206 protein-coding genes, 5 pseudogenes and 1 riboswitch (2 of these 212 only partly in view) are annotated in these 222,224 nt (G+C 72.8%); of the genes and pseudogenes, 101 read left to right on the forward strand and 110 right to left on the reverse strand.

Translation table 11 applies throughout. The annotated features are described in order from the left end of the window. Window positions 1-265: the beginning of an LVIVD repeat-containing protein gene (locus ACH4MY_RS18505; protein WP_398004240.1), read on the reverse strand. It extends 1,271 nt beyond the left edge of the window; 265 of the gene's 1,536 nt are visible here — the first part of the coding sequence; its start codon is at window positions 263-265; the stop codon falls past the left edge of the window. A 179-nt stretch (window positions 266-444) separates the two neighbouring features. Here ACH4MY_RS18505 and ACH4MY_RS18510 point away from each other — a divergent pair, with 179 nt between their 5' ends. Beyond that, on the forward strand, window positions 445-1,092 hold the full coding sequence (locus ACH4MY_RS18510; protein ID WP_398004632.1) for a DUF305 domain-containing protein: 648 nt from the start codon (window positions 445-447) through the stop codon (window positions 1,090-1,092). A 59-nt stretch (window positions 1,093-1,151) separates the two neighbouring features. Here ACH4MY_RS18510 and ACH4MY_RS18515 read toward each other — a convergent pair whose 3' ends face one another. Then, entirely contained in the window at window positions 1,152-1,529 is a 378-nt protein-coding gene (locus tag ACH4MY_RS18515) for an ArsR/SmtB family transcription factor (protein ID WP_398004242.1), read from the reverse strand. A 124-nt stretch (window positions 1,530-1,653) separates the two neighbouring features. Here ACH4MY_RS18515 and ACH4MY_RS18520 point away from each other — a divergent pair, with 124 nt between their 5' ends. Together ACH4MY_RS18520 and ACH4MY_RS18525 are read left to right on the forward strand one after the other, a co-directional pair. Continuing rightward, window positions 1,654-2,739 (forward strand): NADH:flavin oxidoreductase/NADH oxidase, encoded by a 1,086-nt coding sequence (locus tag ACH4MY_RS18520; protein ID WP_398004244.1) that lies wholly within the window; start codon window positions 1,654-1,656, stop codon window positions 2,737-2,739. 222 nt (window positions 2,740-2,961) lie between these two features. After that, window positions 2,962-4,044, forward strand: coding sequence for a WD40/YVTN/BNR-like repeat-containing protein (locus ACH4MY_RS18525; protein ID WP_398004246.1), 1,083 nt, complete (start codon window positions 2,962-2,964; stop codon window positions 4,042-4,044). Window positions 4,045-4,123: 79 nt separating this feature from the next. On the opposite strand, the gene ACH4MY_RS18530 is transcribed toward ACH4MY_RS18525, so the two are convergent. Beyond that, the gene (locus tag ACH4MY_RS18530) at window positions 4,124-4,801 is read right to left on the reverse strand and encodes a uracil-DNA glycosylase (RefSeq protein ID WP_398004248.1); all 678 of its coding nucleotides are present in this window, start codon (window positions 4,799-4,801) and stop codon (window positions 4,124-4,126) included. 111 nt (window positions 4,802-4,912) lie between these two features. On the opposite strand from ACH4MY_RS18530, the gene ACH4MY_RS18535 reads away from it, so the two are divergent. Both ACH4MY_RS18535 and ACH4MY_RS18540 read left to right on the forward strand, forming a co-directional pair. Beyond that, a complete protein-coding gene (locus tag ACH4MY_RS18535) occupies window positions 4,913-5,971 on the forward strand; it encodes an N-acetylglucosamine kinase (protein ID WP_398004250.1) in 1,059 nt (352 codons plus the stop codon). Between the two features lie 102 nt (window positions 5,972-6,073). Then, complete coding sequence (locus tag ACH4MY_RS18540) at window positions 6,074-6,997, forward strand: sirohydrochlorin chelatase (protein ID WP_398004252.1); 924 nt, start codon at window positions 6,074-6,076, stop codon at window positions 6,995-6,997. A 168-nt stretch (window positions 6,998-7,165) separates the two neighbouring features. On the opposite strand, the gene ACH4MY_RS18545 is transcribed toward ACH4MY_RS18540, so the two are convergent. Next, a complete protein-coding gene (locus tag ACH4MY_RS18545; protein ID WP_398004254.1) occupies window positions 7,166-8,239 on the reverse strand; it encodes a lactonase family protein in 1,074 nt (357 codons plus the stop codon). A gap of 196 nt (window positions 8,240-8,435) precedes the next feature. After that, window positions 8,436-9,938, reverse strand: a complete 1,503-nt coding sequence (locus tag ACH4MY_RS18550; RefSeq protein WP_398004634.1) for an FUSC family protein — start codon at window positions 9,936-9,938, stop codon at window positions 8,436-8,438. 437 nt (window positions 9,939-10,375) lie between these two features. Here ACH4MY_RS18550 and ACH4MY_RS18555 point away from each other — a divergent pair, with 437 nt between their 5' ends. From ACH4MY_RS18555 to ACH4MY_RS18570, 4 genes are all read left to right on the forward strand, one after another. Beyond that, window positions 10,376-11,200 carry a YhjD/YihY/BrkB family envelope integrity protein gene (locus ACH4MY_RS18555; protein WP_398004256.1) on the forward strand — a complete coding sequence of 275 codons (825 nt, stop codon included), beginning with the start codon at window positions 10,376-10,378 and terminating at the stop codon, window positions 11,198-11,200. Window positions 11,201-11,351: 151 nt separating this feature from the next. Beyond that, window positions 11,352-11,720 (forward strand): PRC-barrel domain containing protein, encoded by a 369-nt coding sequence (locus tag ACH4MY_RS18560; RefSeq protein WP_398004258.1) that lies wholly within the window; start codon window positions 11,352-11,354, stop codon window positions 11,718-11,720. 98 nt (window positions 11,721-11,818) lie between these two features. Continuing rightward, entirely contained in the window at window positions 11,819-12,073 is a 255-nt protein-coding gene (locus ACH4MY_RS18565) for a DUF6332 family protein (protein WP_398004260.1), read from the forward strand. Window positions 12,074-12,208: 135 nt separating this feature from the next. Beyond that, on the forward strand, window positions 12,209-12,724 hold the full coding sequence (locus ACH4MY_RS18570) for a putative immunity protein (RefSeq protein WP_398004262.1): 516 nt from the start codon (window positions 12,209-12,211) through the stop codon (window positions 12,722-12,724). Between the two features lie 87 nt (window positions 12,725-12,811). On the opposite strand, the gene ACH4MY_RS18575 is transcribed toward ACH4MY_RS18570, so the two are convergent. Next, on the reverse strand, window positions 12,812-13,762 hold the full coding sequence (locus ACH4MY_RS18575; RefSeq protein ID WP_398004264.1) for a hypothetical protein: 951 nt from the start codon (window positions 13,760-13,762) through the stop codon (window positions 12,812-12,814). 196 nt (window positions 13,763-13,958) lie between these two features. Between ACH4MY_RS18575 and ACH4MY_RS18580 the strand changes: the two genes are divergently transcribed. Together ACH4MY_RS18580 and ACH4MY_RS18585 are read left to right on the forward strand one after the other, a co-directional pair. Beyond that, window positions 13,959-14,438, forward strand: a complete 480-nt coding sequence (locus ACH4MY_RS18580; RefSeq protein ID WP_398004266.1) for an Lrp/AsnC family transcriptional regulator — start codon at window positions 13,959-13,961, stop codon at window positions 14,436-14,438. 123 nt (window positions 14,439-14,561) lie between these two features. Continuing rightward, window positions 14,562-14,957 carry a molybdopterin-binding protein gene (locus tag ACH4MY_RS18585; protein ID WP_398004268.1) on the forward strand — a complete coding sequence of 132 codons (396 nt, stop codon included), beginning with the start codon at window positions 14,562-14,564 and terminating at the stop codon, window positions 14,955-14,957. 79 nt (window positions 14,958-15,036) lie between these two features. On the opposite strand, the gene ACH4MY_RS18590 is transcribed toward ACH4MY_RS18585, so the two are convergent. Further along, window positions 15,037-17,100, reverse strand: a complete 2,064-nt coding sequence (locus ACH4MY_RS18590; protein ID WP_398004270.1) for a SpoIIE family protein phosphatase — start codon at window positions 17,098-17,100, stop codon at window positions 15,037-15,039. 573 nt (window positions 17,101-17,673) lie between these two features. Here ACH4MY_RS18590 and ACH4MY_RS18595 point away from each other — a divergent pair. Both ACH4MY_RS18595 and ACH4MY_RS18600 read left to right on the forward strand, forming a co-directional pair. Further along, entirely contained in the window at window positions 17,674-19,554 is a 1,881-nt protein-coding gene (locus tag ACH4MY_RS18595; protein WP_398004272.1) for a hypothetical protein, read from the forward strand. Continuing rightward, the gene (locus ACH4MY_RS18600) at window positions 19,551-21,380 is read left to right on the forward strand and encodes a protein kinase (protein ID WP_398004274.1); all 1,830 of its coding nucleotides are present in this window, start codon (window positions 19,551-19,553) and stop codon (window positions 21,378-21,380) included. The genes ACH4MY_RS18595 and ACH4MY_RS18600 overlap by 4 nt, the downstream gene beginning before the upstream one ends. Here the strand turns inward: ACH4MY_RS18600 and ACH4MY_RS18605 are convergent. After that, a complete protein-coding gene (locus ACH4MY_RS18605) occupies window positions 21,362-24,784 on the reverse strand; it encodes an AAA family ATPase (protein ID WP_398004276.1) in 3,423 nt (1,140 codons plus the stop codon). The genes ACH4MY_RS18600 and ACH4MY_RS18605 overlap by 19 nt on opposite strands. A 252-nt stretch (window positions 24,785-25,036) precedes the next feature. Continuing rightward, window positions 25,037-26,287: a Tm-1-like ATP-binding domain-containing protein gene (locus ACH4MY_RS18610; RefSeq protein ID WP_398004278.1), complete on the reverse strand. Its 1,251-nt coding sequence runs from the start codon at window positions 26,285-26,287 to the stop codon at window positions 25,037-25,039. A 407-nt stretch (window positions 26,288-26,694) separates the two neighbouring features. Between ACH4MY_RS18610 and ACH4MY_RS18615 the strand changes: the two genes are divergently transcribed. Both ACH4MY_RS18615 and ACH4MY_RS18620 read left to right on the forward strand, forming a co-directional pair. Further along, the gene (locus tag ACH4MY_RS18615) at window positions 26,695-27,231 is read left to right on the forward strand and encodes a TerD family protein (RefSeq protein WP_398004279.1); all 537 of its coding nucleotides are present in this window, start codon (window positions 26,695-26,697) and stop codon (window positions 27,229-27,231) included. 252 nt (window positions 27,232-27,483) lie between these two features. Then, window positions 27,484-28,176: a hypothetical protein gene (locus ACH4MY_RS18620; RefSeq protein WP_398004281.1), complete on the forward strand. Its 693-nt coding sequence runs from the start codon at window positions 27,484-27,486 to the stop codon at window positions 28,174-28,176. A gap of 66 nt (window positions 28,177-28,242) precedes the next feature. Here the strand turns inward: ACH4MY_RS18620 and ACH4MY_RS18625 are convergent, their stop codons facing one another. After that, a complete protein-coding gene (locus ACH4MY_RS18625) occupies window positions 28,243-28,728 on the reverse strand; it encodes a DUF2000 family protein (protein ID WP_398004283.1) in 486 nt (161 codons plus the stop codon). Between ACH4MY_RS18625 and ACH4MY_RS18630 the strand changes: the two genes are divergently transcribed. Next, on the forward strand, window positions 28,727-29,632 hold the full coding sequence (locus ACH4MY_RS18630; RefSeq protein ID WP_398004285.1) for an AraC family transcriptional regulator: 906 nt from the start codon (window positions 28,727-28,729) through the stop codon (window positions 29,630-29,632). The two genes, ACH4MY_RS18625 and ACH4MY_RS18630, sit on opposite strands and share 2 nt — an antisense overlap. Window positions 29,633-29,762: 130 nt before the next feature. Continuing rightward, window positions 29,763-30,293, forward strand: a complete 531-nt coding sequence (locus ACH4MY_RS18635; RefSeq protein WP_398004287.1) for a carboxymuconolactone decarboxylase family protein — start codon at window positions 29,763-29,765, stop codon at window positions 30,291-30,293. Between the two features lie 77 nt (window positions 30,294-30,370). Here ACH4MY_RS18635 and ACH4MY_RS18640 read toward each other — a convergent pair whose 3' ends face one another. The 3 genes and pseudogenes from ACH4MY_RS18640 to ACH4MY_RS18650 form a co-directional block, all read right to left on the reverse strand. Further along, window positions 30,371-30,727: an ArsR/SmtB family transcription factor gene (locus tag ACH4MY_RS18640; RefSeq protein ID WP_398004289.1), complete on the reverse strand. Its 357-nt coding sequence runs from the start codon at window positions 30,725-30,727 to the stop codon at window positions 30,371-30,373. A 290-nt stretch (window positions 30,728-31,017) separates the two neighbouring features. Beyond that, on the reverse strand, window positions 31,018-31,404 hold the full coding sequence (locus ACH4MY_RS18645; RefSeq protein WP_398004291.1) for an anti-sigma factor antagonist: 387 nt from the start codon (window positions 31,402-31,404) through the stop codon (window positions 31,018-31,020). A 235-nt stretch (window positions 31,405-31,639) separates the two neighbouring features. Then, window positions 31,640-31,771, reverse strand: a pseudogene (locus ACH4MY_RS18650) (transcriptional regulator); the annotation flags it as partial. 315 nt (window positions 31,772-32,086) lie between these two features. Here ACH4MY_RS18650 and ACH4MY_RS18655 point away from each other — a divergent pair. Both ACH4MY_RS18655 and ACH4MY_RS18660 read left to right on the forward strand, forming a co-directional pair. Continuing rightward, window positions 32,087-32,788: pseudogene (locus tag ACH4MY_RS18655) on the forward strand (NADPH-dependent F420 reductase); the annotation flags it as partial. Between the two features lie 94 nt (window positions 32,789-32,882). Continuing rightward, on the forward strand, window positions 32,883-33,479 hold the full coding sequence (locus ACH4MY_RS18660) for a TetR/AcrR family transcriptional regulator (protein WP_398004293.1): 597 nt from the start codon (window positions 32,883-32,885) through the stop codon (window positions 33,477-33,479). Window positions 33,480-33,512: 33 nt separating this feature from the next. Here ACH4MY_RS18660 and ACH4MY_RS18665 read toward each other — a convergent pair whose 3' ends face one another. The 7 genes from ACH4MY_RS18665 to ACH4MY_RS18695 all read right to left on the reverse strand — a co-directional run bounded on the left by ACH4MY_RS18665 (window position 33,513) and on the right by ACH4MY_RS18695 (window position 41,497). After that, window positions 33,513-34,151 (reverse strand): isochorismatase family protein, encoded by a 639-nt coding sequence (locus ACH4MY_RS18665; RefSeq protein WP_398004295.1) that lies wholly within the window; start codon window positions 34,149-34,151, stop codon window positions 33,513-33,515. A gap of 146 nt (window positions 34,152-34,297) precedes the next feature. Then, on the reverse strand, window positions 34,298-35,044 hold the full coding sequence (locus ACH4MY_RS18670; protein ID WP_398004297.1) for a class I SAM-dependent methyltransferase: 747 nt from the start codon (window positions 35,042-35,044) through the stop codon (window positions 34,298-34,300). A gap of 92 nt (window positions 35,045-35,136) precedes the next feature. After that, window positions 35,137-36,408: a hypothetical protein gene (locus ACH4MY_RS18675; protein WP_398004299.1), complete on the reverse strand. Its 1,272-nt coding sequence runs from the start codon at window positions 36,406-36,408 to the stop codon at window positions 35,137-35,139. Continuing rightward, entirely contained in the window at window positions 36,405-37,604 is a 1,200-nt protein-coding gene (locus ACH4MY_RS18680; RefSeq protein ID WP_398004301.1) for a DUF2306 domain-containing protein, read from the reverse strand. Before ACH4MY_RS18680 ends, ACH4MY_RS18675 begins: the two co-directional genes overlap by 4 nt. A 144-nt stretch (window positions 37,605-37,748) precedes the next feature. Next, window positions 37,749-38,264, reverse strand: a complete 516-nt coding sequence (locus ACH4MY_RS18685) for a helix-turn-helix transcriptional regulator (RefSeq protein ID WP_398004303.1) — start codon at window positions 38,262-38,264, stop codon at window positions 37,749-37,751. Window positions 38,265-38,381: 117 nt separating this feature from the next. Beyond that, window positions 38,382-40,805, reverse strand: coding sequence for an ABC transporter permease (locus tag ACH4MY_RS18690; protein WP_398004305.1), 2,424 nt, complete (start codon window positions 40,803-40,805; stop codon window positions 38,382-38,384). Then, window positions 40,802-41,497, reverse strand: a complete 696-nt coding sequence (locus ACH4MY_RS18695; protein WP_398004309.1) for an ABC transporter ATP-binding protein — start codon at window positions 41,495-41,497, stop codon at window positions 40,802-40,804. The genes ACH4MY_RS18690 and ACH4MY_RS18695 overlap by 4 nt, the downstream gene beginning before the upstream one ends. Before the next feature lie 324 nt (window positions 41,498-41,821). Here ACH4MY_RS18695 and ACH4MY_RS18700 point away from each other — a divergent pair, with 324 nt between their 5' ends. Continuing rightward, window positions 41,822-43,189 (forward strand): sensor histidine kinase, encoded by a 1,368-nt coding sequence (locus tag ACH4MY_RS18700; RefSeq protein WP_398004311.1) that lies wholly within the window; start codon window positions 41,822-41,824, stop codon window positions 43,187-43,189. A gap of 59 nt (window positions 43,190-43,248) precedes the next feature. Then, on the forward strand, window positions 43,249-43,986 hold the full coding sequence (locus ACH4MY_RS18705; RefSeq protein ID WP_398004636.1) for a response regulator: 738 nt from the start codon (window positions 43,249-43,251) through the stop codon (window positions 43,984-43,986). Here the strand turns inward: ACH4MY_RS18705 and ACH4MY_RS18710 are convergent. The 5 genes from ACH4MY_RS18710 to ACH4MY_RS18730 form a co-directional block, all read right to left on the reverse strand. Next, entirely contained in the window at window positions 43,926-44,384 is a 459-nt protein-coding gene (locus ACH4MY_RS18710) for an STAS domain-containing protein (protein ID WP_398004313.1), read from the reverse strand. The two genes, ACH4MY_RS18705 and ACH4MY_RS18710, sit on opposite strands and share 61 nt — an antisense overlap. Before the next feature lie 178 nt (window positions 44,385-44,562). Further along, window positions 44,563-45,705, reverse strand: a complete 1,143-nt coding sequence (locus ACH4MY_RS18715; RefSeq protein ID WP_398004315.1) for an FAD-binding oxidoreductase — start codon at window positions 45,703-45,705, stop codon at window positions 44,563-44,565. Window positions 45,706-45,723: 18 nt separating this feature from the next. Further along, window positions 45,724-47,214, reverse strand: a complete 1,491-nt coding sequence (locus tag ACH4MY_RS18720; protein ID WP_398004317.1) for a phytoene desaturase family protein — start codon at window positions 47,212-47,214, stop codon at window positions 45,724-45,726. Then, entirely contained in the window at window positions 47,211-47,639 is a 429-nt protein-coding gene (locus ACH4MY_RS18725; RefSeq protein ID WP_398004319.1) for a nuclear transport factor 2 family protein, read from the reverse strand. Before ACH4MY_RS18725 ends, ACH4MY_RS18720 begins: the two co-directional genes overlap by 4 nt. Before the next feature lie 161 nt (window positions 47,640-47,800). Beyond that, a complete protein-coding gene (locus tag ACH4MY_RS18730; RefSeq protein WP_398004321.1) occupies window positions 47,801-49,213 on the reverse strand; it encodes an aminopeptidase P family protein in 1,413 nt (470 codons plus the stop codon). Between the two features lie 192 nt (window positions 49,214-49,405). Between ACH4MY_RS18730 and ACH4MY_RS18735 the strand changes: the two genes are divergently transcribed. Then, the gene (locus ACH4MY_RS18735; RefSeq protein ID WP_398004323.1) at window positions 49,406-50,389 is read left to right on the forward strand and encodes a LuxR family transcriptional regulator; all 984 of its coding nucleotides are present in this window, start codon (window positions 49,406-49,408) and stop codon (window positions 50,387-50,389) included. Here ACH4MY_RS18735 and ACH4MY_RS18740 read toward each other — a convergent pair. From ACH4MY_RS18740 to ACH4MY_RS18760, 5 genes are all read right to left on the reverse strand, one after another. Further along, on the reverse strand, window positions 50,337-52,439 hold the full coding sequence (locus ACH4MY_RS18740; RefSeq protein ID WP_398004325.1) for a prolyl oligopeptidase family protein: 2,103 nt from the start codon (window positions 52,437-52,439) through the stop codon (window positions 50,337-50,339). The two genes, ACH4MY_RS18735 and ACH4MY_RS18740, sit on opposite strands and share 53 nt — an antisense overlap. 4 nt (window positions 52,440-52,443) lie before the next feature. Further along, window positions 52,444-52,992: an FABP family protein gene (locus ACH4MY_RS18745; RefSeq protein ID WP_398004327.1), complete on the reverse strand. Its 549-nt coding sequence runs from the start codon at window positions 52,990-52,992 to the stop codon at window positions 52,444-52,446. Between the two features lie 81 nt (window positions 52,993-53,073). Beyond that, entirely contained in the window at window positions 53,074-55,140 is a 2,067-nt protein-coding gene (locus ACH4MY_RS18750) for an iron ABC transporter permease (RefSeq protein ID WP_398004329.1), read from the reverse strand. 4 nt (window positions 55,141-55,144) lie between these two features. Beyond that, window positions 55,145-56,122 carry an iron-siderophore ABC transporter substrate-binding protein gene (locus tag ACH4MY_RS18755; RefSeq protein ID WP_398004331.1) on the reverse strand — a complete coding sequence of 326 codons (978 nt, stop codon included), beginning with the start codon at window positions 56,120-56,122 and terminating at the stop codon, window positions 55,145-55,147. Then, window positions 56,119-56,979 (reverse strand): ABC transporter ATP-binding protein, encoded by an 861-nt coding sequence (locus ACH4MY_RS18760; protein ID WP_398004333.1) that lies wholly within the window; start codon window positions 56,977-56,979, stop codon window positions 56,119-56,121. The genes ACH4MY_RS18755 and ACH4MY_RS18760 overlap by 4 nt, the downstream gene beginning before the upstream one ends. 184 nt (window positions 56,980-57,163) lie before the next feature. Between ACH4MY_RS18760 and ACH4MY_RS18765 the strand changes: the two genes are divergently transcribed. The 5 genes from ACH4MY_RS18765 (at window position 57,164) to ACH4MY_RS18785 (ending at window position 60,878) form a co-directional block, all read left to right on the forward strand. Further along, the gene (locus ACH4MY_RS18765) at window positions 57,164-57,247 is read left to right on the forward strand and encodes a putative leader peptide (RefSeq protein WP_356842044.1); all 84 of its coding nucleotides are present in this window, start codon (window positions 57,164-57,166) and stop codon (window positions 57,245-57,247) included. 282 nt (window positions 57,248-57,529) lie between these two features. After that, a complete protein-coding gene (locus ACH4MY_RS18770) occupies window positions 57,530-58,261 on the forward strand; it encodes an ABC transporter ATP-binding protein (protein WP_398004335.1) in 732 nt (243 codons plus the stop codon). A 3-nt stretch (window positions 58,262-58,264) separates the two neighbouring features. Beyond that, complete coding sequence (locus tag ACH4MY_RS18775; RefSeq protein ID WP_398004337.1) at window positions 58,265-58,396, forward strand: hypothetical protein; 132 nt, start codon at window positions 58,265-58,267, stop codon at window positions 58,394-58,396. Beyond that, window positions 58,393-59,604 (forward strand): LLM class flavin-dependent oxidoreductase, encoded by a 1,212-nt coding sequence (locus ACH4MY_RS18780; protein WP_398004339.1) that lies wholly within the window; start codon window positions 58,393-58,395, stop codon window positions 59,602-59,604. The genes ACH4MY_RS18775 and ACH4MY_RS18780 overlap by 4 nt, the downstream gene beginning before the upstream one ends. Before the next feature lie 203 nt (window positions 59,605-59,807). After that, window positions 59,808-60,878 carry an NAD(P)-binding domain-containing protein gene (locus tag ACH4MY_RS18785; protein WP_398004638.1) on the forward strand — a complete coding sequence of 357 codons (1,071 nt, stop codon included), beginning with the start codon at window positions 59,808-59,810 and terminating at the stop codon, window positions 60,876-60,878. Between the two features lie 62 nt (window positions 60,879-60,940). Here ACH4MY_RS18785 and mltG read toward each other — a convergent pair whose 3' ends face one another. Next, window positions 60,941-61,843: an endolytic transglycosylase MltG gene (mltG, locus tag ACH4MY_RS18790; protein ID WP_398004341.1), complete on the reverse strand. Its 903-nt coding sequence runs from the start codon at window positions 61,841-61,843 to the stop codon at window positions 60,941-60,943. 306 nt (window positions 61,844-62,149) lie between these two features. Next, window positions 62,150-64,018 carry an ABC transporter ATP-binding protein gene (locus ACH4MY_RS18795; protein WP_398004640.1) on the reverse strand — a complete coding sequence of 623 codons (1,869 nt, stop codon included), beginning with the start codon at window positions 64,016-64,018 and terminating at the stop codon, window positions 62,150-62,152. Between the two features lie 90 nt (window positions 64,019-64,108). Here ACH4MY_RS18795 and ACH4MY_RS18800 point away from each other — a divergent pair, with 90 nt between their 5' ends. The 3 genes from ACH4MY_RS18800 to ACH4MY_RS18810 all read left to right on the forward strand — a co-directional run bounded on the left by ACH4MY_RS18800 (window position 64,109) and on the right by ACH4MY_RS18810 (window position 69,218). Continuing rightward, window positions 64,109-64,588 carry a MarR family winged helix-turn-helix transcriptional regulator gene (locus tag ACH4MY_RS18800; RefSeq protein ID WP_398004343.1) on the forward strand — a complete coding sequence of 160 codons (480 nt, stop codon included), beginning with the start codon at window positions 64,109-64,111 and terminating at the stop codon, window positions 64,586-64,588. 39 nt (window positions 64,589-64,627) lie between these two features. Beyond that, window positions 64,628-67,552, forward strand: coding sequence for an FAD-binding and (Fe-S)-binding domain-containing protein (locus ACH4MY_RS18805; RefSeq protein ID WP_398004345.1), 2,925 nt, complete (start codon window positions 64,628-64,630; stop codon window positions 67,550-67,552). 241 nt (window positions 67,553-67,793) lie between these two features. Then, window positions 67,794-69,218: a Gfo/Idh/MocA family protein gene (locus tag ACH4MY_RS18810; protein ID WP_398004347.1), complete on the forward strand. Its 1,425-nt coding sequence runs from the start codon at window positions 67,794-67,796 to the stop codon at window positions 69,216-69,218. 71 nt (window positions 69,219-69,289) lie between these two features. Here ACH4MY_RS18810 and ACH4MY_RS18815 read toward each other — a convergent pair whose 3' ends face one another. Next, window positions 69,290-70,906 (reverse strand): peptide-N4-asparagine amidase, encoded by a 1,617-nt coding sequence (locus ACH4MY_RS18815; protein WP_398004349.1) that lies wholly within the window; start codon window positions 70,904-70,906, stop codon window positions 69,290-69,292. Window positions 70,907-71,099: 193 nt separating this feature from the next. On the opposite strand from ACH4MY_RS18815, the gene ACH4MY_RS18820 reads away from it, so the two are divergent. Both ACH4MY_RS18820 and ACH4MY_RS18825 read left to right on the forward strand, forming a co-directional pair. Then, window positions 71,100-72,905 (forward strand): ABC transporter transmembrane domain-containing protein, encoded by a 1,806-nt coding sequence (locus tag ACH4MY_RS18820; RefSeq protein WP_398004350.1) that lies wholly within the window; start codon window positions 71,100-71,102, stop codon window positions 72,903-72,905. Further along, window positions 72,902-74,683: an ABC transporter ATP-binding protein gene (locus ACH4MY_RS18825; RefSeq protein WP_398004352.1), complete on the forward strand. Its 1,782-nt coding sequence runs from the start codon at window positions 72,902-72,904 to the stop codon at window positions 74,681-74,683. Before ACH4MY_RS18820 ends, ACH4MY_RS18825 begins: the two co-directional genes overlap by 4 nt. 71 nt (window positions 74,684-74,754) lie before the next feature. Here ACH4MY_RS18825 and ACH4MY_RS18830 read toward each other — a convergent pair whose 3' ends face one another. Beyond that, window positions 74,755-75,462 (reverse strand): NAD(P)-dependent oxidoreductase, encoded by a 708-nt coding sequence (locus ACH4MY_RS18830; RefSeq protein WP_398004354.1) that lies wholly within the window; start codon window positions 75,460-75,462, stop codon window positions 74,755-74,757. Window positions 75,463-75,585: 123 nt separating this feature from the next. Here ACH4MY_RS18830 and ACH4MY_RS18835 point away from each other — a divergent pair, with 123 nt between their 5' ends. After that, window positions 75,586-76,329 (forward strand): TetR/AcrR family transcriptional regulator, encoded by a 744-nt coding sequence (locus tag ACH4MY_RS18835; protein WP_398004356.1) that lies wholly within the window; start codon window positions 75,586-75,588, stop codon window positions 76,327-76,329. A gap of 37 nt (window positions 76,330-76,366) precedes the next feature. Here ACH4MY_RS18835 and ACH4MY_RS18840 read toward each other — a convergent pair whose 3' ends face one another. Next, window positions 76,367-77,158, reverse strand: a complete 792-nt coding sequence (locus tag ACH4MY_RS18840; RefSeq protein ID WP_398004358.1) for a metal-dependent hydrolase — start codon at window positions 77,156-77,158, stop codon at window positions 76,367-76,369. A gap of 86 nt (window positions 77,159-77,244) precedes the next feature. Between ACH4MY_RS18840 and ACH4MY_RS18845 the strand changes: the two genes are divergently transcribed. Both ACH4MY_RS18845 and ACH4MY_RS18850 read left to right on the forward strand, forming a co-directional pair. After that, on the forward strand, window positions 77,245-79,803 hold the full coding sequence (locus ACH4MY_RS18845; RefSeq protein WP_398004360.1) for a DEAD/DEAH box helicase: 2,559 nt from the start codon (window positions 77,245-77,247) through the stop codon (window positions 79,801-79,803). Between the two features lie 13 nt (window positions 79,804-79,816). After that, a complete protein-coding gene (locus ACH4MY_RS18850) occupies window positions 79,817-80,683 on the forward strand; it encodes an acyl-CoA thioesterase (protein ID WP_398004362.1) in 867 nt (288 codons plus the stop codon). 19 nt (window positions 80,684-80,702) lie between these two features. Here the strand turns inward: ACH4MY_RS18850 and ACH4MY_RS18855 are convergent, their stop codons facing one another. Together ACH4MY_RS18855 and ACH4MY_RS18860 are read right to left on the reverse strand one after the other, a co-directional pair. Then, window positions 80,703-81,773, reverse strand: a complete 1,071-nt coding sequence (locus ACH4MY_RS18855) for an RNA ligase (ATP) (RefSeq protein WP_398004364.1) — start codon at window positions 81,771-81,773, stop codon at window positions 80,703-80,705. A gap of 116 nt (window positions 81,774-81,889) precedes the next feature. Further along, window positions 81,890-82,114 (reverse strand): DUF6011 domain-containing protein, encoded by a 225-nt coding sequence (locus tag ACH4MY_RS18860; RefSeq protein WP_398004366.1) that lies wholly within the window; start codon window positions 82,112-82,114, stop codon window positions 81,890-81,892. 36 nt (window positions 82,115-82,150) lie between these two features. On the opposite strand from ACH4MY_RS18860, the gene ACH4MY_RS18865 reads away from it, so the two are divergent. Both ACH4MY_RS18865 and ACH4MY_RS18870 read left to right on the forward strand, forming a co-directional pair. Then, window positions 82,151-82,633 (forward strand): glutathione peroxidase, encoded by a 483-nt coding sequence (locus tag ACH4MY_RS18865; RefSeq protein WP_398004368.1) that lies wholly within the window; start codon window positions 82,151-82,153, stop codon window positions 82,631-82,633. 16 nt (window positions 82,634-82,649) lie between these two features. Next, the gene (locus ACH4MY_RS18870) at window positions 82,650-83,462 is read left to right on the forward strand and encodes a putative protein N(5)-glutamine methyltransferase (RefSeq protein ID WP_398004642.1); all 813 of its coding nucleotides are present in this window, start codon (window positions 82,650-82,652) and stop codon (window positions 83,460-83,462) included. Window positions 83,463-83,559: 97 nt separating this feature from the next. Here ACH4MY_RS18870 and ACH4MY_RS18875 read toward each other — a convergent pair whose 3' ends face one another. After that, window positions 83,560-84,933: a cytochrome P450 gene (locus ACH4MY_RS18875; RefSeq protein WP_398004370.1), complete on the reverse strand. Its 1,374-nt coding sequence runs from the start codon at window positions 84,931-84,933 to the stop codon at window positions 83,560-83,562. A 143-nt stretch (window positions 84,934-85,076) separates the two neighbouring features. Here ACH4MY_RS18875 and ACH4MY_RS18880 point away from each other — a divergent pair, with 143 nt between their 5' ends. Then, complete coding sequence (locus tag ACH4MY_RS18880) at window positions 85,077-85,544, forward strand: VOC family protein (RefSeq protein WP_398004372.1); 468 nt, start codon at window positions 85,077-85,079, stop codon at window positions 85,542-85,544. A gap of 48 nt (window positions 85,545-85,592) precedes the next feature. Here ACH4MY_RS18880 and ACH4MY_RS18885 read toward each other — a convergent pair whose 3' ends face one another. Beyond that, window positions 85,593-86,807: an acyl-CoA dehydrogenase family protein gene (locus ACH4MY_RS18885; protein ID WP_398004374.1), complete on the reverse strand. Its 1,215-nt coding sequence runs from the start codon at window positions 86,805-86,807 to the stop codon at window positions 85,593-85,595. A gap of 164 nt (window positions 86,808-86,971) precedes the next feature. On the opposite strand from ACH4MY_RS18885, the gene ACH4MY_RS18890 reads away from it, so the two are divergent. Then, on the forward strand, window positions 86,972-87,619 hold the full coding sequence (locus ACH4MY_RS18890) for a TetR family transcriptional regulator (protein WP_398004376.1): 648 nt from the start codon (window positions 86,972-86,974) through the stop codon (window positions 87,617-87,619). Between the two features lie 56 nt (window positions 87,620-87,675). On the opposite strand, the gene def is transcribed toward ACH4MY_RS18890, so the two are convergent. After that, window positions 87,676-88,236 (reverse strand): peptide deformylase, encoded by a 561-nt coding sequence (def, locus tag ACH4MY_RS18895; RefSeq protein WP_398004378.1) that lies wholly within the window; start codon window positions 88,234-88,236, stop codon window positions 87,676-87,678. 126 nt (window positions 88,237-88,362) lie between these two features. On the opposite strand from def, the gene ACH4MY_RS18900 reads away from it, so the two are divergent. The 5 genes from ACH4MY_RS18900 to ACH4MY_RS18920 all read left to right on the forward strand — a co-directional run bounded on the left by ACH4MY_RS18900 (window position 88,363) and on the right by ACH4MY_RS18920 (window position 93,024). Next, entirely contained in the window at window positions 88,363-89,610 is a 1,248-nt protein-coding gene (locus ACH4MY_RS18900) for a MurT ligase domain-containing protein (RefSeq protein ID WP_398004379.1), read from the forward strand. Between the two features lie 19 nt (window positions 89,611-89,629). Further along, window positions 89,630-90,358, forward strand: a complete 729-nt coding sequence (locus tag ACH4MY_RS18905) for a type 1 glutamine amidotransferase (protein ID WP_030686136.1) — start codon at window positions 89,630-89,632, stop codon at window positions 90,356-90,358. 190 nt (window positions 90,359-90,548) lie between these two features. After that, window positions 90,549-91,574 carry a 6-phosphofructokinase gene (locus ACH4MY_RS18910; RefSeq protein ID WP_398004381.1) on the forward strand — a complete coding sequence of 342 codons (1,026 nt, stop codon included), beginning with the start codon at window positions 90,549-90,551 and terminating at the stop codon, window positions 91,572-91,574. Between the two features lie 104 nt (window positions 91,575-91,678). Next, window positions 91,679-92,629: a cytochrome c oxidase assembly protein gene (locus ACH4MY_RS18915; protein ID WP_398004383.1), complete on the forward strand. Its 951-nt coding sequence runs from the start codon at window positions 91,679-91,681 to the stop codon at window positions 92,627-92,629. 182 nt (window positions 92,630-92,811) lie between these two features. Then, complete coding sequence (locus ACH4MY_RS18920; RefSeq protein WP_398004662.1) at window positions 92,812-93,024, forward strand: hypothetical protein; 213 nt, start codon at window positions 92,812-92,814, stop codon at window positions 93,022-93,024. Window positions 93,025-93,149: 125 nt separating this feature from the next. Here ACH4MY_RS18920 and ACH4MY_RS18925 read toward each other — a convergent pair whose 3' ends face one another. Beyond that, a complete protein-coding gene (locus ACH4MY_RS18925; RefSeq protein ID WP_398004385.1) occupies window positions 93,150-94,868 on the reverse strand; it encodes a SpoIIE family protein phosphatase in 1,719 nt (572 codons plus the stop codon). 256 nt (window positions 94,869-95,124) lie between these two features. Beyond that, window positions 95,125-96,165, reverse strand: coding sequence for a DUF3048 domain-containing protein (locus tag ACH4MY_RS18930; RefSeq protein WP_398004387.1), 1,041 nt, complete (start codon window positions 96,163-96,165; stop codon window positions 95,125-95,127). A 79-nt stretch (window positions 96,166-96,244) separates the two neighbouring features. Here ACH4MY_RS18930 and ACH4MY_RS18935 point away from each other — a divergent pair, with 79 nt between their 5' ends. Next, complete coding sequence (locus tag ACH4MY_RS18935; RefSeq protein WP_398004644.1) at window positions 96,245-96,964, forward strand: lysophospholipid acyltransferase family protein; 720 nt, start codon at window positions 96,245-96,247, stop codon at window positions 96,962-96,964. Between the two features lie 64 nt (window positions 96,965-97,028). Continuing rightward, on the forward strand, window positions 97,029-98,066 hold the full coding sequence (locus ACH4MY_RS18940; protein ID WP_398004389.1) for an NAD-dependent epimerase/dehydratase family protein: 1,038 nt from the start codon (window positions 97,029-97,031) through the stop codon (window positions 98,064-98,066). Between the two features lie 52 nt (window positions 98,067-98,118). Here the strand turns inward: ACH4MY_RS18940 and ACH4MY_RS18945 are convergent, their stop codons facing one another. The 8 genes and pseudogenes from ACH4MY_RS18945 to ACH4MY_RS18980 all read right to left on the reverse strand — a co-directional run bounded on the left by ACH4MY_RS18945 (window position 98,119) and on the right by ACH4MY_RS18980 (window position 105,240). Beyond that, window positions 98,119-99,699, reverse strand: coding sequence for an alpha/beta hydrolase (locus ACH4MY_RS18945; protein ID WP_398004391.1), 1,581 nt, complete (start codon window positions 99,697-99,699; stop codon window positions 98,119-98,121). 180 nt (window positions 99,700-99,879) lie between these two features. After that, on the reverse strand, window positions 99,880-100,623 hold the full coding sequence (locus ACH4MY_RS18950) for an urease accessory protein UreD (protein WP_398004646.1): 744 nt from the start codon (window positions 100,621-100,623) through the stop codon (window positions 99,880-99,882). After that, on the reverse strand, window positions 100,620-101,297 hold the full coding sequence (ureG, locus tag ACH4MY_RS18955; RefSeq protein ID WP_398004393.1) for an urease accessory protein UreG: 678 nt from the start codon (window positions 101,295-101,297) through the stop codon (window positions 100,620-100,622). Before ureG ends, ACH4MY_RS18950 begins: the two co-directional genes overlap by 4 nt. Window positions 101,298-101,316: 19 nt before the next feature. After that, window positions 101,317-101,982, reverse strand: a complete 666-nt coding sequence (locus tag ACH4MY_RS18960; RefSeq protein ID WP_398004395.1) for an urease accessory protein UreF — start codon at window positions 101,980-101,982, stop codon at window positions 101,317-101,319. Beyond that, on the reverse strand, window positions 101,982-103,703 hold the full coding sequence (locus ACH4MY_RS18965) for an urease subunit alpha (RefSeq protein WP_398004397.1): 1,722 nt from the start codon (window positions 103,701-103,703) through the stop codon (window positions 101,982-101,984). Before ACH4MY_RS18965 ends, ACH4MY_RS18960 begins: the two co-directional genes overlap by 1 nt. Window positions 103,704-103,815: 112 nt before the next feature. Then, window positions 103,816-104,121 (reverse strand): annotated as a pseudogene (locus ACH4MY_RS18970) (urease subunit beta); the annotation flags it as partial. Window positions 104,122-104,134: 13 nt separating this feature from the next. Next, window positions 104,135-104,437: an urease subunit gamma gene (locus tag ACH4MY_RS18975; protein ID WP_398004399.1), complete on the reverse strand. Its 303-nt coding sequence runs from the start codon at window positions 104,435-104,437 to the stop codon at window positions 104,135-104,137. Between the two features lie 185 nt (window positions 104,438-104,622). After that, complete coding sequence (locus ACH4MY_RS18980; RefSeq protein WP_398004401.1) at window positions 104,623-105,240, reverse strand: TetR/AcrR family transcriptional regulator; 618 nt, start codon at window positions 105,238-105,240, stop codon at window positions 104,623-104,625. 104 nt (window positions 105,241-105,344) lie between these two features. Here ACH4MY_RS18980 and ACH4MY_RS18985 point away from each other — a divergent pair, with 104 nt between their 5' ends. Continuing rightward, window positions 105,345-106,349 (forward strand): ABC transporter permease, encoded by a 1,005-nt coding sequence (locus ACH4MY_RS18985; RefSeq protein ID WP_398004403.1) that lies wholly within the window; start codon window positions 105,345-105,347, stop codon window positions 106,347-106,349. Window positions 106,350-106,461: 112 nt separating this feature from the next. Here ACH4MY_RS18985 and ACH4MY_RS18990 read toward each other — a convergent pair whose 3' ends face one another. Then, window positions 106,462-106,740: a type II toxin-antitoxin system Phd/YefM family antitoxin gene (locus tag ACH4MY_RS18990; protein ID WP_398004405.1), complete on the reverse strand. Its 279-nt coding sequence runs from the start codon at window positions 106,738-106,740 to the stop codon at window positions 106,462-106,464. 58 nt (window positions 106,741-106,798) lie between these two features. On the opposite strand from ACH4MY_RS18990, the gene ACH4MY_RS18995 reads away from it, so the two are divergent. The 3 genes from ACH4MY_RS18995 to ACH4MY_RS19005 all read left to right on the forward strand — a co-directional run bounded on the left by ACH4MY_RS18995 (window position 106,799) and on the right by ACH4MY_RS19005 (window position 108,736). Continuing rightward, window positions 106,799-107,422: a ClpP family protease gene (locus ACH4MY_RS18995; RefSeq protein ID WP_398004407.1), complete on the forward strand. Its 624-nt coding sequence runs from the start codon at window positions 106,799-106,801 to the stop codon at window positions 107,420-107,422. 7 nt (window positions 107,423-107,429) lie between these two features. Then, the gene (locus ACH4MY_RS19000) at window positions 107,430-107,735 is read left to right on the forward strand and encodes a hypothetical protein (RefSeq protein ID WP_398004408.1); all 306 of its coding nucleotides are present in this window, start codon (window positions 107,430-107,432) and stop codon (window positions 107,733-107,735) included. A 399-nt stretch (window positions 107,736-108,134) separates the two neighbouring features. After that, a riboswitch (cyclic di-AMP (ydaO/yuaA leader) is annotated at window positions 108,135-108,257 on the forward strand. A gap of 2 nt (window positions 108,258-108,259) precedes the next feature. Further along, window positions 108,260-108,736 (forward strand): C40 family peptidase, encoded by a 477-nt coding sequence (locus tag ACH4MY_RS19005; protein ID WP_398004410.1) that lies wholly within the window; start codon window positions 108,260-108,262, stop codon window positions 108,734-108,736. A gap of 64 nt (window positions 108,737-108,800) precedes the next feature. Here the strand turns inward: ACH4MY_RS19005 and ACH4MY_RS19010 are convergent, their stop codons facing one another. Together ACH4MY_RS19010 and ACH4MY_RS19015 are read right to left on the reverse strand one after the other, a co-directional pair. Beyond that, a complete protein-coding gene (locus tag ACH4MY_RS19010; RefSeq protein WP_398004412.1) occupies window positions 108,801-109,238 on the reverse strand; it encodes an ATP-binding protein in 438 nt (145 codons plus the stop codon). A 162-nt stretch (window positions 109,239-109,400) separates the two neighbouring features. Beyond that, window positions 109,401-110,588, reverse strand: a complete 1,188-nt coding sequence (locus ACH4MY_RS19015) for an 8-amino-7-oxononanoate synthase (RefSeq protein ID WP_398004414.1) — start codon at window positions 110,586-110,588, stop codon at window positions 109,401-109,403. Window positions 110,589-110,731: 143 nt separating this feature from the next. On the opposite strand from ACH4MY_RS19015, the gene bioB reads away from it, so the two are divergent. From bioB to ACH4MY_RS19055, 8 genes are all read left to right on the forward strand, one after another. Beyond that, window positions 110,732-111,985: a biotin synthase BioB gene (gene bioB / locus ACH4MY_RS19020; protein WP_398004416.1), complete on the forward strand. Its 1,254-nt coding sequence runs from the start codon at window positions 110,732-110,734 to the stop codon at window positions 111,983-111,985. 5 nt (window positions 111,986-111,990) lie between these two features. Further along, window positions 111,991-113,271: an adenosylmethionine--8-amino-7-oxononanoate transaminase gene (locus ACH4MY_RS19025; RefSeq protein ID WP_398004648.1), complete on the forward strand. Its 1,281-nt coding sequence runs from the start codon at window positions 111,991-111,993 to the stop codon at window positions 113,269-113,271. 17 nt (window positions 113,272-113,288) lie between these two features. Next, complete coding sequence (bioD, locus tag ACH4MY_RS19030) at window positions 113,289-114,005, forward strand: dethiobiotin synthase (RefSeq protein ID WP_398004418.1); 717 nt, start codon at window positions 113,289-113,291, stop codon at window positions 114,003-114,005. 110 nt (window positions 114,006-114,115) lie between these two features. Continuing rightward, window positions 114,116-114,460 (forward strand): VOC family protein, encoded by a 345-nt coding sequence (locus ACH4MY_RS19035; protein ID WP_398004420.1) that lies wholly within the window; start codon window positions 114,116-114,118, stop codon window positions 114,458-114,460. 10 nt (window positions 114,461-114,470) lie between these two features. After that, window positions 114,471-115,142 (forward strand): class I SAM-dependent methyltransferase, encoded by a 672-nt coding sequence (locus ACH4MY_RS19040; protein WP_398004422.1) that lies wholly within the window; start codon window positions 114,471-114,473, stop codon window positions 115,140-115,142. A gap of 88 nt (window positions 115,143-115,230) precedes the next feature. Next, the gene (locus ACH4MY_RS19045; protein ID WP_398004424.1) at window positions 115,231-115,656 is read left to right on the forward strand and encodes a GNAT family N-acetyltransferase; all 426 of its coding nucleotides are present in this window, start codon (window positions 115,231-115,233) and stop codon (window positions 115,654-115,656) included. Window positions 115,657-115,921: 265 nt separating this feature from the next. Then, window positions 115,922-117,265, forward strand: coding sequence for a hemolysin family protein (locus ACH4MY_RS19050; RefSeq protein ID WP_398004426.1), 1,344 nt, complete (start codon window positions 115,922-115,924; stop codon window positions 117,263-117,265). Next, the gene (locus ACH4MY_RS19055) at window positions 117,262-118,281 is read left to right on the forward strand and encodes a hemolysin family protein (protein ID WP_398004428.1); all 1,020 of its coding nucleotides are present in this window, start codon (window positions 117,262-117,264) and stop codon (window positions 118,279-118,281) included. Before ACH4MY_RS19050 ends, ACH4MY_RS19055 begins: the two co-directional genes overlap by 4 nt. A gap of 83 nt (window positions 118,282-118,364) precedes the next feature. Here the strand turns inward: ACH4MY_RS19055 and ACH4MY_RS19060 are convergent, their stop codons facing one another. Together ACH4MY_RS19060 and ACH4MY_RS19065 are read right to left on the reverse strand one after the other, a co-directional pair. Continuing rightward, complete coding sequence (locus ACH4MY_RS19060; protein WP_398004650.1) at window positions 118,365-119,510, reverse strand: RNA polymerase sigma factor; 1,146 nt, start codon at window positions 119,508-119,510, stop codon at window positions 118,365-118,367. 8 nt (window positions 119,511-119,518) lie between these two features. After that, window positions 119,519-119,926, reverse strand: coding sequence for a YciI family protein (locus ACH4MY_RS19065; RefSeq protein ID WP_398004430.1), 408 nt, complete (start codon window positions 119,924-119,926; stop codon window positions 119,519-119,521). Window positions 119,927-120,149: 223 nt separating this feature from the next. On the opposite strand from ACH4MY_RS19065, the gene ACH4MY_RS19070 reads away from it, so the two are divergent. From ACH4MY_RS19070 to mug, 3 genes are all read left to right on the forward strand, one after another. Beyond that, window positions 120,150-120,932: an SGNH/GDSL hydrolase family protein gene (locus tag ACH4MY_RS19070; RefSeq protein WP_398004432.1), complete on the forward strand. Its 783-nt coding sequence runs from the start codon at window positions 120,150-120,152 to the stop codon at window positions 120,930-120,932. A gap of 208 nt (window positions 120,933-121,140) precedes the next feature. After that, window positions 121,141-122,583 carry an adenylosuccinate lyase gene (gene purB, locus ACH4MY_RS19075; RefSeq protein ID WP_398004434.1) on the forward strand — a complete coding sequence of 481 codons (1,443 nt, stop codon included), beginning with the start codon at window positions 121,141-121,143 and terminating at the stop codon, window positions 122,581-122,583. Window positions 122,584-122,645: 62 nt separating this feature from the next. Beyond that, on the forward strand, window positions 122,646-123,143 hold the full coding sequence (gene mug, locus ACH4MY_RS19080; protein WP_398004436.1) for a G/U mismatch-specific DNA glycosylase: 498 nt from the start codon (window positions 122,646-122,648) through the stop codon (window positions 123,141-123,143). 9 nt (window positions 123,144-123,152) lie between these two features. Here the strand turns inward: mug and ACH4MY_RS19085 are convergent, their stop codons facing one another. Further along, a complete protein-coding gene (locus ACH4MY_RS19085) occupies window positions 123,153-123,563 on the reverse strand; it encodes a hypothetical protein (RefSeq protein ID WP_398004438.1) in 411 nt (136 codons plus the stop codon). A gap of 217 nt (window positions 123,564-123,780) precedes the next feature. On the opposite strand from ACH4MY_RS19085, the gene ACH4MY_RS19090 reads away from it, so the two are divergent. Further along, a complete protein-coding gene (locus ACH4MY_RS19090) occupies window positions 123,781-124,938 on the forward strand; it encodes an ROK family transcriptional regulator (protein WP_266902765.1) in 1,158 nt (385 codons plus the stop codon). Between the two features lie 119 nt (window positions 124,939-125,057). Here ACH4MY_RS19090 and ACH4MY_RS19095 read toward each other — a convergent pair whose 3' ends face one another. After that, window positions 125,058-125,798 carry a GntR family transcriptional regulator gene (locus tag ACH4MY_RS19095; RefSeq protein ID WP_398004440.1) on the reverse strand — a complete coding sequence of 247 codons (741 nt, stop codon included), beginning with the start codon at window positions 125,796-125,798 and terminating at the stop codon, window positions 125,058-125,060. Window positions 125,799-126,079: 281 nt separating this feature from the next. Further along, entirely contained in the window at window positions 126,080-126,985 is a 906-nt protein-coding gene (locus ACH4MY_RS19100; RefSeq protein ID WP_398004442.1) for an RNA polymerase sigma-70 factor, read from the reverse strand. A 122-nt stretch (window positions 126,986-127,107) separates the two neighbouring features. Here ACH4MY_RS19100 and ACH4MY_RS19105 point away from each other — a divergent pair, with 122 nt between their 5' ends. Beyond that, window positions 127,108-127,938 (forward strand): alpha/beta fold hydrolase, encoded by an 831-nt coding sequence (locus tag ACH4MY_RS19105; protein WP_398004444.1) that lies wholly within the window; start codon window positions 127,108-127,110, stop codon window positions 127,936-127,938. Window positions 127,939-127,986: 48 nt separating this feature from the next. On the opposite strand, the pseudogene ACH4MY_RS19110 reads toward ACH4MY_RS19105, so the two are convergent. Then, window positions 127,987-128,823: pseudogene (locus tag ACH4MY_RS19110) on the reverse strand (EamA family transporter); the annotation flags it as partial. 48 nt (window positions 128,824-128,871) lie between these two features. Beyond that, window positions 128,872-129,891, reverse strand: coding sequence for a GlxA family transcriptional regulator (locus ACH4MY_RS19115; protein ID WP_398004446.1), 1,020 nt, complete (start codon window positions 129,889-129,891; stop codon window positions 128,872-128,874). A 158-nt stretch (window positions 129,892-130,049) separates the two neighbouring features. Between ACH4MY_RS19115 and ACH4MY_RS19120 the strand changes: the two genes are divergently transcribed. The 6 genes from ACH4MY_RS19120 to ACH4MY_RS19145 all read left to right on the forward strand — a co-directional run bounded on the left by ACH4MY_RS19120 (window position 130,050) and on the right by ACH4MY_RS19145 (window position 140,541). Beyond that, entirely contained in the window at window positions 130,050-131,081 is a 1,032-nt protein-coding gene (locus ACH4MY_RS19120; protein ID WP_398004448.1) for a saccharopine dehydrogenase family protein, read from the forward strand. 69 nt (window positions 131,082-131,150) lie between these two features. Then, window positions 131,151-132,722 (forward strand): PLP-dependent aminotransferase family protein, encoded by a 1,572-nt coding sequence (locus ACH4MY_RS19125; protein ID WP_398004450.1) that lies wholly within the window; start codon window positions 131,151-131,153, stop codon window positions 132,720-132,722. 257 nt (window positions 132,723-132,979) lie between these two features. Continuing rightward, window positions 132,980-134,572, forward strand: coding sequence for an alkaline phosphatase D family protein (locus tag ACH4MY_RS19130; protein WP_398004451.1), 1,593 nt, complete (start codon window positions 132,980-132,982; stop codon window positions 134,570-134,572). 143 nt (window positions 134,573-134,715) lie between these two features. Continuing rightward, window positions 134,716-136,089 carry an SWIM zinc finger family protein gene (locus ACH4MY_RS19135; RefSeq protein WP_398004453.1) on the forward strand — a complete coding sequence of 458 codons (1,374 nt, stop codon included), beginning with the start codon at window positions 134,716-134,718 and terminating at the stop codon, window positions 136,087-136,089. An 89-nt stretch (window positions 136,090-136,178) separates the two neighbouring features. Continuing rightward, window positions 136,179-139,013, forward strand: a complete 2,835-nt coding sequence (locus ACH4MY_RS19140; RefSeq protein WP_398004455.1) for a DUF6493 family protein — start codon at window positions 136,179-136,181, stop codon at window positions 139,011-139,013. 88 nt (window positions 139,014-139,101) lie between these two features. After that, the gene (locus tag ACH4MY_RS19145; RefSeq protein WP_398004457.1) at window positions 139,102-140,541 is read left to right on the forward strand and encodes a GNAT family N-acetyltransferase; all 1,440 of its coding nucleotides are present in this window, start codon (window positions 139,102-139,104) and stop codon (window positions 140,539-140,541) included. Here ACH4MY_RS19145 and ACH4MY_RS19150 read toward each other — a convergent pair. Then, window positions 140,456-141,679, reverse strand: coding sequence for a trans-sulfuration enzyme family protein (locus ACH4MY_RS19150; protein WP_398004459.1), 1,224 nt, complete (start codon window positions 141,677-141,679; stop codon window positions 140,456-140,458). The genes ACH4MY_RS19145 and ACH4MY_RS19150 overlap by 86 nt on opposite strands. 59 nt (window positions 141,680-141,738) lie before the next feature. Here ACH4MY_RS19150 and ACH4MY_RS19155 point away from each other — a divergent pair, with 59 nt between their 5' ends. The 3 genes from ACH4MY_RS19155 to ACH4MY_RS19165 all read left to right on the forward strand — a co-directional run bounded on the left by ACH4MY_RS19155 (window position 141,739) and on the right by ACH4MY_RS19165 (window position 144,508). Further along, a complete protein-coding gene (locus ACH4MY_RS19155; protein ID WP_398004461.1) occupies window positions 141,739-142,236 on the forward strand; it encodes an Lrp/AsnC family transcriptional regulator in 498 nt (165 codons plus the stop codon). A gap of 49 nt (window positions 142,237-142,285) precedes the next feature. Further along, window positions 142,286-143,989 (forward strand): DUF885 domain-containing protein, encoded by a 1,704-nt coding sequence (locus tag ACH4MY_RS19160; protein ID WP_398004463.1) that lies wholly within the window; start codon window positions 142,286-142,288, stop codon window positions 143,987-143,989. 69 nt (window positions 143,990-144,058) lie between these two features. After that, window positions 144,059-144,508, forward strand: a complete 450-nt coding sequence (locus ACH4MY_RS19165) for an Lrp/AsnC family transcriptional regulator (RefSeq protein WP_398004464.1) — start codon at window positions 144,059-144,061, stop codon at window positions 144,506-144,508. On the opposite strand, the gene ACH4MY_RS19170 is transcribed toward ACH4MY_RS19165, so the two are convergent. From ACH4MY_RS19170 to ACH4MY_RS19185, 4 genes are all read right to left on the reverse strand, one after another. Continuing rightward, complete coding sequence (locus ACH4MY_RS19170) at window positions 144,498-147,545, reverse strand: AAA family ATPase (RefSeq protein ID WP_398004466.1); 3,048 nt, start codon at window positions 147,543-147,545, stop codon at window positions 144,498-144,500. The two genes, ACH4MY_RS19165 and ACH4MY_RS19170, sit on opposite strands and share 11 nt — an antisense overlap. Beyond that, window positions 147,542-148,720 (reverse strand): exonuclease SbcCD subunit D, encoded by a 1,179-nt coding sequence (locus tag ACH4MY_RS19175; RefSeq protein ID WP_398004468.1) that lies wholly within the window; start codon window positions 148,718-148,720, stop codon window positions 147,542-147,544. The genes ACH4MY_RS19170 and ACH4MY_RS19175 overlap by 4 nt, the downstream gene beginning before the upstream one ends. 245 nt (window positions 148,721-148,965) lie before the next feature. Next, window positions 148,966-149,592 carry a YigZ family protein gene (locus ACH4MY_RS19180; protein WP_398004471.1) on the reverse strand — a complete coding sequence of 209 codons (627 nt, stop codon included), beginning with the start codon at window positions 149,590-149,592 and terminating at the stop codon, window positions 148,966-148,968. Between the two features lie 138 nt (window positions 149,593-149,730). Next, the gene (locus tag ACH4MY_RS19185; protein WP_398004472.1) at window positions 149,731-151,095 is read right to left on the reverse strand and encodes a PucR family transcriptional regulator; all 1,365 of its coding nucleotides are present in this window, start codon (window positions 151,093-151,095) and stop codon (window positions 149,731-149,733) included. Window positions 151,096-151,281: 186 nt separating this feature from the next. Here ACH4MY_RS19185 and ACH4MY_RS19190 point away from each other — a divergent pair, with 186 nt between their 5' ends. From ACH4MY_RS19190 to ACH4MY_RS19205, 4 genes are all read left to right on the forward strand, one after another. Continuing rightward, window positions 151,282-152,775 carry a long-chain fatty acid--CoA ligase gene (locus ACH4MY_RS19190; RefSeq protein WP_398004474.1) on the forward strand — a complete coding sequence of 498 codons (1,494 nt, stop codon included), beginning with the start codon at window positions 151,282-151,284 and terminating at the stop codon, window positions 152,773-152,775. 51 nt (window positions 152,776-152,826) lie between these two features. Beyond that, window positions 152,827-154,389 carry a carboxylesterase/lipase family protein gene (locus tag ACH4MY_RS19195; protein WP_398004476.1) on the forward strand — a complete coding sequence of 521 codons (1,563 nt, stop codon included), beginning with the start codon at window positions 152,827-152,829 and terminating at the stop codon, window positions 154,387-154,389. A 40-nt stretch (window positions 154,390-154,429) separates the two neighbouring features. Continuing rightward, complete coding sequence (locus ACH4MY_RS19200; RefSeq protein ID WP_398004478.1) at window positions 154,430-154,870, forward strand: CoA-binding protein; 441 nt, start codon at window positions 154,430-154,432, stop codon at window positions 154,868-154,870. A 1,362-nt stretch (window positions 154,871-156,232) separates the two neighbouring features. Continuing rightward, window positions 156,233-156,826 (forward strand): XRE family transcriptional regulator, encoded by a 594-nt coding sequence (locus tag ACH4MY_RS19205; RefSeq protein WP_398004652.1) that lies wholly within the window; start codon window positions 156,233-156,235, stop codon window positions 156,824-156,826. Between the two features lie 227 nt (window positions 156,827-157,053). Here the strand turns inward: ACH4MY_RS19205 and ACH4MY_RS19210 are convergent, their stop codons facing one another. The 3 genes from ACH4MY_RS19210 to ACH4MY_RS19220 all read right to left on the reverse strand — a co-directional run bounded on the left by ACH4MY_RS19210 (window position 157,054) and on the right by ACH4MY_RS19220 (window position 162,685). Further along, window positions 157,054-161,700, reverse strand: coding sequence for a peptidoglycan DD-metalloendopeptidase family protein (locus ACH4MY_RS19210; protein WP_398004480.1), 4,647 nt, complete (start codon window positions 161,698-161,700; stop codon window positions 157,054-157,056). Beyond that, entirely contained in the window at window positions 161,700-161,948 is a 249-nt protein-coding gene (locus ACH4MY_RS19215; protein WP_398004482.1) for a hypothetical protein, read from the reverse strand. The genes ACH4MY_RS19210 and ACH4MY_RS19215 overlap by 1 nt, the downstream gene beginning before the upstream one ends. A 74-nt stretch (window positions 161,949-162,022) precedes the next feature. Next, window positions 162,023-162,685 carry a bifunctional DNA primase/polymerase gene (locus ACH4MY_RS19220; RefSeq protein ID WP_398004483.1) on the reverse strand — a complete coding sequence of 221 codons (663 nt, stop codon included), beginning with the start codon at window positions 162,683-162,685 and terminating at the stop codon, window positions 162,023-162,025. A gap of 542 nt (window positions 162,686-163,227) precedes the next feature. On the opposite strand from ACH4MY_RS19220, the gene ACH4MY_RS19225 reads away from it, so the two are divergent. Continuing rightward, entirely contained in the window at window positions 163,228-163,368 is a 141-nt protein-coding gene (locus ACH4MY_RS19225) for a hypothetical protein (protein ID WP_398004485.1), read from the forward strand. A 283-nt stretch (window positions 163,369-163,651) separates the two neighbouring features. Here ACH4MY_RS19225 and ACH4MY_RS19230 read toward each other — a convergent pair whose 3' ends face one another. From ACH4MY_RS19230 to ACH4MY_RS19260, 7 genes are all read right to left on the reverse strand, one after another. Beyond that, on the reverse strand, window positions 163,652-163,882 hold the full coding sequence (locus ACH4MY_RS19230; protein ID WP_398004486.1) for a hypothetical protein: 231 nt from the start codon (window positions 163,880-163,882) through the stop codon (window positions 163,652-163,654). Next, complete coding sequence (locus ACH4MY_RS19235) at window positions 163,879-164,223, reverse strand: hypothetical protein (protein WP_398004488.1); 345 nt, start codon at window positions 164,221-164,223, stop codon at window positions 163,879-163,881. Before ACH4MY_RS19235 ends, ACH4MY_RS19230 begins: the two co-directional genes overlap by 4 nt. 14 nt (window positions 164,224-164,237) lie before the next feature. Further along, window positions 164,238-165,089, reverse strand: coding sequence for a hypothetical protein (locus ACH4MY_RS19240; RefSeq protein ID WP_398004490.1), 852 nt, complete (start codon window positions 165,087-165,089; stop codon window positions 164,238-164,240). 1,232 nt (window positions 165,090-166,321) lie between these two features. Then, a complete protein-coding gene (locus tag ACH4MY_RS19245; protein WP_398004492.1) occupies window positions 166,322-166,870 on the reverse strand; it encodes a hypothetical protein in 549 nt (182 codons plus the stop codon). Window positions 166,871-167,321: 451 nt separating this feature from the next. After that, window positions 167,322-168,944, reverse strand: coding sequence for a recombinase family protein (locus ACH4MY_RS19250; RefSeq protein ID WP_398004494.1), 1,623 nt, complete (start codon window positions 168,942-168,944; stop codon window positions 167,322-167,324). A gap of 183 nt (window positions 168,945-169,127) precedes the next feature. Next, entirely contained in the window at window positions 169,128-169,691 is a 564-nt protein-coding gene (locus ACH4MY_RS19255) for a YbaK/EbsC family protein (protein ID WP_398004496.1), read from the reverse strand. 43 nt (window positions 169,692-169,734) lie between these two features. Next, complete coding sequence (locus tag ACH4MY_RS19260; protein WP_398004498.1) at window positions 169,735-170,307, reverse strand: helix-turn-helix domain-containing protein; 573 nt, start codon at window positions 170,305-170,307, stop codon at window positions 169,735-169,737. Window positions 170,308-170,411: 104 nt separating this feature from the next. Here ACH4MY_RS19260 and ACH4MY_RS19265 point away from each other — a divergent pair, with 104 nt between their 5' ends. Next, window positions 170,412-171,275, forward strand: a complete 864-nt coding sequence (locus ACH4MY_RS19265) for an EamA family transporter (RefSeq protein ID WP_398004500.1) — start codon at window positions 170,412-170,414, stop codon at window positions 171,273-171,275. Between the two features lie 77 nt (window positions 171,276-171,352). Here the strand turns inward: ACH4MY_RS19265 and ACH4MY_RS19270 are convergent, their stop codons facing one another. Further along, on the reverse strand, window positions 171,353-172,099 hold the full coding sequence (locus ACH4MY_RS19270) for an acyltransferase (protein WP_398004502.1): 747 nt from the start codon (window positions 172,097-172,099) through the stop codon (window positions 171,353-171,355). Between the two features lie 131 nt (window positions 172,100-172,230). Between ACH4MY_RS19270 and ACH4MY_RS19275 the strand changes: the two genes are divergently transcribed. Beyond that, window positions 172,231-172,758 (forward strand): gamma carbonic anhydrase family protein, encoded by a 528-nt coding sequence (locus ACH4MY_RS19275; protein WP_266902818.1) that lies wholly within the window; start codon window positions 172,231-172,233, stop codon window positions 172,756-172,758. 298 nt (window positions 172,759-173,056) lie between these two features. On the opposite strand, the gene ACH4MY_RS19280 is transcribed toward ACH4MY_RS19275, so the two are convergent. Beyond that, window positions 173,057-173,707: a DedA family protein gene (locus ACH4MY_RS19280; RefSeq protein WP_398004504.1), complete on the reverse strand. Its 651-nt coding sequence runs from the start codon at window positions 173,705-173,707 to the stop codon at window positions 173,057-173,059. A 192-nt stretch (window positions 173,708-173,899) separates the two neighbouring features. Further along, entirely contained in the window at window positions 173,900-174,337 is a 438-nt protein-coding gene (locus ACH4MY_RS19285; protein ID WP_398004654.1) for a DUF4442 domain-containing protein, read from the reverse strand. Window positions 174,338-174,459: 122 nt separating this feature from the next. On the opposite strand from ACH4MY_RS19285, the gene ACH4MY_RS19290 reads away from it, so the two are divergent. Both ACH4MY_RS19290 and ACH4MY_RS19295 read left to right on the forward strand, forming a co-directional pair. Beyond that, complete coding sequence (locus tag ACH4MY_RS19290) at window positions 174,460-175,611, forward strand: hypothetical protein (protein ID WP_398004506.1); 1,152 nt, start codon at window positions 174,460-174,462, stop codon at window positions 175,609-175,611. Window positions 175,612-175,792: 181 nt separating this feature from the next. Then, window positions 175,793-177,175, forward strand: coding sequence for an MFS transporter (locus tag ACH4MY_RS19295; protein ID WP_398004508.1), 1,383 nt, complete (start codon window positions 175,793-175,795; stop codon window positions 177,173-177,175). On the opposite strand, the gene ACH4MY_RS19300 is transcribed toward ACH4MY_RS19295, so the two are convergent. Then, entirely contained in the window at window positions 177,137-177,982 is an 846-nt protein-coding gene (locus ACH4MY_RS19300) for a spermidine synthase (protein WP_398004510.1), read from the reverse strand. The genes ACH4MY_RS19295 and ACH4MY_RS19300 overlap by 39 nt on opposite strands. 118 nt (window positions 177,983-178,100) lie before the next feature. Then, complete coding sequence (locus ACH4MY_RS19305) at window positions 178,101-178,853, reverse strand: DNA alkylation repair protein (RefSeq protein WP_398004512.1); 753 nt, start codon at window positions 178,851-178,853, stop codon at window positions 178,101-178,103. Window positions 178,854-178,939: 86 nt separating this feature from the next. Here ACH4MY_RS19305 and ACH4MY_RS19310 point away from each other — a divergent pair, with 86 nt between their 5' ends. Next, window positions 178,940-179,722, forward strand: a complete 783-nt coding sequence (locus ACH4MY_RS19310; protein ID WP_398004513.1) for a TVP38/TMEM64 family protein — start codon at window positions 178,940-178,942, stop codon at window positions 179,720-179,722. Window positions 179,723-179,786: 64 nt separating this feature from the next. On the opposite strand, the gene ACH4MY_RS19315 is transcribed toward ACH4MY_RS19310, so the two are convergent. Then, entirely contained in the window at window positions 179,787-180,956 is a 1,170-nt protein-coding gene (locus tag ACH4MY_RS19315; protein WP_398004515.1) for a thiolase family protein, read from the reverse strand. 136 nt (window positions 180,957-181,092) lie between these two features. Between ACH4MY_RS19315 and ACH4MY_RS19320 the strand changes: the two genes are divergently transcribed. The 4 genes from ACH4MY_RS19320 (at window position 181,093) to lnt (ending at window position 184,894) form a co-directional block, all read left to right on the forward strand. After that, complete coding sequence (locus tag ACH4MY_RS19320) at window positions 181,093-181,563, forward strand: winged helix-turn-helix transcriptional regulator (RefSeq protein WP_398004517.1); 471 nt, start codon at window positions 181,093-181,095, stop codon at window positions 181,561-181,563. Window positions 181,564-181,643: 80 nt separating this feature from the next. Further along, a complete protein-coding gene (locus ACH4MY_RS19325; RefSeq protein ID WP_398004519.1) occupies window positions 181,644-182,516 on the forward strand; it encodes an undecaprenyl-diphosphate phosphatase in 873 nt (290 codons plus the stop codon). A gap of 94 nt (window positions 182,517-182,610) precedes the next feature. Next, complete coding sequence (locus tag ACH4MY_RS19330) at window positions 182,611-183,057, forward strand: nuclear transport factor 2 family protein (protein WP_398004521.1); 447 nt, start codon at window positions 182,611-182,613, stop codon at window positions 183,055-183,057. A gap of 133 nt (window positions 183,058-183,190) precedes the next feature. Next, a complete protein-coding gene (lnt, locus tag ACH4MY_RS19335) occupies window positions 183,191-184,894 on the forward strand; it encodes an apolipoprotein N-acyltransferase (RefSeq protein WP_398004523.1) in 1,704 nt (567 codons plus the stop codon). Here the strand turns inward: lnt and ACH4MY_RS19340 are convergent. Then, entirely contained in the window at window positions 184,818-185,723 is a 906-nt protein-coding gene (locus ACH4MY_RS19340; RefSeq protein ID WP_398004525.1) for a Gfo/Idh/MocA family protein, read from the reverse strand. The two genes, lnt and ACH4MY_RS19340, sit on opposite strands and share 77 nt — an antisense overlap. A 59-nt stretch (window positions 185,724-185,782) precedes the next feature. Next, complete coding sequence (locus ACH4MY_RS19345) at window positions 185,783-186,997, reverse strand: FAD-dependent monooxygenase (RefSeq protein WP_398004527.1); 1,215 nt, start codon at window positions 186,995-186,997, stop codon at window positions 185,783-185,785. Between the two features lie 154 nt (window positions 186,998-187,151). Between ACH4MY_RS19345 and ACH4MY_RS19350 the strand changes: the two genes are divergently transcribed. Further along, window positions 187,152-187,871, forward strand: a complete 720-nt coding sequence (locus ACH4MY_RS19350; RefSeq protein WP_398004656.1) for a TetR/AcrR family transcriptional regulator — start codon at window positions 187,152-187,154, stop codon at window positions 187,869-187,871. 60 nt (window positions 187,872-187,931) lie between these two features. Then, a complete protein-coding gene (locus tag ACH4MY_RS19355; protein WP_398004529.1) occupies window positions 187,932-188,459 on the forward strand; it encodes a DinB family protein in 528 nt (175 codons plus the stop codon). Between the two features lie 695 nt (window positions 188,460-189,154). On the opposite strand, the gene ACH4MY_RS19360 is transcribed toward ACH4MY_RS19355, so the two are convergent. From ACH4MY_RS19360 to ACH4MY_RS19390, 7 genes are all read right to left on the reverse strand, one after another. Continuing rightward, window positions 189,155-189,628, reverse strand: coding sequence for a hypothetical protein (locus tag ACH4MY_RS19360; protein WP_398004531.1), 474 nt, complete (start codon window positions 189,626-189,628; stop codon window positions 189,155-189,157). 70 nt (window positions 189,629-189,698) lie between these two features. After that, the gene (gene ung, locus ACH4MY_RS19365; protein ID WP_398004533.1) at window positions 189,699-190,382 is read right to left on the reverse strand and encodes a uracil-DNA glycosylase; all 684 of its coding nucleotides are present in this window, start codon (window positions 190,380-190,382) and stop codon (window positions 189,699-189,701) included. 83 nt (window positions 190,383-190,465) lie between these two features. Next, window positions 190,466-192,046 carry an ABC transporter substrate-binding protein gene (locus tag ACH4MY_RS19370; protein WP_398004535.1) on the reverse strand — a complete coding sequence of 527 codons (1,581 nt, stop codon included), beginning with the start codon at window positions 192,044-192,046 and terminating at the stop codon, window positions 190,466-190,468. A 148-nt stretch (window positions 192,047-192,194) separates the two neighbouring features. Beyond that, on the reverse strand, window positions 192,195-192,962 hold the full coding sequence (locus ACH4MY_RS19375) for an SDR family oxidoreductase (RefSeq protein WP_398004537.1): 768 nt from the start codon (window positions 192,960-192,962) through the stop codon (window positions 192,195-192,197). A gap of 29 nt (window positions 192,963-192,991) precedes the next feature. Continuing rightward, on the reverse strand, window positions 192,992-193,753 hold the full coding sequence (gene fabG, locus ACH4MY_RS19380; RefSeq protein WP_398004539.1) for a 3-oxoacyl-ACP reductase FabG: 762 nt from the start codon (window positions 193,751-193,753) through the stop codon (window positions 192,992-192,994). Window positions 193,754-193,947: 194 nt separating this feature from the next. Next, a complete protein-coding gene (locus ACH4MY_RS19385) occupies window positions 193,948-194,331 on the reverse strand; it encodes a DUF3037 domain-containing protein (RefSeq protein WP_398004541.1) in 384 nt (127 codons plus the stop codon). Continuing rightward, window positions 194,328-195,173: a HipA family kinase gene (locus ACH4MY_RS19390; protein ID WP_398004542.1), complete on the reverse strand. Its 846-nt coding sequence runs from the start codon at window positions 195,171-195,173 to the stop codon at window positions 194,328-194,330. Before ACH4MY_RS19390 ends, ACH4MY_RS19385 begins: the two co-directional genes overlap by 4 nt. A 214-nt stretch (window positions 195,174-195,387) precedes the next feature. Between ACH4MY_RS19390 and ACH4MY_RS19395 the strand changes: the two genes are divergently transcribed. Next, window positions 195,388-195,846, forward strand: coding sequence for a group II truncated hemoglobin (locus tag ACH4MY_RS19395; protein WP_398004543.1), 459 nt, complete (start codon window positions 195,388-195,390; stop codon window positions 195,844-195,846). A gap of 85 nt (window positions 195,847-195,931) precedes the next feature. Next, window positions 195,932-196,618: an adenosylcobinamide amidohydrolase gene (locus ACH4MY_RS19400; protein ID WP_398004545.1), complete on the forward strand. Its 687-nt coding sequence runs from the start codon at window positions 195,932-195,934 to the stop codon at window positions 196,616-196,618. Window position 196,619: 1 nt separating this feature from the next. On the opposite strand, the pseudogene ACH4MY_RS19405 reads toward ACH4MY_RS19400, so the two are convergent. The 8 genes and pseudogenes from ACH4MY_RS19405 to ACH4MY_RS19440 form a co-directional block, all read right to left on the reverse strand. Further along, window positions 196,620-196,715 (reverse strand): annotated as a pseudogene (locus ACH4MY_RS19405) (MerR family DNA-binding transcriptional regulator); the annotation flags it as partial. Window positions 196,716-196,748: 33 nt separating this feature from the next. Then, on the reverse strand, window positions 196,749-197,396 hold the full coding sequence (locus ACH4MY_RS19410; RefSeq protein ID WP_398004547.1) for an alpha/beta hydrolase: 648 nt from the start codon (window positions 197,394-197,396) through the stop codon (window positions 196,749-196,751). 230 nt (window positions 197,397-197,626) lie between these two features. Next, window positions 197,627-198,328 carry a DUF6230 family protein gene (locus ACH4MY_RS19415; protein WP_398004549.1) on the reverse strand — a complete coding sequence of 234 codons (702 nt, stop codon included), beginning with the start codon at window positions 198,326-198,328 and terminating at the stop codon, window positions 197,627-197,629. Beyond that, complete coding sequence (locus ACH4MY_RS19420) at window positions 198,325-199,038, reverse strand: hypothetical protein (RefSeq protein WP_398004551.1); 714 nt, start codon at window positions 199,036-199,038, stop codon at window positions 198,325-198,327. Before ACH4MY_RS19420 ends, ACH4MY_RS19415 begins: the two co-directional genes overlap by 4 nt. Then, a complete protein-coding gene (locus tag ACH4MY_RS19425) occupies window positions 199,035-199,424 on the reverse strand; it encodes a DUF6114 domain-containing protein (protein ID WP_398004553.1) in 390 nt (129 codons plus the stop codon). Before ACH4MY_RS19425 ends, ACH4MY_RS19420 begins: the two co-directional genes overlap by 4 nt. Then, a complete protein-coding gene (locus tag ACH4MY_RS19430) occupies window positions 199,418-200,221 on the reverse strand; it encodes a DUF6230 family protein (RefSeq protein ID WP_398004555.1) in 804 nt (267 codons plus the stop codon). The genes ACH4MY_RS19425 and ACH4MY_RS19430 overlap by 7 nt, the downstream gene beginning before the upstream one ends. Further along, complete coding sequence (locus ACH4MY_RS19435) at window positions 200,218-200,736, reverse strand: DUF6114 domain-containing protein (protein ID WP_398004557.1); 519 nt, start codon at window positions 200,734-200,736, stop codon at window positions 200,218-200,220. The genes ACH4MY_RS19430 and ACH4MY_RS19435 overlap by 4 nt, the downstream gene beginning before the upstream one ends. A 140-nt stretch (window positions 200,737-200,876) precedes the next feature. Continuing rightward, window positions 200,877-201,557, reverse strand: a complete 681-nt coding sequence (locus tag ACH4MY_RS19440; RefSeq protein WP_398004559.1) for a cholesterol esterase — start codon at window positions 201,555-201,557, stop codon at window positions 200,877-200,879. A 190-nt stretch (window positions 201,558-201,747) separates the two neighbouring features. Here ACH4MY_RS19440 and ACH4MY_RS19445 point away from each other — a divergent pair, with 190 nt between their 5' ends. Continuing rightward, window positions 201,748-202,383, forward strand: a complete 636-nt coding sequence (locus ACH4MY_RS19445) for a TetR family transcriptional regulator (protein WP_398004561.1) — start codon at window positions 201,748-201,750, stop codon at window positions 202,381-202,383. A gap of 51 nt (window positions 202,384-202,434) precedes the next feature. Here ACH4MY_RS19445 and lepB read toward each other — a convergent pair whose 3' ends face one another. Beyond that, complete coding sequence (gene lepB, locus ACH4MY_RS19450) at window positions 202,435-203,100, reverse strand: signal peptidase I (RefSeq protein WP_398004563.1); 666 nt, start codon at window positions 203,098-203,100, stop codon at window positions 202,435-202,437. An 89-nt stretch (window positions 203,101-203,189) separates the two neighbouring features. Next, entirely contained in the window at window positions 203,190-204,341 is a 1,152-nt protein-coding gene (locus tag ACH4MY_RS19455; protein ID WP_398004565.1) for an AraC family transcriptional regulator, read from the reverse strand. Between the two features lie 221 nt (window positions 204,342-204,562). On the opposite strand from ACH4MY_RS19455, the gene ACH4MY_RS19460 reads away from it, so the two are divergent. Beyond that, window positions 204,563-204,970: a Rieske (2Fe-2S) protein gene (locus ACH4MY_RS19460; RefSeq protein ID WP_398004567.1), complete on the forward strand. Its 408-nt coding sequence runs from the start codon at window positions 204,563-204,565 to the stop codon at window positions 204,968-204,970. A gap of 40 nt (window positions 204,971-205,010) precedes the next feature. Here the strand turns inward: ACH4MY_RS19460 and ACH4MY_RS19465 are convergent, their stop codons facing one another. After that, a complete protein-coding gene (locus ACH4MY_RS19465) occupies window positions 205,011-205,703 on the reverse strand; it encodes a cysteine hydrolase (protein ID WP_398004569.1) in 693 nt (230 codons plus the stop codon). 78 nt (window positions 205,704-205,781) lie between these two features. Here ACH4MY_RS19465 and ACH4MY_RS19470 point away from each other — a divergent pair, with 78 nt between their 5' ends. Next, complete coding sequence (locus ACH4MY_RS19470; protein ID WP_398004571.1) at window positions 205,782-206,249, forward strand: pyridoxamine 5'-phosphate oxidase family protein; 468 nt, start codon at window positions 205,782-205,784, stop codon at window positions 206,247-206,249. Window positions 206,250-206,261: 12 nt separating this feature from the next. Here the strand turns inward: ACH4MY_RS19470 and ACH4MY_RS19475 are convergent, their stop codons facing one another. Then, a complete protein-coding gene (locus tag ACH4MY_RS19475) occupies window positions 206,262-207,164 on the reverse strand; it encodes a LysR family transcriptional regulator (protein WP_398004573.1) in 903 nt (300 codons plus the stop codon). A 73-nt stretch (window positions 207,165-207,237) separates the two neighbouring features. Here ACH4MY_RS19475 and ACH4MY_RS19480 point away from each other — a divergent pair, with 73 nt between their 5' ends. Beyond that, window positions 207,238-208,260 carry a DMT family transporter gene (locus ACH4MY_RS19480; protein ID WP_398004575.1) on the forward strand — a complete coding sequence of 341 codons (1,023 nt, stop codon included), beginning with the start codon at window positions 207,238-207,240 and terminating at the stop codon, window positions 208,258-208,260. 68 nt (window positions 208,261-208,328) lie between these two features. Here ACH4MY_RS19480 and ACH4MY_RS19485 read toward each other — a convergent pair whose 3' ends face one another. Beyond that, window positions 208,329-209,663 (reverse strand): aminotransferase class I/II-fold pyridoxal phosphate-dependent enzyme, encoded by a 1,335-nt coding sequence (locus ACH4MY_RS19485; protein WP_398004577.1) that lies wholly within the window; start codon window positions 209,661-209,663, stop codon window positions 208,329-208,331. A gap of 35 nt (window positions 209,664-209,698) precedes the next feature. Between ACH4MY_RS19485 and ACH4MY_RS19490 the strand changes: the two genes are divergently transcribed. Both ACH4MY_RS19490 and ACH4MY_RS19495 read left to right on the forward strand, forming a co-directional pair. Next, entirely contained in the window at window positions 209,699-210,370 is a 672-nt protein-coding gene (locus ACH4MY_RS19490) for a pyridoxamine 5'-phosphate oxidase family protein (RefSeq protein ID WP_398004579.1), read from the forward strand. Between the two features lie 47 nt (window positions 210,371-210,417). Beyond that, complete coding sequence (locus ACH4MY_RS19495; protein ID WP_398004581.1) at window positions 210,418-211,062, forward strand: FMN-binding negative transcriptional regulator; 645 nt, start codon at window positions 210,418-210,420, stop codon at window positions 211,060-211,062. 70 nt (window positions 211,063-211,132) lie between these two features. Here ACH4MY_RS19495 and ACH4MY_RS19500 read toward each other — a convergent pair whose 3' ends face one another. The 3 genes from ACH4MY_RS19500 to ACH4MY_RS19510 form a co-directional block, all read right to left on the reverse strand. Beyond that, on the reverse strand, window positions 211,133-212,098 hold the full coding sequence (locus tag ACH4MY_RS19500; protein WP_398004583.1) for a DMT family transporter: 966 nt from the start codon (window positions 212,096-212,098) through the stop codon (window positions 211,133-211,135). A gap of 175 nt (window positions 212,099-212,273) precedes the next feature. Then, window positions 212,274-213,272, reverse strand: a complete 999-nt coding sequence (locus ACH4MY_RS19505; protein WP_398004584.1) for an EamA family transporter — start codon at window positions 213,270-213,272, stop codon at window positions 212,274-212,276. 41 nt (window positions 213,273-213,313) lie between these two features. After that, window positions 213,314-213,949, reverse strand: a complete 636-nt coding sequence (locus tag ACH4MY_RS19510; protein ID WP_398004586.1) for a Clp protease N-terminal domain-containing protein — start codon at window positions 213,947-213,949, stop codon at window positions 213,314-213,316. A 286-nt stretch (window positions 213,950-214,235) separates the two neighbouring features. Between ACH4MY_RS19510 and ACH4MY_RS19515 the strand changes: the two genes are divergently transcribed. Further along, on the forward strand, window positions 214,236-214,460 hold the full coding sequence (locus ACH4MY_RS19515; protein WP_398004588.1) for a hypothetical protein: 225 nt from the start codon (window positions 214,236-214,238) through the stop codon (window positions 214,458-214,460). Between the two features lie 68 nt (window positions 214,461-214,528). Beyond that, on the forward strand, window positions 214,529-214,957 hold the full coding sequence (locus ACH4MY_RS19520; protein WP_398004590.1) for an SRPBCC family protein: 429 nt from the start codon (window positions 214,529-214,531) through the stop codon (window positions 214,955-214,957). A gap of 121 nt (window positions 214,958-215,078) precedes the next feature. Here ACH4MY_RS19520 and ACH4MY_RS19525 read toward each other — a convergent pair whose 3' ends face one another. Then, window positions 215,079-215,690 (reverse strand): PadR family transcriptional regulator, encoded by a 612-nt coding sequence (locus ACH4MY_RS19525; RefSeq protein ID WP_398004592.1) that lies wholly within the window; start codon window positions 215,688-215,690, stop codon window positions 215,079-215,081. Between the two features lie 181 nt (window positions 215,691-215,871). Here ACH4MY_RS19525 and ACH4MY_RS19530 point away from each other — a divergent pair, with 181 nt between their 5' ends. Next, on the forward strand, window positions 215,872-216,681 hold the full coding sequence (locus ACH4MY_RS19530) for a PhzF family phenazine biosynthesis protein (protein ID WP_398004594.1): 810 nt from the start codon (window positions 215,872-215,874) through the stop codon (window positions 216,679-216,681). A 66-nt stretch (window positions 216,682-216,747) separates the two neighbouring features. Here ACH4MY_RS19530 and ACH4MY_RS19535 read toward each other — a convergent pair whose 3' ends face one another. Continuing rightward, entirely contained in the window at window positions 216,748-217,530 is a 783-nt protein-coding gene (locus tag ACH4MY_RS19535) for a CPBP family intramembrane glutamic endopeptidase (RefSeq protein WP_398004596.1), read from the reverse strand. A gap of 132 nt (window positions 217,531-217,662) precedes the next feature. Beyond that, window positions 217,663-219,162: a glutamate--cysteine ligase gene (locus ACH4MY_RS19540; RefSeq protein WP_398004598.1), complete on the reverse strand. Its 1,500-nt coding sequence runs from the start codon at window positions 219,160-219,162 to the stop codon at window positions 217,663-217,665. Window positions 219,163-219,642: 480 nt separating this feature from the next. Between ACH4MY_RS19540 and ACH4MY_RS19545 the strand changes: the two genes are divergently transcribed. Next, entirely contained in the window at window positions 219,643-220,233 is a 591-nt protein-coding gene (locus ACH4MY_RS19545; protein WP_398004600.1) for a hypothetical protein, read from the forward strand. A gap of 332 nt (window positions 220,234-220,565) precedes the next feature. Next, window positions 220,566-220,772, forward strand: coding sequence for a DUF5999 family protein (locus ACH4MY_RS19550; protein ID WP_041662108.1), 207 nt, complete (start codon window positions 220,566-220,568; stop codon window positions 220,770-220,772). Window positions 220,773-220,888: 116 nt separating this feature from the next. Here ACH4MY_RS19550 and gcvP read toward each other — a convergent pair whose 3' ends face one another. Beyond that, on the reverse strand, window positions 220,889-222,224 hold the 3' portion of the coding sequence (gene gcvP / locus ACH4MY_RS19555) for an aminomethyl-transferring glycine dehydrogenase (protein ID WP_398004602.1). 1,550 nt of this gene lie beyond the right edge of the window; 1,336 of the gene's 2,886 nt are visible here — the last part of the coding sequence; the start codon falls outside the window, past its right edge; it ends in the stop codon at window positions 220,889-220,891.

The raw sequence follows: 222,224 nt of genomic DNA on the forward strand, positions 1-222,224 counted from the left end.
GGTGCTGGATGTTCGAGCTGTGGACGATCTCGTCCACGCCGGGTATCTCACCGCTCTGGATGGCGGAGCGCGCGTCGGCCGCCTGCTGCGAGGAGACCTTGCCCTGGGCGGGTGCGTCTCCGGGGTCGGGCGTGGCGGTCGCCGGGCCTGCCACGAGCAGTGTGGCCAGCAGCCCTGCCGCGGCGGATGCCACTCCCAGGCGTCTGAGCCGGGCACGCGGATCGCGCGTGGTGGTCGTGGTACGCGGGGTACGCAACGAAGTCACTCCGTCCTCCCTGGTATCCGTTCAGCGTTGAACGGGTGTTGGACCCCGGCAGTATCTTCCTTGCCGTGCACATCTCAACAGATGGCAACACAGACGTAATGAAGGTTTTTGATCGGTCAGCCCGAGAAAAGTGCTAGGAACGGTCACAGTCCCCGCAAGAACAACTGGAGGTCGCGTTGTTGATCCGCCGTCAGCGTGCCGTCGTCGCCGCGGCCCTGTCCGCCGTCGCCGTACTCGCCCTGGCCGCCTGTGAGTCGGGGCCGGACAAGGGGGCACCGGAGGCCGGGGCATCGACCGGGACCACGGTGGTCGCGCCGGGAAAGCCCGGTGAACCGGCCAGGCGGATATCCCCCGAGGAGGCCGCCCGGCTGCTCCCCGACGAGAGCCCGAACAGCGCGGACTTCACCTACGCGCAGATGATGATCGTGCACCACCGGCAGGCCCTGACCATGACGGCACTGGCCCCGCAGCGGGCGGGCTCACCCACGGTCAGGAGGGTGGCGGAGCGGATCGCGGCGGCGCAGGGGCCGGAGATCGGCGCGATGGAAGGTTGGCTGAAAAGCAACGGTGGACCGCGTGAACAGGCGGGCCACGACCATCACTCGATGCCGGGCATGGCGACCGAGGCGCAGCTGAAGGAGCTGGGGAACGCGAAGGGCAAGGCCTTCGACGAGCTGTTCCTGAAACTGATGATCACGCACCACGAGGGGGCGGTGACGATGGCCGCCGAGGTGCTCGGTGACGGAAACAACGTCCTCGTGGAGGAGATGGCGAACGACGTGATCGCCCAGCAGACCGCGGAGATCGGCAGGATGCGGTCCCTCTAGGGTCTGTCGTCACATTCCCGTCGTCGCCCGCAGGGCAGACGGGAATGTGACGACAGACCCTAGGCCGATCCCCCGGCCTTCTCGGCGTCCCCCTCGCCCTCGCGGGCGGCCTGGGCCCCCGCCGCCGCCAGGACAGCGCCGAGGAGGCCGGGGAAGAGGGCTTCGAGGTCGTCCTCGCGCAGGGCGTTGAGCTTGGCCGTACCGCGGTACACCTGCTGAATGACACCGCTCTCGCGCAGCACGCGGAAGTGGTGCGTCGTCGTGGACTTGGTGACCGGGAGGTCGAAGTACGAGCAGCTCAACTCGGCGCGCTCACGCGCCATGTCCCGCACGATCATCAGCCGCACCGGGTCCGAGAGCGCGTGCAGCACCGCCTCCAGACGGATCTGGTCGCGCGCGGGGTGTTCGAGGGCGCGAGGGCTGGTGGCGGTCGTCATGACGGCGGCTCCACTTCATCCGGGATACCGGCCATTGTACGAGAACCCTCGTAGTTTGACAGATGCCGTACTACGATGGTTACCGTACTAGCGTCCTTCGAGGCACCCCGAAACGGAGTCCGTCATGAGCGCAGCCCTGTTCGAGCCCTACACCCTGCGGTCACTGACCGTGCCCAACCGGGTCTGGATGGCGCCCATGTGCCAGTACTCGGCGGACGCGACCGGACCGTACACGGGCGTGGCCACTGACTGGCACTTCGCCCACTACGCCTCCCGGGCCACCGGCGGCACCGGACTGATCCTCGTGGAGGCCACGGCGGTCTCCCCCGAAGGCCGGATCAGCCCGGCGGACCTCGGCCTCTGGAACGACGCCCAGACCGAGGGCCTGCGGCGGATCGCCGACTTCCTCAAGGACCACGGCACCGTGCCCGGCATCCAGATCGGTCACGCGGGGCGCAAGGCCTCGACCAAGCGCCCCTGGGAGGGCCGCGGGCCCGTCCCCGAGGGCGGCCCCGGCTGGCAGCCCGTCGCGCCGAGCCCCGTCGAGTTCGCCGAGGGCTACCCGGTGCCGACCGAGCTGACCGTCGAGAAGATCCGGGAGATCACCGGGCAGTTCGCGGACGCGGCCCGCCGCGCCCTCGCCGCCGGCTTCCAGGTCGTCGAGGTGCACGGCGCCCACGGGTACCTCATCGGCGAGTTCCTCTCCCCGCACAGCAACCGCCGGACCGACGCGTACGGCGGCTCCTTCGAGAACCGGACCCGCCTCGCCCTGGAGGTCGTCGACGCCGTACGGGCCGTCTGGCCCGAGGAACTCCCCGTCTTCTTCCGCGTCTCGGCCACCGACTGGCTGGAGGAGCAGGGCTGGACGGCCGACGAGACCGTGCGGTTCGCCGCGCTGCTGCGCGAGCACGGAGTCGACCTCCTCGACGTCTCCAGCGGCGGCAACGGCGGACCGGCCGAGATCCCGGTGGGCCCCGGATACCAGGTGCCCTTCGCCGCCCGCGTCAAGGCGGAGACCGGACTGCCCGTGGCCGCCGTCGGCCTGATCACCGAGAGCGAGCAGGCCGAGAAGATCGTCGCCAACGGCGAGGCCGACGCGGTCCTGCTCGGCCGCGAGCTGCTGCGGGACGCCTCCTGGGCCCGCCGCGCCGCCCGCGAGCTGGGCGCCGAGACCCACACCGCCCCGCCGCAGTACGCCTGGGCGATCTGAGCGGCCCCGCAGGAGGAGGACACCTTCGCGGCCCGGCCTTGCCGCGGCGCCACCGGGCCGGCTCCGCCGTCCGCTCCCGGCCGCCTCCGTCGTCACCCGGCCCTCTCCGGCACCATCCGTCTCCGGACGGGCGGTGCCGGACGCCGTGTCCGGGGGCTGTTGTCAGTGGCCGGGTGCAGACTGGCCCGTATCCGCGACAACGGCGTCCTGGAGGTGGCAGCGATGCCCGACGTACTACTCACCGTAGGCACCCGCAAGGGTCTCTTCATCGGCCGCAGGCACGACGGCCGATGGGAGTTCGACGATCCGGCCTTCCCCGCGCAGGCGATCTACTCGGTCGCCATCGACACACGGGGGCCGACCCCGCGCCTCCTCGTGGGCGGGGACAGCGCCCACTGGGGGCCGTCCGTCTTCCACTCCGACGACCTCGGCAAGACCTGGACCGAACCGGCGCGACCGGCGGTCAAGTTCCCCGAGGACACCGGAGCATCCCTGGAGCGCGTCTGGCAGCTGCACCCGGCCCCGGAGCACTCCCCCGGCGTCGTGTACGCGGGGACGGAGCCGGCCGCGCTGTTCAGATCGGCGGACGGCGGGGAGTCCTTCGAGCTCGTCCGCCCGCTGTGGGAGCACCCGACCCGCTCCCAGTGGGTGCCCGGCGGGGGCGGCGAGGCCGTGCACACGGTCGTGACCGATCCGCGGGCCCCCGACGCACTCACGGTCGCGGTGTCGACGGCCGGGGTGTTCCGGTCGCGGGACGGCGGGGCCGCGTGGGCACCCTCCAACCAGGGCGTCTCCGCCGTGTTCCTGCCGGATCCGCACCCCGAGTTCGGGCAGTGCGTCCACAAGATCGCCCAGGACGCGGGCAACCTGGACCGGCTCTACCTCCAGAACCACTGGGGGGTCTTCCGCAGCGACGACGCCGGGGCCAGCTGGACGGACATCGGCTCCGGGCTGCCCTCCGACTTCGGCTTCGCGGTCGCCGCGCACCCCCACCGACCGGACACCGCCTATGTCTTCCCCATCACCGCGGACTCCGACCGGGTCCCGGCGGGCCGCCGGTGCCGGGTCTACCGCACGACCGACGCCGGAGTCACCTGGGAGCCGCTGACCCGGGGGCTCCCCGAGGGCGACCACTACGGCACGGTGCTGCGGGACGCCCTCTGCACGGACGATGCCGACCCGGCGGGTGTGTACTTCGGCAACCGCAACGGCGAGGTGTACGCGAGCGCGGACGACGGCGACAGCTGGCGCCTTCTCGCCGAACATCTGCCGGACGTCCTGTGCGTGCGGGCGGCGGTGCTCTAGAGCCGGGCGCCCGCGGGAGCGGCGCGGGGTCACCCCCGGCAGGCCCCCTGGTCCCCTCCGTCACGGAGGGGACCGAGGGTCAGGGCAGGCGCCAGTCCACGGGCTGGGCGCCCTGGTTCAGGAGCAGTTCGTTGGCGCGGCTGAAGGGGCGGGAGCCGAAGAAGCCGCGGTCCGCCGACATCGGGGACGGGTGCGCGGACTCGATCGCCGGAAGGTCGCCGAGGAGCGGCCGGGCGTTGCGGGCGTCGCGGCCCCACAGGATCGACACCAGGGGCTTGCCCCGGGCGGCCAGCGCGCGGATGGCCTGCTCGGTCACCTCTTCCCAGCCCTTGCCGCGGTGGGCGGCGGGCTTGCGCGGGGCGGTGGTCAGCGCCCTGTTGAGAAGGAGGACGCCCTGCCGGGTCCACGAGGTCAGATCGCCGTTCGAGGGACGCGGCATCCCGAGGTCGGTGTGCAGCTCCCGGAAGATGTTCTCCAGGCTTCCCGGCAGCGACCGGACCTCGGGCGCGACCGCGAAACTCAGTCCGATCGCCATCCCCGGTGTCGGATAGGGGTCCTGACCGACGATCAGAACCCGCACCTCGTCGAACGGCTGCTGGAACGCCCGCAGCACGTTCTGTCCGGAGGGCAGATACGTCCGGCCCGCGGCGATCTCCGCCCGCAGGAAGTCGCCCATCTCCGCCACACGCCCCGCGACGGGGCTCAGGGCCTCCGCCCAGCCGGGCTCCACCAGTTCGCTCAACGGTCGCGCTGTCACAGTCCGTCACTCTACCGGCCTACAGTGACACCCCGGTCCGGACGGCTCCACCAGCCGCCCCCTAGACTCCGCCCACTCCCCCGCCCCACCCGCTGCGAGGACGGTGCACCCGTGGTCTCCGTGAACGCCCCCTCCGAATCCACCGACACCACCGACGCCCTGGTCGTCGGCGTCGACTCCGGTGGTTCGGGGCTCCGGATCGCGCTGGCCGAGGCGGTGACCGGAGCCGTTCTCGACACCCGGACCTCGCGGGAACCCGTGCGGACCGGCCCCGGCGGGATCTCCGCCCGGCACTTCCTCGACCAGGTCCTGCCGGCCGTCCGCTCCCTGACGGAGTCTCACGGCGGGCGGCCGGTCGTCGCCGCGGCGGTGGGCGCCGCCGGGATGGCGACGCTCGGAGACGAGCTGCGGGCCGAGCTGCCGGGTGCCTTCGCCGAGGCGTGGGGCGTGCGGCGGCTCGCGCTCGCGGCCGACGCGGTCACCGCGTACGCCGGGGCGCTCGGGCAGGAGCCCGGGGCCGTCGTCGCGGGCGGCACGGGGACGATCGCGCTCGGCACCGATCTCAGGTCCTGGCGACGGGCCGACGGCTGGGGCCACCTCCTCGGCGACTGCGGCAGCGGCGCCTGGATCGGCCGGGCGGGCCTGGAGGCGGCGATGCGCGCGTACGACGGGCGGCGCGGCGGTTCCGTGGCGCTCCTCGCCCGGGCCGAGAAGCTCTTCGGCCCGGCGGCGGGCCTGCCGGGCGCGCTCTACCCCCGTACGGACCGGCCGGCCGTCCTCGCCTCCTTCGCCCCCGAGGTGGGCCGGTGCGCCGCCGGGGACCCGGTGGCGGCGGACATCCTGACGCGGGCCGCCGAGCATGTCGCCGAGGCGGCGGAGGCGGTGTGTCCGGCCGCGCCCGGGGCGACGGTGGCGCTGACCGGAGGCCTCTTCAAGATGGGCGACCCCCTGCTCGTACCGTTGCGTGCCGCACTCGCGGAGCGGATCCCGCAGGCCCGTACGGTGGCCCCCGCCGGGGATCCGCTGGCCGGGGCGGTCACCCTCGCGGCGGCGCTCGCCACCGGCACACTGCGGCTGCCGGAGGACGTCTCCCTGCTACGCCTGTTCGGGGACGACGTGCCCACGGCGGAGACATCCGCCCAGGTGGGAGGTGGTGCGTCGGGCCATTGAGGCCTCGAAGACCACCTCCAAGAGGGGACATAGAGGGACAGAAGGCGCGTGACCGCACCTCAGCCGACGGCGCACCGGACGAAACCAGTAGCATGCGGCGCCATGAGCTCCCCCAATGGGCCTGCTTCCGGCCTGCCTGTACGAATGCCTCGACCCCGTCAGTCCGGGCGGCACCGTCGCCCCGAACCCGCGGCGGCGCCCGAGGGCGCTCCCGCACTGGTTCTCGCCGTCCCCGGCGCGCCTTCCGCCGCCATACGCTCGCTGGCCGAAGAGGTCGTGAGCATCGCCCGCTCCGAGCTGCCCGGCCTCGAGGCCCTGATCGGCTTCCTGGAGGGCGACGACACCGAGTTCCCCTCGCTCGCGACCATGCTCGCGGTCGCCTCCTCGGTGCGCACCGAGCGCTACGAGCTGGCCGTGGCCGCCGGCCGCGAGGTCAGCGCCCCCACCGGCCCCGCCGCGGTCGTCGTGCCGCTGCTCGTGGGCCCGGACAGTGCCCAGACGCGCCAGGTGCGCCAGGCCGTCATGGACGCCGGCAACACCGCCGAGCTGTCCGACGTCCTCGGCCCGCACCCGCTGCTCGCCGAGGCGCTCCACGTGCGCCTCTCCGAGGCGGGTCTGGCCCGTGCCGACCGCGCCCGGCTGTTCACGGTCGCCACGGCCGCCGACGGCATCATCCTGGCCACGGTCGGCGGCGAGGAGGCCGTCCAGGCCGCCGGGATCACCGGCATGCTGCTCGCCGCGCGCCTCGCCGTGCCGGTGATGGCCGCCGCGCTCGACCAGGAGGGCTCGATCGCCTCCGTCGCCGAGCAGCTGCGCGCCGCCGGTTCGGAGCAGCTGGCCCTCGCCCCGTACCTGATCGGCCCCGAGCTGGCCGACGGTCTGCTCGAAGAGGCCTCGAAGGAGTCCGGCTGCGCCGCCGCCGAGCCGCTGGGGGCCTACCCGGCGATCGGCAAGCTGGTGCTCTCGCAGTACACGGCCGCCCTGGGCATCCCGCCGCAGCAGCCGCAGGGCGCGCCCTCGCTCTGAGGCCCGCCACCCCGCCCGTACGTCGAAGGGCCCGCACCGGTCTCCGGTGCGGGCCCTTCGACGTACCTCCGTGTCCCGGGGCGATGGCTCCCCTGTCCGTCGGGGCGGCGTCGCCCTCGTCCGCCGGGGGTGCCGTCTCGTCGCGCCCCGGCAGGCGGGCGCGCCGGCTCAGCCGAAGACGACGCAGGAGGCGGCAGGGGCCTCGACGGAGCCCGCGCGCGCGGGGATCCCGGTCTGCGGGTCGAGGGTGAACCAGGTGACGTCGCCGGAGCGCTCATTGGCCGCGTACAAGTGGCGGCCGGACGGGGCGAGGGTCAGATCGCGGGGCCAGGTGCCGCCGCACGGAACGGTGGCGACGAGGGAGGCCTCCGAGCCCTCGGGGTCGAGCGCGAGCACGGCGAGGGTGTCGTCGCCGCGGACGGCGACCCAGAGGAAGCGCCCGTCGGGGGCGACGACGACCTCGGAGGGGTAGCTGGGGCCACCGGCGCCCTCGGGCACGGCAGGAGTCTCGGGGACGACAGGGACCTCGCCGAGGGGTTCGAGCACGCCGGCCCCGGCGTCCCAGCGGCAGACGGTGAGGGTCGGCTCCAGCTCGTTCAGGACGTACGCGTGCGTGCCGGCCGGGTGGAAGGCGAGATGACGCGGCCCGGTGCCCGGGCGCAGGGCGGTCTCCCCGTGAAGGGTGAGCGCGCCGGTCTCCGGGTCGAGGACACAGACACGTACGGAGTCGGTCCCGAGGTCCACACTGACGATCCACCGGCCGCTGGGGTCGGGGAGGACCTGATGGGCGTGGGGGCCGGCCTGGCGTCCGGTGACGGGTCCGCCGCCCTCGTGCCGCAGGACGGTCGCGGCGGGGCGGGCGGTGCCGTCCTCGGCGAGGGGCAGGGCGGTGACGCTGCCGGAGGTGTAGTTGGCGGTGAGCAGGTGCCCGGCGGCGAGGGCGAGGTGGGTGGGAGCCGCTCCGTCGACGGGAACGGGCGAGCCGAGAGTCCGGGGTGCCGGTCCGGTCACGTCGAAGGCGCCCACCGCCCCCGCCTCGGTCTCGGAGACGGCGTGGAGCACGGGTCCGGCGAGGGCGAGGAAGGAGGGATCGGCGACGGCGTCGCTGACGCCGGTGACCGTCAGCGCGCCGGTCTCCTCGTCCAGGTCGGCGGCGAGGACTCCCCGCCCGCCCGCCGAGGTGAAGGAGCCGATGTACGCGCGCACCGCGCTCCGCCCCTGAACCGTCCCTGTGCCGCCCACGGCGCCTCCCCTGTCCCCGGGGCCGGTCACGGTCGACCGGCCTGCGTCCGGCCGACGGTAGCAGGCGGTCTATACCAAAGGAGGGTGGTGGTGGCTCAGGAGGCGGTTCGCGGCGCGGCCGGCCGGACGGCCACCGCCACCGCCACCGTCGCAGCGGGCCACGGAGGGCCGGCTCGGCGACGGGAGTCGCTCCTCGTCAGGAACGGACGAGGAGCGAGCCGGGAGGCGTCCGCAGCGGCTCGTCGAGAGCGGCCAGGAGCTTCTCCAGACCGCTGACATGACCGAGCGCGACCTGACCGGCGGTCGGCGCGACAGCACCGTCCTCTGTCGCCCGCTCCCCCGCCTCCGGGCGGGACCGGGGCGAGGTCAGCCGCTCCACGGCCGCCTCGACGCGCCAGCAGGCCGCCGCCAGCCGGGCATCGTGACTCGCGGCCGGATCGGCCGCGACCGCGGCGAGCCCCCGCACCTCGTCGGCGCACTCGTCGAGGAGGGCCAGCACCTGACGGGCCCGGGCCTTCCGCCCCCGGAAGGGGCTCAGCGGATGGACCAGCGGCGCGAGGGACAGCCGTACGCGCCCCAGCAGCAGCTCCAGCTCGGCCGCGTGGGGGCTCGGGTCGGCGTCCTCCTCGCCGGAGAGCCGCCGAAGCGAGGCCGACGTCGCCGCCCGCACGCCCCGCAGGGCGCGCTGGATCCACGCGTCGTTGATCGCGTGCGTGGTGACCGGAAGTATCAGCATCACGGCGAGCCCGGCACTCACCGCGCCCACGGCCGTCTCCTCGAAGCGCAGCACCAGCAGCGCCGGATCGAGCACGCCGAGGAGCCCGTAGAGCAGGCCCGCCATCACGGTCACGGCCAGCATCATCCAGCTGTACGAGACGGGCGCCGTGTAGAAGATCCCGAAGACGCAGACGGCCACCAGGAGGGCCGTCGGCAACGCGGCTCCGTCGAGCGGGATGGCGACGACCATGCCCACGGCGATCCCGATCACCGTGCCGAGGACCCGGCGGAAGCCTCGTACCAGCGTCTCGCCCCGCGACACGGTGTTGACGAAGATCCACCAGGTCGTGCCGACGGCCCAGTACCAGCGGTCCTCGGAGAGCACCTGACCGATCGCGAGCGCCACGGCACACGCGGCCGCCGCCTGGATCGCCTGCCGCGTGGTCACCCGGGAGAGCCCGGAGCCGGGCAGCGGGGCCGGTGCGGCAGCGGGCGGAATACGCCGCTCCAGCGGCCAGAGCACGAACCGGACCGTACCGGCGGCCGCCAGGGCGATCCCCACGGCGGCGTACAGCTCGGGAAGCTGGCCGGGCACCGCGTGCAGGAACTGGGTCGTGAAGAAGTTCATGAACGCGAAGATCCCCAGCGCATGCCCACGCGGGCCCCAGCGCCGGGCGTAGACCCCGCAGAAGACCACGGCGAGGAAGGCGAGGTCCCGCAGCAGCGTGATGTCGTGCAGCGCGGTGGCCAGGGCGAGGACGGGGAAGCCCGCGGCGGGGAGCAGCAGGGTGGTCACGGCCTGCGCCCGGACCGTGGAGTCCATCACGGTGAACAGCGCGAGCAGCGCCGCCAGACCACCGGTGATGGAGGCGGTCAGCGAGAGCCCGGCCAGCTCGGACAGAGCGACGGCGAGGGCGATCCCCATGACGGCCCGCAGCGAGTTCCTCAACCTGACGCGCCCCGGATCCGGTGCCACGAACATCCTCTTCACGGGTGTGAACCGCCCCCTTGTCTTGCCTTTCGCCCTGCCGCACGGCATCCCGGGGTGGTGGGAGCTCATGGACATGACGAAGGCGCCGCGGTCCGGACCGGCCTCGTCGCCGCCCCGGCGCTGCGCGGCGCCGAAAGTACCTGGATACGACAAGGAAACCATCAGGAGTACCTGTGGCTCAACTCAACTCGCGATCACTGGGCCAATGGCCCAGCGGACCCTCCCGAGAACCGTCCATCCGCGGCCAACGGACCATCCGCCCACCCGCGCTCCGACGCGCGCCGCCCGCCCCGCCTCGGGACCGCCCCCGTGGCGGGCCGGTCCTACTGTGGAGACAGAGTCGAATCCCTGGAGCGCGCCATGCTCGACCTTCCGAGGGCCGCAGCCGTGCCGGTGCTCCCGGTCGTGGGTCGGAAGCCGGACAGCTGATGGCCGCCCGTCCCGGGAGGCGACAGTCCCCGTTCGAACGGATACGAAGGCTGGTCCGCCGGTCGCGGGCCGGGCACCGGTGGGGTCCGGTCAGCGGGCTCGATCTGTGGCAGCGCTCGCTGGGGTTCGCGGCACTCGGGTTCCTCACGCTGATACCGCTGCTGATCGTCGTGTCCGCGGCGGGCGCGGGGAGCGGCAAGGGGTTCGCCCAGTGGCTCGGGGACGGCCTGGGAGTGTCGGCGCCCGCCAGGACGGAGATCGAGCGGCTGTTCGCCCTCCCCGGCCAGGTGCGGCGGACCACGACGACCTTCGGCCTCGTCCTGCTCGCCGTGTTCGGGCTCTCCTTCGGCACCGTGGTGCAGAGCGGCTACGAGAAGGTCTGGGACCTCCCTCCCGCCCGCTGGCGGGCCAGGTGGCGGCATGTGCTGTGGCTCACCGTCCTTCTGGGAGTCCTGTACCTGTTCGCGGTCGCCCCCTTCTGGCACCACAGTCCGGCCGCCGGCGTCGTGACCGTACTGAGCGGCATCCTGTTCTTCTGGTGGTCGCAGCGACTGCTGCTCGGCGGCAGGGTCGCGTGGACGGCCCTGCTGCCCGGGGCGGTGGCGACCGTGCTCGGGCTGCTGGGGCTCAGGGTCTTCTCCCGGCTCGTCTTCTCTCCGCTGATCGCGTCCAGCGCCGTCACCTACGGACCGTTCGGCGCCTTCCTCGTCATCCAGACCTGGCTGGTGGCGGTGGGGGTGGTCGTGTTCGGCGGCGCGCTGGCCGGCCGGCTGTTCGACGACGAACTTCCCCGTCTGAGGCAGGCGCTGAAGCGGCGGAGGTGAGGTGCTCGCGAAGATCCGGTGGCATGCCTCGCCGTGTCCGGGGCAGGCGGAGCCCAGGCGGGCACGAAACCCGCCAGGCACGACATACGGAAAAGGGAGGGCGGCGGGGAACCGTACGCCGTCCTCCACCGACCGGAGGAGTTGTTTTCGCGTGACCGAGAACGTGTGGAGCTACAAGTCGACCGCTGGCCACCTGGCCGGGACCGATCTGACCGGCTACAAGGTCGAGGCGACCGACGGCGGCATCGGCAAGGTGGACAAGCACTCCGACGAGGTCGATGACGCCTATCTGGTCGTGGACACCGGAGTCTGGATCTTCGGCAAGGAGGTCCTCCTGCCGGCCAGCACGGTGGTCCGCATCGACGTGGACGACCGGAAGATCTTCGTCGAACGGACCAAGGAGCAGATCAAGGACGCTCCCGAGTTCCACCGCGACAAGCATCTGGAGGATCCCGCCTACCGCCATGAGGTGGGCATGTACTACGGGCTGGGCGGCCCCTTCGGTGGCCGCATCGTCTGAGCCCCGGTAAGGCGCAGGGCCCGAACTCGACGAGTTCGGGCCCTGCGCCACGCCCGCGCGCGAGCACGGCGCGCGCCGCGTCGTGTGAGACTTGCCGCATGGACGAGGGGCGGGAGTCGCGGTGGGAGAAGGACGCGATGACGGTGGAGATCATGTTCGCGCTGGTGACGGCCGGAGCGCTGGCCGCGCTCGTCTTCGGCGTGCTGCTCCTCCCCGCGATGGCCGTCGGCCTTTCCGAGCCCGCCGGGAAGGGCCTGCTCGTGGTGGGAGCCGTGCTGGCCGCCGCCGCCGCGGTGTGGCGAGTGGTGCGCGTACTGCTCCGGTTCGATGCGCATCGGCGTCAGGGGCGCTGACCCGGAGGCCCCACCACTGTGCCTGACCGGTCGGTTCGGTCCGTCACGCGGGACGATCTCGCGCCCACGGTCGACCGGCCCCCGTGGCAGACTCCGTCGCATGGCACCGATGTCGCACGGGAGGGAGTGCACGTCATGATCCTCCCGAAGGTCCGGGACCGCCGCTTCGTGACGATCCGCCGTGGGGGAACCCTCACCGACGCGGACCACCGTCTCCTCGCACTGTGGGCCGCCGCGTGCGCGGAGCATGTCCTCGGCCTCTTCGAGTCGGCACAACCCGAGGACCCGCGACCGCGCCGGGCGATCGAGCATGCGCGGGCCTGGGTCCGTGGCGACGTCAAGATGATGGAGGCTCGCGCGGCGGGCGGCCATGCGATGGGGGCGGCCCGAGACCTGCGCGGGGCGGCACGGCATGCCGCCTACGCCGCCGGCCAGGCCGGGGCCGTCGCCCACGTCGCCGCGCACGAACTCGGCGCGGCCGCCTACGCGATCAAGGCCGCACAGGCAGCGGCGCCGAAGGACGAGAGCGAGACCGTGCGACGCCTCGAGTGCCGGTGGCAGCGCGATCAGCTCCCGGAGGCGATCCGCGAACTCGTCCTCGACGACCAGAGGTCGCGCAACGACATCTGCTGGTCGGTGTTCGACCGCTGAGTCGCCACGGTGCGGCTTCGGCGGCCTCGCCCGCCCCTGTTCGAGCGTCGCGGGCGCCGAGGTGCTGACGCACTCACGCACCGACGTCTACGACTCCGGCGGCCGCTCCAGATCCTGGACGGCGCGGGCGGCCTGTACGGCGGCGCCGCGGGCTGCCCTCAGAGCGCGCTCCGCGCTCGTCACCGCCCTGCTCACCGTCGTGGCCGCCGTCCCGGCCTCCCGCTTGGCCCGTCGGGCTTCGCTCAGCTCGTGCTCCAGGCCGCGGACTCGCTCGGCCGCTTCCTCGGCCTTCCCGCCCGCCGCCCGACGCGCGTCCCGCGCTTCGGCGACCTCCCGCTCCCGTCGGGCGACTTCCGCGTCGGCTTCCCCCGCCGTCGTACGGGCACGTTCGAGGTCGCGCACACGGCGCGCGTCCTCATCACGGCCGGGCTGCGCCCTCGGGCTCCTCCCTCGCTCCTTCGTCGACTTCTTCGTCGACTTCTTCGTCGACTTCTTCGTCGATGTTTCCTCCGGTGGTGTCGAGGCCGGGGACCGGCGAGCGAGCGCCGCCGTCTCCGGGGTGACCGCGCCGAACCCGACCGCGGCCTCCGGCACCCTCACGAGCCTGCCCTTCGACCACCGCTCGGCGACGTCCTCATCGGCGAGAACGCCGTGGAGGGTCTGCTCGATCTCGTGCAGCACGGTGTCGCTCACCGGCTGCCCGGCCGCCTTCGCCAGGTCGGCGGCCGTGCGGGCGAGAGCGGTGACCAGTTGGTTCCGCTGTCTGCTCGCCGACCGCAGCTGTTCGCCGTCGAGTGTCCGATGGGCCTCCCGCAGCGTCTCCCCCAGGGCCAGGAACTGCCGCGCTTCCGGCTGTTTCTGACGGGCCAACACGTTGGCGGCCCAGGCCGCGATCGAAGGCCGCCGCAAGGCGGCGACGGCCTTCGCCGCCACCGCGTTCTTCGCCGCGCGCGCCTCGGCGACGTACCCGTCCCGCGCGGGAACGAACTCCGCAGGCCTCAGCCCGTACAGCTCCTCGGCGACTCTCTCGACATCCACGCCGCCCACTCTGCGCCGCCACCACACGCCCGGCACGGTCCCGCTCGCCGCTCCCTCCACCGGATGCCCGCGCCGATCACCCACTCGGGCGCCGCTCCCGCGCCGAAGTGGCGAGTGCCGCCACCCCGGACGCGGCACTCACCAGGGGGCAGCCGCCCTTCCTGCCGGACCCAGGACCGAAGGAGGCAGGCCGCACATGGCCGTGGACGAGCTCGACACCCGGATCCTGCGGCTGCTCATCGAGCAGCCACGGACCAGCGTGCGGGAGTACGCGCGGATCCTGGGGGTGGCGCGGGGCACCGTGCAGGCCAGGATCGACCGCCTGGAGCGGGACGGAGTGATCACCGCGACCGGCCCCGTCCTCTCCCCCGCCGCCCTGGGACACCCGGTGCTCGCCTTCGTCCATGTCGAGGTGACCCAGGGCCACCTGGACGAGGTCGGCGACGCGCTCGCGGCCGTTCCCGAGATCGTCGAGGCCTTCTCCATCACCGGTGGCGGGGATCTGCTCACCCGGGTGGTGGCACGCGACGCCGGACACCTGGAGGACGTCATCCAGCGACTCATCCAGCTGCCCGGAGTCGTCCGCACCCGCACCGAGATCGCACTGCGGGAACGCGTGGCGCACCGGCTGCTGCCCCTGGTCGAAGCGGTCGGGCGCCGGTCGGGGGCCGCGTGAGTCGCATACTGGGCCCCGGCCGCACCGCGCTTGACGAGAGCCTTCCGATGGAGGGTGGCAAATGCGGCGTGATTCACTGAAACACATTGCATACGCCAGACTTATCTGCCTATTCTCTCGTACATGCAGTCCTACACCATCGGGCAGGCCGCGCGCCTGCTGGGCGTCAGCCCCGACACCGCACGCCGCTGGGCCGACGCCGGCCGGTTCGCGACCCACCGTGACGAGAACGGCCGACGTCTCATCGACGGCCGCGACCTGGCGGCGTTCTCCGTCGAGGTCGCGCAGAGCGGTTCGGACGACGAGGACATGTCGTACACCTCGGCCCGCAACGCGTTCCCCGGCATCGTCACGGCCGTCAAGCTCGGCGACATCGCCGCGCAGGTCGAGATCCAGGCGGGCCCGCACCGGCTCGTCTCGCTGCTCACCCGTGAGGCGGTGGAGGAGTTGGGCCTCCAGGTCGGCATGCAGGCCACCGCCCGCGTGAAGTCGACCAGCGTGCACATCGACCGCGTCTGACGCCGTCCCCCGCGGAGGGGAGGGCGTCGGCGCGCAGGCCTGTGGCAAAAGGGCGTTCGGTAGGGGTGCTCCATGCCGTTCAGCGGGTCGTACGGGCGAGCAGCATCGCCACGTCGTCCTGCGCCGGTGCCGCCAGGAGCCGTTCCAGGACCTCGTCGCACAGCTCGTCCAGGGGACGGTCGAGATGCCGGAGCGCCTGGGCGAGCTGCCGCATCCCCTCGTCGAGGTCGCGGTCCCGGGCCTCGATGAGGCCGTCCGTGTAGAGCACGAGCAGGCTGCCCTCGGGCAGGGCGACCTCCTCCGTGCCGAAGTCGTGGGCCCCGGTGCCCAGCGGGGTTCCGGGCGGACCGTCGAGGAACGTGATCGTGCCGTCCGGGGTGGCCACGGCCGGCGGCGGATGGCCGGCGCGGGCGATGATCCAGCCGCCCGTGGCCGGGTCGTGGACGGCGTACACACAGGTCGCCATCGCGTCCTCGCCGAGGTCGGCCACGACGGCGTCCAGTGAGCTGAGCATCTGCGCCGGCGGGATGTCGTGGCGTGCCAGGGTCCTTACCGCCGTGCGCAGTTGCCCCATGACGGCCGCCGCGTGGATGCCGTGCCCCATGACATCGCCGATGACCAGCCCCGTCCTGCCTCCCGGCAGGGCGATGGCGTCGTACCAGTCGCCGCCGACGTCATGGGCGCTCGCCGGCAGGTAGCGGCCGGTGAGTTCGAGACCGGTGACGGCGGGCAGCGCGCTGTTCGTGAGGCTGCGCTGGAGGGTGATGGCGGCCTCCCGCTGGGTGGTGTAGAGGCGCGCGTTGTCGATGTTGAGGGCGGCGCGGGCCACGACCTCGTCGATGAGGACGCAGTCCTGCGCGTCGAAGGGCTCGCGGGTGCGCAGCCGGGTCACCGTGACCGAGCCCAACACCTGGCCCCGCGCCACCATGGGCACGAGCCGGGCCGAGCCGATGCGGGTGGCGAAATAGGTGCGGAGCGCCTCCGTGCGCGGGTCGGTGAAGAGCTCCAGAAGGTCGGACGTGAAGAGGTTCGTGGGCCGGCCGCGGGCGACGACCTGCTCGTACACGGAATCCAGCGGGATCTGGAAGGTCTGCCCCGGCGCCAGCAGCGCCGTGGGGGCCGTCGGGTCCGGGAAGCGGGCCGCGAGCCGTCGCAGCACGCCGCGTGTGGACGCCACCGGGTCGTCGGGTTCGAGCACCGACTCCAGCATCTGCACGTCGGCCGAGTCGGCGAGCTGGGGCACGAGGAAACGTACCGCCTCCTCCGCCGTCTGCTTCAGGTCCAGGGTGGTGCCGATCCGGGCACCCGCCTCGGCGAGCAGGGCGAAGCGGTGACGGGCCCGCTCGACCTCGGTGTGCGCCTCCTGGCTCTCGGTGATGTCGACGAGGGAGGCGATGAGCCCAAGGGACCGCCGGTCGTCGGCGCGGTCGAGGAGCGGGGCGTAGGAGCAGGACCAGATGTGGTCGCGGTCGGGGTCGGCGGGGGTACGGCCGACCCGGCGGGCGTCGACGACTGCGTGCCCGCTCTCGAGGACCTGCAGCATCAGTGATTCGAGGGAGGCGGCGTTGACTCCGGGCACGACCTCGGTGAGGCGGTGGCCCACGTGCTCGGCCGCCGACACCCCGTTCATCCGGGCCAGGGCGTCGTTGACGCGGAGGAACCGCAGATCCGGGCCGAGCAGGGCGAGCCCGATCGGCGACTGGGTGAACAGGCTCTCCATCGCCGCCAGGTTCTCCCGCATGCGCAGGACCTCGGAGGTCTCCACGGCGATGAGCATCGCCCCCGGCCGCCCCTCCGGGTCGGCGGCCGGCACGATCCACATCTCCATGGCGATCGTGTGCCCGTCCCGGTGGCGGACGGGAAGGGTGCCCACCATGGTCTCGCCGGCCTGGACGCGGTCGGTGAGCCGTTCGGCGAGTTCGCGGTTGGCGTCGGGTACGAGCAGCGGGGTGGCGAGGCGGCCGAGCACGTGCTCGGGGCGGTGGCCGAGGAGATCCTGGGCGGCGAGCGACCACTCGACGATGTGACCGCCGGCGTCCTCCCGCCAGAGGGCGATCGGCAGCAGCTCCCGGAGCACACCCGCGTCCCCGACGGCCGCCCGGGGCGGCTGCGGAACCCTGCTCGACGACTGGTGAGTCTCCAACGCATCGACCTACGCATCGGCCCGGCCCCGGGGGGCGCATTCCCTATCGAATCACCCTAGCCGAGTACCTGACGGCGGGCGCTGCGCAGTGCGGCCGATCGATGTGGTGATGCGGTGATGCGGCTGTACGGCGGGGGCGAGGGGCGCGTGGTGCGGACGGGCGGCGGGGGCTGGACGGCACCCGGGGCGGCGGCACGGGCTTGGGCGGGGCGGGGCGTGGTGGGAGCTGGGCGGCACGGGCTTGGGCGGGGCGGGGAGAGGTGGAGTGGCGCGAGAGAAGGAGCGCGGTCGGGCCGGGGGCGCGGGCGAAGCGGCGTGGTGGGGCGGGGTCGGGGTTTGGCCGGTGGGCGTCCGCGGACGGCCTCGGGTCCGAACCTGGTGGCCTCAGCAGGGCCCGCTGACTGAGATCGGCGGGGATCGGCCGGCCTCCATCAAGATCGGACACGGCCTGCGGGTTCCGTAGTTCTACGGATGTGCGGGCAACGCGTGACTGCGAGGGTCGACTCGACCTCTGCGTGTAAGCGTCCCCCGCCTACGTCGCCCGCTCACCCCTCACTTCCCGGAGCACCCCGCATGAGCAGCCGCTCGCCCGACGAGTTCCGCCTCGGTGTGCGTCCGTACGACCGGGCCTTCGGCGGCGGCGAGCCGGAGGATCCGCACGAGCTGCTCCACCGGGCCCGGCGGCTCACCGCCCAGGGGCATCCCTGGGCCGGAAGCGCCTGGGAGCGGGCGGCGACGGCGCTTCGGCGCGCGGGCGGGGCCCTCACCCCCGGCGACCACGCCGACGCCCTCGACGCCACCGCGCTCGACTGCCGGGGCGCGGCCGGGCCCGCCGCGGGACCGCTCTTCTTCCGCGCCGCCGACCTGCACGAACAAGCCGGACAGCGGGGCAAGGCGCTGGTCTCGCGGGCGCGGGCGCTGGTCGCCGGGCCCGGACCCGGCGCGACGGCCTTCACCCGGCTCGCGGAACTCTGCGAGCGGGCCGTCGCCCTCCATGCGATCGGGCGGGCCGGCACCGCGGAGACCGCGACGGTGCGTCTGCTGCGCGGTCGAGCACGCGCCGATCTGCTGGACACCGCTCCCGACCCGGTGGCCGAGGCCGGGGCCCTGCGCGAGGAGCTCGAAGGGCTGATCGCCTTCGCCGCACCGCACCGGGCGGACTCCGCCGTCCTCGGCGTCCTCGCCGACGCTCGCGCGCTGCTCGGCCGTGTCACCGCACCCGACGACCCGGCCGCCGCGCTCGTCCATCTCAGGGCCGCGGTCGACGATCACCGGGCGGGGGGCCGGCCGTCGCCGGCGACCGAGTACCAGCTCCTGCTCTCCGCCGTCCTGCGGACCTCGGGAGCGCGTGCGGAGGCGGCGGCGCTCCTGCGGTCCGCCCTCGCCTCCGAGGTGCCCGACACACCCCTCCGGGACGCCGACCGGGCTCGTCTCTGCCTCGCCCTCGCCCGTACGGTCGCCGAGTCCGACGATCGGATGCGTACGACCGGAGGTCCGGAGGGCGGGGACGAGGAGGTCTCGCTCCTCGCGGAGGCCGTCCGTCATGCCGACGGGCCCGCCCAGGACGTCCGGGTGGGCGCCCTCGCGCGTCTCCTGCTCGGTGTGGCGTACGCCGAGCGCGGACGGTGTCGCGAGGCCTCCGCCCTCCTCGAACAGGCCCTGGCCGGCTGCGCGGAGGAGGGAGACACCGCGGCGCGGGTCCGGGCGAGGGCCTGGCTCGCGGACTGCGCGCTGCGTCTGGGCGAACCCGTCCGGGCCTCCCGCGAGTACGCGCTCGCGGCGGTGGAGGCCCTGGCCTGGGACGACCGGCGGCACGGCGCGGCCCTCAGCCATCGGACGGCGTACGCGCTCGGCGTGGCCGGATCGCCCGAGAAGGCGGCCCGTGCCTACGAACGGGCCGCCGACCTGGCGCGGGCCGCCGGTGACCACACCGCCGCGGCCCGCTCCCTGCGCGCCCGGTCCCGGCAGGTACGGGTCGCCTGGGGCGACGCCGCCGCCGAGGTGGTCCTGGCGGAGGCCCGCCGGGAGGCCGCACGCGGACGGTGCGCCGGTGCCGGGGTCGCCGGCGGCGATCGGCCCGTCGATCCGGCCGACCTCGCGGAACACGCCCGTCCGGGCTCCGCGCCGGGGGGAACCTCCCGCCCACCGACCGAAGTCCGCGCGGGGGGCGGTACGGTCGACGCCTGCGGCGACGCCGCGGTTCATGTCGAGACCGGGACCGGGATCGAGACCTCGATCGGGGTCGATTCCGAGTGGGTTTCCGACTCGGCTTCCGAGGCGGCTTCCGAGATCGACGGGGACTGCGGTGCGGGCGGGCCCTGGCCCGGGTTGCGCGAGCTCCCGGAGCCGTTCGGGCCGCAGGGCCGCTATCAGATGAACGTGTACGGAGAAGTGGGCGGGACCGGGCCGCGGGCCGCCACCGCCCCGGGGACCCGAGTACAGGGGTGCGAGTGAGCAGAGTGATCGACGGCCGCTTCGAGCTGGTGGAGCGGCTGGGCGGCGGCGGCATGGGAACGGTCTGGCGCGCCCGCGACCTGGCCCTCCACCGTGATGTGGCGCTCAAGGAGGTCCGCCCGCCGGACCCCGCGCTGGCCGAGCACGACGTCGAGGGGGCCAGGACCCTGCGCGCGCGTGTCCTGCGCGAGGCACGGGCGCTCGCCCGGATCGACCACCCCAACGTGGTGACCATCCATCACATCGTCGACGCGGGCGAGGGAACCTACCCGTGGCTCGTGATGGAGCTGGTCACCGGAGGGTCCCTCCAGGACCGGCTCGACCGGGGCACGATGACCCCCGTCGAGGCCGCGGCGATCGGCCGCGAACTGCTCTCGGCCCTGCGCGCCGCACACGAGCGGGACATCGAGCACCGCGACGTGAAGCCCGCCAACGTACTGCTGCGCCCGGACGGGCGACCGGTGCTCACCGACTTCGGCATCGCGGCGATCCAGGAATCCACCGTACTGACCGCCTCGGGCTCGATCATCGGCTCGCCGGACTACATGGCGCCCGAGCGGATCCGCGGCGGAGGGGGCAGCGGTCCGGCCGCCGACCTGTGGTCGCTCGGCATGCTCATGTACGTGGCGGTCGAGGGGCGTCACCCGCTGCGCCGGGAGAACACCCTGGCGACGCTGGCGGCCGTCCTCTCCGACGACGTACCGCCCCCGCGGCATGCCGGGGAACTGGCGGACGTACTGACCCGGCTGCTCGTACGGGACCCCTCCGCCCGCCCCGACGCGGAGGAGCTCGACCACGCGCTCGCGGCCGTCGTGTCACCGGACCAGGCCCCGGCCGCGCGTCCGGCCGACCCTCAGGGCGCCGGATCTGTACGGGACCTGGCACCCGGCCGGGCGAGCGGCACGGGCCCGACAGCGGCGGGCGAGCTGGCCTCGAAGGCAGTGGCGGACGAGAGCGGGGCGACGTCGTTCCGGCTGGCGCCGCCTTCGGCCTCGGCAGAGGCTTCGGCTTCGGCTTCGGCTTCGGCTTCGGCAGGGGCTTCCTACGCGACTTCGGCGCCCGGAGCTGTGGGTGGTTCCGGAGCCGGCGACGGGGCGTCTCCGGCCACCGCTCCGACGCCGGCGGCGGGCTCTCCGGCGCGCTCCGCCGAGGGCCGTCGGCGGAGCCGTACCGCTCGGTTCCTGGGGTCCGCCGCCGTGGTGGTGCTCGCCGTCGGCATCCCCGTCGCCGCCATGTCCTGGGACTGGCGGCCCACCGACCCGGGCAGCGGGCCGAGCGGCGCTCCCTCGCAGCAGGGTCCGGCCGCCCTGCGGCCCACGACCTCGAAGTCGCCGCGAGCGACGGAGGAGCCGACGGAGGACACGGAGCCGGTGGAGCGCGATCTGCTGACTCCCGCCGGGGTCCGGGCCGCCATCGCCGCGATCAAGGCGGCCTCGGGCGGGACCAGGGTCACCGGCTTCGTCGTGTACCCCGACTACGCGGTCTCCGAGTCGCTGGTCAAGGGCAGTACGAAGCGGTACGACCGGTACATCTACCGGGGCGAGGACGCGGCCGTCCGCCAGGGATCCGGCACCTCCTTCCCCGGCGCCGTCCCGGCCGACCTCAACGACTTCGACTGGGACGTCCTGCCCGCGCTGATGAAGCGCGCGGACAAGGAACTCGGAGTGGACGAGCCGACGAGCCGCTACCTCGTCCTCACTCCCGCCTCCACGATCTTCGGGAGCAAGCCGGGCATGAGCGTCTATCTGTCCGACTCGTACGGCTCCGCGTATCTGAACGCCGACTCCAAGGGCCGGGTGACCGCCACCTATCCCCGCAAGGACTGACCGTCCCCGACGCCGTCCCTCACCACGAGGGAGGCTAGTCCGGCCCGGGTCTCCACGCCCGTCTTGCGGTAGACCCGGGCGACATGGCTCTCCACCGTGCGAGGGCTCAGACAGAGCCGGTCGGCCACGGCCTGGTTGGTGAGACCCTCGGCGACCAGGACCGAGATCTCCCGCTCGCGCGGAGTCAGGACGGCGAGCCGTCCCCCGGGGGCGCCGTCCGGAGGGGCGGGCCGAGTGCGGTCGGCCAGGTCCACCAGCATGCGTGCCCCGCCCTCGACGGCCAGTCGGCGACCTCTCCGCCACTGGGCGGCGGCCCGGGACTCGTCGCCCCCCGCCCGGACCATCGGCGCGGCGAGCAGCAGGCTGTGGGCCTCGCGCAGGACGGCCCCCGCACGGGCGCTCTCCCGTGCCGCGTCGGTGAACGCCCGTGCGGCGGCCGCCGATTCGCCTCGCCGGGCCAGGACCTGCCCCCAGGCACGCAGTGCGGCGGCGCGCTGGACCGGCAGCCCGAGCGGCTCCGCCTCCGAGAGGGCCCGGCGCGCGACCCGTTCCGCCTCCGCGACGTCTCCGGTGGCGAGGGCCGCGCCCGCGAGGAGTTCGAGGTAGTGGGGACGCAGCGAGGGCTGGAGCCGGGAGAGGTCCCGGTCGCCGCCCGCGCGCACGAGCACCTCCCGCACCCGGTGCGGGTCCCGGCCGAGCGGTACGGCGAAACCGAGGAGGCCGCGGGCCTGGGTGGCCCACCAGCCCTCGGCCGTTCCCACCGTGGCCGCGGCCTCTTCGGCGGCGGCCAGCGCCTCAGGGGCACCGAGGGGCCGGGCGTGGAGGAGGACGACGGCCCGGATCGCCCCGCTGAAGCCGACGAGTTCGGCGCCGCCCAGAGTGCGGGCGACGGCGAGGGCCTCCTCGGCCAGGCCGAGCGCGGTACCGACCCTGGCGGTCAGGAAGTGGACGTACGCCGAGCAGAGGAGGAGCTGCGAGAGCGCGAACGGTCTCCCCGCGCGGCGCGCCATCTCGATGCCCCGGGTGGCGTGGCGCTCGGCGCTCCCGTACTGCTCCAGGAAGACCTCGGTCCAGCCCAGCCGCACCAGCGACTCGGCGTGGGCGGCCAGTTCGCCGTCGGTGAAGGCGTCGGTGAGGGCCGCCGCCTCGGCCGCGTGGACGCGGGCCGCGGCGGTCTCGCCCTCGTACGCCTCCCCGAGCGCGGCCAGGGTGAGGGACTCCGCCGTGCCCGCTTCGTCGCGCCGCCGCCGGGCCTCGTCGAGGGTCCGGGCGACGACGGGTCTGACCTCGGGGTAGCGGGCGGCGAAGAGGGCCCGGCAGCCCCACTCGACGACGAGCCAGGTCCGCAGGTCGGGGCGGGGCCCGGGAGTTCGCTCCAGTTCCCGGCGGAGCAGGGCGTCCGCCTCGGGATAGCGGCCGAGGTGGCGCTCCATGAACGCGCAGAGCAGGACGGCGGAGGTCCGCAGTTCAGCCACGTCCGCCGCGTCGCCGGTGCCCGCGACGCCCGTACCCGCGACGCCGGTGTCCTCCCGCTCCCGCTCCTGCTCCTGCTCCTGCTCGCGCTCGCCGGGGCGGCAGGCGTCGATGAGCTGGTGGAGGAGGTCCCGGCTCTCCGCCACGCGGCCGGCCGACCCGAGGGCCTGGGCCCGTCGGAGCATCAGGTCGTGCCGCCGGGCGAGGTGCTCGGACGTGTCGGGCAGCAGAGCGAGGACGGCCGCCAGCCAGTGGGCGGCGCACGCCGGGTCGGCCGCGCCGATCCGCTCGGCGGCCTCGACCAGTTCGGCTGCGACGGCCGGGTCCCAGACGGTCGTGGCACGCACCAGGTGGGGAGCGCGCTCGGTCACGGGCGCCCCCGCCTCGGCGAGGGCACGGGCCGCCCGCCCGTGCAGCTCACGGCGGTGCCACGGGTCGAGTGTGCCCCGGACGAGTTCCGACAGCGCCGAGTGGCGCAGCACCAGGACCCTCCCGTCCTCCTCGTGCCGGACGAGGTCTCGGCGGGTCAGCTCGCTCAGGACCTTGTCCACGACCGCCCGACCCGTCGGGTGCGCCGGGCTCGGCAGGACCGGCGGGCTCTGGGGGATCGCCAGGCTCCGCGGGCCCTGGGGGCTCTGAGGGCCCTGGGCGCTCTGGGGGCTCGCTACGGAGGTGAGCAGCTCGACCGTCGCACGCCCGTCGAGCACGGCGAGTGCCTCGACGACCGCTCTCTCCGTCCCGGTGAGCGGGGCGAGTTCGTCGAGGACCATCGCGACCGGTCCGGTGCCGGGCCCCTCGCCCCGGCGCGTACGGGCGTGCGCGAGGGCACGGTGGTACAGCGGGTTCCCGCGTCCGACGGCGTGGATCTCCCGCGCGGCATCGGGCGTCAGCCCGGGGACGAGTCCCTCCGCACAGGCCTCCGCCGTCAACGGCCCGAGGACGAGCCGGGCGAGGTCCCCCGATTCGGCGGCACGGGCGAGAACGGATGCCGGCCCGGGCGGGGTCTGACGCTCGCGGCGGGCCAGGACGAGCAGGACGGGCGCGCGGAGCGGATGCCGGAGGAGGTGGTCGACGAGGGCGACGGAGACGGGGTCGGCTCCGTGGAAGTCGTCGAGGACGAGGACGAGCCCGGGCGCGGCGACCCGGCCGAGCGCCGCCGCGACGCGGCGCACCCGGTCGGTCTCGCGTTCCACGCCCTGACCTGTGGACTCCGGGCCGGGCGGTCCGCCGGAGGCACCCGGCGTCGCAGCGCCCGGGGCGTCGGACGCGCCCGTGGTTCCGCGCGTCGCCGCAGTGCCCGACGTCGCCGGGTCCATGGCGGCCGCCGACGTCCTCGGGACGGCCGGGGTGCCCGTGACAGCCGACCCGTTCGAGACGGCCGGCGAACTCCCTGAGCCCCGCATACCGAGGCCGTCCCCACCAGCAGCACCGACCGAACCGGCCCCCTCGGCCCGGTCGAACCGGCCGAACCGGTCGACCGCGCCCCGCCCCGTGTACCCGGCGTCCACGTCATCCCCGCCGCCCCCGCCGCCCCGCACCGCGGGCGCCGGCTCTCGCGACTCGACGAGTTCCGCGACTGCCATCAGGGTCGGGAACAGGGCGCGGTCCCGGTGGTCCAGGTCGGCGAAGGCGTCGACGAAGGCCTGGAAGGGCGGGCCGGGGTCCGGCTCGGCGGGTCCGGCTCGGCCGCGCAGGACGGTCGCCCCCTGCCGCCGTGCCCGTACCGCGAACTCGGCGAGGAGCCGGCTCTTGCCGATGCCCGGCTCACCCGTGACATCCACGGCTACCGGCCCTGTCCCCCCGGTCCGGCGGCGCAGCAGCGCGTCGAGCCGGTCGAGCTCCCGGGCCCGCCCGACGAGGGGCGCGCGGTCTTCGCGCCCCCGGTCCGCGTCCGCGCACGTGTCCACCTGCAGTCCCCCTCGTGCGGTCATGCCGTCATGCGGTCGTGCGGTCGTGCTCCCCGCGGACGTCGGGCCGCGGGTCCGTCCGTCGGCCGGTCGTTCCGTCGGCGCTCTTTCCCTCTCTCAGTTGTACGGCACGCCACCGACAACGGCGTCAGCCGGTCGCGAGGGCCTCGAAGGCGCGGGTCTGCTCGGCGACGGCCCGCCCCGTCGGCAGGCGTTCGTTCGGGGAGGCACCGCGGAATCCGACCACTCCGGTGGTGTGCCGGCGCCTCGGCGGTGTCAGCGGCCTGCGTGGCGGACGTTCTCGGTGATCAGCTCGTGGAGGCGGTCGGCCATGGCGACCGCGAACGCGGGGTCGTTGATGTGGGCGTCCAGTTCGTGGACGCGGACCTCGCCGCCCCGGACGGCCGCGCGCAGGGCGTCGAGTCCGGCCCGGTCCGCCCCCGGGTCCTCGAAGGGCCCGTCGGCCACGTCCACGGCGGAGACACCGCGCAACGGCCAGAAGACCTCGGCCGGTCCGCGCGCGGTGCGGAGCTTGCGGCCCATTCCCGTGCCGAGTTCCGCCATCTCGCGCGCGGTGGTGCGCATCAGGGTCACCGTGGCGTTGTGGCTGAGCAGCCGCCGTTCGGCGAACCGCTCGGGGACGGTCGCCGCCGGCCCGAAGTTGACCATGTCGAGGGCCCCGGGGGCGACGACCTGCGGGATGCCCACGGCGCCGGCGCCGGTGAGCCGGGACGGACCCGCGCCGAGGACGCCGCCGAGGAGTTCGTCGGCGAGTTCGGTGGTGGTGAGGTCGAGGACGCCGCCGAGCATGCCGTCCCTGGCGAGCTTCTCGACGGCCCGGCCGCCGGCGCCGGTGGCGTGGAAGACGAGGACCTCGTAGCCGAGTTCGGCGAGCCGGGCGCGGGCGACGTCGACGGCGGGGGTCGTCACTCCGGACATCGTGGCCGCGACGACGGGCCGGCCCCGGCCCGCGGGCTCGTCGTGGTTGCGTTCGTGACGGCGGGCCATTCCGGCGGCGGCAGCGGCGGCGTTGCCGAGGACCTGGCAGGAGACGGAGTTGAGTCCGGAGATGTCGACGACGCTGTACATCAGGGTGAGGTCGCTGCTGTCGACGTACGGGGAGACGTCGCCGCCCGCCATGGTGCTGACGAGCACCTTCGGTACGCCGATGGGGAGGGCCCGCATGGCCTGGGCGGCGAGGGCGGAGCCGCCGCTGCCGGCCGCGGCGAGCACGGCGTGCAGCCTTCCCTCGCGGTAGAGGTCGACGACGGTCCGGGTGAGGCCCTCGGCCATGGCGGCGACGGCCTCTCCGTGGTCCCCGGCGGCCCGCAGCCCCGCCAGGTCGTGGCCCGCGGCCCGCGCGACGGCATCGGCGGTGACGTCGGCCGGCGGCGCGTGGGCGGGCGGGGGCGTGATCCCGGTGTCGACGAGGAGGACGTCGCTGCCGTACTCCCTGAGCCGCTCGCGCAGCCAGGCGTACTCCTCCCCCTTGGTGTGCAGTGTGCCGACCAGCACGACGGTCGCCATGCCCCCACCCTTCTGCCGTTCCCGCCCCTCGGTCCCGTCTCCCGGTCCCGCCGCTCTCGATCCTCCGTCGTGTGACCTGCGACGACAACGACGAGTCGAGCCGGATTGGGCTGAACGGTGGCGCAAGATGGACACCAACACCCGCTTGGTTTCAGCCTGTTCGACCCGAGTTCTCACCGGCTGGTCGCCGGGGCCGGGGCCACCGGGGGCGGGCGACGGGGGCACCCGCGACGAGCCCGTCGGCCACCACGGCCGGGCCGGACAGGACCCGTGGACCTGCCCGGGGGCGGCGTGCCAGCATGACGCGGTGACGCAGATCATCAAGGGGGAGAACCTGCTCGTCCCCGGGCGGGCGGGCGTGGCGGATCGAGGTCGTCCGGCGGGCGACCGGTGACGGGGTGCCGGAGGTGACGGCCTCCGCGCTGCTCCTGGACGCCACCGGCAGAGCCGTCGGACACCTGGTCCTCGAACGGGCCGGCACCGTGGGAGACCGGTCCGCGGACCGGCTGGACCTCGACACCGAGCGGGTCGGAGCGGACGTCCGGCGCATCGTGCTCGTCGCCGTCGTCCACGACAGCTCGCTCGGGCGGGTGCCCGGCCTGGCGGTGCGGACGTCGAGCGCCTCGACCGGGGAGCGACTCGCCCTGTACGAGATCGACGACGCCACCACCGAGACGGCTCTCGTCCTGGGCGAGTACTACCGGCGCGACGGTGGCTGGAAGTTCCGCGCGGTGGGCGAGGGCTACGACGCAGGGCTCGGGGCGCTGGCGGAGGACTTCGGCATCTCGGTGCCGGTGCCGGTGCCGGTGTCAGCCCCGGCCGCGGCCCCGGCACCCGCCCCGGCTCCTGCCGGGCCGGCTCCGGTGGAGCTTCCGCACGGGGCCGTGGGCAAGTCCGCGGGCCCGGCCGGGCCGGTGCCGCTTCCGCGCGGAGCCGTCGGCTAGTCCGCGTCCCTGGGAGCGGCTGCCGATACGGAGCAGGGCCACGGCTCGGGTTCGGGTTCGGGGTCGGGTTCGGGTTCGGGTTCGGGTTCGGCCCATGCTCACGTTCACGCCCAGGGCCCAGGCCACGGCCAGGCCCAGGTCGCGGCCCAGACCGAAACTCCGACCGGAGCCCGGCCCGGAGCCCAGTCCCAGCCCCCAAGCTCGGCCTCGAGCTCGCCCCGGACCACGTCCCGGGGCCCGGGAGCGATCCCGGTGGTTCCCTCGCCGGCCCCCTCGCCCGAGGCGGTCGCCGTCGCCGGGATCCTCGGCGGGGAGTTCGACGACATCGTGTACAGCGGGCGGGGCAGCGCCAAGTTCGCCATGGAGACGACCCCTCCGCCCGGGTACGTCCTGGTCGAGTCCGCCCGGACCGGCAAGGGCGCCTTCGACCTCGACTCCATCGACTGGAACGGCAGGGAGGCCGTCGACCTCGGGAACTCGGACACCTCCCACCGCTTCGAGCAGCGCGCGATGTGGTGCGACAACCTGTATCCGCTGCGCTTCCGCGTCGACTGCGGCGACCACGACGAGTGGACGATCGTGATCCGTCCCGTGAGCGCGGTGCGCGAGCTCGGCGGCGCGGCCGCCGGCCGGGGCTCCGAGGTGTTGCTGCACACCGGGCCCGCCGGCCGGCTGGTCTCCCGCCTGCGTCCGGTGGAGGGGACCGGGTCCGTACGGGTCGAGGGGTACAAGCCGCGTCGCCCCGACACCCCCGCCACGTACCCGGTCACGCTGGCCAACGAGTCCAGCCGGAACCCGGAGGACGCGCGAGAGCTGCCGGAGGGCCCGCTGCTCGTGGCGGTCGTCGAGGGAGGGGGCGACTGGTCGCTGGAGGTCCGCCCCTCCGGGGGAGTCCCGTCCCAGGAGAAGCGCTCCGGCTTCTGGCGCCGCATCGGCGGGTCGTAGATCCGACGCCCTTCAGTGGGGCGGGGCATGCGTCGACGGTAGAGACCGCGGCCTCGCCCCCGGCGGTCAGGGGTGCATCCGCGCGCCCTTCAGCACCTTGTCGACCGCGTTGCGCGGCCCGTACACGGCGAGGCCCGCCAGCTCCAGCCGGTCCCGGCCCACGGCCCGTACCGCCGCGCGGTTGTCCCGGTCGTTGCCGGTGGTGAAGAGGTCGGTCGTGAAGAGCGCCCGCGGAAGCGCGCGACAGTACGCGCGCGCGTGGGCCGCGGCCAGTGTCTCCTTCGTGCCCTCGAAGACGAGGACGGGCTGCCGGAACATCGGCAGGTACGGGGTGCCGTCGGCGTCGGCGTACGGTTCGCCGATCACCTCGGGCAGCTCGGAGCCGAGGCCGCTGACCAGGAACGCGGTGACGTTCAGCCGCTGCCAGGTCTCCAGGTCCTCCCGCAGGAGTACGGCGATCCTGGTGTCGAAGCGTACGGGCGTGGTGTCGGTGGTCGTCATGCCCCGAGACTGCCGACGCCCCTGCCCGGGCGTCTTGTACATTCCTCGCATGGTGGCCCGGCAGCAGGTCTCGGCGTGGCGCCCGTGGATCCCGGGAGTCGTGGAGGTCTTCCACGCCCACTTCACCGCGCACGCCTACCCGATGCACGTCCACGACGTGTGGACCCTGCTGATCGTCGACGACGGCGTCGTCCGCTACGACCTGAACCGGCGCGAGCACGGCACCCCGGGCGACACGGTGTCCCTGCTCCCGCCGCAGGTGCCGCACAACGGCTCTCCCGCCACACCGCACGGGTTTCGCAAGCGGGTGCTGTATCTGGATCTGACCCAGCTGGACGAGAGCTTCATCGGCGCCGCGGTGGACGGGCCCGACCTGGTCGATCCGCTGCTGCGCCGGCGCGTGGGGCAACTGCACGCGGCTCTCGCCGACCGGGGCGGCGAACTGGAGGCGCAGAGCCGCCTCGCCCTCATCCGCGAGCGGCTGCGCACCCACCTGAGGCCCGGGCCGGTCCCCCGCGCGCGGGCGGCCGATCCCGGCCTGGCCCACGGGCTGCGCGAGCTCCTCGACGCGCGGCTGGTCCAGGGCGTGACCCTGGACGAGGCCGCGCGGCTCCTGCACGCCCACCCCACCCATCTGGTACGGGCCTTCAGCGGCGCGTTCGGTATCGCCCCGCACCAGTACCTGACGGCCCGCCGGCTCGACCGGGCCCGGCGGCTGCTGCTCGACGGGCAGCCGCCCGGGGAGGTGGCGGCGGCCACGGGCTTCTACGACCAGTCGCACCTGAGCCGCTCGTTCAAGCGGCTCGTGGGCACGACGCCCGGGCGCTTCGCCCGGAACCGCGGGGAGGAAGCGGCGACCGTGGCGGGAACGGGGCACGTTCCCCCGGGCGAGCGCACCGAGAAGGCGTCCCTGGAGAGCTCGGCCGGCGCCGGACGGCCCGGCACCCGGGGCTGATTCCTCACCTCGGCCTCATGATCCGGTCGGAGCTCGGTCGGAGGAGACCGGACGGGCGGTCCCGTGGACCCGGGAACCACCTCCTCCCCCTCCTCGTTATACCCCCCACGGGTATAACGAGGAGGGTTTCATGACCACGAGGAGACTGGCCGCGCTCACCCCCGAGCAGGCACCGGGCCGGGCGGGCGAGCTGTTGGGCGACATCGTCCAACGGCACGGCTCCGTCGGCGAGATGGTGTCGACGATGGCGCACTCGCCGGCGCTGCTCGACGGCTATCTGAGCCTGTCCCGGGCGATGAGGCGGGTGAAGATCCCGCGCGCCCTGAGCGAGAAACTGTCACTCGCGGTCCAGGAGTGGATCGGCTGCGGAACCTGCCGCGCATCGCACCGGGAGGCCGGTCGCGCGGCGGGCCTGAGCGAGACCGACATCGAACTGGCCCGCCAGGGGACGTCGATCGACCCCCGCGAGGCCGCGCTGATCGGCCTGGCACTCCGGGTCCTCGCCGAACCGGGCGCCCTGTCCGACGAGGACGTCGCCGAGGTACGGGCACACGGCTGGAGCGACCGGGTGATCGCGGAGGTCGTCGGCGTGGTGACCCTCAACCTGCTGACGGGCGCCTTCAATCTGCTGGCGGGCATCCAGCCGGACGGCGAGGCCTGACTGGACGGGTATCCAGGGACGATGAGGCGTGACCGGGCGGGAGGGGCAGCGTCGGGAGACAGCGAGCGCTTCGGGACTCAGCCCTCCCGGGGGGCCGGCGCCCTGGGCGGGGCGGTACGGAGGTCGGCCAGCAGCTCGGCCTGGTTCGCGAGGACCCCGGAGAGGATGACACGGGCGATCCGCAACAGCTCCGCCACCTGCGGGCTCGTCAGCGCGTAGTACACGGCCGCGCCCTCGCGCCGGGCGACGACCAGGTTCGCCCGGCGCAGTACGGCCAACTGCTGGGAGAGATAGGCCGGTTCGACGCCTGTGTCGCGGAGCATCTCGGCGACCCCGTGCTCCCGTTCGCTCAGCAGCTCCAGGACGCGGATGCGGACGGGGTGGCCCAGCGTCTTGAAGAACTCCGCTTTCAGTTGGTAGAGCGGCGCACTCATCGCACCCACCCCGCGCGTCGCGTCGGCGACCCAGCACTCTGCAGCATGCCCCCATCCTCGCCCCTGCCGGGACGGAGGGCACACCGGGGCGGGCCACGAGCCGATCACCGCCGAACTCGCTCAGCCGACAAGGGACTTGGGCGGCCCGGCGCCCTGGCGCTCCCGTCGGCGGCCGGCCGCGCACCATCGAGAACCCACGGCCGGGCGGACCGAAGACCCACGGCCGCACACCACCACCGGCCCATGCCCCGAGCCCGTCGAAGCCCCGCGGCCGGATGCCACCGAAAAGATCAGGTCGTCGGCCACGCGTCGCTGCGCCAGGCCCGCTGCTCCGCGCCCGCGTCGTGGTGGGCGGCGAGTGCGGCGGCCAGGTCGCGGTGGACGGGGACCGGAGTCCCGTCACCGGCGGGGACGAGGGAGCCGTCGGCGGGGATGGCGGCCAGTTCGAGGGCCCGGCCCGCGGCCCGCAGCCGGAGGGCCGCCTCCGCGACGGCGAGCTGCCCTCCCACCGACCAGCCCCGCAGCCGCGTCAGGTCGAGCACGACCGGCCCCGTGCCGCGCGCGACCGCCCACCCCACGGCCCCGGTGAACCGCCCCACGGCGTCGGCCCCGAGGAACCCGGCCAGGGACAGTACGCCCAGGTCCTGCTGGAGGGTGTAGCGCCATTCGATGGTCATGTGCGTCGTCATCCTTCTCGTACGGCGATCACTGCGGAAGCAGGGGTGGGAGGCAGGAGCGCAGCGGGGGTGGCGACGGCGACGCCCCCGGCGAGCAACGGCGAGGGCGGGGTGCGCGGCGATGTCCGCGGGATCGGGGGACGCGGCGGGATCGGCGGGTTCGGAGTGTGCGGGGTCCGGATGCCCTGGGGGCCGGCGCCCTGCCCGCCGCTCGCCGGTCCGGTCATCGGGCCGCGACCTCGATCCGGGCGAGCGGCTCGCGTACGGGCAGCGGCCCGGTCTGGAGCGGTTCCAGGACGCGGATGCGTACGGGATGGCCGAGCATGCGGAAGGACTCGGCCTTGGCCTGGCACAGCGGGACCGGCACGGTGGGGCCCTCCGGGGCGGGGCGCGGGGTGGAGCGACGCGCCCGCGGAGTGCCACGGGCTCGGCCCGACCAGGATGTATCGATTTGCAAGATTATGCAATTTGCTGATCACCAGGTGGACAGGCCCGCTCGGTCTTCAGCCCGTACGCGTGTACGGGTCCAGTTATAAACGGAGAGACCCTCCGATTGTCAATGCCGGGAGGTGTGAGAAGGAACCGGCGGCAACAGGGAAAGGGCGGGAAGGATCCCGCGGCAGCCGCCGTTGAAGCCGTCGTCACAGCCTGGGCGGACACCTGAACAGACACCTGGACGGACAGCCAGAACTGGCCGCCGGAACAGACAGAAGGAACCACCATGAAGATCGGCATCATCGGCGCCGGCAACATCGGCGGCAATCTGACCCGCCGCCTGACCACCCTCGGCCACGACGTGTCCGTGGCCAACTCCCGCGGCCCGGAGACCCTCACCGCGCTCGTCCGGGAGACGGGCGCCACCGCGGTCACCGCCGCCGAGGCGGCGCGGGGTGCGGAGGTCGTCGTCGTGACGGTCCCGCTGAAGAACGTCCCGGACCTTCCGGCCGGACTCCTCGACGGTGCCGCCGAGGGCTTCGCCGTCATCGACACCGGCAACTACTACCCGCGTGAGCGCGACGGCCGCATCGACGCGATCGAGGACGGGGGTCTGACGGAGAGCCGCTGGACCGAGCGCCAGATCGGGCACCCGGTGGTCAAGGCCTTCAACGGCACCTTCGCGCAGGACATCCTCGACCGGCCGCGACCGGCCGGCGACCCGGACCGGCTCGCCCTGCCCGTGGCCGGGGACGACGCGGCGGCGAAGGAGAAGGTGCGGCTCCTCATCGACGAGCTGGGCTTCGACACCGTGGACGCGGGCGGGATCGACGAGTCCTGGCGCCAGCAGCCGGACAGTCCGGTCTACGGCCTCCGGGAAGGCGTGGACGCCGTACGGAAGGCTCTCTCCGAGGCCTCTCCCGAGCGCCCCGAGGGCTTCCGCGGCTGACCGCGCCCACGACCGCCCGCACGACCGGATCCGCACACTCCGCCGCCGCCTTACTAGAACCATCTTCTAATTAAGGCTGCACTAGGGTGTGCCCATGTCTCCTAAGCAGCAGCGTGGCGAGGCCACGGTCGAGCGCCTGCTGACCACGGCACTCCGGGTGTACGCGGACTCCGGCCGGCAGGGATTCACCGTGAACGCGGTGACGGCGGCCGGCGGAGTCAGCCTCGGCAGTCTGTACCACCATTTCGGCAGTTTCGACGGCCTCGCCGCCGCCCTGCACGTCCGGTGCGCGGAGCAGTTGAGCGGCGAGGTCGTCGCCTCCCTCGCCCGGACCAGGACCGCCCGCACCGGGGTACGGGCGGTGGTCGCCGCGTACCTCCGGTTCACCGAGGAGCACCCCGACGCGGCGCTGTTCCTCCACGCCTCCGCCTACCCGGGCCGTCTCGTCGCCGATGCCCACCGGGGCCGGGCGGACGAGGACCCGCTGCTCGCCGCGGTCAGGGCGTGGCTGCGGCCGTTCGTCGATGCGGGCGAGATCGCCCCGACCCCCGAGCCGCTGATCGAGGCCCTGGTCATCGGGCCGGTCGCCGCGACCGCCCACCGGTGGCTGTCCGGCGCGCACGACGTCGACCTCGCCCAGGCCGCCCGCGTCCTGCCGGACCGCATCTGGCGTTCGCTCCGCCCGGAGTGACGGGTCGACGGGTCCCGCACGAGGGACTCGGCGTCAGGCGGAGACCGCGAATCCGGCGGGGGCCGTGAACGTGACGTCGGTGGCCGAGACGGTGACCTCCGCGTCGCTCCCGAGGGCGTAGGCCGCCACCCGGGAGACCGTGGCCGCCGGAATGGTCTCGCTGATCCCTGCCACGGCCGGGACGTCCTGGGTCGCGTGGGCGTCGTGCGGGACGACGACGCGGTAGCCGCGCGCCAGGGCCGTACGGGCCGTCGCCTGCACGCACATCTCCGACATCACTCCGCAGACGGCGACCGCCCGCACCCCCGCCTCGGTGAGCACCCCGCCCAGCGCGGTCTCCGCGAAGCCGTCGTCGTACGGCTTGCGGATGACGACCTCCGCGGGGCCGGGTTCGACGGGGTGGTGCAGCTCCCAGCCGGGCGTGTGGGGTTCGTCCTCCGCGCCCGGCTCTCCGTCGTTCTGCAGATGGACGACGAGCGCCCCGTCCCTCCGGGCCCGCGCGAGCAGGTCCGTCGTGCGGTCGACGAGCCGGGCGGCCCCGGGCACCGCCCCGTCGCCCGTGACGAACGCGGACTGCACGTCCACGACGATGAGGGCGTCCACGGGACGGGGGTGCGGATGCGATGGCTGCTGCGAGTGCGGGTGCGGGCCGGTCCCGGCGTGCTGCGTCATCCGGCCATCATCACGCCCACGCACCCCCGCTGCCACGGGATTTCGAGCGCCGGAGGCGGCCCGGCCGGGCCGGGCCGCTCCGGCACGCCCCGGCCGGCGGCGATCCCGGCGGAGGGCGTGGCGGACCCCGGCGTTCCGCCGGGTCGTCAGGCGCGGCAGCGCAGCATCTCGAACGCCGGGTTGGCCCGGTAGTCCGCCCAGAACGCGTCGCCGTACTTCTCGATCCCGGCGGGCGAGACCTCGGTCCGCACCCAGGTGATCTCGCTGAACCCCGCCTTGGCCAGGGACGTCTCGAACACCTCACGGCTCGCGAGGCCGGAGGTGAACGAGATCGGCGACCCCTCCAGCAGAGCGGTGACCCGCACCCGGGGCCCCGTGCCGGCCTTCTCGCCCGTCAGCTCGCTGAGGAATCCGTACGGGCGCGGCGACGGTCCGGAGAAGTCGAAGTCCGGCGTCTGGTGGAGCATGAGGAACTCCCCGCCGCTCTTCAGGCTCGCGTGCACCCTGCGACACATGAGCTCGAACTCGTCGACGGTCTCCGCGTAGTTGAGCAGCATCACCGCCGTCGCCAGGTCGAACCGCTCCTCGGCGAGCGACAGGTCGGCCACATCGCCGACCTCGTAGCGCACTCCCAGCGGGGCGGCCTGCTCGATGCCTTCCGCGGCGCGGATCATCTCGCCGGAGACGTCGATGCCGAACACGTCCGCCGCGCCCCGCCGTTTCAGCTCACGGCTGTAGAAGCCGGTCCCGCAGGCCAGGTCGATCACCTTCTTGCCGGTGACGTCCCCGACCATGGCGAGGAAGCTGGGCGCCTCCACGTACTGGGCCAGCGGCAGGGCCTTGAAACCCTCGAACGCCTCGCCGATCTCGTCGTACGTCTCCTGCGCGCTCATCGCACACTCCTCCCGTCGAGGCGTCGTCGCCCCGGACACCGGCAGTCTCTCCACATCCGGCGGCGGGTCCGTACTGGCGAAAGGCACAAAGATCAACGACCGGGATCGGTGGTCGCACGGACTCCGTTTCCGCCCGAGGGGCCGAACTCGCCCGGCCGGTCGAGCTCCTTAGCGAGGGTCCCGGCGCTGCGGCGGGTGGCCCTGGAGAGCAGCCACCGGCCCGAGACGCCGGTCGCGAAGAGGCCGGTGACCAGGGCGAGAAGGGACATGCCAGGGCCCGAGGCCCAGTCGACCGTCCGGGCGTGGACGGCGAGGACGACCGCTGCCGCGAGGGCCACCGCCGGGACGGCCCGGAGCGCCGGGCGGACCCGGGTGAGGTCGTCCTCGGCCAGGGCGCCGAGGATGCCGACGCCCAGCGCCAGCGCCCACACGCCGAGGCCCTGCGCGTCGGCGCGGTTCACCGTCCACGGCACGAGGGCGCCCCAGAAGCCGGGGAAGGCGAGCAGCCCGACACCGATGCCGAACCATCCCGAACCGACGACGGCGAGCGGCGGCTTCGACCAGCCGGGCATCGGCGCGACCGGCTGCCGCCGCGCCGCACCCGCCGGAGCGACCGCCACGGGATCCGCCGGGCCGACCGCCGTCGCGCCCGCCGGCGTGCTCGCCGCCGCGCCCCCGGAGCCTGCCGCGCCCGTCGGAGTCGCCGGTGCCCCGCCCGTCGACGCGCCCGGAACTCCGCCCGCGCGGCCGGCCGGTCTGCGGTACTGCGCGGCGAGACAGCCCACGGCGCCGAGGGCGAGCAGTCCGAGTGTGGCGACCCAGCCGAGGCTGAAGAGGGCGAGGAAGAGCGAGCCGCCCCTGACCGCCTGAAGGGTGCCGCCGTTCAGCAGGCTCACCGTGAACAGGCCGACGAGCACGATCACCAGGGGCAGCACCAGGCTCCGTACGTCCTCCCAGACGCGGGCCCGGCCGACGGTGAAGAGCGCCGGGGCCACGCCGGCCATGGCCGCGCCGACGAGTCCGGGGCTCAGCGCCTCCGGGGACGCCCAGGCGCCCGCCGCGTACCCGGCCAGGCTCGTCACGGTGAGCAGGGCGCCGGTGGTGAGGCTGATGCCTCCCACGACGCCGCTCAGGACGACGATGCCGGGCGAGAGTTCGCGGCCTTCGGGCCCTCCGGTACGCACGATCCCCGTGGGCTCGGTCGCGGCGGGCGCGGACTCGGGAATCGCTGTCTGGGCGGGCGCGGACTCGGGTTTCACGGCCTCGGCCGTCTTCGACCCGGCCTTGTCCCTCCCGGCCTCCGTGGTCTCCGTGGTGTCCGTGGTCTCCGTGGTGTCCGCCTGCCGGCGGGTGCCGTCGCTCATCGGTGCTCTCCCTCGCCCACGAGGCCGCCCGCGCCGACCGCGCCGACCGGGCCGACCGGCGCCACTGCCGCCGGGCGGGGCCGCTGTTCCCCGAGCTCCCTCTGTCGCCGCAGGACTTCACGGCCGTGCAGGATCCGCAGGCTGACGACGGTGATCGCCGCGTACGCCAGCATTCCGGCGCCGATTCCGACGCCCGCGATCAGGGACGTGAGCCGGTCGAGGCCCATCGTCCGCTCCAGTACGGGCACGGTCACCGCCGAGAACGCGGGCGCGAGGCACTGGGCGGCCAGGTGCAGGCGCCACTCCTCACGTGCCCAGGGGGCGTCCTGCCGGCGGGCGCCGGCCGCGCGGACGGCGGTGACGGCGTGGATCAGCACGTACGGAACGAGGTACGCGACGAGCAGCCGCCGCCCCTGCGTGCCCTGGTCGAGGAAGGCGTACGTGATCCATCCCAGGCCCGCGGCGCCCGCGAGGTGCGCGGCGACGAGGACCGGGCCGGGGGCCCAGGTGCCGGTCAGGCCCGGGACGGTGGTGCGCCGGTCGAGAGCCCGGGAGGCCAGGAGCGCGCCGAAGGCGACGAGGGCGCCGAGGTGCATGATCGCGACGCGGTTGACGTCCTGGAGGGAGAGACCGGGGTAGAGCGAGGGCAGCGCTCCCCATTCGAGCCGCAGCAGCGGAGCGGTCATCAGGAAGCCGTAGCAGAGCAGCAACCAGCGCTGGTGCAGGTCCGGGAAGCCGCGCAGGGCGGCGAGGACTCCGAAGGTCACGCTGCCGACGGTGCCCACCAGGATCGTGGCGAGGACGATCCAGAACGCGGCGCCGCTGAAGGCCTCCGCCGGCGGGGTGCGGAGCAGGTAGAGGGCGGCGCCGGCCATCGACACGTACACGGTGACGGCGAAGACGGTCCCGGTGATCCGGTGGAGCCGGATGCGACGGCGCACCGCCGAGAGCAGCTGCACCGGGCCGAGCAGCATCAGCAGGCCGCCCAGGACCGAGTGCACGATCAGCGGGACCAGGCTGCGGTCGTACGGGCCCATCCGGTCGCGCACGGCCTCGGCCACGAACTCCGGGGAGACGGACCGGCCGAGGAGCCATTCGCCGATGGCGGGCGCCCCGGGCGCGGCGTACGGCCAGAGCTCGGTCATGGCGATCGGCGCGTACACCAGGCAGACCACCGTCACGGCGACGGCGGACACCCGCCCCCACCTCGTGCTCGTCGGACGCCCCACGGCGATTCCCCCTTCACCGTCCACGCGCGCTCACAGCCGCGATAGTCCTTTCTGGACTATGGAGGAACGTAGGGCGGGGCACCGCCGGGGTCAACCGGTCGGTAACAAGAATCAGGACTCGCGGCTCTCGACCCACTGCCAGAAATCCACCATCATCCGCTCATACCGGATGCCGAACTCCAGCGCCTCGCGCTGTCCGCGCGTGAGCAACTCGCCCACTCCGTCGGCGAGTTCCTCGTACTCGTCCAGAGTCCGCCGGTGCTCGTCGATCTGGACCGGGGCGTGGACGCGCGGGCTCGCCCCGAACCACAGCTTGAGGATGCCGCGTTCGCGTGCCTCGACCGGCACGAAGGCGGGGTCGGCGAGCCAGCGCCGCAGGGCGGCCGTGCCCTCGTCCGTGAGCTTCATGAGACGCCGGTTCCGGCCGCCGGGCTGCCGGACCTCGGAGAGCAGCCCCGCCTCCAGGAGCCGGTCGCACTGGGCGTAGACCTGCGCGTGCGGCATGGACCAGAACGGCGCCACGGTCCGCGCGGCCTCGCCCTTCACGTCGTACGGGCTGGCCTCGCCGAGTTTGTCGATGATGCCGAGCACGAGGAAGGAGGGCGTGGTCAACCGGACTTCAGACATGCGACCGACGGTATCGCGAGGGCCGCGGCCGGGCCGCACGCCTCCGTCCATCACCCCGGCCGGGCCGCGCGCGCCGCTGTCCACGACCCCGGCCTCCCCGCTGCCCCCTACCCCCCGCTACTCCGCCCGCAGTGCCCGCGCCGTGGCCGTGCGGGCCGCCCAGCCCGCCGGGAGCAGTGCCCCGGCCGTCGCGATCACCACACCGGCGGACGCCAGGAGTACGAGCAGGGGTGTGCCGTACACATCGATGTCGGCCGGCGGAATCGTCGTGCCGACCGCGCGGCCCATCGCCGGCATCACCTGGCGGTGGAGCGCCACGCCCAGCGGCACCCCGACCGCACCCGCCACCAGGCCGATGGCCCCGACGGAGGTGAGGACCTGCGCGACCGTCTGCCGCGGGGTCATCCCCAGCGCCTTGAACACGCCCAGGTCGCGCACCCGGTCACGGGTGTCGAGGACCACCGTGGTGAGCACCCCGAGACAGGCGACCACGACCAGCATCACGGTGAGCATGGCGATCAGGGCCTGCATCGCCCGGATGACGCTCGACTTGCCGGACTCCGTGACCGCGGCCTCCGCCCCGAGCGGGGCGACGGCCTCGTCCAGCCGCTCGGCGTAGCGCGCCGGGTCCGTGCCGGGGGCGACGGTGACGGCGAAGTCCGGGGGCAGGTAGCGGGGGTGCAGCGCGGCGACGGAGCCGGCGAGGGTGCGCAGGGTCATGCCTTTGCCGCCCAGGTCGAAGACCTCGCCGACGATCCGCACCCGGACGGTGCGCCCCTGTTCGGACAGGGAGACCGTCTCCCCCACCCGGAGCCCCGTCGTCCGCAGGAACCGTGTCGGGGCCACCGCCTCCCCCGGCGCCTCGAACCAGCGGCCGGAGACCGTCGTGTGGGGGCTGCCGGAGGTGTCGTCCTCGTACGCGACGAGCGGCGCGCCCCCCTTGAGCCCCGCCACCTCCAGCTGGGTCTGGGCGGTCCGGTACACGGAGGCGGTCCCCGGGAGCCCGGCGATCACCGCCGCCACGGCGGCCGGGTCGGCCGGCTTCCCGGGGCGTGGCAGCTCCGCCCCGTTCCCACCCGGCGCATCGTCGGGCCTGGCCAGGGTGCGGACGGTGACGTCGCCGCCCCGGTCCGGGTCCCCGTCCGTCTTCACCGCCACGAGCGTGCTGCCCAGGCCCACCGCGAAGGTCACCGCGAGGGCTCCGAAGGTCACCGCCGCGGCGGTGCTCGCGGTGCGCGCCGGGCGGGCGAAGGGCGCGGCGAGTCCCAGGGTCACCGGCCGGGGCAGCGGCAGCCGTCCGAACAGGCCGCGGATCCGGCCTCCCCGGACGCCTCCGGTGGCCGCGCCGAGGCGGAGGACCGCCGCGGTCGGCAGCCGGGCCGCCCGCAGCGCGGGGCCGAACGCGGTGGCGGCCGCGACCGCGAGGGCTCCGACGGGGACGAGGAGGTTCACCCAGAGGGGGATCAGGACAGCGGTCGTTCCGTACGTCTCCGCGACCTCGGCCATGAGGGGGACGGCGAGCACGTTGCCCAGGGCGACGCCGAGCCCGGCGCCGACGGAGCCCGGGATCAGGGCCTGCGCCACGTACGCCCGTCCGACCTGGAGCGGAGTGAAACCGAGGGCTTTGAGGATGCCGATCCGGCGGGTCGCCGCTCCCACGGCGCCGCTCACCACGATGCCGATCACCAGGGCCGACATCCCGAGGCCGAGGAGGGCGAAGGCGGTCACGAAGGGGACGAAGGCGGCCGTGTTCTCCTGGGCGGCCTCGCGGACGTCGAGATACGAGCGGGTGCCGACGACGGCCCCGGCCGGGGCGGCGGCGACGACCGCGTCCCGGCCCGCCGTGACCTCCGCGCGCGTGGCGGCCGCGGTGAGCCGGTAGAGCATCTGGAAGGAGGCGGGCCGCTCCCCCGCGAGCGTCGTGAGCTGCGCCGGTACGACCCAGGCGTCGGCGCTCCCGCCGGCCGACCCGGCGATGCCGACCACCGTGAGGCGGAGGCTTCCCGCGGTCAGCCGTGTCCCCGTGCCGGCACCCGGCGGGCGGGACCCCTGTTCCAGGACGATCTCGCCGGGAGCCCCGGCCCACCGGCCCTCGACCAGGGTCACCGCGTCCACCGGCCCGGCGGCGGAGGCCCTGCCGACCACCGTCAGGGGTGGCGGCTCGAACCCGGGCGGGAGGGGGCCGTCCGTCCGCGGACGCACGGCGGCGACGGCGAAGGGGCCGGAGGCGGCGGCGACCCCGGGCGCGTGCGCCGTGGCGGCCAGCCGGTCCGCGGTGGCGGCCGAGCCGTCGAACCGCACGGTCAGATGAGCCCCCCGCTGCTGGCCGAAGGCCCGGTCGAAGGGGGCGCCGGAGGCGACGAGGAGCCCGACCGCGAGGACGGCGGAGGCGACGGAGAGCAGCGTGGTCAGGACCATCACGGCGGTCTGGGTGCGGCGCCGTCCGACGCCCGCGCGCACCACCCGGCCGAGGGCCCCACCACGCGGCGCGGGCCGTCGGGGGCCTCCGGTCCGATCGCCGAGGACGGTGTCGGCGCTCATCGGGTCACCGCCATGACGTCCCGGGCGATGCGGCCGTCGACGAGTTCGATCGTGCGGGTCGCGCACGCCTCGGCGAGCGTCAGGTCATGGGTGACGAGCACGATGGTCTGCCCCTCGGCGTTGAGCTCCCGGAGCAGATCGCGGACGTCGGCGCCTGACGCGCTGTCCAGTGCCCCCGTCGGCTCGTCGGCGAGGAGCAGCGGCGGACGGTTCATCAGGGCCCGTGCGACGGCGACACGTTGGCGTTCGCCGCCGGAGAGGCGGCCGGGGTACGCCCGCGCGTGCCGGACGACACCGAGCCGGTCGAGGAGTTCGGCGGCCCGAGCCGCTGCTCTGGCCCGTGGCATCCCGGCCAGCTGGGCCGGGAGCAGCACGTTGTCGGTGACGGTGAGGTCGTCGAGGAGGTTGAAGAACTGGAAGACCATGCCGACGCGGCTGCGCCGGTAGGTGGCGGAGGCGGTCTCGTTCAGCCGGTCGACACGGAGCCCGTCCACCGTCACCCGGCCGGTGGTCGGACGGTCGAGACCGGCGAGGAGGTTGAGCAGGGTCGACTTTCCGCTGCCGGAGGGGCCGAGGACGGCGAGCGCCTCTCCCCGTCCGACGCGCAGGGTCAGTTCCGAGAGCGCGGCCCGGCCGTCGTCGTACGTCCTCCCGACGTCGCTCAGGTCGATCAGGGGCTCGGGTGCGGTCATGGGGCCCTCCAGGGCTCGGGAGCTCGCGGGTTCGGTGGTCACGGTCCGGGTCCCGGCGTCCGGCGTCGGGGGCCGATGCCGGGTGCGGGGGGTCCGCTGCGGGGGTGCCCGGGGTCCGGTGCCGGGGTTGTCCGAGGTCCGGGGTCCGGCGTTGCACCGACGCTAGGAGCGGACCCGCAGCGGGCGCGTCGGCCTCGGAGGCGAAGATCCGTACCGTGTCCGGCGGAGCCGCGGGGACGTCATCCGTGCGATGTACTCCCCCGGAGCGGCCCACTGGTCCCACGGGTTGATCCGCTGTCTCCCCTCTCTTGGCACACTGCACCGGTGAGCAGGTACGAAGATCTCCTCGACCGGGTGCGCGGTCCCCGGGTACGCGGTCCCCGGGCCCCCGGTCCGCCGCCCCCGCTGTCCCGCTGGGCGTGGACGGCCGACGGGCTCCTCGCCCTGGCGCTCGCGATCACGACGATCGTGGGTGATCTGAACCGCTCGTACGTGGACGTCCACCCGGATCCGGACGACGCCCCGTTCCCCGCGCCCGTTCCGCCTGCGGTCCCGGCCTTCCCGCCGGCCGCCCCACCGGCTCCGCACCCCGTGCCCGCCGTGGAGCATCTGCTTCCCCCGGTCGACGGCTGGGAGTTGCTCGTCGCCGCGCTGACCGCGCTGCCGCTGGTGCTGCGCCGGCGCTTCCCGCTGACCGTCTACTGGGTGGTGACGGTCGCGGCGGTGCTGCTGCACCGGGGCGATGTCGCCGCCGACGCGACCACGTTCACCTTCGCGTCGGGTCTCGTCGCGGCGTACAGCGCGGCGATGTACAGCCCGCACCGCGGGGCCGTCCTGTTCTCCCTCCTCGCGGGCGTGGTGCTGTACGCGGTCTTTCCGATGGTTCCCGAGGTGGACGAGGGCCTCGTGCCCCTGCTCGTCCTGCTCCCGGTCGCCCTCGCCTCGCACGGCGTCCACCTGTGGCGGCAGCGGGAGTCGGCGCTCCGTGCGGAGCGGGAGACCGAGCTGCGCAGGGCGGTGGAGGCGGAGCGGTCCCGGATCGCCCGGGAACTGCACGACGTCGTGACCCACAACGTGAGCATGATGACCATCCAGGCCGGCGCCGCGCGCACGGTCCTCGCCACCTCCCCCGAGCTGGCCCGGGAGGCGATGCTGGCGGTGGAGGCGGCGGGGCGGACCGCGATGTCGGAACTGCGCCACGTGATGGGGCTCCTCACGATGGCCGCGGACGGTCCGGAGCCGGCCACCGACGTGGCGCTCGCCCCGCAGCCGGGGCTCGACCGGCTGACGGAGCTGACCGACCGGGTGCGCTCCTCCGGGGTGCCGGTGGAGGTGGAGGTGCGGGGTGTGCCGGCCGCGCTGCCGGCGGGTGTGGATCTCGCCGCGTACCGGGTGGTGCAGGAGGCGCTGACGAACGTGGTGAGGCACGCGCCGGGCGCGCGGGTCTCGGTCACCGTGGAGTACGAGCCGGAGCTGGTCCGCGTGGAGGTGTCCGACTCGGGTGCCGAGGGGCCGGGCCCGTCCTCTTCCCGGGAGCGAGGCGCCGACCGGCGGGCGACGGAGACCGGCGGCGGTCACGGCTTGCTGGGTCTGCGGGAACGGCTCGCGATCTACGGCGGTACGCTGCGGACGGCCTGGGGCCCGGACGGCGGGTTCGTGGTCCTGGCGGCGATTCCGTGGGAGGCTCCGTGACCGACGTGCGCGGGACGAGCGACACGAGTGGCACGAGCGGGTCGTGCGACGCGCCCGGCGTGAGCGGTGCGGGCGACACGACCGGCGTGAGCGGCGCGGCCGGCTCGACCGCCGCTCCGCGTGTCGTGATCGTGGACGACCAGGCTCTGGTCCGTACGGGGTTCCGGATGATCCTCGCCGCCGACGGCATCGAGGTGGTCGCCGAGGCGGCCGACGGCGAGGCGGCGGTGGCCGCGGTGCGGCGGACCCGTCCGGACGTGGTCCTGATGGACATCCGGATGCCGGGCACCGACGGCCTGGAGGCCACCCGTCGCATCCTCGCGGACGGGACGGCGCCGCCCAGGATCGTCGTCCTCACCACCTATGACCTCGACCAGTACGTGTACGCGGCGCTCGCCGCGGGTGCGAGCGGCTTCCTGCTCAAGGACGTGACCCCTGAGCATCTGACGGCGGCGGTCCGGCTCGTCCGCTCCGGCGACGCGCTGCTCGCCCCGGCGATCACCCGCCGGCTGGTGGCGCGCTTCGCCACGTCCGGTGGGCGGGCGGCCGCCCCGCACCGCGAACTGGCCACGCTGACCCCGCGCGAGCTGGAGGTCCTCGAAGCCCTGGCGCGCGGCCACAGCAACGCCGAGCTGGCCGAGCGGTTCCGGTTGAGCGAGGCGACGGTGAAGACGCATGTCGCCCGCATCCTGTCGAAGCTCCGGTTGCGCGACCGCGCCCAGGCCGTGATCGCCGCCTACGAGACGGGTCTGATCACACCGGGGTCGGACGGTCGCGGCTCCTCCGGCCCCTTCTGATCCACCGGATCCAACAGCTCCGGCTGAGACCCGGGCCACGGCTCGAACCGGGACTCGGGTCCGTCCGGCTGCGCGGCCTCCGGGCACAGGAGGTCGCCCAACGCCGTCAGGCGGATCAGCCGGATGATCCACGGCTGGTCGCAGACGAGCCGCCAGCGAGCGTCGCGCTGTCTCGTGCGCCCGGCGCAGTGGGCGAGGAGACCGAGCCCGGTGGCGTCGCAGAACGTCAGACGCCGGATGTCGACGGTGAGGGCGTCGGACTCCCGGACGAGGGCGTCGAGCTCGGGCCGCAGATGCCGTACGAGGACGAGGTCGAGCTCGCCCCGGAGGGCGGCGACGGTGTCACCGCCGATCGAGCGGACGACGAGGTACGGGTCATGGCGGGGGATCATCTGCATCGGACGCTCCACAGGGTGGCTCCATGTGTAGCTTCGAGCGTGGCCGCCCCGCCTCGGGGAGGGACGTTTCGCCTCGGCCGCTGTCACCTGAATCGGTGAACAGTCGGGCCGTTCGATCTCGCCCGTACGCCCGAGGCCCACGTCTGCGTACGAGCGCCGCCCCTCCCTCCGCCGCCCCTCAGACGTCCAGCTCGACGTCCGTCAGGGGATACGCGACGCAGGCGTGCGCGTACCCCGAGTCCGGGTCGGAGAGCCGGAGCCGGGCCTCCTCCGCGTGGTGGACCTCGCCCTTGAGGACGCGGACGCGGCACAGACCGCACTCGCCCGAACGGCAGGCGGACTCGGGCCGGATGCCGGCGTCCTCCAGGGAGTCCAGGAGGGGACGGCCGCTCCGGGTGCGGAACACCGTGCCGCGGGCGGCGACCGTGACCTCCTCCGCCGGGTCGGCGCCGTCCGGCCAGTGCCGCTGCGCGGTGGGGTCGGCGGGAGCACCGTTGGCCTCGAAGCGGATCCGGCGGCGCGGGTGCCCGAGCCGCTCGGTGAGCTGCCCGAGGGCGTACGGGTAGAGGGCCTGCGGCCCGCACACGTACACCATCCGCCCGTCGAGGGGCCCGACGAGTTCGGTGACGAGCCCGGCGGTCAGCAGCCCCGTGGGACCGGCCCAGCGCGGGTCCGGGTCCTGGAGGACGTGGTGGACCCGGATGTGGGGACGGTCGGCGGCGAGTCCGTCGAGTTCCGCGCGGAACAGGATGTCGTCGAGGGAGCGGGAGCCGTAGAGCAGATGGAAGCGCCGGTCGAGTCCCCGGTCGGCGATCTCCCGGATCATGCTCATCGCGGGTGCGACGCCGGAGCCGCCGGCGAGGAAGACCACGTCCTCGCCGTGGAAGAGCGGGTTGTGGTGGAAGGTGCCCTGCGGGCCGGTGGTCGTCAGGGCGTGGCCGGCGGCGAGGGTGTCGAGGAGATGGCTGCTGATCCGTCCGCCGGGCACGCGGCGCACGGTCAGGTCGTAGTGGCGGAGGTCGGCGGGGCTGGAGGAGATCGCGTAGGGCCGGTTCGTCCCGTCCGCGAACACCCCCACGTACTGCCCGGCGAGGAAGGGCGGCAGGTCGGCCCCGTCCGGGCGGCGGAGCCGGAAGGTGCGGGTGCTCGGCGTCTCGTCGACGACGCGGTCGACCCGGAGGTCGAGCCGTCGCGGGTGGTAGGTGTCGACGGTGCGGCGGGTCAGGGCGGTGTGGTCGGCGACGTCCGCCGTGCGGGCCGCGATCTCGTCCCGGACGGCGTCCGCCCCGGCGAAGCGCGCGGCGAGGTGATGAGGCGTCACAGATTCTCCCAGGTCTCTTCAGGCGGCCTTGGACCGCAGCAGGCGACGGGCCACGCGCACGCCGGCTTCGAGGGTGGGCTGGAAGCCGCCCATGGCGGACCAGGATCCGGCGAGGTGGAGGCCCGGCACGTGCGGGCTCCGTTCGCTGTCGCGGAACTGCCAGCTCTCGGTGGCGTCCTGGTCGTAGCCGTAGATCGCCCCGCCGGGGTGGCCGAGATAGCGGCTCATGGTGAGCGGGGTGGCGACGTCGACCTCCTCGATCACGCCCCGGATGCCGGGGATGACGGACTCGGCCAGGTCGAGGAGCGTCTCGGCGTAGGCGAACTTCTCCCGCGCGTAGGCGGCCGGTGCGACGCCGTCCCAGGCGGAGCCGTACTGGAGGGTCATCAGGCTGACATGGGTGGCCCCGCTCGGTGCGAAGCCGATCGGCTCGACGTCGTACGAGGTGACGCAGATCCCCCGGGCGGGCTCCCGGGTGCGCCAGGAGGCGGAGGTGCGGTCGGCGTCCAGGTCGGTGTTGACGAAGGTGGTGCTCGTCGTGAAGCCGAGTTCCGCCGGGGTGGCGTCGAGACCCATGTGCAGGACGAAGCCGGAGACGCCGATCCGCCGGGTGGCGAGGTCTGCGCGGACGGCGCCGGGGATGTCGAGGCCGTCGAGCATGCCGTAGGTGAGGGGCAGGGAGGCGTTGGAGACGACATCGGACGCGCTCACCTCCTGGCCGTCGTCGAGGCGGACGCCGACGGTCTTCCCGCCCCGGGTCAGGATCGCCTCCACGGCGGTGTGGAACCGCACCTCGCCGCCGGCCTCCAGGAACGCGTCGAGGATCGCGCTCGACATCGCCTGCGAACCGCCCCGTACGTGCCAGGGCTTGAACTCCAGGTACGCGAAGAGGATCAGCGCGAGATCCTGGAAGGGCAGCCGGGACGGGGGCTGGCCGAGATAGCCCCAGTAGGAGGCGAGGACCGCCTTGAGCCGCTCGTCCTCGAAGTGATCGTCGAGGACGTCCTGCGCGGGCCGCAGACCGTGCCGGAAGAACAGGTCGTCCACCTGGTCGGCCGGGGTGCCGCGCATGGCGGCGATCTGCCAGAACGTGAGGTCGCGCACGAGGGCGAAGAACCGGTCGAGGCGGGCGCGGTTGCCCGGGAAGTGCGCCTCCAGGGTCGCGGTCGCGCCCTCCCAGTCGGCCGGCAGGGTCACGTCGAAGGAGCCGGGCACCACCGTGCGGTAGAGATCGGGCTCGCGGACCCAGGTCAGCCGGTCGCCGATGCCGAGCCCGTCGAAGAGGGGGCGCAGCGAGAACGCCTGGCCCTCGGCGCCGATGCCGGAGAGCTGGTGCAGCGCGACCTCGAACTCGAAGCGGCCGCGCCGGAAGGAGGTCGCGCAGCCGCCGGGGACGCCGTGGCGCTCGACGAGCAGGGTGCGGGCGCCGGCGCGCTGGAGGGTGGCGGCGGCGGTGAGGCCCGCGTTGCCCGCGCCGATGACGACGGCGTCGAAGTCGGCGCCGCTCACCGCTCGCCCTCGGAGGCCGCGTCGGTGGACTCCGTCCCCGCGAGGGCCTCCGCCTTGATGCGGTCGAACTGGGCGCCCATGGCGGCGGAGAGCGCCTGCGCGGCGGAGAGGGGCCGGACCATGACCATGAAGTCGTCGATCCTGCCCTCCTCGTCGAAGTGGAGGAAGTCGCAGCCGTTGATCTCCATGTCGCCGACCTTCGCGGTGAAGACCAGGGCGTGGTCGCGGCCGTCCTCGCTCCCGATCTCGCGTACGTACCGGAAGTCGGTGAAGACGCGGATGACCCCGCGCAGGATCGCGGCGGTGATGGCCTTGCCGGGGTACGGCCGGAAGGCCACCGGGCTGGTGAAGACCACGTCCTCGGCGAGCAGGGCCTCGATGGCGGCGTGGTCCCGGTTCTCGACGGCCTTACGGAACGGATGCATGGCATGGCTCCCTATGCAACTTATTGATTAGGTGCATAGGGAGCTAACCGCATCCCGGGCGCCGCGTCCAGGGGGCGCCCGGCCCGCTCACCGGCCGCCCCGACGGTGGCCGCGTACGCGGCGGCGAGCAGCGGATCGGCGGCCCGGTTCACCCACCGGGCTCAGCCCGCGAAGCGCGCCATCCACGCCTCGACCTCGGTCGAGGAGCGCGGCAGTCCGTCCGAGAGGTTCTCGTGCCCCTCCTCCGTGACGACGAGGTCGTCCTCGATGCGGACGCCGATGCCGCGCCACTCCTCGGGCACGGTCAGGTCGTCGGGCTGGAAGTACAGTCCGGGCTCGACGGTGAGCACCATGCCGGGTTCGAGGACGCCGTCGACGTACTCCTCCGTGCGGGCCTGCGCGCAGTCGTGGACGTCGAGGCCGAGCATGTGCCCGGTGCCGGCCATGGTGAAGCGGCGCTGGAGGCCGAGCTCGTACGCGCGGTCGACGGGGCCCTCGATGAAGCCCCACTCGACGAGGCGGGCGGCCAGGTGCCGCTGGGACGCCTCGTGGAAGTCGCGGTACGGGGCCCCCGGCTTCACCGCGGCCATGCCGGCTTCCTGGGCCTCGTACACCGCGTCGTACACCTGGCGCTGGACCGGGGTGAAGGTGCCGCTGACGGGGAGGGTGCGGGTGACGTCGGCGGTGTAGAGGGAGTGGGTCTCCACGCCGGCGTCGAGCAGGAGGAGTTCGCCGGGGCGGACCGGTCCGTCGTTGTCCGTCCAGTGCATGATCGTGGCGTGCTCGCCGGCGGCGCAGATGGAGCCGTAGCCGACGTGGTTGCCCTCCAGGCGGGCCCGGCGGAAGAAGGTGCCCTCGATCCACCGCTCGGAGGAGGCGACGGCCCGGGAGAGCTCGCCGACGCAGTCGGTGAAGCCGCGGACCGTGGAATCCACGGCCTTGCGCATCTCACCGATCTCCCAGGCGTCCTTGACGAGCCGGAGGTCGCTGAGCGCTCCCTCCAGTTCGATGTCGCGCTCCTCGTCGGTGGTGACGGCGGCTTCGAGGGCCGGGTCGACGCCGCGGACGATGCGGGTCGGCACACCGGAGCCGGCGGCCAGGTCCTCGGCGACGGTCCTGACGTCGCGACAGGACAGCCCGAGGACGGTCTCGGCCTCCGCGAGGGAGCGGCGGCGGCCCATCCACAGTTCGGCCGTGTAGCCGATCCAGAACTCGTCGTTGTCGCGGCTGTCGCGGGGCAGCTGGTAGCAGTAGGCGTCGTGGCCGCCGTCCGCGCGGGGTTCGAGCACGAGGGCGCCGTCGCGTGCCTGGTCACCGGTCATGTGGACATAGCCGGTGTACGGCCGGAACGGGTAGGTGTCGTCGTTGGAGCGGGTCTTGAGGTTGCCGGAGGGGATCACGAGGCGTTCGCCGGGGAAGCGCGCGGAGAGCGCCGCGCGGCGGCGGGCCGCGTACGGGGCCTGCGCGTCGGGCTCCAGCCCGTGCCGCTCGGTGTCCGCCCACCCCGACCTCATCAGGGTGGAGAGCTCCTCGGAGACGCCTTCGTAGAGGCCGTTCTTGCGACCCTTCGCCACGTCCTGCACCTTCTTCCGGATGAGTTGCGCGGCCGCCGGACGTCGGCGGCACCCGGAAGGTACTCCCCCGGGCGGGCGCCGGTTGCCGAGAACCGCCACTGGCACGAATCGGCCATCGGCGACCTCGTCCGGGTGCTCCGGGCGGAGGCGGTCGGGCTCTCACCCCGCTCCCGCGCCACCGATAATCGGCGCATGGCGAACGAGAGACTCGGCGAGGCACTTCGGCTTCTGGGGATCGGGGACGAGGGTGCCCGGGTCTACCGGACGCTGCTGGAGCTCGGGCCCGCGCCGTTGAGCGCGATCGGTTCCGCGGCCGGTCTGGAGGGCGCGCCGCTGGCGGAGGCGTACCGGGAGCTGGTCGACAGCGGTCTGGCGAGCACCGCCGAGGAGGGTTCCGACGTGGTGGCTCCGGTGCCGCCGGCCGCGGGGCTGGAGATCCTCGGGCGCCGCCGGGCGGCCGAGCTCGACGCGTCCCGGATCACCGTCGGGGGCGCGTTCGACTCGTTCCGGCGGCATCGGCTCGCCGGGTACCACGATCCGCTGGTGGAGGTGGTGACCGGGGAGGCCATCGGGCTGCGGATGCGACAGGCGTGGGCGAGCGCCCGGGAGCAGATCCGGCAGTTCGACTCGCCGCCGTACTTCCCGCTGGAGGGGGCGACGGACGACGCGCTCGCCACCCTCGCCCGCGGGGTGACGCAGCGGGTCGTGTACTCGCGGGAGTCCCTGGAGCATCCGGGGCAGCTGGAGAACTCCATCGAGCCCTGTATCGAGGCGGGCGAGCAGGCGCGGGTCCTGCCGTCGGTGCCGGTGAAGCTCCTGATCATCGACGACGCGTACGCGCTCGTCGCCCTGTCGATCAGGGAGACGGACGTGTACAACACCATGCTGGTCGTGCAGCCGTGCGGCCTGCTCTCCGCGCTGGTGGCGCTGTTCGAGCAGGCCTGGCAGAACGCGCTGCCCTTCCACGGCCGCTCGGCCCGGCCCGCCGGACTGCCGCCGGCGGACCGGCGGCTGCTCCGGCTGCTGGCGGCCGGGGCGGGCGACGACGTGATCGCCCGGGAGCTCGGGGTGAGCCGTCGTACGCTCTTCCGCCGGGTGGAGGTCCTGATGGCCCGGCTCGGTGCTACGAGCCGGTTCCAGATGGCGTTGCAGGCACAGCGCTCGGGGTGGCTGTGAGCGGCCGGGGGACGGTGGGCCGTGCGGTGCCGGTGAGCTGCTGCCACAGGTAGGTGTGCACGAGCGCGCTGTTGTGGGCGGCCTGTTCGTTGTCGCCGGCGCCCGCGTGGCCGCCGCCGGTGTTCTCGTGGAACAGGACCCGGTGGCCGAGTTCCCGCAGCCGTGCCGCCGTCTTGCGGGCGTGGCCGGGGTGGACGCGGTCGTCCCGGGTCGAGGTCATCAGGAGGACCGGCGGATAGTCCCCGTCGGCGGCGAGCCGGTGGTACGGGGAGATCGCGTGCAGGTGGGGACGGTCGGCCTCGTCGTCGGGGTCGCCGTACTCGGCGATCCAGGACGCGCCCGCGAGCAGTCTGTGGAAGCGGGTCATGTCGAGCAGGGGGACCTGGGCGACGATCGCGCCGAACAGCTCGGGGTGGCGGGTGAGCATCGCGCCCATGAGGAGCCCGCCGTTGCTGCCGCCCTTGGCGCCCAGCAGGGCCGGGGTGGTGATGCCGCGCGTGACGAGGTCCTCGGCGACGGCCGCGAAGTCCTCGAAGGCCCGGGGCCGTTCGGCGCCGAGCGCGGCCTGGTGCCAGTCGGGGCCGTACTCGCCGCCGCCGCGGATGTTCGCGATGACGTAGGTACCCCCGCGTTCCAGCCAGGCGCGGCCGGTCACCGCGCCGTAGAACGGGGTGAGGGACACCTCGAACCCGCCGTAGCCGTAGAGGAGGGCGGGGCCGGGGCCGGGTGCGGTGGTGCGGTCGGGGCCGATGACGAAGTACGGCACGCGTGTGCCGTCCCGGGAGGTCGCGAAGTGCTGGTCGACGGCGAGACCGGTGGAGTCGAAGCGGTGCGGGGCCTGTTTGAGGACCTCCGAGCCGGCGCCGATCCGCCCGAAGTGGAGGGTGGAGGGCTGGAGGAATCCCGACACGTCGAGGAAGTACTCGTCGGACTCGTCCGGGTCGGTGTCGACGACGCTGACGGCGGACAGGGCCGGTACGCCGACGAGCGGTTCGCGGGTCCACCCGCCGCCGGGGACGGGGGTGAGCACCTCGATGTGGGTGCTGACGTCGCGCATCGTCTCCAGGATGAGGTGGTTGCGGGTCCAGCTGTGCCCGGCGAGGGCGGTCCGCGGGTCCGGCGTGAACAGCACCTCGGGGGTGCGGTCGCCCGCCAGGAAGGCGTCGAAGTCGAAGGCGAGCAGCGAGCCCGTGGGCTGCCCGAGCCACGCGGACTTGAGGGTGACGATCAGATACCGCCGGTGGGCGTACGCGTTGGCGTCCTCGGGGACGTCGATGCGCACGCGCGTGCCGTCGGGCCGCAGGAGGTGGGTCTCGCTCCGGAAGAAGTCCAGCGAGCGCCCGAGGAACTCCCGCTCGAAACCGGGGGTGGCGTCGCGGTATCCCCAGGCGGCCACGTCCCCCGGCTCGCCCTCGTAGACGAGTTCGGCGTCCTCCACGGGTGTCCCGCGCCGCCAGCGGCGGACGGTGCGCGGGTAGCCGGACTCGGTCAGGGAGCCGGGACCGAGGTCCGTACCGACGAAGACCGTGTCGGCGTCGACCCATCCGATGCGCGTCTTCGCCTCGGGCAGCCGGAACCCGTCGTCGACGAACGCGCGCGTACCGAGGTCGAATTCGCGTACGACGACGGCGTCCCCGCCGTCGCGCGAGAGCCGTACGAGGGCCCGGTCGTACGCCGGCCGTCGGACGCGCGCGCCGTCCCACACCCATTTCTCGCCCTCGGCGGCGGCCAGCGCGTCGACGTCGAGGAGGGTCTCCCACTCGGGTTCGTCCTCGCGGTACCGCTCCAGGGTGGTGCGCCGCCACACCCCGCGGACATGGTCGGCGTCGCGCCAGAAGTTGTACAGGTAGGGGCCGCGCCGCACCGTGTAGGGGATGCGGTCGGAGGCGTCGAGCACCTCCCGCAGCCGCGTCTTGAGCGCCCCGAACGCGTCGTCGCCGGTGACCGCGGCGGCCGTCTCGGCGTTCCGCTCGGCCACCCACGCGAGCGCGTCGTCGCCCGAGATGTCCTCGAGCCACAGGTACGGGTCGTCGTCGCTCACGTTCCGCATGGTTCTACTTCCCGTCCTCGCGCCGCAGCTGTGCCGAAAGGTGGTGTTGGAGTTCCTGGCCGACCGCCGCCAGGTCGTGGACGAAGTCGAGCGTGTCGGCGTCCGTCAGGGTGTAGCGGCGCCGGGTGGCCTCGACGTGTTTGGCCGTGGGGGCGAGCGCGACCGTGTGGGTGGTGAGGTCGACCGCGCCGTCCTCCGCGCGGCCGACCATGATCTCCGCGATGCCGGTGGGCTGGGTGATCAGCGCCTCGATGCCGCCCTCCGGCTTGAGCCGCCACCAGCCGCTCTCCCGCGCCGCCGGACGCAGCGGGGTGCCGGCCGCGTCGATCAGCCAGGCGCGCGCCTCGTAGTGGAGGAACGGGCGCCCGTCGTGGCTGAAGGTGACCTCCTGGGCGTACGTGAACTCCTCGGCGAGCGTCGGGTACTCGCCGCGGCCCCGGCCGGTCCAGCTCCCGAGCAGCCCCGCCACCGGCGCGAGCAGCTCGTGCGGGGCGGGTGCCACGTCCGGCCGGAAGGCGTCGGGGTACGGGTACGGGCGGTCGCGGTCGGTCATGGTGCGCGCTCCTGGGTCGAGGCCTGTGCCGGAGGGCAGCTTAGGTCGTCCGCCCTCCGGCCGTGGCGCCCCGCGGGGTGTCTAGCCCCGGCTTCGTACCAGCAGGTAGAGGAAGTACGGGGTGCCGATCACCGCGGTCATGAGGCCCGCTCCGAGCTGGGCGGGGGCGATCACCGTACGGCCCACCAGGTCGGCGGTGCAGACGAGGACGGCGCCGATGAGCACCGCGACCGGGACCACGCGCGCGTGCTGCCGGCCCACGAGAGCACGGGCGGCGTGCGGGGCGACGAGCCCCACGAAGCCGATCGTGCCGGCGGCGGCGACGGCGGTCGCGCTGAGCAGAACGCTCAGCACGAGGAAGCCGAGCCGGCCGCGTCCCAGGTTCAGGCCGAGCAGCCTGGGGGTGTCCTCGTCGAGGGAGACCAGGTCGAGTTCGGTGCGCCGGGCGAACGCGACGACCACGCCGACGGCGAGGACCGCCGCGAGGGGCAGGACGTCGGTCGGGGTCCGCCCGTAGGTGGAGCCCGAGAGCCAGGTGAGCGCCTTCGTCGCGTTGAACGGGTCGGTGAGGATGATGAGGAGGCTGATCAGGGCCGAGGCCCCGGTGGCGACTCCGAAACCGACGAGGACGAGCCGGTTCTGCTGGAACCCGCCGCGCGCGGCGAGGCCGAAGACGAGGACGGAGCTGACGGCGGCGCCGGCGAAGGCCCCGCCCGCGACTCCCCACGATCCGACCATGGGCACCGTCGTCACGAGGAGGACCGCGCCGAGCGCGGCCCCGCCGGAGACGCCCAGGATGCCCGGTTCGGCGAGGGGGTTGCGGGTCACGGCCTGGACGAGGGTGCCGGCCAGGGCGAGGGCGGCGCCCGCGAACAGAGCGGCGAGGACGCGGGGGACGCGAGTGTCGAGGACGAACGTCGTCGTCTGGCCCGCCCGCCCCTGCACCCAGTTCACGACGTCGCCGAGCAGCAGCTTGGCGTCGCCGAGGAGTACGGCCGCGACGACCACGCCCACGAGGACGGCCACGAGGACGCCGGTGGTGGTGAGGAAGACGGCCCGGCTCCTGATGTGCAGCCGGTCGGGTGCGGAGGCGGCGGCCGTGTCCCGGGTCCGGGTGGCCATGACGACGAGGAAGACGGCGCCGACGAGGCTGGTGACGACGCCGGTCGGCACGCCGACCGCCACGTCCGTCGGCACGAGGGCGCGCAGGACGACGTCGGAGCCGATCACCAGGGCGGCGCCGACGAGACCGGCGACGGGCAGGCTGCCCCGCGTCCTGGTGAAGCCGCGGAACCTCCGGGCGAGCGGCCGGACGATCGCGGGGGCGCAGAGGCCGACGAAGCCGATGGGGCCCGCGAGGGTGACCGCGGCCGTGGAGAGCAGGGCGGCGAGCACGACGCCGGTGACCCTGGTGGCGCGGACGGGGACGCCGAGGCCGCGGGCCGCGTCGTCGCCGAGGGCCAGGGCGTCGACCCGGCGGGCGAGGAGGAGCAGTCCGACGAGTCCTACGACGGCGACGGGCGCCATCTTGAGGACACCGTCGAAGCCGTTCTGGGCGATGCTGCCCTGGTTCCAGTGGTAGACGCCGTCCGTCTGCTGGGGGAAGAGCAGGAGCAGGCCCTCGGTGACGGCGGTGAGGCCGAGGGTGAGGGCGCTGCCCGCGAGGACGAGCCGGACGGTGCCGGTGCCGAGGCCGGAGAGGCCGAGGACCACGGCCGCGGCGGCGAGCCCGCCGGCGAACGCGATGCCGGAGGAGGCGAGCAGGGGCAGTGAGACACCGGTGACGGTGGCCATGCCGAGGGCGAAGTAGGAGCCCGCGTTGACCGCGAGGGTGTCGGGCGAGGCGAGGACGTTGCGGCTGACGGCCTGGAGGGCGGCGCCCGCCATGCCGAGGACGGCGCCGACGAGCAGCCCGGCGGCCATCCGGGGCAGCCGGGAGGCGATGACGACGGACGCGTCGGCCTCCGAGGCCCGGCCAGTGAGCGCCTTCCACACGTCGGAGGCGCCGACCGAGGCCGTGCCCTGGGTGATGTCCACGACCGCGAGGGCGACGACGAGAAGGACGAGGGCGGCCGTCACCGGGGCCGCGCCCGTCCGGGACGTGGCCGTCGGCGGACGGGTGGCGGAGGTGGTTGCGGTGACGGCCATGGTGTTACTTCGTCAGGGCGGCGACGACGGAGTCGACGTACTTGTTCATGGAACCGGGACCGCCGAACATCCAGACGCCGTCGGGCAGACGGTGGACGTCGCCCTTCTTGACGAACGGCAGCGAGGTCCACACCTTGTCCTTGGCGAGGACGCCGGCGAAGGGGTTGCTGGAGGCGTCGCCGTCGTTGCCGATGTAGGCGAACTGCACGTCGCCGAGCTTGGTGAGGCCCTCGACGTCGGTGGCGGCGAGGCCGTAGGCCGGGTCGCCCTTCATCGTCCAGGCGTTCTTCAGGCCGAGCTTCTCGTTGACGGCGCCGATGAGGGAGCCACTGGTGTAGGGCCGGACCGAGACCTGGTTGGAGACGACGTACCCGTCGGCGAAGGCGTACCGCGCGCCGCCGAGGCCGGCGTCGGCGAGGGCCTTCCTGCCCTCGTCGAGCTTCGCCTGGAACTGCTTCTTGAGCTCCGCGGACTTGTCCGCGGTGCCGGTGGCCTTGGCGATCAGGTCGAGGTTCTCGGTCATCTGACCGATCGGGTCGGTCGCGTCGGCGGCGCGCACGTTCAGGACCGGGGCGATCTTGCGCAGCTGCTTGACGGCGGCCGGCGGCAGGTCGGTGGTCGCGAGGATGAGGTCGGGCCGCAGGGCCGCGACGGTCTCCATGCTCGGCTCGCCGCGGGTGCCGATGTCCTTGGGCTCGTTCTTCAGCGGGACGGCCGTGTCCCAGGTCTTGTAGCCCTTGACGTCGGAGACGCCCACGGGGTCGACGCCCAGCTCGACGAGGTGCTCGACGACGCTCCACTCGGTGCCGACGACCTTCTTGGCGGGGCCGTCGAGCTCCACCTTGGTGCCCGAGGCGTCGGTGAGGGTGATGCGCTCGGTGGTCTTCTCGGCGTCGTCCGCGGCGGGCTCGGTGGTGCCGCAGGCGGTGAGGGTGAGGGCCGCGGTGGTGGCGGCGGCCGCGGTGATGAGGAGGCGTCTCATGAGGTGGTGCTGAGCCTTTCGCTTCGCGAGTGGTGCCGGCCCATCGCACGGGTGCGCAGCCGGCCGGTGAGGGGATCGGTGTCGACCTCGATGCGGATGCCGTACGTGCCGGTCAGCCGTTCCGGTGTCAGGACCTCGGAGGGGCTGCCGTCGGCGACGATCCGTCCCGTGTCGAGCAGGACGATCCGGTCGGCGACGGCCGCCGCCTGGTCGAGGTCGTGGAGGACGGCGCCCACGGCGATGCCGTGGTCGTCCGCCAGGTCACGCATGAGGTCGAGGAGTTCGACCTGATAGCGCAGGTCGAGGTAGGTGGTGGGCTCGTCGAGCAGCAGGACGCCCGTCTCCTGGGCGAGGCAGCCGGCGAGCCAGACGCGCTGGAGCTGGCCGCCGGAGAGGTGCTCGGCGCCGCGCCCGGCGAGTTCGGTGACGCCCGTCATGGCGAGCGCGCGGTCGACCGCGGCCCGGCCTTCGGGGTCGGCCCGGCCCCAGCGTCCCCGGTAGGGGTAGCGGCCGAACTCGACCACGTCCCGCACCGTCAGTCCGCTGGGTGTGGGGCGGCCCTGGGTGAGCAGGGCGACATGGCGCGAGAACTCACGGGGGCTCAGCGCGAGGCCGTCGGTGGCTCCGTCGATGAGCAGCGTCGCGGTCCGCGGTCGCTGGAGCCGCGCGATCGTGCGGAGCAGCGTCGACTTGCCGCTGCCGTTCGGCCCGACGAGGACGGTCACTTCGCCGGGGCACAGCGTCATGGCGGCGTCGTGGACGACGTCGACGCCTTCGTACGCCACGGTGACACCCGTGGCCGAGAGTTCATGACCGTGGGGACGGGGAGTCGCGGCGGTCTCTTCACCTGCTTGCACGTCGCAGAGGTTAGCCTAACCTTACCGATCGGCAAAAGGGGGGCCCTGAAGCCGGCCGCAAGGTGAAATCCGGTCAAGCTCCGGCCTGGTGGCCGCACTCTCGGCAGAGGGATCTCCGTGCCGGAGCACGTCCATGCTCCGAGACACCGTTGACCCCGTGCGCGACCGCCGCTACGTTCACGCCATGTTGCGTACAGCCCTGCTCACCACGCGCGGTCACATCGACCTGCTGCGGGTGGCATCCGCCGCGTGTCCCCGCGGCTGCTGACGCCCCTCCCCCCGTCCTGACGCCTCTTCGGGCGTTCCTCGACGCCGTCCCGGGCGTTCCTCCCGCGCGGTCGCGGGCGTTCTCGTCACGCCGATCCGGGCGAACCGAAGCCCGGTCGGCCTCCTGACGCCCCGACTCCGTGCCCGCACGCCCGCTCCGTACGCGCGGCCGCCTCGTACGCACGGGCCGCTTCGTACGCTCGTCCGCTTCGTACGCGCGGCCGCTCTGCGCGCGCACCCGCCGACGGGCGTTCCCACACCTCCTCCTCCCCGGAGTTCCGCCATGGCGACCGACCTTCACCGGGCAGTGACCGTCCACGGTCTCACCCGCTCCTTCGACGGCCGCCCGGTCGTCGACGGGCTCGATCTGACCCTGCGCGCGGGCCGGTTCACCGTGCTCCTCGGCCCCGGCGGCTGCGGCAAGTCCACCCTCCTGCGGGTCCTCGCCGGGCTCGACCGGGAGGTCTCCGGCACCGTTCTGGTCCCGCGCCGCCGCGCCGTCGTCTCCGGGGCTCCGCACCTCGTCGCGTGGAAGCGCCTCTGGCGCAACGTCCTGCTCGGACTGCCGGGGAAGCCGGACCGGGCCGTGGCGGAGAAGGCCCTGGAGGAGGTCGGGCTCGGCCGTCGCTCGGGCGCCTGGCCGACATCCCTCTCCGAGGGCGAGGCCCAACAGGCCTCCCTCGCACGCGCCTTGGTACGGAACCCTGATCTGCTGCTGCTCGACGAGCCGTTCCGCGCGCTCGACGGGCCGGCCCGGGCCGGGGCCCGGCGACTGCTGACCGAGCTGTGGCAGCGACGCGGCTGCACGGTCCTGCTCGCCACCCACGACGTGGACGAGGCCCTGCTGCTCGCGGACCGCGTGCTGGTGATGCGGGACAGCGTCATCGCGTACGACACCCCCGTCGACCTCGACCGGCCCCGCTCCCCCGGCGATCCCGCGGCGGCCGCGCTCCGCACCCGCCTCCTCGCCGAACTCGACGCGGGGAAAGCAGAGTTCACCGCACAGGCGGCCTGATCGATGACATCCCCACCCGTCGTCTCCGCTCCCGGACCGGTCCCCCACACGTTCCGCTTCGCCGACACCCCCTTCGACACGTACCCGCCGCCGGCCACCACCCCGGCGCGCGGCTACGGAAAGGCCTCCTCATGAGCGTCCATCTGCACTGGTTCCTGCCGACCGGCGGCGACGGCCGGACCCTCGTCGACCGGCACGCCTACACGGACGGCGGGATCACCCGCGACCGGACCGTGTCCGGGGTGCGGGCGCCCGATGTCGACTATCTGATCCAGATCGCCAAGGCGGCCGAGCAGCTGGGCTTCGAAGCCGTACTGACCCCGACCGGGACCTGGTGCGAGGACGCCTGGCTGAGCACGGTCGCCCTCGCCCAGCACACCGAACGGCTCAAGTTCCTGGTGGCGTTCCGGCCGGGCGTGATCTCGCCGGTGCTCGCCGCCCAGATGGCCTCCACCTACCAGCGGATCACCCGGGGCCGGCTCCTCCTCAACGTCGTGACCGGCGGCGACTCGGCCGAACAGCGCCGCTTCGGCGACCACCTGGACCACGACCGGCGCTACGCCCGCACGGCCGAGTTCCTGTCGGTGGTGCGGGGCGCGTGGACCGGGCGGCCGTTCGACCACGAGGGCGAGCACTTCCGGATCGAGGGCGGACTGACGGCGCTGCCGCCGGACCCGCTGCCCGAGATCTTCTTCGGCGGTTCCTCCACCGCGGCCGGTCCGGTCGCGGCGGAGCACGCGGACGTCTATCTGACCTGGGGCGAGCCGCCCTGGCAGGTGAAGGAGAAGATCGACTGGATCCGGTCGCTCGCGGAGGAGCGCGGCCGCACGGTCCGCTTCGGGATCCGGCTGCACACGATCTCCCGCGACTCCGCGCGCGAGGCCTGGGTGACGGCCGACCGGCTGCTCTCCGACCTCGACGCCGAGACGGTCGCCGCCGCGCAGCAGGCCCTCGGCCGGAGCGAGTCGGTCGGCCAGCAGCGGATGCTGGCGCTGCACCAGGGGGGCTCCCTCGGCCGCGAGCAGCTGGAGATCTCGCCGAATCTGTGGGCGGGGGTGGGGCTCGTACGGGGCGGGGCCGGCACCGCGCTGGTCGGCAGCCATGCCGACGTCGCGGACCGGATCGAGGAGTACCACGACCTCGGCGTGGAGCACTTCGTCCTGTCCGGCTATCCGCATCTGGAGGAGGCGTACTGGTTCGGCGAGGGGGTACGGCCGGAGCTGGCGGCGCGCGGGCTGCTGGCGACGAGCCTGCCCTCCCCGCTGCTGGGCGTCCCGGCCGCGAACGGCCGCCCGGCCTCGGCCCCGGGCGGAGCGCCGCTGCTGGTACCCGGCGGCCGGTAGAAACCGCGCCCCGGGCCGCCGTCGTCGGGGGCACGGGTCGACGGCGCTCCCGCGCCCCGGACAGTCGCCGCCGGGGGCGCGGGAAGATCCGCGCCCCCGTCCCGGTTGGTAGAACCGTGAACGATTACGGGACCGAAGAGGTCGGCGAGGTCGGCGAGGTCGAGACTGTGGCAGCAGGTGAGCAGCGGCCCACGCCGCCGAACGTGGACGTCGTCGTCATCGGCGCCGGGCAGGCCGGTCTCTCGGCCGCCTTCCATCTGCGCCGCGCCGGACTCGATCCGGAGCGGGAGTTCGTCGTCCTCGACCACGCGCCCCGGCCGGGCGGTGCCTGGCAGTTCCGGTGGCCCTCGCTCACGTACGGCAAGGTCCACGGGATGTACGCCCTGCCCGGCATGGAGCTGACCGGCGCCGACCCGGCGCGTCCCTCCTCCGAGGTGATCGGCGCGTACTTCGACACCTACGAGAAGACCTTCGACCTGCGGGTCCACCGCCCCGTCGACGTCACCGCCGTCCGCGAGGGCGACGGCGGGCGGCTGCTCGTCGAGACCTCCGAGGGCGCGTACGCCACGCGCGCCCTGATCAACGCCACCGGCACCTGGGACCGCCCCTTCTGGCCCCGCTACCCCGGCCAGGAGACCTTCCGGGGGCTCCAGCTGCACACCGCCGGTTACCCGGGCCCGGCGGAGTTCGCCGGGAAGCGGGTCCTGGTGGTGGGCGGCGGGGCCTCGGGCACCCAGCACCTCATGGAGATCGCGGACGTCGCCGCCGAGACGTTCTGGGTGACCCGCCGGGAGCCCGTCTTCCGCGAGGGATCCTTCGGGGAGGCGGAGGGCCGGGCGGCCGTCGCGCTCGTCGAGGAGCGGGTACGGCGGGGACTCCCTCCGCAGAGCGTCGTCTCGGTCACCGGGCTCCCCGTCAACGACGCGATCCGCTCGGCACGCGCGCGCGGAGTCCTGGACCGGCTGCCGATGTTCGACCGGATCACCCCGGCCGGGGTGGCCTGGGCCGACGGCCGGACCGTCGACGTGGACGTCATCCTCTGGGCCACCGGCTTCCGGGCGGCGATCGACCATCTGACCCCGCTGCGCCTGCGGGAGCCCGGCGGCGGCATCCGTGTCGAGGGGACGCGCGCGGTACGGGACGAGCGCGTCCATCTCGTCGGGTACGGCCCCTCCGCCTCGACGATCGGCGCCAACCGGGCCGGCCGGGCGGCCGTCTCCGACATCCGCAGCCTGCTCCGCCGCACCCCGGCTCCCGGCCTCTCGGCCGCGTGAAGGACCCCCTGGGGGGCTAGGGTCTGTCGTCACATTCCCGTCTGCCCTGCGGGTCAATACACCTAGGGCGTCGCCGCGCTCCGGTTGGCGTTGAACTCGGCCACGTTCTCCTGGTGGGTCGCGTAGTCCGCCGTGAAGCGGGTGTCCCCCGGGGTGACCGTGACGAAGTAGAGCCAGTCGCCGTCCGCCGGGCGGATCACCGCGTCGAGGGCCTGGTCCCCCGGGTTGCCGATGGGCGTCGGCGGCAGGCCCTTCCGCTCGTACGTGTTGTACGGGCTCTTCGTCCGCGTCTCCTCGTACGTGGTGTCGACGGTGCTGCGGCCGAGTGCGTAGTTGAGGGTCGAGTCCATCTGGAGGGCCATGCCCCGGGCGAGCCGGTTGTGGACGACCCGGGCGACCTTGGCCATGTCCTCCGGGTTGTCGGCCTCGGCCTGGACGATGCTGGCCGCGATCACCGTCTCGTACACGCTCATTCCGCGCGCCTTCGCCCCCTCGGCGATCCGGGCGGCCCCGAAGCGCTTGCCGGCCGTGTCGACCATGAAGCGGAGCAGATCCTCGGGGGTGGTGGCGCCGAGGACGGGATAGGTCGCGGGGAAGAGGTACCCCTCGGGGTTGCCTCCGGCCGCCGCGGGGAGCGGGAGGGCGGTGCCGGGCGCCGTCGCGGTCTTCCGCGCGGTCCCCTCGGGCAGGCCGAGTGCCCGGTCGACGGCCGTGTAGACCTGGCCGGCCCGCCAGCCTTCGGGGACGAGCAGCGGCCTGGGCTGTTCGGCGGCCGGTTCGTCCCGTGCCGCCAGCAGCGGGACGGTGATCCCGGCGGCCACGGCGAGGACCGCTCCGAGCAGGAGGGCCAGCCGGCCGCGCCGGGTGAGCCGCGGACGGCGGGAAGGCCGGAGGGCCCCGGGGAGGGACGGGCGTCGGGGGCGGCGGCGTGGGGGTGCGTACGGTGACGGCGGCCGGTGCGTCATGGCCGCACGCTAACCCGCCGCGTCCGCGAATCCCGGCATCCCGGGCACGCGGCGGCGCCGCCGGCTCCCTGGGACGGGGAACCGACGGCGCCGGGGAACTGCGATCGTCAGACGAGCCAGCCCAGGAAGTGGAGGACGCCGGCGAGCAGATCGGTGATGACGTTCATGGTGGTGCTTCTCCTCGTACAGGTACATCAGTGGGACTGATGCGTCATTGGGACCGCGCGGTCACGGTCTGCAGCCCGTCGTTCGCGCACCGCAATCATCCGACGCCGTACGGGGGTCGGGCAACGGATCAGGGAACGATCACACGTTCTGGGGAACAACCGATCCCGCGTTCGCCTGTTCGGCATCCGCGGTGGCGCGCACGGCGCTGCGGGCGTCCCGCCGGACCAGGGCCGCGTACCGCCCGTCCTGGGCCAGCAGCTCCTCGTGCGTCCCGCGCTCCGCGATCCGCCCCGCCTCCAGGACGACGATCTGGTCGGCGTCGCGGACGGTGGAGAGCCGGTGGGCGATGGTGATGGTGGTGCGGCCTGCCGACAGGGCGTCGATGGCCTGCTGCACGGCGTGCTCCGTGCGGGTGTCGAGGGCGCTGGTCGCCTCGTCGAGGATCAGTACGGGCGGGTCGCGCAGGATGGTGCGGGCGATGGCAAGGCGCTGCTTCTCACCGCCCGAGAAGCGGTAGCCGCGCTCGCCGACCAGGGTGTCGTACCCCTCGGGGAGCGAGGCGATGTGCTCGTGGATCTGGGCGGCGCGCGCGGCGGCCTCGATCTCCTCGTCGGTGGCGTCCGGCTTGGCGAAGCGGAGGTTGTCCGCGACGGAGGCGTGGAAGAGGTACGTCTCCTGGGAGACGACGCCGACCGCGCGGGCGAGGGTGTCGAAGTCGAGGTCCCGCACGTCGACCCCGTCGAGGGTGACGCGGCCGTCGGTGACGTCGTACAGCCGGGGCACCAGGTAGCTGAGGGTGGACTTGCCGGAGCCGGTGGGTCCCACGACGGCGAGGCTGCCCCCGGCGGGGACGGTCAGGTCGACGGCGTCGAGGGTCGGGCGGCCCTCGCCCTCGGGGTCGTAGCGGAACACGACCTTCTCGAAGGCGACCTCGCCGCGCACCTCGGGGAGCCGGACCGGCTCGGCGGGCTCGGTGATGTCCACGGGCAGGTCGAGGTATTCGAAGATGCGCTGGAAGAGCGCGAGGGACGTCTGCATCTGCACACCGGTGGAGAGCAGGCTGACGGCGGGCCGGAAGAGGCCCTGCTGGAGCGAGACGAAGGCGACGAGCGTGCCGAGGGAGATCTCGGACCCGCCCGAGCCGAGGGCGATGCCGGCGGCCCAGTAGATCAGGGCGGGCATGGCGGCCATGACGATGCCGATGGTGGACATCCGCCACCGTCCGGCCATGGAGGAGCGCACTTCGAGGTCGACGAGGCGCTCGGACTCCTCGGCGAAGGACCTGGTCAGCGAGTCGGCGCGGCCCATGGTGCGGCCGAGGAGGATGCCGCTGACCGAGAGGGACTCGGTGACGGTCGCGGCCATGGCGGCCATCTGCTTCTGGCGCTGGGTGGTGATCCGCTTGCGCTCCCGGCCGACCCGCCGGCTGATCCAGACGAAGACGGGCAGCAGAAGCAGGGAGACGACGGTGAGGCGCCAGTCGAGGGCGAGCATGGCGACCACGGTCGCGACGACGGCGGTGAGGTTGGAGACGAGGGAGGTGGCGGTGGAGGTCACCGTCGCCTGCATGCCGCCGATGTCGTTGGCGATACGGGACTGGACCTCGCCGGTGCGGGTGCGGGTGAAGAACGCGAGCGGCATCCGCTGGAGCTGCTCGTAGACCCCGGTGCGCAGGTCGTGCATGACGCGCTGGCCGACGGTGGTGGAGATCAGGGTCTGGAGCACGCCGAAGACGCTGGTCAGCACGGCGGTGGCGATCATGCCGAGGGCGAGCAGGCTGAGCAGCCCGGTGCGCCCCTGGGGGATCGCGGTGTCGAGGATCTCCTTGAGCAGGAAGGGCGAGGCGACCGTGACGAGCGAGGCGGCGCCGACCAGGAGGCCGACGAGCGCCAGGCGCGCGCGGTAGGGGTGGAAGAGCCGCAGGATGCGCCGCAGCTGCGCGGGCTCCTTCGGCTGGGCGGAGTCGCGGGGCGGGGGCGTCCAGTCGGACTGGTCGTGGGGGCGCATGGGCTCCTTCGAGTCTTCGACGATACCGATCAGAGCATAGCTCATTGTTACCTATGCTCACAATGAACCAGGTCCTGATATTGTTCCCGTATGAGCACCTCCGCCGTCCCGACCGGACCCGGCCGTTCGAGGGAACCCGACGCCGACGGCCTCCTCGCCGAGCAGCTGCTGCGCCTCACCCGCCGTCTGCACCGCATCCAGAAGCGCCATCTGGAACCGGTCGGCATCACTCCGGCCCAGTCACGCCTGCTGCGCACGGTCGCGCACTTCGGGGACCCGCCCCGGATGGCCGACCTCGCGGCCCGGCTGGAGGTCGTCCCCCGCGCGGTGACCAGTCTCGTCGACGGCCTGGAGGCCGTCGACCGGGTGCGCCGGGTGCCCGACCCGAGCAACCGCCGGGTGGTGCGGATCGAGCTCACCGACGCCGGCCGCGCCACGCTGCGGGAACTGCGCAGCGCGCGCCGGGCCGCCGCAGAGGACATCCTTGCTCCATTGACCGCCGCACAGCGCGAGGTGCTCGGAGGTCTGCTGTCCGCCCTGGTCGACCCCGGCCCGGAGGGCGGCTGCTGACCCCTCGGGCACGGGGACGCGCCGAAGGGGAGCCGTGACATGCCGTTGTTCGAGCCGAACCCGCAGGCCCTTCGCCCCGGTACGAAGCGGAGTCCGGCCCCGGACCGCGTGCCGGAGCTCCGGGCCCGGGGCACGCCGAGGCGGCTGCGCGAGGAGCTCACCGAGCTCCTCGGCCCGGAGAAGGTCCTCTCCGGGATCTCCGACCTCGTCCGGTACGCCTCGGACGCCAGCCCTTACCGCTTCGTCCCGCAGGTCGTCGTGGTCGCCGAGGACATCGACGACATCTCCACCATCCTGTCGTACGCGCACGGCAAGGGCCGCGAGGTGGTCTTCAGGGCCGCCGGGACCAGCCTCAACGGACAGGCGCAGGGCGAGGACATCCTGGTCGACGTGCGCCGCCACTGGGTGGGCGTCGAGGTCCTGGACGGCGGCGCGCGCGCCCGTATCCGCCCCGGCACCACCGTCGTCCGGGCCAATGCCGCGCTCGCCCCGCACGGGCGGGTGCTGGGGCCCGATCCGGCCAGCGCGATCGCCTGCACCATCGGCGGGGTCGTCGCCAACAACGCCTCCGGCATGACGGCCGGAACCACCAGGAACTCGTACCGGACCGTCTCCTCGCTCACCTTCGTCCTGCCGAGCGGGACGGTGGTCGACACCGCCGACCCGGGCGCCGACGAGGAGCTCGCGCACGCCGAGCCGAGGCTGTGCGCGGAGCTGATGGCCCTCAAGGCGGAGATCGAGGCGGACGCCGGACTGACCGCCCGGATCCGGGCCAAGTACGCCATCAAGAACACCAACGGCTACCGGCTCGACGCCTTCCTCGACGGTGACACCCCGGTGCGGATCCTGCGGGGTCTCATGGTCGGCTCCGAGGGCACCTTCGGTTTCATCTCGGAGGTCGTCTTCGACACGCTGCCGCTGGACCGCGAGGTCTCCACGGCCCTGCTCTTCTTCCCCTCGCTGCCGGCCGCGGCGGAGGCCGTGCCCCGGTTCAACGAGGCCGGGGCGCTGGCCGTCGAGCTGATGGACGGCAACACGCTGCGGGCCTCGGTGAGTGTGGCGGGAGTGCCCGCGGACTGGGCGGAGCTGCCCAAGGAGACGGCGGCGCTCCTGGTGGAGTTCCGGGCGCCGGACGCCGCGGCGCGGAAGGCGTACGAGCGGGCGGCGGAGAACGTCCTCGCCGGGCTCGACCTGGTGGCCCCGGTGGCCTCCGTGGAGAACGCGTTCACCCGGGACCCGGGGAGGATCGCCGGGTACTGGAAGGCCCGCAAGGCGTTCGTGACGGCGGTCGGCGGCTCGCGCCCCTCCGGCACGACCCTGATCACCGAGGACTTCGCGGTGCCCCCCAGCCGGCTCGCGGAGGCCTGCGCGGCGCTGCTCGACCTCCAGTCCCGGCACGGTTTCGACGCGGCCGTCGCCGGTCACGCGGCCCACGGCAACCTCCACTTCCTGCTGGCCTTCGACGCGGGCGACCCCTCGGACGTCGAGCGGTACGCGGGCTTCATGGACGAGTTCTGCAAGCTGACCGTGGAGCGTTTCGACGGCTCGCTGAAGGCGGAGCACGCCACCGGCCGGAACATCGCCCCCTTCCTGGAGCTGGAGTGGGGGACGAAGGCGACCGATCTGATGTGGCGGGTCAAGGAGGCCATCGACCCCGACGGGGTGCTCGCGCCCCGGATCGTCCTGGACCGCGACCCGCACGCTCATCTGCGGGGCCTGAAGACGATTCCGTCCGTGGAGCGGATCGCCGATCCCTGCATCGAGTGCGGCTTCTGCGAACCGACCTGCCCCAGCCACGACCTGACGACCACTCCGCGTCAGCGGATCGTGCTGCGCCGGGAGATGATGCGGCAGAACGACGGCTCACCGGTCGAGACCCGCCTCCTGGAGTCGTACGGCTACGACGCCGTCGACACCTGCGCCGGGGACTCCACCTGCAAGCTGGCCTGCCCGGTCGGCATCGACACGGGCGCGCTGATGCAGGACTTCCGGCACGAGCGGCACACCTCGCGCGAGGAGCGGGTCGCCGCCCTGGCCGCGAAGAACTTCCGGGCGGCGGAGGCCTCCGCGCGGCTCGCGGTCGCCGCGGCGGACCGGATCGGCGACCGGGTCCTGAAGTCGGTGACGGGCCTGGCCCGCCGGGCGATCAGCACCGATCTCGTACCGGAGTGGCTGCCGCAGATCCCGGGGGCGGCGCCGCGGCGACTGCCTCGCACCCACCGTCCGGCAGCCGTCGCCGTCTACTACCCGGCCTGTGTGAACCGCATCTTCGGCAATCCCGACGGCGCGCGCGGACCCTCGCTCCCCGAGGCGGTGGTCGCCCTGTCCGCGCGGGCGGGCAAGCCGGTGTGGATCCCGGACGACGTGGCCGGAACGTGCTGCGCGACGATCTGGCACTCCAAGGGGTACCGGCGCGGCAACGAGGTGATGGCGAACCGGATCGTCGAGGCGGCCTGGGGATGGACGGCGGGCGGGACGCTGCCGCTCGTGGTGGACGCCTCGTCGTGCACGCTGGGCATCGCGCACGAGGTGGTGCCGTACCTGACGGACGACAACCGGGAGCTGCACGCCCAGATGACGGTGGTCGACTCGCTGGTGTGGGCGGCGGACGAGCTGCTGCCCCGGCTGGAGGTCCGGCGCAGGGTCACCTCGGCCGTGGTCCATCCGACCTGCTCGATGCGGCACCTGGGCGACGAGGAGAAGCTGACGGAGCTCGCCCGGGCCTGTGCGGAGGAGGTCGTCGTCCCCGCCGACGCGGGGTGCTGCGCCTTCGCGGGCGACCGGGGGATGCTGCACCCGGAGCTGACGGCCGCGGCGACCGCCCGTGAGGCGGCCGAGGTCACGGCGCGGTCCTTCGACGCGCATCTCTCGGCCAATCGCATGTGCGAGATCGGGCTGGACCGGGCGACCGGCCGGAGCTACGGATCGGTGCTCCTCGCCCTGGAGCACGCGACACGCCCCTGATCACCCGTCAAACCCCCGCTGAAGCGGCGGACCAGGGCCCCTCACCCCGTGTGGTGAGGGGCCTTTCGCCTGTTCGGGTGACGGTGCGTGTCCGGTACGGCTCGACGCGAGATCCGGAACAGTAAAGTCCAACTACCCGTCGCGAGAGTCCTATCGGCGCCCTTGCGCACCGTCGGTCACCGGGGCCAGGGTCCTGTGCGGGATTCATGAAACAGCCGTGCACACAGCTCCGGGAGGTTCCATGAACGAGCAGACACCGCACACCCCGAGCCGCCGCAACGTCCTCAGAACGACCGCCGCCGCCGGAACGGGCCTCGGCATCGGCGCCCTCGGCAGCGTGAACGCCGAGGCGGCCGCCGGGTCCGCCCCGGCGGCGGCACCCGAGGCCGCCGCCGAGACCGCGGCGGTCCCGAGGCGCCTGGGTGCCACCATGGCCGGGGTCCCCTTCACCGGCCGCTCCACCGTCCGTGTCGGGCTCATCGGCCTCGGCAACCGGGGCAACGGCATGATCGGCCTCTATCTCGCCCTGCCCTGGGTGCGGGTGGTCGCCGTCTGCGACCCGGTGCGCGAGAAGGCCGAGCGGGCGGCCGCGAAGGTCGTCGCCGCCGGGCAGCCCGCACCCGCCGTCTACACCAAGGGCGAGGACGACTACGAGAACCTCTGCGCCCGCTCCGACATCGACTTCGTGCACGTGGCCACTCCCTGGGACAGCCACTTCCCGATCGCCCGCGCGGCGATGCTGGCGGGCAAGCACGTCGGCGTGGAGTGTCCGATCGCGATGCGGCTCGACGAGCTCTGGGCCCTGGTCGACGTGTCGGAGCAGACCCGCCGCCACTGCATGCAGCTGGAGAACTGCTGCTACGGCCGGAACGAGATGCGGGTGCTGCGGATGGCACACGCCGGGAAGTTCGGCACGCTCCTGCACGGAGCGGGGGCGTACAACCACGACCTGCGCGGGCTGATGTTCTCCCCGACGTACTACGAGGGTCCCTGGCGCCGGCTGTGGCACACCCGGCTGAAGGGCGACCTCTACCCCAACCACGGCTTCGGGCCGGTCGCCAACTACATGGACGTCAACCGGGGCGACCGGGCGGTGAGCATCAGCAGCTTCGGCACTCCGGCGCTGGGTCTCGCCGAGTACCGCGAGGAGCACATGGCGCCCGGCGACCCGAGCTGGAAGGAGACGTACATCGGGAGCGACCGGACGATCAGTCTGGTCCAGACGGCCAAGGGCCGGGTGATCCGGCTGGAGCACGACGTCTCCACCCCGCACCCGTACAGCCGGATCAACAGCCTCGGCGGCACGCGGGGCGTCTTCGAGGACTATCCGGCCCGGATCTACATCGAGCCGGACCACAAGGACGACCAGTGGGCGGACTTCTCCGCGTACGCGGGCGAGTTCGACCACTGGCTCTGGAAGGAGCACGCCAACCCGCCGGGCGGTCACGGCGGCATGGACTACATCATGGTGTACCGCCTGATGCAGTGCATGCAGCTCGGGCTGCCGCCGGACTTCGACGTGTACGACGCGGCCACCTGGACGGCGCCGGTGCCGCTGAGCCACGCCTCGATCAAGGCGAAGGGCGCGCCGCAGGAGATCCCCGACTTCACGCGCGGCGAGTGGCGCAAGTCCCGCTCGGGCGTGGACTCGGCGAAGCCGGTCTGAGGACGCGGCGCCCGGCCGGGGACGCGGCGCCCGGCTCCCTCCCGTGCGGAGGGAGCCGGGCGCCGTCCTGTTCAGCAGCGCCGCAGGTCCCGGGTGAGGGTTCCCTGAACGGTCGTCAGACTGCGGTCGTAGCAGCCGTCGGAGCCGTACAGCCGGTAGCGCTCGTCGGTGGTGCCGACCGCGTGCCGCTGGTCCCGCGGGACGCCCGTGGTGTACGTGGCGTCCCCGGTGTAGGTGTGGTCGAGCCGCGACCGGGAGAGCCGCCGTCCGTCGCGCAGGACGGCGGTGTCGGCGTGGTCCCCGAGGGTGAGGACGGTCCGCAGCCGGTCGCCCGCGCCGATCGTCGTCTCGCCGTCCATGGTGTACGTCCGGTCGGCGCGGGTGACGGTCCGGCCGCTGGTCACGGTCTCCCGGTCGGTCCAGCGCGCGGTGAACGCGTCCGGGTTCTCCCCCTCGCCCCAGCGGTGTGCGGAGCTGTGCGCGACGGTCCGGTCCACGGTGGTCGCCACCCGGCCGTGCGAGGTGTTCAGGTGTCCGGCGACGGTGAGACGGTGCCCGGCCTCGGTGTCAAGCCGGTGGAGGGCGTCCGCGGTGCCCGCCGTGTACACGGAGGAGTTGCGCGGGGCGGTCTCCCGGTGGCGGTCGAGGCCGCCGGTGACGACCCGGCTGCCCTCGTCCTGCCAGAGGAGCACGTTGGTGGGGGTGGACCAGCCCGCCTGACCGGCCGGGACCCCGGCGACGGCGACCTCCACGCGGTGGGTCCCGCCGTCGTTGAGGAGGGCGGCGAAGGGGGTCAGGTCGTAGACGATCGGCTGGACGTCGAAGGCGCGCGGCGCGGGGGTGACGTACCAGAGGAAGGGGTTGGACCAGCCCCCGGTCCAGACCGTCGGGAAGGGCGCGGCGATGCCGGCGAGGCGTCCGTCGACGGAGACGCGGACCTCCCGGTGGGGTCCGTCGGTCGCCCGGCAGGAGTACGGGGCGGCGTCGGGGACGGAGAGGTACCAGTACTCCTCGCAGCCGCCGCCGGAGCCGGTGGCGTACACCTCGGCGAGGACGCGTTCGGTGTTGCGGGGGGTGGTGAGGGTGGAGCCGGTGAGCGGGATCACCCGGTCGGGGGTACCGGCGGCGGGCTTCACCCGGCCCTGCGCGGTGTGGAAGGTGAGGGTGACCCGGACGTCGAGGACCCCGGTGTAGGTCTCGTTCACGACATTGCCGATGAGCATCTCGACCGGCTGCGGGCGGCTGAGGGTGTCGCGGTAGCGGGTGACGTCCTTCTCGACCGACCAGGTGATGCCGTCGGGCGAGGGCTGGGGTGTGGAGGTGCGGAGGATCTCCACACCTCCGAGGGTGAGGTAACCCAGGCGGTCGTACTGACGGCCCTTCACGTTGCCTTCGAGGCGCAGGACGACCTTGTTCCAGCGGGTGCCGCACTCCTCGGGCGGGGTGTATCGCCCCTGGTAGGGGGTGAAGTCGCGGAACCGGGCGGCGGCCAGGGTGACCTCGCAGCTGCGGGTGCCGGGGGTCTCGACGGGCGGGGCGGCGGTGACCGGGTCGTGCCAGTCGGAGGTGAACTCGGCCGGGGGCGTCGGGCCGTTCGGACCGTCGGCGGCGGCCGGGTGGGCGGTGAGGAGCGCGCCCGCGGCGAGGACCAGACCGCTGAGCATGCTCATGATCTTGAGTGATCTCATGGGGCGGAAGTGAAGCGCGGTCGGCCCCGTGCGGTCCAGAGGACGATGAGCGGACATGGCGCGATCTGTTCCCTCGTGGGGAAAATCGATTGCCGCCCCGCGGCGAAGAAGCGAACCTTGCACGGTTTCCCCCGCCGTCGCACACCCCCGGCGCGCGTTCCCCCCCGACAAGACCCGGAGACCCTGGGACGCCATGCAGATTCGAGATCTTCCCTTTGCCGACCCCGGGGTCCCGGACGTCCGCTCGGGCACCCGTTTCCTCGTCTGGCTCGGCCGTCAGCAGCTCGGCGGGCAGGTGAAGTCCATGCTCTGGGGGCTCCTCCACCACCTGGGCATCGCCGGGCTGCCGATCGGCATCGGCATCGCCGTCCAGGCGGTCGTGGACCGCGACGGCGGTCGGCTCGCGCTCGCCGGAGGCCTGCTCGTGGTGTTCGGCGCCGCGATCGCGGCCGGTGACGTGATGCTGCACCGCACCGCCGTCACCAACTGGATCACGGCGGCCGCCCGGGTCCAGCAGCTGCTCTCCCGCAAGACCGCCGAGCTGGGCTCCGTCCTGACCCGGCGGGTCGCCGCGGGTGAAGTCGTATCCGTGTCAACGGGCGACGTGGAAAAGATTGGATGGTTCGTCGAGGCGCTGTCACGGTTCGCCGCGGGCGCCGTCACCCTGGTGGTCATCTGCGTCGGCCTCACCGTCTACCAGCCGGCCCTCGGCATCGTGGTGGCCGTCGGCATCCCCGTCCTCGCCCTGTCGGTCCTGCCGCTCCTCCCCCGCGCGACGCGCCGGGCGGACATCCAGCGCGAGAAGGCGGGCAAGGCCACCGAGCTGGCCGCCGACACCGTCGCCGGGCTCCGCGTGCTGCGCGGCATCGGCGGCGAGGAGCTGTTCCTCGGCCGCTACCGCACCGCCTCCCAGGAGGTCCGCAAGGCCGCCGTGCACAGCGCGCGGATGTGGGCGCTGATCTCCGCGATCCAGGTCGTGCTGCCCGGCATCCTGCTCATCGTCGTGGCGGCGTACGGGGCGCGGCTCGCGCTCGACGGGCGGATCACGGTCGGCGAACTGGTCACCGTCTACAGCGCCGTGGCCCTCACCTACCACCCCCTGCGGAACTTCGAGGAGATCGCCATGGCCTTCTCCTTCTCCCGGCCGTCCGCGAAGCGGGCCGCCCGGGTCCTCGCCCTGGCCCGTACGACCACCACCACCGCCGGGGACGAGGACCGCGGGGCGACCGGCGACCTGTACGACCCGCTGACCGGGCTCCGCGCCCCGGCCGGCCTGTTCACCGCCGTCGTCTGCGGCGATCCGGACGTGGCCGGGCGGCTCGCGGACCGGCTCGGCGGCCATCCGGCCGAGCCGGGCGCGGACCACACCTCGGTCCTCCTCGGCGGGATCCCGCTCGACGAACTGCCGCTGGAGACCGCCCGTACGGTCGTCCTCGTCCAGGACAAGGACCCGGTCCTCCTCTCGGGCACGCTCCAGGAGCTGCTCGACGTGCCCCGCTCCGGCGGGGTGCTCCCGGACGGGGCCCTGGCCGCCGCCCGGTGCGACGACGTCCTCGACGCGCTGGCGCAGGCGTCCGTGGACACCGACGGCGATCCGATGCGCACCCGCATCACGGAGCGCGGCCGTTCGCTCTCCGGCGGCCAGCGCCAGCGGCTCGCGCTCGCCCGGTCCCTGGTGACCGACCCGGAGGTGCTCGTCCTCGACGAGCCCACCTCGGCGGTCGACGCGCACACCGAGACCCGGGTCGCCGCCGGCATCCGCGAACTGCGCGAGGGCAGGACCACCGTGGTCCTCGCCTCCTCGCCGCTGCTCCTGGACCGCGCCGACCGGGTGGTCCTGGTCCACGAGGGCCAGGCGGTCGCCGTCGGCGCCCACCGGGAGCTGCTCGTCCGGGAGCCGCGCTACCGCGCGGTCGTCACCCGCGAGGCCGACGACGAACCGATGACGACGGCACCCCGTGTCGGCGAACTCGAAGCACTGGAAGGGGAAACGGCATGATCGGCCTGGCGCCACCGGAGTACGACCCGGCGGCCCCGACGACGGCGACGACACTGCCCGTCGCCGCCGGCGCGACCGTCCGCGCCTACGCGCGCGAGCTGCTGCGCCGCCACCGCCGGGCGTTCGGGCTGCTCGTCGGGGTGAACGCGGTCGCCGTGATCGCCTCGATGGCCGGCCCGTATCTGCTCGGTTCGATGGTGGACGAGCTGGCCTCGGGGGCGCGCGAGCTCCATCTGGAGCGCACGATCGCCCTGTTCACGGTCGCGCTGCTGGTGCAGACCGCCTTCGTGCGGCTCGTCCGGCTGCGCGGGGCCATGCTCGGCGAGGAGATGCTCGCCGATCTGCGCGAGGACTTCCTCGTCCGCGCGGTCGGCCTGCCGCCCGGCGTGCTCGAACGGGCCGGCACGGGTGATCTGCTCTCCCGCATCACCACGGACGTCGACCGGCTCTCCAACGCGATGCGCGAGGCCGTGCCCCAGCTGGCCATCGGCGTCGTCTGGGCGGGGCTGCTGCTCGGCGGCCTCGCGGTGACGGCGCCGCCGCTGGCGCTCGCCGCCCTGCTCGCGGCGCCGCTGCTGATCGTCGGCTGCCGGTGGTACTTCAAGCGGGCGCCGGCCGCGTACCGCTCGGAGTCCGCGGGGTACGCGGCGGTGGCCGGCGCCCTCGCCGAGACGGTCGACGCGGGCCGCACGGTCGAGGCGCACCGCCTCGGCGCGCGGCGGATCGCCCTGTCGGACCGGCGTATCTCCGAATGGGTCGCGTGGGAGCGGTACACCCTCTTCCTGCGCTCGGTGCTCTTCCCCGTCGTCAACGTCACGCATATGACGGTGCTGTGCTCGGTGCTCCTGCTCGGCGGGGTGTTCGTGCTCCGGGGCTGGATCGACGTGGGCCAGCTGACCACGGGCGCGCTGCTCGCGCAGATGCTGGTGGACCCGATCGGAATCGTGCTCCGCTGGTACGACGAGCTCCAGGTCGCCCAGGTGTCGCTGGCCCGGCTCGTCGGCGTCCGGGACATCGAGCCGGACGCGGGTGACACGGAGGTGCGGCCGGAGGGCCGGGCCGTCCGGGCGGACGAGGTCAGGTTCGGCTACCGCGAGGGCGTCGACGTCCTGCACGAGGTGACCCTCACGGTGGCGCCCGGCACCCGGATCGCCCTGGTCGGCCCGTCCGGTGCGGGCAAGTCCACCCTCGGCCGGCTCCTCGCGGGGATCTACGCCCCGCGGACCGGCTCGGTCACCCTCGGCGCCGCGGAACTGGCGCGGATGCCCGCCGAGCGGGTCCGTGAGCACGTGGCCCTGGTCAACCAGGAGCACCACGTCTTCGTGGGCTCGCTCCGGGACAATCTGCTGCTGGCCAGGACGGGGGCCACCGACACCGAGCTGTGGGCGGCGCTCACGGCGGTGGACGCGGAGGTCTGGGCGCGGGGCCTCGACGAGGGCCTGGACACGGAGGTCGGCTCGGGCGGCCGTTCGCCGACCCCGGCGCAGGCCCAGCAGATCGCGCTGGCCCGGCTGGTCCTCGCGGACCCGCACACCCTGGTCCTGGACGAGGCCACCTCGCTGCTCGACCCGCGGGCGGCCCGGCACCTGGAGCGGTCCCTCGGCCGGGTCCTGGACGGGCGCACGGTCGTGGCCATCGCCCACCGGCTGCACACCGCGCACGACGCCGATCTGATCGCGGTGGTCGAGTCCGGCCGGATCAGTGAGCTCGGCAGCCACGCGGAGCTCGTCGAGGCGGACGGGGCGTACGCGGCGCTGTGGAGGTCGTGGCACGGGTGACGGCGGAGGAGGCGGGCCGGGCCGGGGTGTCGTGCGACGCCCCGGCCCGGCCCGCTTCCGTCGGGTCCGGTTCAGTAGCCGATCGTGAAGCGGCGCTGGACGAAGCGGGGCAGTTCCGCCTCGTCGACGAGGGCCACGGCCGCGTCCTCCGCCGAGACGTGGCTGCGTCCCCCGGCGTCCCGGACCGGCTGGTCCTCGCCGATGCGGAAGCGGCCGGTGCGCTCGCCGGGGGTGATGTCCTCGGCGGGGCTGAAGTAGGTCCAGCGGCGGTTGGAGGTGCGCAGCACGTTCAGGGCGTCGCGGTGGCCGCGGACCGCCGCCGCGTAGGCGCGGGGCAGGCCGACGCCGTCGAGGGTGTCGTGGAGGCGTTCCTCCGCGTCGGCGAGCACCGTGCCGGGCTCGATCTCCAGGCTGCCCGCGCCGCCGATCACGATGAGGCGGGTTCTGGGGTGGCTTTCGAGGGCCTTGAGCAGGGCGCGGGCCGCGGTGGCGTAGACCCCGGCGTCGGCGATCGAGCGCCGGACGGTGTCCGCCATGTCCTGGGCGGCGTTGCCGGGCTGGAAGGCGCTGACGAGGACGTCGAGTCCGGGCAGGGCTGCGGCGACGGCCCCGGGGTCGAGGACGTCGAGGCTCGCCCAGGTGATGTTCTCGCGCTTCTCGCCCGCCGCCGCCTCCGTGGCGTCACGGCTGAAGGCCCTGACGCGGTGTCCGCGTTCCAGGGCTTCCGTGACGACGCGGCTGCCGATGGTGCCGGTGGCTCCGATGACTCCGATGTACATGGCTCTCCCCTGTGATCACAGCTCCGACGCGGCACTGACGTAACGCCGTGCGAAAACTATACGCCGTGAAGTGCACGCCGTGCAGTTTCCATACGCCAACCAAGGGAACGGTAGGGTGCCCGTATGACCGGGACAGCGGAAACACGGGCGGGGACGGCTCCGGCCGGCCGGGGACGGCGCGAACGGCTCCGGGCCGAGACCACCGCCGAGATCAAGGGCACGGCCCTGCGCCTGATGGCCTCGGGCGGCCCCGACGCCATCACCCTGCGGGCCATCGCCCGTGAGATGGGCATGACGGCCAACGCGATCTACGGCTACTTCGCCACCCGCGACGACCTGGTCACCACGCTCATCGACGACGTGTACTCGGCCCTCGCCGACGCCGTGGAGTCGGCCTGGGCCGGCACCCCCGCCGAGGAACCCGCCGCCCGGATCCTCGCCTGGGCCCACGCCTTCCGCACCTGGGCCCTGACCAACCCCGAGGGCTTCCGGCTCGTGTACGGCGACCCCGTGCCCGGCTACCGGGCCCCGGAGGACGGCGCCGCCCCGGAGGCCGCCCGCCGGGTCTGCACCGGCCTCGCCGGACTCGCCGCGGCGGCCTGGCCGTACGCCGAACCGCTCTCCCGGGACAGCGCGTTCACCTGGGACGACTTCGACGCCGGGCTGCTCGACAAGGTGCGCCCGGCCTTCCCCGACCTGCCGCCGGCCGGTGTCGCCCTCGCGCTACGGCTCTGGGGACACCTGCACGGGATCGTCGCCCTGGAGGTCTACGGGCATCTCGGCCGCCAGACCACGAGCCCGGACAAGCTGTTCCAGGAGGAGCTGACCCGGCTCGTGACGACACTGGGCGTCCCCCGCACCCCCTGAGCGGCGGCCGGGGGCCCGTCGGGAAACCGGCGGGGAACTAGAGGAAGCCGAGCGCCGAGGCGCCGCCCACCCCGCCCAGCAGCATGAACGCCGGCATCAGGACCTTCAGCTCCACCCAGCTGCCGGCCCGGAAGCGCATGCCCTTCGGCGGGCCGATCGGGTACCAGCGCTTCCGGCCGACCGGGATGGGCCACAGGATGGGGCAGCCGGAGACCGTCAGGGCGTCGCCGATGTCGTGGACCAGGGCGCCGAGCACGATCGGGAGCCCGAGCCACAGGTACTCCTGGCCGGGGCCGGTGAAGAACCAGTCCGAGCCGTTGCCGGGCTTGTCGAGGACGCCCGCCAGGATCCAGGCGCTGGTCGCGCCGAGCAGCCAGACCAGGACGTCGCTGGACATCCGGGCGGCCCGCCACAGCAGGCCTTCCACGGCGAGGACCAGATGGACGAAGAGGATCGCGAGCACGGCCCACCGGCCGCCGGTGATCGCCGCGACGGAGGCGCCGCCGCCGATCAGCACGGCCCAGAGCCAGGTGTGGGTGAGGGTCCGGTGACCACCGGACCTGCGCGGGTCCGCGGAGGAGCGGGTCGCCTTGTAGACGGCGTACGACAGCTTGTCGACGATCTCGCAGAGGCCCTTGGAGACGGGCCCGAAGGCACGCGAGATGGTCGCGGACTTGTGGTCGAGGTCCGGGGCGAGCGCCGCACCCGCGCAGATGAGCGCGCCGACGACGAGAACCGGCCACGGCATCGGGCGGTCGAAGGCCGCTGCCGCCGCCCCGACACCCAGCCAGGCCGCCGCTCCGGACAGCGAGTGTGCCGGTCCCATCATGGTTGGTCCGCCCCGTTTCTCCTGTGCCGGCGCTCAGTTGACGACCGGTCGACGGACGAGCCTATCGTCCGTGATCTTCACCGCCGATGGCCGGTTCCCTCATCCGAGCGGAATCCAGGCAAGATGGGGGCGTGACCCTTATCGATCAGCTGCCGCCGACCGCCGACCCCGACGCCCTCTTCGAGGCCTTCTCCTCCTGGGCCGAGGACCGGGGCATCACGCTCTACCCGGCCCAGGAAGAGGCGCTGATCGAGGTCGTCTCCGGGGCCAACGTGATCCTTTCCACGCCCACCGGATCGGGAAAGTCGCTGGTCGCGGCGGCCGCGCACTTCACCGCGCTCGCGAACGACCAGGTGACCTTCTACACCGCGCCGATCAAGGCGCTGGTGTCGGAGAAGTTCTTCGACCTGTGCAAGATCTTCGGCACCGAGAACGTCGGCATGCTGACCGGCGACGCCTCCGTGAACGCGGACGCCCCGGTGATCTGCTGTACGGCGGAGGTGCTGGCCTCGATCGCGCTGCGGGACGGCAAGTACGCGGACATCAACCAGGTCGTGATGGACGAGTTCCACTTCTACGCCGAGCAGGACCGCGGCTGGGCGTGGCAGATCCCGATCCTGGAACTCCCCCAGGCGCAGTTCATCCTGATGTCGGCGACGCTCGGCGACGTCTCGATGTTCGAGAAGGACCTGACCCGGCGCACGGGAAAGCCGACCTCGGTGGTCCGCTCGGCGACCCGGCCGGTGCCGCTCTCGTACGAGTACCGGCTGACCCCGATCACGGACACCCTGACGGAGCTCCTGGAGACCAAGCAGGCGCCCGTCTACATCGTGCACTTCACCCAGGCGCAGGCCGTGGAGCGCGCGCAGTCCCTCATGAGCATCAACATGTGCACCCGTGAGGAGAAGGACAGGATCGCCGAGCTCATCGGCAACTTCCGCTTCACCACCAAGTTCGGCCAGAACCTCTCGCGTTACGTCCGCCACGGCATCGGCGTGCACCACGCCGGCATGCTGCCGAAGTACCGGCGGCTCGTCGAGAAGCTGGCACAGGCGGGTCTCCTGAAGGTGATCTGCGGGACGGACACGCTCGGCGTGGGCGTGAACGTGCCGATCCGTACGGTGCTGTTCACGGCGCTCACCAAGTACGACGGCACCCGGGTGCGCACGCTGCGCGCCCGCGAGTTCCACCAGATCGCGGGCCGGGCCGGCCGGGCCGGCTTCGACACGGCCGGCTACGTGGTCGCCCAGGCCCCCGAGCACGTCATCGAGAACGAGAAGGCGCTCGCGAAGGCCGGCGACGACCCCAAGAAGCGCCGCAAGGTGGTCCGCAAGAAGGCCCCGGAGGGCTTCGTCGCCTGGAGCGACACCACCTTCGACCGGCTGATCGACGCCGAGCCGGAGCCGCTGACCTCCCGCTTCAAGGTCACCAACATCATGCTGCTCTCGGTGATCGCCCGCCCGGGCAACGCCTTCGAGGCGATGCGCAAGCTCCTGGAGGACAACCACGAGCCGCGCAAGGCCCAGCTGCGGCACATCCGCCGGGCCATCGCGATCTACCGCTCGCTGCTCGACGGCGGTGTGGTGGAGCAGCTCGACACCCCGGACGCCGAGGGCCGCACGATCCGCCTCACGGTCGACCTCCAGCAGGACTTCGCGCTCAACCAGCCGCTGTCGACGTTCGCGCTCGCCGCCTTCGACCTGCTGGACCCCGAGTCCCCCTCGTACGCCCTGGACATGGTCTCCGTCGTCGAGTCCACCCTCGACGACCCGCGCCAGATCCTCCACGCCATGCAGAACAAGGCGCGCGGCGAGGCGGTCGGGCAGATGAAGGCCGACGGCGTCGAGTACGAGGAGCGGATGGAGCGGCTCCAGGACATCTCGTACCCGAAGCCGCTGGAGGAGCTGCTCTGGCACGCGTACAACGTCTACCGGACGTCCCACCCGTGGGTCGGCGACCACCCGGTGTCGCCGAAGTCGGTCATCCGTGACATGTACGAACGCGCCCTGACCTTCACCGAGTTCACCTCCTGGTACGAGCTGGCGCGCACCGAGGGCATCGTCCTGCGCTACCTCGCGAGCGCGTACAAGGCACTCGACCACACCATCCCGGACGACCTGAAGACCGAGGACCTGGAGGACCTGATCGCCTGGCTGGGCGAGATGGTGCGCCAGGTGGACTCCTCGCTGCTCGACGAGTGGGAGCAGCTGGCCAACCCGGAGGTCCAGACGGCCGAGGAGGCCCAGGAGAAGGCCGACCAGGTCAAGCCGGTCACGGCCAACGCCCGCGCCTTCCGGGTCCTGGTGCGCAACGCGATGTTCCGCCGGGTGGAACTGGCCGCCCTCGACAACCTCGGCGCGCTGGGCGAGATGGACGCCGAGGCCGGCTGGGACGCCGACGCCTGGGGCGAGGCGATGGACGCGTACTGGGACGAGTACGACGACCTCGCCACCGGCCCGGACGCCCGCGGCCCGAAGCTGCTCGCCATCGAGGAGGACGCGGCGCACGGCCTGTGGCGCGTCCGTCAGACCTTCGCCGACCCGAACGGCGACCATGACTGGGGCATCAGCGCGGAGGTGGACCTGGCGGCCTCCGACGAGGAGGGCCGCGCGGTGCTCCGCGTGACGTCCGTCGGACAGCTGTAGAGGAGCGCACGTCGTGACCAACCCCGCCGAGAGGCTCGTCGATCTGCTCGACCTGGAGCAGATCGAGGTCAACATCTTCCGTGGGCGGAGCCCTCAGGAGTCGCTGCAACGGGTCTTCGGCGGACAGGTCGCCGGGCAGGCCCTCGTCGCGGCCGGCCGCACCACCGAGGGCGACCGGCCCGTGCACTCGCTGCACGCCTACTTCCTGCGGCCGGGCCGGCCCGGGGTGCCGATCGTCTACCAGGTGGAGCGGGTGCGGGACGGGCGCTCGTTCACGACCCGCCGGGTCACGGCCGTGCAGGAAGGACGGACGATCTTCAATCTGACGGCCTCCTTCCACCGGCCCGAGGACGGCGCCTTCGAGCATCAGCTGCCGCCGCGGCACCTGACCGACCCGGAGAGCCTGCCGAACCTCGCGGACGAGATCCGCGAACACCTGGGCACGCTGCCGGAGGCCCTGGAGCGGATGGCCCGCCGGCAGCCCTTCGACATCCGGTACGTGGACCGGCTGCGCTGGACCCAGGACGAGGTCAAGGGCGCCGACCCGCGCAGCGCGGTGTGGATGCGGGCCGTGGGGCCGCTGGGCGACGACCCGCTGATCCACACCTGCGCCCTGACGTACGCCTCGGACATGACGCTCCTGGACGCGGTACGGATCCCGGTCGAGCCCCTGTGGGGCCCGCGGGGCTTCGACATGGCGTCGCTGGACCACGCGATGTGGTTCCACCGGCCGTTCCGCGCGGACGAGTGGTTCCTGTACGACCAGGAGTCCCCGATCGCGACGGGGGGCCGGGGACTCGCGCGGGGCCGGATCTACGACCGCGAGGGGCAGCTCCTGGTGTCGGTGGTCCAGGAGGGCCTGTTCCGCAAGCTCGGATGAGCCCGGGGCGGCACCGGGGTCACTCGTACTCGGTGCCGCCCTTGCGGGTCAGATAGGCCGGGCTGACCGCCTTGGCGATGGCCCGGCCGCCGAGGACCGGGCTGTACCGCTCGGTCGCGGACCGGATGACGACCCCCTCCCGCAGATGGGCCTCGCGGCCGGAGACGGTCTCCCGGCCGGTGGCGTGCGCGAGGACCGTGTCCAGGTCGTACGGACCCGAGTACAGCCGCGGGACGAGCGGGACCTCGCCGGCCTCCAGGACCTCGGCCGGGTCCAGCCACTCCACTCTGCCGTCGATCTCGGCGGAGACGTCGAAGAGGGCGTAGCCGACGGTCCGGGAGCGGGCGTCGGCGCCGTACGCGAGGTCCTGCACCCCGGAGCCGTACACCTCGCCGAAGAAGCCGACCCGGCGGGCGCCGAGACGTTTCGCCAGCCGCTCGGCGACGGCGGGCAGACCGTGGCCGTGGACGGCTCGCCAGTACAGGTTCCGCGGGTCCTCCTGGAGGGCCAGGCCCTTCGAACCGAAACCCTTGGACGAGACCTGGACGCGTCCCTCGTCGGCGAGGAAGGTCAGCAGGCAGGCCGTGCCGTGGAGCTTCTCCGTCAGCACGACGGGCTCGCCCGGCTCGAAGATGCCCGGGTAGCGCTGGAGGTTCTCGATGTCGACCCAGGGCAGCAGGTCCGGCGCCACCTCCACGTCGCCGTCCATCGTCGGCGGTATCGGCGGCACCCACTTCACGATCCCGAGCGTCTCCGCGAAGTCGGTCCCCTCGGCCGCCGCGCGCGCCAGGTCCGTGCCGGCGAGGGCGCCGGGCCGGCACACGATCCCCTGCGACAGCTCCCCGCGCAGCCGTACCGCCTTGACCCGGTCCGACCTCCCTCCGGCGAGCCGCCCGGTCAGCCCGAGCTCCTCGACGAGCGCGGCGGGCAGAACGGCCTGCTCGGGGATGTAGACGGCGGCGTCCCCGGTCCGATAAGCGCCCTTGGCGACGACGGCCCGGTAGAGACCGACCTGGGCCAGCTCCAGGGCATCGGCGTTCGGATGGGGATGGACGGTCAGGACTTCGGCGGTGACGCGCAGGGTCGACATATCAGGACTCCGGGTGCTCGGGTTTCGCTCTCATCGGGGTCACTGTGCCGATCGGGGAAACGGGTGGGCCAGTGATTTACCTGCTGGTAGCGTCGCCCGATTCCGCCCCCAGGGCCTTACAGGGTCTGGTCGATGCCCGGGAGGGTGTCCTGGTCCACCTCGTGGCGGCGGGAGCGGATGTCCGGGGCCGGTGGGTGGAGTTTGGCGTCGCAGGTGGGGCCCAGGCCGGTGCGACGGGAGTCCACGCCGGTGAGGGGGCGGCCGCAGAGCCGGCAGAGGATCCGGCGCGGTCCTGCCTCCGGTGCGGAATCGATCGAGATTGCCAGTGGTTCGTCTCCCATGCTGAGATCAAACCCTATTCCGACGAGGAGCAGTCCATGAGCCTGTACGACATTCCGCTGAAGACCCTGACCGGCGAGCCGGTCTCCCTTGCCGACTACCGGGACCGCGCGGTCCTGGTCGTGAACGTCGCCTCCAAGTGCGGCCTGACCCCGCAGTACGCGGGTCTGGAGAAGCTGCAGAAGGAGTACGGCGAGCGCGGCTTCACCGTGCTCGGTGTGCCCTGCAACCAGTTCGCGGGCCAGGAGCCCGGCAGCGCGGACGAGATCCAGACCTTCTGCTCGACGACGTACGGCGTCTCCTTCCCCCTCCTGGAGAAGATCGACGTCAACGGCGACGCCCGCCACCCGCTCTACACGGAGCTCGTGAAGATCGCCGACGCCGAGGGCGAGGCCGGTGACGTGCAGTGGAACTTCGAGAAGTTCCTGATCGGCCGCGACGGCCAGGTCACCCGCTTCCGCCCGCGCACCGAGCCGGACGCCCCCGAGGTCGTCTCCGCGATCGAGGCGCAGCTTGTCTGACGCCGTGAACGGCGCGTTGCCCGACGGCCTGGCCGCCGGTCCGCCCGAGGGTCTCGCCGACGAGCGTGTCGTCGCGCGGCTGCGGGCCGCGGGCTGTGTCTTCGCCGAGGAAGAGGCGGAGATGCTGCTCGCGGCGGCGGCCGGACCCGGCGAACTCGACCTGATGGTCGAGCGGCGGGCCTCGGGCCTGCCACTGGAGCATGTCGTCGGCTGGGCCGCGTTCACGGGGCTGCGGATCGAGGTCGACGGCGGGGTCTTCGTCCCCCGGCGGCGTACGGAGTTCCTGATCGGGCACGCGGTGGAGCTGGCCCGGCCGGGAGCCGTCTGTGTCGACCTGTGCTGCGGCTCCGGCGCGGCGGGCGCGGTGCTGCTCGACCGCGTCGAGGGCGCGGAGGTGCACGCCTCGGACATCGAGCCGGCGGCGGTGCGCTGCGCCCGGCGGAACGTCGAGCCGCGCGGCGGCCGGGTGTACGAGGGCGACCTCTTCGCCCCGCTGCCCCCGGAGCTGCGGGGCCGGGTCGGGATCCTGGTCGCCAACGTGCCGTACGTACCGACCGGGGACATCGGGCTGCTGCCCCCGGAAGCCCGCGACCACGAGCCGCTCGTCACGCTCGACGGCGGCCCGGACGGTCTCGACGTGCTGCGGCGGGTCGCCGCCGAGGCGCCGGAGTGGCTGGCGCCGGGCGGGCGGCTGTTCGTGGAGACGAGCGAGCGGCAGGCCGAGCGGGCCGCCGAGGCCGTCGCCGCGGTGTCGGGGGGCCTGCTGGACCCCGAGGTGATCACCTCGGACGAGTGGTGGGCGACGGTGGTCGTCGCGACCCGGCGGTAGCGGACCGGGTCCCGGCGGGGGGGGGGAGAGAGAGCGGGCCGCGGCCGCTCCTCTGCCGCCCCGGGCCGCTGCGCCGCCGCCCTCGTGCGTCCTCGGGCTAGAGCGTCCTGGGCGTGAGGCGGCAGCGGGCCGGGCCGGCCGCCTGGAGGGTGATCGCCGGGGCGACGGGCACGACGGTGTCGACGGCCTCGAGGTCGTACCTCTGAAGGATCATCGCGAGGGCGATCACCGACTCCAGCATCGAGAAGTGCTGGCCGATGCACGCGCGCGGGCCGCCGCCGAAGGGGAACCAGGCGTAGCGCGGCCGGGCGGCCTCCGCCTCGGGCGTGAAGCGGTCCGGGTCGAAGCGCTCCGCGTCCTCCCAGTAGTCCGGGTGCCGGTGGGTGACCCAGGGGGCGACGATGACGTCCGCGCCGGCCGGGATGGCGACCCCGCCGACCTCGGTGGCGGCGACGGCACGGCGTCCGATGACCGGGGCGGCCGGGAAGAGCCGCATCGCCTCCTTGAGGACCCGGGTGACGTAGGGCAGCGCGTCGAGGTCGTCGGCGCCGGGGGTACGGCCGGCGAGGACCCGGTCGACCTCCTCGTGGGCCCGCTTCCGCTCCTCCGGGTGGAGGGCGAGGAGGTGGAGCGCGAAGCCGAGGGACGTGGCGGTCGTCTCGTGGCCGGCGAGCAGGAAGACGAGGACCTGCTCGCGCAGCTCGGTCGCGTCGAAGCTGCCGTCCTCGGCGCTCTCGGCCTCGACGAGGAGGGTGAGGAGGTCCTGGCCGTCGCCGGGGGCCTCGCCGGAGCTCCGGCGCTCGGCGATGATCCGGTCGCACACCTCGTAGAGCGCCCGGTGGACGGTGGCGGCGCGGCGGTTGCCGGGGGTGGGCCAGTCACGGGGGACGTTGAGCGGGGAGTAGCCGCGGCGCAGCACGTACGCGCCGAGGTCGGGGAAGCTTTTCTCGACGATCTCGACGGCGGCGTCGACGTCCGTGCCGAAGAGGATGCGGGCGACGGCGCGCAGCGCGAACCGGGCCATCTCCTGGAGGACGTCGACGGACGCCGCGCCGCTGTCCTGCCACTCCTGGGTGAGGGTGGTGATCTCCGTGGCGACGGCCGAGGCGTAGCCGTCGACGCGGCGCCGGGTGAAGAGGGGCTGGACGAGCCGGCGCTGGCGGAGGTAGTCCTCGTCCTGGCTGGTGAGCAGTCCGTTGCCGAAGGACTCGCGGATCTCCTGGTAGAAGGCGTTGTCCTTGCGGAAGTTGGCCGATTCCCCGGCGAGGACCTGCTGGGCTCCGTCGGCGGAGAAGACGCCGTAGACCACGGCGCGGATCCCGGGCGGTCCCGCGGTGATCCGGACGACGTCGCCGTGCTCGCGCCGGGCGCGCAGGAAGGTGCCCAGGGAGTCGTTCTTGAGGTCGAACATGGAGCCGAGCAGCGGTAGTCCCGCGAGTTCGGGTGCTTCGGTACCGGTGGTGATGGCCATGAACGGTTCCCCCTCGATCGTCACGTGCGGGCCGATTCTCTCCCAGGAGGTGACCCGCGGGTAGGGATGCCCGAACGGCCGACCGAATCTGGCCTGTTGGCTCGAATCGGTCGCCTGTCAGTGGGGTCTGGGAGGCTCGCCGTATGGAACGCCCCGAGCTGACTCTGCAACTGACCATCGACTGCGCCGACCCCCAGCGGCTGGTGCCGTTCTGGCTGGAGGCGCTGCGGTACATCCCCGATCCGCCGCCCGCGGGCCACGCCACCTGGCGGGACTACTGGGAGGCGGTCGGCGTCCCCGAGGAGGAGCTGGGCGAGGACGCCGGCGAGCTCCCCGAGTCCATCGTGGACCCGAAGGGCGTGGGACCCCGGGTCTGGTTCCAGCGCGTCCCGGAGCCGAAGACCGTCAAGAACCGCGTCCACCTCGACCTGAAGGTGGGCGGCGGCCGGGAGGTCCCGCTCCCGCTGCGCCGCGAGCGGGTGGACGGCGAGGTGGCCCGTCTGACGACGCTCGGCGCGACGATCCTCTACACGATGGACGAGCCGAACGGCATGGACTACTACGCGGTGGTCCTCCAGGACCCCGAGGGCAACGAGTTCTGCCTGGTGTGAGGGACCCGGGTCCGGGGGCAAGGGTCGCCCTTGCCCCCGGCGGTTCCGCTACTTCGCGAGCGCCCGGCTGATCACCATGCGCTGGATCTCGCTCGTGCCCTCGAAGATGGTGTAGATGGCCGCGTCGCGGTGCATGCGCTCCACCGGGTACTCGCGGGTGTAGCCGTTGCCGCCGAGGATCTGTATGGCCTGGGCCGTGACCTTCTTGGCGACCTCGCTGGCGTACAGCTTGGACATGGAGCCCTCGGCCGCCGTGAAGGGCCTGCCCGCCGTGGCCATCCAGGAGGCGCGCCAGACCAGGAGACGGGCCGCGTCGATCTGGGTGGCCATGTCGGCGAGCTGGAAGGCGACGCCCTGGTTCTCGATGATCGGGCGGCCGAACTGGACGCGGGTCTTCGCGTAGTCGAGGGCGACCTCGAACGCGGCGCGGGCGGTGCCGACGGCCATGGCGCCGACCGCCGGACGGGAGGCCTCGAACGTGGCCATCGCGGCGTTCTTCACCTGCTCGCCGCCCGCCCTGGACTTCTCGCGGGCCCGGGCGATGCGGTCGTCCAGCTTGTCCTTGCCGCCGAGGAGGCAGTGGCCGGGGACGCGGACGTCCTCCAGGACGACCTCGGCGGTGTGGGAGGCGCGGATGCCGTGCTTCTGGAACTTCTGGCCCTGGGACAGGCCGGGGGTGCTCGGCGGGACGATGAAGGACGCGTGGCCCTTGGAGCCGAGCTCCGGGTCGACGACGGCGACGACGACGTGGACGTTGGCGATGCCGCCGTTGGTCGCCCAGGTCTTGGTGCCGTTGAGGACCCATTCGTCCTTGGCCTCGTCGTAGACCGCCCGGGTCCGCATGGAGGCCACGTCGGAGCCGGCGTCGGGCTCCGAGGAGCAGAAGGCGGCGACCTTGACGTCGTCGGCGTCGCCGTACATCTGCGGGATCCAGGTGCCGATCTGCTCCTCGGTGCCGTTGGCGAGGACGCCGACGGCGGCGAGGCCGGTACCGACGATGGAGAGCGCGATGCCGGCGTCCCCCCAGAAGAGCTCCTCCATCGCCATGGGGATGCCGAGACCGGTCGGGTCGAAGAACTGCTGGGCATAGAAATCGAGCGAGTAGATGCCGAGCTTGGCCGCTTCCTGGATGATCGGCCAGGGAGTCTCCTCACGCTCGTCCCATTCGGCGGCCGCGGGGCGCATCACATCGGCGGCGAAGCCGTGGAGCCAGTCGCGGACCTGCTTCTGGTCATCGTTGAGTTCGAGCGTGAACTCGCCCATATTCCCTCCCCAGCTGTACGTTACTTGCGGTAACACCAGTCTGTTACCGGCGGGTACATGCTGTCAACCTGCGGTGGAGCGGTTCGGCCCGACCGGCACCGGACAGCGGCCGGGTGTTACGTTGCGACAGCCTCACGGAATCACACGGGCGGGGAGACACGCTTATGGACATCGCACACCGGACCACCGACCAGCAGACACCCGCCGAACAGCGGCGCCGCGAACTGCTGGAGGCGGCGGACCGGGTGGTGCTCCGGGACGGCCCCAAGGCTTCCATGAACGCGATCGCCGCCGAGGCCGGTATCACCAAGCCGATCCTCTACCGCCACTTCGGCGACAAGGGCGGCCTGTACCGCGCTCTCGCCATCCGGCACACGGACGCCCTCCTCGCCGCTCTGCGGGCCGCGCTCGACGCGCCGTCCGACCGCCGCCGCCGTGTCGAGTCCACCCTCGACACCTATCTCGCCTCGATCGAGGCGATGCCCCAGGTCTACCGCTTCCTCATGCACCCCGCCGAGGAACCGCACCAGACCGAGCAGGGCTTCGACGTCGGCCGCCACTCCGCCCCGCTGCTCCGCCGCATGGGCGAGGAGCTCGGCCAGGTCATCGCCGAACGCGTCGACCTGGGACCCGGCGCCGAGGCCCAGGCCCGGATCTGGGGCCACGGCATCGTCGGCATGATGCACGCGGCCGGCGACTGGTGGCTCGGCGAACGCCCCTGCTCCCGCGCCGAGCTCGTCCGCAGCCTCGCGGACCTCCTGTGGGGAAGACTCGCCCAGGCCCCGGACCTCCCCGGCGGGCCGGGGTTCTGACCGGACCCCCTCGGGGGCCCCGGGCGGCCTCCGGGCCCTCGGCCCCCGCGGGACCCTCAGCCCTCCAGCACTCCCGCCCCGCTCCCCCACGGCTGCTTGCGGATCGTGCGGAGCAGACGTGACTTGCGCCACCCCGAGACGTGGTCCGCGTAGACCCCGCCCTCCAGATGGTCGGCCTCGTGCTGGAGGCAGCGGGCGAAGAAACCCGTGCCCTCGACCCGTACCGGAGTGCCGTCCACCCGTACCCCCTCGACCACCGCGCGGTCGTAACGGGGCGTCGGGGCCTCGAGACCCGGCAGGGAGAGACAGCCCTCCGGGCCCCGGATCAGCTCACCGTCCGCCTCCGCCAGGCGCGGGTTCACCACATGGCCCAGGTGACGGGTCTCCTCGTCGTCGGGGCAGTCGTAGACGAAGACACGCAGGCCCACACCCACCTGGTTCGCCGCGAGGCCGACGCCGTTCGCCGCGTACATCGTGGCGAACATGTCCTCGACGAGCCGGGCCAGTTCGGGTCCGAAGTCGGTGACGGGAGCGCAGGGTGTGTGCAGCACGGGGTCGCCGAGCAGAGTCATCGCTCGGACGAGGCCGGAACTGCCGGGGATGGGGCGGTTTCGCATGGCCGTAAGGGTACGGTCCGCCGTGACCTGGCTGTTTCGCGCGACCGCTCGGCGGTGCCGCTGTTCGGGCTGCTGGCCGGATCTCGATAGGCTGAGCCCGGACCGACGCAAGGAGGAACAAGAACGATGTCAGGACACCCCGGTAATCCAGAGCCGCTGTCGCCGCGCGCCAAGCTGGCCGTGACGGCGGGCAGGGCCGCGGCCGCGGTGTCGCGTGCGGCGGGGCGCGGCAGCGGATCGGTGATCGGCGGCAAGGTCGCGCTGAAGCTCGACCCCGACCTCCTGGGCCGGCTCGCGCAGCATCTGGACGTCGTCCTGGTGTCGGCGACCAACGGCAAGACGACCACCACCCGGCTGATCGCGGAAGCCCTGCGCGCCGCCGGCCCCGTCGTCTCGAACGCCCTCGGCGCCAACATGCCCGCCGGCATCACCTCGGCGCTGGCCGGCGGCTCGGACTCCAAGTTCGGTGTGATCGAGGTCGACGAGAAGTACCTCGCCGGCGTCGCCCGTGACACCACGCCCAAGGTCATCGCGCTGCTCAACCTCTCCCGCGACCAGCTCGACCGCGCCGCCGAGACCCGGATGCTCGCCGAGAAGTGGCGCGAGGGTCTCAACGGCACGAAGGCCGTCGTCGTCGCCAACGCCGACGACCCGCTCATCGTGTGGGCCGCCTCCTCCTCGCCGAACGTGGTGTGGGTGGCCGCCGGCCAGGAGTGGAAGGACGACGCCTGGTCGTGCCCCGCCTGCGGCGGTGTCATGCAGCGTCCCGGCGACGACTGGTTCTGCGGCGAGTGCGGCTTCCGCCGTCCCGCGCCGAGCTGGGCGCTCAGCGGCGACCACGTACTCGACCCGCACGGTTCGGCCTGGCCGATCCGACTGCAGCTGCCCGGCCGCGCCAACAAGGCGAACGCCGCGACCTCGGCCGCCGTCGCCGCCGTCTTCGGGGTGCCGCCGCAGGTGGCCCTGGAGCGCATGTACCAGGTGCAGGCCGTCGCCGGCCGGTACGACGTGGTCTCCTTCCAGGGCCGTGAGCTGCGACTGCTGCTCGCGAAGAACCCGGCCGGCTGGCTCGAGACGTTCTCCCTCATCGACGGGCCGCCCGCCCCGGTGATCCTGTCCGTCAACGCGCGCGGCGCCGACGGCACGGACACCTCCTGGCTGTGGGACGTGGACTACGGCCGGCTCGCCGGCCACCCGATCATGGTGATCGGCGACCGGAAGCTGGACCTCGCGGTCCGCCTGGAGGTCGCGGGTGTGGACTTCCGCGTCTGCGAGACGCTGGACGAGGCCGTCTCGATGGCCCCGCCCGGGCAGATCGAGCTGATCGCCAACTACACCGCCTTCCAGGACGTCCGCCGCCGCGTCGGCAACTGACCCGTAGAGGACTTGCAGCATGAGTGACAGCAGTCTGCGCCTGGTCTGGGTCTACCCGGACCTGCTCAGCACCTACGGCGACCAGGGCAACGTCCTCGTCGTCCAGCGCCGTGCCGAACAGCGCGGTCTCAGCGTCGAGCGCGTCGACGTCCGCAGCGACCAGCCGGTGCCGACCTCGGGCGACATCTATCTGATCGGCGGCGGCGAGGACCGTCCGCAGCGGCTCGCGGCAGAGCGGCTCCGGCGGGACGGCGGCCTGAGCCGGGCCGCCTCCAACGGCGCGATCATCTTCTCGGTCTGCGCCGGCTACCAGATCCTGGGCCACGAGTTCATCAACGACCTCGGCGAGCGCGAGGCCGGCCTCGGGCTCATCGACGTGATCTCGACCCGCGGCGAGGGCGCCCGGTGCGTCGGCGACGTCCTCGGGGACATCGACCCGCGGCTGGGCCTGCCCCAGCTGACGGGCTTCGAGAACCACCAGGGCATCACCCATCTCGGCCCGACGGCCCGGCCGTTCGCCCGCACCGTCTTCGGCAACGGCAACGGGACCGGCGACGGCACCGAGGGCGCGTACAACGACACCGTCTTCGGTACGTACATGCACGGCCCCGTCATGGCCCGCAACCCGCAGATCGCGGACCTGCTCCTGAAGCTGGCCCTCGACGTCAACGCGCTGCCGCCGACCGACGACCGCTGGTACGAGGCGCTGCGCGCCGAGCGCATCGCGGCGGCCACCCAGCCCGCGTAGGGACCGCACGGCCCCGTCCGGGACGGGTCCGGGGCACCGGGCGCACCACTGTGGGCCTCTCGTACGAACGTACGTTGTCCACTGTGCGGACATCCGGTTCGGCCCCGCCACCCTGCACCGATAGGGTGGCGGGGATCCAGCCGGACGACGTGGTCCGGGAGTCGGCCCACGTTGCAAAGGTTTTTGGGCTATGCGCATTGGCGTGCTCACCTCCGGCGGAGACTGCCCCGGTCTGAACGCTGTCATCCGTTCCGTCGTGCACCGCGCCGTCGTCGACCACGGCGACGAGGTCATCGGCTTCCACGACGGGTGGAAGGGCCTCCTGGAGTGCGATTACCGCAAGCTCGATCTCGAGGCGGTCGGTGGCATCCTGGCCCGGGGCGGCACCATCCTCGGTTCCTCGCGGGTCCAGCCCGCGCACCTGGTCGGCGGCGTCGAGCGCGCCCGCGGCCATGTGGCCGACCTCGGGCTCGACGCGATCATCCCGATCGGCGGCGAGGGCACCCTGAAGGCGGCGAACCTGCTCTCCGAGGCGGGTCTCCCGATCGTCGGTGTTCCGAAGACCATCGACAACGACATCGCCTCCACCGACGTCACCTTCGGCTTCGACACGGCCGTCACCGTCGCCACCGAGGCCCTCGACCGGCTGAAGACCACCGCCGAGTCCCACCAGCGGGTCCTCGTCGTCGAGGTCATGGGCCGTCACACCGGCTGGATAGCGCTGCACTCCGGCATGGCCGCCGGCGCGCACGCCGTGGTCGTCCCCGAGCGCCCCTTCGACATGGACGAGCTGACCGCCCGGGTCGGCGAGCGTTTCGAGGCCGGCAAGCGGTTCGCGATCGTCGTCGTCGCCGAGGGCGCGAAGCCGCGTGAGGGCTCGATGGAGTTCAAGACCGCCGGCACCGACATCTACGGCCACGAGCGCTTCACCGGCATCGCCAACCAGCTCTCCGTGGAACTGGAGCGGCGCCTCGGCAAGGAGGCCCGCCCGGTCATCCTCGGCCACGTCCAGCGCGGCGGCACCCCGACCGCGTACGACCGTGTCCTCGCCACCCGCTTCGGCTGGCACGCGGTCGAGGCGGCGCACCGCGGCCAGTTCGGCATGCTGACCGCGCTGCGCGGCACGGACATCACGATGGTCCCGCTGGCCCAGGCCGTGGAGACCCTCAAGACGGTCCCCGCCGACCGCTACGCCGAGGCCGAGTGCGTGCTCTGACGCAGCTCCCCGCGTGACATCCGCCCCCGGTCGCAGTCGCGGCCGGGGGCGGTTCTAGTCTGGTGCGGACAACAAGCACGAATCGGGCTCCAGGAGTGCACACGATGGATCACAGCGGGCACGGCATGACCACGGATCTGCCGCCGTTCACGCTGGGACGGGGCCTGGAGTTCTCTCCCGACCTCTTCTTCCTGATCGGCTGCCTCACGGCGCTCGGTCTGTACGGCTGGGGCGTGGTGCGGCTGCGGCGGCGCGGGGACGCGTGGCCGGTGAGCCGGACGGTGTTCTTCACGGTCGGCGTGCTGACCGTCGCGCTCGTCATGTGCACCAAGCTGAACGACTACGGCATGGTCATGTTCAGCGTGCACATGGTGCAGCACATGGTGATCTCCATGCTGTCGCCGATCCTGCTGCTGCTCGGCGCGCCCGTGACGCTGGCGCTGCGGGCGCTGCCGGTGGCGGGCCGGGGCTCGACGGGGCCGCGCGAACTGCTCCTGAAACTGCTGCACAGCCGGTACATGAAGGTGATCACGCACCCCGGCTTCACCATCCCGATGTTCATCGCGAGCCTGTACGCGCTGTACTTCACGCCGCTCTTCGACTTCCTGATGGGCTCGAAGCCCGGTCACATCGGGATGATGGTCCACTTCCTCATGGTGGGTGTGGTCTTCTTCTGGCCGATCATGGGCGTGGACCCGGGCCCGAACCGGCCGGGCTATGTGATGCGGATGCTGGAGCTCTTCGCCGGCATGCCGTTCCACGCCTTCTTCGGCATCGCGCTGATGATGGCCTCGGAGCCGATGGTCAAGGCGTACGCGAACCCGCCGGCCTCGCTGGGGATCGACGTGCTCGGCGACCAGAACGCGGCGGGCGGCATCGCCTGGGCGTTCAGCGAGATCCCGTCGGTGCTCGTGCTGATCGCGCTGGTCTACCAGTGGTACCACTCCGAGCAGCGGCAGGCGGTCCGCATGGACCGGGCCGCCGACCGGAACGGCGACAAGGAGCTGGAGGCGTACAACGCGTATCTCGCCTCGCTCCAGACCCGGAGCCGGTGACGATCCACGCGCGGTGAGCGGTCCCGTTCCGGGCCCGGTGCCGACCTCGTCAGGGGTCCGGTGCCGGGCCCGCGGCCGTTCCGGCGCACGCCGGAGCGTCCGGGGAGTAGCGCGCGCCCCTCTCGCGGGGTCACGATGGCCTGAACAGCTTCCACGGCCTCGGCCGGGAGGAGGGCGCGCTGATGTCCGGTCCCACGAAGATGATGGCGGTGCTCACCTGCGCCGCGCTGGTACTGACCACGGCGTACACGGTGGCACTCGGGAGCAGCGGCTGGCTCTGGTTCGGCTGGGTGGTGCTCGGTGTCGCGACGATCGGCATGGCCGCGTCGGACAGCGCGGCCACCGCCGGTCCGCAGCCACGGCCACCGGCCGGCCCCGGGGCCGGCCGCCCGTAGGGGCCCGGGGCGGTCCCGCGAGGGTGTCCCCGGGCGGTCCGGCGAGGCCGGCCCTGACCCGGTCCGGTCCGGTCCGGCCGGTCCGGCCGTCCGGCGCCGAAGGTCGCGTCGCCCCGGGGCCCGCCTCAGGACGGCAGGTTCTGCTCCGCCCAGACGACCTTGCCGGAGACCGTGCGGCAGGATCCCCATCGGCGGCAGAGCATGTTGATCAGCTGGAGGCCCCGGCCGCCCTCGTCGCTGAGGTCCGCGTGCTGGATCTGCGGCAGGTCGGGGCCCGTGTCCGAGACCTCCACGACGAGCCGGTCGCCCCGCAGCAGCCGGAGTTCACCGGGGCCGTTGCCGTAGCGCAGCGCGTTGCCGACCAGCTCGGAGACGACGAGCTCACACACGTCGGCCAGCTCCGCGAGGCCCCACGCGGCGAGCTGGTCCGTGACCAGGCCCCGCGCCACGGACGCGGCACGTCCCTCCTGGGGCAGCCGCCAGACGCGGAGGTCGGCCGGGTCGGCCGCGGTCGTCGTCGCTCCGAGGAGCACCGCCTCGTCGAAGCGCGAGGCACCGGCCGGTGCCCGCTCCACCAGTCCGCCGCTCTCCAGGGCGGCGGGCCCCAGGCCGCGGGCCGCCGTGCGCAGGAGGTCAAGCTGATGGTCCAGGTCGGCGTGCCGGGACTTGACGAGGCCGTCCGTGTACATGACCAGATGGCCGCTCTCCGGCACGGTCAGGCGCACCGGGTCGTAGGGGATGACGCCCGCGCCGAGCGGGGCGCCGACCGGCACGTCCACGAACTCGGCGCCGCCCCGTCCGTCGAGCAGCAGCGGCGGCAGGTGACCCGCGCTGGCCAGTGTGTACGTGGAGTCGACCGGATCGTAGACCGCGCAGAGACAGGTGGCGACCTGCTCGTCCTCCAGGTCCCGGGTGGCGAGGTCGAGCCGGGCCAGGACGCGTTCGGGAGCCATGTCCAGGGCGATCAGGGTGCGGCCGACCGCACGCAGCCGCCCCATCGTCGCGGCGGCGGCCAGACCGTGCCCCATGACGTCGCCCACCATGAGGGCCGTACGGCCGCTGGGCAGGGCCATCACGTCGTACCAGTCGCCGCCCACCCCGTGCCGCGCCGCCGAGGGCGCGTACTCGGCGTTCACCCTCAGTCCGGGGGTGACCGGCGTCGCGCGCGGCAGCAGGCTGCGCTGCAGCGCGACGACGTGTGCGCGCTCGCGTCCGTAGAGCCGGGCGTTGTCGATGAAGACGGCGGCCTGTGAGGCGAGCTGCTCCGCGAGCGCCAGGTCCGTCGAGGAGAACGGAGGCGTGCCCGGACCGCGCACGAAGTCGGCACTGCCCAGCAGCAGCCCGCGGGCGATCAGCGGCACGGCCAGGTAGCTGTGGACCCCGGCGGCGCGCATCTTGTCCGCGGCGCTCACGGTCGGCGCGACCTTGATGAAGTCCTCCTCCCGCAAGCGGCCCAGGAGGACCGGTTTGCCCTGCCGCAGGCAGTACCGGTGGAGCAGCGTCTCGTGCTGCTCCACGCGGACGGAGGTCTCGCCCACGGGCGTGGGTTCCAGGGAGGTCAGCGACTCGACGGCGCAGATGGCGGTGGCGCGCATCGGGGGGATGCCGGTTCCCGTCCACCGGGAGCCCTCCTCGCCCCGCAGGACGCCCTCCAGGATGTCCACGGCGGCGCCGTCGGCGAAGGCGGGGACGGTGAACTCTGCGAGCTCCTGGGCGGTGCGCTCCAGATCGAGAGTGGTCCCGATGCTGGCGCTGGCCGAATTCAGCCAGGCGAGCCGTCCTCGTGTGGAGAGCGGGTCGAAGCCGGCTCCTTCGCCGTTCCGGCCGGGCCTCCCGCGACGCACGGCCGAGCGCAACACCGCGCTGTTTCCGGCCGTGGCTCTGCTGGTCAGGCGCCGTCGCCGGTTGCCGCCGTACACTCTCTCGGCCTCCAGACGGGTACGTGACGCATCGTGATGCACAGCATGCACCGGAAGGGGCCGTTGTGCACAGACATACGGAATGGCCGGTATTCGTTTGGCCGCCCGGCGTCCGGCCGTTCGTCGTCCGGGGCCCGGTCCGCGGGCCGGGGCCGGGGGGCCCGTCCGGCGCGACGTCGGGCTACGGCCGCGGTGCGAGGACCACCCAGATCTGGCCCGGGGCGAAGGTCATCGGCTCACCTCCCCGGGTGGTGAAATCGGTGCCGGACGCCGCCGAGGGCCGGGACCAGCGGGCCTCGTGGGCGCGCCCGTCGCGCAGCACGACGGCGGTGCCGCTCCCGACGGTCTCGGTGTACGGGGAGACGCTGCCGAGGAAGTCGTGGAAGCGCGACGGACGGATGTCGACGTACTGGATCACGACCGTGGCCGGCTTCAGCGGCCCGTCGTCGGTGGTCCGGGCGGGGGCGCCGTCCATCGCGACCCGCCAGGCCTTCTCGGCGGCGGACCAGGTGAAGGCGTACCGGGCCGCGGGATAGCGCACGGTGCGCTCGCGGACCGGGGTGCCGCCGTCGGGAGCGGGCCCGAATCGGAAGCCGATGTCCTGGGCGAGCCCCGTCCCGGGGGCCGCGGCCAGGGCCCGTCCGGGGAGCAGGTACAGGTTGTGGGGCGCGGGACGGGACGGGCTGCGGACGAAGGCTTCCGGGGCGTCCTCCTGCGGCAGGGCGTGCAGCGGCGCGGCCTTGAGCAGCGGTTCGAGGGCGGTCTGGGAGCCGGAGTAGGCGAGTGCCGGGTCGTCGAACTGCGCGAGCAGCTCCATGTCGGACTCACGGGCGCTGCGGACGGGACCCGTCCTGTCCGGGAGCCGGGAGGAGAAGACCGCGAGGAGCCTGGTCTGGCCGCCCTCGACCTGCTCGACGTAGACGAGGTCGGCCCGGCCGAGGCCGGTGTGGGGGCGGGCCGGCCCGACATTGTCGATCTTGACGGCGAGCACGGGCGCGGGGCGGGCGGGGAGGCCGGTGAAGGGCGAGCGTCCGCCGGGCACCGCGGTCGTGGGGGCGGGCGTCGTGGGAGTGGGGCTCGTGGTGGCGGGCACGGGAGTCGGTGTGGGGGCCGGCTCCGGCGGGCCCGAGTGGGAGCAGCCGTACAGCCCGGCCGCCGTCAGCGCGCACAGCAGCGCGGTGAGGACACGGCCGGGGCGCCTGGCCCCGCGCTCGTCCGTCATGGTGACGCTCCCCCACCAGTGGACCACGGGCCCGCGCACGGATACAACGGGCTTGACGGACGACGAACGGGGGTCGCGGGTGTTCTACCACCTGATGAAGTACGTACTGCTCGGACCGCTTCTGAGGCTGCTGTTCCGGCCGAGGATCGAGGGTCTGGAGCACATTCCCGAGGAGGGCGCGGCGATCGTCGCGGGCAATCACCTCTCCTTCTCCGACCACTTCCTGATGCCGGTCGTGCTCGACCGGCGGATCACGTTCCTCGCGAAGCAGGAGTACTTCACGGGGCCGGGGATCAAGGGCCGGCTGACGGCCGCGTTCTTCCGGGCGGCCGGTCAGATCCCGGTCGACCGCTCGGGCAAGGAGGCCGGCCGGGCGGCGATCCGCGAGGGTCTCGGGGTGCTCGACCGGGGTGAGCTGCTGGGCATCTATCCGGAGGGGACGCGTTCGCACGACGGGCGGCTCTACAAGGGGAAGGTGGGCGTGGCGATGATGGCGCTGACGGCCGGGGTGCCGGTGGTGCCCTGCGCGATGGTGGGGACCTTCGAGATCCAGCCGCCGGGGAAGGTCGTGCCGAGGATCCGCCGGGTCACGATCCGGTTCGGGGCGCCGCTGGACTTCTCCCGGTTCAGGGGGTCGGCGGACGAGCGGGCGGTGGTCCGGGCGGTGACGGACGAGATCATGTACGAGATCCTGCGGCTGTCCGGTCAGGAGTACGTGGACGACTACGCGGCGGTGGTGAAGGCGGCGGAGGCGGAAGGCGGGGAACCCCCGCGAAAGTTCCCCCGCCGGGAACGCTGAGGGCGGATCCGCGCACGGCGCAATCCTCTGGGCCCGGGCACCGGGCGGTCGTAGCGTCTCGTCCATGACCAAGGGAAACGCGTTCGTGCTGGGCGGATCGGGACAGGTGGGGCGGGCGGCCGTACGGGCGCTCGCCGAGGACGGCTGGGAGGTGACGGCCGCCTCGCGGGGCGGCGGCAGGGACGGGAGGTGGCCGGCCGAGGTGCGGTCGGTGGCGCTCGACCGGACCGAGGAGGGCGCGCTGGCCGCGGGCCTGGGCGACGGCTACGACGTGGTCGTGGACATCGTGGCCTACGACGCCGGGCACGGCCGGCAGCTGACCGGGCTCGCCGACCGGATCGGTTCGGCGGTGGTCGTGTCGAGCGGCGCGGTCTACGAGGACGAGCAGGGCCGCAGCTTCGACACCCAGGACCGGCCGGACGGCTTCCCCTCCTATCCGGAGCCCATCCCGGAGGACTGGCGGACGGTCGCGCCCGGCGACGGCACGTACGGCACCCGGAAGGTGGCCCTCGAGCGGGAGTTGCTCGCGGCGGGCGAGGCGCTGCCGACGACACTGCTGCGGGCGGGCGCCGTCCACGGACCCTACTCCCCGGGTCCGCGCGAGCTGTGGTTCGTGAAGCGGGCGCTCGACGGGCGGCCGGTGCGCCCTCTCGCGTACGGCGGCACCTCGCGGTTCCACCCCGTCCATGTGGACAACCTCGCGGAGCTCGTCCGGCTCGCCGCGGCGCGGCCGGGCAGCCGGGTGCTGAACGGCGCCGACCCCGAGGCGCCCACGGTGGCCGAGATCGGGGCGGCGATCGACGCGGTGATGGGCGTCGAGAGCGAGACGGTGCTGATCGAGGGGGCGCCGCCGGAGGCCACGGTGGGCCTCACGCCGTGGACGGCCGAGCGGTCCGTGGTCTACGGGATGACGGCCGCCGAGCGGGAGTTGGGCTACCGGCCGGTGGTGTCGTACGCCGAGTCGCTGCCGGAGACGGTCGCGTGGCTGACCGAGCGGGTGGCGGGACGGGAGTGGCGGGATGCCTTCCCCGGTCTCGCGAAGTACGGGGTGGATTTCTTCGACTACGCGGCGGAGGACGCCTGGCTGGTGTCGCGGGGGTGACACGGGTGAGGGGAGGGACGGCTGTCCCTCCCCTCACCGGGCCTTCAGCGTGTTACGGCTTCGGGGTGGCGTGCGGGGCGCAGGTCTGGTCCGTGGCGTCCAGCTTGCCGGTCAGCAGGTAGGCCTCGACCTTGGGGTTGAGGCAAGGGTTGACGAGGCCGGTGATGCCGTGCGAGCCGGCGTCCTTCTCCGTGATCAGGCGCGAGCCCTTGAACCGCTTGTGCAGTTCGACGGCGCCGCCGTACGGGGTGGCGGCGTCGCGCTCGGACTGGGCGATGAGCACCGGCGGCAGGCCCTTGCCGGTCTTCACCTCGGTCGGACGCTGGCGCGGCGCGGACCAGGTGGCGCACGGCAGGTTCATCCATGCGTTGGCCCAGGTCATGAAGGGGTACTGCTGGTGGAGCCGGGTGTTGTCCCGGTCCCACTTCTTCCAGCTGGTCGGCCAGGGGGCGTCGGCGCACTCGACCGCGGTGTAGACGGCGTTGCCGTTCTCCGAGGCGGCGTTGCCGGCGGTGTCGGTGGGGTCCGAGGCCGCGTTGTCGATGAGCGGCTGCGGGTCACCCGCGGCGTACGCGCTCCAGGCCGCGGCCACCGGGGCCCACATGGAGTCGTAGTACGGGGCGTTCTGGAAGAAGCCGATGAGCTCGGCCGGGCCGACCTTGCCGCCGAGGGGCTCCTTCTTGGCGGCGGCGCGCAGGGTCACCCACTGCTGCTGGACCTCCGCGAGGGTGTCGCCGAGGTGGTAGGCGGCGTCGTTCTGGGCGACCCAGGTCATCCAGTCCTTGAGCCGGCCCTCGAAGGCGATGTCCTGGTCGAGGTTGACCTCGTACCAGACCTTGCGCGTCGACGGGTTCACGACGCTGTCGAGAACCATGCGGCGGACGTGCGTCGGGAAGAGGGTGCCGTAGACAGCGCCGAGGTAGGTGCCGTAGGAGACGCCGACGAAGTTGAGCTTCTTCTCGCCGAGGGCGGCGCGGATGACGTCGAGGTCACGCGCGGTGTTGGGCGTGTTCATGAAGGGCAGCATGTCGCCGCTCTTCTCGGCGCAGCCCTTGGCGTACTCGGCGGCGAGCTTGCGCTGGGCGCGCTTGTCGGCCTCGCTGTCGGGGACCGGGTCGGGCTTGGGGCCCTTGACGTACTCGGCCGGGTCGACGCAGGAGATGGGGGCCGACTTGCCGACGCCGCGCGGGTCGAAGCCCACGAAGTCGTAGGCCTTGGCGGCGCCCGCCCAGATCGCGTTCTTGGTGGTGACCCGGCGCGGGAAGCGCAGGCCGGAGCCGCCGGGGCCGCCCGGGTTGTAGAGGAGCGCGCCCTGGCGCTCGGCGGGGGTGCCGGTGGCGTTGATCCGGTCGACCGCGATCTTGATCTTCTTGCCGTTGGGCTTCGCGTAGTCGACGGGGACGGTGACCCAGCCGCACTGGATCGGCTTCTCAAGGCCCCAGTCGGCCGGGCAGTCCTGCCAGTCGATGCCCGTCTGGGCGGCCCGCGCCGCGGCGACGGCGACGCCGATCGACTCGGCGTCGCGCAGGTGACGGTTGCTGTCGGCGTTCGCCGCCGGGGCCGCGAGCGCGCCCGCGACGAGCGTGCCCGCTATCAGGGTGCCGGCCGAGCCGAGCATTGCCGTACGTCTCAACGTGTACTCCCCCAAGATGAGCGCCACCCCCCGTGGCGGCGCTGTGTGTTGACTGTCCGAGGGATCCTTTCGTCCTGGGGGCTCCTGGTGAAAGAGCGAACACGTGTTTCTTTGCCGAACCAATAACCGGTGAACGGTGTACCGCTGAGCGGTGACGTCCCGACGGATGCCCAGAACGACTCAGAGCGGGGCGAGTTCGGACAGAGCGGCATCGAGCAGGCGTCGTACCGCGAGGGCGTCCGGGGCGACGGCGGTGACGAGGGCCGCGGGGCCCGCGAGCGGGGTGACGGCGGCGCTCTCTCCGAGCAGGCGGGCCTCCGCGGGCTTCTCCACGAACGCCGGGTCGACGACGAGGAGCTGTCCGGTGGCCCGGTGACCTGCCAGGACCGCGCCGCCGTCCCAGCCGCCGGGGGCTCCGGGGCCGAAGGCCAGCTCCTGATCGAGGAGCGGACGCCCGGCGCGGCGGACGGTGAGACGGGTGATCAGGGTGCCGGGCGGTTCGCCGTGCCGGCCCAGGATCTGCTCCTCGCGGAGGACCAGCCGCGCCGTGGCGGCGAGTTCGACGACCGTACGCATCCGCAGTTCCGAGCCGTGGACGGAGACCAGCTGTTCGGGCAGCCAGCGGAGCACGCCCTCCTCGCCGACGGAGATCCGGACGTCGTACGCGGCGGGCTCGGCGCTCCGGCCCGGCAGGGCGAGGGTGGCGGCGGCCGAGTCGACCGACAGCCGGGCCCCGTCCCGCACCTCGGTCTCGATCGCGAGCCGGTCGCCGCCGAGCGGGGCGCTCATCGCCCCGACGACGGTGACCCGGGTGTACGGCCCGGCGGCCCTGGTGCGCCGCAGGGCGAGGGGACCGTCGCTCACCAGGAGCGGCAGGCTCCCGTCGGCGTCCGCGACGATCCGGGCGGTGGCGCGCAGGCTCACGCGGTCCATGCCCCGAGCTGGGCCCGGACCCAGTCGACGACCGGGGCGACGCCGTTCTCGGCGCGCAGCGAGGTGAAGGCGACGGGCAGCTCGCCGCGCTGCTCCTCGGCATCGCGCGCCATCCGCTCCAGGTCCGAGCCCACATAGGGCGCGAGGTCGGTCTTGTTGACGACGAGGAGGTCGGCGGTGGTGACGCCGGGGCCGCCCTTGCGCGGGATGTCGTCGCCGCCCGCCACGTCGATCACGAAGATCTGCGCGTCGACGAGCCCCTTGGAGAAGGTGGCGGTGAGGTTGTCGCCGCCGGACTCGACGAGGATGAGGTCGAGCGGGCCGACGGTGTCCTCCAGTTCCTCGACCGCTTCGAGGTTGGCGGAGATGTCGTCGCGGATGGCGGTGTGCGGGCAGGCGCCGGTCTCCACGGCCTGGATCCGCTCGGGCGGCAGGACGGCGTTGCGGAGCAGGAACTCGGCGTCCTCCCGGGTGTAGATGTCGTTGGTGACGACGGCGAGGGAGAGCGTGTCCCGCAGGACGCGGCAGAGGGCGGCGACGGTGGCGGTCTTGCCGGAGCCGACCGGTCCGCCGAGCCCGATGCGCAGGGCGCGGCGGGTGCCGTCGGGGCGGTGGGCGTCGGCGGAGACGGCGCCGTGGTGGTCGTGGCCGTGGTCGAGGTGCATGGGGCGGCTCCAGTGGTTCTCAGGATGCGAAGAGGCGGACGGGCCAGGACGCGTGCTGTTCGGCGGTGATGTCGAGGAGGGGCGCGGAGGCCGCGGGCAGGGCGTCGACGCCCTGCCGGGCGGCGGCGGTGGCCTCCTCGGCGACCCGGTCAATGGCGGGGGCGAGGCGGGCGAGGACGGCGGTGGCCTGGAAGGGGTCGAGGCTCAGCAGCCGGACCGTGGCGGTGGCGGGGCCGCTGACGGTCTCGTACGCGACACAGTGTGCGGCGTCCTCCGGGCCGAGCCCGGCGGCGCGTGCGGCGACGCCGAGGACGACGGGCTGGTGGGCGCCGCGCGGGAACGCGGCGGCGAGCGCGTCGAGTTCGGGGCAGGGCCAGGTGGCGCGGGCCGCCCGCATCATCTGCCGGCCGAGTTTGCGGGCGGCGGCGCGCAGGGCGGGTGAGGGGGTGCGGGCGTCGGCGGCCGCGTCGAGCGCGTACGGGTCGTGGCCGAGTGCGGCCGCGGCGGCGAGGGCCGCCGCGGTGAGGCCGGTGGTGTGCAGCCGGCCCCGGCAGAACGCGGCGAGGCTCGCCGCGTCGGTGATCCGGCCGGCCTTGACGGCGGCCTCGGCCCCGCCGGAGTGGGCGTGCCCGCCGGCGGGGAATCGCCCGTCGGCGAGCACGAGGAGTGCGGCGCGCTGTGTCATCAGAAGAGGAAGTAGCGCTGGGCCATGGGCAGTTCGGCGGCGGGGGCGGGTTCGACCGCCTCGCCGTCGATGGTCACCGTGAAGGTGTCCGCGTCGACCTCGACCCGGGGCAGGGCGTCGTTCTCGCGCATGTCGGCCTTGGTGACCCGCCGGGTGGAGCCGATGGCGGCGAACTCCTTGTGCAGACCGAGCCTCCCCGGCAGGTCGTCCTCGATCGCCGCCCGGGCCACGAAGTTGACCGAACCGGCCGCCGCCGCCTTGCCGAGCGCGCCGAACATGGGGCGGGGCAGCACGGGCTGGGGGGTGGGGATGGAGGCGTTGGCGTCGCCCATCTGCGCGTACGCGATCTGGCCGCCCTTGAGGACGGTGAGCGGCTTCACCCCGAAGAAGGCCGGCTCCCACAGGACCAGGTCGGCGAGCTTGCCGGGTTCGACGGAGCCGATGAGGTGGTCCATGCCCTGGGCGACGGCCGGGTTGATCGTGTACTTGGCGACGTACCGGCGTGCGCGGTGGTTGTCGGCGCGTCCGTCCCCGGGCAGGGCGCCGCGCCGCTTCTTCATGACGTGGGCGGTCTGCCAGGTCCGCATGATCACCTCACCGATCCGGCCCATGGCCTGGGAGTCGGAGGAGATGATCGAGATGGCGCCCAGGTCGTGGAGGACGTCCTCGGCGGCGATGGTGGAGGGCCGGATCCGGGACTCCGCGAAGGCGAGGTCCTCGGGGACGGCCGGGTTGAGGTGGTGGCAGACCATCAGCATGTCGAGGTGTTCCTCGATGGTGTTGACGGTGTGCGGCCGGGTCGGGTTGGTGGAGCTGGGCAGGATGTACGGCTCGGAGACCACCGTGATGATGTCGGGGGCGTGCCCGCCGCCGGCTCCCTCGGTGTGGTACGCGTGGACGGTGCGCCCGGCGATGGCGGCGAGGGTGTCGCCGACGAAGCCCGCCTCGTTCAGGGTGTCGGTGTGGATGGCGAGCTGGGCGCCCGTCTCCTCGCACACGCCCAGACAGGCGTCGATGACGGCCGGGGTGGCCCCCCAGTCCTCGTGGATCTTGAATCCGAGGGCCCCGCCGCGCAGTTGGGAGTGCATGGCCTCCCGGGACATGGTGTTGCCCTTGCCGAGCAGACCGATGTTGACGGGGAAGGTGTCCAGGGCCTCGAACATCCGGGCCGTGTGCCAGGGGCCGGGGGTGACCGTGGTCGCCTTGGTGCCCTCGGCCGGTCCCGTACCGCCGCCGACGAGGGTGGTGACGCCGGTGGCGAGCGCCTGCTCGACGACGGTGGGCGAGATGAAGTGGACGTGGGCGTCGACGGCGCCGGCGGTGACGATCCGGCCGTTGCCGACGATGATCTCGGTCTCGGGGCCGATCACCAGGTCGGGGTGGACGCCGTCCATGGTGTCGGGGTTGCCGGCCTTGCCGAGGGCGGTGATCCGGCCGTCGCGGATGCCTATGTCGGCCTTGACGACGCCCCAGTGGTCGATGATCACGGCCCCGGTGATCACGGTGTCGGGGGCGCCCTCGGCGCGGGTCGTACGGGCCTGGCCCATGGACTCGCGGATGACCTTGCCGCCGCCGAAGACGGCCTCGTCGCCGGCGCGGCCGGGACCGCCGCTGCGGTCCTCCTCGATCTCGACGAGGAGGTCGGTGTCGGCGAGGCGGATGCGGTCGCCGGTGGTGGGGCCGAACAGGTCGGCGTAGACGGCGCGGTGCAGCTCAGGCACGGGGCTCTCCGTTCGCGACCGAGGCGGTCGGGGCCGAGGCGGTCGGGGCCGAGGCGGTCGGGGCCGAGGCGGTCGGGGCCGAGGCGGTCGGATCCGGGGCGGTCGGGGGCCCGTCCAGCGGGCCGGCCGTCTCGCCGCGCAGACCGGGCACGACGCGGCGGCCGGTGAGCGGGACGAGTTCGACCTCGACGGGGATGCCCGGTTCGAAGCGGACGGCGGTGCCGGCGGCGATGTGCAGCCGTTGGCCGTGCGCGGTGGCGCGGTCGAACTCGAGGCCGGGATTGACCTCGGCGAAGTGGTAGTGGGAGCCGACCTGGACGGGCCGGTCGGCGGCGTTGAGTACGGTCAGGCGCGTGACGGGGCGCCCCTCGTTGAGGGCGACGGGGCCGTCCGCGTACAGGATCTCTCCGGGGATCATCGGCGCGGCCCGTTCAGACGATGGGGTCGTGGACGGTGACGAGCTTGGTGCCGTCCGGGAAGGTGGCCTCGACCTGGACGTCGTGGATCATCTCGGGGATGCCGTCCATGACCTGGTCGCGGGTGAGCACCTTGCGTCCGGAGGCCATGAGTTCGGCGACGGTGCGGCCGTCCCGGGCGCCTTCCAGGATGTGGGAGGTGAGAAGGGCGACGGCCTCGGGGTGGTTGAGCCGCAGGCCCCGGGCCAGGCGCTTCTCGGCGACGTCCGCCGCCACATGGATGAGCAGGCGTTCCTGTTCGTGCGGGCTCAGTTGCACTCTTCCACCTCACAGTCGTCGACCGGGGACACCCGGACAGCTGCGGACCCTACCGACCGTCAACACCTTGTTGAACTGCGGAGATGCGGCTCGCGGCCAGACATTGCACGTTAGGGCGGAAGTTTTTCCGGCTCGTTAACTCGGGCTTTGCGCTTTCATGATCGTCACACCGGTTCGCCCGACCGTCAGGACGGGTCGACCGACATGGACATCAGCCCGCGGAGCCCGTCCTCCAGGACGTCGACGGAGACATCGCCGAAGAGGGCCTGCTGGGCGATGAAGCCCTGGGCCACGGCGATCAGGGTGCGGGCCACATGGTCGGCCGGGACGTCGACGGGCAGGATGCCGCTCGCGCGATAGGCGGTGACCAGGTCCGTCCAGGCGACGCGCATCCCGTGGTAGCCCTCGGCGAGGGTCTTCGCCAGCTCCTCGTTGCGCAGGGTCTCCGTCCACACCTGGATGATCAGACGCGCGAAGGCCTGCCGGTCCGCACCCTCGATCCGCTCCTCCAGGAAGAGCCGCAGCACCGCGCCGAGCAGCACGTCGGGGGTGGGGGGCGGCGTGGCCCTTGACGCCTCCTCGAAGGCGCTCCGGATGCCGGCGAAGGCCTCGGACGCGATGGCCGCGATGAGCTCGTCCTTGCCGCGGAAGTACCGGTAGACCGCGCCGGCCGACAGGCCGACCTCGCTCAGTACGTCCTGCATCGAGGCGGCGTGGAAGCCGTTGCGGGCGAAGCAGCGCGCCGCTCCGTCGAGAATCTGGCGCCGCCGGGCGTCGAGGTGTTCCTGGGAGACACGAGCCATGCCCCGAACCTAAAACGAATATTCATTCTTGACAACTTCCAGAGCCCGCAGGACAGTGAGGCCATATAAAAACGAACGATCCTTCTCTTTGAATCGAGGACACCATGTCCGCCAACGCCGCCGCCGACGCGGGGCGCAGGACCATCGCGGTGATGCTCCTGATCCCGGCCGTCGTCGCCCTGACCCTCTGGGCCTTCGCATGGCCCGCGGCCCGGACGGCACCCCGCGACCTGCCGATCGGCGTCGCGGGCCCCGCCACGGTGGTCACCGCCCTGGAGCAGAAGCTCGACGGGCACGAGGGAGCCTTCGAGGTCCACCGCTACGAGGACGAGGCCGCGGCCCGCGCCGCGATAGCGGACCGGGATGTATACGGAGCGGTGGTCGTGACCCCGGGCGGTACGGAGCTCCTGACCGCCTCGGCGGCGAGCCCCGTGGTGGCCGGACTGCTGCGGGAGGCCGTGACCGCGCAAGCCCCGGAGGGCACCACGGTCCCGGTCACGGACGTGGTCGCCGCCCCGGCGGGCGACCCGCGCGGGGCCGTACTCGCCTCCAGCCTGCTGCCCCTCGCCCTGGCCGGAGCGGCCTCGGGTGTCGTCACGACCCTGCTCGGCCTGCGCGGCGGGCGCGCGGTGGCCGCGCTCGCCGGCGCCGCCGCGCTCGCGGGCGCCGTCGGGGCGGCCCTCGCCCACAGCTGGCTCGGCGCACTCGGCGGCAACTGGTGGGCCGAGGCGGGCGTCCTCGGCCTCACCGTCCTCGCGATCGGCTCGACGTTCGCGGGGTTCGCGGCGCTCCTCGGAAAGCCGGGCCTCGGACTCGGAGCACTGCTGATGATCCTGATCGGCAACCCCTTCTCCGGGGTGTCGAGCGCACCGGAACTCCTGCCGAGCGCCGTGGGCGCCATCGGCCGGTGGCTGCCGCCGGGCGCCGCGGGCTCGGCCCTGAGGTCCGTCTCCTCCTTCGAGGGCGCGGCGGTGGGCGGACCCCTTCTCGTTCTCGCCCTCTGGGCGGCGGCCGGCCTCACGGCGACCGCGCTGGGGGCCCGGCGACGGCGCACGGGGCCCGCGGAACCGGTGACCGCACCGGCCCCGGTTCCGGCGCACACGGGCTGAGCCCGGCCCGCCGAGCCCAGGCGCGAAAAAGACGGCCGCGTGCCCCCGCTGTAGCGGACGGGGGCACGCGGCTCTTTGCTTGTGCGCCGACGGGTGCGGGGGCGCCGTCGGCCTAGGAGATGCCGGGCTCGCGGTGGTGGGCGGCGAGGCCGAAGCGGGGCTGTTCGCCGGTAGCGGAGTCCAGCGCGTGGAGACCGGAGACCGAGCTGATCACACGCTCGTCGGCCGGCTTCTCGGCCGCTTCGAGTTCTTCCAGGTCAGCGGCGGAGACCAGGGCGACGAGCGGCTTCCCGTGGCGGGTGACGACGACACGCTCACCGCCGTACACGACGCGGTTGATGAGGTCCGCGAGCTCAGCCCGCGCTTGCGTCACCGGGATCTCGTAGGTCATGCTCCCCATCTTACGGGCTGTACGTCCTGTACATTTTTTACAGACGGAGGTACCTGCCATGGATGCTCGCTACGTCCTGCCCTCGTTCACGGAGCGCACCAGCTACGGAACCCGGACCCTCGACCCCTACTCGAAGCTCCTCGAATCCCGGATCGTCTTCCTCGGGACGCCGATCGACGAGACGTCCGCCAACGACGTCGTCGCCCAGCTCCTCCACCTGGACCACGCGGCACCGGACCAGGACGTCTCGCTCTACATCAACTCCCCCGGCGGCTCCGTCACCGCCATGACCGCGATCTACGACACGATCCGCTCGCTCCACTGCGACGTGGAGACCACCTGCCTGGGCCAGGCCGCGTCCACCGCCGCCGTCCTGCTCGCCGCCGGCACCCCCGGCAAGCGGATGGTCCTCCCCGGCGCCCGGATCACGCTTCAGCAGCCCGTCGCGGAGGAGCCGATGCAGGGTCAGCCGAGCGACCTCGACCTCCAGGCGCGCGAGATGCTCCGACTCCGCGCCCTGGTGGCCGGGATGCTCACCGAGGCCACCGGGCAGACCCCGGAGCGGATCGACGCCGACCTCGACCGCCTCACGGTCCTGGACGCGCCGGCCGCGGTCGCGTACGGCCTGGTGGACCACGTCGTCACGAGCCGGAGCGCGGCCTCCGGCGGCGCGGCGCGGTGAGCCGGCCGTGGTTCCCGAGCTGCCCCCGCTGCCCGCGCTGACCCGCGCGGAGGGTGAACTCGTCGACGCCTACCTCGAAGTCGCCGACCTCCTTGGGAAGATCAATCCATCCAGGAGTACGCATACCTATGGAGCCCTGCGCGCGGCACAAGCCCTGGTGAAGCGGGCCGAGGCACTCCTCCAAGCCCTGACGCTCATGCATACGCGGGGCGAGAACGAGGTCCACACGGACACCTTGGCGCGTGCCTTAAGGGTGTTGGACGGGGAGCGCAGGACCGGCCGGGTCACCGTCCCCCACTCCCGCGCGAGTTGACATTCCCGCGTGTCGTGTCGAGGTCCGGACGGCCGACGCGCACCGCAGAATCGCTCCCCCGTTCGGCGTAGTCGACGAGTCGACATATGTGCCGGGTGAGTTGCACAACAGGTGTACGCATTTGGCGGAATGGGGCGTTCCGCTGCTGGTGCGGGGCTCGTCGGCCACACCTACGAAGATCACAAAGGCTTCCTGTCCACCCGAATGGATCAGTCGTGAGGAGCCTCACATATCGCCGTTTCAGCTCGGATTTCGACCCTGGTGTGGGTCAAGATCCCTGTCGACGACAAGCCCCCGCCGCCGCGGCGGGGCGGTCCGGGCGGACGCCGAGTCCTGCCGCTGTCCCGGACGTCTGGTCGACAGGAGTGGATCGGCAGGAGTGGAGGACCCGATTTTTACGGGACTGACGCGCTGTTTCGACAGCGGGGCAGTCCCTTGGGGTGAAGCCGCGTCAGCGGCCGGGCATCTTCGCCAGCCCGAACCCGACAGGTCATCCTTCGCAGGCGGCTGACGAAGGGTTGCGCATGACCGCGCAGATGCATGTCCCGTCCCTGCTGTCCCGGGCCGGAGCCGTCTCGGCTCTCACCCTCGCCGCCGTCGGCGGCACGCTGTTCGCACCAGGTGCGGCATCGGAGGCCCAGGCAGCCACCACGCACGCGAACAAGGCACTGAGCGTCGCCGCGTCCAAGAAGGGAGCCCCGTACGGGTACGGGAGCACCGGGCCCTCCAGGTTCGACTGCTCCGGGCTGACGCTCTACGCGTACAAGAAGGCGGGCAAGTCGCTGCCCCGCACCGCGCAGCAGCAGTACAACAAGACCCGGCACATCTCCGCCTCCAGCCGGCAGAAGGGGGACCTGGTCTTCTTCCACTCCGGTGGACGCGTCTACCACGTGGGGATCTACGCCGGCAGCGGCAGGATCTGGCACTCGCCCAAGACGGGTTCCTGGGTGAAGCTCGACAAGATCTGGTCGTCGAAGGTCTACTACGGCCGCGTCCGCTGATCAGGCGGCGGTGACGGTCCGTCCGTGAGGGGTGCGGTGGCGCCGCCGTACCCCCGGGACCCCGTCAGCAGCTCACGACGGGGACCACGGTCCACGGCACGGTGATCCAGACCGTCTTGCCGCCGTCCGCGGTCGGTGTCACCGAGAGACGGCCGCCCGCCTCCGCGGCCAGTACGCGGATGATGACCAGGCCGCGGCCGTTGTCCTGCTGAACCGCCGCCGGGAGGCGGCGCGGGCGGCGTGGATGGCTGTCGGTGACACCGATGTGGAGCTGTTCCTCGCGTTCCAGCCGGACGTCGACCGTGAACGTGGGCGACTGACCGAGGGTGTGCAGGACGGCGTTGGTGGCCAGCTCGGAGACGATCAGCCGGATCGCGTCCGCGATGTCCGCGGCATCGTCGAGGCCCCACTCCACGAGGACCTCCGCGACGTACCTCCGGGCCGTGGGGACCGAGGCGGGCTCGCTCGGCAGGGTGAGGGTTGCTTCCTGGTGATCTGCCATGGCGACGCTGTCCCTTTCCCGCCGGGGCCAATGCCCCGGATTGCGCTTCGCGTCAGAGTGCCACCGATCGTGCCGCGCCGTGCGGCGTTCCACCAAGATATGTCCCCATCTGTCGCCCGAAGCGGTGAACTCTGCTGCCCGGGAACGCTCTTGGGCCGCCCGTCACCCCTGCCGGGCGGAGGGCGCGGTACGCAGGATCGTCTCCACCGCCTGTTCGATCAGCGCGTCCGTCAGATCGGCGCGGGCCGTGAGCCGCAGCCGCGAGATGCCGTCGGGTACGGACGGGGGCCGGAAGCAGCCCACCGCCAGTCCCTGTTCGCGGCAGTCCGCCGCCCACCGCAGGGCCGCCTCCGGGGAGGGGGCCCGCACCGAGACCACGGCCGCGTCGGGCCGCGCCGCCGTGAGCCCCGCGTCCGTGAGCAGCCGGTGCAGGGTGGTGGCGACGGTACGGGCCCGCTCGGCGAGACCCGGTTCGGCCACGAGCAGGCGCAGGCTCGCGAGCGCGCCGCCCGCGGCGGCGGGGGCGAGCCCGGTGTCGAAGATGAAGGTGCGGGCCGCGTTCACCAGGTGCTCGATCACCCGGGCCGGGCCGAGGACGGCGCCGCCCTGGCTGCCGAGGGACTTGGAGAGGGTCAGGGTGGCGACGACGTCCTCGTCGCCTGCGAGCCCGGCCCCGTGGAGGGCGCCGCGGCCCCCATCGCCGAGGACACCGAGGCCGTGGGCGTCGTCCACCACGAGCCCCGCGCCGTGCGCCCGGCAGGCGGCGGCGAGCTCCGGCAGCGGGGCCTTGTCCCCGTCGACGGAGAAGACCGAGTCGCTGACGACCAGGGCCCGCCGCCCGGGGTGCGCGTCGAGGGTCTTGCGTACGGCCTCGGGATCGGTGTGCGGAACGACGGCCGTCTCGGCGCGCGCGAGGCGGCAGCCGTCCACGATCGACGCGTGGTTCGAGGCGTCGGAGACGACGAGGGAGTCCCGGCCGCCGAGCGCGGTGAGCGCCGCCAGGTTGGCGGTGTAGCCGGAGGAGAAGACGAGGGCCGCCTCGAAACCGCAGAAGTCGGCGAGCTCCCGCTCCAGGCGGGTGTGCAGCCGGGTGGTGCCGGTGACGAGCCGTGAGCCGGTGGAGCCCGCGCCCCAGCGCCTCGCCGCCTCGGCCGCCGCCTCGGTGACCTCCGGCCGGCGGGTGAGCCCGAGATAGTCGTTGCTCGCCAGGTCGAGCAGCTCCGACTCGGCCGCCCGGGGCCTCAGCGTACGGACGAGACCGGCGTCCGCCCGGCGGCGCGCCTCGGCGTCGGTCCAGTCGAACGCGGTACGGCGCGGGCCCGCGGCCCGCGCGTCGTCGGCCTGTGGCATTCGGCGATCCTTTTGTAGGCAGCGCACAGACCCTAACCGGAGCGTGCCGAGGTCGGGATGTGGTCATCCACACACCTCTATCGGGGGCGTTTGTTCGGATCCTCCTTGGCCCGGGGGCGGGCGGTAGGCAAGGATCAGCGGTTATGGACCTGCTGAACACGCTGGTGGAGAAGGGGCTGCGGCGCGAGCTGCCGACCCGTGAAGAAGCGCTCGCCGTCCTGGCGACCTCCGACGACGAACTGCTCGATGTGGTGGCGGCGGCCGGCAAGGTGCGCCGTCAGTGGTTCGGGCGCCGGGTGAAGCTCAACTACCTGGTGAACCTGAAGTCGGGGCTGTGCCCCGAGGACTGCTCGTACTGCTCGCAGCGCCTCGGCTCCAAGGCCGAGATCCTGAAGTACACCTGGCTGAAGCCGGACGAGGCCTCCCAGGCCGCCGCGGCCGGTGTCGCGGGCGGGGCCAAGCGGGTCTGTCTGGTCGCGAGCGGCCGCGGTCCGACCGACCGGGACGTCGAGCGGGTCGGCAAGACCATCGAGGCCATCAAGGAGCAGAACGAGGGCGTCGAGGTCTGCGCCTGCCTCGGTCTGCTCTCCGACGGTCAGGCGGAGCGGCTGCGGGACGCCGGCGCCGACGCGTACAACCACAACCTGAACACCTCCGAGGCGACGTACGAGGGGATCACCAAGACCCACACGTACGCCGACCGGGTGGACACCGTGCAGAAGGCGCACGCCGCCGGTCTGTCCGCCTGCTCGGGTCTGATCGCGGGCATGGGCGAGACCGACGAGGACCTCGTCGACGTCGTCTACGCGCTCCGCGAGCTGGACTCCGACTCGGTGCCGGTCAACTTCCTCATCCCCTTCGAGGGGACGCCGCTCGCCAAGGAGTGGAACCTGACCCCGCAGCGCTGCCTGCGGATCCTGGCGATGGTGCGGTTCGTCTGCCCCGACGTCGAGGTCCGGATCGCGGGCGGACGCGAGGTGCACCTGCGCTCGATGCAGCCGCTGGCGCTGAACATCGCGAACTCCATCTTCCTCGGCGACTATCTGACGAGCGAGGGCCAGGCCGGCCAGGCCGACCTGGACATGATCGCGGACGCGGGCTTCGAGGTGGAGGGCGCCGGCACGACCACGCTGCCGAAGCACCGCGCGGACGCGCTCGCCGCGGCGGGCGGCGGCTGCGGCTCGCAGGCGTCGGCCGGCTGTGGCTCGGAGGCCTCGGCCGAGGGCGCGGGCTGCGGTGCGCACGCCGAGGCGGGCGGCGGCTGCGGGCCGTGCGGGGGCCACGCTCCGGCTGCCGAGCAGGCGGACCCCGTCGAGACCGCGGCGAACCAGGCCCGGACCGATCTGGTCGCGGTGCGCCGCCGGGGCGCCGGCACGGACCTCGCCCCGAACGCGTGACGGCCGTGCGGAACGACGAGCTCATCGCCCTCGACCGGGCGCACGTCTGGCATCCGTACGGCCCCATGCCGGGACGTACGGACCCGCTGGTCGTCGAGTCCGCCTCCGGCGTACGCCTGCGGCTCGCCGAACCCTCCCAGGGACGGGCCGAGCTGATCGACGGCATGTCCTCCTGGTGGTCGGCGATCCACGGCTACAACCACCCCGTGCTCAACGAGGCGGTACGCGGCCAGCTCGACCGGATGAGCCACGTCATGTTCGGCGGGCTCACCCACGAGCCGGCCGTCCGGCTCGCCACCCGGCTCGTCGAGATCACCCCCGAGCCGCTGCGGCACGTCTTCCTCAGCGACTCGGGCTCCGTGTCCGTCGAGGTCGCGGTCAAGATGTGTCTGCAGTACTGGCGCTCGCTCGGCCGTCCCGAGAAGCAGCGGATGCTCACCTGGCGCGGCGGCTACCACGGGGACACCTGGCAGCCCATGTCGGTGTGCGACCCGCAGGGCGGGATGCACGAGCTGTGGTCGGGGGTGCTCCAGCGGCAGGTGTTCGTGGACGCCCCGCCGGCCGCGTACGAGGAGTCGTACGCGGAGCTGCTGCGGACCGAGATCGGGAGGCACGCGCACGAACTGGCCGCCGTGATCGTGGAGCCGGTGGTGCAGGGAGCGGGCGGGATGCGCTTCCACGACCCGGCGTACCTGCGGGTGCTGCGCGAGGCCTGCGACGCGCACGACGTGCTGCTGGTCCTCGACGAGATCGCCACCGGCTTCGGGCGTACGGGCACGCTGTTCGCCGCCGATCAGGCGGGGGTCTCCCCCGATGTGATGTGCGTGGGCAAGGCGCTGACGGGCGGCTATCTGTCCATGGCGGCGACGCTCTGCACGAGCCGGGTCGCCGACGGGATCTCGCAGGGCGAGGTCCCCGTCCTGGCCCACGGGCCGACCTTCATGGGCAACCCGCTGGCGTCGGCGGTGGCCCTCGCCTCGATCGACCTGCTGCTCTCCCAGGACTGGCAGGTCGAGGTCAAGCGGATCGAGGCCGGACTGCGGGCGGGGCTCGCCCCCGTCGCCGACGTGCCGGGGGTGCGCGAGGTGCGGGTGCTCGGCGCGATCGGCGTCGTCCAGCTCGACCACGACGTCGACATGTCCGCGGCCACGGCGGCTGCGGTCCGGGAGGGCGTGTGGCTGCGCCCGTTCCGGGACCTGATCTACACGATGCCGCCGTACGTGACGGGGGACGCGGACCTGGCGCGGATCTGCGCCGCGGTGGGCGCGGCGGCGGCCGCGGGCTGAACGGAAGGACTGGAACAGTGGGAATCGTCGTCGTCAGCGGTACGGGCACGGAGATCGGCAAGACGGTCGTGACCGCGGCGGTGGCCGCCGTGGCCACGGCCGCCGGCCGGTCGGTCGCCGTCCTGAAGCCCGCACAGACGGGCGTCGGGCCGGACGAGCGCGGCGACGCCGACGAGGTCGTCCGGCTCTCGGGCGCCGCCGGCTCCGCCGAACTGGGCCGCTTCCCGGAGCCGCTGGCCCCGGGTACGGCGGCCCGGCGGGCCGGGCTAACCCCGGTCGGCCCGGCGGAGGTCGCCGAGGCCGCCCGGAAGCTGGCCGCAGCGTACGACCTGGTGCTCGTGGAGGGGGCGGGCGGACTGCTCGTCCGCTTCGACGAGGAGGGCGGCACGCTCGCGGACGCGGCGGCGCTGCTCGGCGCCCCGGTCCTCGTGGTCGTGCCGGCCGGTCTGGGCACGCTCAACTCGACGGTCCTGACGGCGGAAGCGCTGCGGGCACGCGGGATCGAGCAGCTGGGGGTGGTGATCGGCAGCTGGCCGGACGCGCCGGACCTGGCGATGCGCTGCAATCTGGCGGACCTGCCGGAGTCGGCGGGCGCGCCGCTCCTCGGAGCGGTGCCCGAGGGGTCGGGTTCGCTCGGCCCCGCGGAGTTCCGGGCGGGGGCGGGCGACTGGCTGGGCCCGGCCCTGGGCGGCACGTGGGACGCGGAGGCGTTCCGGGAGCGGTTCCCCGCCTGAGCGGGGGCCGTGCCCGACCGGCGGGCGGCGGCCGGGTGACAGGGCGGCGACCGAGTGAAGGACCGGCCGCGCGAAGGATCGCGGGAGCGCGGACTCCGTAGGGTGGAGGCATGCGCGCTCACGTTCAGGAGATCGTCTTCGACTGTGCCGGTCCGGCCGCACTGGTCCGCTTCTGGGCCGGTCTTCTCGGCGGTGCTCCGGTCGACCGGAGCGGAGACTGGTCGTACGTGGACCCGCCGGGGTTCGTCCGGCTCGCCTTCCAGCGGGTACCGGAGGGCAGGACGGTGAAGAACCGGGTCCATCTCGACCTGGAGGTCGAAAACCCGGACCGGGCCGCCGACGAGGCGCTGCCCTCCGGCGCGGCGCGGGTCGGCGGCCTCGTGACGGACGAACAGGGCACCTTCCAGGTCATGCGGGACCCGGAGGGCAACGAGTTCTGCTTCGTGACGGGCTGAGGCGGCTCCGATGACACCCTCGCGCCCGGTACCGCCGGAAACCTCGTCACCCCGCGTCCACCATCCGCTGTTCGCCCGCTTCTACGCCCGGTTCAGCCTCTCCGCCGAGACCAGGGGCGGGCTCGGTGAACTGCGCGCCGAACTGCTCGCCGGGGTCACCGGCCGGGTGATCGAGATCGGGGCGGGGAACGGGCTGAACTTCGCCCACTACCCGGCCGGGGTCTCCGAGGTGGTGGCCGTCGAACCCGAGGCACGGCTGCGCCGCCTGGCCCAGGAGGCCGCACTGCGGGCCCCGGTCCCGGTGACCGTGCTCCCGGACACGGCCGAGGCGCTCCACCTGGAGGACTTCTCCTTCGACGCGGCCGTGGCCTCCCTCGTCCTGTGCACCGTACGGAACCCGCCGCAGGCCCTCGCCGAGCTGCACCGGGTGGTGCGCCCCGGTGGTGAGCTGCGGTTCTTCGAGCACGGACTGGCGGAGACACCAGGCCTCGCGCGCGTGCAGCGGGGTCTCGACCGGACGGTCTGGCCGTTGCTCTTCGGCGGCTGTCACACCGCGCGGGCCCCGCTCGCGGCGATCGAGGCGGCCGGCTTCTCCCTGGACTCGTACCGCTCCTTCTCCGTCCCGGAGAACGGGCCCCGGCTGCCGTCCTCCCCGTGCGTGCTCGGTAGGGCCCTGCGGTAGCCGGTGTCCGTCGCCCCTACGCCCCGGCCCCGTCCCGGCACCCGGAACCCCATGGCAACGGCTCGACCCCGCGTGATGGGATCGGGCCATGATCGATCTGCAGATACGTGCCGCCACCGCCGACGAGGCCGAGGCCGTGCTGGCCTTCTGGAAGGAGTCCGCCCATGGGACATCCGTCTCGGACGATGTGCACGGAGTGTCCCGGCTCATCGAGCGCGACCCCGAGGCGCTCGTCCTGGCGCTGGCCGACGGCCTGATCGTGGGGTCGGTGATCGCGGGGTGGGACGGCTGGCGCGCTTCCCTCTACCGGCTCGCCGTGCTTCCGTCGTACCGTCGACGTGGCATTTCCACCGCGCTGCTGCGGGCCGCCGAGGAGCGGTTCACCGCGCTCGGCGGACGGCGTGCGGACGCGATGGTCCTGGAGGGGAACGAGACCGGGCAGCACCTCTGGGCGGCCGCCGGGTACGCGCGCGAGGAGCGCTGGCGCCGTTGGGTGAAGCCGCTCACGGACTGAACCGTCCGGGCCGGAGCCCAGGGTGGTGCGTGGTGATCACCCCGGACCTCGGGGTGGGTGCCACTCGGACGTCAGGGGTGATCACCACCCTGTTTTGCCGATCCTTTACCATGGTGTCTCATTCAAACGACCCGACGACCGAAAGGTGTGAGCGTCCGCCCATGGGCGAGCCTCCCAGTAGTACTGGTTCCTACAGCACCGGCTTCGACGATCGACATCGAGCGATCCCTTCCTCCCTGACTGATCATGGGACGGAGGTGAACCGATGACCGAAGTGCTTCTGCTCCTCCTGGCGCTCCTCCTCTCCCTCGCGTGCGGCGCGTTCGTCGCGGCCGAGTTCTCGCTGACCACGGTCGAGCGCGGCGAGCTCGAAGACGCCGCGGAGCGCGGCGAGCGCGGTGCGGCGGGAGCCCTCAAGGCCGTCAGGTCACTGACGTTCCAGCTCTCCGGCGCACAGCTGGGCATCACCGTCACCAACCTGGTGGTCGGCATGCTCGCGGAGCCGTCGATCTCCAAGCTGATCCGGGGCCCGCTCGAGGACCTCGGCCTCTCCCCCTCGGTCGCCTCCTCGGTGGCGCTGGTCCTGGGCACCGCCCTGTCGACCGTCGTCCTGATGGTGGTCGGCGAGCTGGTCCCCAAGAACTGGGCGATCTCCTCGCCCCTCGCGGTCGCCAAGGTCGTCGCCACCCCGCAGCGGGTGTTCACCGCCGCCTTCAAGCCGCTGATCAGCCACCTCAACAACACCGCGAACCGGATCCTGCGCCGCCTCGGCATGGAACCGACCGAGGAACTCGCCTCCGCGCGCTCCCCGCAGGAGCTGGTGGCGCTCGCCCGCCACTCCGCCAAGGAGGGCTCCCTGGAGGCGGACACGGCCGAGCTGTTCGTCCGCACCCTCAACCTGGCGGAACTGACCGCGGAGAACGTGATGACGCCCCGCGTGCAGGTCACCGCCCTCGAGGTGCAGGCCACCGCCGAGGACGTCGCCAACGCGACCCGGGCGACCGGCCTCTCCCGCTTCCCCGTCCACCGGGGCAACCTCGACTCGGTCGTCGGCATCGCGCACATCAAGGACGTCCTGGCCATACCGGCCGAGGAACGGCCCCACCGCCGGATCGGCGAGCTGCTGCGCGAGCCGCTGCTCGTCCCCGAGACGCTGACCGTGGACCGGCTCCTGGACCGGCTGTCCGGGAAGCAGACGATGGCCGTCGTCATCGACGAGTACGGCGGTACGGCCGGGGTCGCCACCCTGGAGGACATCGTCGAGGAGGTCGTCGGCGAGGTGCGCGACGAGCACGACCCGCACGAGACGCCGGACCTGGCGCGGGCGGGCGAGGACACGGACGGGCGTGAGCTCTGGTCCGCCGACGGCGCCGCCCGTACCGACCAGGTGGAGGCGATCGGCCTCCGGGTGCCGGACGGGCCGTACGAGACGCTCGCGGGCGTCGTCGCCCACGAGCTGGGCCGTATCCCGGCCGCCGGCGACAGCGTGGAGCTGGCCGGCTGGCGGCTCGACGTCGTGGACGCCTCGGGCCGGCGCGCCGCGCGCGTGCTGATGCACGCGCCCGACGGGCAGGACGCCGAGGACAAGACCGGGGAGGCCGGCCGATGATCGTCATCCAACTGTTGATCGGCTTCCTCACCCTGGTCGTCAACGCCTTCTTCGTCGGCGCCGAGTTCGCCCTGATCTCGGTCCGCCGCAGCCAGATCGAGCCGCTGGCCGAGTCCGGGGACCGGCGGGCACGCAGCGTCATCTGGGGCCTGGAGCACGTCTCCGCGCTCCTCGCCGCCGCGCAGCTCGGCATCACGCTCTGCACCCTGGTGCTCGGCATCGTCGCCGAGCCGGCCATCGCGCACCTGCTGGAGCCCGTCTTCGACGCGCTCGGCGTGCCGCACGGTCTGGTCCACCCGATCTCGTTCGTGATCGCGCTGTCGGTGGCCACGTATCTGCACATGCTGCTCGGCGAGATGGTGCCGAAGAACATCGCGCTCGCCGAGCCGACGCGGACCGCGCTGCTGCTCGGCCCGCCGCTGGTGACCTTCGCGCGGGCCCTGCGGCCGGTGATCTTCACGATCAACGCCTTCGCCAACACCCTGCTCAGGCTGTTGCGGGTGGAGGTCAAGGACGAGGTCGCCGCGACGTTCTCGGACGACGAGCTGGCCCGGATGGTCACCGACGCGGGCGACGCCGGACTCCTGGACGACCGGGCCGCCGAGCGGCTGCACGACGCCCTGGAGCTGGGCCGCCGTCCCGTACGGGATGTCGTCATGCCGGCGGAGAAGGTCGTGTACGCGCAGGTCGGCACCACTCCGGAGCAACTGGAGGCGCTGGCGGCCCGGACGGGCTACTCGCGATTCCCCATGGTCGACGAGGAGCGCCGGATCCTGGGCTATCTGCACGTCAAGGACGCCCTGGACATCTCCCCGCGCGATCTGCCGTTCCCGGTGTCCGCACTGCGGCCGATCGCCCGGGTCCGGGCGGCCACGCCGATGGACGACGTCCTGACCGCGATGCGCCGCAGCCGGACGCACCTGGCGGCGGTTCTCGATGAGGACGACAAGCCGGCCGGGCTCGTGACGATGGAGGACGTCCTGCGCGAACTGGTGGGCCGCCCGGCGGCGCCGTAGTCGCGCGGGTGAGGTCGCGAAGGGAGGGCCCCGGGATTTTCCCGGGGCCCTCCCGTGCCGTAGAGGCATCCGGCCACGGCCCGTCAGCGGCCCCCGCGGGCGTTGAGCCGGGCGGCCTGGCGCGTCAGGTGGTCGCGCTCGGCGAGGTTGGAGGCCTTGTGGGCCGCCTCCGCGTACAGCCGCGCCGCCGTCGCCGGGTCGCCGTCGCGCTCGTGGAGGTACGCCGCCACCGCGGTGTGACGGGGCAGTGCGGCGTCCAGCGCCGCGAGCGCCGCCAGGCCGGCGCGCGGTCCGTCGGCCTCCCCGACGGCGACCGCGCGGTTGAGCCGCACGACCGGGCTGTCGGTGAGGCCCGCGAGCTCGTCGTACCACTCGACGATCTGCACCCAGTCGGTCTCCTCGGCGGTGGGCGCGTCGGCGTGGAGTGCCGCGATGGCGGCCTGGGCCTGGAACTCGCCCAGTCCGTCGCGGGCGAGGGCCGCCTGGAGGATCCCCACGCCCTCGGCGATCGCCGTGGTGTCCCATCGGCCGCGGTCCTGCTCGGCGAGCGGCACCAGGCTGCCGTCGGACGCGGTCCGGGCAGCACGCCGGGCGTGGTGGAGCAGCATGAGGGCGAGCAGCCCCGACGCCTCGGGGTGGTCGACGGCGGCCGCGAGCCGCCGGGTGAGCCGGATGGCCTCGGCCGCGAGGTCGACGGCGCCGGAGTAGCCCTCGTTGAAGACCAGGTAGAGCACGCGGAGCACGGTGGCGACATCGCCGGGCCGGTCGAAGCGCACGTCGGAGACGGTGCGCTTGGCCCGGCTGATGCGCTGCGCCATGGTCGCCTCGGGCACCAGGTAGGCCTCGGCGATCTGGCGTGTGGTGAGCCCGCCGACGGCGCGCAGGGTGAGCGCGACCGCGGACGCCGGGGTCAGCGACGGGTGGGCGCACAGGAAGTAGAGCTGGAGGGTGTCGTCCACGGCGGGCGCGGGCCCCGGTGCCGGTTCCTCGTCGACGAGGGCCTCGCGGCGGCGGCGGGCGGTGTCCGCCCGGGTCGCGTCGAGGAACCGGTGCCAGGCCACGGTGACCAGCCAGCCCTTCGCGTCGCGCGGAGGGTCGGCCGGCCAGACGCGGACCGCCTGGACGAGTGCGTCCTGCACCGCGTCCTCGGCCGCCGCGAAGTCGGCTCCGCGGCGGACGAGGATCGCGAGCACACCGGGGGTGAGGCTGCGCAGCAGTGCCTCGTCCATGGGTGGGTTCACTCCGTGACGGTGGGCGGCTCGGTGAGGAACGGGCGCAGCTCCAGCCACTCGTGGATCGGTTCCCCGCCCGCCCCCGGGGCGGCCGACAGCTCTCCGGCCAGTTCGACGGCCCGCTCGTAGCTGTCGACGTCGATCACCATCCACCCGGCGATGAGGTCCTTGGTCTCGGCGAACGGGCCGTCGGTGACGGGCGGGCGGCCCTCGCCGTCGTACCGGACGAAGGTGCCGCCGGGGGCGAGCGCCTGGCCGTCGACGAACTCGCCGGTCCCTTCGAGCCGGGTGGCGAAGTCGCGCATGTACCGCACGTGGTCCGAGATCTCCTCCGGCGTCCACTTCTCCATCGGCACGTCGTTGACCGCCGCCGGCGCGCCGCGGTAGTGCTTGAGCAACAGGTACTTGGCCATGGTGTCTCTCCTCGCTGATGCGAACCCTTGTGGTCGCGTTCGATGCGGGGACGGAGCCGGTCTTCGGTTCTCGACATCGCCGTCCGACTTTTCTCCGGGCTCTTGTGACCGGGCCCGGGCGAGCCGATTCCCAGCCTCGTCCGCGGATCTTCCCGTGTCCAACGAACGTCGAGGAGGGCGGGGACGGAACATCGCGCATACCGCACGGTATGATCGCTCCGCCATGGAGATCAATGCCACATACAACAGTTTCGTCGCCCTCGGCGACAGCTTCACCGAGGGCATGTCGGACCTGAAGCCCGACGGTTCCTACCGGGGCTGGGCCGACGTCCTCGCGGGGCGCCTCGCCGCCCGTACCCCCGACTTCCGGTACGCCAACCTGGCCGTACGCGGCAAGCTCATCGGCCAGATCGTCGAGGAGCAGGTCGAGACCGCCGCCGCGATGAAGGCGGACGTCGTGACCCTCGTGGGCGGGCTCAACGACACCCTGCGGCCCAAGGTCGACATGGGGCGGGTCCGGGGCCTGCTCACCGAGGCCGTCGAGAAGCTCGCACCCTCCTGCGGGCAGCTGGTCCTGATGCGCAGCCCCGGCCGGAGCGGGCCGGTCCTGCAGCGCTTCCGCCCCCGGATGGAGGAGCTGTTCGCGCACGTCGACGAGCTCGCCGCCCGGCACGGGGCCCTGGTCGTCGACCTGTACAGCGCCCCCTCGCTCGGCGACCCCCGGCTGTGGGACGTGGACCGGCTCCATCTGACCGCCGACGGGCACCGGCGGGTCGCCGAGGCCGTCTGGCAGACGCTCGGCCTGGCCCCCGAGGAGGACTGGCGGACGCCGCTCCCCCCGGCCGCGCCGCCGGGCTGGGCGAACCGGCGCCTGGCCGACGCCCGCTTCGCCAGGGAGCACCTCGGCCCGTGGATCGGCCGGCGCCTCACGGGCCGCTCGTCGGGCGACGGCCGCGCGCCCAAGCGCCCCGACCTGCTGCCGTACGAGCCGTCGACAGGGCCGTGACCGGGGCCGCCCGGGGACCGCGGCCGGGCTCGCACCGGGACCGCGGCCGGGGCGCCTACCGGGGCCGTCGGCGAATCCGCAGCGGATTCGCCGGATTCGCCTGCGGTACGAGCCGGCCGCTCCCCGTCGCGTGAGCTGCGTCTCGTAGCAAGCTCCACATGAGAGCGTGGCGCTGGCCTGCAGAAACCGCCAGGTAAACTCTGTCCACGTGACTGCTGTGACTGCGAAGCCCCGTATCCCCAACGTCCTGGCCGGCCGCTACGCCTCCGCGGAGCTCGCCGTCCTCTGGTCCCCCGAGCAGAAGGTCAAGCTGGAGCGTCAGCTCTGGCTCGCCGTGCTGCGTGCGCAGAAGGACCTCGGGATCGAGGTTCCGGACGCGGCCCTCGCCGACTACGAGCGCGTGCTCGACCAGGTCGACCTCGGCTCCATCGCCGAGCGCGAGAAGGTCACCCGGCACGACGTGAAGGCCCGCATCGAGGAGTTCAACGCCCTCGCCGGCCACGAGCACGTCCACAAGGGCATGACCTCGCGCGACCTCACCGAGAACGTCGAGCAGCTGCAGATCCGGCTCTCCCTGGAGCTGATGCGGGACCGTACGGTCGCCGTCCTCGGCCGCCTCGGCAAGCTCTCCGCCGAGTACGCGGAGCTGGTCATGGCGGGCCGCTCGCACAACGTCGCCGCCCAGGCGACCACCCTCGGCAAGCGTTTCGCGACCGCCGCGGACGAGCTGCTGGTGGCGTACGCGCGCCTGGAGGAGCTGCTCGGCCGCTACCCGCTGCGCGGCATCAAGGGCCCGGTGGGCACCGCCCAGGACATGCTCGACCTGCTCGGCGGCGACGCCGGCAAGCTGGCGGACCTGGAGCAGCGGATCGCCGGTCACCTCGGCTTCGCCCACGCCTTCACCTCCGTCGGCCAGGTCTACCCGCGCTCGCTCGACTACGACGTGGTCACCTCGCTCGTGCAGCTGGCCGCCGCCCCGTCGTCGATCGCCAAGACGATCCGTCTGATGGCCGGCCACGAGCTGGTCACCGAGGGCTTCAAGCCCGGCCAGGTCGGCTCCTCCGCGATGCCGCACAAGATGAACACCCGCTCCTGCGAGCGCGTCAACGGCCTGATGGTCATCCTGCGCGGCTACGCCTCGATGACCGGCGAGCTGGCCGGCGACCAGTGGAACGAGGGCGACGTCTCCTGCTCCGTGGTCCGCCGGGTCGCGCTGCCGGACGCCTTCTTCGCCCTCGACGGTCTCCTGGAGACCTTCCTGACCGTGCTCGACGAGTTCGGCGCCTTCCCGGCCGTCGTCGCCCGTGAGCTCGACCGCTACCTTCCCTTCCTGGCGACCACCAAGGTCCTCATGGGCGCCGTCCGCGCCGGGGTCGGCCGCGAGGTCGCCCACGAGGCGATCAAGGAGAACGCCGTCGCCTCCGCCCTCGCCATGCGCGAGCAGGGCACCGTGCGGAACGAGCTGCTGGACAAGCTGGCCGCCGACGCGCGCATCCCGCTGGACCGGGCGCAGCTCGACGAGCTGATGGCGGACAAGCTGTCCTTCACCGGCGCCGCCGCCGACCAGGTCGCGTCCGTGGTCTCCCGTATCGAGGAGATCCTCAAGCAGCACCCCGAGGCCGCCGCCTACGCCCCCGGCGCGATCCTCTGACCGGGACTCCCCGGTTCACCAAGGAGCAGCTGGAGGCCGCCCGCGACCGCGTCGTTCCCGACGTGGCCGCGGGCGGCCTTTCCGTACTGTTCTGCGGGATCAACCCGGGTCTCATGACGGCGGCGACGGGCCACCACTTCACCCGCCCCGGCAACCGCTTCTGGCCGGTGCTCCATCTGTCCGGGTTCACCCCGAGGCAGCTGCGGCCGGACGAGCAGGACGAGCTCCTGTCGTACGGGCTCGGGATCACCAACGTGGTGGCGCGGGCGACCGCGCGGGCCGACGAGCTGACCGCCGAGGAGTACCGGGAGGGCGGGCGGATCCTGGTCGGGAAGGTGGAGCGGCTGGCGCCGCGCTGGCTCGCGGTCGTCGGAGTCACCGCGTACCGCACGGCCTTCGGAGAGCCGAAGGCCGCCATCGGGCCGCAGCAGCGGACGATCGGATCCACCAGGGTCTGGGCGCTGCCCAACCCGAGCGGCCTCAACGCGCACTGGACGGCGGCGACGATGGCCGAGGAGTACGCCCGGCTGCGCGAGGCCGCCGGGGCGCCCGGCGCCTGAGGCCCGCCGTCACCGCGGCGGGTCGACCGTGGTCGCCAGGGCCAGGAGCTGGAACGGCAGCTCGGCGTCCCACTGCGAGACGCCGAGCCCGATCCAGCACTCCTCGGCCCGCCACAGCCACAGCTCCGGGGTGTGGCCGCAGAGCGACGACCAGGGCTCGGGTATGGACTCCCCCTCCATGCTCCGCTCCAGGACGGGCCCGAGGTCGATCCTCCCGGGCGGGCCCCAACGCGCCGTGAGCAGGACGGCGATCCCGTCCCGTTCCGCTTCGTACTGCTCCTCGACGAGCTCCCGGCGCGTGCCGTCGTCCTCCCAGAACTCCTCGCTCGTCGCGAGTTCCGCCAAGTGGAAGCGGACATCGCTGTCGAATCCGCGGGTGCGGAGCGAGTCGATCGCCGCCAGACGGCGTGCCGTGGTCATGAACCCAGTAAAGCCTCCCCCACTGACAGTTGGCGGTGCGTCAGGGACGGCGGAGGCGCCCGGCCGGGCGCGCGGGCGGTACGGAGGGGGTGCGGAGGCGACGCGGGGCGAGGGTCACGCGGGGGCGGATCCGCTGCGTTCCGGGGGCGGCACTCGCCGCGACCGGGCCCATTGAGTACCATCCGCCGAAGAGGTGCACGAGCTGGGAGGACACACTGTGGGGCGGCTGACCGGCGGGGATCCGTCTCTGCTGCGGCGGATCAACTCCGCGGTGGTACTCCATGCGCTGCGCGGGGCCGACGCGCCCACGCTCACCGACCTGACCCGGATCACGGGTCTGTCGCGGCCCACGGTCGAAGGGGTCGTCGAGGGGCTCATGGAGGGCGGTCTCGTCGTCGAGGCGGCGCCCGAGGAGGGCGAGGCCCGACGCCAGGGGCGCCCGGCGCGGAGGTTCCGCTTCCGCGCGGAGGCCGGCCATCTGCTGGGCATCGAGATCGGCCCGCACCGCGTGGCCGCGCTGCTCTCCGGTCTGGACGGGCGGATCATCGGCGCCGGATCGCGCGAGGTGTCGGAGACGGCCCCCGAGGACGAGCGCCTCGACCGGGTCCGTACGGTCGTCGCCGACGTGCTGCGCCGGGCCGGTGTCGCCCGCTCCAATCTGCGGGCCGTCGGCGTCGGCACCCCCGGCATCGTGGAGGCCGACGGAACCGTCCGCCTCGGTACGGCCCTGCCGGGCTGGACGGGTCTCGCGCTCGGCGAGCGGCTGCGGCGCTCCTTCAAGTGCCCCGTGATCGTGGAGAACGACGCCAACGCGGCGGCCGTCGCCGAGCACTGGAAGGGTGCCGCGACCGACTCCGACGACATCGTCTTCGTCCTGGCCGGGCTGAGCCCGGGGGCCGGTTCGCTGATCGGCGGCCGGCTGCACCGCGGCTTCGGCGGCGCGGCCGGGGAGATCGGCGCCCTGCACCTGCTGGGCCGGGGCGTCACGCCCGAACATCTGCTCTCGACCACGGACGAGCCGCTGCACCCGCTGGACGAGCAGGCGGTCGCCGAGGTCTTCGCGCTGGCCCGGAAGGGCGACGCGCGCGCGGAGGCGGCGGTGGAGCGGTTCATCCAGCGGCTCGTGCACGACGTGGCGGCGCTGGTCCTCGCGATCGACCCCGAGCTGGTGGTCGTCGGCGGCTGGGCGGCCGGTCTGGACGGCGTACTCCAGCCGCTCCGCGAGGAGCTGGCGCGGTTCTGCCTGCGGCCGCCGCGGGTGGTGCTGTCGCTGCTCGGCGAGGCCGCGGTGGGCACGGGTGCGCTGCGTCTCGCCCTCGACCATGTCGAGGAGCAGTTGTTCGCGGTCGACGGCACGGTGACGGCCCGCCGCTAGGCAGCCCTCGCGACGGCACGGTGACGGCCCGCCGCCGGGAACCACCTCGCGACGGCACGGAGACGGCCCGCCGCGAGAAAGTTCCTCGCGACGGGCCGTCAGCCGGTGTTCGTGGGGTGTTACGAGGCCATCACCAGGTCGACCGAGTCGCCGAAGGTGAGGCGGCAGGTGTCGGCGCGGTAGGTGGCCACGGAGACGGCGGCGGTACGCCCTCCGGAGAGGTAGCGGGTCGTCACGACCAGCACGGGTGCGCCCGGCAGCCGGTCGAGCTCCTTGGCGTCGTCGGCGCGGGCCGAACCGAGCTCCACGGAGCGGTCCTGGCCGTCCAGGGCGAGGTGCTGGAGTTCGCGCAGCACCGCGCGGGCGCGCGCCGGTCCGGCGGGCGTGTCGATGGCGCTCAGGCCCGGCACGGAGCCGGCCGGCACGTACAGCAGCTCGGCGGCGACGGGCTGGCCCTGGCTGACGCGGAGGCGGCGGACGACGTGCACCCGCTCCTCGGCGCCGCTCTCCAGGACGCGCGCGACGGCGGCCGGGGCCACGTCGGAGGCGGAGTCCAGGGACTGCCAGGCCTCGTCGCCGACACCCGGCCAGGAGTGCTGGGCGGTGGAGACGTCGACGCCGACGCGCGGCGGGGCGACCGTGGTGCCGACGCCGCGACGGCGCTGCAGTCGGCCTTCCAGCTCCAGCTGCTCCAGGGCCTGGCGGAGCGTGGCACGGGCGACGCCGAAGCGTGCCGCGAGCTCGCGCTCGTTGGGGAGGATCTCCCCGACCGCGAAGTCCGAGTCGAGCGCTTCGCCGATCACTGTCTTGAGGTGCTGGTACTTCGGCTCCGGTACCGATGCCAGCTGCGTGGTCCCCACCCTGATCCTCCGCAATTCGCCGTGTCCCGCGGCGTTTTTCCGCGCCCTTGTTTATTAAAGGTTCCTGCACTAACACTGCGACCATAAGGCGAGCCAATCCCTTGGTCAAGACCAATCCTCCGTCGAACGCCCCCGAATGTGACCCTCTGACCTAGATCGTTCACAGGACGTTCGCGCCCCCGTGAGCCCCGCGCAGCAAAAAGCCCCGCCTCCCGGGGTGGGAGGCGGGGTCTTTCCGGCCGATCGGCGTGATCATGACGGTCGGGGCGCGCGGTGGGCCCTCAGAGCGCGGCGGCGTCCGCGAGGCCGTGGAGCTTGTCGGGGTTGCGGATGATGTAGACGCACTGGACGCGCCCGTCGCGCACCTCGATCTGGAAGACGGAGTCCGGCCTTCCGTCGAGGAGGGCGAGGAGGGCGGGGCCGCCGTTGAGCTCGACGAGGCGGAACTCGAAGCGGTCGTCCGCCCCCTGCGCGGTGGCGGCGATGAAGCGGCCGACCTTGTCGGCGCTCTCGATGATCCGCAGCGGCGCCTTGGACTTGCCGCCGCTGTCGCCGACGAGACGCACGTCCGGGGCGAGCAGGGCGAGAAGTCCGCCGAGGTCGCCGCCCGCCGCGGCGGAGAGGAAGCGTTCCGTCAGGTCGCGACGCTCGACCGGGTCGACGTCGTAGCGCGGCTTGCCCTCGTCGACGTGGCGCCGGGCGCGCCCGGCGAGCTGGCGCACGGCCGCCTCGGAGCGGTCGAGGGTGGTCGCGATCTCCGCGAACGGGAAGCCGAAGGCCTCGCGCAGCACGAAGACGGCCCGCTCCAGCGGAGAGAGGGATTCGAGGACGACGAGGACGGCCAGCGAGACGGAGTCGGCGAGCAGGGCGCGCTCGGCCGTGTCCGGCACGGACGGGCCGAAGTCGGTGACGACGGGCTCGGGCAGCCACGGGCCGACATAGGACTCGCGGCGCGTCTGCGCCTGCCGCAGCCGGTCGATGGCGAGCCGGGTCGTGATCCGCACGAGGAAGGCGCGGGGCTCGCGGACCTCGGCCCGGTCCTCCGCGGTCCAGCGCAGCCACGCCTCCTGGACGATGTCCTCGGCGTCGGCCGCGCGGCCGAGCATCCGGTAGGCGACGCCGAGGAGCATCGGGCGGTGCTCCTCGAAGAGTTCGGTCAGGGTGTCGGTCGGAGTATGGGTGGGCACGTGCCCATCCCAGCCCACCTTCGTCGCGCTGTCCAGTTTCGGACAGGGTCTTGAACTCCAGGCTACTGATCGGTAATTGTCACTGACAGGACGTCCAACAAGCTTCAGGAGAGGGAGTCCGTATGCCAGAACGGACCGCGTTCACGATCGAGACCCCGGCGGGTCCCCGCACGGCGTCCCTCACGTACGAACGCCGGGGCGCGGGCGAACCGCTGCTGCTCCTGCACGGGATCGGTCACCACTGGCAGGCCTGGGAGCCCGTCCTCGACATCCTGGCCGCCGAGCGCGACGTCATCGCCGTCGACCTGCCCGGCTTCGGCGCCTCCGACGGGCTGCCCGACGGCTGCCCCTACGACCTCTCCGGTGTCGGGCGGGTGCTCGGCGCCTTCTGCGCGGCCGTCGGCGTCGAGCGCCCGCACGTGGCGGGGAACTCGCTCGGCGGGCTGCTCGCGCTGGAACTCGGCCGGGAGAAGCTGGTGCGCTCGGTCACCGCCCTCTCCCCCGCCGGCTTCTGGTCCGAGGGCGAACGGCGGTACGCCTTCACGACGCTGCGGGCGATGCGGGGCGCGGCCCGGTCGATGCCCGTGCCGCTCATCGAGCGGCTGTCCCGTACGTCCGCCGGGCGCGCCACCCTCACCGGCAGCATCTACGCCCGCCCCGGACGCCGCTCACCCGAGGCGGTCCGCGCCGAGACGCTCGCGCTGCGCGGGGCCACCGGCTTCCGGCAGACCCTGGCCGCCGGCGGCGGCGTGCGCTTCCGCGACGACGTCCCCGCGGTGCCCGTCACGGTGGCCTGGGGCACCCGCGACCGGCTGCTCCTTCCCCGCCAGGGCGTGCGCGCCAAGCAGACCATCCCCGGCGCGCGGCTCGTCCGGCTGCCCGGCTGCGGGCACGTGCCCATGAGCGACGACCCGGCTCTCGTCGCGCGCGTCATCCTGGACGGCAGCAGCTGACGCTCCCCGGGGCCGGCGCGTGAACAGGCCGGTGCCCACGGCGGCACCGGCCCCCACGAGCAGACTGCCGACCGCCTGCGGAAGGCCGAACGCGGCTCCCGCGACGAGGGCGGCACTCAGCGCGGCGGCGACCGGGATCGCGCCGGTGAAGAGGGTGGCCCGCTCCATGCCCACCCGCTGGACACCCATGTAGAAGAGGACGAATCCGACCACGGTGGCCAGGGCCGCCTGCCAGACCAGGGCGCCGGCCTCCACCCCGGTCGGCATCCGGACGAGGCCGGCGCCGTCCACCACCAGGCCCACCAGCGCCGCCTCGACCGCACCGACCCCGCAGACGGCGGCCGTGAGGAGCTTCGGCCCGAGCAGCCGCAGGACCGGGACGGCCAGCACGGTGAACCCGACCTCGCCGGCGAGCGCCGCCGCCGACCAGCCGATCCCGGCCAGGTCCGTCCGCCCCCAGCCCTGCACGGTGAAGGCACCGGCGGCGACGAGCAGCGCCCCGTACAGCACGACGGGCGCGGGCCTGCGGCCCTCGGTCAGCGGGACCAGGACGGCGACGACGACCGGGGCGCATCCGACCAGGACCCCGGGAACGGCGGGCTCGGCGGTCCGCTCGGCGGCCAGGACCGCCAGGTTGAAACCGACCATGCCGACCCCCGCGAGGGCGGCGAGCCGCAGCCAGTGACGGGCGGTCAGGGTCCACAGCGGGGCGAGCCCGCCCCGGCCGAGCAACGGGAGAAGGAGCAGACAGGCGGCTCCGTAGCGCAGCGCCTGGCCGCCGGCGTACGGGTAGTCGCCGAGCAGGCTGTTCGCGGTGAAGGAGGCGCCGACGAGGGCGTAGGCGAGGGTCACGAGGAGGACCCCGCGCAGGGCGTTCGCGTTCATGGTTCCGACGCTAGAATGCCGGGCGGCCCCCGTTAAGGTCCACTTCCGTCACGCCATCGGGGACCACTTCGGAGAGGTCGGGCCCGGGCCGCCGGGGTCCGGGCCGGGGCGGGTCCGGGCGCGGAACGTGCGGCGGTAGGCGTCCGGAGGGACGCCGACGGTGCGGTTGAAGTGCCGGCGCAGGGTCGTGGCCGTGCCCATGCCGGTGGCCGCCGCGACGGCCTCGACACTGTCGTCGGTGGCCTCCAGCAACTCCTGCGCGTGACGGATCCGTTGGGTCAGCAGCCACTGCAGCGGAGTCGTACCGGTCACCGACCTGAAGTGGCGGCCCAGATGGCGCGAGCTCATCCGCGCCCGGCGCGCCAGGTCCTCCACGGTCAGCGGCTGGTCGAGGCGTTCCATCACCCAGGGGAGCAGATCGCCGAGCGGATGGTCGTCCTGGGCGGGCACCGGGGTGGTGACGAACTGGGCCTGGCCGCCCGCGCGGTGCGGGGGCACGACCAGACTGCGGGCGATCGTGTTGGCGACCGCCGAGCCGTGGTCGATACGGACCAGATGCAGGCACAGGTCCATCGCGGCGGCCTTGCCTGCGGAGGTCAGGACCCTGCCGTCGTCCACGTAGAGGACGTCCGGGTCGACCTCCACCCGGGGGTGCCGGGCGGCCAGTGCCTCGGTGTGGGCCCAGTGCGTGGTCGCGCGCCTGCCGTCGAGCAGGCCGGCGGCGGCCAGCACGAACGCGCCGGTGCAGAGGGAGGCCACGCGCGCGCCCGCCTCGTGCGCCGCGCGCACCGCGTCCACCAGGTCGGCGGGCGGGTCCCCGTCGGCGTCGGCGAGCGCCGGAACGATCACCGTGTCGGCGCGTGCCAACCGGTCGAACCCGCAGTCGGGCTCCAGCAGGAACCGGCCCATCCGCACGGCGTCGGGTCCGCAGAGGGCGACGTCGTACCAGGGCCCGGTCACACCGGCCGGGGCCGGGCCGAACACCTCGTACGCCACGGACAGCTCGAAGTGCCGCATTCCCTCGGTGACAGCCAGCGCGACAGAGTTCACGTCCGTAATTGTACGCATGATGTCGTTCCGGACACTCGTGCCGGACGACCGGTGACGCCAGGATGGGGACATCGGAGCAGCCGGGTGCCACGGAGCAGCCGGAACGGACGGCACGGGCCGGGCACGCGGCTGCGCCGATCACACGAGAACGTCGGGAACGGGAACAGGGAGAAGTCATGGAAACGGGGCTCACGGTGGCGGTGTTCGGCGCCTACGGACACACCGGGCGGTTCGTGGTGGCGGAGTTGCTCGACCGAGGGTTCGTCCCGGTGCTCTCCGGCCGCGACGAGGACAGGCTCCGGACCCTCGCGGCGGCCCACCGGGGGCTCGACGTACGGCCCGCGTCGGTCGACGACCCGGACGCGCTCGACCGCGCGCTGGCCGGCACCGCGGCGGTCGTCAACTGCGCCGGACCCTTCGCCGTGACCGCCGCGCCGGTGATCGAGGCGGCACTGCGCGCCGGAATCCCGTACGTGGACGTCGCGGCCGAGATCGAGGCCAACGTCGACACCTTCGCCCACTTCGCGGACCGGGCCCGCGCCGCGGGAACGGTGATCGTCCCCGCGATGGCCTTCTACGGAGGCCTCGGCGACCTGCTGGCCACCACGGCGATGGGCGACTGGACGACCGCCGACGAGGCGCATGTCGCGTACGGACTGAGCAGTTGGCACCCCACGGCCGGAACCCTCGCCGCGGGCAAGGTCTCCCGGGAACGCCGGAACGGCCGGCACGTCCGCTACACGAAGGGGCGCCTGGAGTACCACGACGACGCGTTCTCGGTCCTGGAGTGGCCCTTCCCCGCCCCGATGGGCACCCGCCCCGTCATCGGCGAGTTCACGATGGCCGACGTCGTCACCATCCCCAGCCACCTGGCGGTGCCCGAGGTACGCACCTACATGGCGGTCGACGCCGCCCAGGACCTGTCGGCGCCGGACGCGACGGCACCCACCGCGGTCGACGAGCGCGGCCGGTCCGCCCAGACCTTCCTCGTCGACGTCGTCGTACGCTCCGGCGACGCGGAACGACGGGCCGTCGCCGTCGGACAGGACATCTACGCCGTCACCGCTCCGCTCGCCGTCGAGGCCGTGCACCGGATCCTCACCGGCCGCACGCGGACGACGGGCGTCGCCTCGGCCGGCGAGCTCTTCGACGCGCCCGACTTCCTGCGCGCGCTGTCCGCGCACCTGTCGCTGGAAGTACAGCTGTAACGGAGGAGCATGATGGTCCCGACCGGACAGGTCGCGGAACCGGACGCACCGCAGGAAGGGCCACACCGCATGGGGAGCCACGGGCAGGCCGCCTGGGAGTTGCTTCTGCCCGCGGCCGGGGCCCCGGCCCGGGGACGTGGCCGGGCGCTCCAGGAGGCCCTTCGCGAGGCGGTGCGCTCGGGGCGGCTCGCCGCCGGGACCCGGCTGCCGTCGACCCGCGCGCTCGCGGCCGACCTCGGTGTCTCCCGGGGCCTCGTCACCGAGGCGTACGAACAGCTCACCGCCGAGGGGTATCTGCGCAGCGACCGGGGTTCGGGCACATGGGTGGGCGACGCGGCGAGGGGGACGCACGCGCGGGGGGACGCCCGCGGTGGGGTCACGGGGGCGCACGCGCTAGGGAACGCCCCCGGCGGAGACACGGCGGTACGCGCGCGCGGGGACGCCCGAGGTGGAGACACGGCGGTACACGCGCGTGGAGACGCCCGAGACCCGGCTGCGGCGGCGCACGCGCGGGCCGGTCACGGGCCGGGAACGGGCGGGCGCGGCGTCATCCACGTGGACTTCCGCCCCGGGACCCCCGATCTGTCGCTCTTCCCCAGGGCCGCCTGGTCCGCGGCGCAACGCGCCGTCCTGGCACGGCTGACCCACCCTGAGCTCGGGTACCCGGATCCGCGGGGGCTGCCCGAACTGAGGGAGGCCCTCGCGGGGATGCTGACCAGACGTCGGGGTGTGGTGGCCGACCCGGAGCGGCTCGTGGTCTGTTCGGGAGTGGCGCAGGCGTCGACGCTGCTCGGCTTCGTCCTGCGGGCGCGGGGACTCGACTCGGTCGGCATCGAGGACCCCGGCAGCCCGGAGCACGGGCGGCTGTTCGCCTCGACGGGTCTGGACACGGTGTGGCTGCCGCTCGACGAGGCGGGGCTGCGGCCGGAGCCGCTGGCCGCCTCCGGGGTCCGGGCCGTGGTCGTGACGCCCTCGCACCAGTTCCCGTCCGGGATCAGCTGGTCGGCGGAGCGCCGTGCCGCGCTCCTCGACTGGGCGCGGTCGGTGGACGGATACGTCCTGGAGGACGACTACGACGGCGACTTCCGTTACGACCGGGCGCCCGTGGGCGCGCTCCAGGGTCTCGATCCGGAGCGGGTCGTCTACGCGGGCTCGGTCAGCAAGTCGCTGGCACCCGGTCTGCGGCTCGGCTGGATGCTCGTCCCCGAGGCGCTGCTCGGCGAGGTCGTCGAGCGGAAGCGCACGATGGACCTCGGCAATCCCGTACTCGACCAGGCCGTACTCGCGGAGTTCGTGACGCGGGGCGGGTACGACCGGCAGCTGCGCCGCTGCCAACGGGCCTACCGGGAAAGGCGGGACGTGCTGCTCGCCGCCCTCGCGGAACATCTGCCGGGGACCCGGGTGAGCGGTATCGCGGCCGGACTGCACGTCATCGCGCGCGTACCGGGGCGTTACGGGCCGCCGGAGCGGTTCCTCGCGCGGGCGGCGGAGGCCGGGGTGGCGCTGCGGCCGCTGGAGGAGTACGGCACGGCGCGCCCCGCGGACGGGGACGTACGGCTGGTCATCGGGTACGCGCATCTGGCGCCGTCGGCCGTGGCGGCCGGGATCAGGCTGGTGGCGGAGGCGTTCGGCAGCGAGTGATCGGTTCACACGCCGGTCGGGACGGCCGGGGGTGATCCGTTCACACACGGGGTTCGGGACAGCCGGAAGCGACCTGTTCACACGGGGGCAGGGGCGGCCGGGGGGATCCGTTCACACGGGATCCGGGGTGGCGGCAGTGGTGTCCGCGGCCCGTCGCGGACGATCTGTTCACGCGGGGTTCGTGTGGGCGCCGTCCCCGGCCGTTAGGCATGGGCGACGCACCGCCCCCGCCCGGACAACGCCTCGGAGGCCCTTCCATGTCCCAGTCCGTACCCGGCAGTTCCCCTTCCCCCGCCCGTCGCAGCGTGCTGCGCGGCTCGCTGGCCGCCTCGGCGGCGCTGACCCTCGGCGGCACCGGTCTCGCCGCCCCGGCGTTCGCGCTGTCGGGTCGGCCCCGCGCCGCGTGGGGTGTGCAGACGGGCGACGTCACGGCGTCCTCCGGGCTGGTGTGGGTGCGCTCGGACCGGCCGGCGCGCATGGTCGTCGAGACCTCGGCGAGCGAGTCGTTCCGGCGGGTGCGCCGCCATCACGGACCGCTGATCGGCGCGGGCACGGACTTCACCGGCACCGCCTCCCTGCGCGGGCTGCCGGCCGGCGAGCAGATCCACTACCGGGTCACCCTCGCGGACCCGGACGATCCGCGCCGGACGGGCGAGCCGGTCGTCGGCACCTTCCGTACCGCCCCCGACCGGCGCCGTGACGGGGTCCGGTTCCTCTGGTCGGGGGACATCGCCGGGCAGGGCTGGGGCATCAACCCGGACATCGGCGGCTTCCGGGCGTACGAGGAGATGCGCCGACTCGACCCGGACTTCTTCCTGTGCAGTGGCGACTCGATCTACGCCGACGGGGTGATCCAGCCGAGCGTGACGCTGCCCGACGGGCGGATCTGGCGGAACGTCACGACCCCGGAGAAGTCGAAGGTCGCGGAGACGCTCGACGAGTACCGGGGCAACTTCCGCTACAACCTCCTCGACCACAACGTCCGGGCGTTCAACGCACAGGTGCCGTCGGTGGTGCAGTGGGACGACCACGAGGTGCGGAACAACTGGTACCCGGGCCAGATCCTGGACGACGCGCGCTACACGGAGAAGGACGTCGACGTCCTGGCCGCGCGTGCGCTGCGTGCCTTCGGCGAGTACACGCCGGTGTCCACCCTCCACGCGCGCGGTGGCGGTCGCGAGCGCCGGATGCACCGGGTGGTCCGGTACGGGCCGCTGCTCGACGTGTTCGTCCTCGACATGCGCTCGTACCGCAACGCCAACTCCCCCGGCCGGCAGGCCGACGACACCACCGGCATCCTCGGCGCCGAGCAGCTGGCCTGGCTCAAGCGGGAGCTGGCCGCGTCCACGGCGGTGTGGAAGGTGCTCGCGGCGGACATGCCGCTCGGCCTGGTCGTGCCGGACGGCGCGGCGAACATCGAGGCGATCGCCCAGGGCGACCCCGGCGGTCCGCTGGGCCGCGAGCTCCAGATCGCCGAGCTGCTGCGGTTCGTCAAGCACCGGCGGATCACCGGCACGCTGTGGCTGACGGCCGACGTGCACTACACCTCGGCGCAGCACTACGCGCCTGAGCGGGCGGCCTTCCAGGACTTCGCGCCCTTCTGGGAGTTCGTGTCCGGGCCGCTCGCGGCGGGCGGCTTCCCGGCGAACGCGCTCGACGCGACCTTCGGCCCGGAGCGGGTGTTCGTACGGGCGCCGGAGCGGGGGAACCTTTCTCCGATGGAGAGCCCGCAGTACTTCGGGGAGGTCGACATCGACGGCCACAGCGGGGAGCTGACCGTGCGTCTGCGGGCGGAAGGCGGGACCGTGCTGTTCAGCAAGGCGCTGAGGCCGGGGCACGTCGGGCAGTGACGCCGCTGCCCCTGGTCAGGGGCGGTGCGGGGCTGCCGCGAGCGTGACGCAGGACGGTGGCGGGGCTCGTACGGGGCCACGGCGGGGCTCGTACGGGACCGCGGCCCGGGTGATTGTCAGTGCCGGGTCCTAACGTCGTTCTCATGACGCGATCCGTACAGGCGCTCGCCTACGTCCGCCCGTCCGCGCTGGAGTCCACGGGCTCCGGCCGGCGGCTCGGGCTGGAGACGGCCGGAGGTCTCACGCCCCGGGGGGCCGAGGCCCACCCCCGCTTCTTCTCCGGCTTCCTGGCCTCGCCGCGGATCGCGGCGGGCGGGCTGCTCGCGGTCGCCGACGTGGCCGCGGCCCGCTACGACCGGCAGACGCGGCCCGGGTCGCTGGATCCGGTGGTGACGGGGAACGGGGACCGGCTGCGGTTCGAGTCCTTCTCCGGCTGCGGCGGGGTGTACGCGCGCCTGGACGTGCTGGACGAGGGACTCGGGGGTACGGAGACGGGGCACGGCACCACCAACGTCGACGTCAACGACCCGCTGCGCGAGGCACTGTCGCGGATGACCGGGGACGATCCGCTGCATCTGCGGGTGGGCCCCGAGGAGATGGCGGTGACCACGCTCGCGGGGGCGGTCGTGGAGAAGAGGGTCCCGCTGCCGGACCGCTGGCTGCGGGGCTTCGCCGAGGCGCAGGTCGCCTCGGCGAGGTTCGATCCGCGGGCCGGTCTGAGCGGGGCCGAGGCCGTCCGGTTCCTGCGGTCCCTGCCGCGCGACCGGTCCAGGGGGCGCGCTCCGCTGTGGGTCGCACAGTCCGGCCGGACCCTGCGGCCCACGACCCGGCCGGGTGCGGGTGCCGTGTGCCTGCCGGGGCCCGACCGGCTCGCCGCCCTGGAGCGGGTCCTGCGGTACGCCACGGGGCTCCGGGTGTACGGCCCCGTGCCGGACGGCACCCTGCCGACGGCGAACGCCTGGGAGGTGACCCTGCCGGGTATGCGGCTCACGCTGACGCTGTCGCCCGATCCGGCACGGGGGTTCTCCGGCGAGGGCGGGGTCTTGGAAGCCCTGGCGACGGAGGACGCGGCGGAGGACGCCGAGCTGGTCTCGGTCCTCCTGGCCTGGGAGCCGCGCGTCGATCCGGCCGATCTCGCGGCACAGGCCGGTCTCACCGTCGACCGGGTGCGGGCGGCGCTGACACGGCTCGGCACGGCGGGCCGGGTGGGATACGACGTGGCGGACGCGGCGTACTTCCATCGCGAGCTGCCTTACGACGCGGACCGTGCCGAGCGGCACAATCCGCGTCTGATGAGCGCCCGTCGGCTGGTCGCGAAAGGCGCGGTGGAGCTCGACGGTGATCTGGCGACGGTGGTCTCGGGCGATCGGCGCTACCGGGTGCGGGAATCGGACGGGGTGCTGAGCTGCACCTGCCTCTGGTGGGCGGACCACCGGGGACGGCGGGGGCCGTGCAAGCACGCCCTCGCGGTCCGGATGGTCCGCCGGGGTGCGACGGCCGCCGCCGGGGCAGCGTGACGACGGGCTCCCCGTCGACCGGGCGGGGCACGGCGAGCGGGATGGGGGACGGCGTGGAGAACGGTACGCGGAAGGACGTGGGGGTCGGCATGGGTGACGGTATGGGGAGCGGCATGGAGGGCGGCACGGTGACAGCGGCAGTGGACAGGACCGCGGACGGGCCGGCGGACGGGGCTGTGGACGGGGCGGCGAGCGACACGGCGGTGGGCCCGGGCGTCGGCGGGGAGGACGGCTCCGGGGTCGACCGGCTGCTCGAAGCGGTCCGGGCGGGGCGGACCGACGAGGTCCCCGCGCTCCTGGAGCCCTTGGACGCCGCCGCGCGCAAGGTCGCGCTCGGCAGGCTGAAGGCGCTGCGCGCCGAGATGCGCGCCGGCGCCAGTGACCGGGAGTCGATGCTCGCGGGTCCGGCGAACCGTGTCCGCAGCGCGCTGTACGTGGCGGGAGCCGGCTGTCTGACGGGGGCCGCGGCGGCCGCGAGCTGGCTGGGCGCACGTGACCTGCTGGTGTGGGAGAGCGACGGCGCCACCGCCCTCGCGGCGCTCGGCGAGCGGGACCCCGAGTGGGTGGCGGATCTGGCGGGCCGCCTGGCCGGGCGTCGGGCCGTCGCGGAGAACAGATACTCGCTGCTCCGCGGGCTCATGGCACGCTGCGGGTACACGGTCCCGCCGACGGACGGCTACGTCACCGGCTGGACCTGGCACATCACCGACGCGCGGCTCGTGGAGCGGCTCCGGGAGGACTCGCAGACACCGGTCCTGGTGGCACACGCCCTCGCGATGGCCGAGGCCCCCGAGCGGCTGACCCGGTCGGTCCGTCCCGACGCGCCGACGCACTGGCCCTCGGCCCTGCGGACGCTCGTCGCGGAAGGCGTCCTGGACCGTGACCAGGTCCTCGACCTCTGTGTGTCCCGGCTGCTGCGCGGCGGACCCGTCAGGAACCTCCGTCTCCCGCTGGAGACGGTGCGGCTCCTGGCGCCGGACACGGACGAGCTGCGGGAGCGGATCCCCGACTGGACCGGCATCGCGGCCGACGCCCCGTCGCTCGTCGCCGGGTACGCCCAGGACGTCCTGACGGAGCTCGCCTCGGCAGGGGTGCTGCCGGTCGGGGCGCTGGCCGAGATGACGAGCGGGGTCCTCTTCCGTACCGAGAAGAAGCTCGTACGGGCCCAGTTGGCGCTGGTCGGCAAGGTGCTCGCGGCGGAGCCCGGCGCGGCCGGGGAGCTGCTGCCCGCCGTCACGGAGGCCTTCGGGCACGAGGACACCAGCATCCAGGAGCGGGCTCTCACACTGGTGGGCCGTCATCTGTCCGCCGTGGAGCCGGAGGTGCGGCACGAGCTGGCCGAGGCGGCCGGGCTGCTGAGCGCCACCCATCGGCAGGCCGCCGAGGGGCTGTTCGGCGACGCCCTGGAGGAGCCCGCCGGGGCCGCGTACGAGGAGATCCTCCCGCCGGTGCCCGAGCCGCAGCGGGTGGCGCCCCCGGCGACGACGGTGGAGGCGCTGGTCGAGGAGCTGGTGGTGCGGGGGCTCTCCGAGGAGCCCGTGGCGTTCGAGCGGGCGCTCGACGGGCTGGTGCGTCTCGCGCACCGGGACCGGGCGGCGCTGGCCGAGGCGGTGCGGGAGGCCTTCCCCTGGCCCCGGTGGGAGCAGGAGACCCACTACTTCACGCACCACACCCACGGGGTCCACGTGGTGCTCGGGGGGCTGCTCGGTCTGCTGAACCAGGCGCTCGTCGACCTGGGCCGGACGAGGGGACACGGTGCGGACCACTGTCTTCACCAGGCCCTGTCCGGAGTTCTCGACGCCAGGCTGTGGGAGGCCGCCGATCTCATCGGCACGGACGCGCTGCCGTTCCTGCTGGCCACACCGACCTGGCACTCCGGCGGCATCGACCCGCCGGTGCTGGTGGAGCGGCTGCGGGAGTACCGGGACGCGGGCGTCGAGCCCGCTCCGGCCGATCTCGCCCAGGCCCTCGTCCGGGTGCGGCGGGCCGACCCGTCGGCGGAGCGGGCGGCCGCGGAGGCGGCGGCGCTCGGCACCCCGGCCGGCGGGCGGCTCGCCGCCCGGCTCCGGGAGGAGGTGTCCGTGGGGGCGTCGGTGCGGTTCCTGCGGCGGGACGAGGACAGGACCGTGCAGAGGTGGTGGCTGATCGACCGGCTCGTGGTCGGGATCGGGACCGGAGCCGGAACCGGGGTCGAAGAGACCGGGGGCGAGGTCGGCGGGCGTCCGATGGCGCGAGAGGAGCTGCCGCCCGCCTTCCAGTGGCTGGGCGGTGCCCTGGAGGCGACCCCGCGCCGCTGCTACCACTGGGTGGAGAACCGCGCGCAGTGGTCCTCGGTGCTGCCCGCGGACCGTGAGGTGCTCGCGGCCTGTCTCCTGCCGACGCTCGCGGGCTGCCTCGAAGGGGACCAGCGCGGCGCGGCCGAACCCCTCATCGCGCTGGCCGAGACGGAGGGCCCGGTCGGCCGGGCGGTCCATCTGGCCCTGGCGTTCGGTCTCGGCTGCGTGGACGCCGACGACCGGCTGCGCGCGGTGGACGCGGTGCTCGTCCTGGCGTCCCGGGGCGAGCTGGACGCCCGTCTGCTCGGCACGGAGCTGGCGTCGCTGATCATGGAGGGTTCGGTCAAGCCGAACCGGGTGGCGGACGCGGCCCGGACGGCGGCCGCCACCGGGGCGTACGGCACGGTCTGGGCCGTTCTCGCGGCGATGCTTCCCGGGCTCCTCGGCGCGCCGAAGCCGGTGCGCGGGCTCGGCGAGGTGCTCGCGGTCGCGGCGGACTGCGTGGAGCGGTGCGGGGCGGGCGATCGGGTGGCCGGGCTCGACACCCTGGCCTCGGGGCGGGGTTCCTCGCAGCTGGTGGTGCAGGCCGGACGGCTGTCGAGCGCACTCCGCCAGGGGACCGGTCAACCCCTGACAGAAACGGTCTGAATCATTCTTTAAGCCGCCAGATGGGCGCTTAACCCGTCAGTCACAAAGCGTTCGTGATCACGCAACACCGCTGGGTCACAGTGAGGTCATGACCGATGTGACGTCCTCGAAGAGCACCCGCCGTCCGCACCACTGGCGGCACGACCTGATCGAACTCGCCGCCCTGTTCACCGCCGTGGTGGTGGCCGACACGATCGCCAAGACCATCGCCAAGGGGCCCGACGGCCACTACCTCCTGGTGTTCTCGGCGATCGCGCTGGCCGCCACCGCGGGCTTCCACACCTGGTGGGCGCGGAGGCATACCCATGCGAGCCATCATCCGCCCGCCGGTGACACCGGCGGGCCCGCCTCCGTGACCGTCTCCGCCGGTTCGGCCCCCGTCGAACACCCTGAGGAGGAGCCGGGGGTACCCGTCGAGACCACGCTGTGGCGGATGCGGACCACCGTCGCGGACACGCCGGGCAGCCTCGCCGCCCTGTGCACGGTCCTCGCCCGTCTGGGCGTGGACATCCTCACCCTCCAGACGCATCCGCTCGCCGACGGCACGGTCGACGAGTTCCTGCTGCGGGCTCCCGCCGGTCTCTCCGCGCACGCCCTCGCCCGGGAGACGGCGGCGGCCGGCGGCCGGGACACCTGGACCGAGCGGGCCGACGCCCACGACCTGGTGGACACCCCGACCCGGGTCCTCGGTCTGGCCACCCGTACCGCCCTCGACGCGGCCGAACTGCCGCTGGCGCTGCGCCAGCTCCTCGGCCGCTGCACCCTGCACTCGGTGCCCGCCGTCTCGCTCACCGGCCGCCCCACCGGCGAACACGCCCCGGTCGAGGGCGTCCTGGAGGAGACCGTGATGCGGCTGCGTGACCCCAACGGCGGCACGCTGATCGTGGAGCGGCCCTACCTTCCCTTCACCCCGACCGAGTTCGCCCGCGCCCGTGCCCTCGTCGAGCTCGACGCCCGGCTCGGCCCGCGTGTCCCGCACAGCCAGGACGTGCTGACCCTGCCCGAGGGCAACGAGATCACCGTGCGCCGCGCCGACCAGCGCGATCTGCCCGCCGCGCGCGCGATGCACGACCGCTGCTCGGCCCGCACGCTGGGCCTGCGCTACCACGGCCCGGTCGGTGACGCCGACCGCTACCTCGACCATCTGCTCAGCCCGCGCTTCGGGCGCACCCTCGCCGTGCAGACGACCTCCGGCCGTCTCGTCGCCCTCGGGCATCTGCTCTGGGACGGCGACGAGACGGAGGTCGCGCTGATGGTGGAGGACGACTGGCAGCGGCGCGGCATCGGCTCCGAGCTCCTCGGCCGGCTGGTCGCGATGGCCGAGGAGGCCGGCTGCGCGAGCGTGTACGCCGTGACGCAGTCGTCCAACACCGGGATGGTGGCCGCGATGCGGGCCCTCAGCCTGCCCCTCGACTACCAGATCGAGGAGGGCACCCTGGTGATCACCGCGCGACTGGCCTCGGCACCTCGGCCGGCCGCCCGTCCGCAGCAGGAACAGCACGAAGGGATCCGGCGGGCGGAGCGCTGAGCGCCTGGGTCAGGTCCCGCCACAGGTCCTCGACGTCCTCGAGACCGACCGACATCCGCAGGAGCCGGTCGCTGACGCCCGACGAGCGGCGGTCTCCCTCGGCCACGATGCGGTGGCTGATGGAGGCCGGGTGCTGGATGAGGGTGTCGACGCTGCCGAGGCTGACGGCGGGCGTGATGAGCCGGACGCCGGCGATGACGTCGTGCGGGTCGCCGTACACCTCGAAGGCGATCATCGCGCCGCCGATCCGGGGGTAGTGGACCCGCGCGATCCGGGGGTCGGTGGCGAGCCGCCGTACGAGCTCCGCCGCCGTCCCGGAGGCCGCCCGCACCCGTACCGGCAGGGTGGAGAGACCGCGCAGCAGCAGGTAGCCGGCGAGCGGGTGGAGCACTCCGCCGGTGGCGAAGCGGACCTGGCGGAGGGTGCGGGCGAACTCCTCGTCGCAGGCGACGATCCCGCCCATGACGTCGCCGTGTCCGCCCAGGTACTTGGTCGCGCTGTGCAGCACGATGCGGGCGCCCTGTTCGACGGGCCGCTGGAGCACGGGCGTGGCGAAGGTGTTGTCGACCAGGAGCGGCACGGAGCCGCAGGAGTGGGCGAGGGCGCGGATGTCCGCCTCGGCGAGGGTCGGGTTGGCGGGGGACTCCACCATGACCAGGCCGGTGTCGGGCCGTATCGCGTCGGCGACGCCCGCCGGGTCGGTCCAGGTCACCTCGGTGCCGAGCAGACCGGCGTCGAGGAGATGGTCGCTGCAGCCGTACAGCGGGCGGACCGCGACCACATGGCGCAGGCCCTGACTCGCCCGGGCGAGGAGGACGGCGGTGAGGGCCGCCATGCCGCTGGCGAAGGCGACTCCGGCCTCGGCGCCCTCGAGGCGGGCGAGGGCCTCCTCGAAGCGGGCGACGGTGGGGTTGTCGAGCCGGGCGTAGACGGGCGGGCCGTCGAGCCGGGCGCCGGTGGTGGCGAACTCGTCGATGCGGGCGGCCTCCGCCCGGGCGTCGTACGAGGGGTAGGTGGTGGACAGGTCGAGCGGCGGGGCGTGCAGACCGAGCGAGGCGAGGTCTTCGCGGCCGGCGTGCACGGCTTCGGTGGCGAGGGCCCTCGGGGTGGCCGAGGGGCCGTAGTCCATGGCGTCCATGGCGGCACTGTGAACGGATACCGGGAAGTAGCGGGAAATCGCCGTGCTACGTTCGCCAGATGGCCGATTCTGTCGTACTGGACGCGGTCGATCTGCACATTCTTCGCCTCCTGCAGAACGACGCCCGGACCACCTACCGCGAACTCGCCGCCGAGGTCGGTGTGGCGCCGTCCACCTGCCTGGACCGTGTCGCACGACTACGGCGCACGGGCGTGATCCTCGGACACGAGCTACGACTGGATCCGGCCAAACTCGGCCGTGGACTGGAAGCGCTCCTTCTCGTCCAGGTCCGCCCGCACCGGCGGGAACTGATCGGTCCGTTCGTCGACCGGATCCGGGCCCTCCCCGAGTCCCGGGCGCTCTTCCATCTGACGGGACCCGACGACTACCTGGTGCACGTGGCCGTCGCGGACCCCGCCGACCTGCAGCGACTCGTGCTCGACGAGTTCACCTCGCGTCGCGAGGTCGCGCGCGTCGAGACCCGGCTGATCTTCCAGCAGTGGGAATGCGGCCCTCTTCTGCCGCCCTCGGCGAGCCCCTCCATGTCAGCCGACTGAGGCCGGACGAGGGTGACGCGGGCCCGCCGGACGCGCCAGGATGGCCCCCATGCCAGAGACTTCCAGCAGCCCGCTGCCCCGCCAGGTCGCCGACGAACACGTCGACGCACTCATCGCCCTCGACCCGATCATCGGTACGTACCTGGGAGTCAAGGAGAGCGCCGGACTGCTGCCCGACTTCTCGCCCGCCGGCCAGGCGGCCGTGGCCGGCCTCGCACGCCGTACGCTCGCCCGGCTCGACGAGGCGGAGCGCGCCCCGGGGGCCGGCAGCGAGGCCGAACAGCGCTGCGCGAGGCTGCTGCGGGAGCGCCTGACGGCGGAACTCGCCGTGCACGATGCCGAGGAGAGCCTCTGCGCGGTCAGCAACATGCGTTCGCCCGCGCACAGCGTGCGGATCGTGTTCACCGTGATGCCGACGGAGACCGAGGAGGACTGGACGGCGGTCGCCTCCCGGCTGCGCGCCGTTCCCGGCGCCCTGGAGGGCTACCGCTCCTCGCTCGCGCTCGGCCTCGATCGCAAGCTGTTCGGCGGACCGCGCCCCACCGCCACCTTCGTCGATCAGCTCACCGAGTGGGCGGGCGTGGACGGCGGAAAGCCGGGCTGGTTCGAGGAGTTCGCCGCCGCGGGCCCCGACACCCTGCCCGAGGACCTGCGGGCCGGACTCGCGAAGGCGGGACGGGGCGCCACCGAGGCCGTCGTGGCGCTGCGGGACTGGATGCGGGACGTGTACGCCCCCGCCGTCGCGGGCGCCCCGGACACGGTGGGGCGGGAGCGCTACCAGCGCTGGACCCGCTACTTCAACGGCACCGACCTGGACCTCGACCAGGCGTACGCGTACGGCTGGACCGAGTACCACCGGCTGCTCGGCGAGATGCGGACCGAGGCCGAGCGGATCCTGCCGGGCGCCGACCCCTGGGAGGCGCTCGCCCACCTCGACGAGCACGGCACGCACATCGAAGGCGTGGACGAGGTCCGGGCCTGGCTCCAGGGGCTCATGGACGAGGCCATCGAGGCCCTCGACGGCACCCACTTCGAACTGGCCGACCGGGTACGCCGGGTGGAGTCCCGGATCGCCCCGCCGGGCGGCGCCGCCGCGCCGTACTACACCGGCCCGTCCGAGGACTTCTCGCGCCCCGGCCGCACCTGGCTGCCGGTGGACGGGACGACCCGCTTCCCGGTCTACGACCTGGTGTCGACCTGGTACCACGAGGGCGTGCCCGGCCACCACCTCCAGGTCGCGCAGTGGGTGCACGTCGCCGACCGGCTCTCCCGCTACCAGGCGACCATCGGCAAGGTCAGCGCCAACATGGAGGGCTGGGCGCTCTACGCGGAGCGTCTGATGGACGAGCTCGGCTTCCTGCCCGACGCGGAACGGCGTCTCGGCTACCTCGACGGGCAGATGATGCGTGCGTGTCGGGTGATCGTGGACATCGGCATGCACCTGGGTCTGGAGATCCCGGCCGACTCGCCGTTCCACCCGGGCGAGCGGTGGACCCCGGAGCTGGCCCAGGAGTTCTTCCAGCGGCACAGCAGCCGCCCGCCGTCCTTCGTGGAGAGCGAGATGACCCGCTATCTGTCGATGCCGGGCCAGGCCATCGGTTACAAGCTGGGCGAGCGCGCCTGGCTGCTCGGCCGCGCCAAGGCGCGGGCGGCGCACGGAGAGGCGTTCGACGCGAAGGCCTGGCACATGGCGGCCCTCTCGCAGGGCCCGCTCGGCCTGGACGATCTGGTCGACGAGCTCTCCCGCCTCTGAGCCCACCGGGGCCGAGATTCCCCGGCCGAACACTTGATCGGCCGGGGAATCCCCTGCTATCTGTGCTGTATGACCACCGAGTACACCCCCGACGCCACCGACTGGCGCATCCTCGAAGCCCTCCAGTCCGAGGGCCGTGCCAGCTTCGCCGAGCTCGCCCGCACCGTGTCGATGTCCCCGTCCGCGGTGACCGAACGGGTGCGGCGTCTGGAGGAGGCCGGGGTCATCGCCGGATACACGGCGATCGTCGACCAGGACCTCCTCGGGCTGCCGATCCTCGCGTTCGTACGGCTCCGCTACCCGCACGGCAACTACAAGCCGTTCCACGACCTGCTCGACCACACGCGGGAGGTGCTGGAGGCGCACCACGTCACCGGCGACGACTGCTTCGTCCTCAAGGTCGCCGCCCGCTCCATGAGGCACCTGGAGGAGATCGCCGGGAAGATCGCCACGCTGGGCTCTGTGACCACGAGCGTCGTCTACTCCTCACCGCTCCCCCGGCGCTCGCTCAGCCGCTGAGCGCGTCCGCGCCGGTGCGCAGGCGCACCGCGGAGCCGTCCCGTGCCTTGACGACCTCCAGCTGGGCCGGGATGCGGCGGCGCAGGTCTCCGACGTGGCTGACGATGCCGACGCTGCGGTCGCGCTCGCGCAGCGAGTCGAGGACGTCGAGGACCTCGTCGAGCGTCTGCTCGTCGAGGCTGCCGAAGCCCTCGTCGATGAAGAGGGTGTCGAGCCGTACGCCGCCCGCCTCGTCCGTGACGACGTCGGCGAGGCCGAGGGCGAGGGCGAGGGAGGCGAAGAAGGTCTCGCCGCCGGAGAGTGTGGCGGTGTCGCGCTCGTTGCCGGTCCAGGCGTCGACGACGTGCAGACCGAGGCCGGCCCGCTTGCCTCCGGAGCGCGCGTCGGAGTGGACGAGGGTGTACCGGCCGGAGGACATCCGCTGGAGGCGGGCGGTGGCCGCTGCCGCGACCTGTTCGAGACGGGCCGCGAGGACGTACGACTCCAGGCGCATCCGGCGTTCGTTCTCGGCGGAGGTGCCGGCGGTGAGCGCGGCGAGGCGGGCCACCCGGTCGTACTCCTCGCGGAGCGGCCCGAGCCGGCGGACCTCGGTGCCGGCCTGCCGGGAGAGCCCGGCGAGGCCGGTGGCCCGCTCGTCGGCGGCGGCGAGGACGGCGCCGGCCTCGCGGAGGGCGCGTTCGGCCGCCGTGTGGGCGGTCTGCGCGGCGGCGGGGTCGGCGGGCGGAAGGCCGGCGGCGGCAGCGGTGCCGGGCTCGGCGAGCCGGTCCGCGACGGCGGCGGCCTCCGCCTGCCAGGCGTCCACGCGCTGCTGATGGTCCCTGCGCTCGCCCTCGCGCAGCAGCGCGGCGGCGGCCTCGGCCGGGGTGGCGAAACCGGCCCGGTAGGCGGCGTCGGCGAGCCGGTCGTCGGCCTCCTTGAGCCGCTGGGCGGCGAGTTCGGCGGAGCGTACGGCCCCGCCGGCGTCGACGAGGAGTGCGATCCGCCGCTCCAGACGGGTGGCGTGCTCGGCGACGCTGGCGAACGCGCCCCGTCCCCGGGCGAGTTCCTCGTCGAGGGCGCTCTGCTCCCGGTCCAGCGCCTCGCGCCGCGAGGTCCGTGCGGCGACCCGCCGCTCGGCCTCCCGCTGGGCGCCGACCCGCTCCTCGTGCTCCCGCTCGGCGCGCGCGAGCGCCTCCCTCGCGGTGTGGGTCTGTCCGGCGAGCGTGTGCGCCTCGGTGTGGAGCCGGCTCAGCTCCTCGACCTGGCGGGCCAGCTCGCCGACGCTCGGCCCGGCCTCGTCGGCCGCCTCCGAGGTGCTGCCCGCCTGGACCTCGGCGCGGGCCGTGGACCAGGACTCGTGGGTGACGGCCAGCTCGCGTTCGGCGGCCGTACGGGTCTCCTCGGCGCGGGTGTAGGCCGCGTAGGCGGCGTCCTCGGCGGCCCGGTCGACATGGCCCGCGGTGGTGCGGGCGGGCGCCGGGTGGGCCGTGGAGCCGCAGACCTGGCAGGGGTCGCCGGGGCTGAGGGTGACCGCGAGTTCGGCGGCGATGCCCTCCAGACGCCGGGACTTGACGTCCAGCCAGCTCTCATGGGCGGTGTTCCGGCGTTCGCGGGCTTCCGCGAGGCGGGCTTCGGCCGCCCGGGTGTCCTGGGCGAGCGCGTCACGGCGGCGGGCCGCGGCGAGCCTGCGGCGGGCGGGATCGAGGCGGCCCGCGAGGTGTTCGGCGCGGGCGGCGGCGTCCCGCGCGGCCTCGACCCGGTCGGTGAGCGCGCCCCGACGGGCCTCCCAGTCGGCGAGCCAGTCGGCCGCGTCCCGGAGGACCTCGTCGTCGGCGCGTGCCTCGCGCGTGAGGAGGGCACGCTCGTCGGCGACCGCGGCGGCACGGCGCTCGGCGCGGCGGGCCGCCTCGAGACCGCCGAGATCCTCGCGGAGCCGGTGCTCGCGGGCGGAGAGGTGCTCGGCCCCCGCGTCGGCGAGGTCGGGCGGCAGCTGGGCCCGGGAGCGTTCCCGGGCGATGTGCGCGGTGGCGTGCTCGCGCTCGGCGTCCTCGCGCAGTCCGAGCGCGGGGGCCACCCGGTCCGCCTTGAGGCTGCGGTCGAGGGCGGCCTGGAGGCGGTCGCGCTCGGGGGCGTGGGCGGTGAGCCGCTCGTGGCGCAGGAGCGCGTCGGCGTGCCGGGCCTGACGGGCGGCCAGGTCGTTCTCGGCGTCGAGGGCGCCGCGTGCGGCGCCCTGCCGGCGCTCCGCCGCGTCGAGCCGTACGCGCGCGATGTCGAGTGCCTCGCGGGCCTCCGTACGGGCGACGGCGGCCCAGGTGAGGACGGCGTCGGCGAGCCCGGGGTCGCCGGGCCGCCCCTCGACGGAGGTACGGGCGACGCCGAGGCCCCCGGCGGCCTGGCCCATCCGGTGGGCGAGGGCGAGGAGCCGCTCGTCCCCCTCCTCGACCTGCTGCTGGGCCGCGCGGCGCAGTTCGGCGAGGCGTTCCTCGACGGCGGCGAAGCGACGGGTGTCGAAGAGCCGGCCGAGGAGCTTGCCCCGGGCTTCGGCGTCGGCGCGCAGGAAGCGGGCGAAATCGCCCTGCGGGAGGAGGACCACCTGGCAGAACTGCTCGCGGCTCATGCCGACGAGCTGCGTGATCTCCTCACCGATCTCCTGGTGGGAGCGGCTGAGGCCGTTCCACGCGCGCGTGGCCGGGTCGTACTCGCGCAGCCAGGTCTGGGCCTTCTCGGTGGTGAGGCCGCCGCCGCGCTTCTTGGGGCGCTGCTGGGCCGGGCGCCGGGTGATCTCCAGGCGCCGGTCCCCCACGGTCAGTTCGAGGACGACCTCGGTGGAGGTGCCGACGGGGGCGTGGTCGCTGCGCAGGGACGCGCCGGGCGTCTGGCGGACGCCGGGCACGCTCCCGTACAGGGCGAAGCAGACCGCGTCCAGGACGGAGGTCTTGCCGGCGCCGGTCGGTCCGTGGAGGAGGAAGAGCCCGGCGGTGGACAGGGCGTCGAAGTCGACGGTCTGTGTGCTGCCGAAGGGGCCGAACGCGGTGATCTCCAGGCGGTGCAGCCTCATCGGCCCACCTCGCGCTCGGCCGTGTCGACCCGTACGTCGTCGAAGGCGCCGTACAGGACGGTCCGTTCGGCCCCGTCGAGGGCCGCGCCGCCGCGGACATGGGCCACGAAGTCCTCCGCGATCTGCTGGTCGGTGCGGTCCCGGAGCCGCTGGGCGTAGGAGGCGCCCGCGTCGGCGTCGGCGCGGTCGGGGTCGAAGACCAGGTTCAGGGTGTGCGGGAAGCGTGCGGTGAGCCGGGCCATCGGGTCCGTCGGCCGCACCGGGTCGGTGAGGGTGGCCTCGACCCAGGACCGCTCGTGCGGCGTGAGGGCGGGCTCGGCGAGGAGGTCGTCCAGCCGCCCCCTGATCCGGGCGAGGGGCCGCGGGACGGGGCAGTCGAGGCGTTCGGCGGCGGTGATGGCCCCGTCGGGACCGGCCGCGCCCAGGTCGACGAGCCACATCGTCTTGCGGTGGTCCGCCTCGGAGAAGGAGTACGCGAGGGGGGAGCCGGAGTACCGCACGCGCGGGGTGAGGGTCTGGCTGCCGTGCAGGTGCCCGAGCGCCACGTAGTCGACCCCGTCGAAGATCCCGGTGGGGACGGCGGCGACACCGCCGACGGTGATGTCCCGCTCGCTGTCGCTGGCCGCGCCGCCGGCGACGAAGGCGTGGGCGAGGACGACGGAGCGGGTGCCGGCGGGACGCCCGGCGAGGTCGGCCCGGACCCGGTCCATGGCGGCGGCGAGCACGGCCTCGTGACCGGCCTTCGCGGCGCCGAGCTGCTCGCGGACGAGCGCCGGTTCGAGGTAGGGGAGGCCGTAGAGGGCGATGTCGCCATGGGTGTCGGTGAGGACGACGGGGGTGCCGATGCCCGCGGGGTCGGTACGGAGGTGGATCCCGGCCCGTTCGATGAGTCCGGCGCCGACGCCGAGGCGGCGGGCTGAGTCGTGGTTGCCGGAGATCATGACCGTGGGCACCCCGGCCTCCGCGAGGCGGTGCAGGGCGGTGTCGAAGAGCTCGACCGCGGACAGCGGGGGCACGGCCCGGTCGTAGACGTCCCCGGCGACGAGGAGCGCGTCCACCCGGTGCTCGTGGACCGTCGCGACGAGGTGGTCGAGGAAGGCGGCCTGGGCGTCGAGGAGGCCGACGCGGTGGAAGGACCGGCCGAGATGCCAGTCCGAGGTGTGCAGGAGCCTCACGATGCCGTCCCACCCCGCATGTGCGCCGCTCCTCGCCACTGGTTCCCGTTCGTGTGCGCCTTCCTACGCTATCCCGCCGGGGGGTGTGGTCGGAGCCGTACGGGAGAGGCGGCCGGGAGCGGTACGGGCCGTGTGGCCGGAGGTCCGGGTGCGCCGGGCGGACGGCTTCGGCCGGGCCTCTCCCGTCCAGGATTTCGGGTCTCGCGCGTCACGCCTCAGGTGTCACAGGTGTCACGTGTGACGCGTCACACGTCGCCGTACGCCTCGCCGCCGAGTTCGAACGAGGCGCTGCCCGCCGTGGCGTCGGCCAGCCACGCGCGGAAGGCGGGTACGTCCGAGTCCGGGAGGCCGATCTCGATCGTGACGGCGTCGGCGTACCGCACGTCGAGGACGGCCCGCCCGGTCGCCCGCAGGTCGTTCTCCAGCTTGCCCGCCCGCTGGTGGTCGACGGTGACGGTGGCGAGCCGGAAGCGCTGCCTGGTCACCGTGCCGAGCGCGTCGAGGGCCTCGCCGACGACCCCGCCGTAGGCGCGGATGAGGCCGCCGGCGCCGAGCTTCACCCCGCCGTAGTAGCGGGTGACGACGGCGACGACGTACCGCATCTCGCGGCGCAGGAGCATCTGGAGCATGGGGACGCCGGCCGTGCCGCCGGGCTCGCCGTCGTCGCTCGCCTTCTGGACGGAGGCGTCGGCGCCGAGGACGTACGCGAAGCAGTTGTGGCTGGCGGTCGGGTGCTCCCTGCGGATGCGCGCGACGAACTCCTGCGCCTCCCGCTCGTCGGCGACGGGCGCGAGCGCGCAGAGGAAGCGCGAGCGGTTGATCTCGGTCTCGTGCACGCCCTCGCGGGCCGGTGTCCGGTACTGCTCCTGCATCCGGCCAGCCTACGTTCCGGCGGGCCGCGCCCACGCCGCCGGGCACTCCGGAGGCCGGCCCCGCGGTCCGGGCGCTCCCGGCAGTCCTACCGCCCGGCGGCGGTCCGGCCGGCGGTTTGGACGGCGGTCCGGGCGGCGCTACGCCCCGTCGGGCTCGCGCTCCCCCGCGGCCGGCTCCGGCGCGGTCGCGAGTCCCGCGTACGGCAGGGCGCGCAGGGCGAGGGCCCAGCCGAGGCGGGCCTCGCCCGACTCGCTGGAGCGGCCGGTGAGCTCGGAGATACGGCCGATGCGGTTGAGGACGGTGTTGCGATGGCAGTAGAGCTGGTCGGCGGCCCGGGAGGCCGAGCAGCCGTGGTCGAGCCAGGCCCGGAGCGTGGTGAGGAGCGCGGCCCGTTCGCCGCCGGTGGCGAGCACCGGCCCGAGGTGCACGGTGACGATCCGCTCGGCGATGTCGGCGCGCCCGCTGAGCAGCACCTGGGCGAGCCGGTCGTCGAAGACGGCGACCTCGCCGCTGCCCGCCGGAAGGGTACGGAGGGTCTGTTCGGCGAGGCGCAGGGCGCGCCCGGCCTGGGAGAGACGGTCGAACTCCGGGGAGACCCCGGCGGTCGCCCCGGTCCGCTCGCGCAGGGCCGCGAGGAGCGCGCGCGTGGCCGGGTCGGTTCCGCCGCCCGGCCGGGCGGGGGAGGCCCGTCCGGCGGGCGCGTCGCGGCGGGGCAGCCGGACGATCCCGGCGTAGCGGCCGGAGCGGGGCCGCCAGTACGACCACATGCCCTGGGCCTCCAGGACGGGCGAGGGGTGCGGCGGGGCGGCCGGGTCCTGGGCGGCGACCACGACGACGTACCGGTCCACCGCAGGCACGCCGAGCGCGGCCGCGGCGGCCGAGGCGACGGCGGGGTCGTCGGCACGGCCGTCGAGCAGCGCCTCGAAGAGGGCGACCCGCCGGGTGTCCTGGCGGCTCTGCAGCTCCAGCTGGGCGATCCGGTACGCGTCGGCCATGGCGACCGAGTAGCGGTCGATGGTCTCCCAGACGCCGCTCGCCATGTCGAGCTCGATGTCCCGGCTGTCGGAGTCGCGCCCGGCCCTGACCCGGAGGTACTCCGCCATGACCTGCCAGAGGACCCGGCCGCCGCGCCGGTAGGCCTGGAGCACGGTGTCGAGCGGCACGCCCTGCTCGGCGCGGCGGCGGCCGGTCTCCCGGGCCGCCCACTCGAAGTCGCCGCCGGTCGGGGCCAGGCCGCCGAAGTCCTCGAGGGCGCGCAGCAGGTTGTCCCGGCAGATCTCCCAGAGGTCCTCGCGGGTGACGGGGGCGCCGGAGGCGTACGTGCCGGAATGGGCGCGGATGTCGTCGACGGCGCGGTCGGTGAGCCGGTCGATGTCGGTGAGTATCGCCGTGGCGAGGGTCTTGCGGAGCGCGCCGGAACCGCCGAGCGGGGTGTGGGCGCCCCCGGTGGCTCCGGAGCGCGCTCCCGCGGGCTCGCCGGGTGTCGCCGAGCTGTGCGTCATGGCTCGCACCGTAGCGCCGGGATTTGGCGAATGCCACGGGTCGGGCCAGACGGCGGGGCCGCTGCCCAGTTCGGCGCGTCACATGGTGGGCAGCTGCACATGGCCCCGGGGCGGGTTCGCGACGGATTCTGTGCCGTGACACCGATCGTCAACAGAGCTGTTGACTCCGCGTATCTGGAGCGTGCCATGTCACTGAGCGTCGCCGGCGTCCTGGGCGAGTCGGCCCGACACTTCCCCGACCGGATCGCGGTCGTCGAGGGGGCGACCCGGCTCACCTACGGGGAGCTGTGGACGGAGGCGCTGCGCTGCGCCGCCGGACTGCGCGCCGCGGGGGTGAAGCCGGGCGACCGGCTGGCCGTCCTGCTGCCGAACACCGTCGAGTTCCTCCGTGTGTACTACGGGGCGCTCGCGGCGGGCGCGACGGTGGTCCCGGTGCACGCGCTGCTCGTCACCGACGAGGTGCGGTACGTCCTGGAGCACAGTGGCGCGGTGGGCATCGTGAGCGGCGGACCGCTCTGGGCGGTGGCCGACGAGGCGGCTCGCGCGGCCGGGGTGCGCGCCTTCCAGGGTGCGCCCTCGGCGGCGGAGCCGCTGGCCGCCGCGGAACCGGCCGGCCCCTCGGACACCGCCGTGATCCTCTACACGAGCGGGACGACGGGCCGCCCCAAGGGCGCCCTGCTCACCCATCTCAACATCGTCATGAACGCCTCCGTGACCTCGCAGGACCTGCTCGGGCTCGGCGCGGGCGACGTGGTCCTCGGCTGTCTGCCGCTCTTCCACAGCTACGGCCAGACCTGCGCGATGAACGGGACGCTCCGCCAGGGCGCGACGCTCGTGCTGATGCCCCGGTTCAGCGGTCCGGCGGCCCTGCGGGTGCTCGCCGACGAGGGCGTCACGGTCTTCATGGGGGTGCCGACGATGTACCACGCCCTGGTGGAGGCGGCGGCCGGTTCGGAGCTGCGTCCGGAGGCCCTGCGCGCCGCCGTGTCGGGTGGCGCGGCCCTGCCGGTGGCCGTCCTCGAACGCTTCGAGGAGACCTTCCGTACGCAGGTCCTGGAGGGATACGGCCTGACGGAGACCTCGCCGGTGGCGACCTTCAACCAGCCGCACATCGGCCGCCGGCCCGGGACGGTCGGGCACCCGGTCTGGGGGGTCGAGGTGGGCATCGCGGACGCGGCCGTCGACCGGGAGGTCCGGCTGCTCCCGGACGGCGCGGTCGGGGAGGTCGTGGTGCGCGGGCACAACGTCTTCGCCGGCTACCTCGACGATCCCGGGGCGACGGCGGCGGCCGTCGTGGACGGCTGGTTCCGCACGGGTGACCTGGGCGTACGGGACGAGGACGGCTTCCTCCGGATCGTGGACCGCAAGAAGGACCTGGTCATCCGGGGCGGCTTCAACATCTACCCGCGCGAGGTCGAGGAGGTGCTCGTGCGCCACCCCTCGGTCTCGGAGGTCGCGGTGATCGGCGTCCCCGACGAGGCGAAGGGCGAGGAGGTGTGCGCGGTGGTGGTCCGCAGGGAGGGCGCCGCCCCGCTCTCGGGGGAGGAGCTGGTCGACTGGTCGCGGGAGCGGCTCGGCCGGCACAAGTACCCCCGGATCGTGCGTTTCGTCGAGGAACTGCCGCTGGGCCCGACGGGCAAGGTCCTGAAGCGCGCGCTGGTGGCGGGGGCGCGGGCGTAGCCGTCACCGTGGCTCCGAACACTCCCGAAGGTCCGAGGAAGGGTGGCATCGATGGCGGAGCGTGGACCCGAGGTCCGCACACGGTACGGGGCGCTGCGGGGCTCGCTGAAGGACGGCGTGGCCGCCTTCCTGGGGGTGCCCTACGCGCGGGCCCCGGTGGGGGCGCTGCGGTTCCGGGCGCCGGAGCCGGCCGCGCCCTGGGAGGGGGTACGGGAGGCCAGGGCGTTCGGCCCGACGGCTCCGAAGCGCCCGTACGCCCCGCCGCTCGACGCGCTGCTCCCGGATCCCGACGTCCCGGGTGACGACTGTCTGAACCTGAACGTGTGGGCACCGTGGCGGGGCACGGACGCCGGCGGCGCCGGGCACGACCGGGACCGCGCCCCCGGTGAGGGCGGCCGGCCGGTGATGGTCTGGATCCACGGCGGTTCGCTGATCCACGGCTCCTCGGCGGTCCCCGTCTACGACGGCACCGCCTTCGCCCGGGACGGGGTCGTCCTCGTCTCGGTCAACTACCGGCTCGGCGTCGAGGGTTTCGGGGTGTTCCCCGACGCCCCCGGCAACCTGGGACTGCGCGACCAGATCGCCTCGCTGGCCTGGGTGCGGGACAACATCGCCGTCTTCGGCGGCGACCCGGAGCGGGTGACCGTGTTCGGCGAGTCGGCGGGCGCGATCTCGATCGCCGCGCTCCTCGCCTCGCCGCTCGCCAAGGGGCTGTTCCGGCGCGCGGTGGTGCAGAGCGGGGCTCCGATCGCCCAGCCGCTCTCCACGGCCCGCCGGACGACGGAGGCGGTGGCCGCCCGGCTCGATGTGCCGCCCACCGCGGAGGCCTTCGCGCGCGTGGACCGGGAGCGGCTGCTCGCGGCGCAGACGGAGGTGACGGCCAAGGGTTCGCCGCTGACGGGCGGGCACTCCTTCCAGATCGTCGTGGACGGGGAGGTGGTGCCGCGCGATCCGGCGGCGGCGCTCGCGGACGGGGCTTCGGCCGAGGTGGATCTGCTGATGGGCACGACCACGGAGGAGTACCGGCTGTGGTTCGTGCCGAGCGGTGTCACGGACCGGGTGGGTCCCCTGGTGCAGCGGCTCCTGCTGTGGAAGGCGAAGGTGCCGTCCCGTGCGGCCCGGGTGTACCGCGCGGGCCGTCCGCGGGAGAAGCCGGGCGAGGTCCTGGGGGCGCTCGCCACGGACAAGCTGCTGCGGATCCCGCTGAACACGCTCGCGGACGCCCGGCTGCGGGCCGGAGGTCCCGGCGGAACGTATCTGTACGAGTTCGGCTGGCGCTCCCCCGTGCTCGGTCTCGGCGCCTGTCACGCGCTCGAACTCGGCTTCGTCTTCGACACGCTCGACCTGCCGGAGACCCGTGCGCTGACGGGTCCGGACGCGCCCGGCGATCTGGCGGCGGCGATGCACGCGGCCTGGGTGTCCTTCGCCGCGACGGGCGAGCCGGGCTGGCGCCCGTGGGACCCGGCCCGCCCGGTGATGACCTTCGGCCCGGGCCTCCCGTCCCTGGTCGAGGCCCCGCGGGAGGCGGAACGCCGGGCGTGGGAGGGACGATCCGCCGGGCAGGGACCGACCGCGCCTCCGGTACGGGAATCAGGCCACGGGACGGCTGGTTGACCGGGGTGACGGGCCGCGCCGATGAGAGGCAGCAGTAGCGATGAGTGTCGAGACCACGACCACCGGACCGACCGAGTACTCCGCGTCGGAGGCGGTACGGCGGATCCTGACGTCCACGGGCGACACGTGGGCGGTGGTGGGCCTGTCCTCGAACCGGGCGCGGGCCGCGTACGGGGTGGCGGCCGTGCTCCAGCGCTTCGGTAAGCGGATCGTGCCGGTCCACCCGAAGGCGGAGACCGTCCACGGCGAGCAGGGCTATGCCTCCCTCGCCGACGTTCCCTTCCCGGTCGACGTCGTCGATGTCTTCGTCAACAGTGAGCTGGCGGGCGGGATCGCCGACGAGGCCGTGGCGATCGGCGCGAAGGCGGTCTGGTTCCAGCTGGACGTCGTCGACGACGACGCCTTCGCCCGTACCCGCGCGGCGGGTCTGGACATGGTCATGGACCGCTGCCCGGCGATCGAGATTAATTCCCTAGGTTAGCAGCGCGAAAAAGCCCCGGTCACCCTCCTCCACGGGGGGAGAGGGCAACCGGGGCAGTCTTACTTGTTGCGGGGCCAGGGATCGTCTTCCTCGGTCGGAAGCTCGGTGTCCCCGTCCTCCCAGCGGCTCACCCAGTTACACCGGGTGCAGGCGTACCGGCTGTTCACGCCGCTGATCTTGCACCCGCAGCCGGGGCAACGGATCGTGGTGATCTTCGGCGGACTCAGCGGGGGCCGCTTGGTGGACTCAGTCACGAACGGGCGGGTCGACGCAGGGTCGGGAGTCGATGACGTCACTGGCCGAACGTACCTCGGTGAACGTCGTGCCTGAAGACCAGTAGCACTGAAGGCAGACCCACTTGCCTCCCTGCATCGACGTCTGTGCCCCGCAGTTCCCACAACTCATGACCGTGCCCTTCTCTCGTCGGGTGGTGCATGCCCCTCCCAGCTCCTGACAGGGGGCGGTGCACGAGCGGGGGCGCGCCGACCTCACCGGGCACCCCCGCCCGCTCTCCGCACGGGCGCTCGCGAGACGCACCGTGCGGGCCTGACCCGTTCCCCCTCCAGAGAGCTTCCCCAAGTCGCTTGAGGAGGAACGGAGCTCTATTCGCGCCGCGTGACAACCGCGACGTCCTCGTACCGCCGGGCGAAGATCCCGTGACCAGTCCGCCCGGTGTGCTCCATACAGGCGTCATCCGCGTCGCTGACGATCGCCGTAGGGGCGACGCTCCACCCGCAATCGGGGTGCAGGCATTGAGCCGTGGCCGTGGCGTCCGAATCCGGGTGACGGCTGATCGTGTGGTCGACGAACCGCAATGCAGCTCTCATGTCGTCGCTCCCAGCACCGGAGTAGTGAAGACGCGCACTCGCGCCATTTCCTCGTCCGTCGGCCGGCGAAGCGCTTCAGGGGCAACCGTCCACTCCCTACCGCCTCCAGGCGGCCTCAAGTAGACGGTTCCCTTGTCGCACTCCTGCACGCGTCCGATTCGGCCGTCAGCGTCAACGGCGTACCGCGTCGGTAACGGCGCCCATTCGATCTCTTCGCCCATCTCGTCCCCTTCGCTACTGACGCCCTCTCACCGATGGTTCCTCACGTCAGGGGACGTTTCCTGTCATCGACGGGGACAGTCGAGACGTCTGCCGGTACGGTTCTGAAAAGGCCCAAAAGTCCGCACCCGGGGGGTTGACTATGAACGCCGCTTTAAGATCCGCGATGGATGATGCGGGCATGTCGGCCAGACAGTTGGGGTACCGGGTCGGGGTATCGGTGAAGCAGGTGGAACGATGGCTCGCAGACGCGGACCTCACACCGCACGCAAGCAACCGTGCGGACGCTGCGCGGGCGCTTGGAGTTGATGAAGAGATGATCTGGCCGAAGACTGTGCAGGAGCGCGTAAAGACCGGCCACGACCGGGAGTTGATCCGCTCCTACCCCTACCGGTCAGCCTGCCCGTCGACGCTATGGAGCGAGCTCGTCGAGGCCACCGCGAAGGATCTGTTCCTCGCTGGCTGGACGAACTACTTCTTCTGGACCCAGATCCCGCAGTTCGCCGACGTCATCCGTCGAAAGGCGGAGGCGGGATGCCGGGTGCGGTTCCTCGTCGGCGACCCTGACGGCGACGTCACACGGCAGCGCGAGACCATCGAGGACGTAGCGCTGAGCGTGTCGACCCGTATCCGCATCACCCTGGAGCACCTTGACCGCATGGGCGACGTCCCCGGCATCGAGGCGCGGTTCAGTGACCCGATCGACGGGGCGAACCACGTCTCTCTGTCTGTCTTCAGGTTCGACAACGAGGCGCTAGTCACGCCACACCTGGCGCGCCTCGTCGGCCATGATTCGCCGCTGCTGCACCTGCGCCGTCAGGGCGATGGCGGGATGTTCGACAGGTTCGCGGAGCACGCCGAGGAGCTGTGGAGCCGCGCGACGACCCGCCCGGCATCACCGAGCCGCTAGAGCCATCCGAAGAACCGCGCCTTACGTCGCCAGAGACGACCGTGCTCCGGTGAGCAAAAGCGCTTCACTCGCCCGGGTCCGCTTGTCTGCGGCACGTCGGCTCCGCAGTGCTGGCAGGCGACCGGGCATGCCTTGATCGGCGACGTGGTGTCCATGTGTTGCTACCTCTCTCAAGTAGGGGGCCCCGCGGCTCCCTGTCGGATCCGCGGGGCGTGTGAGGTTGTGCGTCAGGAGGTGCGCCCGTAGGTGAGTGCGGACACCGTTGCGGCCTCCCGGTACTCAACGCGCATGTCGACGATGTCCGTCAGTTCGCGATCACCGACGTAGACGTGTACGTCGCCGATCTGCGGGGGCTCGCTCCGTCGCCCCGCGCTCGCGCGCAGGGTGTCCCACTGGGCACTTGTGAAGACCGGCTCCGGCTTGCCAGTCCCGTTGGCGACGAGGTTCAGTCCCGGCGGGAGGTACCCGCCGTCGTCGTACCAATGCGGTGAGCGCCCCAGCCACTTCGCGTAGGCCGCTGCGGGAGTCCCGTAGTCGGGGCGGTCCTTGATGTACTGGAGTCCCCAACGGATCTGCGTCTCCGGATTCGTCCGCCAGTCAGCGCCGGCGGACGCCATTTTCGACGCGGGAAGCGCCTGAGGGATGCCGTAGGCGCCGGACGTCGGGTTGGTCGCCCGGTAGTTCCATCCGGACTCGCCGTCCCACAGCTTCTTCAGCGGGCCGAACTGGTTCGGGCCCCAGTCATAGAAGCGGAGCATCGTTTTTGCGTAGGCCTGAGCTGCTCCAGCGGCAGGCGCCGTGAAGCCGCCTCCCCCACCACCCGTGAGGAACGGCATGGGGTCGATGGCGGTGCCGTTTTGGCGCGCCTCCAGGTGGAGGTGGGGGCCGGTGACGTTGCCCGTGTCGCCCACGCGGCCGATGACCTGGCCCGCGGAGACAGGAGCACCCGCAGCCGTCAGCATCTGCGACATGTGGGCGTACAGGGAGGACAAGCCTCCGCCGTGGTCCACCGTGACGTGGATTCCGTAGGGGCCAGTGCTGCCTGTCGAGCTCACTCGTCCGCCGGCCACGGCCCTGATCGCGGTGCCGATCGCTGCCGGAAAGTCCAGACCGGTGTGCCGGCCTGATGACCACATGGATCCGGGCTTGCCGAACGGGGTGCCGTAGGGAACGTCAACGGGCTTCTGCCAGGATCCTCCGCCTCCGACGGGGCTACCGCTGGAGTCGAATCCAAGGAGTCCGAGAGCCTTGTCCTTCATCCCCGTCAGCATCTTCCCCGGCATCTTCGCCACGGAGCGCGCCCACGGGTTGGTGAGGATCGGCTTCAGTTGGTCGGTGATGAGCTCGCGAGCCTTGCTGAAGACGTCGAGCGGGTTGGAGAAGAAGTCACCGACATCGCTCGCCTTGTCCTTCAGCCATCCGACGATGCCGCCCTCTGCGTATCCGCCCTGAAACTGTGCGAGCGACTGCCCGGACATTGCCGCGGAGTTGACGGCATGGAGTCGGGCCCGCTCGTAGGGGTTCTGCATCGCTTCCGAGACGTAAACACCCTCGCCACGTCGCATGGGAACGAGCTGGTCATCCCCCTGCCTCCACGTCGACTGCCCGGGGAGGATGCCGCCTCGCGCGAAACCCTTAAGGTCCATCGGCTTCAACGGATCGACGCCAGTAAGGTCAGCAACCTTGTTCCACATCGGAACGATTCCGCCGTTGTAGACTTTCTCGATGATGAACTTCACGGGCTTCTTCGCGATGCCCGCGATCTGATCCCACGCCTTCTTGATGGAATCGCGTCCCACACCGAAGGAATCGGCAACCGACTTGATCGCGTTCTTGATCCCGTCGAACGCCGGCTTGATACCTTCTTCGTAAAGCCACGACGCCTTGTCCGCGATCCACCCGAAGATCGGTCGGAGAATCTTCTCCCACATCCACGTCGCGGCGGACCCGATGTCCTTCATCGACTTCACGAAGTCGCTAAAGGCGGGCTTGATTGCCTTCTGCCACAGCCAGACGGCGAGTCCGCCGATCCAGCCGAAGACCGGCTTGAGGACTTCCTTCCACAGCCATCCGGCGATCACTCCCAGCGCCTTGAACGCCAGGTAGATGGGCGTCAGTACGCCGACGACGACGATGGTGAAGAGGATCTTTGCGGCTTCCCAGATAAACCGGAAGGCGGGCCCGATCGCGACGTCCCAAAGCCAGATGGCGATGTCAGCCACCTTCTGGATTGCCCACCAGATGGCTTCGAAGACAGGCTTGAGGACGTTCTCCCACATCCACGAAGCGGCCGTGGCGATTCCCTTTGCGGCAGTGTCCACCGCAATCCGGAACCAATCCCAGTTGTTGTAGGCGTAAATCACTGCTGCAACGAGGAGGCCAACGACGAGAACGATCGCCCGGATGATGGGGACAATCCCCGTCGCACTAAGAGCCAGCGCCCACCCGCCGGTTACGATCTGCGCCGTCAGGACAACGCTGTTATAGATCAGCATTGCAGCGCCAAACGCCGCCATGCCGACCACAACGGCCTTGTTTACCGCCCAGATCCCCCATAGCGCGATCACGAGTTCCGGGACGTTGGTTGCGAGCCACGAGATAGCATCGAAGAGTGGCTTAACAACGGTCATCAACGCCGTTGAAACGGGGCTCAACGTCTGCGATGTGGTGATCAACGCCGTCAGAACGGATCCGATCAGAGCCCCAACGCCAGGTGCACTGTCTCTGACGTAGTCGAGGAACTTCTCAAACGCTGGCGAGCCCTTCAGGCTCGTCCCCCATTTGGCGAACTTCTCCGTTATCGAGTCTGACCGGCTTGCAATGCCGTCCATGTGAGGCAGGAAAGCGTCAATGACGCCGGCAATGCCCTTGATGACGTTTCCGAAGGCCACGCCGAACCCGACGATTGCCGGCTCGACGCTCTCCTTCAGATCCTTCTTAAAGCCCACCCAGAACGGCGTCTTCAGCTCTGCCGACGCCTTGTCCATGAGGGTCTGAATCGCTTTCGCGGCTCCGAGGACGAAGGGTGTCAGCCCCGGGAGCGACGCCTTCGCGCTGTCCACGCCGCGCGTGAAGATCGGGAGGACTTCCGGCTGTACGGAGGCGGCCCACTCCTTGAAGGCAGCCTTGATGCCCTTCGGGCCGGCGATCGAGTCGAACAGATCCCGCTGCGCCGGCGTCAGCTTGGCGAGCGCGCGCTCGTACTCCTGCTGCTTCGTGATCGCCGTCGACGTCGCAGAGACACCCGACATTCGGGCGGAGGCTACGCCACGCTCCGCGGAGGCGATGGCTTCAGCAGCTGCCACCTGAGCGTTTGCCGAGTTCTCCACGGCGTCCGCCACGCGGCGCTGAGCGTCGACGAGATCCTGAGCCGCCTGCACCTGGACGCGAGCTGCGTCCTTCTGCGCGTCGGCAACAGCCTTCGCCTCGTCCTTCACCTTCTGCTGTGCGTCGGTGACGCGGTCCTGCGCGCGCTTCACCTCGTCAGAGCCGTCGACGGTCGCCTTCGTCTGCTTCAGGAGATCCTTCCGGAGCTCCTTGATCTCTTCGCGCTGCCGCTTGAGTGCGTGCTCCGCCTCGTCGGCCGCAAGCTGCGCACGATCGCGCTGAAGCTGCGTCGCCTTCGGGTCCTTCATCACCCGGGCCAGCTCTTGCTGTGCCTCAGTGACGCGGAGAACAGCGTCGCGCTCGTCGAGGGAGGAGTCCTCCAGCCGCGTCGCAAGTTCCTTGCGCTGCTCAGCCAGCTCCTTGGCGGCCTCCTCGCGCGCCTGTGTGAGCTCCTGTTCTGCCTTCAGTGCATCGCGTTTGGCGTCGGAGAGGGAGCGCTCTGCACGCTCGACGTTCTCCGCAGCCTGGCGCCTCTGCTCTGCGGCACGCATACCGGCCTGAGCGAGGGCTCGTTCCGCATCCTCGATCGCCCGGTTGGACTGGACGATCGTGCGTTCCGCGTTGCGGTGCGCCGTCGCCAGAGAGGCCTGTGCGCCAGCGAGCTGGAGCGCCTGTGATGCTGCCTGAGACGCAGCTCGGGCCGTTGCCGCGGAGCCACGCTGAGCGGCTGCCGCAGCGTCGTCCTGCGCCGCCGTCTGTGCCTTCAGCACCTCCGTCACGCCCTTGACGGCGGGGACGGCCGCGAGGGCGAAGGCACCGAATCCAGCGCCGGCAGCCGTGGCCATCGCGACGACGGAGCCGAGACCCGCGGCGATCACGGGCCCGAGTGGGATGGCCATGAGGATGGCCATCTGGATCCCGAGCGCCATCAGGGACGAGCGTGCGCCCGTGGTGTCGACGTCGACGCTGAGATCCACGTCGGCAGCGTCCACAGCCGCAATCTCCGCACGGAGCTCCGCCAGAGCCGCACGCGCCGTCGCAGTGTCGGCCCGGACGGCAATGTTGGGGTGCGACGCTCCAAGACGCTGGAGTTCTGCGTCGATCCGTCGGACCTCCGCCTCCGCGGCTGCCACGTCAACGTCGATGCCGATTCGCTTGTTGGAGAGTGTCTCCATGCGTGCCCGGAGGCGCGCTAGTTCGGCGTCCACGCCCGTGTCAGCGAGCCCCACGTTCAGCTTCGGCATTGCCTTGAAGGCAGCTTCAAGCTTCGTCCGCAGGGAGCGCGCGAAGGCGCCTCCGGTGTCGGATCCCTGTCGCGACGCCTGACGCTGCGCTGCCTGTCCGCCGGCCTGAATCGCCTGCGGAAGGGCGGCTGCCACCTGGCGGACGATTGCGTCGCTCATGGCGTCGCCAATGCGTCGTCCGGCCTCCTGCCCCACTCGCTGAGCGGCAGGAAGGACGATGCGCTCCATGTGGCGGTTGAAGTTCGGAGCGATCGGTACGACGTCTACACCGACACTGCCCACAACGTCGTGGTCGACAGGCATCAGACGATCTCCGTCGGCTGCGCACGACCGTTCAGGACGGCGTCCAGGGTGAACATCTGCCGGGACTCCCACTCAGTACGGGGTGACCACGACCTCCGCACGAGCGTGAGGGCGTACTCCGCCCACATCCGGCAGAGGACGGAGCAATACGGGTCGATGACGATGTCTCCGCTGGTCGTCATCGTCGGCATCGGCGCGAACGCGCAGTTCGGCCGCAGGCACACCGTGCGGTCGTTGGGGTCGGTCATAACGAGCACCTCTCATGGACGCAAGAGAGCCCCCGTCCATGAGGACGAGGGCTCTCGAAAGAAGATGGGGACGGCTACGCCGTCAGCTTGGAAACCACCGCGGAGAGGTCCGCGAGGATCGACGGGCAGGAGCCATGTCGGCGACCCGTCATTGCGATGTAGCGGCCGGTCCCGTAGATCTCCACGGCCGTACCGTCGGGACGTCGGATGCGGCGTCCCTGTCGGACGTCCGCGCGGCCCCAAATGTGCAGCCCGTCACCCGACGACGAGACCTCTACGTAACAGGTCTCCGCGCCGCGCACGATGGCTGCGGCCCACGGCGCCAGACGGCCCGTGAGGGTGTTGATGCAGTGGTCCAAGTCGATGCAGACGATGTCATCAACGTCGCTGAGGACGAAGCCCAGACCAGCGCCGGCCGTCGAGGCGGCAGCGCTCTTGTGCGTGCTCCACGTTGCGGGATCCGTTGAGGATGCTGCCATGCCGGCGACAGTCAGCGGACGCTTATCCGCGGCTCGACGGACCCACCTGTCGCGGGTCGTCAGCTCGTCGGGGAGCGAAGTCTTCGCTGCGCGGGACAGAGCCTTGCGACAGCGGGGGGAACAGGTGCGCGCGTGAGACCGCGCCATGAGCGGGAGCTCAGTGGGGCACATCTCGCACGTCCTCTTCATGGGTTCATCATAGTAGGGGCGCGTCACACTTTCAAGCCTCTCACCTGCGCGTTTCATGACGTCAGCCATGCCGGCGAGTCACGCTTTCGAGGCGAGGTCGACGCTCAGACACCCCTAGAAGGGGCTGTGCGGGCGCCTCCCGGCCTGCCGCCAGGTGGGTCCGCGCGGCCTCGCTCAGACCCCCCAGACCCGTACAGAGCGCGAGGACCAGCACCTGTACGGTCAGGACGTTGGCCGGCGGGGGTCGTCCCCCTGGTCAGGGCTAGCTGCGGATACGGCTTGCACCTGGCGCTTGTCGCGTAGGCTGTCTGCTGACATCGCCAACTGAGACAGTTGGCCGCTGAGTCCAAGGTGTCTTCGGGCCCTCAAGCGTGGGCCCCCGCAACACTTCCCGCGACCACCAACTAGCACGGCATGGTCAGGTCTCACGACCTCAACGGACCGTCACGACGACGGACGCAGCGAACGCGGGCGCTGTGGTTGTGGCAGGCAAGTCGTCTGCCTCGTTGAGGTTCGCTGCACCCACAGCACCCTCCTCGAAGGCAGCGTTCACCGTCGTGGAGAGTCCTGTGTGGGTCATCTTGGAACAAGTAGCTTCTAGTGCGCCGTGGATGCTGGTGTACGTGGTGGGGCTGGTCGCCAGCGCAATTCTGCTGGCATTGCTGATCGCGCTCCGCAAGTCAGATGCAGCCGCACGGCCCGAAATCATCAGGGCCCTCTCGGAACTCATGCACTTCTGGCGCCGGCCGTAGCCGGGCCGTGCCGCTGGTGTCGCAGGCCACATCCGCGGCACGGCCACCTCGTCAACTGATATCGTGTCGGGTGCTGGGATCCACCTCAGCCCCGACCACGCGTGGACCCCCCGTGGACGCTCGGACGCACCGAGCCGCAACCATGTCCGCTGTTGCGTATGGGGTCCTCGTGGAATTCCTGGTCAGCCTTCTCTTTGAACTGCTCGTCACCTACGCAGGCGCCGCACTATGGCAGCGCGCACGCCTGCGTTGGCAGTCTCGCCGTGACGACAGTGCGGATCCGTCAGCCCTGACCGATGGCGTCGATTCGGTCGATTCGGATGGTCTGAGCCTTCGTCGACACTGTCACTGTCAGCACGTCCGGGTGTCGCTGGTACCCACCGACGTCAGTGGTGATGGTGTACGCCAGTGTCCCGACGAGCGTCTTCCCTCCGCTGAGCTCGACGCTCACGGTTGTACCGTGGAGTTCCAGGGCACGGCTCTTAATGGCCTGCACGTAGTCGTCAACGTTCATCGCTGCTCCAGGGCATAGCCGTTGGTCTGCCAGGGGTTGCGGTTGCTCGTCGGAACGGGCTTCTTCTCGGGCCGCTTACCGTCCTCGTCGAGTCCGTGACGCTCGCGGTACAGCGCTGCGCCGGCGCTGACGCCTCGTCCTCCGCTGCCGACGTCGACTCCGCGGGGACCGCCGGACCGGTAGACCGGCGCGGGCGGCTCAGGGGTGCCGAAGGCTTCGAGGAACGCCGCAGCGGAGGCCTGGAGTTCCTCGTCAGTCTCGCCGCGTAGGAACGCGCACATAGGCGGAGTCAGCCCGTGAGCCTCGCCGGCCGCAAGCTGTTCGGGGGTGGGTTCGTTCATGGGTGTTGCCTCTCTTACTTCAGGGAGATGTCGGGGGTGCGCTCATAGCCGTGGCGCTTCGGTTCCGGGTGCGCTGGGACGTGGTCGACGCGCGGGCTGTAGTCGATGACGGAGTCGTCGGACACGCCGCAGTCAACGACGTCTTCCGCCTCCAGCGCTTCGAAGCTCGTGGGCACCCACACGTTGGGAAGCTCTGCGATGTAGACGAGATAGCCGACGTCGTAGTGCCCCGACGTCAGGGCGCGCATGGTGTCGCCAGGGACGCCGTCAGGAGTGATGCCCGCCGCCTCGAAGTGCCCCTTCTGGCGGAGCTCCTGGAGCCGGTCACCGTCGCCCAGCGGCCTCAGAATGGCGAGCTGAGCCGCTCGGATGTTCCGCAGCGTTCCCAGCATGTCCGTCAGCGTCTTCCACGCCGCAGGAGCCTTTCCGCCCCGCAGGATCGCCTCTTCCGCGGACCGGGCGCCGTTCAGATCTGCGGCTGGCCTCTTCACCTCTGCGAGGAACTCCGTCAGGCGCTTGCCGAGCGCTTCAAGCGCCGTCTCCGCACCGTCGGTCGTGCGCAGGTATTCCAGGTGCGCCCGGAGACTGGCTACGGCCTCGTTGAGCCCCAGCACCTCCGATTCGGCCTCCAGGGCACCCCGGTAGGCGTCGGCCGCGCGCTTACCGATGTCCGCAGGGAACTCCGCGCCGTCGCGCACAGCCTTCGTCGCATCGTTGAACACCTTGCGGCGAGCCAAGTCAGGACTCAGGACGTCACCCAGCGCCCTACGGCGCTCCTCCAGCTTGCGTAGCTGTGTCTCCGCGTGCACTACGTCAGGAACGGCGCTCCACGCAGCCCGATACTCGGGGTTGTTGTGGTCTCGCATGTGATGGCCTCTCAGTTGGATCTAGATACGGCAAAACCCCCTGCCAGACGGGCAAGGGGCTGAAGATCTGTGTACCTCTCAGGCGCTCTCGTAGTGGCCGATGGCCTCGAAGTACGCCGTGCGCTCCCGTCGACGCTCACGGACGCGCGCAGCGCATTCCTGAGGCGCCTGCGCGTATCGCTTGCGAGCGATGGTGTTCCGGCAGTCGGAACACCGTCGCGTGAAGCCGTCGGCACGAAGGCTGTCCTTGTGGAAGTGGTCGGAGGTGACTGGGAGGCTGCGTTCGCAGTCAGGGCACGTCCGATGGGGCGTCGTCAGCACGTCGCTGTGTCGCATGGCGTCTCCGGGTGTTCTGTCGTCCCGCCGTTCAATCGGGTACGGGCAAAAAGAAGAAGCGCCGTCGGATAGACAGCGCTTGAAAGTCGTCGCCCCGTGACGGAGCCAGCCAGCGGCGCGGAGGAGAGTACGCAGCGCAGAGCGGCTCGACGTCACGGGGCGGAGCGTCGAACCGGGAGAGGCACCGGACGACGCAGCATGCGAGGGATCCAGGGCCGTGCAACTCGGCGGCGTCCGTGAAACTCCCTCTACTTAGGTAATGTGGGGCGTGTTTGGTCAGACGGCCCTAAATGGCACCTAGGCACCGTTACTACGTGATTCATTGCCAACTCTTTACCTATGGGGTGAATGCCTCGCGCCGATGATGCACACTCTGTGTGATCACGTCCTCAGGGGGCCGCAAGAGGCCCTCGCGGAATCATCGGCGCCCACACGCCCCTGAGCTCCCCCCGCCACGGCATCCGAGTAGCCATGGCGCCCGCCAGGCCCTCAGTGACCCCTTCACGGGCCGTCTCGCGGCTCCTCCACCTCGCTCCCCCTCGCCGCTCGACGTCGAGGCGGCTGGCGGGTCGGAACGGGGTCCAAAAGGCCAAACTAACTAGCTTTCTCCTTTTCTCCTTAACGCGTTAGAGAGAAAGTTGAAGTAGGGGCCAGAAACGGCACTTTGGACCCCGGCCGAGGTCGCGGAGGACGCCGCTCGACGTCAAAAATGCAGGTCAACGGCACAGCGTCGACGAACCGAAGGCGGTGCCAGACTCGGCACGGTTCGACCCGGTCCGACCCCCGCAGTGGACGAGGACGCCGTTCGACGTCAACCGCAGGTTGCCGGTAACGCCAACGACCCGCCTCCACGGGGATGGGGGCGGGTCTGTCGAGCGGGGTGAAGTTACGGAGTGTTACGCGGTCGCGTGGTCCACGCAGGAGTCACAGACGCTCGTCGTCCACTCGTCGCCGATGCGGCGCGGCTGCGCGGTCTCGTCGCGCTCCATGCAGTGCCCGCACTCGTAGTCCATGGGGTACGCCATGAGCGTCCCGTAGTCGAGCGACATCATGTCGCCCTCGCGCGCCTCCATACCGAGCACGGCGCTCGCAACGCTGTCGAGGTAGGTGTCCAGGATGACGGCGCCCTCGTACAGGAGGACGTCATGACCCATGCCGACGAGGATCCGGGCAGGGATCTGAAGCCGGTCGGCCACGTCCATGCCGGCCGCGCAGGTGGCGTCGTATGCCTCCGGCGTCGAGGTGTCGCCGATGACGGCGATGAAGCCGTTCGTGACGCCCCCAGCGGCGCAGGAGGGGTGCTCGAAGAGCTGGACACCGTCGAGGGTGCCGACGGGGACCATCCGGCCCCGGTCACCGTTGCAGGCGACGCAGGCCACGCCGTCCCGCTGGGATTCCGTGAGGGTGGCGACGTCGAGACGGGGGGATGAGGTCTGTGCGACCATGGTGCAGCTCCTTCATCGGGGCACCACAGCCCCCGTTGAATGTCTGCCAGGACCGGCGGGGGCTGCGGCTTATCTCTCGCTTGTAGGTACAAACGTAGAGGCGTTGTGAAGGCTTGGCAAGCATCTTGTCCCTACAAACTTCACTGGCTCTGTAGGTACAACGTGGCTACGCTGTACCCATGCCAGAGCCACGTGATTACGAGACGCCGAAGAGCATCCGAGTGCCGTCCGCGAGCGAGTGGGACCCCTTCCTAGACGCGGCTAAGACCATGAAGCCCGCAGGTCGGAGCCCCCGCACGCAGGTGATTCGGGAGTTCATCCGCTGGTACTGCCGGATGCCGGGCGCGCGCCTCCCGGAGCGTCCGCCGGCGGGAACATGGAGCACTCCCGCGGACTCCTGAGGAACGCAAAGAGGCCCCGCAGGCTAGCGGGGCCTCTCGCATGTCCTACGTCAGTCGGAGTCACTCGGAGCGTCGACAGACACCCACTTCACCCGAAGTCGGTCGTCGATCGGCCTGCGGTCCCCCTGCCCCGTGGACGACAAGAGGATCAGTTCGTCGATGGCGCAGCGCAGCAACATCCGCTTGTCCGTGAGCGTCGCGGCGTTCCACGCCTCCGCCAGGAGGCAGCCATCGAGGAGCGGCGTAAGGTCCGTTTGCCTCTTCAGCTCCTTCAGCTCTGTCTGGAGTGACGAAATTTGGTCGTCGAGAGCCGATGAGATCCGCGAGTAGCGCTCTTCAGGCATCCGTCCCTTGACGAAGTAGGCGTCGTCCAGTTCCGCAAGCCTTCGCTCCGCATCCTCCAGCGCCGCTACGACATGACGCTTACGTTCGGCACGTTCCGGGTCGTGGTAGGCCAACCAGCGTGCCCCGATCTCGTGCAGAACGGGGTCGTCAGGCTCCAGGGCGGAGACATGGGTGACCCACATCTCCCCCACCGTGAAGTCAACCCTTGCCGCCGACGTGCGGGCCCCGGGACAGGCAGATTCACCGCCCTCCATGCGAGTGCGGCACCGGTACGACTCACCGCCGGAGACGAGCCCTACCTTGCAGTGCGGACACCTCAGGATGCCAGTGAGGAGTTTCCCCGCAGACCGATGCCCATGCCCCCTCTTGATGCCCCGAACCGTGCGGCTCGCAATGAGTGACTTGATCGCATACCACTCCGTCACCGACACGACGCCAGTCCCGCAGACGACCGGCTTACCCTCCACGTCGAGTAGGGGTTCCGCCTTCCACCCCCACTTGTCCAAGGGGTTCCCGTACTCGTCGGTTTGGCGCTCCCGGAACGGGACGAGCCCCGCCCACAGCGGAGAGTGCGCCATGCGAGAGATGGCGTTAGCCGACCAGTGGCGGCCGGTACGTGTCTTCTCTCCTTCGCTGGTCATCCGGTGGGCAATCGCGGTTCCGGCGTCCCCGTCGAGAAGCGCCTCCGCGATCTTGCGCGCCGTCGGATACTCCTCGGGATTCGGTCCAACCTTGCCGTCCCCGAGATGCTTCACCCCGTAGGGCGGCTTCCCGCCGGGCGCGCGTCCGATGATTCGGTGAGAGTCAAGCCCAGTTTGTACCCGGAGGGCGATGTCCTTTGCTTCGTCTCGCGCTCTCTCGGAGAGGATGGCGAACACGATGCGTCCGCCCTTGTTGCTGTCCAGCCCCTCCGTGATCGACACGAGGCGAGCCCGCCGGCGGTCCAACTCGTCAAGGAGCGTTCCCACGGCGCCCATGCCACGACGGTCAAGGCGGTCTGTCTTCCAAACCGCAAGACACTGCGACCGGCCCGCGAGGACAGCAGCCTTCGCGTTCTCGAACTCGTCGCGGCGGAGGTGCTGCTTACTCGCACTCCGCTGCTCGAACCACACGTGGCGGATCTGAAGCTCTTCTTGACGAGCCCAGCGCACGGCGTCGGTGAGGTGCTTGCGCAGTGTGGTGAGATCCTCCATCTTCTTCGACCGGCGAAGGTACAGGTCGACAAGCTGGCTGGGGTCACCCGTGGCAGGCTGGTCAAGCCCCAGCGCTACTAGATCTTCAGGTGACAGCCCTAGCGCAGCTAGGGCGTCTACGTCTTCACGTTGCATACCGCTCCCCTGGTGAGGATCCTCCCCGACCGCAGCATGACATAGGGAGTTACTTCCTTGCTGCCCGGCGATCGAGATCCCGCGCCTGGGCTGAGCCGGCGAGCGCCCCGGGCCCCTGCGGACTCCCGAGCGCCTGAGGGCCGGTGGGAGCCGACGGGGGCTGCCGGGCCGCCATGGACCGGCTCAGCCGACGGGGACGCCGAGCCCCTCCAGGACGACCGCGCCCGGCAGTTGGGCGAAGGCCTTCCCGGGCACGATCAGCTTGCCGCGCCTTCGGCCGCTGCCGATCAGGACCCACTCGGTGTCCACCACGGCGGCGTCCACGAGGAGGGGCCAGGCCCCGGGGAGGCCGATGGGCGTGATGCCGCCGTACTCCATGCCGGTCTCGCCGGTCGCGGTGTCCATCGGCGCGAACGAGGCCTTGCGGGCGCCGAGATGCTTGCGGACGACCCCGTTGACGTCGACCCGGGTCGCCGACTTCACGACGCAGGCGGCCAGGGTCGTGGTCTCGCCGCGCTTGCCCGCGACGACCACGCAGTTGGCGGACTCGTCGAGCAGCTCGGGCCCGTAGTGCTCCACGAAGACGGCGGTGTCGGCGATGGCCGGGTCGGTGTCCACGTACAGCAGCCGGTCGGCCGGTACGGGTCCGCTCCAGGCCCGGACGGCGGCGGCGACAGGGGCGGTCAGCAGGTCGAGGCAGTCGGGGGCGGGCCGGGCGTCGTCGAAGGATCCGATGGGTGCGCGCATGCCCTCACGCTAACGACCGCCGTCCGGGGTGCGGACGCTCGTCTCAGCGTACGGGCGGGATGGAGACCGCCATCGTCATCTCGACGGGCTCGGCCCCGTCGTTGCGGTACTCGTGCGCCTTGCTCGCCTCGAAGGCGGCGGAGGTGCCGGCCGGCAGGGTGTGCTCCCCGCCGTCGACGACCAGGGTGAGGACGCCGAGGGTGACGTGCAGCAGCTCGACCGTGCCCTCGAGGTGCGGGTCGGAGGCGCTGCCCTCGCCCGGCATGAGGGTCCAGGACCACAGTTCCAGGGGGCCGCGGGCCTCGGTGCCGACGAGGAGGGTGGTGTGGCTGCCGGTGGAGGTCGACCACATGCGGACGGCCTGGTCCGGCGGGACGAGCCGGACCTGGGGGCCCTGCTCGTAGTCCAGCAGGGTCGTGATGGAGACGCCGAGGGCGTCGGCGAGCTTCACCGTGGTGCCGACGCTGGGGTTCGTCCGGGCCTGTTCGATCTGGATGATCATGCCGCGACTGACGCCCGCCCGTGCGGCGAGGGCGTCCAGGGTGAGTCCCCGCTCCTTGCGCCAGTGCTTCAGGTTCCGGGCGAGCGACTGCGTGAGCTGATCGAGGTCCGACACATTCCGTCCAATATTTTGGATGACAGAGTTCAACATACTGAACTACGGTGAGGTGTACCCGATTGTTCACTGCACTGTACTGCCGTCCGTGACTGCGAGGACCCATGACCGCCCTGTTCGCCCTGGCCACCAGCCTTCTGTGGGGCCTCGCCGACTTCGGCGGCGGGCTCCTCACCCGCCGCATCCCCGCCCTCACGGTCGTCGTGGTCTCCCAGCTCCTCGCGGTCCTCGTCCTCGGCACCGTCGTCCTCGCGACCGGCGCCTGGACCGAGGCCGGCCCCCAGCTCTGGTACGCGGTCGGGGCGGGCGTCGTCGGCCCGGCGGCCATGCTCGCCTTCTACAAGGCGCTCGCCCTCGGCCCGATGGGCGTGGTCTCCCCGCTGGGCTCGCTCGGGGTCGTCGTCCCCGTCTCGGTCGGCCTCCTCGTCGGCGACCGCCCGGGGCTCGTGCAGTTCGCCGGCATCGGGGTGGCGATCGTCGGCGTCGTGCTCGCCGGAGGGCCGGAGCTGCGCGGCGCGCCCGTCCAGCGCCAGGCCGTCCTGCTGACCCTGGTCGCGGCCTTCGGCTTCGGCTCGGTGATGGCGTTGATCGCCGAGGCCTCCACGACCGTCACCGGTCTCTTCCTCGCCCTGTTCGTCCAGCGCGTCACCAACGTCCTGGTGGGCGGCGGCGCCCTGTACGCCTCGGTGAAGCGCGGCGGCCGGGCCCTCCCCGAGGAAGGCTCCGGGGCCGTCCGCGCGGCCCTCCCGGCGCTCGCCTTCGTCGGCCTGGCCGACGTCGCGGCGAACGGTACGTACGCGATCGCCGCCCAGCAGGGACCGGTGACCGTGGCGGCCGTGCTCGCCAGCCTCTACCCGGTCGTCACGGCCCTCGCGGCCTACGGCGTCCTCAAGGAACGCCTCCGGGCGATCCAGGCGGCGGGCGCGGGCCTCGCCCTGGTGGGCACGGTCCTGCTCGCCACCGGCTAGACGACTTCCGGCCGATCGGGCCGGGGCCCCGCCACCGCCCGGGATCGCCACGAAGGCCCGGCGAGCGGCCGCGGGGCTCAGCCCGCCCGCTCGACCTCCCACTTGGCGAGCGCGGCGAGCTGCTCCGACGTCACGTGCTCCGGGATCGGGACCGGGGCGGGGGTCCGCAGCGGCGGCTGCCAGCCCTTCTCCGGATCCCAGCTGCGGACGACCCTGGCCGGGGCGCCCGCGACCACCGAGTGGTCCGGCACCTCGCCGCGCACCACCGCGCCCGCCGCGACGACCACGTTCCGGCCGAGGCGTGCGCCGGGCAGGATCACCGCGCCGGTGCCGAGCCAGCAGCCCGGGCCGATCGCGACCGGCTCCGAGCGCGGCCACTGACGGCCGACGGGCTCGTCAGGATCGTCGTAACTGTGGTTGGTCGAGGTGATGTAGACGTACGGGCCGCAGTACGTGTCCGAGCCGATGCTCACCTTCGCGTCGGCGATCACATGACTCCCCCGGCCGAGGACCACCCCGTCGCCGAGCGTCAGGACGGTCTCCGTACCGAGGTCGAGACCCGGCAGCATCCCCGCCGTCAGCGTGACCTGCTCGGCGACGATGCAGCACTCGCCGATCTCGATCCACCGCTCGCCGAAGACCGTGCCCTGGGGGAAGGCGAGCCGGGTTCCCGCGCCGAACCGGCGGAAGCGCAGCTTCCCGGGATGTTCGGCGGTGACGGAGCCGGTCTCCTGCACCCAGCGCCAGCCGCTCTGCACGGCGCGGGCGAGGACCCGGCGCCGCCAGGCGGCGAGGGACGAGAACGTGTTTCGGTTCCTGGGCACCCGGACACCGTAGTCGGCACCGTCGTACCTGATCAGTGCGGTGCGCTGTGATGTCGGTCATGAGCACGGCATAGGCTGCGCCCGGGGGCACCCCCGGGCGCGACACGACGGCTGACGATCAGGAGCGAACCATGACAGAGGCGTTGATCAAGGGTGTGGGCGGCAAGGAGCCGCAGATCGACCCGACCGCCTTCACCGCCCCGACCTCCGTGGTGCTCGGCGAGGTGACGCTCGGCGCCCGGGCCAGCATCTGGTACCACGCGGTGCTGCGGGCGGACTGCGGCCCCATCGCCATCGGCGAGGACTCCAACATCCAGGACAACTGCACCGTCCACGTCGACCCCGGCTTCCCCGTCTCGATCGGGGACCGCGTGACCGTCGGCCACAACGCCACCGTGCACGGCTGCGTCATCGAGGACGACGTGCTCGTGGGCATGGGCGCGACGGTCCTCAACGGGGCCCGGATCGGAGCCGGTTCGCTGGTCGCCGCGCAGGCGCTCGTCCCGCAGGGGATGGAGATCCCGCCGGGCTCGCTCGTCGCGGGCGTCCCGGCGAAGGTGCGCCGCCCGCTGACCGAGGAGGAGAAGGCGGGCATCCAGCTGAACGCCGAGATGTACCTGCTGCTCGCCAAGGGCCACGCGGAGGCCTTCGAGGACTGAGCCGAACGGCCGGTGCGGGCGCGCGTGAACCGCGTGCGCGCGTGAACGCACCGCCGGGCGTACGTACGCGGAGGAGGGCGGCACCCGTCGACGGGTGCCGCCCTCCTCCGCGTACGTACGCCGCGACCCGTCGCCGGCCCGGGCCGCGACCGGNNNNGGGGGGGGGGGGGGGGGGGGGGGGGGGGGGGGGGCCGCGGGGGGGGGCGGCCCCCCCGGGGGGGGGGCGGGGGGGGGGGGGGGGCGCGGCCCCGGGGGCGGGCCCCCCCCCCCCGCCGGGGCCCCCCCCCCGCGACCGGTCTCAGTCCGTGACCGCGACCGGCTCGGGCTCGGGGGTCTCGACCCGCTCCGCCGCCTTCTTGGCGCGGTTCTTGATGATCAGCATGGAGGTCACACCGATCAGCACGGCGAGGACGAGGCCGAGCCACGAGAAGCGCTTGAGCCAGGCCTCGGCGACGATGCCGACCGAGTAGATGACGGCCGTCGTGCCGCCGGCCCACAGGATGCCGCCGAGGACGTTGGCGATGAGGAACTTCCAGTACGGCATCTTCAGCACGCCCGCGAGGGGCCCGGCGAAGATGCGGAGCAGGGCGATGAAGCGGCCGAAGAAGACGGCCCACATGCCCCACTTCTGGAAGGAGCGCTCGGCGAGACCGATGTTGGCCTCGCTGAAGTGCTTGGGGAACTTCCTCCCCAGCCAGGCGAGCAGCGGCCGTCCGCCCTTGCGGCCGATCGCGTAGCCGATCGAGTCGCCGATGATCGCGCCGGCGACGGCGCAGGCGCCCAGCACGTACGGATTGATGTCGCCGTGCTGCGAGGCGAGCAGCGCCGAGCTCACGAGCACGATCTCCCCCGGCAGCGGGATGCCCAGGCTCTCCAGCCCGATCACCACCCCCACAAGGACGTAGACGGCGACCGCGGGGATCGTCTCCAGCCACTCCTGGACGTGCAACGCGGCTTCCTCCCGTTTGGACTGCCCTGCCGCGCCCGGCCCGTGGTCGGGGGCCTGGCGCCGGCGTGCGCCTCGGCGGGCACGCCGGGGAAGCCTACCCGGTCGGGAAGGACGGCCTCCGACATCGGCCGCCCGGAGCACGGCCGCCCCCGCACCCGGAGCGGGTACGGGGGCGGCACGTGACGTCCGAGGTCAGGCGTTCGGGCGGAGGGTCCAGACGACGGTCATCTCGCCGGTCACGGCGCCGTCCTCGCGGGTGATCTCGATCCGCACCGGGAACTCCGGCCGCTGCCCCGCGTCGAGCTCGGCGACGACGTCGGCGGCCGGGCGGCCGAGGGTGGCGGTGGCCGTGACGACGCCCATCGCGAGCTTCTTGTAGCCGATCTCGGCCTTGACGGCGAGCGGCACCGCACGGCTCAGCTGGTCGCCGAAGGCGGCGAGCACGATGGCGCCGCTGGCGGACTCGGCGAGCGTGAACATCGCTCCGGCGTGCGGGCCGCCGACGTGGTTGTGGTAGGCGGGCTGGTCCGGCAGGCGCACGACGGCGCGCTCGGCGGTGGTCTCCAGGAACTCCAGGTTCAGGGTTCCGGCCATGGGGACCGTGGCGGCGAGCATCTCGCCGACGGTCATCTGGTCTGCGCTCATGGACCGTGATGTTACCCACGAGTAGCAGCCTTGGCCATCCCTCCCGCGTCACACGGTCCGGGGGCGGGCGTGGTCGACCCGCCTCCGCACCTCTATGGTTACTGGCCATGTGGCCAGGACAGCAGCCGCCCGGGGGCGAGCAGAACCCGCAGGACCAGAATCAGAACCCCTACCAGCAGTCGGGGTACCAGCAGCCGAACCCGTATCAGCAGCCGCCTGCCCAGCCCGGGTATCCGCAGCAGCCGCCGACACAGCCCGGCTATCCGCAGCAGCCGCCCACGCAGCCGGGCTACGGGCAGCAGCCGCCCGCACCGCCCGGCTACCCGCAGCAGGGTTACGGCCAGCAGCCGGGTTACGGCCAGCCGAACCCGTACCAGCAGCCGACCGTTCCGCAGCAGTACGCGGTCCCCGGCCCGGGTCAGCCCGGCGGGCCCGACGGCGGGAAGAAGAAGCGGACGACCATCGTGGCGATCGTCGCCGCGACCGCCGTGGTCGTCGCCGCCGGCGTCACCGGCTTCTTCGTGCTCGGCAAGGACGACGACAAGAAGCAGGTCGCCGACGACCCGAAGCCCTCCGTGACGGCGTCCGCCTCGACGGACCCGTCGGCGGAGCCGAGCGAGTCCCCGTCCGGGATCGCCAACCCGCGCGACGGCGCGAGCCACCAGCCGACGATCCCCGGCTGGAAGGTCGTCTACAACCCGAAGTACGGCACCCTCTTCGACGTACCGCCGGAGTGGGAGGTGATGAAGCCCGGGGCGATCACCTACTTCGAGGACGAGAAGAAGAACGACGGCAGCCCCCTCGTGACGATGTCGTCGCCTTCGCGCCTCAAGAGCGAGTGGTGCACCTACGACGTCGACAAGAACGGCAGCAACGAGACCTGGGGCCTGAGCACCGCCGGCACCAAGGGCGGCCAGGGCGCCAAGAACACGTCGGACGCCGCCCGCAGCGAGGCCGGTACGTGGGTCTGGGGCGGCTACGCGCAGCACATGCCGCAGAAGACCATCAAGATCAGCAAGGCCGTGCCGTACACCACGAAGTCCGGTCTCAAGGGCAGCATGGCGACCGCGACGGCTCCGGGCGTCAAGAAGCGCAACAAGTGCGAGACGGACGGCAAGTCGATCGCCTTCACCTTCAAGAACGCCAAGGGCGACTTCTCGACCTGGGTGCTCTACGGGGCCGACGGCGTCGCGGACGAACTGCCGGACGCCACGATCAATCAGATCCTCTCCACGGTTCGCCTCACCTCGGGTTCCTGAGGCGACCGCACTCCGGGGCCCGGCCGACGCCGGGTCCCGGCCCCTCCGTCGGGTCCCCGGCCCCTCCGTCGGGTCCCCGGCTCCCCCGTCGGCCGTTTCCGCACCTCAGGGACCGGCCGGCGGACCGTACCGTCCGGATACCGGGTTGGCATCCGGGCGACCCGACAGGGATAGTCCCGGGGTGACCAGACCCGCCGCCTCCCCGCACCGCACCCCGTTCGGCTCCCGCCGCCCCGAGTGGGCCGGACGCAACTACGTCCTCCTCACCGCCGCCACGATCGTGACCAACCTCGGCACGCACGGCGCGCTGATCGCCACGACCTGGGCCGTGTTCGACACCGGGGGCGACGCGGGCGACGTGGGTCTCGTCGCGATGGCGCGCTTCCTTCCGCTCGTCCTCTTCCTGCTGATCGGCGGCGCCGTCGCCGACCGGGTGCCCCGGCACCGGGTGATGGTCGCCGCCAATGCCCTCAACTGCCTGTCACAGACCGTCTTCGCCGCCCTCGTGCTCTCCGGGCAGGCCCAGATCTGGCAGATGATGGTGCTCACCGCGCTCTGCGGCACCGGCCAGGCCTTCTTCAACCCGGCGGCCGAGGGCATGCTGATGTCCAGTGTCACCGGGGAGCAGGCCAGTCGCGCGTTCGCCTTCTACCGGATGGCCATGCACGGCGCGTCCATCGGCGGCGCCGCGCTCGGCGGCGCGCTCGTCGCCTTCGTCGGCCCCGGATGGGTCCTCCTGATCGACGCCGTCGCCTTCGCCCTCGCGGGCGGGCTGCGCGCCTTCCTGGACGTGAGCGGCATCCCCGAGCGTGCTCCCGGCGGCGGTCTCTTCTCCGATCTGCGGGAGGGCTGGCACGAGTTCATCGGCCGGCCCTGGCTCTGGTCGATCGTCGCCCAGTTCTCCGTGGTGGTGGGACTGATCGGGGCGGTCGAGTCGGTGTACGGTCCGCTGGTCGCCAAGGCCGATCTCGGCGGCGCACGCCCCTGGGGCATCGCGCTCGCCGCGTACGGCGTGGGCACGCTCGCGGGCGCCGTCCTGATGACCCGGTGGAAACCGCGCCGGATGCTGCTCGTCGGAACCCTCGGGGTCTTCCCGATCGCGCTGCCCTCCGCGGCGCTCGCCGTGCCGCTCGACGCGGTGGGGCTCACGGCCGCGATGTTCGTGAGCGGCGTGGCCATCGAGATCTTCGGCGTCTCGTGGATGACGACCATGCACCAGGAGATCCCGGAGGAGAAGCTGTCCCGGGTCTCGGCCTACGACTGGTTCGGCTCGACGGCCCTGCTGCCGCTGACGACGGCGCTCGCGGGCCCTGCGGAGAGCGCGTTCGGCCGGAGCGAGGCCCTGTGGGGCGCGGCGGCGCTGATGGTGCTCGTCACCGCCCTCGTCCTGCTGGTGCCGGATGTACGGAACATGACCCGGCGTCCGCACACGAAGAGGATCACGGACGCGGACGTGTCGCTCGCGTCGGCCCCCTCCGCCACGCTCGCCGTCGGCCCCGTACCGGCTCCCGCTCCCGCTCCCGCCTCAGCCGATCCCGAAGGCGCCCTGCGGCGGGACGGGTGACGGTACGGCCCCGGCGTCGAGGACCGGTTCCGCGGCGCCGGTGAACCGGTCGAGCGTCTCCCCGTGCTCCACGCGCGCGGGGAAGACGTCCGCCGCGGCCCGGCGCGCCAGACGGGCGGTGTCGATCTCCCGGCCGGAGGCCACCAGGACCGCGTTCCCGAAGCGCCGGCCGCGCAGGACGGCGGGTTCGGCGACCAGCGCCAGCTCGGGGAAGACGGCGGCGAAGGTGGCGAGCTGGGAGCGGAGGAAGGCGAAGGGCGCGCCGTCGGCCAGGTTGGCGGCGTAGATGCCGTCGGGTCGCAGGACGCGCCGGACCTCGCGCGCGTACTCCACGGACGTGAGGTGCGCCGGTACCCGCGAGCCTCCGAAGACATCGCCTACGACGAGGTCGGCCGAGCCGGCGGGGGCCTCCTCCAGCCAGCGCCGGGCGTCCGCGGCGTGCACGGCGATCCCGGAGTCCTCGGGCAGCGGCAGGTGCTCGGCGACGAGGTCGAGCAGCCCCCGGTCCGCCTCGACGACGTCCTGCCGCGAACCGGGGCGGGTGGCGGCGACGTACCGGGGCAGCGAGAGCGCCCCGCCACCGAGGTGCAGGACGTCCAGGGGTTCGCCCTCGTCGGCGGCGCCGTCGACGACGTGGGCGAGCCGGCGCGCGTACTCGAACTCCAGGTACGCCGGGTCGTCGAGGTCGACGTACGACTGGGGCGCGCCGTCGACCGTCAGGAGCCAGGCCCGCTCCCGGTCCACATCGGGCATGAGGCGCGCGGTGCCCTGGTCGACCTCGCGGAGGACGGGAATGTGCTCGTTCACGCTCTCATTGTGCCGGGGCGCCGAGAGGGGGAGTCGGCCGGTCCGGACGGCGGCACCGATGCGGGGCGCCGGTCGGACGAGAAGAGCGGGTCCGGAGAACGGGCCCGGCAGGGTGGGGTCAGAGGTGCTTGAGGGCCTCGCGGACGGAGAGGGGCGAGAGACGCGTGGAGTGCGCGGCGACGAAGGCGCGGACCTCGGACGGGGAGGTCTTGGCGTACTCGCGCAGGCTCCAGCCGATGGCCTTGCGGAGGAAGAAGTCCGTGTCGGCGGCGCGGCGCAGGCAGTGGGCGAAGAGCCGGTCGGCGTCGGTGGACCCCTTGAAGCGGAGCTGGTGGAGGAGCGCCGTGCGGGCCACCCACAGGTCCTCGTCCTCGATCCACTCGTCCATGCGGGCGCCGAGAACAGGGTCGGCCGCGACCAGGCCGCCGACGACATGGGCGGCGAGGTGGTCGACGGTGTCCCACCAGGAGACGGTGGTGACGAGCCGGCGGGCGACGGGCAGGAACCCGGACGAGCAGCGCTTCACATGGCGGCGCAGATAGTCGACGGCGAAGTAGTGGTACTCGCGCTCGGGCAGGGCGAAACAGCGCAGGGCGACGGCGGCGCAGTCCTGCTCGTCGGGGCGCGGGGTGCCGTCGAGGACGGTGCGGGACAGGGCGCGGCGCTCGGGAGTACGGAGACCGAGGAAGGGCGCGACGCCCTTCATGTACGCGATCATCTCCTGCGCCCGGAAGGGGTCCCCGGCGGCCGGGTAGACCGCGGTGAGCCGCTCGAGAACGGTGTCGGCGAGGGCGCTGTCCGGGACGTCGGCACGGCTGCCGACGGGCGCCTCGGTGCCGGGACGGCCGGCGGGCGGCGCGGTGTCCGTCATGGGCCCCTCCCTGTCGTCCGGTCCGGTGCGCACGGACATGACGCACATTACGGCGATCATACGGACGCGTCCGTTACTCTCCCCGAATGCTCGCTCCCGTGCCCCGGCCGCCGGGCTCTGTCGCCGTCCGGTGCTCCCGGGCCCTGCTCGCGCCCCGCGCGCGGCTCTCGGTCCTCGCCCTGCTGCTGCTCACCGCGGCGTCCCTCGTGGTGCTCTACGAGCCGCAGCGGCTGCTCGCCTCGGGCTGGCCGCCGCAGACGAACGGCGCCGGGGCGGTGCTGCTCTTCGGTCTCGCGTACGGCGTGTGCACGGCGGCGTTCGTGCCGCGCCCGGTACTCAATCTGGCGGCGGGCGCGCTCTTCGGTTCCGCCGTCGGCCTGACGGCGGCGCTCGCGGGGACGGTGCTGGGCGCCGGGATCTCCTTCACCCTGGGCCGGTTCCTGGGGCAGGGCGCGCTGCGGCCGCTGGTGCGCGGCCGCTGGCTGACGGCGGCGGACGGGCAGCTGAGCCGGCACGGCTTCCGTTCGATGCTGGCGATCCGGCTGTTCCCCGGGGTGCCGTTCGCGGCGGCCAACTACTGTGCCGCGGTCTCCCGGATGGGATACGTACCGTTCCTTCTGGCGACGGCGCTCGGCTCGGTGCCGAACACCGCCGCCTATGTCGTGGCGGGCGCCCAGGCCGGTTCGCCGGGATCGCCGGCCTTCCTCTTCTCGACGGGGTTCATCGTCCTGTCGGGTCTGGCCGCGGCCGTCGTGGCCTGGCGCAAGCGGCACGCCCTTCGTGCCGCCGCTCCGGCCCGGGGCGCGGCCGCCCCCTCTTCCCCGTCCGACGGCGCTCCGGAACCGGAGCCGGTGGGCATCACGCGCTAGAAGCCGCCGACGGCGCCTGCTGGAACGGGTGGCGGCACCCGCTGCGAACCGCCGGCGACCGGGGTCAGAGGGCCTCGACGATCATCGCGTTGGCCAGGCCGCCCGCCTCGCACATCGCCTGGAGTCCGTAGCGGGCTCCCCGCGCCCGCAGGGCGTGGACGAGGGTCGTGGTGAGGCGGGTGCCGCTGGCGCCGAGCGGGTGGCCCAGCGCGATCGCGCCGCCGTGGACGTTGACCCTGGCCGGGTCGGCGCCGGTCTCCTGCTGCCAGGCGAGGACCACGCTCGCGAAGGCCTCGTTGATCTCGAAGAGGTCGATGTCGGCGAGGGACAGGCCCGACCGGCGCAGCACCTTCTCGGTGGCGGGGATGACGCCGGTGAGCATGAGCAGTGGGTCGGAGCCCGTGACGGCGAAGCTGTGGAGGCGGGCGAGGGGCCGCAGTCCGAGGCTCCGGGCGGTGTCGGCGGCCATGACGAGCACGGCGGAGGCACCGTCGTTGATCGGGCTGCTGTTGCCTGCGGTGACGGACCAGTCGATCTGCGGGAAGCGCGTGGTGAACGCGGGGTCCTCGAAGGAGGGGCGGAGCCCCGAGAGGATCTCCTCGGTCGTCGAGGGGCGCACCGACTCGTCGCGGCGGACGTCCTCGTAGGGCGCGACCTCGGCGTCGAAGAGTCCGGCCGCCCAGGCGCGGGCCGCCTTGGTGTGCGACGCGGTGGCGAACGCGTCCATGGCCTCGCGGCCGATCGACCACTTGGCGGCGATGAGCTCGGCGCTGACGCCCTGCGGGACCAGGCCCTCGGGGTAGCGCTCGGCGACGCCGGGTCCGAAGGGGTCGGCGCCGGGCGGCACGTTGGACCACATGGGGACCCGGCTCATGGACTCCACTCCGCAGGCGACGGCGATGTCGTACGCCCCGGAGAGCACGCCCTGGGCGGCGAAGTGGACGGCCTGCTGGGAGGAGCCGCACTGCCGGTCGACGGTGGTGGCGGGCACGGATTCGGGGAACCCCGCGCCGAGCCAGGCGTAACGGGTGATGTTCATCGCCTGTTCACCGACCTGGTCGACGGTGCCGCCGATCACGTCGTCGACGAGGGCGGGGTCGAGGCCGCTGCGTTCGACCAGGGCGCTCAGGGTGTGGGAGAGGAGGGCGACGGGGTGGACATGGGACAGGGCCCCGCCCGTCCTGCCCTTTCCTATCGGGGTCCGGACGGCTTCGACGATGACGGCGTCGCGCATGACAGGCTCCTGAGTTGGATAAGTGGACCAACACTCGTCGGTAACATATCCCAGCGAGTTGGCTTTTCAAATCCTCTCTCGCGTGCGGAGTTTGGTTTTCAAACTCATCGCGTGCGTGCTGCCCTACGCTTGCCCCATGAAGGCCGCCCCCCGCCCCTGCTCCATCGCCGACACGCTCGCGCTCGTCGGCGAGAAGTACTCGCTGCTCGTACTCCGCGAGGTCTCCCTCGGCGTACGCCGCTTCGACCGGATCGCCCGCAACACCGGCGCCCCCCGCGACATCCTCACCACCCGCCTCAAGAGGCTCGTCGAGGCGGGAATCCTGGAGAAGGTGCGGTACAGCGAACGTCCGCAGCGCTTCGAGTACCGGGCCACGGCCGCCGGCGAGGAGCTCCAGCCGGTCCTCGTGACCCTGATGGCCTGGGGCGACCGCCACCTCAACCCCGACGACCGGCCGATCGTCCTGGAGCACCGCTGCGGCGAGATCCTCAGCCCGCGGGTGGTGTGCGCCCACTGCGGCGACGAGGCCGACCGGGAGAGCCTGAGCGCCCATGTCCGGGCGCCCGGCTGGACGACCGCGGGCCCCGCACTCCCCCAGGAGACCTGACCACGGGCCCGTCACTTTGGGACGGTACGCTGCGCTCGACCTTCTGACCGCACACGTACATACGGGACGGCCCTAGCCCCATGAGTTGGTTCGAATCGTTCATCCTCGGGCTCGTCCAGGGGCTGACGGAGTTCCTTCCCATCTCCTCCAGCGCACACCTCCGCCTCACCGCGGCCTTCGCCGGCTGGGAGGACCCGGGTGCGGCCTTCACCGCGATCACCCAGATCGGCACGGAGACCGCGGTCCTGATCTACTTCCGCAAGGACATCGCCCGGATCGTCACGGCCTGGTTCCGCTCGCTCACCGACAAGGCGATGCGCTCCGACCACGACGCCCAGATGGGCTGGCTGGTGATCGTCGGCTCGATCCCGATCGGCGTCCTCGGCATCACGCTCAAGGACCAGATCGAGGGCCCCTTCCGCGATCTGCGGCTGATCGCCACCACCCTGATCGTCATGGGCATCGTCCTCGGCGTCGCGGACCGGCTCGCCGCCCGCGACGAGGTCGGCGGCCGCCACCGGGCCATCCGCGAGCGCAAGTCGCTCAAGGACCTCAGCGTGAAGGACGGCCTGATCTTCGGCGTCTGCCAGGCGATGGCCCTGATCCCGGGTGTCTCCCGCTCGGGCGCGACGATCTCCGGCGGACTCCTGATGGGCTACACCCGCGAGTCGGCCGCGCGGTACTCCTTCCTCCTCGCGATCCCGGCGGTCCTCGCCTCGGGCGCGTACGAGCTGAAGGACGCGGGCGAGGGGCACGTCGCCTGGGGCCCGACCATCTTCGCCACGATCATCGCGTTCGCCGTCGGGTACGCCGTGATCGCATGGTTCATGAAGTTCATCACCACCAAGAGCTTCATGCCCTTCGTGATCTACCGGATCCTCCTCGGCATCCTGCTCTTCGTCCTGGTCGGCACCGACACCCTGAGCCCGCACGCGGGCGAGTCCGGAGGCTGACGCCCGCGACAAGGGGTCGGGCGGGGAACCGTCGGGCGGACTCCCCGCGCGCACGCCCCTTGGCCCCTGGCCCGGCCTGCCCGACACTGATCCGATGACGCAGCGCGTGGACCTCGCGACCGTGATGGACCGACTCGCCGTCGACGACCTGATCACCGGGTACGCGGCGGCCGTGGACGACTCCGACTGGACCGCCTACCGGGCGCTGTTCACCCCGGACGGCCGGGCCGACTACCGGGGGTCGGGCGGCATCGAGGCCCCGGCCGACGAGGTGGCCGACTGGCTGGCCGAGACGATGACGCTCTTTCCCGTACGCCAGCACCTCATCGTGAACCGGCGGGTCACCTTCCGGGGACCGGCCGGCTACCCGGAGAACGGCGACGCGGCGGACGTCCGCGCCGACTACGTCAATCCCATGCGGTTCACCTCCGGCGAGGACTTCGTGTGCGGCGGGCGGTACGCGTTCGGGGCGCTCAGGACCGCCGAGGGCTGGCGCCTGAACTCGGTCGTCGTCGACGAACGGTGGCGCCGCCACCAGTGAGCCGAAGGCCCCGGCCCGAGGCCGGGGAGCTCCCGCCGACGCATCCGGGCCCGCTCTGGGCACGCGGACGGCCCCACCGAGCCGCGCCGGGCCCGTTGACGCCCGACACTGAAGGCAAGGGCGGAGGCATGCCATGCGAAATCCGTTCGTGAACGGGGACCGAGAACGGGGCGAGCACCCTGACCGGGACCGGGACGAGGACCAGGACCCGGACCAGGACGGGGAGCCGGCCCGCGCCTCCGCCCGGGGGCCCGCACGGCGTCGGTCCGTCGGCCGTTCCCTCCTCGCCGTCGGCTGCGGCGCGCTGCCCGCGCTCGCCTTCCCCGCCCTCGACCTGTGGTGGTGGGCCTATCTCGCGCTCGTCCCCTGGCTGCTGCTGATCCGTACGGCTCCGGGGGCGCGCCGCGCCGCGCTGGACGGCTGGCTGGGCGGCATCGGCTTCGTGCTGGCCGTGCATCACTGGCTCCTGCCCAGCCTGCACGTCTTCTTCCTGCCGGTCGCCGCACTGCTCGGCCTGTTGTGGCTGCCGTGGGCATGTCTCGTGCGGTCCCTGCTCGGCGGCGCGCCGTCGGTACCGAGGGCCGCCGCCGCTCTCGTCGCCGTGCCCTCCGGCTGGCTGCTGATCGAGCTGGTCCGTTCCTGGGAGGGCCTGGGCGGTCCGTGGGGCCTGCTCGGGGCGAGCCAGTGGGAGGTTCCGGCGGCGCTGCGGCTCGCCTCGATCGGCGGGGTCTGGCTGGTCAGCCTGCTCGTGGTGGCGGCGAACACGGCCGTGGCGCTGCTGGGGGCGGCTCCGGGGCTGCGTGCCGTCGGGGTCACCGGGATCGCGGCCTGCGCGCTCGTCGCGGGCACGGCCGCCTGGGGGGTCGGGGCGCCGCGCGAGAGCGGGACGGTACGGGTGGCCCTCGTACAGCCGGGAGTGTTCGACGGGCCCGACGGGGCCGAGCGGCGGTTCGACCGTGCCGAGGAGCTGACCCGCTCGCTCGCCGGGCAGCACCTCGACCTGGTGGTGTGGGGGGAGAGCGGGGTGGGAGCCGACCCGGCGGGCCGGCCCGACATCGCCGACCGGCTCACCGCCCTGGCGCGCGCGGTCGACGCGCCGCTCCTGGTGAACGTGGACGCGCGCCGGACCGACCGTCCGGGCATCTTCAAGAGCGCCGTCCTGTTCGGGCCCGAGGGGTACACGGGCCTGCGCTACGACAAGATGCGGCTGGTGCCGTTCGGCGAGTACATCCCGGCGCGCGGTGTGCTGGGCTGGGTGACGTCGTTCGGCAAGGCGGCCGACGAGGACCGTCGGCGGGGCACCACGCCGGTCGTGATGACACTGCCCGACAGCGGGCAGGGCGCCGGCGAAGGCACCGGGCGCGCACTGTCGATCGGGCCGCTGATCTGCTTCGAGTCCGCTTTCCCCGACATGAGCCGGCACCTGGTCAGGGACGGCGCCGGGCTCCTGGTCGTCCAGTCGGCGACCAGCACGTTCCAGGACAGCTGGGCGCCCGACCAGCACGCGTCCCTGGCGGCCCTGCGGGCTGCGGAGACGGGCCGGCCCGTCGCGCACGCCACGCTCACCGGGGTCACCGCGGCGTACGGCCCGGACGGGCGCCGGATCGGACCGGTGCTCGGCACGGACGCGAGCGCCGTCGCCGTCCGCGAGCTGCCGCTCTCGGAGACGACGACGGCCTATGTCCGGTGGGGCGACTGGCCGCTGTACGCGGCGCTCGCCGTGGTGGGCGTGGTGTGCGCCGCCGAGGGCGCGGGCGCGCTCAGGAGGCCTGGGTCAGCGCCTCGCGCACGACGCGCTCGCACAGCTCGTGGGTCAGCAGGGCGTCACGGGCACTGAGCAACCGCCCGTCGCGTACGGCGTCGAGGAAGGCGAGTACGGCCTGCTCGATCCCGCGCTGCCGGGCGACGGGCACCCAGTCCCCGCGGCGCCGGAGGGTCGGCTGGCCCTTGTGGTCGACGACGTCGGAGAGATTGAGGACCTGGCGCTTGGTGTCCTGGCCCGAGACTTCGAGGATCTCCTCGGTGGAGCCGTTCATCCGGTTCATCATGCCGATGGCGGTGAAGCCGTCGCCGGAGAGCTGGAGCACGACGTGGTGCATCAGCCCCTCGCGGATCCGGGCGCGCACGTCGACGTGCTCGATGTCGCCGGGGAGCAGGAACCGCAGGGTGTCGACGACGTGGATGAAGTCGTCGAGGACGAGCGTGCGCGGGTCCTCGGGGAGGCCGACCCGGTTCTTCTGCAGGAGGATCAGCTCGCGCGGGTGCTCGGCGCACTGGGCGTAGGCGGGTGCCAGGCGCCGGTTGAAGCCGACGGCGAGGCTGACCGAGCGCTTCTCGGCCAGCTCCACGATCCGCTCGGAGTCGGCGTACTCGTAGGCGAGGGGCTTGTCGACGTAGGTGGGGACGCCCGCGTCGAGGAGGCGGCCGACGATCTCCGCGTGGGCGGCGGTCGGCGCGTGGACGAAGGCGGCGTCGAGTCCGGCGGCGAGCAGCGAGTCGAGGTCGCGGTGGCGCTGCGCGGCGGGCAGGTGGAGGGTGTCGGCGACCCGGTCCAGGGTCGCCGCCGTCCGGGTCTGGAGGTGGAGTTCGACCCCGGGGAGGGTGGCGAGGACGGGGAGGTACGCCTTCTGCGCGATGTCGCCGAGTCCGATGCAGCCAACCTTCACGGGGTCTCCCTTGTCGTGTCCACAGGCCTTGTACGTGTGAGCCGTTCGCGCTGGTCAGCTTACGCGGACCGGGCCGGGGCCACCGGCGGGTGCCAGTCGGCGATGCCGTCGAAACCGCGCAGGACGAGGCCCGGGCCGAAGCGGGAGACGGCGCCGACGAGCGTGGAGCGCAGGGCGACGGCGGGGCGGGCGGCGAGCATCGTGAGGGCGCCGGTGCGGGCGGCCTTGCGGACGATGGCGGTGGTACGCGGCAACCGCTCGCCGGTGTAGGCGGTGAGCGCGCGACCGGGGAGGAAGCCGGGCACGGTCCGGGCGGGGTGGGCGGCGGACGCGGGGCCGACGTGATGGGCGAGGACGACGGCGTCCTCGATCGCCTGGTTCCCGCCCTGGCCGAGGCTGGGCATCATCGCGTGCGCGGCGTCGCCGAGGAGCGCGACCCGGCCCCGGTGGAAGGCCGGCAGCGGGTCGGGCAGGTGGTGGACGTCGTGGCGCAGGACCTGGCCGGGGTCGACGGCGGCGAGGATCTCGGGGACGGGGTGGTGCCAGTCGCCGAAGAGGCGCAGGAGTTCGGCCTTCTCGTCGTCCGGCGCGTGGCCGCCGGCGGGGGCGGTGGCCATGGCGTACGCGTAGATCCTGCCGTCCTTGAGGGGCTGCGTGCCCCACAGGCGTCCGGCTCCCCAGGTCTCGTGCGGGGCGAAGGGCCGCTCGGGGGCGGGGACGACGACCCGCCAGGTGGTGCAGCCGGCGTAGCGGAGGCCGGGGTGCTCGGGGAAGAGGGCACGCCTGGTCGCGGAGCGGATGCCGTCGGCGGCGACGACGAGTGCGGCCTCGGTCTCGCCCTCGGGGGTGGTGAGCCGTGCGGGGCGGTGGTCGTCGCCGGGGTCGACGAGCGTGGCGGCGGTTCCGGTGCGGACGGCGCCTTCGGGGAGGGCCGAGGTGAGGATCTCCACGAGGGTGGCGCGGTGGAGGAGGACGAGCGGTCCGCCGAAGCGGGCGGCGGCGGCCTTGGCGTCGGTGCGGGCGAGCCAGCGGCCGCCGGGGGTGCGCATCCCGCCGTCGCCCTGCCAGGCGGCGAGATCGCGCACCCGGTCGCCGAGGCCGATGACGTCGAGGGCGCGCTGGGAGTTGGGGGCGAGGCCGATGCCGGCGCCGACGGGGGCGAGGTCGGCGGCCCGCTCCAGGACGGTGACCTGCCAGCCGTTGCGGTGGAGGGCGACGGCGGCGGTGAGGCCGCCGATGCCGGCTCCGACGACGACGGCACGGTGCTGTTCCACGGCTGCTCCTCGGATAGGGAACTACAGGTGTAGTACTCTCGGCGCTTCGACCGTACTACAGGTGTAGTCGGGCCGGTAGTAGGTTGTCCCCATGACCGCGTCGCACCTCTCCGCCGCCTCGGACCCGGAGACCCCCGAGTCCGAGGAGTCCCTCGTGTCTCCCGCATCCCCCGTATCTCCCGAGCCCCCCGCCTCCCCGGCGTCTCGCGCCGAGCGGATCGGGGACGCCGCCCTGGACCTCCTCGTGGAGCGCGGCATGCGGGGGCTGACCCATCGAGCGGTGGACGAGCGGGCGGGGCTGCCGCAGGGATCGACGTCGAACCACGCGCGCACCCGCCAGGCCCTCCTGGAAACGGCCGTACGACGCCAGGTCCAGCTGGAGGCACGGGTCCTCACGCCGGACGAACTACCGGGCGGCCGACCCGACGCGGCGGCGGACACCGCCGCACACGACAGCCCCGAAGGACACGGAGCCGGCGCCGGACGCGCGAACCCCACCGAACACCCGGACACCGCCGGACACCTGGACACCGGCGTCCTCGTGGACGCGCTCGCCCTCGCGCTGCACCGCTATCTCACCGACCACCGCGCGCTGCTCGTCTCCCGTTACGAACTCGCCCTGGAGGCCACCCGCCGCCCCGAACTCCGCACGTTCTTCGACGCGGCGGGCTCCGCCTTCCGCGACCCGCTGGTCACGATGGCGGCGGCGGCCGGCTCACCCGAGCCCGAGCGCCACGCGCTCTCCCTCGTCGCCTGGTGCGAGGGGGTGATGTTCTCGTGCGCCGTCGGCTCCTTCCACGCGACCGTGCCGAGCCGCGCGGAACTCCGCACCGGCTTCGACGAGTTGCTCCGGGGCATGCTCGGACGCCGCTGACCGCCCGGGCACGGCGGAATACGGTGGCGCGCCCGGTGAGCGTGGGGCACTATGCCGCGCATGACCACCGAACGCATCGAATCCGTCCCCCGCGTCGAGCCTTCCACCACCTCGGGCGAGCGCGAAGCACTGGAGCAATGGCTCGACTTCCATCGTGCGACCCTCGCGAGGAAGTGCGAGGGGCTCGACGACGCCCAACTGCGCACCGCGTCCGCCCCGCCCTCGGACCTCACCCTGCTGGGCCTCGTCCGCCACATGGCGGAGGTCGAGAACGGCTGGTTCCGCCTCGTCCTGGCCGGTGAGGAGGCGGGCCGGGTCTATGTGACCGAGGAGAACCGGGAGAGGGACCTCCACTTCACCGACGAGGACACCTACGAGGAGGCGTACGCCACCTGGCAGGCGCAGATCGCCCACGCGCGCACCCTGGCCGCCGGGCGCGGTCTCGACGACCTGGCCTCGGGCAGCCACCGCAGCGGGGAGCCTTTCAACCTCCGCTGGATCTACCTGCACATGATCGAGGAGTACGCCCGCCACAACGGGCACGCGGACCTCATCCGGGAGCGGATCGACGGCGAGACCGGCGACTGATCCGGTCAAGGCCGGCCCTCCGGCGGCTCACCCGTGCGGGGCATTCCCCGCCGGTAGGGGCGCGAAGATCGCTGCCGGGACAGCAGAGTTGCGCGCGTGCATGGAACCCGAACCCGAACCACAGCGAAGATCCTGGTCGGGGCGGCCGTGGCCGCCCTCGCGGGCTGCGTCTCGGTGGACGCCCCGCCGACGGCGCCCGTCTCCGCCCCCGCCGCCGAGACCGTGGGCCCCGCGCCCCAGGAGGTGGCGCCCCAGATCTTAGAGGGCCCGGCCCTGGAGGCCCTCGAAGCGGCGCTCCCCCCTCCCCCGCCGACGGCCCCGCCCCGCGCGACCGCCACGCCGGACGTACGCCGAGGGGCGACGGCCCCGCCGCACACGGCGGCGCCGCGCCCCGAGTCCCTGGCGCCGCGGCGTGAGCTTCCGCGTCCGGCGGCCGGACCGGCGCTCCCGGAGCTGCCGAAGCTCACCGGCCTGCCGAAGAACCCGCCGGTCTCCAGGGCGGACGTCTGCGACCTTGGTCAGCGGTACGGGGGCTGGGCCCCGGACAGCGACCAGTCCAGGATCTGTCACGGCACGTACGGCCGCTGAGATCCGCGGCCGGCTCCCACGAGAGCCCGGCTCCCGGGCCCGCCGTCACGCTCCTCCGCCGAGGGCCCGGACCCCGGGCCCGTCGCGAGACCCGGCTACCCGGCCCGTCACTCCGCCCGAAGCCGCTGTTCCAGGCGCTGGATCGCCGCCCGCACCCCGTTGCCGTAGCCGTCGTCGTCGAGGTGGTCCGAGGCGGCGCGGGCCCGGTCCAGATGGACCCGTGCGGCGTCGGGCCGCTGGAGCTTGACGTAGTCGGCGGCCAGGTTGAGGTGGAGCGAGGGGTAGAGCGCCCGGAGTGCGACCGCCGAGCCGTGCTCGGCGGTCCGCTCGTCGGCGAGGCCCTCCGCCGCGCTGAGGGCACGCAGGTCCCAGGCCAGCTCGGTGTCGGGGTCGTCCTGTGCGTCCGCCATGTAGTGCGCGAGGGTGCACCGGTGCAGCGGGTCCCCGTCGGGGCCGATCTGCTGCCAGAGGAGTCCGAAGCGGTTGCGGGCCTCCTCACGGTCGCCGCCGTGGAGCAGCATCATGGCCTGCCCGATCCTGGTCAGGACCCCGTCGTCCGACACCTGCTGCTGCTCGGTCACCGCGACCTCCACCCGCTCACCCACTGGGAGAGCCGACGCTAGCCGCACCCGGGCCGGATCGGGCCGAGGCTCAGCCGAGGTCCGGGATGCGCCAGTCGATCGGCTCGTGTCCCTGGGCCGCGACGGCCGTGTCGATCTGGGTGAAGGGCTGCGATCCGAAGAACTTCTTCGCCGAGAGGGGCGAGGGGTGGGCGCCCTTCACCACGACGTGCCGCTCCTCGTCGATGAGGGGGAGCTTCTTCTGCGCGTAGTTGCCCCAGAGGACGAAGACGGCGGGGTCGGGCCGCGAGGCGACGGCGGTGATCACGGCGTCCGTGAACTTCTCCCAGCCCTTGCCCTTGTGCGAGTTCGCCTCGCCGGAGCGGACGGTCAGCACGGCGTTGAGCAGGAGGACGCCCTGGTCGGCCCACGGCATCAGATAGCCGTTGTCCGGGATCGGGTGGCCGAGCTCGGCCTGCATCTCCTTGTAGATGTTGCGCAGGGAGGGCGGGGTCTTCACGCCGGGCCGGACCGAGAAGCAGAGGCCGTGGCCCTGTCCCTCGCCGTGGTAGGGGTCCTGACCGAGGATCAGGACCTTCACCTTGTCGTACGGAGTGGCGTCGAGGGCGGCGAACACCTCGTCCTTCGGCGGGAAGACCGGTCCCTTGGCCCGCTCCTCCTCGACGAACTCGGTGAGCTGGGCGAAGTACGGCTTCCGCAGCTCCTCGCCGAGAACACCCCGCCAGGACTCGGGCAGCATGCTGGTGTCGGTCACGGTCAACAACCTCCGGTGGACGTTCCTGTTACTCCGTCCACGAACCTACCGGGGGCCACTGACAGTGGCCCCCGGCAGCCCTTCTACCAGCTGGCCCGGCGGTACAGCTCCCAGACCTGCATGACCGTCTGCGGGTCGAGCGCGCGCTCGCCGCCGCCGATGTCGTCGCCGGCCGCGATGTACAGCTTGCCCTGCCACAGCGGCAGCAGCCGGACGTCCTGGACCAGGATCTCCTGGGCCTCCACGAACTCGTCCGTGACGGTCCCGCGGTCGCTCTCGCGACGGGACTTCGGGAGCAGCTCGCCGGTGATCCTGGGGCTCACGTACGGCGTACCGAGGACGTTCTCCTTGCCGATGAACGGCGCGACGAAGTTGTCCGGGTCCGGGAAGTCGGGGAACCAGCCGCGCCCGAAGACCGGGTACTCGCCCTTCTGGTAGCCCTCCTGGAACTCCGTCCAGGGCTTCCCGTGGAGGGTGACCTCGAAGAGGCCGGACTCCTCGAGCTGGCGCTTGAGCTCCTTGAACTCGGCGGCCGTGGAGGAGCCGTACCGGTCCGTGGTGTACCAGAAGGTCAGCTCGACGGGATCGGTGATGCCCGCGTCGCGGAGGATCTTCTCGGCCTTCTTGGCGTTCGGCATGCCGTAGCGGTCGAAGAACTTGGTGGTGTGGGCGGCGATGCCCTTGGGCACCATCGAGTACAGGGGCTCGGCGGTGCCCTGGTAGACCTTGTTGACCAGTTCGTCGCGGTCGACGAGCTGGGCGATGGCCTTGCGGACAGCGGGCTTGGCGACCGTGGGGTCCTGGGCGTTGAAGACCAGGTACCGGATGTCGGCGCCCGTCGACTCGATGAGCTGGAGGCCCTTGTTCTCGGGCTTGTCGTCCTGGAGTTCGACGACCTCCTCGGCGGTGAGGCCGCGGTAGGTGGCGTCGATCTCCTCCTTCTTGAGCGCGGCGACGAGCGCCTCGGACTCGTTGAAGTACTTGATCGTGACGCCGCCGTTCTTACGGTCGGCGAAGCCCTTGTAGGTCGGGTTCTTGGTCAGCTCGGCCGTCTTCTTCTCGGTGTACGAGTCGAGGACGTACGGTCCCGAGCCGGTGACCTTCCCGTCCTTGCCACGAAGCCGGTCGGCCGGGTAGTCGGCGGGGTCCACGATCGACATCGCGGGGGTCGCCAGGATGAAGGGGAAGGTGGCGTCCGACTTGTTGAGCCGGAACACGATGGTGCGGTCGCCGACGGTCTCGATCTTGTCGAGCGAGCCGAGCATCCCGTTGGGACCGCCCTTGTGGTCGATCGTGCGGATGCGCTCGATCGAATACTGCACGGCCTTGGCGTCCAGCTTGTGCCCGTTGGAGAACGTGAGGCCCTCCACGAGCTTGCACTCGAAGACCCGGCTGGCCGTGTCGGAGAACTTGCATTCGGCGGCGTCCGAATCCGGGGTGGTACTTCCTGTGGGGAAGCTCACCAGGGTCTGGAAGACATTCCGGAAGAGCTCCCAGGAATTGTCCCAGGCTGCGGCCGGATCAAGCGTGGTGGGAGAACTCGTCGTGCCGATGACGATTCTCTGATCCCCGGCGGATTCACTGTCCGAGAAGACACTGCATCCGGACACCAGGGATATGGACACAAGGGCTGCAGCGGCCTGCAGACTGGTCCGGTTGAACACGTGCACGCTCCTCGTTCAGCCAGGGGTCGGCCGACGATACCGCAGCACCCCGTCAGGTCAATGTTCGAGCCTGACGGGGCACTTGAGGCATTCGGCGTATAACCGGGTTCAATCCGGACACTGAATCCGGAAAGTGTCCGATTATCGGTCACCCGACTCCGGCGTTCAGGAAAATCCCGCCGTCGACGACGAGCGTCTGGCCGGTGATCCACTCCGACTGGGAGGAGGTGAGGAAGGCGGCCGCGCCGCCGATGTCCGAGGGCTCGCCGAGCCGGCCGAGCGGATAGGCGGCGGCCGCCTCCGCTTCCCGGCCCTCGTACAGCGCCTGCGCGAATTTCGTCTTCACGACGGCCGGGGCAATGGCATTGACGCGCACGAGCGGGGCGAATTCATGCGCCAGCTGCAGAGTGAGATTGACCATCGCGGCCTTGCTCATTCCGTATGCGCCGATGAAAGGCGAGGCGGAGACGCCGGCGATCGAGGCGATGTTCACGATCGCGCCGCCGTGCTCCTTCTGCCAGGCGTGCCAGCTCCGCTGGGCGAAGCCGAGCGCCGAGACCACGTTGGTCTCGAAGACCTTCCGGGCCACCCCGAGGTCCAGATCGGCGATGGGACCGAAGACCGGGTTCGTACCGGCGTTGTTGATCAGGAAGTCCAGCCGGCCGAAGCCGTCCATCGCCGCCTCGACGGCGGCGGCCTGGTGGACCTCGTCGTGGGCCTTGCCGGGGACGCCGATCGCCCGGTCGGCCCCGAGCCGCTCGACGGCCTCCTTGAGGGCCTCCTCGCCGCGGCCGGTGATGACGACCCGGTCGCCGCGGGCGACGAGCGCCTCGGCGATGCCGTAGCCGATGCCCCGGCTCGCGCCGGTGACGAGGGCGACCTTGCCGGAGAGCTCCGGCCGTGCTTGTGCGGTCATGTCCGCCTCGTTCCTCTCGCTGCCGGTGGTCAGTTGAGCGGGCCGCCGGCCACGTACATGACCTGGCCCGAGACGAAGCCGGCGTCGTCGCCCGCGAAGAAGGCGATCGCGTTGGCGACGTCCTCGGGGCGGCCGACCCGCTGCACCGGGATCATGGACGCGGCGGCGGCCTGGAACTCCTCGAAGCCCATGCCGACGCGCTCGGCGGTCTGCGCGGTCATCTCGGTGACGATGAAGCCCGGGGCGACGGCGTTGGCGGTGACGCCGAACTTGCCGAGCTCCTTGGCGAGGGTCTTGGTGAGGCCCTGCAGACCGGCCTTCACGGCCGAGTAGTTGGCCTGACCGCGGTTGCCGAGCGCCGAGGAGGAGGAGAGCGAGACGATCCGGCCGAAGCCCGCGTCCACCATGTGCTTCTGACAGGCCTTCGCCATCAGGAACGCGCCCTTGAGGTGCACGTTCATGACGAGGTCCCAGTCGGACTCGGACATCTTGAAGAGCAGGTTGTCGCGGAGCACACCCGCGTTGTTGACGAGGATCGTCGGCGCGCCGAGCTCGGCGGCGACGCGCGCGACGGCGGCCTCCACCTGGGCGCTGTCGGAGACGTCGCAGCCGACCGCGAGGGCGGTGCCGCCCGCGGCGGTGATCTTCTCGACGGTGTCCTTGCAGGCCGCCTCGTCGAGGTCGAGTACGGCGACGGCGCGGCCCTCGGCCGCGAGGCGGAGCGCGGTGGCGGCCCCGATACCCCGTGCGGCACCCGTGACGACGGCTACGCGCTGCTCGGTGGTGGACATGCTGGTTCTCCTCGCCCTTGGATCGTCCCTGGTCGCGGTCGAACCCGGTCACCCGCTCCTGCGTCCCGCACATGAGCGACCGCTTAGTATCGTCCGCAGAACGAGACGCTAGAAGCCCTGGCACCCGGTGTCAACGGCCCACCGGGTGCACCGGGTCACTCCCCGTCGCCGGGCGTGGCGGCAGACCTGCCCGCTCAGCGCACCAGCAGGTCGAGCAGCCGCTCCACCTCGGCCTCCGGGTCGGTGGTGAGACCGGTGTGGACGGGGCCCGGCTGGACGACCGTGGAGCGCGGCGCGATCAGCCAGCGGAAGCGGCGCCCCGCGTCGTCCGGCGCGGCCTGACCGGCGGCGTCACCCCCGAGGCAGACCCCCTCGACGGCGCGCAGCGCCGCCCGGACTCCGGCCACGTCGGCCGCCGGGTCGAGCACCGACAGCTTCCCCTCGTCCAGATGGGTACGGGCGCCCACGAAGGACCGGGCGCGGCAGTAGACGACCACCCCGGCGTTGAAGCACTCGCCGCGCTCGACCCGCGGCACCACGCGCAGCAGCGCGTACTCGAAGACATCGCGGTGGGTCACGGGGTGCTGTCCTTCTCGGTGGAGTGCGTCCGGGGCGCGAGGCGCTCGGCCAGCCAGCCGGGCGGCTGCTGCGGCCGGTTCTCGGTGCGCGGACCGAGCGTGATCCGCTCGTGGATGGTGGCGGCGCGCGGCAGCAGCGCCCCGACGTACGCGGCGCGCACCTCGTCCGTGCTGTCGAAGCCGGGCTCGTCGACGAGCCACTCGTCGGGTACGTCGGCGGCGATCTCGTCGAGCAGCTCGCGGGTGACGAGCGGCGCGAGCTCTGCGGCAGCGGCGGCGACGTCGGGCCCGAAGGGGGCGAGCGCGTGGTCGGAGGCGTCGTAGGGCTTGGCGGCGGAGGCCTGCGCGCCCTTCCAGTTGTGGTGCCAGATCATGGTGGCGCCGTGGTCGATGAGCCACAGGTCGCCGTGCCAGACGAGCATGTTCGGGTTGCGCCAGGAGCGGTCGACGTTGTTGATGACCGCGTCGAACCAGACGACCTTGCCGGCCTCGGCGGGGTCCACCTCGTACGCCAGCGGGTCGAAGCCCAGCGAGCCGGGCAGGAAGTCCATGCCCAGGTTGAGTCCGCCGCTCGCCTTGAGCAGCTCCTGTACCTCCTGGTCGGGCTCGGAGAGCCCGATGACCGGGTCGAGCTGGATGGTGACGAGTTCCGGCACCCGCAGCCCGAGCCTGCGGGCGAGCTGCCCGCAGATGACCTCGGCGACCAGGGTCTTGCGGCCCTGACCCGCGCCGGTGAACTTCATGACATACGTACCGAGGTCGTCGGCCTCGACGATCCCGGGAAGCGAGCCGCCCTCACGCAAGGGGGTGACATAGCGGGTCGCTGTCACTTCTGTAAGCATTCGCCCAGGCTATCCATTCCTCCGGCCCGGCCGTCCGCCACGGCGTTCCGAGCCGTCCGGGCCCCCGCCCCACGCGGGCCGGACGGTTGTGACCGCCTGCCCCGCGCGGACCGGGCGGCCGGGGCGGCGCGCCCCGCCGAGAGCGAACATCCTTGGATCCGGGCCCTGTTGCGTGAAGGCTGGGGGCACACATCCCGGATCCCGGAGGCGTTCCATGACCGCCGAGCACGCGAACACCCTGTACGAGGCCGTGGGCGGTGCCGACGCGCTGCGCCGGCTCTCCGAGACGTTCTACGAGGCGGTCCTGGCCGATCCCCTCCTCGCGCCCGTCTTCGCCGACTTCACCGCCGCGCACGTCGAGCACGTGGCCGTGTGGCTGGCGGAGGTGTTCGCGGGACCCGCCGACTTCACGGCGGAGCTCGGCGGGCACCAGGCCCTGCTCCGCGCCCATCTCGGGCTCGGCATCACGGAGGAACAGAGGTTGCGCTGGATGGAGTTGATGACGGCGGCCGTGGAGAAGGAGCTGCCGGACGACGCCCTGCTGCGGCGCCGGGTGGTGGAGTACTTCGACTGGGGCACACGGATCGCCAGGGACGTCTCCGCCTCGGCACCGGGCACGGATCTCGGCGAACCCGGTCCCACCCCGCGCTGGGGCTGGAACGGGCTCGCCTGACCACCGCGGCACCGAGGCCGCCGCGCCCAGCCCCGGGCGGCAAGGCCGGAGAAGCTGCCGACAAGGCACCCCCTAGGGTGTGGGGATGCCCTCGCGAACCCTCCTGACCAGCGCTTCTCTCGCCGACGCGGCTCTCCTCACGCATACGGAGCAGGGCCGCGCGTGGCCGCTCCTGGTGTGGGTCCCCGGGCCGGGCGTGCGCATGGTGTCGAGCGCGGTGCTCGGCGGCGGCATCGGCGAGCGGGCATGGGTGCTCAACGCCCAGGTCCCGCCCGGCTACGACCGGCTCGACCCGGTCGCCCACCTCCGCGACCTGGCCGCCGGGGCGGGTGTGGAGGGCGCGGGTGTGGGGCTCATGACGGCGGCCTCGGTGAGGGACCGGTGCCACGCCGTGGACGGCGGTGTGCGGGCCGTGGTCACCGCGGGGATAGGGGTACGGGGCTGGGCCGCCGCACCGGGTGCCGGCGGCGTCACCGTTCCCCGGCCCGGGACGATCAACATCATCGTGTCGCTGCCCGTGCCCCTGACGGACGCGGCGCTCGTCAACGCGGTCGCCACCGCCACCGAGGCGAAGGTGCAGGCCCTGGTGGAGCTGGGCGCGGACGCTTCCGGCACCCCCACGGACGCGGTCTGCGTGGCCGCCCCCGTGGCCACCGGCCCCGGCACGGCCGCCGAGCCGTTCGCGGGCCCTCGTTCCCTCTGGGGCGCACGCCTTGCCCGCGCGGTCCACGGGGCGACACGAGCGGCGTGCGCGGGCATGATCACCGCCTAGGGCCGATCCAGGCGGGCGGCAGCAGTCCGATCTCGTCGTGGTGCCGCAGGGTCCGGGCCGTCACGCCCGGCATCCGGGCGACCTCCGCGGTGGGCCAGGCCTCCCCGGGAGCACGGCCGGGCGGCGCGACTCACCCGTGTGAGAGGAGTGCCGCCGTGAGTTCGGCCGCCCGCCGGTGCCAGAGCTGGGCGCCGCGCAGCATGGCGTGCCCGCCCGTCGGCATGGGGATGCCCGCGGCGTCCGCGCCCGCCGCCCGGGCCCTGCGGACGAAGTCCCAGGACGCGCGGGCGGACGTGACGCGGTCGGTCTCGTCGTGGAGCAGGTAGAGGCGCCGGCCGCCGAGGTGGTCCACGGGTTCGTCCGTGGGGCACCAGGGCGCGAGGGCGACGACACCCCGGACGGCCGGGTCGCCCGCGGCGCGGAGGGCGGCCCGGCCGCCCATGGAGTGGCCGAGGAGGACGACGGGTACGGGTCCGGCCCGTTCCCGGAGGCGTACGAGGGCACTCTCGGCGTCCCGGGCGGCGTCGGCGCTCGGCCCGTTCCAGCCGCGGTGGCGGTAGCGCACCTCGGCGATCAGCACGTCCCGGCCCCGGACGGCGCGGGTCACGGCAGCGGCGAAGGGGCGCATCCGCAGGGCGGGAAAGTTGAGGGCGGGCGGCGGTTCGATGCCGTCGGCGCGGCCGCCGTGGAGCAGCAGCACCGCCGCCGTGGGCGCGGCGGGCGCGCTGCGGACGACGAGGGACCCGGGATCGGCACGCCGGGTACGGCACAGCGTCATCGGGCGCCCGCCCCGCTGCCACGCCGGCGCGGTGGTCTGCGGGAGCGTCCACTCGTGCGGGCCGCGTGTCCGGGCTGCTGCGCCATGAGGGGCCTCCAGGAGTCGCTTGCCGCCTCCCCGATGGAGCGGTCCGCTCACGACACGGGGGAGACGACGGTGAGGCCCGCAGTCTGCCAGGTCGTACGGGTCGTCAGATACCGACCCCGGAGATCGGGTCGGCCCCCTGGGACTCACGGCGTGCCCGGCGTGCCGGTGGGCGCGGCCGGGGCGGGGCAGGCGACCGTGCCCGGACGTACGGAGAGCTTGAGCTTCGGGGTGGTGAGGAGGCCCGGGATCTGGAAGTCCTGGGCGGTGCCGACGATCCGGTCGAACTTGGCGTACCGCGCCTGGATGCCGAAGCGGTGCTGCGGGCTGTCGAGCGGATTGACGACGTACGCGCCGCCGGCGTCCTTGACGGTCTTCACGTCGGCGCCGTTGGTGTTGAGGTCGACGACGCCGTCCATGTCGAGGACTCCGGTGGCGTTCCGCAGGTCGAGGACGGTGTTCTTCGTCCTGATCTCCCACGAGCCGGGGTCGTCGTCGCCGAGGGTGAGGAGCAGCGTGTACGTGGCTCCCCCGATCTGCTGCCGCCGGCTGAGGCAGAGGCCGTTGAGCATCCCGTCCGCGAATCCCATGCGGAGCACCCGTACGGTTCCGCTCGAGCCGTCGGCCCGTACGACGGTCTGGTCGACGACGGCGGCGCCGTACTGCGTCCCGTACAGGCTGCTGGTCGTGAAGTCGACGGGCTGGTCCTGGATCTGGAGGCCGACGGCGAGGGCGCCGCTCGCCATGGCGGAACCGAGGCCGCCGGCCGCCAGGAGCGCGGGCAGGGCGACGGCGAGGGAGCGGCGCCAGTGGGTACGCCCTTCCGGGCTGAAGCTCTCGGGGCTCATGGGGTGGTCACCGTGATGGTTCCGGGGAGGTGGACGGGGTTGTCGGTGGAGTCGAGGGCCGCGTGGTCGTCGACGGTACGAATGGCGTAGATGTCGCCGACGAAGTCCTCGGCCCCGGCGGTGAGGGGGATGAGGGAGCCGAAGAAGTCGAGGAGGCCCTGCACTCCGCAGATCTTGACGAGGACGCGGACGCAGACGTGGGAGATGCTGCCCCACATCGTGGTCGTCTCGGGTCTGCCCGCGCTGTCGTAGCCGCCGAGTGAGCCCTCGTCGGGGACGTCGATGGTGACGGTGTGGCCGGCGGCGCGCTGGGTCACGTTCATGTGCGAGCGGATCTTGAGCTTGGTGAAGGTGTACTGGTTGGTGACGCGGGTCGTGCCGTCGGAGAGCCGGATGGTGACGTTCTTCTCCACCGTCATGGAGACGGCGACCATGCCGGCGATGGTGACGTGCAGCGGGTCGGGGGAGGGCAGGAAGGGCGCGCCCATCGGTTCGACGGCGGCGGCGGCCCCCGCGGCACGGCTCGGCTGCCCCGGCCAGACGGCGGTCAGGACGGCGAGGACGAGTGCCAGGGCCACGGCGAGGGCCTTGCGGCGTGGCCGGGCGGGAGAACCGGCGAGGGTCTCGCGGCGGCAGCCCCGTGTACCGGCCGGCGCCGCCACCCCCGCTCCCCCGGCCGCCGGCGCCTCGGCCGCCCCGGTCGCGCTCACCCCTCCACCGCCGCCCGGCGGCGCGGCCGTTTGGCGCCCCAGCCCACCATCATGGATCCGCCGAGGACGCCGAGCGTCATGCCGAGCAGGAAGCCGCCGAGGTTGGAGACGACGAGCGAGACGACCGCGAGGACCACGCCGATGAGTCCGAGGGTGTAACGCTGCGCGGGCAGCGCCATCGGGACGAGACCGCAGAGGATCATCCCGCCGCCGACGAGGTAGCCGGCCACTCCCCCGAAGCCCGTGCTCACGATCAGCTGCAGGGAGCTCAGGGAGAACTTGAGGACGGTCCAGCCCCCGGCGACCAGCCAGACCCCGCCCCAGAACGGCCGGGTACGGCGGAAGGCGCGGAACCACCCGTACGCGGACCTCGCCCGGCTCAGCATGTGGAGGCCGTTCCCGTGACGACCCTGATCTTCAGGTCGGGCAGCACGAGCGCGCCCGCCATCTCGGCGTCGTAGGCGGTGGCGTTGAGTCCGTGCAGCGTGATGGAGCTGCCTCCCTCGCCGCCCGCCGAGCCGAGCCCGAACCCGCCCGGCAGCGCTCCCGTGAGCGGCTTGCCCGCCACGGTGACCTGGTCGGCGGACTGGCCGAGGACCGCGTTCTGGAGGGTGGTGGGGCCGTACGCCTGGAGTTCGGTCGCCTGGATGTAGAGGTTCGAGGCGTCGATGTCGGTGGTGAAGGTGCCCGGCGGGGTGGCCGTCACCTTCTGGCCGCCCGTCAGGAGCAGGGAGTACGGGACTCCCGCGATCGTCTGGTGGACGATGCCGCAGAGACCGGCGAGCCCGGCGCTCGCGAAACCGACGCGTGCCATGGCGGTGTTGGTGGTCGTGGTGCCGTCCGGGCGTCCGACGGCTGGGGTGTTGACGATGGCGCCGAAGCCGCTGCCCTCGACCCCGTTGGACGTCAGGGTGAACGGCTGCCCGGCGACGCTGAAGTTGGCGGCGAGGGCGCCCTGCGCCAGTGCCGTGCCGAGGGCGCCGATGGCGAGGGCCGAGGGGACGAGGGCGAGCGCGCCGCGCCCCCAGCGGGTGCCGCGCCGGGTGCCGTCGGCCGCTTCGGCGAGCATCCGGGCGTTCCAGTCGGTGGCGGCGCGGGGGGCGGCCGTACGCATCCGGGCGAGGGACGGGCCGATGCGGCGCGCACCGGAGAGGCGGCGCGGGCCGGAGCCGGGGTGAGTCATACGGATCCGCTCCCGACGGACATGGGGGGCAGGGAGGTCGTGGCGGCGGGCCGGGTACGACGGAGGAGGCCGCCGCGCCGCTTGGCGGGCTTCTCGGGGAGCCAGGCGAAGGCCATGGAGCCGCCGAGGACCGAGAGGACCATGCCGACGAAGAGGCCGCCGAGGTTCGACAGGGGGAAGGAGGCGACCCCCGCGATCACGGCGATGACACCGGCGGTGTGGCGCTGACCGGGCATCAGCAGCATGAGCAGGGCCATCGCCATGAGGACGGCACCGCCCGCCATCCCCGCGATCCCTCCGACGCCGACCTGGAGGATCTTGCCGAGCGGGGCCATCGGCAGGAAGAGGATGACGAACCCGCCGAGCCCGGTCCAGACGGTCGCCCAGAACGGCCGGGTGCGGCGCCAGCGCCGGAAGGCCGCCCGCGCCCCGTGGGGCGGCGGGGCCGGATCGGCGGTGGGTGGGGCGAGATCGTCGGAACCGGGGCTCGGCTCGGGCGGCGGATCTGTGCGCATGAGGGCCTCGCAGTCGGTGTCGGGGGGGGGGGGGGGGGGGGGGGGCGGGCCCCCCCCCCCCCCCCCAAACCCGCCCCTCACAGGGCGCGGGACCCGGCTCGTGGCGGCGCCGGTCGTGCGGTCACGCGGGTTCGGCCGGCTCAGCAGCCCTTGTCGCCGTGGGCGATGCCGATGGCCAGGTCCGGCAGGGTGATGGCGCCGGAGATGGTGGCGCCGTTGGCGTCGGCGTTGAGGTTCTTGATGTCGGTACGGCCTCCGGTGGCGTCCAGACCGAACTGGCCCGGGGTGCCGTCGGTGATGCCGGAGCCCTTGATCCCGGCGCCGTCGGCGGCGGCGCCGATGACGTTCGGGGTGGTGTCGCTCGCGTGGAGGGTGGCCGTGGCCGCCTTGAGGGACTGCGCGTCCAGGACCAGTTTGTCGGCCTGGAGTCCGGCGCCCGCGACGAGCTGGTCGCTGGTGAGCGGGGTGGCCGCGGCGGGCGAGGAGATGTTGAGCGACCAGGTGCCGAGGCTGCCGATCACCGGGAGGGCGACGGACTGGACGGCGTGGACACAGATGCCGTCGAGGCCCGCCTTGGCGATGCCGACCTCGGCGGCGCCCTTGGCCCCGCCTGCGTCGACGGTGTGCATGACCGCTCCGATGCCCTGTGGAGCCGCCACCGTCCTGGAGCTGAGGGTGAAGGGGACGCTGGTCAGCGAGAGGTTCGCGGCGAGCGCGCCCTGCGCCATGGCCGTGGCCATGGCGGCGACGGCCGCCGTGGCGGGCACGGCGAGGAACGCCGATCTGCGCCAGCGGGTGAAGCCTCTGGTCTCGTGCTGCATGTGATCTCCAACCGTCGTCCCGCACAAGCCGCGCGGGTGGGGAGGTGTACACAGCCGTGCGTCTCGCGGCCGGATGGTCGGAGGCGGGTGACACTCTGCGGCTGCCTGTTCGAGAATTGGACACTCTCTTATGGAGTGTCAACAGTTCGGACAATCCTGGGAAGAATTCCCGCTGGACTAGGCTTGGCCGATGCCACGGTTCAGGGAGACGGTCCGGACACTGCTGCGCGAGCGCCTGCTGGACGCCGCGTACGAGGCGGTCGCGGACCGCGGCTTCGACAAGCTGCGCATGGCGCACCTGGCCGGCGCGGTCGGTGTCAGCCGTCAGACGCTGTACTCGGAGTTCCCCTCCAAGGAGGCCGTCGGCGAGGCTCTCTTCCAGCGCGAGCTGGAGCGCTGTCTCGTCGGCATCCAGGCGGGCCTGGACGCCCACCGTGACGATCTGCGCGCCGCCGTGGAGGCGGCCGTCGGCTTCACGCTCACGCTGGCCGGCCGGAACCCGCTGATCAAGGCCATGCTGACCAGCACGGGCGAGGACGGTCTCCTCTCGTATCTGACGACGCGGTCGGCGGCGGCCTTCGACATGGCGACGGCGATGGCCGACGCGTATGTCACGGAGGCATGGCCGACGATCGATCCGGTGGCGCGCGAACTCGCGGTGGACGCGGCCGTCCGGCTCACGGCGAGCCATATCGTCCAGGCCTCCGCCTCACCCGAGGAGTCGGCCCGTCGCATCGCGGACACGGTGGTCCGTATCGCCTTGAGCACGGGCCACGAGAGCGTCCCGCCCGCGGGCGGGGCCCGGGCCGAGTCCCGGAACGTCTAGCCGGACCCCGACGCCGAGCCCTACCCCGACCCCGATACCGCCCCCGAGGGCTCAGGGACTCGGCCCCCGGTACTCCTCCAGGACGGGCCTGTTGCCGATGTCCGCTGCCGTGGAGACCGGGAAGGCCCGGACGCCGACCCTGCCCTCGATCCGCACGATCTCGCCCCAGCCGTACGCCCGCGAGTCGTCCGACAGATCGGGGTTGTCCCCCAGGTAGAAGAAGGCCCCCTCGGGTACGTTCCGCAGCTCGGACCGCGCGGACCGTGTCCCGTCCGGTCCGCAGCACGCGCCCGTACGGTGGGCCTGCGCCGCCCACTGGGGCGCCACCACCCGGCGTACGGGTCCTCGGCCGCTCTCCTGGAGGAGGACCTGGAAGGGTTCCTCCGGCGTGGAGACGATCGCGACCCGGTCACCGGGCAGCCCGATCACCCGCTTGACCAGCAGGGCGTCCTTGGCGGAGGCGCGCAGCAGCACCACGTCGAACCGGCGCGCCTCCCCCGCCGAGCCCGGCGCGACAAGGACGCGGTCCCCCTCGTGAAGGGTCGGGGCCATGCTCGTACCGTCGACCCGTACGCCGAGGGCCGTCACGGCCACGGCCGCGACGAGGCAGAGCACGACCCCGGTCCCGAGCAGGGCACCGACGGCCCTGCGCACGTCGGTCGGGGGCGGGTGGGGGTCCGGGGGCCGCGGGGCGCCGGACCGGTCGATTTCGGTCATGGCGGGACGGTAGGACGGGCGTCGGGCGGCGGCTGTGACCGTACCGCTCAGGGTTGTTGACCGCGAGCACTCCGGGTCGCCACGACAGGTCACGGTCCCCGCCCGTGCGACCGCCCCTCCCCTTCGACGGCGGAACGGGCACACGAGGCGACCCGGGCCCGGTACGCCCGGGGCGTCTCGCCCGTCCAGCGCCGGAACGCCCGGTGGAACGCGCTGGGTTCGGAGAACCCGAGCCGGCGCGACAGCCGTTCGATCGAGATCCGTCCCGCCGCCAGCTCGGCGATGGCGTGGTCGCGCCGCACCTGGTCACGCAGCCGCTGATACGTGGTTCCCTCGGCGGCCAGTCGGCGGCGCAGGGTCTGCGGGCTGACGGACAGCCGGTCGGCGAGCTCCTCGGGCGTCGGCACCGGCCCTTCGGGCAGCGCCCGCCCGATCAGATGCCGCACCCGGCCGGTCACCGTACTGCCGTAGTCGGCGCGGACGAGCACGTCGACGGGGGCGCGGCGGAGGAAGACCTTGAGCGCGGCGGCGTCCCGCAGGACCGGTTCGTCGAGGTCCGCGCGGTCGAAGACGACCGCGGTCCGTGCCGCGCCGAAGACACAGGGCGCCGCGAACAGGAGGGCGTACTCCCGGGCGTGCCGGGGCTCGGGGTGGACGAACTCGACCCGGCGCAGACCGATCCGTCGCCGGACGAGCCAGCCGGCGAAGCGGTGCGCGACGAGGACGGTGGACTCGGCGCCGAAGTGGAGGGGGTCGTCGTATCCGGAGACGTCGAACTCCATCCGGGCCTCGTCGACGCCGTCGTCCCAGGTCCCGCCCACGCCGTCGACGACGCCCCTGCTCCCGTCTCCGGCCCCGCCCGCGACCCCGCCGGGCTCCACGAGCCGGAAGCGCGGTCCGCCCGGGAAGAGGGAGTAGAAGGCCTGGGCCCGCCGGAGCGCCTCGCGCAGGTCACGGCTGCCGTGGACCACGGCATGGGCCATCATCGCGAAGGTGCCGACCTTGCTCGGCGCGCCGCCGAAGCCGATGAGCTCGTCGTCGAGGGTGGCCCACAGCATTCTGACGAGCTGTCCGAACTGTTCCGCGGGGACCCGCGCCGTCCGGTCCGGGTCCCGGGGTTCCTCGATCAGCGCCGGGGACAGGCCGGCTCGGGCGAGCAGCGGCCCGGTGGCGACCCCGCGCCGCTCGGCGCCCAGCAGCACGGCCCGCACGTGATGGGCGCTCACCGACCGCGTCAGCATGCGCGTCTCCCCCGTTCCCGGCCGCGTCCCGCTCCGGGATCGCCGGGGCGCCGAAGCTGGACACTTTCACTGAAGAGTGTCCAGGTTCTGACACTCTACTGAGAACTGTAAGGAAGCGAACGCCCGATCCTGTGAACGGGACACAGCTCACAGCCGTACCTTCGGGCAGATACGACGGACACGACAGTGCACCGAACACACCGAGGGAAGAGGGGCATTACATGAGCGGAGTGGCACGCCGGACGGTGGTCGCGGCGGCGGGCGGAGCGGGCCTCGCGGCAGCACTCACCGCGTGCGGCGGCGGGGGCGGCGGCGCGAACGACAAGGACGCGGCGACGGAGGGCGAGACCCTCGCACGCACCGGGGACATCCCCGTGGGCGGCGGGAAGGTCCTCGCCGACCAGGGCATGGTGATCACCCAGCCCAAGGCCGGCGAGTTCAAGGCCTTCTCCTCGAAGTGCACCCACGCGGGCTGCGCCGTGAGCGGCGTCAAGGACGGGGTCATCGTCTGCCCCTGCCACCAGAGCCACTTCGACGTGTCGGACGGCAGCGTGAAGTCCGGCCCGGCGACCTCCCCCCTGCCGCCGACGCCGATCCAGGTGGTGGGCGACGCGATCAGCCTCGGCTGACGGCACCCCGGAGGCCGCCTCGAACGACGGCGCCTCGGGGTCAGCCCCGGTCCGCGGCGCCCCCGGTGGCCCCGGAACGCCTCGGGAGCCTCCAGCACGCCAGCACCTCGTCGGTGGTGGTGATCGTGGCGACGAGGGCGAGGGTGTGACGGATCATCGCGGGGGTGTAGTCGGCCGGCACCCCCGCGATGGCGTCCCCGGGCACGACCACCGTGTAGCCGAGGTTCACGGCGTCGAAGACGGCGTTGGGCACGGCCACGTTGGCGGAGACGCCGGTGACGATCAGCGTCCGGCAGCCGAGGTTGCGGAGCAGCGGGTCGACGTCGGTCCCGGCGAGCGGCGACAGCCCGTGCAGGCGCCGTACGACGAGGTCCTCCTCCGCGACCTGGATCGGTTCGGCGATCCGTACCGCCCTGCTCCCGCTGTGCTGCTGGACGGGCAGCCGGGTCGCGGCCCGGAAGAGCCGGGCGTTGCTGTTGGCCCCCCGCCCGTCGGGACGCCGTTCGGCGACGGCGTGGATCACCTGGACGTCCACCTCGTGCGCGGCGGCGACGAGCCGTGCGACATTGCGCAGGGCTCCCGACGCGCGGGCGACGGCGGCCAGTTCGGGCAGGGCACTGTCCGGCCCGACGACCCCCTGCTGGCACTCGACGGTGAGCAGGACGACTCCGCCGTCCGGACCGATCCGCTCGGCGAGCCGCTCCTTGGAACCCCGCCCCTGATCCTGTCCCATGGTCTCTCCCCTTGCACGCGCGCGAATGGCCCCTCATGCTTTCTGACGTCTCATCAGAAATCCAGAAGGGTGCGGACGATGACCGTCGCACAGCGCCGTGGACGCCGGATCATGATGACCCCGGCCGAGCTCGACTCCTTCCTCTGCGAACAGCGCACCTGCCGGGTCGCGACCGTCTCCGCCGACGGCCGCCCGCACGTGAGCGCGCTCTGGTTCGCCTGGGACGGCTCCTCGCTGTGGCTGTACTCGCTGACCCGCAGCCGCCGTTGGGCGGAGCTGCGCGCCGACCCGAGGGTCGCCGTCGTGGTGGACGACGGCGAGGAGTACGGCGAACTGCGCGGGGTGGAGCTGTCGGGCTCGGTCGTCTTCGTCGGCGAGGCACCGCGGACGGGCGAACCCTGCCCCGGGCTCGACGTGCCCGAGCAGCTCTTCGCCGCCAAGAACTTCGGCCTGGACGCGATGCCGCACGACGGCCGGCACGCCTGGATGAGACTGACGCCGGACGCCGTCGCCTCCTGGGACTTCCGCAAGCTGGCGGGCCCCTGAGCGGCCCGGACCTCAGGGCGCCAGAGGCTCGGCCGCCGCGCGCAGCGCCCCGACGACGGCCCGTACGGAGGGGCGGCGGCCCGCGTCGGCGCGCCAGGTGGCGTAGATGTGGCGCCGCACCGTCTGCCGTACGGGAACGAAGACGACGCCGTCCGGCACCGGACGGCCGAGCCGGGGCGTGACGCACACCCCGAGTCCGGCCGCGACGAGCGCCAGCTGTGTGTGGTGCTCCCCCGCGAGATGGCCGATGCGGGGCTCGATGCCCTGGGAGCGCAGGGTGAACATGAGCCAGTCGTGGCAGAACTCGCCCTCCGGCCAGGACACCCACTCCTCGTCGGCGAAGTCCACCAGGTCGACCGCCTCCCGCCCGGCCAGCCGGTGCCCGGCGGGCAGGGCCACGTCGGCGGAGTCGTCGAGGAGATGGGTGCGCTCGAGTCCGCCGGGCACCGGCGCCCGCTTGTTGCTCCAGTCCAGGACGAGCGCGAGGTCCGCGTCGCCGCGCAGCACCGCGCGGACTCCCCGCTCGGGCTCCAGTTCCGTCGTACGGACCAGGAGTTCGGGGTGTCCCTCGCGCAGGGAGGCGAGTGCGGCGGGGAAGAGGCCCCGGGCCGCGGTGGGGAAGCCAGCGACCCGCACCTCGCCCACCACCTGGCCGCGCTGGGCCTCGATGTCGGCCTGGGCCATCTGGACCTGGGAGAGGATCCGGGCCGCGTGCCCGGCCAGCAGCAGCCCGGCGTCGGTGAGCCGTACGCCCCGGCCGTTCTTGGCGAGCAGCTGCTGCCCCACCTCGCGCTCCAGCTTGGACAGCTGCTGGGAGACGGCCGAGGTGGTCACGTGCAGTCCGTCGGCCGCGCCGCTGACCGATCCGTGCCGGGCGACGGCGTCGAGGGTGCGCAGACGCTCCAGATTCAACATGTAAGCGATACTAAGGGAAGGGGTCGAGGAATTCTCGCTTGTCCTAAGACGTCGAGCCCCGCAATCTGAGGGCATGAGCCCCGTAGCCCCGACCTCGCCCTCCTCCCCGCCCACCACGCGCGGCGTCCGCGCACCGCGTCTGCTCGACTGGCGCGTCCGGTTCGGCGTCCTGGCCCTGATCTGGGGCTTCAGCTTTCTTTTCATCAAGGTCGGCACCGAGGGCTTCGCCCCGTTCCAGGTCACCTTCGGGCGTCTTCTGTTCGGTACGGCGGTGCTCGCCGTCGCCCTGGTCGTGAAGCGCGACCGGCTGCCGCGCGGCGCCCGGGTCTGGGGTCATCTGACGGTCGCGGCCTTCCTCCTCAACGCGCTGCCGTTCTCCCTCTTCGCGTACGCGGAGCTGACCATCCCGTCGACCCTGGCGGGCATCTGCAACGCCACGACCCCGCTGTGGGGCATGCTGCTCTCCCTCGTGGCGCTCTCCGAGGACCGTCCGACCCGGGTCCGCGCGGCAGGTCTGGGCATCGGTTTCGTGGGAGTGCTCACCGTCCTCGGCGCCTGGCAGGGCTTCTCGGGACTCGACGTGACCGGTACGGCGCTGGCGCTCCTCGCCTCGTTCAGCTATGCGGTCGGCTGGATCTACGTCCGCAGGACGCTGAGCGGCAGCGGCGTCTCGAACCTCTCGCTGGCCGGCTCCCAGGTGGGTCTCGCGACCCTGCAACTGGCGATCGTCACCCCGCTGTTCACCTCGATCCCGGAGTCGGTGGAGGTGCTGCCACTGCTCGCCGTGATCGCGCTCGGCGCGCTGGGGACGGGGTACGCGATGCTGCTCCAGTACGGGGTGGTCGCGGAGGTCGGTCCGACGACGGCGGCCATGGTCACGTACTTCATCCCGGTGGTCGCCACGGCGGCGGGCGTGGCCGTGCTGGACGAGCAGCTCACCTGGAACACCCCGGTCGGCGCCCTCGTGGTCCTCGCGGGCGCGGCTCTCACCCAGACCCGCACCTCCCGGCGCGCGAACACGAGCCCGCCCGCGGCGCGGGAGCGGACCGCCGTCCCGGAGACGGCCCCGCGGGAGCGGCCCACCGCCCGGGTCTGACCCGGGGGCTGTGACCCACGGGCCACAGCCTTCGCGGCGGCCCGCCTCCCCCCTCCGCGGCCGCGCCCCTACCCGTAGCTCCGCGCCACCACCGGACCGGCCGCCCGCGCCACGGCGTCGGCCAGCGTCTCGACGTCCGCGACGGCGAGGCCGGAGACGGTCAGGCGGATGGCCGGCCCCGTGTTCATCCGGAACCGCGCGCCCGGCGCCACCGCCCATCCCGAGGCGAGGAGCCCCGTCACGGCGCCCGTCTCGTCGGCGACCGGGACCCACACGTTCATGCCGCTGCGTCCATGGGCCTCGACACCGCGCCGGGCGAGGGCCCGTACGAGTCCGTCGCGCCGCTTCCCGTACGCGCGTGCGACGACGGCGGGGTCCACCGCCTCCGCGGCCCAGAGGTGCGCGACGGTCCGCTGGAGAAGCCGGCTGACCCAGCCGGGGCCGAGCCGCTGCCGCCCGAGCACTCGGTCGACGGTCTCGGCGTCGCCGGTGAAGGCGGCGATCCTCAGGTCGGGCCCGTAGGCCTTGGCGACCGACCGGATCAGCACCCAGCGGTCGGTGCCGCCGGCCAGCGGGTGGAGTGGCTGCGCGACGATGCCGTGCCCGTGGTCGTCCTCGACGAGCAGTACGCCGGGGTGCGCGGCGAGGACCCGCCGCAGTTCCCGCGCCCGCTCCTCGGAGACACAGGCCCCGGTCGGGTTCTGCGCCCGGTCGGTGATGATCACCGCCCGCGCCCCGTCCTTCCGGACGGCGCGCTCGACCTCCTCGGGCAGCGGCCCCTCGTCGTCGACGGCGATGGGCACGGGGCGCAGTCCGAGCGCGGGCACCAGGTCGAGGAGGCTGCCCCAGCCCGGGTCCTCGACGGCGACTGCGTCGCCCGGCCGGAGATGGACGGCGAGCACCCGTTCGACGGCGTCGAGGGAGCCCGAGGCGACGCCGACGGGCCCGTCCGGTACGCCGTCCGCGTCGAAGGCGGCGCGCGCGAGTCGCCCGAACTCCTCGTCGACGGGGGCCTCTCCGTACATGCCGGGCCGTTCGGCGTACCGCCGCGCGACATCGGCGAAGGCCTCGCCGAGCGCGGGCAGCAGGACCGGGTCGGGGCTGCCGTTGCTGACGTCGCGGACCCCCGCGGGGGCCTCCACCCGGATGGAGCCGCGCGCGGTCGTGGCGGGGCGCGGGCGTACCCGGCTGCCGCGCCGGCCGTCGGTCTCGATGACCCCGCGTTCGCGCAGGGTGCGGTAGGCGGCGGCGACGGTGTTCGGGTTCACTCCGAGCATGGCCGCCAACTCACGCATGGGCGGAAGGAGTTGACCCGGCTGCAGAGCCCCGGCGCCCACCCCTCTCTCCACGCTCGCCGAGATGTCCGATGCGCGACGACCTTCGATCCGATACTCTCCTAGCACAAATATGAGTATGCACTAGTGCAATGGAGTACGCAATGACCACCGCCGCCGACACGTACGCGCCGACCGACCGGACCGTGCCCACCCGCTCCCGCCAGCGTGCCTCGTACGACAAGGCGCTGGTCCACTCGATACTCGACGAGGCCTACGTCTGCCACCTCGGCTTCGTCCGCGACGGCGCGCCGGTCGTCCTCCCCACGCTCTTCGGCCGCGTCGGCGACCGCCTCTACGTCCACGGCTCCACCGGCTCACGGCCGCTGCGCGCGGCCGGCGACGGCGTGGCGGCACCCGGTCTGCCCATCTGCCTGACCGTGACCCACGTCGACGGCCTCGTCCTCGCCCGCTCCGCCTTCCACCACTCCCTCAACTACCGTTCCGTCGTCGTCCTCGGCACCGCCCACCAGGTCACCGACCCCGAGGAACTGCGCACCGCCCTCGACGCCCTGGTCGACCAGGTCGTCCCCGGCCGCTCCGCCGACTCGCGCCCCGCGAACGCCAGGGAACTCGCCGCCACCGCCGTGATCCGCCTCGACCTGAACGAGGTCTCGGCGAAGGTCCGCACCGGCGGCCCCAACGACGACCCCGAGGACCTCGCCCTCCCCCACTGGTCCGGCGTGGTCCCGGTGCGCGGCGGCTACGGCGCGCCGGTTCCGGCCGACGACCTCGACCCGGCCGTCGCGCTGCCCGGCTACCTGACCGCGCTCTGAGGCGTAGGACACGAGAAGACCGACCGACGACGAAGGACCGGGAGACGATGCTGATCCACCCCTGGGACGCCGCCCACGACGAGGGGGAGTGGCGCGACTGGCTCTCCCGGCACGACTTCGGGCAGCTCGCCGTGAACGGTCTGCCCGGAGATCCGCCGTGGGTACAGCCGATGCACTTCCGGTACGAGGCCGAACCCGGCCCGTACGGCCGGGCCCTGGCCCATCTGGCCCGCCCCAACCCGCTGTGGCACGCCCTGGAGGCGAACCCGGCGGTGCTGCTCAGCGTGGTCGACGACTACGTCTTCGTGCCCGGCACGTGGACGGCCCCGGAGGGCACCCCGTCCGCGCACGGCACCCCCACCTCGTACTACGCCGCCGTCCAGCTGCGCTGCACGGCGCACGTGGTCGACGACCCCGCGGAGAAGGCCGAGCTGCTCAACCGCCAGGTCGCCCACTTCCAGCCGGACGGCGGCACCACCCCGGCCGTCCCGGGCGAGGCCCCGTTCGGCCGCCTCCTGCCCGGCATCCGGGTGCTGCGGCTCGAGGTGACGGAGGTGCGGGCGAAGTTCAAGTACGCGGGCAACAAGCCGCAGGAGGTCCAGGACCACGTCATGGACCGTCTGGCGGAACGCGAGGGCCCCCGCGACCTGGCGGCACGGTCCCACCAACTGCGCCGCCGCACGACCGGCTGACACCGGTACGGGGTGGGGCGAAGCAGCAGAGCCCCGACCCGTACCGGCGGAGGCACGGGCCCCGCCCCGGCTACACCGCCACCGGCTCCCGCCGGCGTTCCGCCGCCGCCGTCCTGGCCTCCGCGAAGGCCAGGCCCGTGACGGCGGTGAGCAGCAGCAGCGTGCCGAGCACGATCGCCGCGGTGAGCCGCTCGCCGAGCAGCGAGACGGCGATCACGGCCGCGCTCACCGGCTCCAGGAGCATGATCACGGAGACCGTGGCGGCCCGCACGACCGCCGCCCCCGCGAAGTACAGCGCGTACGCGAGCGCGGTCGGCACGGCCGCCACGTACACGAGGAGGAGCAGCACGCTCACCGGCGCGTCCGTGTGCGGCACGAGGCCCTCCGCGAGCGCCGCGGGGAACAGCCCGACCGTCCCGACGGCGAACGCCCAGGTGGTGGTGGACAGGGCGTCCGTCCCCCCGCCGTCACGGCCGAGCCAACGGGTGAGCAGCGTGATCGCCGCGTATCCGGCGGCCGAGACGACCGCGAGGGCGACACCCAGCGGCCGCACCTCCGCGGCCCCGCCGCCGAGGACGAGGACGAAGAGCCCGGCGAGCGCCCCGGTGACGGCGGTGACCCCGCCGCGGCCGAGACGCTCGCCCATGGTCAGCCGGGCACCGACCGCGATGAGGACGGGTCCGGCGCCCAGGGTGACGACGGTGCCGACCGCAAGGCCGGTGGCCTGGACGGCGGCGAAGTACGCGCTCTGGAAGACCGTGAGGCCGATGCCCGTGCCGAGGATGCGGGCCGTCCGGCGGCCTCGGGTCTCCCCGGCCGTCCGGGCGGCACCGCGCCGGGGCCGCAGGGCGAGCGCGCCGAGCAGCAGGGCGAGACCCCCGACGCAGCGCCAGAAGGAGAGGGCCAGCGGGCCCATGTCGCTGATGCGGAAGATCAGCGAGGCAGCGGCGCCGGCCGTGCCCCAGGCGATCCCGGCGACGATCAGATAGAGCAGGCTCCGCCCGACGGACAGGGCGGATTCCGAAGTGTTCGACACGTGACTTCTCCGTGGAAGACAGGAGGGAAGGGTGGTCGCTCGGCTCCGCGCGCGGGCAGCGACGAACCGCTCGGGGGCGAGGTGTCGCCCGGCCGAACCCGGTCTTCGTCGAGGAGGTCTCCGCGCGCGCTAGGCGGCGGGAGGCGGAAGCACGGTCGCATGCATGATCGGCACCCTAGGGGGCCGTCCGCCCGGACGACAACTCCGCGTCCAGGCCGGCCGCGCCGGCGTCCGCCGGCGAACCGGCCACGGGCCCCGCCGGGGGCGCCTTCGGCGTCGAGGACTGGGCGATGAAGGCCCCCACCAGCACCACCGCGCCTCCGACGATCTGCGGCGCGTCGAGGTGCTCGCCGAGCAGCACCCAGGCGAGGACTGTCGCGATGACGGCTTCGAGGCAGGCCACCACACCGGCCACCTGCGGGGAGAGCCTGCGCACCGAGATGACGCCGGTGACGTACGCGAGGACGGTGGCGATCAGCACGATCCAGCCGAGCAGCAGCCACGCGGGCACGGCGTCGCCGTCCATGTCGGCGCTGCCGCCGAGGAGCGCCCAGTCCATGCCCCACGGACGGGCGACGACCGTCAGGACGAGCGCGCCGACGAGGAGTCCGTAGGCGATGACGCCGAGCGGGTCGGCGGGCTCGGCCTCACCGGATCCCTGGTCCGAGAGGACGAAGTAGCCGACCTGGCAGCAGGCCGCGGCGAGCGCCAGGAGCAGCCCGCCGAGGTCGAAGGTGAGCCCGGACCAGACCTGGACGACACAGGCGAGCCCGCCGACGGCCAGGACGACGCCGAGGGCGGCGCCGCGGGTCACGGGCCGGCGCTGGACGAAGCGGACCCAGCCGAGGACGAGGGCCGGGGCGAGGTACTCGATGAGCAGCGCGACGCCGACGGGGATGCGGGAGATCGAGGCGAAGTAGAAGGCCTGGACACCGGCGACGGCGAGCAGGCCGAAGCCCACGAGGAGGGCGGGTTTGCGGCGCAGGAGGTCACGGTGGCGCCAGGCCACCGGGAGCATGACGAGGGCGGCGCCGGCGACCCGGAGCCACACCACATGGAGCGGGTCGAGTCCCGCCTCGATGAGCGGCTTCGCCGCCACTCCTGAACCACCGAATGCGAAGGCCGATGCCAGGGCGAGTCCCAGGCCGGCGCTTCTCCCCTGAGACGCGTGCATCGGGCCATGATGACAGGACCAGGTCAGGGCCGTAACCCCCGTTACACCTGTTGAGACGGCTCCCCGTGGCGCCGCGGAACGATCCCTTCCCCCAGGGCGGCGGCATGCGTGGCGCCGGCGCCCGATTCGGCGGCGCGACCTCTGTCGGATCCGGCCCCGAAGCCACCGTCGGACCCGGCGGCGCCCCCGTCGGATCCGGCCCCGGCGGCGCCGGACGTACGCACCTCGGCCCGGGCGGCCAGCGCGCCCGGATCGACCCCGGCGCGGCGCAGCACCTCGACGGCCCGGCTCCCGGGGTCGGCGGCGACGACGGCGAGGAGGTCGACACCGCGCGCCTGGGTCTCACCCCGTTCCGCGGCCCGCCGGAAGGCCTCCTCCAGGGCGGCGGACGCGGCCGGCGACCAGCCGGAGCCCCGGGGGTCCCGGGACTCGGCCCCGCGCGCGGCGGGCAGCAGGCGCCGGGCGCCGGAGTCCTCGACCGAACGCTGCCAGCGCAGGCCGTAGCCGATGGAGCGCTGCACGAGGTAGCCGAGGACGCGGGCGAGCTGGTGTCCGCCCTCGAACGCGGCACCGACCTCGGGGTCGGACTCGATGAGCGAGTGCAGGAGGTGTGCGGTGTCGATCTGCCGGTCCCCGTCCCGCAGCGCTCTTCGGCGGGCACCCGTCACGACCGTCATGAGGGACGGCGTCAGAAAGGGGGCGAGCTCCGCGCGCGGGGCGGCGGGCTGCCGGAGCGACCGCTGAGGAAAAGGGACGGGACTGTGCACCCTCCCACCTCATCAGGCCGGGGCGGCCGGAACATCACCAGGGAGAAGCATGTCCGCATCCCACCGGAGTTGGGCACGCGCGCACGGTTCCTCCTCCTTGCGGATGAGATCGCGCGCGTTGCCCCCACGGGGCGCGCGCCGCCTTGCTTTGCGCCCCCGACGCAACCACAGGCCCTCCCCCGTACGTCCTCCGGTCGTGTTCTGGATGGTGGCCCTGCTCGCGCGCGACGGGCGGCAGTACGTCTACCGGGTGTACGCGCCCCGGGAGGCGCTGCCGGCCGATCTGTTCTGGGCGGCCTTCCACTGTCACGAGGAGGACGGGGCGCCACGGGCCTCCGACAGCTTCGACGTGGCCGAGATCTGGTGGATCGGGGACGCGGCGGGACCGGCCGCCGCAGAACTGACGGTTCATCAGTATTGAATGTTCGCGGCCACCCCGCTACGTTCCGCGACACCGGAACCAGTTGGTACGCGTGAAGGGGTGGTCTCATGGCCGAAGTCAGCGCGGAGGCACGCATCGAGGCACCGGCCGGAAAGGTCTGGGCACAGCTCATGGACTTCCCCTCGTACGGCGAGTGGAACGCCACCCACACCAACTTCCCGAACGGCGGCCCCGGCTCCCTGGAGACCGGCGCCACCTTCACCGAGAACATGAAGCTGATGGGCTTCCCCGCCGAAGTGCTCTGGACGGTCGAGGAGCTGGAGTCCGAGCGCGCCCTCGCCATCAAGGGCAAGGGCCCGATGGGCGTCGTCGTCACGACGCGCTACTCGCTGGCGGCGGACGGGGACGCGACCACCGTCCGGATCGACGGCACGTTCACCGGCGCGGCGGTCTCACTGATGGCGGGCAAGCTCAAGGACTCGGCCACGGCGGCGCTGACCGAGTCGCTGCGCAAGCTCACGGGCCTGGTCGCCTGAGGCGCGGCCCCTCACGCACGCACACCGAAGGGTCCCGTGGCGCGTGCCACGGGGCCCTTCGGCCGATCCCTGCCGCCGGACCGTCCGGCCCGCGGGCCGGACTCGGCCCGTACGGGCACCGTCAGTCCTCGTCGGCCAGGATCAGGTACAGCTTCTTGCGGGCCTCGTTGATCACGCCGACCGCCTTCTGCCGCTGCTCGACGGTGCCGGTCTTCCAGACCTGGCCGAACGCCTCCATCAGACCGAAACCGGCCTGCCGGATCTCGTTCACCGCCTCCCAGTCGACGCCGCGCCCGGCCTCCTCCCAGGGAGCCTCGGGGCCGTCCTCGGCCTCGGCGCGCCCGGTGTCGGTGAGCGTGAACAGCTTCTTGCCGCCCTCGCTCGCGCTGGTGATCAGCCCCTCGTCCTCCAGCATCTGGAGGGTGGGGTAGACCGAACCGGGACTGGGCTTCCAGGCCCCGTCGCTGCGCTCGCCGATCTCCCGGATCATCTCGTAGCCGTGCATCGGGCGGTCCTTCAGGAGCGCCAGGATCGAGGCGCGCACGTCACCGCGCCGCGCCCTTCCCCGGCCGCCCCCGCGGCCGCGGCCGCCACCGAAGGGGCCCCCGCCGAAGCCGGGCCCGAAGGGCCCGAACGCCGCACGCCGCCCCTCGAAGTCACCACGAGGGCCGGGGCCGCAGCCTCCGCGGCCGGCTCCGTGTCCGTTTCCGTACTCGTGTCCATGTGAACGCATCGCAACGCTCCTTCCATCGGATTCACTCGCTGAACTGTCGCGATGCGTCAACGATATATCGGAACTGTTCGTCGAGCAAGCATCCCGACTGTTTCGCCGAACCCCGCAGGTCACGAGCCCGGTCCAGTTCTCCGCGATTGGCCTTGGCCCGCCGTCTTCCGCCCCCGGTACGGTCGGCGACATGCGGATCCGAATCGTCGACGCCTTCACCGACCAGCCCTTCTCCGGCAACCCGGCCGGAGTCCTGCTCCTCGACTCCTTCCCGGACGACACCTGGCTCCAGAAGGTGGCCGCGGAGGTCAACCTCTCCGAGACGGCCTTCGCCCACCCGCTGCCCGCCGGCGGCGAGGCGGACTGGGCCCTGCGCTGGTTCACCCCCACCACCGAGGTCGACATGTGCGGCCACGCCACGCTGGCCACCGCCCACGTCCTGCACTCCACCGGCACCGCGAGCGGCGCCGTCCGCTTCGCGGCCCGCTGCGGCATCCTCGGCGCCACCGCCGAGACGGACGGCACGATCACCATGGACTTCCCGACCTCCTCCCTCACCCCGGTCCCCGCACCCGCGGGCCTGGAGAAGGCGCTCGGCGCCGAGGCCGTCGCCGTCCACGACACGGCCGAGCACATCGGCGACCTCGTCGTCGAGCTGCGCGACGAGTCCACCGTGCGCGCGCTCACACCGGACTTCGCCGCCCTGAAGGGCCTCTCCTCCCGCGGGATCATCGCGACCGCCGCCGCCGAACACCCGGACAGCGGCTACGACTTCGTCTCCCGCGGCTTCTTCCCCGGCGTCGGCATCGACGAGGACCCGGTCACCGGCAGCGCCCACACCGCGCTCGCCCCCTACTGGTCGGCCCGGTTCGGCCGCGACGACCTCGTCGGCTTCCAGGGCGGCGCCCGTACCGGCATCGTCCGCACCCGGCTGCGTGGTGCGCGGACCCTCCTGAACGGCCACGCGGTCACGGTCGTCGAGGGGGAGCTGCACGCCTGACCACCGGGGCCGCGAAACACCGAAGGGGCGTACGGAGAATCCGTACGCCCCTTCCTCGGCGAGACCTCACACCGTGGGCAGCCAGCCCACCTTCCCCGCGAGCAGCCCGTACCCGACGAAGGCCACGATGTCGAGCAGCGCGTGTGCCACGACCAGCGGCCCGACCCGCCCCCAGCGCCGGTACAGCAGCACGAAGACCACACCCATCACCACATTGCCGACGAAGCCGCCGATCCCCTGGTAGAGGTGGTACGAGCCGCGCAGCACCGAGCTCGCCACCAGCGCGGCCATCGGCGTCCACCCCAACTGCCCCAGCCTGCGCAGCAGATAGCCGACGACGACGACCTCCTCCAGGACGGAGTTCTGGATCGCCGAGAGGATCAGTACCGGGTACTTCCACCACACCTCGGGCAGCGACTCCGGCACCACGGTCAGGTTGAAACCGGTCGCCCGCGCCCCGAGGTAGAAGGCCAGCCCCGCACTCCCGATGCCGGCCGCGAGCAGCGTGCCGCGCCCGAGGTCGGGCCAGGGCCGCGTCCGGTCGAAGCCGAGGGCCCGCATCCCGGAACCCTCCCGCATCAGCAGATGGGCCACGAGCAGGACCGGTACGAGGGCCGTGGCGATGCCGAAGAGCTGCCAGGAAAGGTCGAGCCACGGCCGACCCGGCGCGTACGAGCCGTTGAGCGTCGCAGCCTGCTCCTTCAGCGCCCCCGACTTGGTGAGGGAGCCGATGAAGCTGATGAGGGACGACACGGCGCTCGCCCCGAGCGAGAGCGCGAGGACGATCAGCGTCTCGGAGCGCAGCACCCGGCGCGACAGACCGTCCGGGGGCAGGGAAGCGTCACTCACTCGTTGCTCCGACACCACACCTGTCTCCACTTCACGGTCGCGGACGGACGCCGTCGCGGCGGCGTCCGGATCACTCTGCCATGATCGGCCGCCGCCCCGCCCACGCCCCCGGGCCCCGCCGGGGTGGAGGCCTCAGTCGATCCCCACCGGCCAGGTGTGCACCGGCTCCCCCTCGTGCATCAGGGTTCGGTAGCGGCGGGTGGTCGCCGCGAGGGCCGCCTCGCGGTCGAGCCCCGACTCCAGGGCCCGGTGGAAGGTGTCGGCCTGCCAGGAGGCGCCGTTCACCCGCCGAAGACAGCGCTGTTCGATCACGCCCAGGTAGAAGTCACGGTCGGCGGGCTCGATGTGCCAGGCGTCGAGTCCGGCCGCGGCGAGCGGCAGCAGCTCGTCGAGGACGAGCCGTACCGCGGGGAGGGTCGCGACGCCGCCCGCGCGGCCCGAGCGGGGCCAGCGCAGCTCCGCCTCGATGCCGTGGCGGCAGGCGGTGTCGAAGTTGGCCTCGGCGTCCTCGAAGGTCATGCGTTTCCAGACCGGCCGGGGATCGTCGGCCAGTGAGCGGACGAGTCCGTAGTAGAAGGCCGCGTTGGCGATGACATCGGTGACGGTCGGCCCGGCCGGCAGCACCCGGTTCTCCACCCGCAGATGGGGGACGCCGTCGACCCAGCCGTACACGGGCCGGTTCCAGCGGTAGACGGTGCCGTTGTGCAGGACGAGTTCATGGAGGTGCGGCACCCCGCCCCCGTCGAGGACCAGGAGCGGGTCCTCCTCGTCGCAGATGGGCAGCAGCGCGGGGAAGTACCGCAGGTTCTCCTCGAAGAGGTCGTACACCGAGTCCACCCACCGCTCCCCGAACCAGGTGCGCGGCCGGACGCCCTGGGCCTGCAGCTCGGGCGGCCGGGTGTCGGTGGCCTGGGTGAAGAGCGGCGGCCGGGACTCGCGCCACAGCTCTCGGCCGAAGACGAAGGGCGCGTTGGCGCCGAGGGCGATCTGGACGCCGGACACCGCCTGCGCCGCGTTCCACACGGCGGCGAACCGGGCCGGTGTGACCTGGAGATGGAGCTGGACCGAGGTGCAGGCCGCCTCGGGAACGATCGACTCCGAGGTACAGAGCAGCCGCTCGACACCATGGATGTCGAGCGTGAAGTCCTCGCCCCGGGCGGCGAGGATCTGGTCGTTGAGCAGCGTGTAGCGGTCCGCGGCCGACAGGTTCTCGTAGACCAGGTCGTCCTGTGTGAGCGTGGGCAGTATGCCGATCATGACGACGCCCGCGTCGAGTTCCCCGGCCTTGCGGTCGGCATATCCGATTCCGGTGCCGATCTCCTCCGCGAGCCGGTCGAATACGCGCCCGCCGAGCTGGTGGGGCGCGATGTTCACTTCGAGGTTGAACATTCCGAGTTCTGTCTGGAAATCGGGGCTCGCGATCTTTTCGAGAACCGGCCCGTTCAGCATCCGGGGCAGTCCGTCGGCGCCGGCGAGATTGAGTTCGATCTCCACGCCCATGAGATTGCGCGGACGGTCGAACCTCTTCTCCGCCAGGAGTCTCGCGAGCCCCGCGAGGCACTGCTGGAGCTTTCTCCGGTACTGCTGCCGGTCGGACGGGCCGAACCCGTCGGCCGCGACCTTCTCCCCCATCGAAGCGTCCCTCCCAGAGTGGGCAGCCGCCAGGACGGCCGCGCGTCACGGACGATGATGCCCACCCCACTGATCCACAACGCCTGCGAAGGAGGGCTGTCGGAGGATAGGCTGGATGCTGCGCTCCACCGTCACATCCCGAGGGCACCGAACAATCGACATATACCAATGTCATATTGATCCGGAAGCGGTGGGATAAATTCAGCCGTCCAGCCTTGCGAGGAATACGCAGGTGAGAGCGGCGCCGCTCAGGGATTGCGCTTCTGCGGCCCATGTTTTACGGCTTGATGACGCCTTGTCAGGAATATCGGCGACGTCTAGCGGAAACACTGTGTGAACACGTGTCGTATAAACTCCGCGGACGAGGCAGAGTGTTGGCGCCCGGCCATGGCCTCATGGCCCCCCTCTGGCCCCGCCGCCGACAGCGCCGTCGTACCTGCCCACGCATCACCGTGTCTCCTGAGTGAGAGGCGACCCACCATGCTCCGACCCTCCCCGGCCCCTGCGCCGGCCCTCCGCAGTGTCCTCGCGGCCCTCGGCTCACCGACCGCCGTCCGTGAGGCGCGAACTCCCGCCCTGCGGGCCGCGCAGGGACCACTGAGCCCCGAACTCCCCCTGCCCGTACACGTACTCGGCGTCACCGGCGAACCGGGGCAGGCACCCCGCACCCGCCTCGTCGGCTGGCGCTTCCTGATCAGGAACGGGGACCGGGCGATCGCCGCCGCGGACACCATGCTGACCCCGGACGGCTGGTCCTTCTCCCACTTCTTCGAGGGGCCGTACGTCACCGCCACGGAGCTGGCGCTGCACCAGGCCGAAGCGCTGCCCGTCCCGTACCAGCCGCGCCTGCTCTCCGTACCGGAGCTCTACATGCTGACGCTCTGGCTGCACGCCGAACCGGAGGCGGACGGCTCCACCACCGCCCCGGCCGCGGCCGACCTGCTGGTGCCACTGGCCCCCGCCCCGCCGGGGATCGCGGCCCACCGCCCCTACCAGGTCGCCGATCTCCTGCCCGTGCTCAGTACGCGTCTCGCGCCGCCGCCCCTCCTGGGCTCGCCGGCGCCCGCCTGATACACCGCACGGGCGTCACCGCCCCGTGACCCGCCCGGGTCACGGGGCGCACTGCTGTGTGAGCAGCCTGCCCGAACGCTCCGCCCGAACACCCCGCCCGGACGGACTAGCCCACTGGGACCACCCCGAACCACCCGAAGAGACGGTGCAGTTGACCTGAACCGCCCCTGCGGGTGATGCGTCTTCCCAGGAAAGGACGAGCTGCCGCGAAATACCTGCGGAAGACCGTCCGTGCGGCAAGACTGGGATCGGAACCCAACCGACCGACGGGGGCGGCGATGAGCGCGAACAGCCGCAGGACATCCACCACGACGCAGCGAAAGAACCCATCCATGTGCCAGCACCAGCCTGCCTGTCCCACCGCCGACTCCGCCGACCGGGAGGCGGCCCGACTGACGGCACACCACCCGGAACAGGGCTGGAGCCTGCTGTGCAACGGCGTCCTGCTCTTCGAGGACACCGGTGAACTGCTGCCCGACGGGCAGATCATCGCCCCCCACCGGCCGCTGACGGCGGGGCAGGTGACGACCGCCGCCTGAGGGCGCGGCCGGCACCGGACGAGGAACAGGCGCGGAACGCCGAGGGCCGGCCCGGAGAAATCCTCCGAACCGGCCCTCACATCATGCGCGGTCGCCTGACGCGTCCGACGTCGTGCTCAGTTGTCGTACTCGTCCAGCGGCGGGCAGGAGCAGACCAGGTTCCGGTCGCCGAAGGCACCGTCGATGCGGCGCACCGGCGGCCAGTACTTGTCGGCGGCCGAGACCCCGGCCGGGAAGACGGCCTCGTCCCGCGTGTACGCGTGGTTCCACTCGCCGCCCAGCGCGGCCGCGGTGTGCGGCGCGTTGTGCAGCGGGTTGTCGTCGCCGGGCCAGTGGCCCGAGGAGACCTTCTCGATCTCGCCACGGATCGCGATCATCGTGTCGCAGAAGCGGTCGATCTCGACCAGGTCCTCGGACTCGGTCGGCTCGATCATCAGCGTGCCGGCCACCGGGAACGACATCGTCGGCGCGTGGAAGCCGTAGTCGATCAGGCGCTTCGCGATGTCGTCGACCGTGACACCCGTCGCCTTCGACAGCGGGCGCAGGTCCACGATGCACTCGTGGGCGACCAGACCGGCCGGGCCGGTGTAGAGCACCGGGAAGTGCGGCTCGAGGCGCTTGGCGATGTAGTTCGCGGCGAGCACGGCGACCTGGGTGGCGCGCTTGAGGCCCTCGCCGCCCATCAGACGCACGTACGACCACGAGATCGGCAGGATGCCCGCCGAGCCCCACGGGGCGGCCGAGATCGGGCCGACACCCGTCTCCGGGCCCGCGGTGGGCTGGAGCGGGTGGTTCGGCAGGTACGGGGCGAGGTGCGCGCGGACACCGACCGGGCCGACGCCCGGGCCGCCGCCGCCGTGCGGGATGCAGAAGGTCTTGTGCAGGTTCAGGTGCGAGACGTCGCCACCGAAGTGGCCCGGCTTGGCCAGACCGACGAGCGCGTTGAGGTTGGCACCGTCGACGTACACCTGGCCGCCGGCCTCGTGCACCTCGGCGCAGATGTCGGCGACGTGCTCCTCGAAGACACCGTGCGTGGACGGGTAGGTGATCATCAGGACCGACAGCTCGTCGCGGTACTGCGTGATCTTGGCGCGCAGGTCCTCGACGTCGACCTCGCCGTCGTCGGCGGTCTTGACGACGACGACCTTCATGCCGGCCATCACCGCGGAGGCCGCGTTCGTGCCGTGCGCGGAGGACGGGATCAGGCAGACGGTGCGCTGCTCGTCGCCGTTGGCGCGGTGGTAGGCGCGGACGGCGAGGAGACCGGCCAGCTCGCCCTGCGAACCGGCGTTCGGCTGGATCGACACCTTGTCGTAGCCGGTGACCTCGGCGAGACGGTCCTCCAGCTCGGTGATCAGCGTGACGTAGCCCTGCGCCTGCTCGACCGGCGCGAAGGGGTGCATCTGACCGAACTCGGGCCAGGTCACCGCCTCCATCTCGGTCGTCGCGTTC

Source organism: Streptomyces sp. NPDC017246 (assembly GCF_044331325.1).
Lineage (GTDB): Bacteria > Actinomycetota > Actinomycetes > Streptomycetales > Streptomycetaceae > Streptomyces.

Excerpts from the sequence above, each read along its gene's own strand:
- ACH4MY_RS19245 (WP_398004492.1), bottom strand. The coding sequence starts at position 166,870 with ATGGTCGCACAGACCTCATCCCCCCGTCTCGACGTCGCCACCCTCACG.
- lepB (WP_398004563.1), bottom strand. The coding sequence starts at position 203,100 with ATGACCGAAATCGACCGGTCCGGCGCCCCGCGGCCCCCGGACCCCCAC.
- ACH4MY_RS18585 (WP_398004268.1), top strand. The coding sequence starts at position 14,562 with ATGCAGTCCTACACCATCGGGCAGGCCGCGCGCCTGCTGGGCGTCAGC.
- ACH4MY_RS19035 (WP_398004420.1), top strand. The coding sequence starts at position 114,116 with ATGCGCGCTCACGTTCAGGAGATCGTCTTCGACTGTGCCGGTCCGGCC.
- ACH4MY_RS18885 (WP_398004374.1), bottom strand. The coding sequence starts at position 86,807 with ATGGGCGAGTTCACGCTCGAACTCAACGATGACCAGAAGCAGGTCCGC.
- ACH4MY_RS19305 (WP_398004512.1), bottom strand. The coding sequence starts at position 178,853 with ATGACGGACACCGCGCCGCCCGCCGGCCGTCCCGGCACCGAGGCGCCC.
- ACH4MY_RS19190 (WP_398004474.1), top strand. The coding sequence starts at position 151,282 with ATGTCACTGAGCGTCGCCGGCGTCCTGGGCGAGTCGGCCCGACACTTC.
- ACH4MY_RS18815 (WP_398004349.1), bottom strand. The coding sequence starts at position 70,906 with ATGAGATCACTCAAGATCATGAGCATGCTCAGCGGTCTGGTCCTCGCC.
- ACH4MY_RS19520 (WP_398004590.1), top strand. The coding sequence starts at position 214,529 with ATGGCCGAAGTCAGCGCGGAGGCACGCATCGAGGCACCGGCCGGAAAG.
- ACH4MY_RS19395 (WP_398004543.1), top strand. The coding sequence starts at position 195,388 with ATGACCGCCGAGCACGCGAACACCCTGTACGAGGCCGTGGGCGGTGCC.
- ACH4MY_RS19475 (WP_398004573.1), bottom strand. The coding sequence starts at position 207,164 with ATGTTGAATCTGGAGCGTCTGCGCACCCTCGACGCCGTCGCCCGGCAC.
- ACH4MY_RS18825 (WP_398004352.1), top strand. The coding sequence starts at position 72,902 with ATGATCGGCCTGGCGCCACCGGAGTACGACCCGGCGGCCCCGACGACG.
- ACH4MY_RS18580 (WP_398004266.1), top strand. The coding sequence starts at position 13,959 with ATGGCCGTGGACGAGCTCGACACCCGGATCCTGCGGCTGCTCATCGAG.
- ACH4MY_RS19165 (WP_398004464.1), top strand. The coding sequence starts at position 144,059 with ATGACCACCGAGTACACCCCCGACGCCACCGACTGGCGCATCCTCGAA.
- ACH4MY_RS19510 (WP_398004586.1), bottom strand. The coding sequence starts at position 213,949 with ATGACGGTCGTGACGGGTGCCCGCCGAAGAGCGCTGCGGGACGGGGAC.
- ACH4MY_RS18800 (WP_398004343.1), top strand. The coding sequence starts at position 64,109 with ATGAGCACCTCCGCCGTCCCGACCGGACCCGGCCGTTCGAGGGAACCC.
- ACH4MY_RS18995 (WP_398004407.1), top strand. The coding sequence starts at position 106,799 with ATGGATGCTCGCTACGTCCTGCCCTCGTTCACGGAGCGCACCAGCTAC.
- def (WP_398004378.1), bottom strand. The coding sequence starts at position 88,236 with ATGCGAAACCGCCCCATCCCCGGCAGTTCCGGCCTCGTCCGAGCGATG.
- ACH4MY_RS19550 (WP_041662108.1), top strand. The coding sequence starts at position 220,566 with ATGTGCCAGCACCAGCCTGCCTGTCCCACCGCCGACTCCGCCGACCGG.
- ACH4MY_RS18820 (WP_398004350.1), top strand. The coding sequence starts at position 71,100 with ATGCAGATTCGAGATCTTCCCTTTGCCGACCCCGGGGTCCCGGACGTC.
- ACH4MY_RS19540 (WP_398004598.1), bottom strand. The coding sequence starts at position 219,162 with ATGGGGGAGAAGGTCGCGGCCGACGGGTTCGGCCCGTCCGACCGGCAG.
- ACH4MY_RS18565 (WP_398004260.1), top strand. The coding sequence starts at position 11,819 with ATGGACGAGGGGCGGGAGTCGCGGTGGGAGAAGGACGCGATGACGGTG.
- ACH4MY_RS19195 (WP_398004476.1), top strand. The coding sequence starts at position 152,827 with ATGGCGGAGCGTGGACCCGAGGTCCGCACACGGTACGGGGCGCTGCGG.
- fabG (WP_398004539.1), bottom strand. The coding sequence starts at position 193,753 with ATGTCCACCACCGAGCAGCGCGTAGCCGTCGTCACGGGTGCCGCACGG.
- ACH4MY_RS18905 (WP_030686136.1), top strand. The coding sequence starts at position 89,630 with ATGAGTGACAGCAGTCTGCGCCTGGTCTGGGTCTACCCGGACCTGCTC.
- ACH4MY_RS19435 (WP_398004557.1), bottom strand. The coding sequence starts at position 200,736 with ATGCGCACAGATCCGCCGCCCGAGCCGAGCCCCGGTTCCGACGATCTC.
- ACH4MY_RS19255 (WP_398004496.1), bottom strand. The coding sequence starts at position 169,691 with ATGCGCGCACCCATCGGATCCTTCGACGACGCCCGGCCCGCCCCCGAC.
- ACH4MY_RS18880 (WP_398004372.1), top strand. The coding sequence starts at position 85,077 with ATGGAACGCCCCGAGCTGACTCTGCAACTGACCATCGACTGCGCCGAC.
- ACH4MY_RS18860 (WP_398004366.1), bottom strand. The coding sequence starts at position 82,114 with ATGGGAGACGAACCACTGGCAATCTCGATCGATTCCGCACCGGAGGCA.
- ACH4MY_RS18750 (WP_398004329.1), bottom strand. The coding sequence starts at position 55,140 with ATGGCCGTCACCGCAACCACCTCCGCCACCCGTCCGCCGACGGCCACG.
- ACH4MY_RS19355 (WP_398004529.1), top strand. The coding sequence starts at position 187,932 with ATGACCACCGAACGCATCGAATCCGTCCCCCGCGTCGAGCCTTCCACC.
- ACH4MY_RS19430 (WP_398004555.1), bottom strand. The coding sequence starts at position 200,221 with ATGACTCACCCCGGCTCCGGCCCGCGCCGCCTCTCCGGTGCGCGCCGC.
- ACH4MY_RS19005 (WP_398004410.1), top strand. The coding sequence starts at position 108,260 with ATGACCGCGCAGATGCATGTCCCGTCCCTGCTGTCCCGGGCCGGAGCC.
- ACH4MY_RS19140 (WP_398004455.1), top strand. The coding sequence starts at position 136,179 with ATGGGTGACGGTATGGGGAGCGGCATGGAGGGCGGCACGGTGACAGCG.
- ACH4MY_RS18920 (WP_398004662.1), top strand. The coding sequence starts at position 92,812 with ATGTCCGGTCCCACGAAGATGATGGCGGTGCTCACCTGCGCCGCGCTG.
- ACH4MY_RS19085 (WP_398004438.1), bottom strand. The coding sequence starts at position 123,563 with ATGACCACGGCACGCCGTCTGGCGGCGATCGACTCGCTCCGCACCCGC.
- ACH4MY_RS19465 (WP_398004569.1), bottom strand. The coding sequence starts at position 205,703 with ATGGGACAGGATCAGGGGCGGGGTTCCAAGGAGCGGCTCGCCGAGCGG.
- ACH4MY_RS18515 (WP_398004242.1), bottom strand. The coding sequence starts at position 1,529 with ATGACGACCGCCACCAGCCCTCGCGCCCTCGAACACCCCGCGCGCGAC.
- ureG (WP_398004393.1), bottom strand. The coding sequence starts at position 101,297 with ATGCACCTCGACCACGGCCACGACCACCACGGCGCCGTCTCCGCCGAC.
- ACH4MY_RS19330 (WP_398004521.1), top strand. The coding sequence starts at position 182,611 with ATGACGCAGCGCGTGGACCTCGCGACCGTGATGGACCGACTCGCCGTC.
- ACH4MY_RS19135 (WP_398004453.1), top strand. The coding sequence starts at position 134,716 with ATGACGCGATCCGTACAGGCGCTCGCCTACGTCCGCCCGTCCGCGCTG.
- ACH4MY_RS18640 (WP_398004289.1), bottom strand. The coding sequence starts at position 30,727 with ATGAGTGCGCCGCTCTACCAACTGAAAGCGGAGTTCTTCAAGACGCTG.
- ACH4MY_RS19480 (WP_398004575.1), top strand. The coding sequence starts at position 207,238 with ATGAGCCCCGTAGCCCCGACCTCGCCCTCCTCCCCGCCCACCACGCGC.
- ACH4MY_RS18780 (WP_398004339.1), top strand. The coding sequence starts at position 58,393 with ATGAGCGTCCATCTGCACTGGTTCCTGCCGACCGGCGGCGACGGCCGG.
- ACH4MY_RS19460 (WP_398004567.1), top strand. The coding sequence starts at position 204,563 with ATGAGCGGAGTGGCACGCCGGACGGTGGTCGCGGCGGCGGGCGGAGCG.
- ACH4MY_RS19015 (WP_398004414.1), bottom strand. The coding sequence starts at position 110,588 with ATGCCACAGGCCGACGACGCGCGGGCCGCGGGCCCGCGCCGTACCGCG.
- ACH4MY_RS19150 (WP_398004459.1), bottom strand. The coding sequence starts at position 141,679 with ATGGACGCCATGGACTACGGCCCCTCGGCCACCCCGAGGGCCCTCGCC.
- ACH4MY_RS19130 (WP_398004451.1), top strand. The coding sequence starts at position 132,980 with ATGTCCCAGTCCGTACCCGGCAGTTCCCCTTCCCCCGCCCGTCGCAGC.
- ACH4MY_RS18985 (WP_398004403.1), top strand. The coding sequence starts at position 105,345 with ATGTCCGCCAACGCCGCCGCCGACGCGGGGCGCAGGACCATCGCGGTG.
- ACH4MY_RS18845 (WP_398004360.1), top strand. The coding sequence starts at position 77,245 with ATGGCCGGTTCCCTCATCCGAGCGGAATCCAGGCAAGATGGGGGCGTG.
- ACH4MY_RS19315 (WP_398004515.1), bottom strand. The coding sequence starts at position 180,956 with ATGCGCGACGCCGTCATCGTCGAAGCCGTCCGGACCCCGATAGGAAAG.
- ACH4MY_RS19160 (WP_398004463.1), top strand. The coding sequence starts at position 142,286 with ATGCCAGAGACTTCCAGCAGCCCGCTGCCCCGCCAGGTCGCCGACGAA.
- ACH4MY_RS18855 (WP_398004364.1), bottom strand. The coding sequence starts at position 81,773 with ATGTCGACCCTGCGCGTCACCGCCGAAGTCCTGACCGTCCATCCCCAT.
- ACH4MY_RS19240 (WP_398004490.1), bottom strand. The coding sequence starts at position 165,089 with ATGCGAGACCACAACAACCCCGAGTATCGGGCTGCGTGGAGCGCCGTT.
- ACH4MY_RS18690 (WP_398004305.1), bottom strand. The coding sequence starts at position 40,805 with ATGAGCGCCGACACCGTCCTCGGCGATCGGACCGGAGGCCCCCGACGG.
- ACH4MY_RS19145 (WP_398004457.1), top strand. The coding sequence starts at position 139,102 with ATGACCGATGTGACGTCCTCGAAGAGCACCCGCCGTCCGCACCACTGG.
- ACH4MY_RS19390 (WP_398004542.1), bottom strand. The coding sequence starts at position 195,173 with ATGCTTACAGAAGTGACAGCGACCCGCTATGTCACCCCCTTGCGTGAG.
- ACH4MY_RS18520 (WP_398004244.1), top strand. The coding sequence starts at position 1,654 with ATGAGCGCAGCCCTGTTCGAGCCCTACACCCTGCGGTCACTGACCGTG.
- ACH4MY_RS19470 (WP_398004571.1), top strand. The coding sequence starts at position 205,782 with ATGACCGTCGCACAGCGCCGTGGACGCCGGATCATGATGACCCCGGCC.
- ACH4MY_RS18915 (WP_398004383.1), top strand. The coding sequence starts at position 91,679 with ATGGATCACAGCGGGCACGGCATGACCACGGATCTGCCGCCGTTCACG.
- ACH4MY_RS18740 (WP_398004325.1), bottom strand. The coding sequence starts at position 52,439 with ATGCGGAACGTGAGCGACGACGACCCGTACCTGTGGCTCGAGGACATC.
- ACH4MY_RS19505 (WP_398004584.1), bottom strand. The coding sequence starts at position 213,272 with ATGCACGCGTCTCAGGGGAGAAGCGCCGGCCTGGGACTCGCCCTGGCA.
- ACH4MY_RS19060 (WP_398004650.1), bottom strand. The coding sequence starts at position 119,510 with ATGGACGAGGCACTGCTGCGCAGCCTCACCCCCGGTGTGCTCGCGATC.
- ACH4MY_RS18910 (WP_398004381.1), top strand. The coding sequence starts at position 90,549 with ATGCGCATTGGCGTGCTCACCTCCGGCGGAGACTGCCCCGGTCTGAAC.
- ACH4MY_RS19065 (WP_398004430.1), bottom strand. The coding sequence starts at position 119,926 with ATGGCCAAGTACCTGTTGCTCAAGCACTACCGCGGCGCGCCGGCGGCG.
- ACH4MY_RS18770 (WP_398004335.1), top strand. The coding sequence starts at position 57,530 with ATGGCGACCGACCTTCACCGGGCAGTGACCGTCCACGGTCTCACCCGC.
- ACH4MY_RS19155 (WP_398004461.1), top strand. The coding sequence starts at position 141,739 with ATGGCCGATTCTGTCGTACTGGACGCGGTCGATCTGCACATTCTTCGC.
- ACH4MY_RS18635 (WP_398004287.1), top strand. The coding sequence starts at position 29,763 with ATGACCACGAGGAGACTGGCCGCGCTCACCCCCGAGCAGGCACCGGGC.
- ACH4MY_RS19115 (WP_398004446.1), bottom strand. The coding sequence starts at position 129,891 with ATGCGTACAATTACGGACGTGAACTCTGTCGCGCTGGCTGTCACCGAG.
- ACH4MY_RS19230 (WP_398004486.1), bottom strand. The coding sequence starts at position 163,882 with ATGAACGTTGACGACTACGTGCAGGCCATTAAGAGCCGTGCCCTGGAA.
- bioB (WP_398004416.1), top strand. The coding sequence starts at position 110,732 with ATGGACCTGCTGAACACGCTGGTGGAGAAGGGGCTGCGGCGCGAGCTG.
- ACH4MY_RS19045 (WP_398004424.1), top strand. The coding sequence starts at position 115,231 with ATGATCGATCTGCAGATACGTGCCGCCACCGCCGACGAGGCCGAGGCC.
- ACH4MY_RS18710 (WP_398004313.1), bottom strand. The coding sequence starts at position 44,384 with ATGCAGATGATCCCCCGCCATGACCCGTACCTCGTCGTCCGCTCGATC.
- ACH4MY_RS18550 (WP_398004634.1), bottom strand. The coding sequence starts at position 9,938 with ATGTTCGTGGCACCGGATCCGGGGCGCGTCAGGTTGAGGAACTCGCTG.
- ACH4MY_RS19235 (WP_398004488.1), bottom strand. The coding sequence starts at position 164,223 with ATGAACGAACCCACCCCCGAACAGCTTGCGGCCGGCGAGGCTCACGGG.
- ACH4MY_RS18555 (WP_398004256.1), top strand. The coding sequence starts at position 10,376 with ATGGCCGCCCGTCCCGGGAGGCGACAGTCCCCGTTCGAACGGATACGA.
- ACH4MY_RS18795 (WP_398004640.1), bottom strand. The coding sequence starts at position 64,018 with ATGCGCCCCCACGACCAGTCCGACTGGACGCCCCCGCCCCGCGACTCC.
- ACH4MY_RS19530 (WP_398004594.1), top strand. The coding sequence starts at position 215,872 with ATGCGGATCCGAATCGTCGACGCCTTCACCGACCAGCCCTTCTCCGGC.
- ACH4MY_RS18625 (WP_398004283.1), bottom strand. The coding sequence starts at position 28,728 with ATGCGAGGAATGTACAAGACGCCCGGGCAGGGGCGTCGGCAGTCTCGG.
- ACH4MY_RS19205 (WP_398004652.1), top strand. The coding sequence starts at position 156,233 with ATGATCTGGCCGAAGACTGTGCAGGAGCGCGTAAAGACCGGCCACGAC.
- ACH4MY_RS18930 (WP_398004387.1), bottom strand. The coding sequence starts at position 96,165 with ATGACGGACGAGCGCGGGGCCAGGCGCCCCGGCCGTGTCCTCACCGCG.
- ACH4MY_RS19325 (WP_398004519.1), top strand. The coding sequence starts at position 181,644 with ATGAGTTGGTTCGAATCGTTCATCCTCGGGCTCGTCCAGGGGCTGACG.
- ACH4MY_RS18775 (WP_398004337.1), top strand. The coding sequence starts at position 58,265 with ATGACATCCCCACCCGTCGTCTCCGCTCCCGGACCGGTCCCCCACACG.
- ACH4MY_RS18990 (WP_398004405.1), bottom strand. The coding sequence starts at position 106,740 with ATGACCTACGAGATCCCGGTGACGCAAGCGCGGGCTGAGCTCGCGGAC.
- ACH4MY_RS19425 (WP_398004553.1), bottom strand. The coding sequence starts at position 199,424 with ATGCTGAGCCGGGCGAGGTCCGCGTACGGGTGGTTCCGCGCCTTCCGC.
- ACH4MY_RS19410 (WP_398004547.1), bottom strand. The coding sequence starts at position 197,396 with ATGACGCTGTGCCGTACCCGGCGTGCCGATCCCGGGTCCCTCGTCGTC.
- ACH4MY_RS18725 (WP_398004319.1), bottom strand. The coding sequence starts at position 47,639 with ATGCATCCGTTCCGTAAGGCCGTCGAGAACCGGGACCACGCCGCCATC.
- ACH4MY_RS18875 (WP_398004370.1), bottom strand. The coding sequence starts at position 84,933 with ATGGCCATCACCACCGGTACCGAAGCACCCGAACTCGCGGGACTACCG.
- ACH4MY_RS19415 (WP_398004549.1), bottom strand. The coding sequence starts at position 198,328 with ATGAGCCCCGAGAGCTTCAGCCCGGAAGGGCGTACCCACTGGCGCCGC.
- ACH4MY_RS18765 (WP_356842044.1), top strand. The coding sequence starts at position 57,164 with ATGTTGCGTACAGCCCTGCTCACCACGCGCGGTCACATCGACCTGCTG.
- ACH4MY_RS18865 (WP_398004368.1), top strand. The coding sequence starts at position 82,151 with ATGAGCCTGTACGACATTCCGCTGAAGACCCTGACCGGCGAGCCGGTC.
- ACH4MY_RS18805 (WP_398004345.1), top strand. The coding sequence starts at position 64,628 with ATGCCGTTGTTCGAGCCGAACCCGCAGGCCCTTCGCCCCGGTACGAAG.
- ACH4MY_RS19210 (WP_398004480.1), bottom strand. The coding sequence starts at position 161,700 with ATGCCTGTCGACCACGACGTTGTGGGCAGTGTCGGTGTAGACGTCGTA.
- ACH4MY_RS18665 (WP_398004295.1), bottom strand. The coding sequence starts at position 34,151 with ATGACGCAGCACGCCGGGACCGGCCCGCACCCGCACTCGCAGCAGCCA.
- ACH4MY_RS18660 (WP_398004293.1), top strand. The coding sequence starts at position 32,883 with ATGTCTCCTAAGCAGCAGCGTGGCGAGGCCACGGTCGAGCGCCTGCTG.
- ACH4MY_RS18525 (WP_398004246.1), top strand. The coding sequence starts at position 2,962 with ATGCCCGACGTACTACTCACCGTAGGCACCCGCAAGGGTCTCTTCATC.
- ACH4MY_RS18695 (WP_398004309.1), bottom strand. The coding sequence starts at position 41,497 with ATGACCGCACCCGAGCCCCTGATCGACCTGAGCGACGTCGGGAGGACG.
- ACH4MY_RS18890 (WP_398004376.1), top strand. The coding sequence starts at position 86,972 with ATGGACATCGCACACCGGACCACCGACCAGCAGACACCCGCCGAACAG.
- ACH4MY_RS18605 (WP_398004276.1), bottom strand. The coding sequence starts at position 24,784 with ATGACCGCACGAGGGGGACTGCAGGTGGACACGTGCGCGGACGCGGAC.
- ACH4MY_RS18595 (WP_398004272.1), top strand. The coding sequence starts at position 17,674 with ATGAGCAGCCGCTCGCCCGACGAGTTCCGCCTCGGTGTGCGTCCGTAC.
- ACH4MY_RS18685 (WP_398004303.1), bottom strand. The coding sequence starts at position 38,264 with ATGTCTGAAGTCCGGTTGACCACGCCCTCCTTCCTCGTGCTCGGCATC.
- ACH4MY_RS19125 (WP_398004450.1), top strand. The coding sequence starts at position 131,151 with ATGGGGAGCCACGGGCAGGCCGCCTGGGAGTTGCTTCTGCCCGCGGCC.
- ACH4MY_RS19285 (WP_398004654.1), bottom strand. The coding sequence starts at position 174,337 with ATGACCGTCGGCGAGATGCTCGCCGCCACGGTCCCCATGGCCGGAACC.
- ACH4MY_RS18675 (WP_398004299.1), bottom strand. The coding sequence starts at position 36,408 with ATGAGCGACGGCACCCGCCGGCAGGCGGACACCACGGAGACCACGGAC.
- ACH4MY_RS18810 (WP_398004347.1), top strand. The coding sequence starts at position 67,794 with ATGAACGAGCAGACACCGCACACCCCGAGCCGCCGCAACGTCCTCAGA.
- ACH4MY_RS19490 (WP_398004579.1), top strand. The coding sequence starts at position 209,699 with ATGACCACCGCCGCCGACACGTACGCGCCGACCGACCGGACCGTGCCC.
- ACH4MY_RS19310 (WP_398004513.1), top strand. The coding sequence starts at position 178,940 with ATGCTCGCTCCCGTGCCCCGGCCGCCGGGCTCTGTCGCCGTCCGGTGC.
- ACH4MY_RS18755 (WP_398004331.1), bottom strand. The coding sequence starts at position 56,122 with ATGAGACGCCTCCTCATCACCGCGGCCGCCGCCACCACCGCGGCCCTC.
- ACH4MY_RS18645 (WP_398004291.1), bottom strand. The coding sequence starts at position 31,404 with ATGACCATCGAATGGCGCTACACCCTCCAGCAGGACCTGGGCGTACTG.
- ACH4MY_RS19275 (WP_266902818.1), top strand. The coding sequence starts at position 172,231 with ATGACAGAGGCGTTGATCAAGGGTGTGGGCGGCAAGGAGCCGCAGATC.
- ACH4MY_RS19525 (WP_398004592.1), bottom strand. The coding sequence starts at position 215,690 with ATGCGTTCACATGGACACGAGTACGGAAACGGACACGGAGCCGGCCGC.
- ACH4MY_RS18570 (WP_398004262.1), top strand. The coding sequence starts at position 12,209 with ATGATCCTCCCGAAGGTCCGGGACCGCCGCTTCGTGACGATCCGCCGT.
- ACH4MY_RS19290 (WP_398004506.1), top strand. The coding sequence starts at position 174,460 with ATGTGGCCAGGACAGCAGCCGCCCGGGGGCGAGCAGAACCCGCAGGAC.
- ACH4MY_RS19215 (WP_398004482.1), bottom strand. The coding sequence starts at position 161,948 with ATGACCGACCCCAACGACCGCACGGTGTGCCTGCGGCCGAACTGCGCG.
- ACH4MY_RS19265 (WP_398004500.1), top strand. The coding sequence starts at position 170,412 with ATGACCGCCCTGTTCGCCCTGGCCACCAGCCTTCTGTGGGGCCTCGCC.
- ACH4MY_RS18670 (WP_398004297.1), bottom strand. The coding sequence starts at position 35,044 with ATGAGCGCGCAGGAGACGTACGACGAGATCGGCGAGGCGTTCGAGGGT.
- ACH4MY_RS19445 (WP_398004561.1), top strand. The coding sequence starts at position 201,748 with ATGCCACGGTTCAGGGAGACGGTCCGGACACTGCTGCGCGAGCGCCTG.
- ACH4MY_RS18840 (WP_398004358.1), bottom strand. The coding sequence starts at position 77,158 with ATGATGGGACCGGCACACTCGCTGTCCGGAGCGGCGGCCTGGCTGGGT.
- ACH4MY_RS18940 (WP_398004389.1), top strand. The coding sequence starts at position 97,029 with ATGACCAAGGGAAACGCGTTCGTGCTGGGCGGATCGGGACAGGTGGGG.
- ACH4MY_RS18540 (WP_398004252.1), top strand. The coding sequence starts at position 6,074 with ATGAGCTCCCCCAATGGGCCTGCTTCCGGCCTGCCTGTACGAATGCCT.
- ACH4MY_RS18830 (WP_398004354.1), bottom strand. The coding sequence starts at position 75,462 with ATGTACATCGGAGTCATCGGAGCCACCGGCACCATCGGCAGCCGCGTC.
- ACH4MY_RS19375 (WP_398004537.1), bottom strand. The coding sequence starts at position 192,962 with ATGACCGCACAAGCACGGCCGGAGCTCTCCGGCAAGGTCGCCCTCGTC.
- ACH4MY_RS18835 (WP_398004356.1), top strand. The coding sequence starts at position 75,586 with ATGACCGGGACAGCGGAAACACGGGCGGGGACGGCTCCGGCCGGCCGG.
- ACH4MY_RS18900 (WP_398004379.1), top strand. The coding sequence starts at position 88,363 with ATGTCAGGACACCCCGGTAATCCAGAGCCGCTGTCGCCGCGCGCCAAG.
- ACH4MY_RS19040 (WP_398004422.1), top strand. The coding sequence starts at position 114,471 with ATGACACCCTCGCGCCCGGTACCGCCGGAAACCTCGTCACCCCGCGTC.
- ACH4MY_RS19225 (WP_398004485.1), top strand. The coding sequence starts at position 163,228 with ATGCTGGTGTACGTGGTGGGGCTGGTCGCCAGCGCAATTCTGCTGGCA.
- ACH4MY_RS19180 (WP_398004471.1), bottom strand. The coding sequence starts at position 149,592 with ATGCAGGAGCAGTACCGGACACCGGCCCGCGAGGGCGTGCACGAGACC.
- ACH4MY_RS18745 (WP_398004327.1), bottom strand. The coding sequence starts at position 52,992 with ATGACCGACCGCGACCGCCCGTACCCGTACCCCGACGCCTTCCGGCCG.
- ACH4MY_RS19070 (WP_398004432.1), top strand. The coding sequence starts at position 120,150 with ATGGAGATCAATGCCACATACAACAGTTTCGTCGCCCTCGGCGACAGC.
- ACH4MY_RS19220 (WP_398004483.1), bottom strand. The coding sequence starts at position 162,685 with ATGGCTGACGTCATGAAACGCGCAGGTGAGAGGCTTGAAAGTGTGACG.
- ACH4MY_RS18960 (WP_398004395.1), bottom strand. The coding sequence starts at position 101,982 with ATGACACAGCGCGCCGCACTCCTCGTGCTCGCCGACGGGCGATTCCCC.
- lnt (WP_398004523.1), top strand. The coding sequence starts at position 183,191 with ATGCGAAATCCGTTCGTGAACGGGGACCGAGAACGGGGCGAGCACCCT.
- ACH4MY_RS19320 (WP_398004517.1), top strand. The coding sequence starts at position 181,093 with ATGAAGGCCGCCCCCCGCCCCTGCTCCATCGCCGACACGCTCGCGCTC.
- mltG (WP_398004341.1), bottom strand. The coding sequence starts at position 61,843 with ATGACGCACCGGCCGCCGTCACCGTACGCACCCCCACGCCGCCGCCCC.
- ACH4MY_RS19050 (WP_398004426.1), top strand. The coding sequence starts at position 115,922 with ATGACCGAAGTGCTTCTGCTCCTCCTGGCGCTCCTCCTCTCCCTCGCG.
- ACH4MY_RS19105 (WP_398004444.1), top strand. The coding sequence starts at position 127,108 with ATGCCAGAACGGACCGCGTTCACGATCGAGACCCCGGCGGGTCCCCGC.
- ACH4MY_RS19200 (WP_398004478.1), top strand. The coding sequence starts at position 154,430 with ATGAGTGTCGAGACCACGACCACCGGACCGACCGAGTACTCCGCGTCG.
- ACH4MY_RS19120 (WP_398004448.1), top strand. The coding sequence starts at position 130,050 with ATGGAAACGGGGCTCACGGTGGCGGTGTTCGGCGCCTACGGACACACC.
- ACH4MY_RS19010 (WP_398004412.1), bottom strand. The coding sequence starts at position 109,238 with ATGGCAGATCACCAGGAAGCAACCCTCACCCTGCCGAGCGAGCCCGCC.
- ACH4MY_RS19455 (WP_398004565.1), bottom strand. The coding sequence starts at position 204,341 with ATGCTGACGCGGTCGGTGAGCGCCCATCACGTGCGGGCCGTGCTGCTG.
- ACH4MY_RS19495 (WP_398004581.1), top strand. The coding sequence starts at position 210,418 with ATGCTGATCCACCCCTGGGACGCCGCCCACGACGAGGGGGAGTGGCGC.
- ACH4MY_RS19170 (WP_398004466.1), bottom strand. The coding sequence starts at position 147,545 with ATGAGGCTGCACCGCCTGGAGATCACCGCGTTCGGCCCCTTCGGCAGC.
- ACH4MY_RS19440 (WP_398004559.1), bottom strand. The coding sequence starts at position 201,557 with ATGCAGCACGAGACCAGAGGCTTCACCCGCTGGCGCAGATCGGCGTTC.
- ACH4MY_RS19055 (WP_398004428.1), top strand. The coding sequence starts at position 117,262 with ATGATCGTCATCCAACTGTTGATCGGCTTCCTCACCCTGGTCGTCAAC.
- ACH4MY_RS18735 (WP_398004323.1), top strand. The coding sequence starts at position 49,406 with ATGGCGAACGAGAGACTCGGCGAGGCACTTCGGCTTCTGGGGATCGGG.
- ACH4MY_RS18610 (WP_398004278.1), bottom strand. The coding sequence starts at position 26,287 with ATGGCGACCGTCGTGCTGGTCGGCACACTGCACACCAAGGGGGAGGAG.
- ACH4MY_RS18630 (WP_398004285.1), top strand. The coding sequence starts at position 28,727 with ATGGTGGCCCGGCAGCAGGTCTCGGCGTGGCGCCCGTGGATCCCGGGA.
- ACH4MY_RS19185 (WP_398004472.1), bottom strand. The coding sequence starts at position 151,095 with ATGACGCACAGCTCGGCGACACCCGGCGAGCCCGCGGGAGCGCGCTCC.
- ACH4MY_RS19250 (WP_398004494.1), bottom strand. The coding sequence starts at position 168,944 with ATGCAACGTGAAGACGTAGACGCCCTAGCTGCGCTAGGGCTGTCACCT.
- ACH4MY_RS19545 (WP_398004600.1), top strand. The coding sequence starts at position 219,643 with ATGCTCCGACCCTCCCCGGCCCCTGCGCCGGCCCTCCGCAGTGTCCTC.
- ACH4MY_RS19400 (WP_398004545.1), top strand. The coding sequence starts at position 195,932 with ATGCCCTCGCGAACCCTCCTGACCAGCGCTTCTCTCGCCGACGCGGCT.
- ACH4MY_RS18980 (WP_398004401.1), bottom strand. The coding sequence starts at position 105,240 with ATGGCTCGTGTCTCCCAGGAACACCTCGACGCCCGGCGGCGCCAGATT.